At 69.6% G+C, this 230686-nt stretch carries 197 protein-coding genes, 3 tRNA genes and 7 pseudogenes (2 of these 207 cut by a window edge); 113 read left to right on the top strand and 94 right to left on the bottom strand.

From position 1 onward, the window contains the following. Positions 1-732: the 3' portion of an ESX secretion-associated protein EspG gene (locus NRB56_RS12535; RefSeq protein WP_319942902.1), read on the top strand. Its footprint begins 147 nt before the window's first position; only the last 732 of its 879 coding nucleotides appear in the window; the start codon falls outside the window, past its left edge; its stop codon occupies positions 730-732. On the opposite strand, the gene NRB56_RS12540 is transcribed toward NRB56_RS12535, so the two are convergent. From NRB56_RS12540 to NRB56_RS12550, 3 genes are all read right to left on the bottom strand, one after another. Then, a complete protein-coding gene (locus NRB56_RS12540) occupies positions 675-1379 on the bottom strand; it encodes a histidine phosphatase family protein (protein WP_319942903.1) in 705 nt (234 codons plus the stop codon). The genes NRB56_RS12535 and NRB56_RS12540 overlap by 58 nt on opposite strands. After that, complete coding sequence (gene pheA, locus NRB56_RS12545) at positions 1376-2296, bottom strand: prephenate dehydratase (protein WP_319942904.1); 921 nt, start codon at positions 2294-2296, stop codon at positions 1376-1378. Before pheA ends, NRB56_RS12540 begins: the two co-directional genes overlap by 4 nt. 247 nt (positions 2297-2543) lie before the next feature. Next, the gene (locus NRB56_RS12550) at positions 2544-3269 is read right to left on the bottom strand and encodes a hypothetical protein (RefSeq protein WP_227837610.1); all 726 of its coding nucleotides are present in this window, start codon (positions 3267-3269) and stop codon (positions 2544-2546) included. Between the two features lie 94 nt (positions 3270-3363). On the opposite strand from NRB56_RS12550, the gene NRB56_RS12555 reads away from it, so the two are divergent. The 3 genes from NRB56_RS12555 (at position 3364) to NRB56_RS12565 (ending at position 6463) form a co-directional block, all read left to right on the top strand. Next, positions 3364-4116 carry a DUF2470 domain-containing protein gene (locus NRB56_RS12555; protein ID WP_153341626.1) on the top strand — a complete coding sequence of 251 codons (753 nt, stop codon included), beginning with the start codon at positions 3364-3366 and terminating at the stop codon, positions 4114-4116. 25 nt (positions 4117-4141) lie between these two features. Further along, positions 4142-4930, top strand: coding sequence for a CPBP family intramembrane glutamic endopeptidase (locus NRB56_RS12560; RefSeq protein ID WP_153341628.1), 789 nt, complete (start codon positions 4142-4144; stop codon positions 4928-4930). 90 nt (positions 4931-5020) lie between these two features. After that, positions 5021-6463, top strand: a complete 1443-nt coding sequence (locus NRB56_RS12565; RefSeq protein ID WP_153341630.1) for an LCP family protein — start codon at positions 5021-5023, stop codon at positions 6461-6463. A gap of 171 nt (positions 6464-6634) precedes the next feature. On the opposite strand, the gene NRB56_RS12570 is transcribed toward NRB56_RS12565, so the two are convergent. The 4 genes from NRB56_RS12570 to NRB56_RS12585 form a co-directional block, all read right to left on the bottom strand. Continuing rightward, entirely contained in the window at positions 6635-7558 is a 924-nt protein-coding gene (locus NRB56_RS12570) for a DUF5926 family protein (RefSeq protein ID WP_319942905.1), read from the bottom strand. 174 nt (positions 7559-7732) lie between these two features. After that, positions 7733-8500, bottom strand: coding sequence for a glycerophosphodiester phosphodiesterase (locus NRB56_RS12575; protein ID WP_319942906.1), 768 nt, complete (start codon positions 8498-8500; stop codon positions 7733-7735). Then, positions 8497-9567 (bottom strand): DUF4328 domain-containing protein, encoded by a 1071-nt coding sequence (locus NRB56_RS12580; RefSeq protein WP_153341632.1) that lies wholly within the window; start codon positions 9565-9567, stop codon positions 8497-8499. Before NRB56_RS12580 ends, NRB56_RS12575 begins: the two co-directional genes overlap by 4 nt. After that, positions 9567-9950, bottom strand: coding sequence for a rhodanese-like domain-containing protein (locus NRB56_RS12585; protein ID WP_319942907.1), 384 nt, complete (start codon positions 9948-9950; stop codon positions 9567-9569). Before NRB56_RS12585 ends, NRB56_RS12580 begins: the two co-directional genes overlap by 1 nt. A 313-nt stretch (positions 9951-10263) precedes the next feature. Here NRB56_RS12585 and NRB56_RS12590 point away from each other — a divergent pair, with 313 nt between their 5' ends. The 4 genes from NRB56_RS12590 (at position 10264) to NRB56_RS12605 (ending at position 13562) form a co-directional block, all read left to right on the top strand. Continuing rightward, the gene (locus NRB56_RS12590) at positions 10264-10875 is read left to right on the top strand and encodes a hypothetical protein (protein WP_153341634.1); all 612 of its coding nucleotides are present in this window, start codon (positions 10264-10266) and stop codon (positions 10873-10875) included. Between the two features lie 174 nt (positions 10876-11049). Continuing rightward, positions 11050-11673: a superoxide dismutase gene (locus NRB56_RS12595; protein WP_319942908.1), complete on the top strand. Its 624-nt coding sequence runs from the start codon at positions 11050-11052 to the stop codon at positions 11671-11673. Between the two features lie 212 nt (positions 11674-11885). Further along, positions 11886-12416 (top strand): peptidase, encoded by a 531-nt coding sequence (locus tag NRB56_RS12600; protein WP_153341636.1) that lies wholly within the window; start codon positions 11886-11888, stop codon positions 12414-12416. A gap of 321 nt (positions 12417-12737) precedes the next feature. Beyond that, positions 12738-13562 (top strand): TMEM165/GDT1 family protein, encoded by an 825-nt coding sequence (locus tag NRB56_RS12605; protein WP_153341638.1) that lies wholly within the window; start codon positions 12738-12740, stop codon positions 13560-13562. A gap of 264 nt (positions 13563-13826) precedes the next feature. On the opposite strand, the pseudogene NRB56_RS40105 reads toward NRB56_RS12605, so the two are convergent. Both NRB56_RS40105 and NRB56_RS12615 read right to left on the bottom strand, forming a co-directional pair. After that, a pseudogene (locus NRB56_RS40105) lies at positions 13827-14057 on the bottom strand (TetR/AcrR family transcriptional regulator); the annotation flags it as partial. Between the two features lie 60 nt (positions 14058-14117). After that, positions 14118-15029: an SDR family NAD(P)-dependent oxidoreductase gene (locus tag NRB56_RS12615; protein WP_153341642.1), complete on the bottom strand. Its 912-nt coding sequence runs from the start codon at positions 15027-15029 to the stop codon at positions 14118-14120. A 147-nt stretch (positions 15030-15176) separates the two neighbouring features. Between NRB56_RS12615 and NRB56_RS12620 the strand changes: the two genes are divergently transcribed. The 9 genes from NRB56_RS12620 to rraA all read left to right on the top strand — a co-directional run bounded on the left by NRB56_RS12620 (position 15177) and on the right by rraA (position 24455). Further along, entirely contained in the window at positions 15177-15944 is a 768-nt protein-coding gene (locus tag NRB56_RS12620) for an SDR family NAD(P)-dependent oxidoreductase (protein ID WP_153341643.1), read from the top strand. 199 nt (positions 15945-16143) lie between these two features. Next, the gene (locus NRB56_RS12625; RefSeq protein ID WP_319942909.1) at positions 16144-17943 is read left to right on the top strand and encodes a TM0106 family RecB-like putative nuclease; all 1800 of its coding nucleotides are present in this window, start codon (positions 16144-16146) and stop codon (positions 17941-17943) included. A gap of 50 nt (positions 17944-17993) precedes the next feature. Then, a complete protein-coding gene (gene htpG, locus NRB56_RS12630) occupies positions 17994-19967 on the top strand; it encodes a molecular chaperone HtpG (RefSeq protein WP_319942910.1) in 1974 nt (657 codons plus the stop codon). 160 nt (positions 19968-20127) lie between these two features. Beyond that, positions 20128-20817 carry a DUF6474 family protein gene (locus NRB56_RS12635; RefSeq protein ID WP_153341645.1) on the top strand — a complete coding sequence of 230 codons (690 nt, stop codon included), beginning with the start codon at positions 20128-20130 and terminating at the stop codon, positions 20815-20817. Between the two features lie 192 nt (positions 20818-21009). Next, positions 21010-21609: a hypothetical protein gene (locus NRB56_RS12640; protein ID WP_153341647.1), complete on the top strand. Its 600-nt coding sequence runs from the start codon at positions 21010-21012 to the stop codon at positions 21607-21609. 62 nt (positions 21610-21671) lie between these two features. Beyond that, entirely contained in the window at positions 21672-22328 is a 657-nt protein-coding gene (locus NRB56_RS12645; RefSeq protein ID WP_153341649.1) for a YcnI family copper-binding membrane protein, read from the top strand. Continuing rightward, positions 22325-22879, top strand: coding sequence for a copper resistance CopC family protein (locus NRB56_RS12650; protein WP_319942911.1), 555 nt, complete (start codon positions 22325-22327; stop codon positions 22877-22879). The genes NRB56_RS12645 and NRB56_RS12650 overlap by 4 nt, the downstream gene beginning before the upstream one ends. Further along, a complete protein-coding gene (locus NRB56_RS12655) occupies positions 22879-23823 on the top strand; it encodes a CopD family protein (protein ID WP_319942912.1) in 945 nt (314 codons plus the stop codon). The genes NRB56_RS12650 and NRB56_RS12655 overlap by 1 nt, the downstream gene beginning before the upstream one ends. Positions 23824-23969: 146 nt before the next feature. Continuing rightward, positions 23970-24455, top strand: a complete 486-nt coding sequence (gene rraA / locus NRB56_RS12660) for a ribonuclease E activity regulator RraA (RefSeq protein ID WP_319942913.1) — start codon at positions 23970-23972, stop codon at positions 24453-24455. Between the two features lie 11 nt (positions 24456-24466). Here rraA and NRB56_RS12665 read toward each other — a convergent pair whose 3' ends face one another. Beyond that, the gene (locus NRB56_RS12665; RefSeq protein ID WP_153341651.1) at positions 24467-24691 is read right to left on the bottom strand and encodes an RNA-binding S4 domain-containing protein; all 225 of its coding nucleotides are present in this window, start codon (positions 24689-24691) and stop codon (positions 24467-24469) included. 136 nt (positions 24692-24827) lie between these two features. Here NRB56_RS12665 and lysX point away from each other — a divergent pair, with 136 nt between their 5' ends. From lysX to NRB56_RS12685, 4 genes are all read left to right on the top strand, one after another. Next, entirely contained in the window at positions 24828-28217 is a 3390-nt protein-coding gene (gene lysX, locus NRB56_RS12670; protein ID WP_406603471.1) for a bifunctional lysylphosphatidylglycerol synthetase/lysine--tRNA ligase LysX, read from the top strand. A gap of 48 nt (positions 28218-28265) precedes the next feature. Further along, on the top strand, positions 28266-28889 hold the full coding sequence (locus tag NRB56_RS12675; protein ID WP_153341653.1) for a histidine phosphatase family protein: 624 nt from the start codon (positions 28266-28268) through the stop codon (positions 28887-28889). A gap of 112 nt (positions 28890-29001) precedes the next feature. Continuing rightward, entirely contained in the window at positions 29002-29292 is a 291-nt protein-coding gene (locus tag NRB56_RS12680; protein ID WP_227837612.1) for a hypothetical protein, read from the top strand. A gap of 252 nt (positions 29293-29544) precedes the next feature. Next, on the top strand, positions 29545-29904 hold the full coding sequence (locus NRB56_RS12685; RefSeq protein WP_319942914.1) for a hypothetical protein: 360 nt from the start codon (positions 29545-29547) through the stop codon (positions 29902-29904). A 93-nt stretch (positions 29905-29997) separates the two neighbouring features. Here the strand turns inward: NRB56_RS12685 and NRB56_RS12690 are convergent, their stop codons facing one another. The 3 genes from NRB56_RS12690 to gltB form a co-directional block, all read right to left on the bottom strand. Next, positions 29998-30918, bottom strand: coding sequence for a cutinase family protein (locus NRB56_RS12690; RefSeq protein ID WP_153341655.1), 921 nt, complete (start codon positions 30916-30918; stop codon positions 29998-30000). Positions 30919-31434: 516 nt separating this feature from the next. Then, complete coding sequence (locus NRB56_RS12695; RefSeq protein ID WP_319942915.1) at positions 31435-32904, bottom strand: glutamate synthase subunit beta; 1470 nt, start codon at positions 32902-32904, stop codon at positions 31435-31437. Continuing rightward, a complete protein-coding gene (gene gltB, locus NRB56_RS12700) occupies positions 32897-37555 on the bottom strand; it encodes a glutamate synthase large subunit (RefSeq protein ID WP_153341659.1) in 4659 nt (1552 codons plus the stop codon). Before gltB ends, NRB56_RS12695 begins: the two co-directional genes overlap by 8 nt. Positions 37556-38473: 918 nt before the next feature. On the opposite strand from gltB, the gene NRB56_RS12705 reads away from it, so the two are divergent. From NRB56_RS12705 to NRB56_RS12725, 5 genes are all read left to right on the top strand, one after another. Further along, the gene (locus NRB56_RS12705; protein ID WP_153341661.1) at positions 38474-40150 is read left to right on the top strand and encodes a DUF4407 domain-containing protein; all 1677 of its coding nucleotides are present in this window, start codon (positions 38474-38476) and stop codon (positions 40148-40150) included. Between the two features lie 159 nt (positions 40151-40309). Next, entirely contained in the window at positions 40310-41212 is a 903-nt protein-coding gene (locus NRB56_RS12710; RefSeq protein WP_153341664.1) for a hypothetical protein, read from the top strand. Next, complete coding sequence (locus tag NRB56_RS12715) at positions 41209-42288, top strand: DUF4129 domain-containing protein (protein ID WP_319942916.1); 1080 nt, start codon at positions 41209-41211, stop codon at positions 42286-42288. Before NRB56_RS12710 ends, NRB56_RS12715 begins: the two co-directional genes overlap by 4 nt. A gap of 182 nt (positions 42289-42470) precedes the next feature. Beyond that, positions 42471-43523: an AAA family ATPase gene (locus NRB56_RS12720; RefSeq protein WP_153342143.1), complete on the top strand. Its 1053-nt coding sequence runs from the start codon at positions 42471-42473 to the stop codon at positions 43521-43523. Positions 43524-43525: 2 nt separating this feature from the next. Beyond that, positions 43526-45133 carry a DUF58 domain-containing protein gene (locus NRB56_RS12725; protein WP_153341666.1) on the top strand — a complete coding sequence of 536 codons (1608 nt, stop codon included), beginning with the start codon at positions 43526-43528 and terminating at the stop codon, positions 45131-45133. A gap of 3 nt (positions 45134-45136) precedes the next feature. Here NRB56_RS12725 and NRB56_RS12730 read toward each other — a convergent pair whose 3' ends face one another. Continuing rightward, on the bottom strand, positions 45137-45928 hold the full coding sequence (locus NRB56_RS12730) for an RDD family protein (RefSeq protein ID WP_153341668.1): 792 nt from the start codon (positions 45926-45928) through the stop codon (positions 45137-45139). 80 nt (positions 45929-46008) lie between these two features. On the opposite strand from NRB56_RS12730, the gene NRB56_RS12735 reads away from it, so the two are divergent. Then, the gene (locus tag NRB56_RS12735) at positions 46009-47034 is read left to right on the top strand and encodes a stage II sporulation protein M (protein WP_227837613.1); all 1026 of its coding nucleotides are present in this window, start codon (positions 46009-46011) and stop codon (positions 47032-47034) included. Between the two features lie 757 nt (positions 47035-47791). Next, complete coding sequence (locus NRB56_RS12740) at positions 47792-48454, top strand: phosphate signaling complex PhoU family protein (protein ID WP_319942917.1); 663 nt, start codon at positions 47792-47794, stop codon at positions 48452-48454. Between the two features lie 153 nt (positions 48455-48607). Here the strand turns inward: NRB56_RS12740 and NRB56_RS12745 are convergent. Continuing rightward, a tRNA-Leu gene (locus NRB56_RS12745) sits at positions 48608-48690 on the bottom strand. Between the two features lie 271 nt (positions 48691-48961). Here NRB56_RS12745 and NRB56_RS12750 point away from each other — a divergent pair. From NRB56_RS12750 to pknB, 7 genes are all read left to right on the top strand, one after another. Next, positions 48962-50365, top strand: coding sequence for a DUF3662 and FHA domain-containing protein (locus tag NRB56_RS12750; protein WP_153341670.1), 1404 nt, complete (start codon positions 48962-48964; stop codon positions 50363-50365). A gap of 194 nt (positions 50366-50559) precedes the next feature. Continuing rightward, positions 50560-51027 carry an FHA domain-containing protein FhaB/FipA gene (locus tag NRB56_RS12755; RefSeq protein WP_319942918.1) on the top strand — a complete coding sequence of 156 codons (468 nt, stop codon included), beginning with the start codon at positions 50560-50562 and terminating at the stop codon, positions 51025-51027. Continuing rightward, positions 51024-52481: a PP2C family protein-serine/threonine phosphatase gene (locus NRB56_RS12760; protein ID WP_319942919.1), complete on the top strand. Its 1458-nt coding sequence runs from the start codon at positions 51024-51026 to the stop codon at positions 52479-52481. The genes NRB56_RS12755 and NRB56_RS12760 overlap by 4 nt, the downstream gene beginning before the upstream one ends. After that, entirely contained in the window at positions 52481-53953 is a 1473-nt protein-coding gene (locus NRB56_RS12765) for an FtsW/RodA/SpoVE family cell cycle protein (RefSeq protein ID WP_153341674.1), read from the top strand. Before NRB56_RS12760 ends, NRB56_RS12765 begins: the two co-directional genes overlap by 1 nt. Continuing rightward, on the top strand, positions 53950-55416 hold the full coding sequence (locus NRB56_RS12770) for a peptidoglycan D,D-transpeptidase FtsI family protein (RefSeq protein WP_319942920.1): 1467 nt from the start codon (positions 53950-53952) through the stop codon (positions 55414-55416). Before NRB56_RS12765 ends, NRB56_RS12770 begins: the two co-directional genes overlap by 4 nt. 34 nt (positions 55417-55450) lie before the next feature. After that, the gene (locus tag NRB56_RS12775; protein WP_153341676.1) at positions 55451-56968 is read left to right on the top strand and encodes a protein kinase domain-containing protein; all 1518 of its coding nucleotides are present in this window, start codon (positions 55451-55453) and stop codon (positions 56966-56968) included. Continuing rightward, a complete protein-coding gene (gene pknB / locus NRB56_RS12780) occupies positions 56965-58857 on the top strand; it encodes a Stk1 family PASTA domain-containing Ser/Thr kinase (protein WP_153341678.1) in 1893 nt (630 codons plus the stop codon). Before NRB56_RS12775 ends, pknB begins: the two co-directional genes overlap by 4 nt. A 7-nt stretch (positions 58858-58864) precedes the next feature. Here the strand turns inward: pknB and NRB56_RS12785 are convergent, their stop codons facing one another. From NRB56_RS12785 to NRB56_RS12795, 3 genes are all read right to left on the bottom strand, one after another. Further along, positions 58865-59350, bottom strand: a complete 486-nt coding sequence (locus NRB56_RS12785; RefSeq protein ID WP_319942921.1) for a dCMP deaminase — start codon at positions 59348-59350, stop codon at positions 58865-58867. Between the two features lie 297 nt (positions 59351-59647). Next, entirely contained in the window at positions 59648-60397 is a 750-nt protein-coding gene (locus NRB56_RS12790; protein ID WP_153341680.1) for a RibD family protein, read from the bottom strand. 772 nt (positions 60398-61169) lie between these two features. Then, positions 61170-61811 (bottom strand): aminodeoxychorismate/anthranilate synthase component II, encoded by a 642-nt coding sequence (locus tag NRB56_RS12795; RefSeq protein WP_153341682.1) that lies wholly within the window; start codon positions 61809-61811, stop codon positions 61170-61172. 182 nt (positions 61812-61993) lie between these two features. Between NRB56_RS12795 and crgA the strand changes: the two genes are divergently transcribed. After that, the gene (crgA, locus tag NRB56_RS12800; protein ID WP_153341684.1) at positions 61994-62260 is read left to right on the top strand and encodes a cell division protein CrgA; all 267 of its coding nucleotides are present in this window, start codon (positions 61994-61996) and stop codon (positions 62258-62260) included. Between the two features lie 64 nt (positions 62261-62324). Beyond that, on the top strand, positions 62325-62855 hold the full coding sequence (locus NRB56_RS12805; RefSeq protein ID WP_319942922.1) for a PH domain-containing protein: 531 nt from the start codon (positions 62325-62327) through the stop codon (positions 62853-62855). A 144-nt stretch (positions 62856-62999) separates the two neighbouring features. Here the strand turns inward: NRB56_RS12805 and NRB56_RS12810 are convergent, their stop codons facing one another. Continuing rightward, positions 63000-63866 (bottom strand): rhomboid family intramembrane serine protease, encoded by an 867-nt coding sequence (locus NRB56_RS12810; RefSeq protein ID WP_319942923.1) that lies wholly within the window; start codon positions 63864-63866, stop codon positions 63000-63002. A gap of 27 nt (positions 63867-63893) precedes the next feature. Further along, positions 63894-64427, bottom strand: a complete 534-nt coding sequence (locus NRB56_RS12815) for a peptidylprolyl isomerase (RefSeq protein WP_319942924.1) — start codon at positions 64425-64427, stop codon at positions 63894-63896. A gap of 132 nt (positions 64428-64559) precedes the next feature. On the opposite strand from NRB56_RS12815, the gene NRB56_RS12820 reads away from it, so the two are divergent. After that, positions 64560-64757, top strand: a complete 198-nt coding sequence (locus NRB56_RS12820; protein WP_153341690.1) for a hypothetical protein — start codon at positions 64560-64562, stop codon at positions 64755-64757. Positions 64758-64769: 12 nt separating this feature from the next. On the opposite strand, the gene NRB56_RS12825 is transcribed toward NRB56_RS12820, so the two are convergent. The 13 genes from NRB56_RS12825 to dnaA all read right to left on the bottom strand — a co-directional run bounded on the left by NRB56_RS12825 (position 64770) and on the right by dnaA (position 81107). Then, positions 64770-65615, bottom strand: coding sequence for an ABC transporter permease (locus NRB56_RS12825; protein WP_227837615.1), 846 nt, complete (start codon positions 65613-65615; stop codon positions 64770-64772). Further along, positions 65612-66601, bottom strand: a complete 990-nt coding sequence (locus NRB56_RS12830; RefSeq protein WP_153341692.1) for an ATP-binding cassette domain-containing protein — start codon at positions 66599-66601, stop codon at positions 65612-65614. The genes NRB56_RS12825 and NRB56_RS12830 overlap by 4 nt, the downstream gene beginning before the upstream one ends. An 830-nt stretch (positions 66602-67431) precedes the next feature. Beyond that, positions 67432-68448 (bottom strand): adenylate/guanylate cyclase domain-containing protein, encoded by a 1017-nt coding sequence (locus NRB56_RS12835; protein WP_319942985.1) that lies wholly within the window; start codon positions 68446-68448, stop codon positions 67432-67434. 133 nt (positions 68449-68581) lie between these two features. Continuing rightward, positions 68582-68657 (bottom strand) — tRNA-Ala (locus NRB56_RS12840). A gap of 13 nt (positions 68658-68670) precedes the next feature. Further along, entirely contained in the window at positions 68671-68778 is a 108-nt protein-coding gene (locus NRB56_RS38890) for a DLW-39 family protein (RefSeq protein WP_227837617.1), read from the bottom strand. A gap of 29 nt (positions 68779-68807) precedes the next feature. Continuing rightward, a tRNA-Ile gene (locus tag NRB56_RS12845) sits at positions 68808-68881 on the bottom strand. A 126-nt stretch (positions 68882-69007) separates the two neighbouring features. After that, positions 69008-70030 carry a DUF3566 domain-containing protein gene (locus NRB56_RS12850; protein WP_153341696.1) on the bottom strand — a complete coding sequence of 341 codons (1023 nt, stop codon included), beginning with the start codon at positions 70028-70030 and terminating at the stop codon, positions 69008-69010. Positions 70031-70086: 56 nt separating this feature from the next. Continuing rightward, the gene (gene gyrA / locus NRB56_RS12855; RefSeq protein ID WP_153341698.1) at positions 70087-72588 is read right to left on the bottom strand and encodes a DNA gyrase subunit A; all 2502 of its coding nucleotides are present in this window, start codon (positions 72586-72588) and stop codon (positions 70087-70089) included. 80 nt (positions 72589-72668) lie between these two features. Then, positions 72669-74711 carry a DNA topoisomerase (ATP-hydrolyzing) subunit B gene (gene gyrB, locus NRB56_RS12860; protein ID WP_319942925.1) on the bottom strand — a complete coding sequence of 681 codons (2043 nt, stop codon included), beginning with the start codon at positions 74709-74711 and terminating at the stop codon, positions 72669-72671. Positions 74712-75041: 330 nt separating this feature from the next. Further along, complete coding sequence (locus tag NRB56_RS12865) at positions 75042-75671, bottom strand: DUF721 family protein (RefSeq protein ID WP_153341700.1); 630 nt, start codon at positions 75669-75671, stop codon at positions 75042-75044. 166 nt (positions 75672-75837) lie between these two features. Further along, positions 75838-77070 (bottom strand): DNA replication/repair protein RecF, encoded by a 1233-nt coding sequence (gene recF, locus NRB56_RS12870; RefSeq protein WP_319942926.1) that lies wholly within the window; start codon positions 77068-77070, stop codon positions 75838-75840. Positions 77071-77203: 133 nt separating this feature from the next. Next, positions 77204-78373, bottom strand: coding sequence for a DNA polymerase III subunit beta (dnaN, locus tag NRB56_RS12875; protein ID WP_153341702.1), 1170 nt, complete (start codon positions 78371-78373; stop codon positions 77204-77206). A gap of 928 nt (positions 78374-79301) precedes the next feature. Then, positions 79302-81107 carry a chromosomal replication initiator protein DnaA gene (dnaA, locus tag NRB56_RS12880; protein WP_319942927.1) on the bottom strand — a complete coding sequence of 602 codons (1806 nt, stop codon included), beginning with the start codon at positions 81105-81107 and terminating at the stop codon, positions 79302-79304. Between the two features lie 585 nt (positions 81108-81692). Here dnaA and rpmH point away from each other — a divergent pair. The 9 genes and pseudogenes from rpmH to NRB56_RS12925 all read left to right on the top strand — a co-directional run bounded on the left by rpmH (position 81693) and on the right by NRB56_RS12925 (position 88792). Further along, positions 81693-81836 (top strand): 50S ribosomal protein L34, encoded by a 144-nt coding sequence (gene rpmH / locus NRB56_RS12885; protein ID WP_033085250.1) that lies wholly within the window; start codon positions 81693-81695, stop codon positions 81834-81836. 79 nt (positions 81837-81915) lie between these two features. Further along, a pseudogene (gene rnpA / locus NRB56_RS12890) lies at positions 81916-82281 on the top strand (ribonuclease P protein component); the annotation flags it as partial. A gap of 134 nt (positions 82282-82415) precedes the next feature. Next, positions 82416-82793, top strand: a complete 378-nt coding sequence (gene yidD / locus NRB56_RS12895; protein WP_153341708.1) for a membrane protein insertion efficiency factor YidD — start codon at positions 82416-82418, stop codon at positions 82791-82793. Positions 82794-82797: 4 nt separating this feature from the next. Beyond that, positions 82798-83949 carry a membrane protein insertase YidC gene (yidC, locus tag NRB56_RS12900; protein ID WP_319942928.1) on the top strand — a complete coding sequence of 384 codons (1152 nt, stop codon included), beginning with the start codon at positions 82798-82800 and terminating at the stop codon, positions 83947-83949. Between the two features lie 82 nt (positions 83950-84031). Next, positions 84032-84601: a Jag family protein gene (locus NRB56_RS12905; RefSeq protein ID WP_227837619.1), complete on the top strand. Its 570-nt coding sequence runs from the start codon at positions 84032-84034 to the stop codon at positions 84599-84601. Between the two features lie 85 nt (positions 84602-84686). After that, entirely contained in the window at positions 84687-85442 is a 756-nt protein-coding gene (rsmG, locus tag NRB56_RS12910; RefSeq protein ID WP_153341710.1) for a 16S rRNA (guanine(527)-N(7))-methyltransferase RsmG, read from the top strand. 380 nt (positions 85443-85822) lie between these two features. After that, positions 85823-86752 carry a ParA family protein gene (locus tag NRB56_RS12915; RefSeq protein WP_227837620.1) on the top strand — a complete coding sequence of 310 codons (930 nt, stop codon included), beginning with the start codon at positions 85823-85825 and terminating at the stop codon, positions 86750-86752. A gap of 46 nt (positions 86753-86798) precedes the next feature. Next, complete coding sequence (locus NRB56_RS12920; RefSeq protein ID WP_153341714.1) at positions 86799-87800, top strand: ParB/RepB/Spo0J family partition protein; 1002 nt, start codon at positions 86799-86801, stop codon at positions 87798-87800. Between the two features lie 230 nt (positions 87801-88030). Then, the gene (locus NRB56_RS12925) at positions 88031-88792 is read left to right on the top strand and encodes a GNAT family N-acetyltransferase (protein ID WP_319942929.1); all 762 of its coding nucleotides are present in this window, start codon (positions 88031-88033) and stop codon (positions 88790-88792) included. A 99-nt stretch (positions 88793-88891) separates the two neighbouring features. Here NRB56_RS12925 and NRB56_RS12930 read toward each other — a convergent pair whose 3' ends face one another. The 8 genes and pseudogenes from NRB56_RS12930 to NRB56_RS40470 form a co-directional block, all read right to left on the bottom strand. Then, entirely contained in the window at positions 88892-90082 is a 1191-nt protein-coding gene (locus NRB56_RS12930; protein WP_153341716.1) for an N-acetylmuramoyl-L-alanine amidase, read from the bottom strand. A gap of 105 nt (positions 90083-90187) precedes the next feature. Next, the gene (trxA, locus tag NRB56_RS12935) at positions 90188-90517 is read right to left on the bottom strand and encodes a thioredoxin (protein ID WP_153341718.1); all 330 of its coding nucleotides are present in this window, start codon (positions 90515-90517) and stop codon (positions 90188-90190) included. A gap of 56 nt (positions 90518-90573) precedes the next feature. Further along, positions 90574-91524, bottom strand: coding sequence for a thioredoxin-disulfide reductase (trxB, locus tag NRB56_RS12940; RefSeq protein ID WP_153341720.1), 951 nt, complete (start codon positions 91522-91524; stop codon positions 90574-90576). 115 nt (positions 91525-91639) lie between these two features. After that, positions 91640-92419, bottom strand: a complete 780-nt coding sequence (locus NRB56_RS12945; protein WP_153341722.1) for a hypothetical protein — start codon at positions 92417-92419, stop codon at positions 91640-91642. 67 nt (positions 92420-92486) lie between these two features. Next, a complete protein-coding gene (gene sigM, locus NRB56_RS12950) occupies positions 92487-93020 on the bottom strand; it encodes an RNA polymerase sigma factor SigM (RefSeq protein ID WP_406603472.1) in 534 nt (177 codons plus the stop codon). A gap of 311 nt (positions 93021-93331) precedes the next feature. Next, on the bottom strand, positions 93332-97216 hold the full coding sequence (murJ, locus tag NRB56_RS12955) for a murein biosynthesis integral membrane protein MurJ (RefSeq protein ID WP_153342167.1): 3885 nt from the start codon (positions 97214-97216) through the stop codon (positions 93332-93334). Positions 97217-98084: 868 nt separating this feature from the next. Then, positions 98085-100748 (bottom strand): DUF6049 family protein, encoded by a 2664-nt coding sequence (locus tag NRB56_RS12960; RefSeq protein WP_227837622.1) that lies wholly within the window; start codon positions 100746-100748, stop codon positions 98085-98087. After that, positions 100745-101209: pseudogene (locus tag NRB56_RS40470) on the bottom strand (NUDIX hydrolase); the annotation flags it as partial. The gene NRB56_RS12960 and the pseudogene NRB56_RS40470, both read right to left, overlap by 4 nt. A gap of 500 nt (positions 101210-101709) precedes the next feature. Here NRB56_RS40470 and NRB56_RS12975 point away from each other — a divergent pair. Then, positions 101710-103170 (top strand): CCA tRNA nucleotidyltransferase, encoded by a 1461-nt coding sequence (locus tag NRB56_RS12975; RefSeq protein ID WP_319942931.1) that lies wholly within the window; start codon positions 101710-101712, stop codon positions 103168-103170. Positions 103171-103182: 12 nt separating this feature from the next. On the opposite strand, the gene NRB56_RS12980 is transcribed toward NRB56_RS12975, so the two are convergent. Next, complete coding sequence (locus NRB56_RS12980; protein WP_153341726.1) at positions 103183-103998, bottom strand: hypothetical protein; 816 nt, start codon at positions 103996-103998, stop codon at positions 103183-103185. Between the two features lie 123 nt (positions 103999-104121). On the opposite strand from NRB56_RS12980, the gene NRB56_RS12985 reads away from it, so the two are divergent. The 5 genes and pseudogenes from NRB56_RS12985 (at position 104122) to NRB56_RS40480 (ending at position 107809) form a co-directional block, all read left to right on the top strand. Continuing rightward, the gene (locus NRB56_RS12985; protein WP_319942932.1) at positions 104122-104520 is read left to right on the top strand and encodes a TOBE domain-containing protein; all 399 of its coding nucleotides are present in this window, start codon (positions 104122-104124) and stop codon (positions 104518-104520) included. After that, a complete protein-coding gene (gene modA, locus NRB56_RS12990; protein ID WP_319942933.1) occupies positions 104517-105311 on the top strand; it encodes a molybdate ABC transporter substrate-binding protein in 795 nt (264 codons plus the stop codon). The genes NRB56_RS12985 and modA overlap by 4 nt, the downstream gene beginning before the upstream one ends. Before the next feature lie 324 nt (positions 105312-105635). Further along, positions 105636-106451 (top strand): ABC transporter permease, encoded by an 816-nt coding sequence (locus NRB56_RS12995; protein ID WP_153342177.1) that lies wholly within the window; start codon positions 105636-105638, stop codon positions 106449-106451. 38 nt (positions 106452-106489) lie between these two features. Further along, a pseudogene (locus NRB56_RS40475) lies at positions 106490-106942 on the top strand (ATP-binding cassette domain-containing protein); the annotation flags it as partial. A gap of 672 nt (positions 106943-107614) precedes the next feature. Next, on the top strand, positions 107615-107809 hold the full coding sequence (locus NRB56_RS40480) for a TOBE domain-containing protein (protein ID WP_406603476.1): 195 nt from the start codon (positions 107615-107617) through the stop codon (positions 107807-107809). Here NRB56_RS40480 and NRB56_RS13010 read toward each other — a convergent pair. Then, entirely contained in the window at positions 107797-109314 is a 1518-nt protein-coding gene (locus NRB56_RS13010; RefSeq protein ID WP_153341729.1) for a DUF4185 domain-containing protein, read from the bottom strand. The genes NRB56_RS40480 and NRB56_RS13010 overlap by 13 nt on opposite strands. A 152-nt stretch (positions 109315-109466) precedes the next feature. After that, positions 109467-110834 (bottom strand): MFS transporter, encoded by a 1368-nt coding sequence (locus tag NRB56_RS13015; protein WP_153341731.1) that lies wholly within the window; start codon positions 110832-110834, stop codon positions 109467-109469. 448 nt (positions 110835-111282) lie between these two features. Here NRB56_RS13015 and NRB56_RS13020 point away from each other — a divergent pair, with 448 nt between their 5' ends. Further along, positions 111283-112065 (top strand): pirin family protein, encoded by a 783-nt coding sequence (locus tag NRB56_RS13020; RefSeq protein WP_319942934.1) that lies wholly within the window; start codon positions 111283-111285, stop codon positions 112063-112065. Positions 112066-112136: 71 nt separating this feature from the next. After that, on the top strand, positions 112137-112649 hold the full coding sequence (locus NRB56_RS13025) for a DUF4190 domain-containing protein (RefSeq protein WP_319942935.1): 513 nt from the start codon (positions 112137-112139) through the stop codon (positions 112647-112649). 3 nt (positions 112650-112652) lie between these two features. Here NRB56_RS13025 and NRB56_RS13030 read toward each other — a convergent pair whose 3' ends face one another. Next, positions 112653-113195: a hypothetical protein gene (locus tag NRB56_RS13030; protein WP_319942936.1), complete on the bottom strand. Its 543-nt coding sequence runs from the start codon at positions 113193-113195 to the stop codon at positions 112653-112655. 80 nt (positions 113196-113275) lie between these two features. Here NRB56_RS13030 and NRB56_RS13035 point away from each other — a divergent pair, with 80 nt between their 5' ends. After that, on the top strand, positions 113276-114127 hold the full coding sequence (locus NRB56_RS13035) for a helix-turn-helix domain-containing protein (protein ID WP_153341732.1): 852 nt from the start codon (positions 113276-113278) through the stop codon (positions 114125-114127). 11 nt (positions 114128-114138) lie between these two features. Further along, a complete protein-coding gene (locus NRB56_RS13040; RefSeq protein ID WP_153341734.1) occupies positions 114139-114519 on the top strand; it encodes a DUF397 domain-containing protein in 381 nt (126 codons plus the stop codon). A 39-nt stretch (positions 114520-114558) separates the two neighbouring features. Here the strand turns inward: NRB56_RS13040 and NRB56_RS13045 are convergent, their stop codons facing one another. The 8 genes from NRB56_RS13045 to NRB56_RS13080 form a co-directional block, all read right to left on the bottom strand. Next, positions 114559-116541, bottom strand: coding sequence for a M13 family metallopeptidase (locus NRB56_RS13045; protein ID WP_319942937.1), 1983 nt, complete (start codon positions 116539-116541; stop codon positions 114559-114561). A gap of 125 nt (positions 116542-116666) precedes the next feature. Further along, on the bottom strand, positions 116667-117749 hold the full coding sequence (locus NRB56_RS13050; RefSeq protein WP_153341739.1) for an ABC transporter ATP-binding protein: 1083 nt from the start codon (positions 117747-117749) through the stop codon (positions 116667-116669). 48 nt (positions 117750-117797) lie between these two features. After that, positions 117798-119150 carry an ABC transporter substrate-binding protein gene (locus NRB56_RS13055; RefSeq protein WP_319942938.1) on the bottom strand — a complete coding sequence of 451 codons (1353 nt, stop codon included), beginning with the start codon at positions 119148-119150 and terminating at the stop codon, positions 117798-117800. A 19-nt stretch (positions 119151-119169) separates the two neighbouring features. Beyond that, a complete protein-coding gene (locus tag NRB56_RS13060; protein ID WP_227837686.1) occupies positions 119170-119961 on the bottom strand; it encodes a carbohydrate ABC transporter permease in 792 nt (263 codons plus the stop codon). Between the two features lie 62 nt (positions 119962-120023). After that, positions 120024-120953 carry a carbohydrate ABC transporter permease gene (locus NRB56_RS13065; RefSeq protein WP_319942939.1) on the bottom strand — a complete coding sequence of 310 codons (930 nt, stop codon included), beginning with the start codon at positions 120951-120953 and terminating at the stop codon, positions 120024-120026. A gap of 159 nt (positions 120954-121112) precedes the next feature. Then, positions 121113-122000: a L,D-transpeptidase gene (locus NRB56_RS13070; protein ID WP_153341741.1), complete on the bottom strand. Its 888-nt coding sequence runs from the start codon at positions 121998-122000 to the stop codon at positions 121113-121115. Positions 122001-122363: 363 nt separating this feature from the next. Further along, the gene (locus NRB56_RS13075; RefSeq protein ID WP_153341743.1) at positions 122364-123707 is read right to left on the bottom strand and encodes a cytochrome P450; all 1344 of its coding nucleotides are present in this window, start codon (positions 123705-123707) and stop codon (positions 122364-122366) included. Between the two features lie 283 nt (positions 123708-123990). Continuing rightward, positions 123991-124662: a chymotrypsin family serine protease gene (locus tag NRB56_RS13080; protein ID WP_153341745.1), complete on the bottom strand. Its 672-nt coding sequence runs from the start codon at positions 124660-124662 to the stop codon at positions 123991-123993. 664 nt (positions 124663-125326) lie between these two features. On the opposite strand from NRB56_RS13080, the gene NRB56_RS13085 reads away from it, so the two are divergent. The 10 genes from NRB56_RS13085 to NRB56_RS13130 all read left to right on the top strand — a co-directional run bounded on the left by NRB56_RS13085 (position 125327) and on the right by NRB56_RS13130 (position 135772). Beyond that, a complete protein-coding gene (locus NRB56_RS13085) occupies positions 125327-126145 on the top strand; it encodes an MlaE family ABC transporter permease (RefSeq protein WP_153342189.1) in 819 nt (272 codons plus the stop codon). A 4-nt stretch (positions 126146-126149) separates the two neighbouring features. After that, a complete protein-coding gene (locus tag NRB56_RS13090) occupies positions 126150-127013 on the top strand; it encodes an MlaE family ABC transporter permease (protein ID WP_319942940.1) in 864 nt (287 codons plus the stop codon). A 9-nt stretch (positions 127014-127022) separates the two neighbouring features. Further along, positions 127023-128570 (top strand): MlaD family protein, encoded by a 1548-nt coding sequence (locus tag NRB56_RS13095; RefSeq protein ID WP_153341747.1) that lies wholly within the window; start codon positions 127023-127025, stop codon positions 128568-128570. After that, entirely contained in the window at positions 128567-129610 is a 1044-nt protein-coding gene (locus tag NRB56_RS13100; RefSeq protein WP_153341749.1) for an MCE family protein, read from the top strand. The genes NRB56_RS13095 and NRB56_RS13100 overlap by 4 nt, the downstream gene beginning before the upstream one ends. Further along, positions 129607-130617 (top strand): MCE family protein, encoded by a 1011-nt coding sequence (locus tag NRB56_RS13105; protein ID WP_153341751.1) that lies wholly within the window; start codon positions 129607-129609, stop codon positions 130615-130617. The genes NRB56_RS13100 and NRB56_RS13105 overlap by 4 nt, the downstream gene beginning before the upstream one ends. Further along, entirely contained in the window at positions 130614-131729 is a 1116-nt protein-coding gene (locus NRB56_RS13110) for an MCE family protein (RefSeq protein WP_153341753.1), read from the top strand. Before NRB56_RS13105 ends, NRB56_RS13110 begins: the two co-directional genes overlap by 4 nt. Beyond that, positions 131726-132859 (top strand): MCE family protein, encoded by a 1134-nt coding sequence (locus NRB56_RS13115; protein WP_153341755.1) that lies wholly within the window; start codon positions 131726-131728, stop codon positions 132857-132859. The genes NRB56_RS13110 and NRB56_RS13115 overlap by 4 nt, the downstream gene beginning before the upstream one ends. Further along, positions 132856-134025, top strand: a complete 1170-nt coding sequence (locus tag NRB56_RS13120) for an MlaD family protein (RefSeq protein WP_153341757.1) — start codon at positions 132856-132858, stop codon at positions 134023-134025. The genes NRB56_RS13115 and NRB56_RS13120 overlap by 4 nt, the downstream gene beginning before the upstream one ends. Positions 134026-134088: 63 nt before the next feature. Beyond that, the gene (locus NRB56_RS13125; RefSeq protein ID WP_153341758.1) at positions 134089-135102 is read left to right on the top strand and encodes a hypothetical protein; all 1014 of its coding nucleotides are present in this window, start codon (positions 134089-134091) and stop codon (positions 135100-135102) included. Between the two features lie 37 nt (positions 135103-135139). Next, a complete protein-coding gene (locus NRB56_RS13130) occupies positions 135140-135772 on the top strand; it encodes a hypothetical protein (RefSeq protein ID WP_153341760.1) in 633 nt (210 codons plus the stop codon). Between the two features lie 81 nt (positions 135773-135853). On the opposite strand, the gene NRB56_RS13135 is transcribed toward NRB56_RS13130, so the two are convergent. The 6 genes from NRB56_RS13135 to NRB56_RS13160 all read right to left on the bottom strand — a co-directional run bounded on the left by NRB56_RS13135 (position 135854) and on the right by NRB56_RS13160 (position 140714). After that, positions 135854-136414 carry a ribonuclease H family protein gene (locus tag NRB56_RS13135; protein WP_153341762.1) on the bottom strand — a complete coding sequence of 187 codons (561 nt, stop codon included), beginning with the start codon at positions 136412-136414 and terminating at the stop codon, positions 135854-135856. Positions 136415-136424: 10 nt separating this feature from the next. Beyond that, positions 136425-136952, bottom strand: a complete 528-nt coding sequence (locus NRB56_RS13140) for an SRPBCC family protein (RefSeq protein ID WP_153341764.1) — start codon at positions 136950-136952, stop codon at positions 136425-136427. 311 nt (positions 136953-137263) lie between these two features. Further along, entirely contained in the window at positions 137264-138055 is a 792-nt protein-coding gene (locus NRB56_RS13145) for a TIGR03084 family metal-binding protein (protein WP_153341766.1), read from the bottom strand. Positions 138056-138236: 181 nt separating this feature from the next. Beyond that, positions 138237-139241, bottom strand: a complete 1005-nt coding sequence (locus NRB56_RS13150; protein WP_153341768.1) for a zinc-binding dehydrogenase — start codon at positions 139239-139241, stop codon at positions 138237-138239. A gap of 56 nt (positions 139242-139297) precedes the next feature. After that, positions 139298-139870, bottom strand: a complete 573-nt coding sequence (locus NRB56_RS40115; RefSeq protein WP_319942941.1) for a TetR/AcrR family transcriptional regulator — start codon at positions 139868-139870, stop codon at positions 139298-139300. Continuing rightward, positions 139863-140714: an alpha/beta fold hydrolase gene (locus NRB56_RS13160; protein ID WP_153341770.1), complete on the bottom strand. Its 852-nt coding sequence runs from the start codon at positions 140712-140714 to the stop codon at positions 139863-139865. The genes NRB56_RS40115 and NRB56_RS13160 overlap by 8 nt, the downstream gene beginning before the upstream one ends. A gap of 193 nt (positions 140715-140907) precedes the next feature. Here NRB56_RS13160 and NRB56_RS13165 point away from each other — a divergent pair, with 193 nt between their 5' ends. Further along, positions 140908-141246, top strand: coding sequence for a hypothetical protein (locus NRB56_RS13165; RefSeq protein WP_153341772.1), 339 nt, complete (start codon positions 140908-140910; stop codon positions 141244-141246). Positions 141247-141252: 6 nt separating this feature from the next. Here NRB56_RS13165 and NRB56_RS13170 read toward each other — a convergent pair whose 3' ends face one another. Then, the gene (locus tag NRB56_RS13170; protein WP_227837624.1) at positions 141253-142755 is read right to left on the bottom strand and encodes a threonine/serine exporter family protein; all 1503 of its coding nucleotides are present in this window, start codon (positions 142753-142755) and stop codon (positions 141253-141255) included. Between the two features lie 129 nt (positions 142756-142884). Further along, positions 142885-144093 (bottom strand): FAD-dependent monooxygenase, encoded by a 1209-nt coding sequence (locus tag NRB56_RS13175; protein WP_153341774.1) that lies wholly within the window; start codon positions 144091-144093, stop codon positions 142885-142887. A 76-nt stretch (positions 144094-144169) separates the two neighbouring features. On the opposite strand from NRB56_RS13175, the gene NRB56_RS13180 reads away from it, so the two are divergent. The 3 genes from NRB56_RS13180 to NRB56_RS13190 all read left to right on the top strand — a co-directional run bounded on the left by NRB56_RS13180 (position 144170) and on the right by NRB56_RS13190 (position 146543). After that, positions 144170-144703, top strand: a complete 534-nt coding sequence (locus NRB56_RS13180; RefSeq protein ID WP_153341776.1) for a TetR/AcrR family transcriptional regulator — start codon at positions 144170-144172, stop codon at positions 144701-144703. A 137-nt stretch (positions 144704-144840) separates the two neighbouring features. Beyond that, positions 144841-145806, top strand: coding sequence for an ATP-binding cassette domain-containing protein (locus NRB56_RS13185; RefSeq protein ID WP_153341778.1), 966 nt, complete (start codon positions 144841-144843; stop codon positions 145804-145806). Beyond that, complete coding sequence (locus NRB56_RS13190; RefSeq protein ID WP_153341780.1) at positions 145803-146543, top strand: ABC transporter permease; 741 nt, start codon at positions 145803-145805, stop codon at positions 146541-146543. Before NRB56_RS13185 ends, NRB56_RS13190 begins: the two co-directional genes overlap by 4 nt. Here NRB56_RS13190 and NRB56_RS39695 read toward each other — a convergent pair. Together NRB56_RS39695 and NRB56_RS13200 are read right to left on the bottom strand one after the other, a co-directional pair. After that, on the bottom strand, positions 146527-149691 hold the full coding sequence (locus NRB56_RS39695) for a BTAD domain-containing putative transcriptional regulator (RefSeq protein WP_153341782.1): 3165 nt from the start codon (positions 149689-149691) through the stop codon (positions 146527-146529). The two genes, NRB56_RS13190 and NRB56_RS39695, sit on opposite strands and share 17 nt — an antisense overlap. A 380-nt stretch (positions 149692-150071) precedes the next feature. Continuing rightward, positions 150072-151067 carry an NAD-dependent epimerase/dehydratase family protein gene (locus NRB56_RS13200; protein WP_319942942.1) on the bottom strand — a complete coding sequence of 332 codons (996 nt, stop codon included), beginning with the start codon at positions 151065-151067 and terminating at the stop codon, positions 150072-150074. Between the two features lie 241 nt (positions 151068-151308). On the opposite strand from NRB56_RS13200, the gene lon reads away from it, so the two are divergent. From lon to NRB56_RS13215, 3 genes are all read left to right on the top strand, one after another. Next, positions 151309-153714: an endopeptidase La gene (gene lon, locus NRB56_RS13205; protein ID WP_153341786.1), complete on the top strand. Its 2406-nt coding sequence runs from the start codon at positions 151309-151311 to the stop codon at positions 153712-153714. A gap of 363 nt (positions 153715-154077) precedes the next feature. Then, on the top strand, positions 154078-154569 hold the full coding sequence (locus NRB56_RS13210; protein WP_153341788.1) for a hypothetical protein: 492 nt from the start codon (positions 154078-154080) through the stop codon (positions 154567-154569). Between the two features lie 105 nt (positions 154570-154674). Then, entirely contained in the window at positions 154675-156255 is a 1581-nt protein-coding gene (locus NRB56_RS13215; RefSeq protein ID WP_153341790.1) for an FAD-dependent monooxygenase, read from the top strand. On the opposite strand, the gene NRB56_RS13220 is transcribed toward NRB56_RS13215, so the two are convergent. Beyond that, positions 156256-156690, bottom strand: coding sequence for a PaaI family thioesterase (locus NRB56_RS13220; protein ID WP_319942943.1), 435 nt, complete (start codon positions 156688-156690; stop codon positions 156256-156258). It lies immediately after the preceding gene. 131 nt (positions 156691-156821) lie between these two features. On the opposite strand from NRB56_RS13220, the gene NRB56_RS13225 reads away from it, so the two are divergent. Together NRB56_RS13225 and NRB56_RS13230 are read left to right on the top strand one after the other, a co-directional pair. Continuing rightward, positions 156822-158201 (top strand): serine hydrolase domain-containing protein, encoded by a 1380-nt coding sequence (locus NRB56_RS13225; RefSeq protein ID WP_153341794.1) that lies wholly within the window; start codon positions 156822-156824, stop codon positions 158199-158201. A 35-nt stretch (positions 158202-158236) separates the two neighbouring features. After that, on the top strand, positions 158237-158950 hold the full coding sequence (locus NRB56_RS13230; RefSeq protein ID WP_153341796.1) for a MerR family transcriptional regulator: 714 nt from the start codon (positions 158237-158239) through the stop codon (positions 158948-158950). Positions 158951-159421: 471 nt separating this feature from the next. On the opposite strand, the gene NRB56_RS13235 is transcribed toward NRB56_RS13230, so the two are convergent. Then, complete coding sequence (locus NRB56_RS13235) at positions 159422-159808, bottom strand: hypothetical protein (protein ID WP_153341798.1); 387 nt, start codon at positions 159806-159808, stop codon at positions 159422-159424. A 246-nt stretch (positions 159809-160054) separates the two neighbouring features. Between NRB56_RS13235 and NRB56_RS13240 the strand changes: the two genes are divergently transcribed. After that, positions 160055-160336: a hypothetical protein gene (locus NRB56_RS13240; RefSeq protein WP_153341800.1), complete on the top strand. Its 282-nt coding sequence runs from the start codon at positions 160055-160057 to the stop codon at positions 160334-160336. Between the two features lie 9 nt (positions 160337-160345). On the opposite strand, the gene NRB56_RS40120 is transcribed toward NRB56_RS13240, so the two are convergent. From NRB56_RS40120 to NRB56_RS13255, 3 genes are all read right to left on the bottom strand, one after another. Next, the gene (locus NRB56_RS40120; RefSeq protein ID WP_194290833.1) at positions 160346-161764 is read right to left on the bottom strand and encodes an ROK family protein; all 1419 of its coding nucleotides are present in this window, start codon (positions 161762-161764) and stop codon (positions 160346-160348) included. Next, the gene (locus tag NRB56_RS13250) at positions 161731-162270 is read right to left on the bottom strand and encodes a hypothetical protein (RefSeq protein WP_153341803.1); all 540 of its coding nucleotides are present in this window, start codon (positions 162268-162270) and stop codon (positions 161731-161733) included. Before NRB56_RS13250 ends, NRB56_RS40120 begins: the two co-directional genes overlap by 34 nt. A gap of 210 nt (positions 162271-162480) precedes the next feature. Then, the gene (locus NRB56_RS13255; protein ID WP_153341805.1) at positions 162481-163263 is read right to left on the bottom strand and encodes a hypothetical protein; all 783 of its coding nucleotides are present in this window, start codon (positions 163261-163263) and stop codon (positions 162481-162483) included. Positions 163264-163776: 513 nt separating this feature from the next. On the opposite strand from NRB56_RS13255, the gene NRB56_RS13260 reads away from it, so the two are divergent. The 4 genes from NRB56_RS13260 to NRB56_RS13275 all read left to right on the top strand — a co-directional run bounded on the left by NRB56_RS13260 (position 163777) and on the right by NRB56_RS13275 (position 168786). Then, positions 163777-164922 carry a DNA polymerase IV gene (locus NRB56_RS13260; protein WP_319942944.1) on the top strand — a complete coding sequence of 382 codons (1146 nt, stop codon included), beginning with the start codon at positions 163777-163779 and terminating at the stop codon, positions 164920-164922. 128 nt (positions 164923-165050) lie between these two features. Next, positions 165051-165836, top strand: a complete 786-nt coding sequence (locus tag NRB56_RS13265; protein WP_153341807.1) for an enoyl-CoA hydratase/isomerase family protein — start codon at positions 165051-165053, stop codon at positions 165834-165836. Positions 165837-165943: 107 nt separating this feature from the next. Beyond that, positions 165944-166372 (top strand): nitroreductase/quinone reductase family protein, encoded by a 429-nt coding sequence (locus NRB56_RS13270; protein WP_153341816.1) that lies wholly within the window; start codon positions 165944-165946, stop codon positions 166370-166372. A 1154-nt stretch (positions 166373-167526) separates the two neighbouring features. Next, complete coding sequence (locus tag NRB56_RS13275; protein ID WP_227837626.1) at positions 167527-168786, top strand: ATP-binding protein; 1260 nt, start codon at positions 167527-167529, stop codon at positions 168784-168786. 7 nt (positions 168787-168793) lie between these two features. On the opposite strand, the gene NRB56_RS13280 is transcribed toward NRB56_RS13275, so the two are convergent. Continuing rightward, on the bottom strand, positions 168794-169225 hold the full coding sequence (locus tag NRB56_RS13280; RefSeq protein ID WP_153341818.1) for a hypothetical protein: 432 nt from the start codon (positions 169223-169225) through the stop codon (positions 168794-168796). Further along, complete coding sequence (locus tag NRB56_RS13285) at positions 169222-169407, bottom strand: hypothetical protein (protein ID WP_153341820.1); 186 nt, start codon at positions 169405-169407, stop codon at positions 169222-169224. Before NRB56_RS13285 ends, NRB56_RS13280 begins: the two co-directional genes overlap by 4 nt. A gap of 268 nt (positions 169408-169675) precedes the next feature. Here NRB56_RS13285 and NRB56_RS13290 point away from each other — a divergent pair, with 268 nt between their 5' ends. Then, positions 169676-170671 (top strand): oxidoreductase, encoded by a 996-nt coding sequence (locus NRB56_RS13290; protein WP_153341822.1) that lies wholly within the window; start codon positions 169676-169678, stop codon positions 170669-170671. Between the two features lie 139 nt (positions 170672-170810). On the opposite strand, the gene NRB56_RS40610 is transcribed toward NRB56_RS13290, so the two are convergent. The 3 genes and pseudogenes from NRB56_RS40610 to NRB56_RS13300 form a co-directional block, all read right to left on the bottom strand. After that, on the bottom strand, positions 170811-172310 hold the full coding sequence (locus NRB56_RS40610) for a dioxygenase family protein (protein WP_456320178.1): 1500 nt from the start codon (positions 172308-172310) through the stop codon (positions 170811-170813). Between the two features lie 6 nt (positions 172311-172316). Next, positions 172317-172826, bottom strand: a pseudogene (locus NRB56_RS40615) (iron-containing alcohol dehydrogenase); the annotation flags it as partial. A 318-nt stretch (positions 172827-173144) separates the two neighbouring features. Next, complete coding sequence (locus NRB56_RS13300) at positions 173145-174341, bottom strand: FAD-dependent monooxygenase (RefSeq protein WP_319942945.1); 1197 nt, start codon at positions 174339-174341, stop codon at positions 173145-173147. Between the two features lie 49 nt (positions 174342-174390). Here NRB56_RS13300 and NRB56_RS13305 point away from each other — a divergent pair, with 49 nt between their 5' ends. From NRB56_RS13305 to NRB56_RS38915, 6 genes are all read left to right on the top strand, one after another. After that, complete coding sequence (locus NRB56_RS13305) at positions 174391-175188, top strand: IclR family transcriptional regulator (protein WP_319942946.1); 798 nt, start codon at positions 174391-174393, stop codon at positions 175186-175188. 129 nt (positions 175189-175317) lie between these two features. Further along, on the top strand, positions 175318-176385 hold the full coding sequence (locus NRB56_RS13310; RefSeq protein WP_153341825.1) for a cupin domain-containing protein: 1068 nt from the start codon (positions 175318-175320) through the stop codon (positions 176383-176385). A 5-nt stretch (positions 176386-176390) separates the two neighbouring features. Further along, complete coding sequence (locus tag NRB56_RS13315; protein ID WP_153341827.1) at positions 176391-177215, top strand: fumarylacetoacetate hydrolase family protein; 825 nt, start codon at positions 176391-176393, stop codon at positions 177213-177215. 2 nt (positions 177216-177217) lie between these two features. Further along, a complete protein-coding gene (locus NRB56_RS13320; RefSeq protein WP_319942947.1) occupies positions 177218-177937 on the top strand; it encodes a maleylpyruvate isomerase family mycothiol-dependent enzyme in 720 nt (239 codons plus the stop codon). Positions 177938-178002: 65 nt separating this feature from the next. Beyond that, on the top strand, positions 178003-178575 hold the full coding sequence (locus NRB56_RS13325; RefSeq protein WP_153341829.1) for a TetR/AcrR family transcriptional regulator: 573 nt from the start codon (positions 178003-178005) through the stop codon (positions 178573-178575). An 86-nt stretch (positions 178576-178661) separates the two neighbouring features. Next, positions 178662-180821: a Cmx/CmrA family chloramphenicol efflux MFS transporter gene (locus NRB56_RS38915; RefSeq protein ID WP_227837628.1), complete on the top strand. Its 2160-nt coding sequence runs from the start codon at positions 178662-178664 to the stop codon at positions 180819-180821. A 60-nt stretch (positions 180822-180881) separates the two neighbouring features. Here NRB56_RS38915 and NRB56_RS13340 read toward each other — a convergent pair whose 3' ends face one another. Then, positions 180882-181349, bottom strand: coding sequence for a nuclear transport factor 2 family protein (locus tag NRB56_RS13340; RefSeq protein WP_153341833.1), 468 nt, complete (start codon positions 181347-181349; stop codon positions 180882-180884). Between the two features lie 168 nt (positions 181350-181517). Here NRB56_RS13340 and NRB56_RS38920 point away from each other — a divergent pair. Both NRB56_RS38920 and NRB56_RS38925 read left to right on the top strand, forming a co-directional pair. Beyond that, a pseudogene (locus NRB56_RS38920) lies at positions 181518-181682 on the top strand (MerR family DNA-binding transcriptional regulator); the annotation flags it as partial. A 203-nt stretch (positions 181683-181885) separates the two neighbouring features. Further along, complete coding sequence (locus NRB56_RS38925) at positions 181886-182371, top strand: hypothetical protein (protein ID WP_227837717.1); 486 nt, start codon at positions 181886-181888, stop codon at positions 182369-182371. Between the two features lie 36 nt (positions 182372-182407). On the opposite strand, the gene NRB56_RS13350 is transcribed toward NRB56_RS38925, so the two are convergent. Next, on the bottom strand, positions 182408-184288 hold the full coding sequence (locus tag NRB56_RS13350) for an ABC transporter ATP-binding protein (protein WP_153341834.1): 1881 nt from the start codon (positions 184286-184288) through the stop codon (positions 182408-182410). Positions 184289-184544: 256 nt separating this feature from the next. Next, positions 184545-184934, bottom strand: a complete 390-nt coding sequence (locus NRB56_RS13355) for an ATP-binding protein (RefSeq protein ID WP_227837629.1) — start codon at positions 184932-184934, stop codon at positions 184545-184547. A gap of 397 nt (positions 184935-185331) precedes the next feature. On the opposite strand from NRB56_RS13355, the gene NRB56_RS13360 reads away from it, so the two are divergent. Beyond that, a complete protein-coding gene (locus NRB56_RS13360) occupies positions 185332-186264 on the top strand; it encodes a DNA-3-methyladenine glycosylase family protein (protein WP_319942948.1) in 933 nt (310 codons plus the stop codon). 126 nt (positions 186265-186390) lie between these two features. Here NRB56_RS13360 and NRB56_RS13365 read toward each other — a convergent pair whose 3' ends face one another. From NRB56_RS13365 to NRB56_RS13385, 5 genes are all read right to left on the bottom strand, one after another. Next, a complete protein-coding gene (locus NRB56_RS13365) occupies positions 186391-187656 on the bottom strand; it encodes an extracellular solute-binding protein (RefSeq protein WP_153342209.1) in 1266 nt (421 codons plus the stop codon). Further along, positions 187653-188486: a carbohydrate ABC transporter permease gene (locus tag NRB56_RS13370; protein WP_153341836.1), complete on the bottom strand. Its 834-nt coding sequence runs from the start codon at positions 188484-188486 to the stop codon at positions 187653-187655. Before NRB56_RS13370 ends, NRB56_RS13365 begins: the two co-directional genes overlap by 4 nt. Beyond that, entirely contained in the window at positions 188476-189342 is an 867-nt protein-coding gene (locus NRB56_RS13375) for a carbohydrate ABC transporter permease (RefSeq protein WP_153341837.1), read from the bottom strand. Before NRB56_RS13375 ends, NRB56_RS13370 begins: the two co-directional genes overlap by 11 nt. A 116-nt stretch (positions 189343-189458) precedes the next feature. Further along, positions 189459-191399 (bottom strand): acyl-CoA dehydrogenase family protein, encoded by a 1941-nt coding sequence (locus NRB56_RS13380; protein WP_153342211.1) that lies wholly within the window; start codon positions 191397-191399, stop codon positions 189459-189461. Positions 191400-191537: 138 nt separating this feature from the next. Then, a complete protein-coding gene (locus NRB56_RS13385) occupies positions 191538-192722 on the bottom strand; it encodes an AAA family ATPase (protein WP_153341839.1) in 1185 nt (394 codons plus the stop codon). A gap of 132 nt (positions 192723-192854) precedes the next feature. Between NRB56_RS13385 and NRB56_RS13390 the strand changes: the two genes are divergently transcribed. From NRB56_RS13390 to NRB56_RS13400, 3 genes are all read left to right on the top strand, one after another. Then, a complete protein-coding gene (locus NRB56_RS13390; RefSeq protein WP_153341841.1) occupies positions 192855-193127 on the top strand; it encodes a hypothetical protein in 273 nt (90 codons plus the stop codon). Positions 193128-193461: 334 nt separating this feature from the next. After that, the gene (locus NRB56_RS40125) at positions 193462-194067 is read left to right on the top strand and encodes a C40 family peptidase (RefSeq protein ID WP_153341843.1); all 606 of its coding nucleotides are present in this window, start codon (positions 193462-193464) and stop codon (positions 194065-194067) included. 67 nt (positions 194068-194134) lie between these two features. After that, positions 194135-194518: an RNA-binding S4 domain-containing protein gene (locus NRB56_RS13400; protein ID WP_153341845.1), complete on the top strand. Its 384-nt coding sequence runs from the start codon at positions 194135-194137 to the stop codon at positions 194516-194518. A gap of 112 nt (positions 194519-194630) precedes the next feature. Here NRB56_RS13400 and NRB56_RS13405 read toward each other — a convergent pair whose 3' ends face one another. Both NRB56_RS13405 and NRB56_RS13410 read right to left on the bottom strand, forming a co-directional pair. Next, positions 194631-194831, bottom strand: a complete 201-nt coding sequence (locus tag NRB56_RS13405; protein ID WP_153341847.1) for a DUF397 domain-containing protein — start codon at positions 194829-194831, stop codon at positions 194631-194633. Positions 194832-194913: 82 nt separating this feature from the next. Then, positions 194914-195807, bottom strand: coding sequence for a helix-turn-helix domain-containing protein (locus NRB56_RS13410; protein WP_319942949.1), 894 nt, complete (start codon positions 195805-195807; stop codon positions 194914-194916). 309 nt (positions 195808-196116) lie between these two features. On the opposite strand from NRB56_RS13410, the gene NRB56_RS38305 reads away from it, so the two are divergent. The 7 genes from NRB56_RS38305 to NRB56_RS13440 all read left to right on the top strand — a co-directional run bounded on the left by NRB56_RS38305 (position 196117) and on the right by NRB56_RS13440 (position 202456). Continuing rightward, positions 196117-196320 (top strand): hypothetical protein, encoded by a 204-nt coding sequence (locus tag NRB56_RS38305; protein ID WP_227837719.1) that lies wholly within the window; start codon positions 196117-196119, stop codon positions 196318-196320. Beyond that, positions 196317-196592, top strand: a complete 276-nt coding sequence (locus NRB56_RS13415; RefSeq protein ID WP_153341848.1) for a hypothetical protein — start codon at positions 196317-196319, stop codon at positions 196590-196592. The genes NRB56_RS38305 and NRB56_RS13415 overlap by 4 nt, the downstream gene beginning before the upstream one ends. A 171-nt stretch (positions 196593-196763) precedes the next feature. After that, complete coding sequence (locus NRB56_RS13420) at positions 196764-197612, top strand: preprotein translocase subunit SecD family protein (protein WP_153341850.1); 849 nt, start codon at positions 196764-196766, stop codon at positions 197610-197612. 501 nt (positions 197613-198113) lie between these two features. Continuing rightward, positions 198114-198404, top strand: coding sequence for a hypothetical protein (locus NRB56_RS13425; protein WP_153341852.1), 291 nt, complete (start codon positions 198114-198116; stop codon positions 198402-198404). Positions 198405-198950: 546 nt separating this feature from the next. Beyond that, a complete protein-coding gene (locus tag NRB56_RS13430) occupies positions 198951-199715 on the top strand; it encodes a hypothetical protein (protein ID WP_153342215.1) in 765 nt (254 codons plus the stop codon). Between the two features lie 51 nt (positions 199716-199766). Next, positions 199767-201707, top strand: coding sequence for a fumarate reductase/succinate dehydrogenase flavoprotein subunit (locus tag NRB56_RS13435; protein WP_153341854.1), 1941 nt, complete (start codon positions 199767-199769; stop codon positions 201705-201707). A gap of 2 nt (positions 201708-201709) precedes the next feature. Further along, entirely contained in the window at positions 201710-202456 is a 747-nt protein-coding gene (locus NRB56_RS13440) for a succinate dehydrogenase/fumarate reductase iron-sulfur subunit (protein WP_153341856.1), read from the top strand. Positions 202457-202767: 311 nt separating this feature from the next. On the opposite strand, the gene NRB56_RS13445 is transcribed toward NRB56_RS13440, so the two are convergent. From NRB56_RS13445 to NRB56_RS13465, 5 genes and pseudogenes are all read right to left on the bottom strand, one after another. Beyond that, positions 202768-203922 (bottom strand): cation:proton antiporter, encoded by a 1155-nt coding sequence (locus NRB56_RS13445; RefSeq protein WP_319942950.1) that lies wholly within the window; start codon positions 203920-203922, stop codon positions 202768-202770. Between the two features lie 141 nt (positions 203923-204063). Further along, positions 204064-204441, bottom strand: a pseudogene (locus NRB56_RS13450) (hypothetical protein); the annotation flags it as partial. A 54-nt stretch (positions 204442-204495) separates the two neighbouring features. After that, a complete protein-coding gene (locus tag NRB56_RS13455) occupies positions 204496-206205 on the bottom strand; it encodes a fatty acyl-AMP ligase (protein WP_319942951.1) in 1710 nt (569 codons plus the stop codon). A gap of 8 nt (positions 206206-206213) precedes the next feature. Next, the gene (locus tag NRB56_RS13460) at positions 206214-212597 is read right to left on the bottom strand and encodes a type I polyketide synthase (RefSeq protein WP_153341858.1); all 6384 of its coding nucleotides are present in this window, start codon (positions 212595-212597) and stop codon (positions 206214-206216) included. Continuing rightward, complete coding sequence (locus NRB56_RS13465) at positions 212594-212887, bottom strand: acyl carrier protein (RefSeq protein WP_319942952.1); 294 nt, start codon at positions 212885-212887, stop codon at positions 212594-212596. The genes NRB56_RS13460 and NRB56_RS13465 overlap by 4 nt, the downstream gene beginning before the upstream one ends. A 179-nt stretch (positions 212888-213066) precedes the next feature. Between NRB56_RS13465 and NRB56_RS13470 the strand changes: the two genes are divergently transcribed. Beyond that, positions 213067-214047, top strand: coding sequence for an MBL fold metallo-hydrolase (locus tag NRB56_RS13470; RefSeq protein ID WP_319942953.1), 981 nt, complete (start codon positions 213067-213069; stop codon positions 214045-214047). 25 nt (positions 214048-214072) lie between these two features. Here the strand turns inward: NRB56_RS13470 and NRB56_RS13475 are convergent, their stop codons facing one another. Beyond that, a complete protein-coding gene (locus tag NRB56_RS13475) occupies positions 214073-215044 on the bottom strand; it encodes an NAD(P)H-dependent flavin oxidoreductase (protein WP_153341862.1) in 972 nt (323 codons plus the stop codon). 324 nt (positions 215045-215368) lie between these two features. Here NRB56_RS13475 and fadD5 point away from each other — a divergent pair, with 324 nt between their 5' ends. Both fadD5 and NRB56_RS13485 read left to right on the top strand, forming a co-directional pair. After that, a complete protein-coding gene (fadD5, locus tag NRB56_RS13480; RefSeq protein WP_153341864.1) occupies positions 215369-216940 on the top strand; it encodes a fatty-acid--CoA ligase FadD5 in 1572 nt (523 codons plus the stop codon). Between the two features lie 104 nt (positions 216941-217044). Then, a complete protein-coding gene (locus NRB56_RS13485; protein ID WP_153341866.1) occupies positions 217045-217656 on the top strand; it encodes a cysteine hydrolase in 612 nt (203 codons plus the stop codon). Between the two features lie 6 nt (positions 217657-217662). Here NRB56_RS13485 and NRB56_RS13490 read toward each other — a convergent pair whose 3' ends face one another. After that, positions 217663-220056 (bottom strand): lysylphosphatidylglycerol synthase transmembrane domain-containing protein, encoded by a 2394-nt coding sequence (locus NRB56_RS13490; RefSeq protein WP_153341868.1) that lies wholly within the window; start codon positions 220054-220056, stop codon positions 217663-217665. A 231-nt stretch (positions 220057-220287) separates the two neighbouring features. Between NRB56_RS13490 and NRB56_RS13495 the strand changes: the two genes are divergently transcribed. The 3 genes from NRB56_RS13495 to NRB56_RS13505 all read left to right on the top strand — a co-directional run bounded on the left by NRB56_RS13495 (position 220288) and on the right by NRB56_RS13505 (position 222456). Beyond that, on the top strand, positions 220288-220914 hold the full coding sequence (locus NRB56_RS13495; RefSeq protein WP_319942954.1) for a DUF459 domain-containing protein: 627 nt from the start codon (positions 220288-220290) through the stop codon (positions 220912-220914). Between the two features lie 71 nt (positions 220915-220985). After that, positions 220986-221543, top strand: coding sequence for a hypothetical protein (locus NRB56_RS13500; protein WP_153341870.1), 558 nt, complete (start codon positions 220986-220988; stop codon positions 221541-221543). A 94-nt stretch (positions 221544-221637) separates the two neighbouring features. Then, positions 221638-222456 carry a class I SAM-dependent methyltransferase gene (locus NRB56_RS13505; protein WP_319942955.1) on the top strand — a complete coding sequence of 273 codons (819 nt, stop codon included), beginning with the start codon at positions 221638-221640 and terminating at the stop codon, positions 222454-222456. A gap of 76 nt (positions 222457-222532) precedes the next feature. Here NRB56_RS13505 and NRB56_RS13510 read toward each other — a convergent pair whose 3' ends face one another. Both NRB56_RS13510 and NRB56_RS13515 read right to left on the bottom strand, forming a co-directional pair. Beyond that, entirely contained in the window at positions 222533-224068 is a 1536-nt protein-coding gene (locus NRB56_RS13510; protein WP_153341872.1) for a phytoene desaturase family protein, read from the bottom strand. 94 nt (positions 224069-224162) lie between these two features. Continuing rightward, positions 224163-224792: a class I SAM-dependent methyltransferase gene (locus tag NRB56_RS13515; protein ID WP_153341874.1), complete on the bottom strand. Its 630-nt coding sequence runs from the start codon at positions 224790-224792 to the stop codon at positions 224163-224165. 96 nt (positions 224793-224888) lie between these two features. Between NRB56_RS13515 and NRB56_RS13520 the strand changes: the two genes are divergently transcribed. Together NRB56_RS13520 and NRB56_RS13525 are read left to right on the top strand one after the other, a co-directional pair. After that, entirely contained in the window at positions 224889-225419 is a 531-nt protein-coding gene (locus tag NRB56_RS13520; protein ID WP_319942956.1) for an NUDIX hydrolase, read from the top strand. A 63-nt stretch (positions 225420-225482) separates the two neighbouring features. Then, positions 225483-225749 carry an ANTAR domain-containing protein gene (locus NRB56_RS13525; protein WP_153341876.1) on the top strand — a complete coding sequence of 89 codons (267 nt, stop codon included), beginning with the start codon at positions 225483-225485 and terminating at the stop codon, positions 225747-225749. A 140-nt stretch (positions 225750-225889) separates the two neighbouring features. Here the strand turns inward: NRB56_RS13525 and NRB56_RS13530 are convergent, their stop codons facing one another. Continuing rightward, complete coding sequence (locus NRB56_RS13530) at positions 225890-226984, bottom strand: DUF2332 domain-containing protein (protein ID WP_153341878.1); 1095 nt, start codon at positions 226982-226984, stop codon at positions 225890-225892. A 56-nt stretch (positions 226985-227040) separates the two neighbouring features. Here NRB56_RS13530 and NRB56_RS13535 point away from each other — a divergent pair, with 56 nt between their 5' ends. The 4 genes from NRB56_RS13535 to NRB56_RS38315 all read left to right on the top strand — a co-directional run bounded on the left by NRB56_RS13535 (position 227041) and on the right by NRB56_RS38315 (position 229721). Further along, positions 227041-228231 carry a citrate/2-methylcitrate synthase gene (locus NRB56_RS13535; protein ID WP_153341880.1) on the top strand — a complete coding sequence of 397 codons (1191 nt, stop codon included), beginning with the start codon at positions 227041-227043 and terminating at the stop codon, positions 228229-228231. A 120-nt stretch (positions 228232-228351) separates the two neighbouring features. Beyond that, positions 228352-228705, top strand: coding sequence for an ArsR/SmtB family transcription factor (locus tag NRB56_RS13540; protein ID WP_319942957.1), 354 nt, complete (start codon positions 228352-228354; stop codon positions 228703-228705). Next, positions 228683-229153: an SRPBCC domain-containing protein gene (locus NRB56_RS38310; protein ID WP_194290835.1), complete on the top strand. Its 471-nt coding sequence runs from the start codon at positions 228683-228685 to the stop codon at positions 229151-229153. Before NRB56_RS13540 ends, NRB56_RS38310 begins: the two co-directional genes overlap by 23 nt. Then, on the top strand, positions 229140-229721 hold the full coding sequence (locus NRB56_RS38315; protein ID WP_194290836.1) for a TIGR03086 family metal-binding protein: 582 nt from the start codon (positions 229140-229142) through the stop codon (positions 229719-229721). The genes NRB56_RS38310 and NRB56_RS38315 overlap by 14 nt, the downstream gene beginning before the upstream one ends. 44 nt (positions 229722-229765) lie before the next feature. On the opposite strand, the gene helR is transcribed toward NRB56_RS38315, so the two are convergent. Beyond that, positions 229766-230686, bottom strand: partial view of an RNA polymerase recycling motor ATPase HelR gene (gene helR, locus NRB56_RS13550; protein WP_194290837.1) — the 3' portion only. The gene runs 1269 nt beyond the window's last position; only the last 921 of its 2190 coding nucleotides appear in the window; its start codon lies off the right edge, out of view — the gene reads right to left on this strand; the stop codon is at positions 229766-229768.

Below are 230686 nucleotides of genomic sequence, written 5' to 3' on the forward strand. Positions count from 1 at the left end.
GCGCACGACGCGGCGATGGCCGCGGCCGCCGCCACGCTCACCGAGCGTGGTCTGCTGATCGACGAGGTGGTGCACCGGGATCTGGCCGATCGGCTCCGCGCGCTGTACCTCCCGCACTGGGTACTGGCCGTCCGCTGGTACGTCGGTGACCGGGTGAACCGCTGCTGCGTGGCACACGGCGACGAGCTCGAGGTGGTGGTGCTGCGCGGCCCGGACTCGTATGTGGTCGACGAGGCGAGCCGGGATCTGCCCGGGATCGTGCTCGCCGTGCTGGGCCCGGCCGAGCCGCTGGAACTGTCCGGCATGAACGCGCTCACCGAGGACCTGAAGATCATCCTGCGCGACACCGCGGACGTCGACGCCACCACCGAGCGGCTCACCCGCGCCGGCAAACCCGATCGCGACGCCCGCGTCCTCGCGTCCGCGCTGGTCGAGATCCATTCGCACGCCTCGGTGGTGGGCGTGGTGTACGGCGACGGCACCCGCGAGATCAGCGACGGCACGGTCGCCGTCTACAACACCCGCAACGGCCGCTTCCTCGGCACCACCACCCGCGCCGACGACGGCGTGCTGTGGACCTCGCTGGCCACCGGCACCCCGGCGCGGCTGCGCACCGCGATCAAGGACCTGCTCGACCGGCTGCCGCTGCGCACCGACTTCGGCCCCCGCGCCGGTCAGCCCATCGGATCGTCAACCGCGGGCTCCACATCGCCGCCGAACGGCGGGGTGTAGCGGCCCCACCGGACACACTCCCAGCCGTCGAACCGCGGCTCCCCGTCCCGCTCGACGTACCGGGGCAGCAGTTCGACCGTCTCGGTGTTGTCCAGGTGATTGTGGGTGGTGAACGGCGGCGCCACGCCGCCGATCGCCCGGGCCACCAGCCGGATCGCGGCGCCGTGGCTCACCAGCAGGACATCGCCGGGCGCCGGTTCCGCCGCGAGCGCCGCCGGAGTCAGCAGGTCGGCCCGCAGCCGGTCCACCACCGGCAGATACCGATCGAGCACCGCCTGCCCGGACTCCCCACCGGGCACCCGGACGTCCAGATCACCGAGGTGCCAGGCGTGGTAGATCTCCTGGAAGGTGTCGTGCGCCGACTCGGAGCTCTCCCCCTCCAGCTCACCGACCTGCGCCTCGTACACCCCGTCGAGCACCTCGGCCGGCACGCCGGTGACCGCCTCGATGCAGCTCGCCGTCTGCCGGGCGCGCAGCGCTTCCGAGCAGAACAACCGCCGCGGCGGCGCCGCCAGGCTCGCCCCGAAGGATTTGGCCTGTGCCACACCACGTTCGGTGAGCGGCAGGCCCGGCAACCGGGTGTCGAGGATCTTGGCGACGTTGCCCTCGGTCTCGCCGTGCCGAACCAGGATCAGCTTTCCCGTCACAGGTCCGCCACCCCCTTCTTCAGATCCGCCAACCAGACGGCCGACGGCTCGTCCGGCGGCGGCGGAGTACCGCTGGGTGAGCCGGCCGGCCACGATCCCAGGAAGCGGATCTGGCCGGCGGTTCGGTGCAACGCCTTGAGCGCCTCGGCGACCGCGGTGTCCTCGATATGTCCCACACAGTCGAGGTGGAAACGGTAGGTACCCATGCCGGTGCGGGTCGGACGCGATTCGATGAAGGTGAGATCGACGCCGCGGGTGGCGAATTCGTCCAGCGCGCGCATCAGCGCGCCGGGCTGCTTGGGCAGGTCGAGCACCACCAGCGAGGTCCGGTCCGCGCCGGTGGGCGGCGGCGCGGGGCACGGCCGGGTGACCAGGACGAAGCGGGTCACCGCGTGGTCGTAGTCGGCGACCCCGGTGGCCAGCGTCTCGAGCCCGAGCCGCGCACCGGCCAGGGTGGTCGAGACCGCCGCGTCGGCATGGCCGCGCACGACGTCCTCGGCCGCGGCCGCGTTGGAGGCGGAGGTGTACGACTGCGCCTGCGGCATCCGATCCGCCAGCCACAGCCGGACCTGGGCCAGCGCCACCGGATAGGCCGCGATCGTCCGCACGTCGGCGATCGTCACACCCGGCCGGGCCAGGATCGTGAAGGCCACGTCCAACTCGGTCTCGGCGACGATCTGCAACCGGGTCCCGGTCGCGAGCGCGTCGAGGGTGGGGGCGATCGAACCGTCCACCGAACTCTCGACCGGCACCACCGCACCCTCGACCTCGCCCGACCGGATCAGCTCGAGCGCGGCCCCCTGACTGGGCGCGGCGATCCGTTCGACGGGGCCGTCGAAGGCTCCCGCCGCCTCCAACTCGGCGAGGGCCATCTCGGTGAAGGTTCCCGAGGGCCCGAAGTAGGCGATACGAGGCACGGATACGACATTACTGGCCGATCACCGGATCCGACCGCGGTGCCGCTTCCGCGGGTGGGACGCCCCCGACGGCACGCCGCAGGCCGCCGCCTCGGACGCGTCGGACGACCATCCCGGCCCGGGTGGCGACCCCACGGTCGCCACCCGAAGTTCGTCGGGACGGTGACCGCAGTTCGCCGTGGCTGAAACCTCCGGCATCTCCTCGCACACCGGCGACCGGTGCGCGCCGGTGTTTCTTGCCGGGACGTCAGTGCGGTGGGGTTTCCGCAGACCGGACGTCCGCCAAGGGAGCCAATCCACGGGTCACCGGGCCGGGGTCCGCGCACTCGACAGCCAGCAACACCTCGCGCACCGCTTGAACCGCCGCCGGGCGCAGGCCACGCAGGAACTCGAGATCGGGTGCGGCCAGGGCGGCCCGGATATCCATGCCGCACAACGCGGCCGCGGTACCGGCCACCACGGCCAGCGCGCGATCACCGGATTCGGTGCGGGCGACGAATCCGGTGTCGGCATGCGCGATTTCGGCCAGGAAATCGGCCACCCGCTCGTCGGGAAGAGCCAGATCCAGTACCGGAACCGCGGATGGGTCCGATTCCGTGCCGGAATCGGCCGGCGCGACCTCCGGCCCCACGGTATCCGTATCGAACTGTGCTGTGCGGTCCTCCGGAACCGTCGTCCCGGCGGGGCTCGCCGCCGATGTCGCCAGGGCGGCAGGCGCCGTCGCCGAAATTCCTCTGGGCCGGGGCGAAATGGTCTCCGGCGTTGCCGAGCTCGCCCGTGCCGTAGCGGTCGCCGTTGTGGCCGGCGGGTGCGCGGCGTCCGGATTCGCTGACCGGCCGGCCATCGCCGCGGATGCCGATGTGCCGCGTTCGCGGAGCAGTCCGTCGGTCAGGCCGCGCGGGCGGGCCGGGGCCGCGGGCATGCCGAGGGTCAGCGGAACCGGGTCCGGAGCGGGGGCGGAGTCGTGCGACACGTTTCGACCTTAATGACCGGAATGCTTGCGCGACCGGCCGGTATCACTTAGCTTAGGTTTACCTAACTACCGGTTCGGATCCCTGGAGGTTCGCATGGGCCACACGACCGCCGCCACACCCACCGCCGCCGAGCGGGTGCGCAGCGCCTGCGCGCGCGCCGGGGCGGCAACCCTGGCCCTGCCCGGAGCCGAACCCGTTCCCACCGTGCTGCACCACGTCCGGGCCTGCGGTGACGCGGTGCTCGCGGTGCCCGCCGAGTCGGGTGCGGCCGCGGCCGCCGCGGCCTGGACCCCGGCGATGCTGGAGCTCACCGACCGGGCGCCGCTGCGGCTGCGGGAGCCGGTGCGGGCGTTGATCTGGTTGCGCGGCCGGCTGCGCGCGGTACCCGACTTCGCGCAGCGCGCGCTGGCCGCCGAGGTGGCCGCCGAGTATCCGCATCCGGCGCTGCTCGACGTCGGCCACACCACCGTCCTGCTGCGGCTGGTCCTCGATTCCGCGGTGATGGCCGACGCGGCGGGCGCGGTGTCGGTGCCGCAGGCCGAATTGCGTACCGCCGCACCGGATCCGTTCTGGGAGCTGGAATCGGCCTGGTTACAGCACATCGACAGCGATCACGCCGAGATGGTCACCGCGCTGGCCCGGCATCTGCCGGTTCGCCTGCGCGGCGGCCGGATCCGGCCGCTGGCCGTCGACCGCTACGGCATTACGCTGCGCGTCGAGGGGCCCGAGTCGGATCACGACGTGCGGCTGCCGTTCGCCACTCCGGTCGAGGATGTGCAGTCGCTGTCGCGCGCCGTGCGCATCCTCGCGGGCTGCCCCTTTCTGAACCGCATGCGCCGGCCCTGATCCCGGGCCCCCTACATTGGCGGGCATGGTGTCTGATTCCGCGCCCGCGTGGCCCGCGCCGACCCCCGATCGGGAGCGGTCGGCGATCCGGCTGGAGATCGTGATCGTCCTGGTCGTCACGTTCGGCCTCAGCGGTGCGAGCGCGGCGCTGTCGCTGGTGGAGAGCGCGCTGTCCCCCGGTGGCGTCGGCGGCCGGAAGGTGGCGCTGAATCCCTCCCGCGCCGAACAATCCACCATCGACCTGCTGTTCCAGTTGCTGAGCGCGCTGCGCCTGGTCGGCTGGGCCGCCCTCGGGCTGTATCTGTTGTGGCGCAGCGGAATCGGTCCGAAGCTGATCGGGCTGGCCCGGCCGCGATGGGGCGGCGACGCGCTGCCGGGGGCCGCACTGGCCGCGCTGATCGGCCTGCCCGGGCTGGCACTGTACCTGATCGCGCACGCGCTGGGCCTCAGCGTCACCATCGTGCCGAGTTCGCTGGGCGACCACTGGTGGCGGCTGCCGGCGCTGGTGGTGTCCGCGATCGCCAACGCGGTCGCCGAGGAGGTGCTGGTGGTCGGCTATCTGATCAGCCGGCTCCGGGCACTGGACTGGTCACCGCGGCGATCACTGCTGGCCTCGGCGGTGTTGCGCGGCAGTTATCACCTCTACCAGGGGCTCGGCGGCGGGCTCGGCAATCTCGTGATGGGTGTGATCTTCGGCGGCTACTGGCAGCGGACCACGCGGTTGTGGCCGCTGGTCCTGGCCCACGCGACCATCGATACCGTCGCCTACATCGGCTACACGGTGCTGCACGGGCACGTGTCCTGGCTACCCTGAACCGGCGTTCCCGCTGGTCGCCACCGGCCCCTCGAGGCCGTCGCATCGACTTCGACCGCACCGGCGGCGGCATCAGTAGCATCGGTGAGGATGAACGGCGAAGACCCCAGGCGCAATGCACGGACACGCCGGGTGCCGCCGTCCGGCCAGCCCGGGTCGGATCGGCCTGCCCCCGATCGGTGGCCGCCCGACGAGGTGCCGGCCCGGCCCGCCCCCGAGCCGACGCAGGTCATGCGTCGCCGGCAATCGGATTCCCCGCTGGCCTATTCCGCGGTCCCGCAGCCGCCCCGATCAGATCGGCAGCCGCCGCGCACCCCGAATCGCGGTGGGCCGCCGCCGAATCGCCGGCCTGCTCCGCCGGCGGGCGGCCCGGGGCAGGATCCGCGGCACGGATCCGGGTACGCCGGGCAGGGCGAACCGCGGCGGTCGGAATACGACCGGTCGGAGCAGGCGGCATACGACCGATCGGGGCGAGCCGCGCAGCATCCGCCGGGCCGCGGCACGCCGGGTGAAGCGCGGCGCGGGTGGCGCAATCCGCCGCCGGGCTCGCCGCAGGCCGCGGTCGCGCCACGGCGGCGCCGGCGACCGCGCTGGGGCCGGCGACTGCTCATCCTGCTGCTGATCCTGATCGTGACGCCGATCGCCGCGCTGATCTATCTGGACGGCACGCTCACCCGTATCGACGCCCTGGGCGGCTACTCGAAGCGAGTCGGTGACACACCGGGCACGAACTGGCTGCTCGCCGGATCGGACAGCCGCGCCGGCCTCACCTCCGCGCAGGAGGCGCAGCTGACGACCGGCAGCGCCGCCGATGCCGGCGGCGAGCGCAGCGACACCATGATGCTGGTCCACATCCCGAAGTCGGGACAGACGACGATCGTCAGCCTGCCGCGCGATTCGTACGTGAGCATTCCGGGCCACGGCAGGGACAAACTCAACGCCGCCTTCTCCCTCGGCGGCCCGAAGTTGTTGTCGCAGACGGTCGAAATCGCCACGGGGCTGCACATCGACCATTTCGCGAAGATCGGCTTCGGCGGCTTCGCGGGGCTGGTCGACGCGGTCGGCGGTATCGACATGTGCCTGCCGCGGCCGATGAACGATCCGCTGGCCGGTATCGATCTGCCCGCGGGCTGTCAGCGCCTGGACGGGACGAAGGCACTCGGCTTCGTGCGCAGCCGCGCCACCGCCCTCGCCGACCTGGACCGGATGAACGATCAGCGGTTGTTCCTGGCCGCGCTGCTGAAGAAGTCGACCAGCGCGTCCACGCTGGCCAATCCGTTCCGGCTGTGGTCGCTGGCGCACGGAGCCGCCGGCGCGGTCCAGGTGGACCACGGCGATCATCTGTGGGACCTGGCCCGGCTCGGCTGGGCGCTGCGCGGCGGCGCGATCGCGACGACCGTGCCGATCGGCGGTTTCGAAGACGTGTCCGGCAGCGGCAACGTGCTGCTGTGGGACCACGACCGGGCCACCACGTTCTTCGGCGACCTGGCCGCCGACCGCCCGCTCCCGCCCGAGCTGATCACGGCCGGCTGACGCGGCCGCCGAGCCGTCCGACACGGGGTGACCCCGACTCGAGCCGGGTGCGGCGGCCGGCGCACCGGTTCGACAAGGGATGACCCCGACGCGAGCCGGCTGAGGTGGCAGGCGCACCGGTTCGACGCGGGGTCACCCCGTGTCGGACGGCTCGGCGGCCGGCGAACCGGCTCAGCGCAGGGTGATCTGACGCGACCGCAGGCCGTCGCGCGAACGGCGCTCGTCGGCGGTCAGCGGCGTGTCGGTGGCCAGGGCCTCGACCAGCCTGGTCCCGAATTCGGCTGCCGCCGTGACCCATTCGGTGGGGTGCCGTTCCTGGTCCAGATCGAACACCGGGACCAGCAGCCCGTGCGTGCGGAAGGAACCGGCGAACCGGGAGCCCTCACCGAGGTGCAGGCCGCCCGCGGCGTGCACCCGGGCCAGCGCCAGCATGACGTCGTCCTCGGCCTCCGGCCGGATCCAGCGCAGGTGCGCCCGCTCCCCGGCATCCACCCACCAGGCCGCGCCGACCGCGTCGGCGCCGAGTTCGAGCCGCGCCGACGGCATGATCGCGCGGTTGGCCTGCTCGATGGTGGCGGCCACCTGTGCGTCGGGCTGCACGCCGGCCGGCACCCACCAGTTGAAGTCGGGGTGCACGGTGAGGTCGAGGCTCGCGCCCGGATCGATCACCTCGGTCAGGGCCGGTGCGGTGATCTCGGCCTCGGCCACGGAGTTCAGCGAGCCGCCCGGCTCGGCGGACTGGGTCCAGAGGATGGCCGCGGCCAGATCCGCGGCCGGGTCGGCGGACTGGTGCTGGACCTGGGCGCCGACGAATCCGATCGGCTCCGCGCCGGCCCGCACCAGCGCGGCCACCGCACCGGGCAGCACGGTGGCGAGGGTGACCGGCCGATCGCCCTGGGCGCCCGGGGCCAGCTTCAGCGTTGCCGTCGCCGAGGGCACGAACTCGCGGAGCGCGACCAGATCGCACTCGGCGGCCAGCCCGGCGAACGGGCGGGTCACGGTCTGCGCCGCCTGTTCCTGCGCCGCCCGGCGCTCGGCGAGCCGCTGTGCCCGGTTGCTGTCGGGCTTGGGACTGTTGCGCTTGCTTTTACCCACGAACGCAGAAAATACAGTGTCGGCGCCGCGACCGTGCGCAACCCCTCGTCAAGGCCGGCCGACTCGCCGACGGTGGCGCCGGTCCGCCGGGTGCCGCAAGGCGCCGCGCCCGGCGATCGAACACGAGTGGAGACCTGGCTGCCGTATCCACCGGCGCGTCGGATTCGGCTCGGCTCAGACCGCGTCGAGTACGGCCTTGGTCCGGCCCGGGTGATTGGTCGCGATCCAGCTGACGCCCAGGTCGGCGCACAGCTTGACATCGGCCGCATCGTCGACGGTCCAGCAGTAGGTGGCGCGCCCGGCGGCGGCCGCCTTGTCGACCAGGTCCGGATGTTCGCGCAGCGTCTTGACCGAGGGGCCGACGGCGGTGGCGCCCACGGTGGTCGCCGCGCTGCCACCGAGATAACGGGACGACTCGCCCAGCAGCACGGTCGGCAACAGCGGCGCGGCGCGGCGGATGCGCCAGACCGCGGTGGCGGCGAAGGACATCACCACCGCCCGGGAGTGGTCGGCCGAGGCGGGGGTGGCGATGCCGAACCGCTGCAACTCGGCGAGCAGCTTGTTCTCCACCAGCGCGCCATAGCGCACCGGATGTTTGGTCTCGATGAAGAGTTTGCTCGGCTGACTGCGCCAATCCAGCACCAGCGTGATCAACTCGCTCAGGGTCAGTACCGGTGAGGGCTCCGCGGCGGTGCCGAAGTTCAGCTCCTTCAACTCGTCCAGGCTCATCTCGCTGACCAGGCCGGTGCCGTCGGAGGTGCGGTCGACCGTGCGGTCGTGCACGCACACCAGATGACCGTCACGGGTCAGCCGGATGTCGCATTCCAATCCGGCGGCGCCCTCCTGCAGGGCCAGCTCGTACGCGGCCAGGGTGTGCTCCGGGCGTACTCCGGACGCGCCACGATGCGCGACCACGAACGGCGCGCGATTGCCCCCGCTCACTTCGCCATGACCTCCTCCTGCTCCGCGGTGCCGGGCGCGGCACCCGTCGCGGCACGATCATCCCCGACCTCGGCCTCCGGCGCGCGACCGGCGGCTTCCCCGGTCCGGTGGACCGGTTCGATCAGGACCGCGGCGGGACCGGTGGCGGGCACCCAGCGCTGCGGCTGCCGCTTGCGACCGCGCAGGTCACGGCCCTCGCAGCGCCGTACCACCCACAGCGAGAGCAGCGCGACCGCCGCGGCCGCCAGATCCGTCCAGGCGCTGAGCATCACACCGTCGGCGCGCGCCTGCAGCGAATCGGCGGCATGCCAGCACAGCGCGGCGACCACGAGGACGCCGTCGAGAATCCAGGCGCACCACCAGATCCGCACCGCCCGCAACGCGCGGGGGTCGGTGCGCCGGGCCAGTTCGGTGAGGAAGACCCCCGGCCACAGCAGGTTGACCACGGGAATCAGACAGCCGCACAGCAACATCGGCACCGGCCACGGATCTCGTTCGCCCGCCGCGGCGTAGGCCGCGCGCCGTACCCGGATCAGCCAGCCGACCAGGGCGACCGCGGTGACCAGCGCGGTGAGCAGCGCGAATCCGGCCAGCAGGTACAGCGATACGTCCGACACCACCAGCAGCGCCTGCGGAATCAACCGGGTGCGATTGCGCAACAGGATAAGGTAGCGGCCGATCTCGGCCACGGCGGCCAGGGCGAACAACACGGCGGTGAGGACCAGCAGTCCGGCGACCCGATCGGCGAGCCGCGCGAGCCGGCCGCGCTCCTGCCGCGCCGGCTCCGGCGAAGCGTCCCGCAGCCCCCAGCGCGGCATGTCGGGATAGCCGGGGGTACCGCCCGGAGCCGGAACCGGCGGCCGGGCGCCGCCGGGACGCGGCCGCCGACCGGGCGGGCGGGCCACCCAGCGGTAGTTGCGCCGCTCGGGCGGCGCGTCGACCGGGCCCGGGGACAACAGCACGCCGCGGCAGCGCGGGCACCAGTGCATCGGGGCGCCCTGGACGGCCCAGCGCGACCCGCATCGCGCACAGGGCTGTACCACGGCGCCGCTGCCCGGGGCGCCCATCAGTAGACCTTCGCCGCGTGGTCGCCGGCGCCGGTCAGCGGCCGGCCCGCGCCCTGCCAGGCGACCATGCCGCCGAGCACGTCGACCGCGTCGAAGCCGAAGTGCGTCAGATATCGCACGATCTGCAGGGAGCGACCGCCCTGGCGGCAGACCACGTAGATCTCGGTGCCCGCGTCGAGTTCTCCGAGCCGGGCCGGGACGTCGTTCATGGGAATGTGCACGGCGCCGGGCGCGTGACCGAGCTGCCATTCGTCGTCCTCCCGGACGTCGAGCAGCAGGCGGGCCGGCGGGGTGGCCGCGGTGCCGGATCCGGCGGGCGCCGCGGTGTCGAATTCGGCCGGCACGGCCTCGATCGGCACGGACGGAATCTCGGAGCTCGTCACGGCTTCGATCCTGCCACGCCCGACCACCGAAGCCGAGGGTTCGGGGCCCCTCGAAAACCGGTTATGCACAGTGTCCACAACCTTATCCACAGGTTGAGGGTGAGCATTCGGCCCGTCGGCGGGCCATCGGCCCGGGATGAAGAGCGGGCGATCGATCCGGGACTCCCCTCCTCCTATCCCGGAGCAATCGCCCGCCGAATACTTGGACGGGGTGCGGGACCGTTCGGTTCCCGTGACTTCCGAAAATCCGACAACACTTCCGAAGCCGCGGAAATGCGGGATCCGGCCCGGTGACGTCGGTAGCCTTGCCCCCATGGAAGCGACCAGGGGGCTACTCGACGACCTCGATACCGCCGGGCTGAACATGGCACTTTCCGAGGCGACCTGCCGCGCGGTCGCCGTAGATGTCGCAAACGCCCGGTTACATCTGGAGCTGGAGGTGCTCAGTCTCCCCCTGGACGGTCCGCCGCCGGAGGATCCCGTCATCCAGCTGGCCCTCACCGGTGTCAGCCGGGTCGCCGCGTCGCTGCGTGTCCAGTACTGGGACGAGATCGATCCCCAGGTGCTGCCGCTGACCCTGGACGGCCTCGGCGAGGCCACCGCCGGTTTCGGCGGCGCCACCCTGCACGGCTGGGAGTTCATCGACACCGACGACAGCGGCTGGTCGCTGTGGCGGGAGTTGCTCAGTTTCGACACCACCGTGAGCGACGCCCCCGTACGCCACGTCCTGGAGTTCAGTCAGCAGGAGGGCGCCGATCCGCGCGAGCTGGACGTACGGGTGTGGTTCGAGGGCGTCGAGGTCGCCACCCGCGAGGGCCTGCCGGTGTCGCTACCGGAATTCATCGCCGGCAGCCGGCGCTGGTGGAAGGCGCACGACGCCTGCGATCCACGCACCATGCTCCCGGATGTGGCCCCGCCCATGTGATTTCGGGCACTCGGGCCGATACCGCCGCCCGAGCGCGGAAGATCGCGACCGCCACCGGCCGGAATGGAGGGGCGCGGCCCCGAGTTGCACGGGAGCGGGTGTACGAATGATGGTTGGGTGCGCTCGAACCCATACGACCGAGCGCACACGGCCCGACATCAAGGAAGGGACATCGTGGCTGAGTACACGCTGCCAGATCTGGATTACGACTACGGCGCCCTGGAGCCGCACATCTCCGGGCAGATCAACGAGATCCACCATTCCAAGCATCACGCCGCCTACGTGGCCGGGGTCAACACGGCGGTCGAGAAGCTGGAGGCGGCCCGGGAGGCCGGCGATCACGGCGCCATCTTCCTGAACGAGAAGAACCTCGCCTTCCATCTGGGTGGCCACGTCAACCACTCGATCTGGTGGAAGAACCTGTCCCCCAACGGCGGTGACAAGCCGGTCGGCGACCTGGCCGCCGCGATCGACGACCAGTTCGGTTCGTTCGACAAGTTCCGCGCGCAGTTCTCCGCGGCCGCCAACGGCCTGCAGGGTTCCGGCTGGGCCGTGCTGGGGTACGACACCCTGGGCCAGAAGCTGCTGACCTTCCAGCTGTACGACCAGCAGGCCAACGTGCCGCTGGGCATCATCCCGCTGCTGCAGGTCGACATGTGGGAGCACGCCTTCTACCTGCAGTACAAGAACGTCAAGGCCGACTATGTGACCGCCTTCTGGAACGTGGTCAACTGGGCCGACGTCCAGGAGCGCTTCGCCCGGGCCGTCTCGCAGGGCAAGGGCCTCGTCTTCGGCTGATCCGCCGACGAGTACACACCGGCGAGCCCGGATCCTCTCCGTGAGGGTCCGGGCTCGTTCGTGTTTCGGCGGGGTTACCAGCGAAATTGGCACTCTCCGGGACTTGTGTGCCAGGCATTGTCCGAGGCATTCTCGGGTACCCAGTGATCATCGGCGACGCGTTCGCCACATGCGGACCGCCGCCGGGTCGACTCGGCTTCGGGAGGTCCACGATGCGCGCACACGACGACCAGGTGCGGGTCACCCCGTTCGGACTACACGGCTCGCTGCGAGGCTTCGTCATCGCCGGCCGCTGGCCCGACACCACCAAGGAATGGGCCCAGTTGCTCGTGCTCGCGGTGCGGGTGGCGAGCATGCCCGGCCTGCTGACCACCTCCACGGTGTTCGGCGCCCGCGAGGAACTCCCCGACGACCCCGAGCCCGGCACGGTCGGGCTGGTCCTCGCCGAGGGTCCGGTGCTCGGCGAGGAGGCACTCGAACCCGGCAGATTTGCCGACCATGTGCCGCCGGCGCTGATGATGCTGCATCCCCCGTCCGAGACCCGGCCGACGCTGCCGGAATGCGCGGGCGCGGCGTCCGGGTGCGTGCTGCTGCCCGGGGTGCCGCACCTGGGCCTGTCGCATCGCGCGGCCTGGGTGGAGGCCGAGCTCGACGGCACGGTCACTTCCATGATCAGCCGGGTCGGCGTGGACCCGATCAGCGATCCCGACACTGCGGTTCTGGCTATGCTGCTCGCCGCGTGAGGTGACCGGAAACCGCGATGGAGGGCACCCGAACTTCTTCGACCGGATCCCCAAACTTATTGTGCCGATTGCGATCTCGCGAACCGAAGGTTGGCGGATCCGCCCGGTTAGGGTAGGCTTGGTGACAGCGAAGGGGAGTAGCCCGCAATCGCACGGTCGACATACTGGTCCCATCCGGGATCCGGCCCTGCGAACCGGATCGACATTCCGGTGGGCGAGACCTTCGGCCGACGACCGACACCGAATTCCGTTCGGACGCGTCGCCGGCCGAGGGCATCCGCCTGTCGGCCGGTGAGGCGGACGGGCGGTGGGGAGCCCCACATGATCGCCACCATTTTGCTGAGTTTCGGCATGCTGTTCCTTGCCGAACTCGGCGACAAATCCCAGCTGATGGCGCTGACGTTCACGTTGCGCTATCGGTGGTGGGTGGTGCTGACCGGGATCAGCGTCGCGAGCGTCGTGGTGAATCTGCTCGGCGCCGGCGTCGGGCACATCCTCGGCAGCGCGCTGCCGACCGAGGTCATCGCCCTGTGCACCGGTCTGGTACTACTGGCCGTCGCCCTGTGGACCCTCTACGACAACCGTCCGGGCCACGAATCCGGCGAGGAGGAGGTCCCCGCGGTCCGGCCGGGACGCGGCCTCGTGGTGGTGTTCACCGCGTTCCTCGTCGCCGAGCTCGGCGACCGGACCATGTTCGCCACCCTCGCCCTCGCCTCCGGCCACAACTGGGTGGCGGTGTGGCTCGGCGCCTCGCTGGGCATGGTCGCGGCGGGCGGACTGGCGATCGTGATCGGCGCGACCGTCGGACGGCATCTGCCCGAGCGGCTGATCGGCGCCGGATCCGGGCTGCTGTTCCTCTACCTCGGCGTGGCCACCCTGCTGTCCGCGCTGGTCACGGACCTGAGCCGGCCCGTGGAACTGGGCCTGGCCGCGATCGCCCCGGTCGTCGCGGGGGTGGCGCTGTGGCTGGCGAACCGCCGGCTTTCAGGGCGTATCGATGCCGAAGAGCTCACCGCCGCGATGGACGAGTTCGAGGATGGGTTCGCGGAGTCCGCGCAGGCCGTCCAGGTCGCCGGCGGCAACCCGCGCCGTGACCATAGCGCTGATCGCGGCCACCAGGGTGGTGCAGGCGAACCGCTGCGCTGAGGTGTTCGCGCCGAGCAGATCCACGATCACCTCGACGAAGCTCTCCTGCAGTTCGACCCGGCGGGCGATCGCCTTCGAGCCGACCGCGTACACCTCGACCAGATACAGCCGGGCGTAGGTGGGTTCGTCGGCCAGCGCGTCGAGATACGCCCGCAGCAGCCGGTCCAGGCGCTGCTGCGGATCGGCGGCGCCGGTGCGGGAGCGGGCCGCGCCGGTGCGCGCCAGCATCATCTCCACCGCGCGCTGATAGCCCGCCTCGAAACAGTCCTCCCGGGACCGGAACTGCTCGTAGAAGGTCTCCCGGGACACCCCGGCCCGTTTGATGATGGTCGCGACGGAGGTGCCGACATAACCGTTCTCGGCCATGGCGGCGGCCATCGCGCCGAGTATCCGCTCGCGTTGGGACGCGACCACCGTCTCCCGGGACAGACCATGGCGACCACGAGGTAGTTGACGGGTGATACCGGCCGAGGGGGGCATGACGGGCGACTCCATTTCGATTCACGACGGGCCGTGGGTCCCGGCACAGCCCGTCGGGCGGGAACGTTGGGACAGCTAGGCGGGCCGCTCCGTGCGGTGGGAGCGGGCCGGCTGGTCGGTGGTGAAGACGGCCGGTTCGGTGCGCGCGATCGCGACCGCCTCGCCGACACCACGACGCAGCGCCAGGTCTATTACCCATTGACCGAGCGGTCGAAACGGCAGGATCACGCCGACCCACCACGGTGATACCACCCGCCGGGAGCGGCGGGCCAGCGCACGCTCCAATGAGTCGATGGCGGGTCCCAAAGGCGCCACTCCGGAGACCGTGGTCCGGCCCAGGATCGCGTGCGCCGCCTCGGTTCCGAATCCGCGTTCGGTCATGTCGGTGTCGAGTTCGGCGAAGTACGCCGTGCCGACCCGCGCGCCGGTGTGCCGGATCTCGTTGCGCAGGGTGTTGGCCAGGGCCTCCGCGGCCGCCTTGGACGCGCTGTAGGCGCCGGCCAGGGGCAGGTGGACGGCCGCGGCCAGCGACGACATGACCAGCAGATAGCCGCCGGCGTGAGCGAGGTGCGGGCCGGCCGCGCGCATCGTGTAGTAGACGCCGAGCACGTTGACCGCGAACGTCTCCTCCAGCACCCGCGGATCGCCGCCGATGAGCGCGAGCTGCCGGGCCACCCCCGCGTTGGCGACCACGGCGTCGAGCCCGCCCAGCTCGCCCACGAGCGAATTCACCACGCGCTCCACCTGGGTCGGATCGCCGACGTCGCAGTAACGCCACGGCGCCTCGCCACAGTCGTGCGCCACCTCGGCCAGCAGTTCGGCCTCGATGCCCAGGACCGCGACCCGGGCGCCGTGCGCGTGCAACTGCCTGGCCAGGGCCGCGCCGATGCCACGGGCCGCGCCGGTGATCAGAATCCGTTGCCCGGCAACGGTTTTTCTACGCAGTGGCGCGCGCCGCCGAGCCACGCGATCCACACGGGGGTGCATACCGCAGACCGTACCACCGATGAACAGACCTGTTCGCCGATGCGGATCGGCACCGCGCCGCCCACCCATCGCGACCGCGTCCGGAATGCCGGTTAATGTGCGTCAACGGAGGGCCAGCGAGCCATCGTCAACGAGAGGACCTTTGCCATGGAGATTTCGGGCTCCGCCGCAATCATCACGGGAGCCGCGTCCGGGCTGGGCGCCGCGACCGCCAAGCGCTTCGCCGACCTCGGGGCCACCGTCTTCGGGCTGGATCTGCCGCAGTCGATCGAGCGGGCCGGGGACAGCGTCCCCGCCGGCGTGACCCTGCTCCCCACGGATGTGACCAGTGGCGACGACGTCGCGGCGGCGATCGGGACGGTCGTCGAGTCCGGCGTCCCGCCGCGCATCGTGGTGAACTGCGCCGGTGTCGGCTGGGCCGGGCGCATCCTGTCCAAGAACGGCCCGCACGATCTGGAGCTGTTCCGCACGGTCATCACCGTGAACCTGCTGGGCAGCTTCAACGTGATGCGGCTGGCCGCGGACGCCATCGCCAAGACCGACACGGTCGACGAGTACGGTCAGCGCGGCGTCGTGATCAACACGGCCTCGGTCGCGGCGTTCGAGGGCCAGATCGGCCAGATCGCCTACTCCGCCTCCAAGGGCGGGGTCGCGGGCATGACGATTCCGGCGGCGCGGGACCTGGCGCAGTTCGGCATCCGGGTGAACACCATCGCCCCCGGCATCATCGATACCCCGATGCTGGCCGGTGTCACCGAGGAGTACCGCAAGGGCCTGGAGGCGGGCGTGCCGTTCCCGTCCCGGCTGGGCCGGCCGGACGAGTACGCGCAGCTGGCGCAGTACATCGTGGAGCACGACTACCTCAACGGCGAGACCGTCCGGATGGACGGCGCGCTGCGGATGGCGCCGCGGTAGCCGCGCGGTCGCGAGTCACGGGCCCGTCGTGCGCTGTCACGGCGGGCCCGCCGCGAATCGGGGAACTCGTCGTCCGCTCGGCGCGAAACGCTTGTGCGACGTCACATTCGGGCCGCGCGGCGCTTACCATATCGGTTCGCAACCGCTGCGTGCAGTGCGGTTCACGGACTTGTCGGGGGCAGGGCCCATACTGCTACACGTGTATTCGGGCAGTGGTGACCGCGACGGTCACGAAGACGAGGGCAGGCATACCGGGCCGCGAGCGGCCCTACCTGCCGAGCCGCACACCGCCCAGCCCACCGAGCCACGGGCAGCCATGTCTGCCGAGCCGCACGCGGCTGTGCCTGCCGAGGTGTGCGAGTCCGCCGGATACACCGCCGCCCCGTCCGCCTTCGTCGACGCCCGCTCCTTGATCGGCTGCCGCCATCGGCTGCATCTCAACTCCGCGCACCCCGAGGTCCTCACCGGCGTCACGGAGGATGTGGGGGTCACACAGCGGCGGGAGGCCGCCACCGCGCATCGCGAACGGGTGCGCGATCAGCTGATCGCGGCCGAGCCCGAGCGCTGGACCGTCATCGCCCCGGGCCGCCCGGCCGGCGCCCGCGCGGCGGACACCATGCGCGCGTGCGCCGAAGGGGCCGAACGCATCTGGGGCGCGCTGCTGCCGCAGGAGCCCGACACCGGCCGACGCGGCGGCTCCGAGATCCTGCTGCGCGACCAGGACCGCGGTGGCTACATCCCGATCATCGTGGTCAACCACAAGGTCACCGATCCGCGTCAGCCCGATCCGGCCGAGCACCATCCGCTCACCACCGGCCTGCCGGACTGGAAACCGCAGCCGGACCGCACCGTTCGCGTGCGCAACCAGCCGCGCGATCAGCAGCGGCTGGTTCACCTGTACCGGATGCTGCAACGGCACGGGCTGGCGAGCCCCGCGCTGGTTGGCGGTGTCATCGGCTTCCACACCGACCGCGTGCTGGTGCACGAGCTGGGCCCGCTGCTCGACGACTACGACCGCCGCTACGCCGATCGCATCGCGGTCGTGCGCGGCGAGCTCCCGACCGTGCCCTCCAAGGTGCCGGAATGCCGGCAGTGCCCGTGGTGGACCCGCAGCGAGACCCCCGGCGCCCCCAGCTGTGAGCGCTGGCTCGTCGACCATCACGACGTGAGCCTGGTCGCCGCCGGGTCGCGCGCCGAGGTGCTGCGCCGCCACGACGTCGACACCATCGAGGATCTGGCGAACTGGACGGGCGAGGCCCCGGACGACTGGCAGTACGAGCCGTTCGAGGAGGCGGTCGTCACCGCGCGGGCCTGGATGTCGGGCGCGCCGCTGGTCCGCCGGGTCGAGCGACTATGGGTGCGGCGGGCCGACGTCGAGGTCGATGTCGACCTGGAGAGCTATCAGGAGTACGGCGCCTATCTGTGGGGCACGCTGCTCGACGGCGTCTACCGGCCCTTCGTCAGCTGGGACCCGCTGCCCACCACCGACGAGGCCCGATCCTTCGCCGAGTTCTGGACCTGGCTGATGGACATCCGCGCCGAGGCCGTCGCGGCCGGTAAGACCTTCGCGGCCTACTGCTATTCCCGTACCGCCGAGGACAAGTGGCTGTACGAGTCGGCCCGCCGGTTCGCGGGCCTGCCCGGCATCCCCACCGAGGCCCAGGTGCGCGAGTTCGTCGACGGCCCGCAGTGGGTGGACATGTTCGAGGCCGTCTCCACCCAGTTCATCTGCCCGAACGGCAAGGGGCTCAAGAAGATCGCGCCGGTGGCCGGCTTCGGCTGGCGGGATCCGGAGGCCGGTGGCGAGGCATCGATGAGCTGGTACCGGCAGGCCGTCGGCTACGACGGGCCGCCGGATCTGTCGCAACGCACCCGGCTGTTCGAATACAACGAGGACGACGTGCGCGCCACCAAGGCGCTGCGCGACTGGATGTACCCCACCGAGCCCGGCGGCCGCAGCGCCGAGGCCGAGGTCCCGGCGATGGCGGACTTCCGATAGCGACCGGGTGACCCGCCGGAGCGGTCACCGGCTCGTCGTATTATGTCGGCGTGACCGATCACGTCGAACAATTGGAATTTCAGGCCGAAACCCATCAGCTTTTGGAACTGATGATCCACTCGGTCTATTCGAACAAGGACACATTCCTGCGAGAGCTGATCTCGAATGCGTCCGACGCACTGGACAAACTGCGGCTGGAGTCGTTCCGGGACAAGGACCTCGAGGTCGACACCAGCGATCTGCACATCGAACTGGCGGTCGACACCGAGAACCGGATCCTGACCGTCCGCGACAACGGCATCGGCATGTCGCGCGACGAGGTGATCGATCTCATCGGCACGCTGGCCAAGTCCGGGACCGCCGAACTGCGGAAGCAGCTGCTGGACGGTAAGTCCGACGCCGCCGCCGAGGAGCTGATCGGCCAGTTCGGTATCGGCTTCTACTCCACCTTCATGGTGGCCGACCAGGTCACCCTGACCACCCGCCGGGCGGGCGAGGCCACCGCCACCCGCTGGGAGTCGAGCGCGGGCAGCTCCGGCTACACCATCGAGACCCTCCAGGACGCGCCGCAGGGCACCTCGGTGTCGTTGCGGCTCAAGCCCGCCGACCCCGAGGACCACCTCTTCGATTACACGCAGGAGTGGAAACTCCGCGAAATCGTCAAGAAATACTCGGATTTCATCGCCTGGCCGGTCCGGATGCAGGTCGAGCGGACCGTCACCGAGGGCACCGGCGAGGACGCCGAAGAGAAGACGATCATCGAGGATCAAACCCTCAACTCGCAGAAGGCGCTGTGGACCCGGCCGCGCAGCGAGGTGTCCGAGGACGAATACAAGGAGTTCTACAAGCACGTCTCGCACGCCTGGGACGATCCGCTGGAGATCATCCCGATGAAGGCGGAGGGCACCTTCGAATATCAGGCACTGCTGTTCCTCCCGTCGAGCGCGCCGTTCGACCTGTTCACCCGGGAACACAAGCGTGGTGTGCAGCTGTATGTGCGCCGGGTGTTCATCATGGACAACTGCGAAGAACTCATGCCGGAGTACCTGCGCTTCGTCAAGGGCGTGGTGGACGCGCAGGACCTGTCGCTCAACGTGTCCCGCGAGATCCTGCAGCAGGACCGGCAGATCCAGATGATCCGCAAGCGGCTGGTCCGCAAGGTGCTGTCGACGATCAAGGATCTGCAGAACGCCGGCCGCGCGGAGGACGGCGACAAGACCAAGTATCAGACCTTCTGGGCGGAATTCGGCCGGGTCCTCAAGGAGGGCCTGCTCTCCGACTTCGACAATCGCGAAACCATCCTGCAGGTCTCGTCGTTCGCGTCGACGCATTCGACCGAGGAGCTCACCACCCTCGCCGAATATCTCGAGCGGCTGCCCGAGGGCCACGACAAGATCTACTACATGACCGGTGAATCCCGGCAGCAGATCGAGAATTCGCCGCATCTCGAGGCGTTCCGGGCGAAGGGCCTGGAGGTGCTGGTGCTCACCGATCCGGTCGACGAGATGTGGGTCGGCTCTGTGACCGAATTCGAGGGCAAGCAGTTCCAGTCCATCGCCAAGGGCGAGGTCGACCTGGAGACCGAGGAGGAGAAGAAGTCCTCCGAGCAGCTGCGCGAACAGCAGGAGAAGGACTTCGGCGATGTGCTGAAGTGGCTGCAGCAGGCCCTCGACGAGAGCGTCAAGGAGGTCCGGCTGTCGTCGCGGCTGACCACCTCGCCCGCGTGCGTGGTCGGTGACGTCTTCGACTTCACCCCGCAGCTGGAACGCATGTACCGGGCCTCGGGCCAGGAGCTGCCGCAAAGCAAGCGGATCCTGGAGCTGAACCCGGCGCATCCGCTGGTCACCGGCCTGCGCGACGCCTATGGCCGCAACCGGGCCGAGGCCGACGCCGGTACCGACGCGGACCTCACCGCGACCGCCGAATTGCTGTACGGCACCGCGATTCTCGCCGAGGGCGGCGAGCTGAAGGATCCGGCGGGATTCGCGAAGATCCTGACCGAGCGGTTGACCAAGTCGCTGTGAGCGAATCGGTCCGCGTCACCGGCGGCGGTGGCGCGGACCGGTCCCTCGTGGGCCGTCACCGCGACCGGTTAGGGTAATCCCAAACCGTGTGGCTCGTGGGCAGGCGCATCGGCTGACGACCACCTGCCCACGGCGAACCAGCATGACGGAGGGCCTACCCATGGGGTTGTTCACCAAGCGCTCGCGGCGCGCGAACCGCAAAGCCGAGGCGAAAGCCCTCAAGCACAAGGCCGGCTTGGAGGCCAGGCTCGGCGCCCGCAACTCGCGCCGGCGCGATCGCGCCGAACTGCGCACCCAGCGCGAAGTGGCCAAGCAGCAGGTGGCGACGCTGAAGGCGCAGGAGAAGGCGGCGTTGAAGGCCGCCGACAAGGCCGAGCGGGATCTGTTCAGCGTCGGCCAGGTCCGCAAATACCTCGGGGTGGCCCGGATCCTGGTGCCGGTGCTGGCCCCGCTGGCCTACCGCGCGGCGACCTTCGTGCGCGGGCAACTCGACACCCGCCGCGCCCGGGAGCTGGGCATCGGCGTCGATCAGCTCGCCGACTACTCCGGTCCCGGCGCGAAACTGCAGGTACGCATCGCCAATGCCGAACGGACCCTGGCCGAGCTGGAGCGGAAATCCGAGCCGAAGCGGGCCGAGGCCGGCCGCTCCCGGGGCAACAAGAACGGCGCCCGCGACGACGAGGCGGCGAAGTTCGCCGCCGCCACCCGCGACCGCCTCGACAGCCTGACCGCGGCCGTCCGCACCGCCGACCGCATGCCGGCGACCCGCCGCACCGCCGTCCACGAGTCGATCTCGAACGAACTGGCCGAGGTCGAGGCCGACCTGCTGACCCGCCTCGGCGTGCACTGATCCCACCTAGCATCCACATCCCGGCCGAGAAGTAATCCGATGACCTCCGGTGACCACCACCGATCGACGACCCCGGGCTCCGCGCCCGCCGGGTCCAGATCGGCGCGACGTCATCGGATCCCGACCACCGGCTCCCGCCGCACCGGTGACCCGGATCGGCCGGAAGTGCGCGGCCGGACCGGTCGAAAGCGAATGCCGTGGGGACGGCCCAGCTCCGAGCGCGCCCGCAACCCGCGCGCGGACGCCGGGCTCGCGGAGTCACGCGGCGCGGCGGCCGGGGCAATCTCCGCTGGGCTCGCGGTGGCCGCGCACGGTCTCGCCGGCGGCGGCTTTCCGAATTCGACCGCCCTGATGCTGGTGTGCTCGGTGGCCGCGGTGGTGGGCGCGATCGCGATGACCTTGCCGTCGCTCGCGCTGGCGACCGGGCGGGCCGGATTGCTCGCCGCTCTCGTGGCCGGCCAATGGGCCGGGCACGAAGCGTTGTCGGGCCTGATCGGGCACGAACACGCCGCAGGTGGCCGGCTCTCGTCTCCCGCCGCGGCGATGTTCGCATCGTCCGGGCATGCCATGCTGTTCGCCCACGCCCTGGCGATCCTGCTGTGCGCGCTGCTCCTGGTGGTGGCCGAGCGGCTGTACTCCGTTGTCTCCCGGGCGATCCGGGCCGTCACCGATCGGCCCCGGCCGCTGTCTCCGCCGCTGGCTCCGGCGCGTTGGCCGGGCAGCCCGGTGCATGTCCCCCGCTTTCTCCGTCTCGGCGCGATCGCTGCTCGCGCGCCGCCGGTGCCGGCCTGATCCGCCGACACCTCGAGGGATTCCGTCCGGAATCCCGCACTCACAGAGAAAGCAGCATCCTCATGTCTGTTGCGCTGTCGCGCGCCCTGCTCGCCTCCGGCGCCGTCGCCGGGCTGACCCTGCTGGCCGGTGGGACCGCCGCCGCCCATGTCACCGCCGATGCCCCAGGCGCGACCCAGGGCGGCTACGGAGTCGTCACCTTCCGGGTGCCGACCGAATCGGAGACCGCGTCCACCACCAAGTTGTCGGTGCAACTGCCGGGAGTGTCCTCGGCGCTCACCGAACCGCTGGCCGGGTGGACCGCCAAGGTCGACAAGAACGACAAGAATCAGGTCGTCGCGGTCACCTGGACCGCCGACCCGGGCAATCCGGGGATCGGTCCGGGGCACTTCCAGCGCTTCGTGCTCTCGGTCGGCCCGCTGCCGAAACAGGATTCGGTCAGCCTGCCGGCCTCCCAGACCTACAGCGACGGCAAGGTCGTCGACTGGAATCAGCCGATGGGCGCGGACGGTCAGGAACCGGAACATCCCGCACCCGCGCTGACCCTGGCGGCGGGCGGCGATCACCACGGCCATATGAGCGCCACCCCGGCCGGCGCGCACGACGACGAGCACGGTTCCGACGACACCGCGCGCTGGCTGGGCGGGATCGGCCTGGCGCTCGGTGCGCTGGGCGCCGCGCTCGGGCTCGGCAGCGTGCTGCGAGGACGTCGGTCGTGATCCGGAGAGTGTTCACCGGCCTGGTGGCCGGGCTGTTGTTCGGCGGGCTCGCGGTGTCGGCCGCGGGCCCGGCGGCCGCGCATTCGATCGTGGTGTCGACCGATCCGGCCGACGGCGCGCAGTTGGACACCGGACCGGCTCAGGTCAGTCTGACGTTCAACGAGAACCTGCAGACCGGCTTTCCGGCGCTCACCGTGGTGGGCCCGGACGGCAATCTGTGGTCGAAGGGGCAACCGGCGATCTCCGGACCGGTGATCAGCGTGCCGGTCGGCGAACTGGGCCCGCCCGGCAAGTACACGGTCGCCTACCGGGTGACCTCCGCCGACGGTCATCCGGTCAGCGGCACCCGCAGTTTCACGCTGACCCGCGCGGGCACCGGCACGCCGGGGCCGAAGGCGGCGGACGCCGACGGTAATCCGGTCGCCGGCCACGATTCCGGCGGCGTCCCGCTGTGGGTGTTCATCGTGGCCGCGGTCGTACTGTTCGGCGGCGGCCTGCTGTTCGCGTTGTTCGGCGGACCCCGCGGCCGTGGGAAGGGTACGGCGGCGTAGTGACCGGACAGACGACCCGCGGTGGCTCCGGCGCCCGGCGTTCGGCGTTGCTGCTGGTCGTCCCGGCCGCGCTGGTGGGGGCGGGCTGGGCCTGGATGCTGGCCGCCCCCGCTCCGGTGCAGTTCGAGGCGCCCGTCCGGGGGCTGGCCGACTGCGCCGGGGCCGCCGTGCTGGGTCTGGCCCTGCTGCCCCGGCTGCAGGGACCGGGCACCCCGCCGGCCTGGCGGCCGCTGGCCGCGCTCGCCGGCCTGTGGGCGATGCTGGAACTGGTTCTGCTCGGCTGTCAGGCGGCCGAGGTCGCGGGGGTGCCGGTGATCCGGTTGGCCGCCGCACAGTTCGGCACCTATCTGACGAAGGTCAGCACCGGGCAGGTCGGGATCGCGGTCCTGATCGGGACCGGGTCGATCGCCGCCTACAGCGCGGCGGCCTTCCGCCGGCCCGCCCGCGCGGTCGCCGACCCGGTGCTGGTGTTCGCCGCGGTGACGCTGACGCTGCGGCCGATCACCGGGCACATGTCCCAGCAGCCGTTCGGTTCGCTGCTGGCGGCCGTGCACGCTGTGGCCGCCGCGGCCTGGTTCGGGCTGCTCGTGGCGCTGGCCGTGGTGATCCGCAGCCGTGGCGACTGGGCCGCGCTGCTGCCGCGGTATTCGCGCTGGGCGATGCCGGCCGCGCTCACGGTGACCGCGACCGGCGTCTGCAACGCGCTGGTCCGGCTCGACGGCCTGAGCCCGTTGCTCACCACCGGATACGGCCACATCCTGCTGGCGAAGACCGCGCTGCTGGTGGAGTTGCTGGTCCTCGGCTGGTGGTGGCGGCGGACCTGGGTGCCGCGCGCCGCCGCGCACCGGATCGGCGCCGAGGGTTCGCTGCGACGCGCCGTGACCGAGGTGCTCGCGATGGCGATCGTGTACGGTCTCGCCGCGGCGCTGGCGGTCACCGCCTGACCGCGATCCGCCGCTCGGCAACACCGTTCGCCCCGCTCGGCAATACCACCTCCGGATCCGGAACAACCCGCGTCTCGAGGCATCTCGAGAATTCCGGCAGAAAGGTCTCAGGGAGCCGGAGACCCAGTCGTGGCAAGCTTGCTCCCGTGACCGAAACAGCAAAGACAGTCGCCACCGCCGATCTCGCGGACGAGATCGGTCCCGACATCCGGAGTTGCGACACCCAGTTCACGCAGTTCGGTGGTCGCGAGGCGTTCGCGGGCCGCATCGTCACGATCCGCTGTTTTCAGGACAATTTGCTGGTCAAGCAGACGCTCAGCGAACCGGGCGAGGGCCGGGTACTGGTCGTCGACGGCGGCGCGAGCGTGCACACCGCGCTGGTCGGCGACATCATCGCCGGGCGCGGGGTCGCCAACGGCTGGTCGGGGGTGATCGTCAACGGCGCGGTCCGCGATTCGGCCGTGCTGCGGACCCTCGACATCGGGGTGAAGGCGCTGGGGACCAACCCGCGCAAGAGCACGCAGACCGGATCGGGCGAACGCGATGTGCCGGTCGAATTCGGCGGCATCACCTTCACGCCGGGCGATGTGCTCTACAGCGATCACGACGGGATCGTCGTCCGCGCCGAATGAGCGAGCGCCGGTCAGCCGACGGTGACGACCCGGACCTGGTGCCCGGCCAGCGCGACCACGTCACCGGAATGCAGCTGCCGGCCGCGCCGCAACTCGACCTCGTCGTTGACCCGGACCAGCCCCGAGGCGATCACCGTCTTGGCCTCCGCGCCCGACTCGATGAGGTTGGCCAGCTTCAAGAATTGCCCGAGGCGAATGACGTCGTCATCGATCGGCACATCGACTGGATCCGACATGGGTACATCTTTACCTTCCCGCACGGGAGGAACCGAATCCGACCCCCGCGACCGGGAAGTCGCCGAGCCGGGCGGCGGCGCGGACATACCCGACGACCTTCTGCGATCGAGTGAGGACAACATTCACACTGGTTCGGTGACGTCGACGCAGGACCGGCAGTACGGCACTGCCACCCCACCGCCCGCCGAGCCGGGCGACCGGGGAGGCCCGGATTCGCCGGAGGTGCCGCATCGCGGCCACGGCCGGTTCGGCGAGGTGCCACACCTAGCGGGACTGGTGCTGGGAATCTTCGCGGTCCTGTGCGCGCTGTGGAGCATCTCCCCCGGGCTGCGATACATCATCGCGGTGCCGCGGCGGTACATCGACGCCTACTACTTCGACGCCCCGGAGACCAGCCTGGTCTGGGCCCTGGTGATCGGGCTGCTGGCCGGCGCGACCGCGGGCCGCAAACGCATCGCCTGGTGGCTGGTCGTGGGCTATATGGCCCTGTTCGCGGTCGCCAACACCCTCGACTTCACCGACGAGCGGGACTGGAACGCGCTGGCCGCGTTCGTCGTCCACGCGGTGGTGGTGGTCCTGCTGGTCGCCGCGTGGCCCGAGTTCTACACCCAGGTGCGGCGCGGCGCGGTGTGGAAGGCGCTCGGCGTGCTGGCCGGCGGGCTGGCGATCGGCTGGCTGCTGGGCTGGGGGCTGGTGGAGCTGTTCCCCGGCAGCCTGCCGCGCGGCGTGGAACGCCCGCTGTGGGCGCTCGCGAAGGTCACCGCGACGATCCTGGTGGACACCGACAACTTCGACGGCAGCCCCCGGCACTGGGTGAATCTGCTGCTCGGCCTGTTCGGCGCGATGGCGCTGCTGACGGCCGCGACCGTCCTGTTCCGATCGCAGCGGTCCTCGAACGCGATGACCGGAGTCGACGAGTCGGCGCTGCGCGGCCTGCTGGAACGCTCCGATGTCGAGGATTCGCTGGGCTACTTCGCGACCCGCCGCGACAAGGCGGTGGCGTTCGCGCCGAGCGGCAAGGCGGCGGTCACCTACCGGGTGGAACTCGGGGTATGTCTGGCCTCCGGCGATCCGATCGGGTTGCGCGAGGCGTGGCCGCAGGCGGTCGACGCCTGGCTGCGGGTCGCCGATCAGTACGGCTGGGCGCCGGCCGTGATGGGCGCGAGCGAACTCGGCGCCAACGCCTATCGCCGCGCCGGGCTGTCGGCGCTGCGGCTCGGCGACGAGGCGATCCTGGACACCCGCGCGTTCTCGCTGGCGGGCCCGGACATGAAACAGGTCCGGCAGGCCGCCAATCGGTTGCGCAAGCACGGCATCACGGTCCGGATCCGGCGGCACAGCGAACTGTCCGGCGCGGAACTGCGGCGAGTCATCGCCCGCGCCGACACCTGGCGCGACACCGAGACCGAGCGCGGTTTCTCGATGGCCCTGGGCCGCCTCGGCGATCCGCTCGACGGCAACTGCCTGCTGGTCGAGGCGGTCGGTCCCGCGACCCCCGACGCCGGGGTGGGCGACGACGGCGACGGCCGGGTGTGGGGCATGCTGTCGCTGGTGCCGTGGGGCCGCACCGGCGTCTCGCTGGACCTGATGCGCCGGGATCCCCAGGGGCCCAACGGAATCATGGAACTGATGATCTCCCAGCTGGCGCTCACCTCGGAGCAGTACGGGATCACCCGGGTCTCGCTGAACTTCGCGGTGTTCCGCTCGGTGTTCGAGGAGGGCGGCCGGATCGGCGCCGGCCCGGTGCTGCGGCTGTGGCGCGGAGTGCTGATGTTCTTCTCCCGCTGGTGGCAGCTGGAGGCGCTGTACCGCTCCAACGTGAAGTACCAGCCGCTGTGGGTGCCGCGCTTCCTGTTGTTCGAGGAGCGCCGCCAACTGCTGCGGGTCGGCGTCGCGAGCGCGCTGGCCGAAGGTTTCCTGCCGCGCTTCGGTAAACAGCCCGACGCCATGGAGCACACCGGCCTGCATCCGTCGGTGCCCGCGGCGCTGTGCGGACTGCACGCCGACGGCAGTCCGCCGGAGTTGCCGCCCGCGGAACGGCGGCAGGCCGTCGCCCGCCGGCCCGAACAGGTCCGGGTCCGGATGGACAAGGTGCGGCGGCTCGCGGAGACCGGGATGGACGCCTATCCGGTGGCCTATCCCCCGACCCACACCATCGCCTCGGCCCGGCGCTCACCGAAGGGCACCACGGTGCGGGTCTGCGGGCGGCTGCTGCGCATCCGGGACTACGGCGGCGTCATGTTCGCCCTGTTGCGGGACTGGTCCGGGGAGATCCAGCTCGTCATCGACCGTGGCCGGGTCGGCCCGGCGCGACTACACGAATTCGACGAATTCTTCGACCTGGGCGATCTGATCGAGGTCAGCGGCCAGATCGGCGAGAGCCACAGTCGCGAACTCTCGCTGCTGGCCGTCGACTGGCGGATGATCGGCAAATGCCTGCACCCGCTGCCCGACAAGTGGCGCGGTCTGGCCGATCCGGAGGCCCGGGTCCGGCAGCGCTACGTCGACATGGCGATCAGCACCGACACCCGCGAGGTGCTCGCCAAGCGCAGCGCGGTGATGAAATCGCTGCGGGACACCCTCACCCTCTGGGGCTTCCTGGAGGTGGAGACACCGGTGCTGCAGCAGGTGCACGGCGGCGCCAACGCCACGCCGTTCGCCACCCACATCAACGCCTACGACCTGGATCTCTACCTGCGCATCGCGCCGGAGCTGTACCTGAAGCGGCTGTGCGTCGGCGGCGTGGAGAAGGTGTTCGAACTGGGCCGGGTGTTCCGCAACGAGGGCGTGGACTTCAGCCACAACCCGGAGTTCACGATCCTGGAGGCGTACGAGGCGCACAGCGACTACGAGCGCATGATGCACGCCTGCCGGCAGCTGATCCAGAACGCCGCGACCGCCGCCAACGGCCATTGCGTGGCAATGCGGCCGCAACCGGACGGCACCCTCGCCGAGGTGGACATCTCCGGCGACTGGGCGGTGCGCACGGTGCACGGCGCCATCTCGGACGCGCTGGCCGAAACCGTCACCCCCGACACCGATCTGGAACGACTACGGGTGCTCTGCGACAAGGCGGGCGTGCCGTACCAGTACGGCTGGGACGCGGGTCAGGTGGTGCTGGAGATGTACGAGCATCTGGTGGAGTCCCGGACCGAACTGCCGACCTTCTACATCGACTTCCCCACCTCGGTGTCGCCGCTGACCCGCGCCCATCGGCGCATCCCGGGCGTGGCCGAACGCTGGGATCTGGTCGCCTGGGGGGTGGAACTCGGCACCGCGTACAGCGAGCTGACCAACCCCCTGGAGCAGCGCGATCGGCTCACCGAGCAGTCGATGCTCGCCGCCGGCGGCGATCCGGAGGCGATGGAACTCGACGAGGACTTCCTGCAGGCCCTGGAATTCGCGATGCCGCCGACCGGCGGGCTGGGTGTCGGCGTGGACCGCGTGGTCATGCTGATCACCGGTCGCAGCATCCGTGAGACGCTGCCGTTCCCGCTGGTCAAACCCCGGACCTCGCAGGGCTGAGCCGGGTCCGTGGCGACCGGGCGAATCGGGTACGGCACAGTGAATGACATGCAACTCGTCTTCGTTCGCCACGCCCAGCCGCAACGGGTGGTCACGTCCACCGGGATCGCCGACCCGGAACTGACCGACATCGGCTGGGCCCAGGCCGCGCGGGTGCCCGCGGCGCTGGCCCACCATCGGATCGCCCGGGTGGTGAGCAGCCCGCAGCGCCGGGCCCGCGAGACCGCGGCGCCGCTGGCGGAGAAGCTCGGCCTGGAGGTCGAGATCGTCGACGGGCTCGCGGAATACGATCTCGGCTTGCCGCTGTATCTGCCGATCGAACAGGCCCGCGACAGCGACCTGAACACCCAGGCGGCCTACGAGCGGATCAAGGCGGGCTACCTGCCGGAGTCGATCGACGGTCCCGCATTCGTCGCCCGGGTGCGGGCGGCCGTCGACGAGGTGATCGCGGCGGCGGATCCGGCGGATACCGTGGTGGCCTTCGCGCACGGCGGCGTGGTCAACACCACGCTGGCACATCTGCTGAAACTGGAACTGCCGTTGACCTTTCCGATCGACTACTGCTCGATCACCCGGATCCTGCAGTCGCGCACCGGCCGTCGCACGGTGGCCACGGTCAACGAGAACGGTCACGTCTGGGACCTGCTGCCGCGCAACCTGTCCCAGTCCTGATCCGGAGCACGGTTCCCAGCGATCTACCAGCGCACTGCTAATTCGATCAAAGCATGGCCCGGTTACATGGTTCGTGTGGCCGCCGGATCGGCGGCCGACCGACAGAGAGGCCATGACGTTGCTTTCCACCCTGAAGTCCCGCCGGATGGCGGCCCGTATCGCCGTCGCCGGCATCGTGCTCGCCGCCCCGCTGACCGCGCTCGCCGTGTCCGCGTCCGCCGCCACCCCGGATTCGCCGCAGACCGCGATCGCCATCGACTGGGATCATGATCACGACGGCGGCCCCGGCGATCACCACGACGGCGGCCCGGGCGATCACCGCGACGGCCCGCGCGACGACCACGGCCGCCCCGGCCCGGATCAGCCGCTGCCGCCGCTGCCGCCCACCGGTTCGTTCGGCTGATATCCGCCGATCGGCCGCCGTCGAATCCGAACGGTGACAACGAGAGCCACATCCACGCGGATGTGGCTCTCGGCATTTCAGAGGCCTGCACGCGAAATTCGTTGGCGCATTTAGGACATCACGTCAAGTCGTCGGCTCCGATTCCCAGCGGACTTTAAGGTTGATCGCACGTGTCGTTCAGAAATCCACCCTTGCATGGAGAACCATGAGCCGCCGCACAGGCGTGACTCATGTTCTCGACAGAAAGGCATTGTGTTGCGCTCCACCAAGACAACCGGCCGCCGGATGACGGCCCGCATCGCGGTCGCCGGCGCCCTGCTGGCCGCACCGCTGGCCGCGGTCGCCGCGCCGGCACTGGCCGCCACCGACGACGCCACCCCGAATGCCGTCGCGATCGACTGGGACCACGACCACGATCACGGTCCGTGGGACCGCGACCACGACCACGGTCCCTGGGATCACGACCGCGACCACGGTCCCTGGGACCGCGACCACGACCGCGACCACGGTCCCTGGGATCACGATCACGACGGCCCGTGGGACCACGACCGTGGCCCCGGCCCGTGGCCGGGCGGCCCCGGCTTCCCGCCGCCCACCGGCTCGTTCGGCTGACGAATACCGCAGGCGCCCGGTAGTTTCCGGTCGCCGAGAACAGCGAAGGCCACTCCCGCAACGGGAGTGGCCTTCGGTGTATATCGCGGCGGATCAGACCATGCCGGCGATCCAGTTGTGCATCCAGCCGATCGCGGACTGCCCGCCGTCGACCCGGTAGAAGCCGTAGGAGGTGTGCGCGCCGGAACCGTAGAAGTCGGTGAGCTGCTGCATCCGTTCCTTGTTGGCGTCCTCGGTGAGCTGCGAGCCCAGGGTGGCCACGCCGCCGTGCGCCATCAGGTCGCCGATGATCGAACCGGCCTCCATCTGGTAGCGCCACAGGTTGAGCGGGCTCGGGTCCGACGCCTGGGCCAGGAAGCCCGCCATCCGGAACAGGTAGTCCGTGTCGTCGGTGGCGCAGTACAGATCGCCTTCGGCGCAGATGGTCCGTACCCGGTCGCTGAGGAAGCCGAAGCCACCCACCCGCGGCCCACCGGCGCCGGCCCCGCCGACCAACGGGCCGACCTGGACATCGGTCGGCGACCGCCGCGGATCGGAGATCAGGCCCACGCCGGCCACCCGGGCGGGCGGCACCACGCCGATTCCGGTACCGATCTCGGCCGCGAGGTCACCCGCGGCATCGGCGCCCTGGCTGTACCCGACGATGGCGAAACGCGTTGCTCCGCAACGGGCTGCCATGCTGCCGATCAGACCGCGCGCGTTGTCGACGGCCTGCTTCTTGGACGCACCGTAGATATCGCCCTCCCACGGGAAGGCGGTGGCGGCGTAATCGACGTAGTCGACGTCCACCGACCCCGGCAGCCCGCGAGTCACACCGGCGAGCATGCCCGGACCGGACATGTCCTCCGGGCGATCCTTACCGGTCTCCCAGGTACCGGGGATCGCAACAACATACAGATCGGGGCAACCCGGATCGGCTGCCGCGGCACCACTTCCGAACGCGACACCGGTCATCGAGCCCAGCGCTGTAGCCGCGGCCACTGCGGTGGCGGCAGCAATCCTCTTCAACCGCATACTGCTCCAGTTCAGCCAGCCCCGACCCTGGGGCTTCCGACCATGTTTGGGTGATCATCGTGTCGGCGCGGAATGGCAGTGTGGTTAACGTTCGTGAAACTGGTTACCCGCTACCTGTACCCCGTCGGCGATCTCCGCGAACAGCATAAACGGTCGGCGGCATCCCCGCTCGTCACCACGGCGCGTTTCGGCGATACACACAGCGGCCGTGGCGAATCGCTGTCGATCCGCCGAGGCCGAAAGGCGACATCCCCGCGGATCGAAAGCCGCGGGGATGTCGTGTTCCCGCTGTGATCGGCAACCGCGAGCGCCGAGTCGTCGCGGTGCGACGGTATTCGGTTATCGCCGGGCAACATTGCCCGGCCCAGCTCGGCGGCGGTTGCCGGATAGTCGCTGCGCGACGGTACCGGACTATCGCGCCGCGACGGTGCCGATTACCGCTGCGACGGTGCCCGACTATCGCTTTACCGCTGCGACGGTGCCCGACTATCGCTTTACCGCGGCGACGGTGCCCGACTATCGCTGCGCGACGGCGGTGGGCGTGATCGGCGCGGGCAGCGCGCTCTCGCCCTCCAGGTACCGATCCGTCGCGGCGGCGGCGGAACGGCCCTCGGCGATGGCCCACACGATCAGCGACTGGCCGCGACCCATGTCACCGGCCACGAACACGCCGGGAACCGTTGTCTGCCAGTTGCTGTCGCGCATGACGTTGCCGCGCTGGTCGTAGCCGATGCCCAGATCCTGGAGCAGGCCCGGCTTCTGCGGGCCGACGAAGCCCATCGCCAGCAGCACCAGATCGGCCTCGAGGGTGAAGTCGGTACCCTCGACCTTCTCGAAGCGGCCGTTGACCATGGTCACTTCGTGCGCCTGCAGCCCGGTGACCTTGCCGTCCGCGCCGACGAACCGCTCGGTGTTGACCGAGTAGACGCGCTCACCGCCCTCTTCGTGTGCCGAGGACACCCGGTACATCAGCGGGTAGGTCGGCCACGGGGTGGAATCGGCCCGCGCGGCCGGCGGCCGCGGCATGATCTCGAACTGGTGCACGCTCTCGGCGCCCTGCCGGTGCGAGGTGCCCAGGCAGTCCGCGCCGGTGTCGCCACCGCCGATGATCACGACCTTCTTGCCCTTGGCGTGAATGGGCGGCAGCCCGTCCGCGTCGGCGATGTCGTCGCCGAGTTGAACCCGGTTGGCCTGCGGCAGGAATTCCATCGCCTGGTGCACGCCGTCGAGATCCCGGCCCGGCACCGGCAGATCGCGAGCGATCGTCGAGCCACCGGCCAGCACCACCGCGTCGTACCGCTCCCGCAGCTGGGCCGCGGTGATGTCGACGCCCACGTTCACCCCGGTCTTGAAGATGGTGCCCTCGGCCTCCATCTGCGCGATCCGGCGGTCGATGAACCGCTTCTCCATCTTGAATTCCGGGATGCCGTACCGCATCAGGCCGCCGATGCGGTCGTCGCGCTCGAACACCGTGACCGTGTGGCCGGCCCGGGTCAGCTGCTGCGCGGCGGCCAGGCCGGCGGGGCCGGAACCCACGACCGCGACCCGCTTACCGGTCAGTCGCGTCGGGTAGACCGGCTGCACCCAGCCCTCGTCGAAGGCGTTCTCGATGAGCTCGACCTCGACCTGCTTGATGGTCACCGGATCCTGGTTGATGCCGAGCACGCACGACGCCTCGCACGGCGCCGGGCACAACCGCCCGGTGAACTCCGGGAAGTTGTTGGTGGCGTGCAGGCGATCGATACCGTCGCGCCACCGGCCCTTGTACACCAGGTCGTTCCACTCGGGAATCAGGTTGCCCAGCGGGCAACCGTTGTGGCAGAACGGGATACCGCAATCCATGCAGCGGCTGGCCTGGGTCGACAGCGTGTCGTGCGAGAACTTGTCCTCGTAGACCTCTTTCCAGTCCAGCAGGCGAAGCGGCACCGGACGGCGCTTCGGCAGTTCCCGGCTCGTGTGCTTCAGGAATCCCTGTGCGTCAGCCACGTGCAGCCTCCATGATCGCTTCCTCCACGTCCCGACCGTTCTTCTCAGCCTCGGAGATAGCGAGCAGAACCTTCTTGTAATCGCGCGGCATGACCTTGACGAAGTGGTTCACCTGTTGCGACCAGTCGCCGAGAATGCCCTCGGCCACCGCCGAGCCCGTTTCGTCACGGTGACGGGTGACGATGTCGTGCAGCCAGGTGAAGTCGTCACCGGACAGCGGCTCGATCGCATCCGTCTGCTCCGCCGAGATGTTCGTGGCGAAGGTGCCCTCGGGGTTGTAGACGTAGGCCACGCCGCCGGACATACCGGCACCGAAGTTGCGCCCGGTCGCACCGAGCACCACCACCCGGCCACCGGTCATGTACTCGCAGGCGTGGTCGCCCACACCCTCGACCACCGCGGTGGCGCCCGAGTTGCGTACGGCGAACCGCTCGCCGACCACGCCGCGGATGAACGCCGCACCGCTGGTCGCGCCGAACAGGATCACGTTGCCCGCGATGATGTTGTCCTCGGCGACGAAATCCGCCGGGGCGTTCAGCGACGGCCGCACTACCAGGTGGCCACCCGAAAGTCCCTTGCCGACATAGTCGTTGGCGTCACCGAGCACCCGCAGGGTGATACCCGCCGGGACGAACGCGCCGAAGCTGTTGCCCGCGGATCCGGTGAAGGTGATGTCGATGGTGTTGTCGGGCAGGCCCGCGCCACCGTAGAGCTTGGTCACCTCGTGGCCGAGCATGGTGCCGACGGTCCGGTTCACGTTCGTGATCTTGGTATCGAACTTCACCGGCTTGCCGCGCTCCAGGGCATCGGCGGCCTGGGCGATGAGCTGGTTGTCCAGCGCCTTGTCCAGACCGTGGTCCTGGGCCTTGGTGTTGCGGCGGTCCTGGTACATGAACGCCGTCTCGGTCTCGTGCAGGATCGGCGAGAGGTCGAGCTTGCTCGCCTTCCAGTGCTCCTTGGCCCGGGAGGTGTCGAGCAGTTCGACCCGGCCGATCGCCTCGTCCAGCGTGCGCAGGCCCAGCGCGGCCAGGTGCTCGCGCACCTCTTCCGCGATGAACAGCATGAAGTTCTCGACGAACTCCGGCTTGCCCGTGAACCGCTGCCGTAGCACCGGATTCTGCGTGGCCACACCCACCGGGCAGGTGTCCAGGTGGCAGACCCGCATCATGATGCAGCCGGAGACCACCAGCGGCGCGGTCGCGAAGCCGTACTCCTCGGCGCCGAGCAGCGCGGCGATGACCACGTCGCGGCCGGTCTTCATCTGACCGTCGACCTGCACCACGATGCGATCGCGCAACCCGTTGAGCAGCAGCGTCTGCTGGGTCTCGGCGAGGCCGAGCTCCCAGGGACCGCCCGCGTGCTTCAGCGAGGTCAGCGGTGAGGCGCCGGTGCCGCCGTCGTGACCGGAGATCAGCACGACGTCGGCGTGCGCCTTGGAGACGCCCGCGGCGACGGTGCCGACGCCCGGCTCCGCGACAAGTTTCACGTGAATCCGCGCCTGCGGGTTCGCGTTCTTCAGGTCGTGGATCAGCTGTGCGAGATCCTCGATCGAGTAGATGTCGTGATGCGGCGGCGGCGAGATCAGGCCGACGCCCGGCGTCGAGTGCCGCACCTCGGCCACCCACGGGTAGACCTTGTGGGCCGGCAACTGACCGCCCTCACCGGGCTTGGCGCCCTGGGCCATCTTGATCTGGATATCGGTGCAGTTGGTCAGGTAGTGCGCGGTCACGCCGAAGCGGCCGGAGGCCACCTGCTTGACCGCGCTGCGCCGCCAGTCGCCGTTCTCCTCGACCTCGAAGCGGGCCGGATGTTCGCCGCCCTCACCGGAGTTGGAGCGGCCGCCGAGCCGGTTCATCGCGATGGCGAGGGTCTCGTGCGCCTCCGAGGAGATCGAGCCGTAGCTCATCGCGCCGGTGGAGAACCGCTTCACGATCTCGGTGGCGGGCTCGACCTCGTCGATCGGGATCGGCCGGCGGTCACCGGTCCGGAAGGCGAACAGACCGCGCAGCGAGGCCAGCCGCTCGGACTGGTCGTCGACGAGCTTGGTGTACTCCTTGAAGATCCGGTACTGACCGCTGCGGGTGGCATGCTGCAGCTTGAACACCGTGTCCGGGTTGAACAGGTGGTACTCGCCCTCGCGCCGCCACTGGTACTCGCCGCCGACCTCGAGCTCGCGGTGCGCGCGCTCGTTGTGGTTCTCCAGGTAGGCGAGGTTGTGCCGGGCGGCCACGTCGGTGGCGATGTCGTCCAGCCCGATGCCGTCCAGCGGCGAGAGCAGACCGGTGAAGTACCGGTCGACCAGCTCCTGGGACAGGCCCACGACCTGGAACAGCTGCGCGCCGCGATAGGAGGCGATGGTGGAGATGCCCATCTTGGACATCACCTTCAGCACGCCCTTGCTCGCGGCCTTGGTGTAGTTGGCGACCGCCTTGTGGTAATCGGCCGACAGGCTGCCCTGGCCCAGCGACAGCGCGCCACGCTCGAGCATGTCCTCGATCGACTCGAAGACCATGTACGGATTCACCGCGGCCGCGCCGAAACCGTTCAGCAGGGCCATGTGGTGCACCTCGCGGGCGTCACCGGCCTCGACCACCAGGCCGACCTGGGTCCGGGTGCGGTCCCGCACGAGATGATGGTGCACCGACGCGGTGAGCAGCAGCGACGGGATCGGCGCCAGCTTCTCGTTGGACTCCCGGTCGGACAGGATGATGATCCGCGCGCCGCCCTCGATGGCCGCCGACACCTGGGTGTTGACCGCCTCCAGCGCCTTGCGCAGACCCTTGCCGCCCTTGCGGACCGGGTACAGGCCGTGCACGACCACCGAACGCAGGTTCGGCCGGCTGCCGTCGTCGTTGATGTGGATCAGCTTCGACAACTCGTCGTTGTCGAGGATCGGCTGGGTGGTGGTGATCTGCCGACAGGACTCCGGGCCGGGATGCAGCAGGTCGGCCTCGGGACCGATGGTGCCGCGCAGGCTGGTCACCACCTCCTCCCGGATCGCGTCCAGCGGCGGGTTGGTGACCTGGGCGAACAGCTGCGAGAAGTAGTCGAACAGCAGCCGCGGCCGGGCCGACAGCACCGCGATCGGGGTGTCGGTGCCCATCGAGCCGAGCGCCTCGGCGCCGGTCGTGGCCATCGGCGAAACCAGGATGTTCAGATCCTCGGTGGTGTAGCCGAAGATCTGCTGCCGAATCCGCACCCGGTCGTGCGGCATGTGCACGTGCGGACGATCGGGCAGGTCGGCGAGCTTGACGACGCCCTCGTCCAGCCACTGCTGGTACGGCTCGGCCGCGGCCAGCTCCGACTTGATCTCGTCGTCGCCGATGATGCGGCCCTGCGAGGTGTCGACCAGGAACATCCGGCCCGGCTGCAGGCGGGCCTTGCGGACCACCCGGGCCGGATCGATGTCCAGCACGCCGACCTCGGAGGCCATCACGACCAGGCCGTCGTCGGTGACCCAGATGCGGGACGGGCGCAGGCCGTTGCGGTCGAGCACCGCGCCGACGACCGTGCCGTCGGTGAACACCACCGAGGCCGGGCCGTCCCACGGCTCCATCAGCATCGAGTGGTAGCGGTAGAAGGCGCGGCGGGCCGGGTCCATCGACTCGTGCCGTTCCCACGCCTCGGGGATCATCATCAGCACCGCGTGCGGCAGGCTGCGGCCGCCGAGATGCAGCAGTTCCAGCACCTCGTCGAAGCGAGCGGTGTCGCTGGCGCCCTTGGTGCAGACCGGGAAGATCTTCTCCAGCCGGTTGCGGCCCGACTGATCGGCGCCGAACACGTCGGAGTTCAGCAGCGCCTCGCGGGCGCGCATCCAATTCTCGTTGCCGGTGACGGTGTTGATCTCACCGTTGTGCGCGACCCGGCGGTACGGGTGCGCGAGCGGCCAGGACGGGAAGGTGTTGGTGGAGAAACGGGAGTGCACCACGCCCAGCGCCGACTCGACGCGGTCGTCCTGCAGGTCCAGATAGAACGCCCGCAGCTGCGGGGTGGTGAACATGCCCTTGTAGACGAAGGTCTCGCCGGACAGGCTCGGGAAGTACACCGTCTCCTTGCCGACGCCCTCACCGGCGCCGGAACGGCCCAGTTCATGCTCGATCCGCTTCCGGACGACGTAGGCGCGGCGCTCCAGATCGAGGCCGGACAACTGCTCGGCGCCGTCGGCCGGGGAGGCGATGAACAACTGACGGAAGGACGGCATGGCGTCGCGCGCCAGCGCACCCAGCGACGATTCGTCGATGGGCACCTCGCGCCAGCCCAGCACGGCCAGGCCCTCTTCCTTGACGATCTTCTCCACGCCGTAGCAGGCACGGGCGGCCTCGCGACGGGCCTGCGGAAGGAAGGCGATACCGGTGGCATAGGAACCGGCCGGCGGCAGCTCGAAGCCGGCTCCTTCCTCGGCCAGGACGGCCCGGAAGAACTTGTCCGGGAGCTGGATGAGAATGCCGGCACCGTCGCCGGAGTTGGGCTCGGCGCCGGCGGCGCCGCGGTGCTCCAGGTTCAGCAGCGCCGTGATCGCCTTGTCGACGATGTCGCGACTGCGACGGCCGTGCATGTCGACGACGAACGCGACACCACAGGCGTCGTGTTCGTACGCCGGGTCATAGAGACCGACGGGGCCAGGTGACCTATGGCCAGGAAGTTGCGTCATGCCCTCTGCCTTCAAAAAAATCAGGCCTTCGATGAATGCGGCCTTCGCCGAACGCCTCCGTCTAGACTGCATCCGGACGGACATTTCTCCAGACCAGCGGCGCTGATGGTCTTCCCTGCAGTCAACTTTCCAGTTGTCCACCCGCTCCGGATGTCGTCGTCGGGTGCTCGGTGGTAGCGGGACACTGCGTCTCCGCCACAACCGCGCCGTTCCCTCCCGGTAGGGATAGCGTGTATCCGCCGACCGCGAGGGGCCGGCACGATCCGGGTGATGCAGTCGGACATTCAGTACCGACGTCAGAGCAAACGATAAGTCAGGACCGGGGCGCAACCAACTAAGGTTGCGCTAATTACCTCGTCTACCTGGGCTTCTTCATCGGTCCTCCACTGCCTGCGCGTTCTCCAGTGTAAAGCAGGCAACGCGGATCGCCTCAGTCGGCTTCGCCACTGCGAGCGACGCCGGGCCGCCTCGGTCGCCGCAGCTCCCGCATGCTCGCGACATGCCTTCCACCTGCACCGAAGCAGAATTCCCCCGGGCCGGGCCCGACAAACCACCGACCGGTACGGCTAACTTTCCGGACACCTGATGGTGACATTGCCGATACGCGGACGACATGCCCAGCATATGTTCCGACCGTACGGAATGGTTCTATATGGCCCTCATATGGCTAACTCATGGCAACCGATAGCAGGGGTTGCCGGGTGTTACTGTGCAATGCGTCACACCCCGTCACGTAAGCGGCTCGGCTTGTGACGATAACCACATCCTGGCCGCGACGCGCGGTACGGTCGCCCTCGGCCTGCCACGCTGAAGCCGAACCGTCGCCTGCCCGTGCCCAGTCCGGCCCCGGTGGTCCGCCGACCGGCCGGTGCGGTGCCTGTGCGATGAGCCCATCGGGACCGGAGAGGCTGTGAATCCATGACCGCCGCACTCACCTGGCTCGGTGGCGCCGGCTCCGACCTCGACGACCGGTACGAACGGTCCGGTTACACGGTGTCGGGCGCGATCGTGATCGTGGTCGCCGCCGCGGCGGGGACGGTCACCGGTCTGGCCGGCGCCGCCGCCGACTGGTCGCCGCTCGCGGTCACCGCCGGCGCCGCCGGGACGGCGCTGCTGTTCGGCGGGCTGGCCCGCACGCTGGTCACGGCCTCGCAGTCGGCGCGGGCCGACGGCGCCCGGGGCGAGCGGATCACCCGGGTCGTGGCGGCCGTGCTCGCCGGGCTGGTCGTCGCCGAACTGGCGAGCACGGTCCTGCTCGGCGCCGCGATCGGCCGACGGCTCGACGACCAGGCCCGGCAGTCCGCCGAGTCCGCCCCCGCGGTGGTCACCGCCCGCGCCGCCGCCGAGGCCGCCCACGCCGACCGGACCGCGCTCGACCGCACCCTGGTCCAGGCCCGCGCCGATATCGATCAGGCGTTGATCGTCGCGCGTTGCGAATATCACCCGACGCCGGAATGCCCGCAGACGATGATCACCGGCGTGCCCGGCTACGGCCCGGAGGAACGCACCGCCGACGCCATGCTCGACGACGCCCGCGGCCGGTTGGCCGCCGCGCAGGCCCGGATTCCCGCGCTGGACCAGCGAGTGACCGATGCGGACAAGGCCGTGGCCCGGGCCCGCGCCGATGCCACGGCCGGATCCGGGCACGGACTGGGCGCCCGCTGGGTGGCGATGAACGCCGAGACCGCCGCACATCCCGGCGCCCTGCTGCTGCGGCTGGTCGCCGCCGCCGTCGCGGTGCTCGTGGCCCTGCTGCCGCTGTCGCTGCGCTGGTGGCGCGGCGAGACCTCGCTCGATCGGCGGATCGCCGCCCGGACCGTGGTCGCCCGAGCCGAGCAGGAGGCGGCCACGACCCTTGCCATCGCCCGATCCGAGGCCCTCGCCGCCGCCGAACGACTGCGCGTCGAACAGGAATCGGACGCGGCACGGGCCGCCGCGGAGGCCGATATGGCGATCGACCGCGAGCGGCAACGCCGCCGGGTGGTCGCGGCGCTCGGCGGCCTCGAGATCGGTATCGAACAGCCGCGGCGCGGCGGTATCACCCAGCCGCGGCGCGGCGGTATCACCCAGCCGCGGCGCGGCGGTATCGAACAGCCGCGCGGTGGAGTCGCCGCGCTCGACGCCCCCGCACCGCATCCGGACGCCCGCACCGACGAGGAGCACAGCGTGACCCCACCGCAGCGACCGATCCCCGCGACCACCACCGGCGGCGACCTGGAACTCCCCCTGCTCGGCGCCATCCCGTTCACCGGCGCGGCCGCGCGCCTGATCCGGCCGCTGGTACCCGGCTTCGTCGCCCAGGCCGTCGACACCGCGGTCGGCACCGCCACCGCCCCGCTGCGCACCGTGCGCCAGGTCTTCGTGGAGGCCGAGGAGATCACCTTCACCCTCCGCCGCACCCGCCGGGTCACCGTGGAGACGCAGGAGTTCGGCGGCTCGGCCGCCGCGGCCGCGCCGGCCACCGAGCATCCGATCATCGATCTCGACGATCCCGCGTACCTGGATCCGGCCGGGACCGCGAAGGCCGATCACCGGCTCCCCCGGGCGGGCGGGCGATCGGAATCCGATGGTCCGCAGGAACTCCCCGGCCGGTGACCCGGATCACTTCCGGAAGTGGTTCGTACGGGCGATGTTTCACGTAGAACACGAAAATTCCCCGATGGCGGCCGAATTCGGTCGCTCCTGACCGGTTCCGGCGCCGATCACCGCGCCGGATCGAGCCGGATGTCGCCCGATCCGGATAGACTCGGGCGCGTGTTTCCAGGCGAGGCCGCGGGGGCCGGTCTGTCGCCCGATCCGGTGAGTGGTGCCGCACGGCTCGATCCGGCGGATGCGGGGCTCGACGCGCCCGAAGCGATTCCACTGCGTCCCTTGGGCTTCCGAGAACTGCTCGATCTACCCTTCGCACTGATCCAGCCGCAGATCGCGACGCTGGGCGCGGTGTGCGGTATCGGCTTCGCCGTCGCCGAGGGCGTCGTGCTGGCGATCACCGCGGCGATATCGGCCGCCACCGGAGGCTCCGACGCCGGCATCGCCTGGACGGCGATCATCGCCACCGTATTGTGCGGCGGCGCACTGCGATTCGTGGTGCGCGGGGTCACCGTGCCGATCGGGCTGGCGCGGGTCCGGCGGCGGCCGATCGGCGCCCGGACCGCGCTGGCCGAGTTCGGCCGAAATCTCGGTGGGCTGCTGATCCTGCAGATCCGGTACACCCTGGTGGGTCTCGGCGTACTCGCGCTGGGGATCCCACTGCTGATCACCCTGCCGCCGGCGCTGTTGCTGCTGGGCTGGTTGCGCGGCCGCCAATTCGCCTCGGTACCGGTGCTGTTCGAGGAGCGGGTCCCGGCCGGGGTCGCGGCCCGGCGGGCCCGGACGCTGGCGATCGGGTCGGAGTGGCGGCTGGCCAGGCTGTCCTGGACGCTGCGCCTGGTGTCGCTGCTGCTGGTGCCGCCGCTGCTCGGGCTGATGTTGTTCGTCTCGCAGATATCCGGCACCCACCTCTGGCCGATGATCGGGCTGGGGGTCGCCACGGCCCTGGTGGCGTTCACCTTCACCGAACTGGTGGAATCCGCCGCCCGGGTCACGGCCTACATCGATCGGCGCTGCCGCCGCGAGGCCTGGGACGTCCGGCTGCCCGTCCCCGAGGAGGCCCGGTGACCGATCCGGATCGGGTACCACCACCGGCCGGTCTGGGACCGGCGGGCGCCCATCGCGCCGCCGCCGACACCGCGGCCGCGCGGCAGGATTTCGATGTCGCACTGCGCGAACGGTTCCGGGCGGTGCTGCGCGGGCTGGAACAGGGTGGCGCCCTGCCGGTGCGGCGCTCCCGGACCGCCCGCGAGACCGCCGCGGACGCCGCACGCCTGGTCGAATTGTCCGATGCCGCCGCCAGTTTCGACGAGGTCGTCTACGGCGGCCGCACCGCGACGCCCGACGAGTACCGGCGCCTGGCCGAATCGGACCGCTTCTCCCAGGCCCCACCGCCACCACCGGAACCCGCGGAACTCGCCGCTCCCGGCGACCGCCCGCGCCGCGCCCGGCGCACCCTGCCCGCTCTCCCCGGGAGCCGCCGGTTCTGGCTGACCCTGCTGGCGGTCGTGCTGGCCGCCCTCGTGGTGCTGTTGCTGATCCGGCTGGCCGGCGCGCCACACGCCCCACCGGTACCCGACCCGGCGCCGCACCCCCCGCCGACCTCACCGACCCCGAAACCGACACCGCCGCCCCGGGACCACGACTGGGGCGCGGGCGACGACTCGATCTTCGGCCGCTGGCCGCCCTGGATCGCCTTCGGTGGACTGCAATGGCTGCTCTGCGCCGCCGTCGTGGTCTGGTGGCGGGCCCGGCGCCGCGGCGCGCTGGTCGGCGAGCCACTCCCGGTGGAGGCGCCGGCCCATGAACTGCTGGCCGGACATGCCGCGCTCTACCGCCGCGCGAACGATCCCGATCATGTGGCGGCGATCCTGCGGGCCGCCACCCTCCGTCGCATCCGGCCCACCCTCGACCTCCCCGCCGGTGCCCCGCCCCCGCGGGTGATCGACGCGATCGCCCGCCGCACCGGCCTTTCGCCGACCCATCTCGGCGCGACCCTGTTCGGTCCGGTCCCCGATACCGCAACGCTCACCGCGGTGGCCGGCCACCTGCTCGTCATCGAGACGGAACTGGACCGGAACCGGGACCACCGCGCGAATCCTGTGCGGCGCGACCCGGCCCGCCCGGCGACGGAGGCGATATGACGGATCCGGCGCCGCCCGATCATCCGGCCGCACCACGACCGCTCGCCACACCCGGCGGCCACGGCGCTGCCCCCGGTAACACCGCAGCCCCGGAACACGAACCCACGCCCGACCACACCGCCGTACCCGACACCACCGGAACCGCCGGAGACGCGGCGGCCGCCGAAGCCGAAAAGGCCGAGATGACTGATCTGACGCATACCCCGCCGACCGACCATGGAGGGCGCGCCGACGACGCCACGACGCGGCTGGACGCCCCGGCCACGGCAACCGCCGCGCCGACCGCCGACGAGGCCCGCCACGCGCTCGGCGCGCTGCGCGGGGAGATCGGGAAGGCCGTGGTCGGCAACGATCCGGCCGTGCTGTACCTGGTGCTCGCCCTGCTGTGCCGCGGCCACGTCCTGCTCGAGGGTGTGCCCGGCGTGGCCAAGACGCTGCTGGTCCGCGCGCTCGCGGCGGCCCTGGATCTCGACCATGCCCGGGTGCAGTTCACGCCCGATCTGATGCCTGGTGACGTGACCGGATCGCAGATCTACGATCCGCGGTCGGCCGAGTTCACCTTCCGGCACGGCCCGGTGTTCACGAATCTGCTGCTCGCCGACGAGATCAACCGCACCCCGCCGAAGACCCAGTCGGCCCTGCTGGAGTCGATGGAGGAGCGTCAGGTGTCGGTCGACGGGCAGCCGCGGCCGCTGCCCGATCCGTTCGTGGTCGTCGCCACCCAGAATCCGATCGAGCAGGAGGGCACCTATCCGCTGCCCGAGGCGCAGTTGGACCGGTTCCTGTTCAAGGTCGACGTCACCCTGCCCGACCGGGACGCGGAGTTCCACGTGTTGCGCCGGCACGCGGCCGGATTCGACCCGCGCGACCTGACCGCGGCGGGTCTGCGCCCGGTGGCCGGCGCCGCCCATCTCGCGGCGGCCCGCGCGGCGATCGGCGCGGTGACGATCGGCCCGGAGGTGCTCGCGTACATCGTCGACCTGTGCCGCGCCACCCGCACCTCCCCGGCGGTGCAGCACGGCGCCTCCACCCGCGGCGCCACCGCGCTGCTGGCGGCCGCCCGGTCCTACGCCTGGCTCACCGGCCGCGGCTTCGTCACGCCCGACGACGTGAAGGCCGTCGCGATGACGGTGCTGCGGCACCGGCTGCAACTGCGGCCGGAGGCGCAGCTCGACGGGGTGACCGCCGAGAGCGTGCTGTCCGGGCTGCTGCTGTCGGTTCCGGTTCCGGTGTAGCGATGGTGGTGACGGGCCGGACGGCCGCGCTGGCGGCCGCGGCCGCGCTGATCGTCATGCTCGCCGCGCCGTCCCCGGCCGGGGTGCTGGTGGCGACCGCCCTCCTGCTCGCCCTGATCGCCGCCGACGCGCTGACCGCGGGCCGGGCGGCGCAATTGGAGCTGTCCCGGCCGGCGCTGACGGTGGTCCGGGCCGGTCGGGAGACCGAGGTGACCGTGACGGTCGTCAACACCGGCGCTCGCACGATCCGCGGCCGACTGTGGGACGACTGGCCGGCCGGCGCGCACGCGCGTCCCGTGGCGGCGCACCGGCTGCGACTACCTCCGAACACGAAGGTCCGGATCACCACCCGGCTGACCCCCGCCCAGCGTGGCGACCGGGTGGCCGGCCCGATCACACTGCGGCTGATCGGCCCGCTGGGCCTGGCCGGTCGGCAGGTGCGCCGCACGGTCCCGGCCCGGGTGCGGGCCCTGCCCCCGTTCCGCAGCGAGCGGATCCTGGTCTCGAAGGTGAAGCAGGTGCAGCACCTGGAGGGCCGCAACGTGGTCAACATGCGCGGCCAGGGTTCCGAATTCGATTCGTTCCGGGAATATGTCGCGGGCGACGACGTCCGGGCCATCGACTGGCGGGCCACCGCCCGCGCGGCCGACGTGCTGGTCCGCACCTGGCGCCCGGAACGCAACCGGCACGTGCTGATGGTGCTGGACACCGGCCGGGCGTCCGCGGGCCGGGTGAACGGCACTCCGACGGTCCGCACGGGCAGCCACCCGGCGGGCCGGGTCGGCGGCACCGGATCAGGTCACTCTCCTGGCACGGCGGAGGGGTTCGCCGGGAACACCACGCGGAACGGGACCGCGGCGGGCCGCGCGGAAAACACCGCGGCGGGCCGCGCAGACGACACCGCGGCGAGCCGCACAGGCAACACCGCGTCAGGCCATGCGGAGACCACCGCGCAGGGCCGCACAGGAGATTCCGCCGGCGGTACCGGCGACCCGGCGGCGGGCCGTGCCGACGGGTACGGCTATCGGCTCGAGCCGACCGGCACGGACGGCACCCGGCTGGACGCGAACATCGAGGCGGCGTTGCTGCTCGGCGGACTGGCCGCCGCGGCCGGCGACACCGTCGACCTGATCGCCTACGACCGCTCGGTGCGCGCCGAGGTCCGCAACGCCGCCGGGCGCGGTGTGCAACCGAAGCTGATGCACGCGCTGTCCGGCGTCGTGCCCGCGCTGGTGGACACCGACACCGGCGGCCTGGTCCGCACCGCGATCCGATACGCCCGCCGCCGCAGCCTGGTGGTGTGGTTCACCAGTCTCGACGGCGCACTGGTCGAGGAGAACCTGCTGCCCGTCCTGCCGGTGCTCACCGCGCGGCACCGGGTGCTGCTGGTCTCGGTGACCGATGCCGAACTGGCCGCCGCGGCCGGAGCCAGGTCCACCGCCGCGGAGGTGTTCACCGCCGCGGCGGCGGAGAGCGTCCTCGCCGAGCGGGCCCTCGTCCGGGAAACGTTGCGCCGCCGTGGAGTCGGCGTGATCGCGGCCACCGCCGACCGGCTGCCCGGCCTGCTCGGCGACGAATACCTGGAACTCAAACAGTCCGGCGCGGTCTGACCACTACCACGAGACATGTTCCAGCGGCATGAGATTCGGCTGCGCGGGCACACCCAGGGTACGACGCTGCCGCTCCGAGACGATCGCGCCGAGGATGTGCAGCGGCGGGGTTCCCGGCGGCGGGACCGCCCGGATCCGCCGGCACACCGCCGTCACCAGCGCGCGTCCCAGCTGCTGCTGGGTCTCCGGGGTGAGTTCGAAGTAGCGGGTGAGATAGTGCCGGGCGGGCAGCGCCAGATCCTCGGTGAGCCCGGACAGATCCAACTGCTGCGCCCAGCCCTGCAGCCAGGGCGGCATGATGGCGAGCTTGGGCCACGGAATCGGATTGCGGTCGTAGACCACCACGGTGCCGGCCAGGACGTCGCCGACCCGCCGGGCCCGGGCCGAGCACAGCGAGGTGAGCACGCCGATCGCGCCGAAGACGCCGAATCCCCAGAAGTCGATGATCACCGCCGCCAGGCCGCGGGTGAGCGCGTGCCGGAAATCTATCGGCCCGCCGTCGCCGCGCACCACCCGCAGGCCGAGCGCGGCCTTGCCGGGAGTGCGGCCGCGCAGCAGCGTTTCCCAGACGATCGGATAACCGGCCAGCACGGCCACGAACATCACCGTGAACGCCGTATCCCACCACGCCCCATCGGTATCGACGCCGGCGAGCACCGCCAGCGCGACCATGACGAGCAGCCAGCCGAACAACAGTTGCAACAGCACGTCGATCACGAAAGCCACGGCCCGGGTGGGGATGCGGGCGATGGGCAGGTCGAGGGCGACGGCCTCGCCGGTGGTGAATACAGCCATGGCCTCCACAGATTAACCTTTCGGGAGGCCCCCTTCGAGAGATGCGGTGGCCGACCGGTATTCGGCACGGGAGGCCATCGATGGATGTGGACGCGTACGCCTACGCGCATCGACGGGCCTGGGAGCGGCTCGATCAGCTGGCCCGCCGCCGGCGGCTGACCGGCGCGGAATCCGACGAGCTGGTGGCGCTGTACCGGCGTACCTCCCAGCAGGTGGCCCGGCTGCAGGTGCAGTCGCCGGAGGCGGGCCTGCTGGCAGGGCTGAGTACCGTGCTGGCGCGCTCCCGGGCCCAGATCCTCGGCAGCCGGACGGACGCCTGGGCGGAGATCGCCCGCTTCGTCACGCACCGCTTCCCGGCGGCGGTGTATCGCGCTCGCCGGTGGTGGCTGGGGGTGGCCGCGGTCTTTCTCGGGGTGACCGCCGGCCTCGCGATCTGGGTGCCCGGCTCCGGGACGGCCCGCCGGGCGTTCGGGATCCCTTCCGACACCGGCGACATGACCGATCCCGGCGGCCGGTTCGAGACCTATTACTCCGAGCATCCGCACGACGCGTTCGCCGCGCAGGTGTGGACGAACAACGCCTGGGTGGCCGCGGGGGCGCTGTTCACCGGGGCGCTGATCCTCCCGGCGGTCTACATGCTGTTCATGAACGCGCTGAATCTGGGCGTATCGGCCGGCCTGATGGCCGAGGCGGGGCGGCTGGACGCGTTCTTCGGCTTCATCCTGCCGCACGGGATGCTGGAACTGACCGCGATCTTCGTCGCGGGCGGCGCCGGCCTGCAACTGGGCTGGACCCTGATCGATCCGGGGCGGGACAGCCGCGCCCGGGCGCTCGCCCGGCGTGGCCGGGCCGCCGCCACGATCGCGCTGGGGCTGTCGGGCGTGCTCCTGGTATCGGGATTGATCGAGGGATTCGTGACCCCCAGCGGCTGGCCCGCCCCGATCCGGATCGGGATCGGCGTCCTGGCCGAGGTCGGATTCCTGGTCTATGTGTTCGGTCCGGGCCGGTGGGCGGCGCAGGCGGAAGCGATGCGGCGCACGGCGGCGGCATCGGAGACATCGAGGGCGACCGGTACGTCAGCTACCGAATGGCGCATACCCGCCTGAACAAATCGAACGACCCGGATCGAGGGCCTCGAAGAGAAGATTCGGACCACCTCGACAGATTCGGCCGGGTCCGGATTTGAGAGCCACTGGCCGCAGCGAGTCCAGCTCAGCTGCGGCCAGCGTTACCGTCAACTCTACACAATCGTTATCGCGATGCAACCACCGTCGCGCCGGTCGAGACCCGGGGCGGACCTTCCGGACACGGGGTACGAGACAGGTCGGTCGGGATTACAGCAAACTTTCAGTAACCGATTTTCGGCCCCGGACAGGCTCGAAAGCCTCTATCACACGCCCCTCACCGGCGCACCGGATCCGATCACCGGGGAGCTTTCCGCGCATCGACCGACCGAGTTTGCCGAGCGGATTCGATACCGCGCACGATGCGCGAAAACATGGCCATACGCTGGCTGTTAACCCGAGGTACATCTGTTGGCGGGCGGATTGCGAGGAAAGAAACAGACTCGAAGTTTGTTTACAGCCAATGATTCAAGATGCAAGTTAGGTGATTATCACGGTTCGAAGTATCACCGGTTTATTCCGACCCGCCGGGGGGCCGCACCATGTTCGCTCGACCGCCCCGGCAACTGGCCGAGGCGGTTACCCCGGCACCCGTCCGACGCGGATGAATGCGGCGAAGATCACACCGGCGGAACCAACCTGGTAGTTCCCCCCGCGGAGACCCACCTCGGCCACGGAACCCCCTGGTCGGTTTCTCATTAATTGTGCGGTTGACGCGGCAACCAGTGAAGATAGCCGTGTGCGGACGAAATTCTCCTCCGAGCTCGCGGCACTCACCGAGGAGCTCGCCGGGCTGGCGAGCCTGGCGCAGGAGTCCACCGAACGAGTCGCGGTGGCGGTGACCGAGGCGAACCTCACCGCCGCGTACGAAGTCTTCGCCATCGATGAACAACTCCGACAACGACACGGGGCCTGCGAGAACCGGGCCGTGATCCTGCTCGCGCTGGAAGCCCCCGTCGCCCGCGATCTCCGGCAGGTCGTGAGCGCGATGCAGATCGGCGACGATCTCGCCCAGATGAGCTGGCTCACCAGCCGGATCGCGGACCGCGTGGTGCACCACTATCCTGCGCCGGTCGCGCCGGCGGACATCATCAGCGTGCTCGGCGAGATCGGGCACGCCACCGCCGAACTCGCCGCGGTCGCGCAGCGGGCCATCGCCGCGCACAATCCGGCGGCGGACGATCCACCCGTGCTGCCCGATCGCACGCTGGCCGATGCCCGGCAGCGCCTGCTGCAATCGGTCTCGGATCCGGACTGGCCGCACGGCCACGTCATGGCGGTGGATCTCGCGCTCCTGGTCCACCACTACGAGCGTTGTGCGGAACACTGCGTCCGGATCGGCCGGCTCATCCGGTTCTTCCACACCGGGCTGCCGTTGTCGGCCCAGACCCCGGAGGACTGACCGGATTCGGCCGGGCCGGCGCCGCGGATCCCGACCCGCGGCGTCGTCTCCGGGCCGGCGCGCCGCGATCCGGGTCGCCGCGCGCAATCCGGAAACGCGTCGGGCCGGTCATCGACATGTCGATGACCGGCCCGATACCGTACTGCATTACAGTGGGCGAAGGGGGACTTGAACCCCCACGTCCCGAAGGACACTGGCACCTGAAGCCAGCGCGTCTGCCATTCCGCCACTCGCCCGAGCGACTGGAGAACACTAACACGGGCTTTTGCCGGATCAGAAATCGCCTGGTCAGATGGTTAACCGTCGTTATCCAGGCCGGTTTGCAGCACTATGCTGGGGCGGGGAACTCTCACACCCTACCGAGAGTTACAGGTGTGGAGGATCGTGGATATCATGCAGGGACTGTGTCCGACCGGCGACACGCCCTATTGGCATGTCACGGAATGACGGCGAGTACCGCGAACGACACCCGCGCACCGAGCGGAGCGCACGGAGAGGAGGCAGGCGATGGGCATCGTGTCCCGTTTCGAACGCCGTCTCCAGGGCGCCGTGGGCGATGCGTTCGCCCGGGTCTTCGGTGGCAGCGTCGTCCCCCAGGAAGTGGAAGCGGCACTGCAGCGCGAGGCGACCGACCGGGTCACCGAGCTCGAGGGCGGCCACCTGCTCGCCCCGAACCGCTATGTGATCACCGTCAACTCATCCGACCTGCAGCAACTGGATGCGGACGAGGATCTGACGGTACGTGCGTTCGCCAGACACCTGCAGGACTACATTCACGATCAGGGCTGGCAGACGTACGGCGAAGTGCACGTCGAATTCGAGGCATCCCCTACGCTGCACACCGGACAGTTCAGGACGCGCGGCCGGGTCGACCCGGACGTGGGTCGCCGGGAATCGTCGGCACACCGGCCTCCCGACCGACCTGGACGACCCCCACAACGAACCGCAAACCCGCAACCAGGAGCTGGCCCCATGACGCAGAACTCTGGCTACGACCCCAGCCGTGAGCCCGCGGAGTCCGATCCACGCAATCGCGGGTTCGCTCCGCCGCCCGGCCAGGGCGGCTATCGCGACGAGTACGGGCGTGGCCAGTACAGCGGCGGTGAGTACGGCGCTCAGGAGTCGCAGCAGGGCTACGGCGAGTACCAGAACGGCTACGACTACAACGCCGGCGGCAACGCGGGCAACGCCGGGTACAGCCAGCAGCCGGGCGCCGGGTACGGCCAGCAGCCGGGCTACGGCCAGCAGGGCGGCGGCTACGACCAGCAGGGGTACGCCGAGCAGGGGTACGGGCAGCAGCAGCCGGGCTACGGCCAGCAGGGCGGCGGCTACGACCAGGGCTACGGTGACGCCGCGTACGGCCAGCAGGGTTACGCGGACCAGGGTTACGGCCAGCAGGCGGGCTACGCCCAGCAGGGCTATGCCGATCAGGGCTACGCCCAGCAGCCGGGCGCCGCCGGCTACGGCCAGCAGGCCTACGGCGGCCAGCAGGCCCCCGCCGGCTACGGCCAGGGCGGCTACGGCGCCGAGGACCAGGCCTACGGCCAGCAGGCGGGCTACGCGCCGCAGGGAGCGGGTTACGCCCCCGCCGCCCCGCCGCAGCAGCCGGCCCGCGGCGCTTCCGGTTATTCGGCCACCCTGCAGCTCGACGACGGCAGCGGCCGGACTTACCAGCTGCGGGAAGGCAGCAACATCATCGGCCGCGGCCAGGATGCCCACTTCCGGCTGCCCGACACCGGGGTGTCCCGCCGCCATATCGAGGTGCGCTGGGACGGCCAGACCGCGATGTTGTCCGATCTCGGATCGACCAACGGAACGCTGGTCAACGGCTCTCCCGTGCAGGATTGGCAGCTCGCCGACGGGGATGTGATCCGCGCCGGGCATTCCGAGATCCTGATCCGAATCGTCTGATCCCGTAAGCTCGCCGGTGCAGTCACGGAATGAGCCGAGATTTCCCCTCGGCCGTATCGTGATCGCAACCGGTCGTCGGCCCTATGATGCTGCCAGCACTCGGTCGGCTGCAGCACCAGGTCCGCAGTCGGCCGACGAGCCGGTTGGGGGTCGAACCGTACCTACGACACCGGTCGAACAGGAGGTGGAGCGCCGTGCAGGGACTGATCCTGCAATTGACCCGTGCGGGGTTCCTGCTGCTGTTGTGGCTTTTCGTATGGGCGGTGCTCCGCACCCTGCGCAGCGACATCTACGCGGCATCCGGCATTCGGATCCAGTCCCGGGCCGCGCGCGGTTCCGCGGTGCTGCCGTCCTTCAGCCGGGGCCAGAAGGGCGCCAAATTTCTAGTGGTGACTCAGGGTTCACTCGCCGGTACGCGCATCACGCTGGGCACCCAACCGGTGCTCATCGGGCGTGCCGACGACTCCACACTCGTTTTGACCGACGACTACGCCTCGACCCGGCACGCCCGGCTGTCGCCACGCGGCGAGGACTGGTACGTCGAAGATCTAGGCTCCACCAACGGGACCTACCTCGATCGAGCGAAGGTCACCACTCCCGTCCGAGTTCCGCTCGGCACTCCTGTCCGTGTCGGTAAGACAGTGATCGAGCTGCGATCGTGACACTTGTTCTCCGCTACGCAGCGCGCAGCGACCGTGGTCTCGTCCGTTCCAACAACGAAGACTCCGTCTACGCCGGCGCCCGCCTGCTCGCACTCGCCGACGGCATGGGTGGTCACGCCGCCGGCGAGGTGGCCTCCCAGCTGATGATCGCCGCCCTCGCCCACCTCGACGACGACGAACCGGGCGACGACCTGCTCGGCAAGCTCGACCGCGCGGTCCGGGAGGGCAATGCGGCGATCGCCGACCAGGTCGAGGAGGAACCGGAACTCGACGGCATGGGCACCACGCTCACCGCCATCCTGTTCGCCGGTCGCAAACTCGGCCTCGCGCACATCGGCGACTCGCGCGCCTACATGCTCCGCGGCGGCGAGCTGACCCAGATCACCCGCGACGACACCTTCGTGCAGTCGCTGGTCGACGAGGGCCGGATCACCCCCGAGCAGGCGCACACCCATCCGCAACGCTCGCTGATCATGCGCGCGCTGACCGGCAACGAGATCGAGCCCACGCTCATCGTCCGGGAAGCCCGGTCCGGCGATCGCTACCTGCTCTGTTCGGACGGCCTGTCCGACGTGGTCAGCGACGAGACGATCACGAACACGATGCGGGAGGGCAATACCGACGAGGCGGCCGACCGGCTCATCGAGCTGGCGCTGCGCAGCGGCGGCCCGGACAACGTGACCGTGGTCGTCGCCGATGTCATCGACCTGGACTACGGCCAGAGTCACCCGATCGTCGCCGGGGCGGCCTCCGGCGAGGACGAGGACACCCCACCGCCGAACACTGCCGCCGGACGGGCCGCCGCGATGCGCCCCCCTCGGGCAACGCCGCGACGGAATCCCGTCGCGGCGGAAGCCCCGGCCCCGCGCAAGAGCCATAAACTGCGCTGGATCGTGCTGTCGCTGGCGTTGCTGATCGCCGTGGTGGCCGGACTCGCGGTGGGCTACAAGATGATTCGCGGTAATTACTACGTCGGCGCCGAGAACGGCAACGTGGTGATCCTGCGCGGTCTCCCGGGCGCGGTGCTGGGCTACTCGATCCACGACATCGATCAGGTCTCCTGCGTCGATCGCACCGGAAAGCTCACCCTGATGAGCCCTGGCGCCGGCTTCCCCAGCGGCTGCCGGCAGCTCCAGGTCACCGATCTCAAGCAGACCGGCCGCGACAAGGTGAACAACGGCCTTCCGCCGGGCTCGTTCGACAGTGCCCACCGGCAGCTGGAGACCCTGGCCCACCAGGATCTGCTGCCCGCCTGCCTGACCGTGCCCGCGCAGCAGCCGGTCACCACCCCCACGCCCACGCCGGCGCCCGTCCCGGTCGACACCAACGCGCCGGTGCCTCCGACCGGCGACACCCCGCCTCCGCCCGCCGAGACCAAGCCGCCGGCGCCGGCGCCGACCACCATCGCGCAGCCGCCGCAGACCCCGGGGGAGAACTGCAGGAAGGCGGACTGATGTCCGCACCGGCATCGCCGTCGACCGCAGCGTTCCCGATACCCCCCGGCGGGTTCGCTCCCGCACCGTCCCCCGCGACCCGCCGCAACGTCGAACTCCTGTTGCTGGCGTTCGCGGTCGTGATCACCGTGATCGCGGCGGTGCTCGTGGAGGCGGGACAGAACCAGCGGGTCACCCGGGAGCTCGCCCCGATCGCGCTGGCCGATCTGGCGCTGTTCGGGGTCGCGCATCTGGCGGTGCGCCGGTACGCGCTGTTCGCCGACCCGCTGCTGCTGCCGATCGTGGCCCTGCTCAACGGAATCGGCCTGGTGCTGGTGCATCGCCTCGACCTCGGCAGCGAGCAGACCGCGGCCTCCAACTTCGCACCGGTGCCACCGCCGGACGCGAATCACCAACTGCTGTGGACCGCACTGGGTATCGGGCTGTTCGTGGCGGTGCTGGCCGGGCTGCGGGACTACCGCACGCTGGCCCGGCACGGCTACCTGTGCGGCGGCCTGGGCCTGATCGCGCTGATCCTGCCGGCGGTGCTGCCGACGCGCTACGCCGAGACCAACGGCGTGCGAATCTGGTTGCGGCTGAACGGGTTCACGATGCAGCCGGTGGAGCTGGCCAAGGTCGCGATGATCGTCTGCTTCGCGGCGGTGCTGGTGTCCAAGCGGGAGCTGTTCACCGCGGCCGGCCGGCATCTGCTCGGGGTCGAGCTGCCGCGACTGCGCAATCTCGGCCCGCTGCTGCTGGTCTGGCTGGCCTGTACCGCGGCGCTGCTGTTCGAACAGGATCTCGGGGTCGCGGTGCTGATCTTCGTGTCGGCGCTGGCACTGCTGTACATCGCGACCGAGCGGCTGGGCTGGCTGTTCGCCGGCGCGGTCCTGGGCGTGATCGGCTTCGTCGTCGCTTACGACCGCTGCGACGCGGTGCGGACCCGGATCGCCGACTGGGTCGATCCGTTCGCGGACTACCACAACACCGGCTACCAGATCGCGCAGTCGCTGTTCGGCCTGGCCACCGGCGGGCTGGCCGGTACCGGCCTGGGCAGCGGGCGGCCGAATCAGGTGCCGTTCGCCAAGACCGATTTCATCGTCGCCACGGTCGGCGAGGAGCTCGGCCTGATCGGCCTCACCGCGGTGCTGGTGCTGTTCACCGTGCTGGTGCTGCGCGGCCTGCGGACCGCGCTGGCGGTACGGGACAGTTTCGGCAAGCTGCTCGCCGCCGGGCTGGCCTTCGCCCTCGGGCTGCAGGTCTTCCTGGTCTTCGGCGGGGTCACCAAACTGCTGCCGCTGACCGGCCTGGCCACCCCGTTCCTCTCCTACGGCGCCTCGTCACTGCTGACCAACTACGTACTGCTGGCGCTGCTCGTCAAGATCTCCGACGCCGCGCGCGCCCCCGCCCCGGCCCGTAGGAAGGAAGCGGTGCCCACGGTCGTGGTGGAGCGCCCGACGGAACTGATCCGCACGGGAGGGGAGCTCGCGTGAACACGCCTCTGCGCCGCGTCGCGATGGCCGTGCTGCTGATGATCGTGGCGCTGCTGCTCAACGCGACCTACGTCCAGGTGATCAAGGCCGACAGCCTGCGCAGCGATCCGCGCAACTCGCGCGTGCTGCTCGACGAGTACTCCCGGCAGCGCGGGCAGATCTCGGCCGGCGGCGCCGTGCTGGCCAGTTCGGTCGCCACCGACGACCGGTACAAGTACCTGCGCACCTATCCGACCGATCCGATGGCGTACGCGCCGGTCACCGGCTTCTACTCGATGCAGTACGGCAGCACCGGCCTGGAGCACGCCGAGGATTCGATGCTCAACGGTTCGGACAGCCAGTTGTTCGGGCGGCGGCTGATCGACCTGGTGTCCGGCCGTGACCCGCGCGGCGGCAACGTGTCCACCACGATCAACCCGGCCATGCAGAAGGTCGCCTACGATCAGCTGACGAGCAAGGGGTACACCGGTTCCGTGGTGGCCATCGAACCGAGTACCGGCCGGATCCTGACCATGGTGTCCACGCCCAGCTACGACCCCAATCAGCTCTCCGGTCACGACGGCGCCCGCGACACCAGGTCGTGGGAGGCGCTGTCGTCCGACCCGCACCAGCCGATGCTGAATCGGGCGGTCTCGCAGACCTATCCGCCGGGCTCCACCTTCAAGGTCGTGGTGGCCGCCGCCGCGCTGTCGGCAGGCGTCAAACCCGAGGATCAGTTCACCGCGGCGCCCACCATCACGTTGCCGGACACGACCACCACGCTGGAGAACTACAACGGCTCGACCTGTGGCAACGGCCCGAGCGCGTCGATGACCGACGCGTTCGCGCGGTCCTGCAACACCGCCTTCGCGGAGATCGGCATGAAGGTCGGCGCCGCGAAGCTCAAGGACGAGGCCGCGGCCTTCGGGATCGGGCAGCACGGCAACATCCCGATCCCGGTCGCCGACAGCACGGTCGGCACCATCTCCAGCACCGCGGCCCTGGCCCAGAGCAGCATCGGGCAGCGCGACGTCGCGCTCACCCCGCTGGACAACGCGGTCATCGCCGCCACCATCGCCAACGGCGGCGTGCGGATGGAACCGCACCTGATCGAGCAGCTGCAGAATCCGGACCTCACCGAACTCTCCCGGACCAAGCCGGTCTCGGTGGGCCAGGCGGTCAGCGCTCAGGTCGCGTCCACCGTGACCTCGATGATGATCGCCTCGGAGAACTACTCCACCGGCGGTACGAACCAACGCCCATATCAGATCGCGTCCAAGACCGGAACGGCCGAGCACGGCACCGATCCCCGCAACACGCCGCCGCACGCCTGGTACATCGCGTTCGCGCCGGCGGCGAACCCGAAGATCGCGATCGCGGTCATCGTGGAGAACGGCGGGGATCGCGCTCTGGCGGCCACCGGCGCCTCGGTGGCGGCTCCCGTCGCCCGGGCGGTGCTCGACGCCGGCATGCCGACGGGCTGAACGACATGAACAGACTTAGCCTACGGGGGCTGGAATGCTGACCAACGGTGCGATGATCGCGGACCGGTACCGACTGCATCGACTCATCGCCACCGGCGGCATGGGCCAGGTGTGGGAGGCGCTGGACACCCGCCTGGACCGCCGGGTCGCGGTGAAGGTGCTCAAGGCGGAGTTCTCCGCGGATCCCACCTTCCGGCACCGGTTCCGTACCGAGGCGAAGACCACGGCCCAGCTCAACCACCCGGGCATCGCGGGCATCTACGACTACGGCGAGACCTTCGACCCCTCCGGCGGCGAGACCGCGTACCTGGTCATGGAACTGGTCCAGGGCGAACCGCTGAACGCCGTGCTGAGCCGGCTCGGCCGGCTGTCGGTGGCGCAGGGCCTGGACATGCTGGAGCAGACCGGTCGTGCACTCGAGGTCGCCCACGCGGCGGGCGTCGTGCACCGGGACGTGAAGCCCGGCAACATCCTCGTGACGCCGACCGGCCAGGTGAAGATCACCGACTTCGGCATCGCCAAGGCCGTCGACGCGTCCCCCGTCACCAAGACCGGCATGGTGATGGGCACCGCGCAGTACATCGCCCCCGAACAGGCCACCGGCGAGGACGCCACCTCGGCCAGTGACGTGTACTCCCTCGGCGTCGTCGGTTACGAGGCGCTTGCCGGGCAGCGGCCGTTCACCGGCGACGGCGCGCTGACCGTCGCGATGAAGCACGTCCGCGACACCCCGCCGCCGATGCCCGCCGATCTGCCCGCCAACGTGCGCGAGCTGATCGAGATCACCATGACCAAGGATCCGTCGCGGCGCTATCGCAGCGGCGGGGAGTTCGCCGACGCCGTGGCCGCGGTCCGGTCCGGCCGGCGGCCACCGGTGCCGGGCGGCATGGGCAACACCCCGACCGGAGCGGCGCGCGTGCTGCCGCCGACCGGTGCGACCACGGTGATACCGCGCAACGACTACGACCGGTATCAGCCGCCGGGGCGCAATCAGCCGCCGATGGGCGCCACCTCCGTCATGCCGAACCGGTCGGCCACCCCGCCGGGCGGCGGCGGCTACGATCCGGGGCCGCGCTTCACCAACGGTCAGAAGGCCCTGGCCGGCGTCGCGGTGGGTGCGATTCTGATCGGCATCGTGCTGTGGCTGCTGTTACAGGGCTCGTCGAAGCCGGCGCCGCAGACTCCGTTCCGGCCGAGCACCTCGCTGTCGGTGCCGCCGACCACGACCGCCGCGCCGACCACGACGCTCACGACCACCACCGAGGACGACACTCCCACCAGACAGGCGCCGCCTCCGCCGGTCACCACGACCCAGGACACGCCCACGACCACACCGGCACCCACCACGACGACAACCACGGCACCGACCACCACGACCCGGGGACGCCCGACCTCGCCGACCACCAGTGGTCGCGCAGGTATCCCGGGAATCGACATACCATCAGTGCCGAGCATTCCCGGCGCCCACGGCACCTCGGGCAACGGCAACTCGAGCGGTAACCAGAACGACCACACCAGCGTCCCAGCCACCGCCTCGCAAGGACTACCATGACGACCCCGAAGAATCTGTCCTCTCGGTACGAGCTGGGCGAGATCATCGGATTCGGTGGCATGTCCGAGGTCCACAAGGCCCGGGACCTGCGGCTGGGGCGGGACGTCGCGATCAAGGTGCTGCGCGCGGATCTGGCCCGCGACCCCACGTTCTACCTCCGCTTCAAGCGCGAGGCGCAGAACGCGGCCGCGCTGAACCATCCGGCGATCGTGGCCGTCTACGACACCGGCGAGGCCCAGATCGACGGCGGCCCGCTGCCGTACATCGTGATGGAGTACGTCGACGGCGACACCCTGCGCGACATGGTGCGCGGCCAGGGTCCGCTGCCGCCGCGGCGCGCGATGGAGATCATCGCCGACGTCTGCGCGGCGCTGGACTTCAGCCACAAGAACGGCATCGTGCACCGGGACATGAAGCCGGCCAACATCATGATCAACCGCCAGGGCGCGGTGAAGGTGATGGATTTCGGCATCGCCCGGGCCATTGCCGACAGCGCGAATCCGATGACGCAGACCGCCGCGGTGATCGGCACCGCGCAGTACCTGTCGCCGGAGCAGGCCCGCGGCGAACAGGTCGACGCGCGTTCCGACGTCTACTCGGTCGGCTGCGTGCTGTTCGAGATCCTCACCGCCGAGCCGCCGTTCACCGGTGACTCCCCGATCGCGGTCGCCTATCAGCATGTCCGGGAGGATCCCCGGCTGCCCTCGCACGTCCATCCCGGGGTGCCGCGCGAACTCGACTCGGTCATCCTCAAGGCGATGGCGAAGAATCCGGCCAACCGGTATCAGACCGCCGCCGAGATGCGCGGCGATCTGATCCGGGTGCTCGGTGGTCAGCGACCGAACGCGCCCATGGTGATGACCGACGAGGATCGCACCACCTTCCTCGGCAGCATGGATTCGGCGCCGGGCGACTACGGCGACGACACCGGTGAACACGACCTGCGCGGCTCCGACGGAAGCGGTCGCCGCTCCCTGCTGATCTGGCTCGGCGCCGCGGCGGCGGTCATCGTGGCGTTCGCCCTGTACTGGGTGCTGCTCGGCCCCGGCAGCCGGCCGGACCAGATCGCGATCCCGGACCTGGCGAACAAACCGGCCGCCGCCGCGCAGTCCGACCTGCAGAAGGCCGGTTTCACCGTGGCCGTCCAGGAGAAGCCGGACGGCAAGATCGCCGCGGGCAACGTCATCGCGACCCAGCCGCTGGGCGGTTCCCGGGTCGACAAGGGCAGCACCGTCACCGTGCAGGTGTCGACCGGTCCGCAGCAGGTGGCCGTCCCGCGGCTGGCGAAACTGACCCAGCAGCAGGCCGAGCAGCAACTGAACTCGGTGGGCCTGAAGATGGACCCCCAGGTCCAGCAGAGCGCCTCCAGCATGGACGACAAGGACAAGGTGGTGAACCAGACGCCGCCGGAGGGCACCAAGGTGGACGCCGGCAGTCCGATCACCCTCTTCATCGGCCACGGCCCGGACCAGGTGCGGGTGCCGCAGGTGGTCGGCCAGTCGATCGACGTGGCGGAGCCGAATCTGGTGGAGAGCGCGGGATTCAAGATCTCGGTCCAGCAGGTGCAGTCCTCCCGGCCCAAGGGCGAGGTGATCGCGACCACCCCGTCCGGCGGTTCGATGGCCGACAAGGGCTCGACGGTCACCGTGCAGGTGTCCTCCGGCGACATCACCATGCCGAGCCTCGTCGGGCTGACCCCGTCCCAGGCGGTGGACCGGCTGCGCTCGGCGGGCTGGACCGGCGGCGCCGGCCAGATCGCGCAAACCACCCAGGGCACCTTCGACGCCGGCAACGTGGGCCGGATCATTGATCAGCAGCCCAAGGCCGGATCGTCGGTCGCCAAGGACGGCATCGTCACCATCGTCACCGGGGTACTCGGCCCGCCGTGACGGCCGGTCAGGACAGGTCGAGGTGCCGGTTCATCGACATGGCCTCCGCGGCCAGATCCGGCAACTCGATCACCTCGATGCCGTGCTCGCGCAGTTTCTCCACGCCGACGCAGTCGGCCACGAAGGTGGCCGGTTCACGCCACGCGATGACGACGCGGGCGACCCCGGCGGCCAGGATCCGGTCGGTGCACGGCGCCCGATCCACCGAGGCGCGCCGCGAACACGGCTCCAGGGTGCTGTAGACGGTCGCCTGCGCCAGCCGCGGGTCGTCGCCGAGTTTGTTCAACGCCGATTCCTCGGCGTGCACCTTGGCATCGGTCTCCCGCGAATAGCCGTGTGCGAGTTCGGTTCCGTCGGCGCCGACGATCACCGCCCCCACCGAGAACGCGTTCTCGCTGACCGGGCAGAGCCGGGCCAGCCCGATGGCGTGATGCATCCAGAACCGATGCGCCGCAGCAGGGCTCGCGTGCCGGTTCTCGAAATCGATTGTCACTGTGACACTTCCAATCTGTGCTGGTACCTGGCTGGTCCCTGACACCGGTCCCGCACGACCGGCCCGTGCTACGCCGATCCCCGATCGCCGTGCAGGCCGACCCGGATGGCGTCCACGACCCGCGGATCACCGCCCGCCATCGCCGGACATCGCCGGCCGTTCGACGCTCGCCGACCGGCAAGCAATGGATGCGTCGTCACAACCCGCCGGTGAAGCGAAACCGCCTCGCGTTCGTTCCTCGTCCGCACACAGCGGACGACCGTGCCGCCACGGAGGTCCGCGCGATCCGGGCCACCGTCACGGCCGATGACCGGCCGAACGATCCGGCGACCGATCGGCCGTGGCCGCCGGGCTGTCGCCGACCGGCGGATCGCCCGTGCCGTGCGGTAGATACCGCAGGACCGCGATATCGCCGAGACGGGTGACGTCCGCCAATATCATTCTGCGCTCGGAACCGCCGGGATAGTCGGCCGGATGCAGAAAGCGCGGAGCGTCCGGATCGCCGACCAGGATCGGAGCGACCGCCAGCAGCAATTCGTCGGCCAGGCCGGCGGCGAGGAAACGGGTGTGGATGTGGCCGCCACCCTCCACCATCAACCGCTCGATGCCGCGGGCGCCGAGGTCGTCGAGCAACGCGCCGAAGTCGAGATTCACACCCAGCGTGACGACCTCCGCCAGTCCATCCAGATCACCACCGAGTCGCGCGGCCCCGAATGTCGTGGTGTACACCAGCTTCCGGCCACCGGTGTGCAGAAAGCGCAGGTCCGGGTCGAGGTCCCCGCTCGCGGTCACGGTGATCTTCGCCGGGTGTTCCGGTTTCCCGTCCGCCACCCGCCGAGCACGCCGCGACTCGCTGCGGACCAGCAGCCGCGGATCGTCGCTCCGCAGGGTCCGCGCCCCGACCAGGATCGCATCGGACTCCGCGCGGACGGCATCCACCCGATCGAAGTCGTCCGCGTTCGACAGCAGCAACCGTTGTGCCGACGAATCGTCCAGATAGCCGTCGATACTCACCGCGGCCGACAGCAGCACATACGGACGAGTCATCCACCGATCACACCACACTGTGCACAACAGCGATTCGCCTGTGCATGCTTCGCAAACCGTCGTGTGGAGCCGAACTGCCGAGATTGGCCGCACGCCTCGGCACCGGTTTGTGCACAGGCCGATCCCCCGGTCGGCGGTCGCGCTTCGGCCGACGCCCGGCGAACAGCGCCGCACCGTCCGCCTCGGATACCTCTTACTCAGATACCTCTTACATCGAATCGCTTCGGGGCAACAACGATGCCCGACCCCACGACACACGGCCACACCGTGCCGGGCCGATTTCCGACAGCCACCTGCACCATCACTGTGTGGACATGTCCGGCACAGCGATGTCGACCCGGCCTGTGGCTGGGGAATACCGGCGGCTGGTATCGCGGCGAGGCCGCGCAAGTGATGCGAGCGGCAAGACCGGGCCGGTGGTGCGAGGCAGCGCGGCCGGGACAGTGGCGGGAGGCAGCGCGGCCGGGACAGGGGCGGGAGGCTGCGAGGCCGGGACAGTGGCGACGGGCGCGAGGCGGCGAGGTACGGGCCGCGAACTGGGCTGGAGCGGCGCCTACTACTCCGGTGCGCACCGCAGCGTCGATCCCCGGCGGAGCCGAGCAGCCGGTGCGGCGCTGTTCGCCGGGCGTCGGCCGAAGCGCGACCGCTGACGGCCCGGTGACCAGTGCACATACCCGTCCCGAGTTGTCCACAGGCTGGTCGGCAGCTGTGCACAACTTGACGGCCGCACGGTGGAACCGACCGGGGTCCACGCACCGGCCGCGTCGGCGGCTCACAGCGCGAGTGCGGCGACCTCCGCCTCGAGGGTGGAGATAAGTCCCTCGGTGGGCCGCTCGCCACAGACCTCCAGCCAGTTGGCCAGCATCCGGTGCCCACCCTGGGTGAGCACCGATTCGGGATGGAACTGCACGCCGTGGATGGGCAGGGTGCGATGCCGCAACGCCATCACGATGCCGCTCTCGGTGCGGCCGGTGACCTCGATCTCGTCGGGCAGGGTGTCCTCGAGCACGGTCAGCGAGTGGTAGCGGGTGGCGGTGAACGGGTCGGGCAGGCCGGCCAGAACCCCCGCGCCCTTGTGGAAAACCGAGCTGGTCTTGCCGTGCAGTAGTTCGGGAGCGCGGGTGACGGTCGCGCCGAAGGCCTCGCCGATCGCCTGATGCCCCAGGCACACCCCGAGCAACGGGGTCAGATTTCGAGCGGCCGCGCGGACCAGTTCGATGCTCGCGCCGGCCCGGGCCGGGGTGCCTGGCCCGGGGCTGATCAACACCCCGTCGTACTCCGTCACCACGTCGTCCACCACCGCCAGCTGCGGATCGTCGTTGCGCCACACCGTGGCCTCGACGCCAAGCTGGCCGAGGTACTGCACCAGGTTGAACACGAAGCTGTCGTAGTTGTCGACCACCAGTACGCGCATGGTCCGAGCCTACGTCCCGCCCGATCGGCGGTCGCGGGAATATCCGGCACACGACCCGACAACAGTCCGGACCCCGGACGTATACCCAGCTGGGATAGCCTTTAGGCAGACCGGTAGATGGCCGGCGCGGCCGCAGGGCCACGCCCCGCCGGTACGACCTGTACGCCGAATACGAGGACGTCATGCCCAAGTCGAAGGTCCGGAAGAAGACCGATTACCCGCTCACCCCGACCAGCCGCACCCCGGTGCGCGTGAAGGCGGCGGGGCCGTCACCCGCCTGGTACATCACCGTCATGCTCGGCTTCATGCTGGCCGGGCTGGTCTGGCTGCTGGTGTACTACCTGGGAGCCGATCACATCTCCTGGATGAGTGATCTGGGCGCCTGGAACTTCCTGATCGGTTTCGGCCTGATGGTGATCGGCCTGATCATGACCATGCGCTGGCGCTGATCCACAGCTGTGGATATCCACACCTGTGGATAGCAGTGTGGACAACTCGAGGAGCAATGGGGACGTGACCGAACAATCGTCCGCGCAGCCCGTCGGTGATCCGTCGGCGGAACCGCGCCTCGCTTGGTCCACACCGCTGCCCGCGTTGATCGCCGCGGCGCTCGGCGGCGTCGCGCTGGCGGTCGCCGCGGGTTTGTCCACAGATCCCCCCGGCCGCCTGCTGGTCGGCCTGGGAGCGGCATTGCTGCTGGTCCTGGTGCTGATCGGCGTCCGGCAGCGGCCGCGGTTGCAGGTCCGGACCGGGCCCGAGCCACGCCTGATCGTCCGCGGTGTGCTGGGGCCTGTGGAGTATTCGCCGGAGCAGATCCGGCGTGCCCGGGTGGTGACCACCCCCAGGCTCGGCCGGCGCGTCCCCAACCTGGAGATGGACGTCGATCACCGGGGGGACGAGCGGTTGTTGATATTCGGCCGCTGGGATCTGGGCACTCATCCACAGGATGTGCTCGACGCGCTCGTCGTGCACCGCCTGGCCAAGCCCGGCGATGCCTATCCGGGCGAGGCCGGGCCCGAGGCCGACCGGCCGGGCGCCTGGTGACCGCGCGACGCTGCCGACAACCGGCAGTCGCCGTCGAGCCGACGCTTGTGGCGGCCGCCGGTGGGCGCGAATTCAGCCATCCGGCGGACCAGCCAGCCGTACCACCGGTCGCCGGACGGGACGTACACCCGCATCGGGCGATGATCAGCCCGAAATGCTCGCCGCCGCACCCACGATGGCGATGATCGCGATCGCAGCCACCCCGCCCACCGCCGCCCAGCCGATCGTCCGCACCGATTCCCGGGTCTTCGCGCCCAGCCACTGGGGCAGGAACAGAATGCCCACCGCGGCCAGCGTGCCGGCGGCCAGACCGCCGAGATGCCCCCACAGCGAGATGCCCGGCAGTGAGACGCTGATGATCAGGTTGATCGCGATCAGCACCAGCATCTGCACCGGACTCTGCCGCAGCCGCAGCAGGATGACCGTCATCGCGCCGAACAGGCCGTAGATCGCGCCGGACGCCCCCGCAGTGGCCGCGTTCTGCGCCAGCCACATCACCGCTGCCGACCCGCCCAGCAGCGCGGTGAGATAGACCGCGAGATAGCGCGCCCGGCCCAGCACGAGTTCGGTGTCCCGGCCCAGGATGTACAGCGCGAACATGTTCACCAGCAGGTGTATCGGCCCGTAGTGCAGGAATCCCGCGCCGAGCACGCGCACCCACTGACCCTGGTCCGCCACCATCCGCGGGGCGAGCACCCAGTCGTAGAACAGCCGCGACATCTGGTTGTCGCCGACGCTGTGCGCCTGCACCGCCGTCGCGGCGAACACCGCCACATTGAGGGCGATCAACCCGTAGGTGACGTAGGGGGTCGGCCGCGCGGCACCACCGGGCGCGGGCCGGATCTGCCGGGTCTGCGCGCCCTCCTGCCGCAGGCAGTCGACGCAGTGCTGGCCGACCGCGGCCGGCCGCAGGCATTCGGGGCAGGCCGGACGCCCGCACCGCGTGCATGCCAGGCCGGTGGGCCGGTCGGGATGGCGGACGCAGGTCGATGCGGGCGGGTTCGGGTTCACGTCACAACACAACCAGAAAATGCGGTGTCAGGAGAGCGTGATGCCGGAGACGGTGATCGCATCCTTCGGCCGGTCGTTGCGGTCGGTGGGGGTGGCGGCGATCGCGTCGACCACTTTGCGGGAGTCCGGATCCACCACCTCGCCGAAGATCGTGTGCCGCCGGTTCAGGTGCGGCTGTGGGCTGACGGTGATGAAGAACTGTGAGCCGTTGGTCTTGGTCCCCGGGCCCGCGTTCGCCATACCCACCAGATACGCCCGGTCGAACCGCAGTTCCGGATGGAATTCGTCGCCGAATTCGTACCCCGGACCGCCGCGACCGCTGCCGGTCGGATCGCCGGTCTGGATCATGAAGCCGTCCATCACACGATGGAACTGGACGCCGTCATAGAACGGGCCGGACGTGGTGCCACCGCCGTTGGGTGTGGTGTACGGCGCGGAGCCGTCGGCCAGGCCGACGAAGTTCCGTACCGTCCGCGGGGCGTGGTTACCGAAGAGCGCGATCGCGATATCGCCGAGGTTGGTGTGCAGCGTGGCCACGGCGGTCTGATTCGGTGAGGTCACGCGGACCATGGTGCCACGCGGGGACCGGTCCACTCGGAATCACCACCCGGCACGGTCGCTCGTGGTCGGCGACACGCTGAGTACGTGACCTGCCGCGCTGCGCGAAGGACGCCGCTGTGTCACAGTGGTCGCATGGCTCTGGGGAGTATTCGGGAATCCGGAAAGTTGCGTAACCGCCTCGTCGTCGCGGTTCTCATCGCGCTGGTCACCGCCGTCGCCGGCGTGCTGCGCGCGCGTCGTCCGCAACTGCCTCCCCCCGCGCCGGAACCGCCGCGCATCGGCTACTCCAGCAACGGCGCCACCCCGCAGGGCAGCACCGTCCGCGTCTGAGGCGCGTCACCGTCAGCGGCTGACCGCGCGGCGGAACTGACGCAGCGCCAGCGGTACGAAGATCACCAGGATCACCACCACCCAGATCAAGGTCGTGGCGGTCGGATGCCGGATCGACCACACCGCCTCGGACGGCACCGCCGCCGAACTGTTGCCGAACAGCACCCGGGTGGCCTGGGTGACCGCGGACACCGGATTCCACTCCGCGAAAACCCTCAGCGGCGTGGGCAATTCGCTACTCGGCACGAAGGTGTTCGCGATGAATGTCAGCGGGAAGATCACCATGAAACTCGCGTTGTTGAAGACCTCCGGAGTGCGCACCAGCAGCCCCACCACGGCCATGATCCAGGACACCGCGTACGCGAACACCAGTAACAGCACGTAGGCCAGCACTGCGTCCAGCAGCGACCCGCGGATGCGCCAGCCGACGGCGAAGCCGGTCACAGACATGACCACCAGGCTCACCACGTTGATGACGACATCCGCGACCGTACGCCCGATGAGCACCGCGGCCGGGGTCATGGGCAGTGAACGGAACCGGTCGATGATGCCCTTCTGCATGTCCTCGGCCAGGCTCGAGCCCGTGAAGGTGGCGCCGAAAACCGCTGTCTGCGCGAAGATTCCGGCGATCAGGAACTCGCGGTAGGAGGTGCCCTCCAGCTTGATCGCCGAGCCGAACACGTAGGCGAACAGGAGCACGAACATGATCGGCGACAGGGTCGAGAAGATCAGTACGTCGGGCACCCGGCGGATCTTGATGACATTGCGCTTGGTGATGGTCAGGCTGTCGCCGACGAGGTCGGCCAGCCGCTGGGCCGGCGAGGTGCGGTCGAGCGCGCGATCGTCGAGCGTGGTCATCGGGAGGATCCTTCCGACGGCGCCGCCGCGGCGCCGTTGACGAGTTCGTCGGCCTCGTGGCCGGTGAGCATGAGGAAGACGTCGTCGAGCGAGGGCCGGCGCAGCGCCACGTCGTGGATGGCCACTCCGTGCGCCGCCAGCTTGCCGACCGCGTCCACCAGGGCCTGGGAGCCGTCGCTGACCGGCGCGGTGAGCCGCCGCAGCGCCGGCTCCACATGGACCTCGCCGATCGCCAGCCCCGCCAGCGCCTCGCGCGCGGGCCCGATGTCGTCGGCCTGCCCGACCGTGAGCTCGATGCGATCGCCGCCGACCAGGGTCTTCAGCTCGTCGGCGGTGCCGCGGGCGATGACCCGGCCGTGATCGATGACCGCGATCGAATCGGCCAGCCGGTCGGCCTCCTCCATGTACTGCGTGGTGAGCAGCAGGGTGGTGCCGCCGGCGACCAGTTCCTCGATGACGTCCCACAGGTCGAGCCGCGCCCGCGGATCCAGCCCTGTGGTCGGCTCGTCGAGGAACAGCACCGGCGGGTTGGCCACCAGCGCACCGGCGAGATCGAGACGGCGGCGCATGCCGCCGGAGTAGCCCTTCACCGGCCGATCGGCGGCCTCGGTGAGCCGGAACCTGGCCAGCAGCTCGCGGGCCCGCTCCTTGCTGCGCTGCACGCCCAGGTGGTACAGCCGCCCGACCATCTCCAGATTCTCGAAGCCGGTCAGGTATTCGTCGACGGCGGCATACTGCCCGGACGCGCCGATGTGGGCCCGTAACCGCTGCGGATCGCGCAGCACGTCGATCCCGGCGACGGTGGCGCTGCCCGCGTCCGGGGTGAGCAGCGTCGTCAGCACCCGGACCGTGGTGGTCTTCCCGGCGCCGTTGGGTCCCAGCAGCGCGGTGACCGTGCCCTCGGGGACCGTGAGGTCGAGCCCGTCCAGGGCCACGAGCCGGCCGTACCGTTTGACCAGTCCCTCGGCGATGATGGCGTCGGGCATGACTCTCCTGACTGGGCGACGACTGTGGATGCCGGCCCGGGGGCCGACGGTGCAGCCAGTATCGCGGAGCCCACCGACAAGTTTCACCCGATTTATCCCCAGCCGGGCCGGATGCGACCCTCCCCAGCTCCGGCGCAGGTGGGCGAGATTTTCTGCACATGTTGTGCACAGTTGTGCGGTGCCGGTGCACATCTCGGCGGCTGCCCTGCACAGCTGATCCACGAGTTACACCCATGCCGCGCACAGCTCGGACCCGGGGAAACGGCGAGGCCGCATCCCGGGATCCGGCGGTGCTCGGGGGGTGCCGGGTCGGGATGCGGCCTCGCGATCAATGGTCGTCCGCACGCGCCGCGAATTCCCGAGTAGTGCGGTACGCGTCTTTCATTTCGCCCGTACTCGATCGGCCGTTGCCGACACGCCGGATGATCGGGACGACGCGGACGCGGGCCCGGAAATTCGCGTGCGCTACCCGCTCGGCGCCACCGCGGACCGCTCGGGACCGCCACCGCGGCGCAATCGCGCGGACCACGAAAAGTACTGCGGTACAACCACTTCGGCCACCCCGAAGCCCCCAACGGAATGGCGCCGCCGCGTACCTTCGCACAGCTGCGAACCGCCGCGGCGAAAAACTTTGGGAAAGTGGCCGCGCTCATACGCCCGCGAGCGGCGATCGTCGCGTAGGATCAATCACGTCGGCCCCTCCCCCCCGGGCCGACCTTACGCGGGCCTCGGCTAACTCCCCCCCTTCGCCGAGGCCCGCTCCTATTTCCGGGTTGTCCACCCAGCACTTTCCAATTCACCGGCGGCGGTCCGGCTGCCGCGCACCCGACTCAGCGATTGTTGCGGCGCAGCACGTGCGAGCGCAGCCGGCTGAATCCGCGCACCCGCACACTCCGCAGATGCCGCAGCGTGAACGCCGGCTCGCCGGCCAGCCGCGCGGCCGCGCCGTCGTCGATCAGGACCGTGCCCGGCCGCGCCACACCCGTCAACCGGGCGGCGATGTTCACCGTCGAACCGTACAGATCGCCGAAGCGCTGCAACACATCTCCGTACGCCAGGCCCACCCGCAGTTCCGGCGTGGTGCCGTCCTTGCGGGTCGCCTCCTGGATCGCCAGCGCGATATCGGCGCCGGCGGCGGCGGTCTCCGCGGCGAACATGACCTCGTCGCCGACATTCTTGATCACCCAGCCGCCGTGCGCGGTGACCGCCTCGGTGCCGAGGGTCTCGAACGTCTCCAGCAACTGCGACAGCTCCTCCGGATCCAGATGCCGGGTCAGCCGGGTGTAGCCGACCATATCGGCGAATCCCACCGCCAGATCCCGCACGGTACCGCCGGAGTGGTCCCCCTCGCCGTCCATCGACCGCGACAACGCGGCCGCCAGGTGCCGCCGCCAGGCGTACGTCTGCAACGCCTGCAGCCGCGCGAGCACCTCGTCCGTGGCCGCCTGCGCCGCGGCCGCGGGATCGGCGGCCGGATCGTCCGCGAGATGCCGCTCCAGCCGATCGGTGATCTCCGTGACGACCAGATCGACCTGCCATTCGGCCAGCCGCGCCATCGACTGCCCCAGGCTGCGGGCGACCGATTGCTGCCGCCGGGGATCGGCCGTGGACAAGGTGTCCAGACTCCGGAAATCGCGGACGGCCGCGATATCGGCCTCCGTGTACTCGAGCGCGGAATCGTCCGGATCGGCCGCGAAACCGAGTGCCACCCACAACCGGCGCGACACCTCCGACGGCACCCCGGACCGCTGCGCGACATCCGCCCGGCTGTAGCGCCGCGGCCCGCTCAGCAGCGCCGGTTCCACCACCGACTGCACCAGTTTCGACAATTCCGCGGACGACATGATCTCGACATTACGGGCCGTGCCGGTACACCACGGAAGACCTGGTGATTTGTCACAGGCGTAAAGAACATCGGCACCGCCGAGCCGGCACAGCGATCGGCACCGCCGGACGGCGGTGCCGAATCCATTTTTTCGATGGTGGAGCCTAGGGGAATCGAACCCCTAACCCCTGCCTTGCAAAGGCAGTGCTCTGCCAATTGAGCTAAGGCCCCTGAACGGGAAAAATCAGCGAGTGGTGACCTCGTGCCACAAGGCGGCATCGTCGCGCTGGCGGAACCTGCTGATAGCGAAGGCGACCGCGGCGACAACACCGATCGTGAGCAGATATTTCATGAATCCCACCCTACTGTGCTGTTCTCCAGTGGGCCTAGGAGGACTTGAACCTCCGACCTCTTCGTTATCAGCGAAGCGCTCTAACCGCCTGAGCTATAGGCCCGGATTCGTTCGAAAAAGTGTGTCACTCGAACGAGAGGGAAGATTACCGTACCTCGCCCCCGAAGACCAAAACGGCCGGTACCGGGCCCGGAGGGGCGGTACCGGCCGCAGGCAGCGGCAGCGCGGACTAATCCGGATCGGCCAGGGTGACCTGGATACCCCCGACCAGATCGGTGCACTGGTTGTAGATGAACACCCCGATCGTGGAAAGGGCCGTGAGCAGGACCACGTTGATGAGGCCGATCACCGCCGCGTACCCGAACACCGAGCCGGCGCCGATCAGGGAGGAGGAACCGCTGTCGGACACCATGTCCGTGGTGAACGTGTTGATCCGGTCCCAGACGCCCATGCCGGACAGCACGATGAAGAGGAAACCCACCGCCAGCATCCACACGAAGAACATCGCCACGCTGATCACCAGCGACACCTTCAGCGTCGACCAGGGATCGATGTGCCGCACCTGCACGGTCGCCCGCAGCGGTTCACCGCTCACCGCGGCCTGCGCGACGGCCGCCGGCGCGGCGGGCGAGACGCGCTGCTGCGGACCGGTGGACTCCACCATCGGTGGCGGCGGCGCCATCGGCATCGGCGCCATCGGCACCCCCGGCTGCGGGGCGGCGGGAGCGGCGGTCGGCAGCGGATGCCGCAGCTCGGACAGGTCGGGCATGTCCTTGATGAGTTCCGGCCGGGCGATGCTGCGGGTCGGCCCGTCGATGCCGACCGACTTGACCATCGCCGCCTCCTTGCGGGCGGCCTTGGCGGCCAGGTCGGCGGTGGTGCGGGCGTTGCTGACCCCGGCGTTGAGTCCCACCGAACGCCCGGCCACCGGCACGTGGCCCGGGCGGTTCAGATTGGACTGGGGCTCGCGCTGCGGCAGCTGTGACGACCAGCTCTCCTCCGCGCGCGCGCCCTTGCCGCCGTTGTCGCCGGGCCTGGGCCCGGAGCCGCCGGGCCCTTCCGCCTCGCCGTTGTCGAGTGTCTTCTTGTCCAGCTTTTCCGTCGCCGAATTCTCCGCGGCACTACCCGGCACACCCTCGCCCGAGGCCGCCGGCCGCGGAATGGGGCGCGGCGGGATCGGAGACGGTGCAACCCGCTCGGTCACGCCGTTGGCGTGATGCCGCTCGTCATTCGGCTGGTTCGGAGTGGTCAATGTGGGAAGTCCTTCGATCGGTCGTGCCGCCGCTGCTGGTGGAGAACTTACTGGTTCTACGAACCATCGGTGTCGTCAACGCCGGAAACCTGATCGGGCTCGTCGGCATTGCGAGCGATTGCAAGCAACGTATCGCCCTCGCCGAGGTTCATCAATCGCACACCCTTGGTCTGTCGGCCCGCTTTCCGTACCTGATTCGCAGCCGTCCGGATGACACCGCCCCCGGAGGTGATCGCGTAAAGCTCGTCCTCGTCGTCGACGATCAGAGCGCCCACCAGATTGCCACGCTTGGGGTCGTACTGGATCGTCAGCACCCCTTTACCCCCGCGGCCCTGGGCGGTGTACTCATCGATCGCGGTGCGCTTGGCGTACCCGCCCGCGGTCGCGACCAGCAGATATGTCTCCTCCCGCACGACATTCAGCGACAGCAGCTCGTCGTCGGTGTTGAAGCGCATGCCCTGCACGCCCGAGGTGGCACGGCCCATCGGCCGCAACACCTCGTCGTTCGCGGAGAACCGAATGGACTGACCGTGCGCCGAAACCAGCAGCAGATCGTCCTCGGAGGAGCACAGCGCGGCGCCGACCAATTCGTCGCCGTCGCGCAAATTGACCGCCACGATGCCGCCGGAACGGTTGGAATCGAAATCGGTCAGTTTCGATTTCTTGACCAAACCGTTGCGTGTGGCGAGCACCAGATAGGACTCGTCCTCGTACGACGCGATCTGGATGACCTGAGCGATCTTCTCGTCCGGCTGGAACGCCAGCAGATTGGCCACGTGCTGGCCGCGCGCGGTACGGGCCGCCTCCGGCAGTTCGTAGGCCTTCGCCCGGTACACCCGGCCGAGGTTGGTGAAGAACAGCAGCCAGTCGTGCGTGGACGTGATGAAGAAGTGCTGGACCAGGTCGTCCTGCTTGAGGCCGGCGCCCTGCACGCCCTTACCGCCGCGCTTCTGGCTGCGGTACAGATCGGTCTTGGTGCGCTTGGCGTAGCCGGTCGCGGTGATGGTGACCACCACATCCTCGCGGGCGATCAGATCCTCGTCGGCCACATCGCCGTCGGCCGCGATGATCCGGGTGCGGCGGTCGTCGCCGTACTTGTCGACGATCTCCTGCAGTTCGTCGCGGACGATCGCGCGCTGCCGCTCCGGCTTCGCCAGGATGTCCTCGAGGTCCGCGATCTCGGCCTCGATCTTGGTCAACTCGTCGACGATCTTCTGCCGTTCGAGGGCGGACAGCCGACGCAGCTGCATGTCGAGGATCGCGGTGGCCTGGATCTCGTCGATCTCGAGCAGCGTCATCAGGCCGGTGCGCGCGGTCTCGGTATCGGCCGAGCGCCGGATCAGCGCGATCACCTCGTCGAGCGCGTCGAGCGCCTTCACCAGGCCACGCAGGATATGGGCCCGTTCCTGGGCCTTGCGCAACAGGTATCGGGTGCGCCGGACGATGACGTCCAACTGGTGATTGACGTAGAACCGGATCATCTGGTCCAGGCGCAGGGTGCGCGGCACGCCCTCGACGATGGAGAGCATGTTGGCGCCGAAGCTGGTCTGCAGCTGGGTGTGCTTGTACAGGTTGTTCAGCACGACCTTGGCGATCGCGTCCCGCTTGATGGTGACGACGATGCGCATGCCGACCCGGTCCGAGGACTCGTCGTGGATGTCGGCGACGCCGGCGATCTTGCCGTCCTTCACCTGCTCCGCGATCGCGTTGATGAAGTTGTCCGTGTTGACCTGGTACGGCAGCTCGGTGATGACGATCGTGGTGCGGCCGCGATTGTCCTCCTCGATCTCGACCACGCCGCGCATCCGGATCGAACCGCGCCCCGTCGTGTAGGCGTCGTGGATGCCCTGGGTGCCGACGATCAGGCCCGAGGTCGGGAAGTCCGGCCCCTTCACCCGCTCCATGCAGGCCGCGAGCATGGACTCCTCGTCGGCCTCGTGGTTGTCCAGCGTCCAGTAGATCGCGTCGGCGAGTTCCCGCAGATTGTGCGGCGGGATGTTGGTGGCCATGCCGACCGCGATCCCGTTGCTGCCGTTCATCAACAGGTTGGGGACACGGGCCGGCAGCACGACCGGCTCTTGGGTCTTGCCGTCGTAGTTGGGGATGAAATCGACCGTCTCGTGGTCGATCTCGCGCAGCAGCTCCATCGCCAGCGGGGTGAGCCGGCATTCTGTGTAGCGCATGGCGGCGGCGCCGTCGTTGCCGCGGCTGCCGAAGTTGCCCTGGCCGTCGACCAGCGGGTAGCGCATCGCCCACGGCTGAGCCATCCGGACGAGGGTGTCGTAGATGGCCGAGTCGCCGTGCGGGTGGTAGTTACCCATGGTCTCGGAGACCGGGCGGGCCGACTTTACATAACTGCGGTCGGGCCGATAACCGTTGTCGTACATCGCGTAGAGGATGCGGCGGTGCACCGGCTTCAGGCCGTCGCGCACCTCCGGCAGCGCGCGGCCGACGATCACGCTCATCGCGTAATCGATGTAGGAGTTCTGCATCTCCTGCTGGATGTCGACCGGTTCGATACGGTCGCCACCGCTGGGGGGCAGAGAGGTCTCGGTCATGAATCAGTCTCCAGGGGAAGGCTTTTCGGATGGTCCTCGGGGGCGTGACCGCGGCGGCGCACCGGCCGCCGCGGGGTGCGCTACACGTCGAGGAACCGGACGTCCTTGGCATTGCGGGTGATGAAGCTGCGACGCGCCTCGACGTCCTCACCCATCAGGATGCTGAACAGCTCGTCGGCCGCGGCCGCGTCGTCCAGCGTCACTTGACGAAGCACCCGCACGCTCGGATCCATGGTGGTCTCCCACAGTTCCTTCGGGTTCATCTCGCCGAGGCCCTTGTAGCGCTGGATGCCGTCGTCCTTGTTGATCTTCTTGCCGGCCGCCTGGCCACGTTCCAGCAGGCCGTCGCGCTCACGGTCGGAATAGGCGAACTCCGGCTCACTGCGCTGCCACTTCAGCTTGTACAACGGCGGCTGCGCGAGATAGACGTGCCCGTGCTCGACCAGCGGCCGCATGAACCGGAACAGCAGCGTCAGCAGCAGCGTCGAGATGTGCTGGCCGTCGACGTCGGCGTCGGCCATCAGCACGATCTTGTGATAGCGCAGCTTGGTGAGGTCGAACTCGTCGTGGATGCCGGTGCCGAACGCCGTGATGATCGACTGCACCTCGGTGTTCTTGAGCACCCGGTCGATGCGCGCCTTCTCGACGTTGATGATCTTGCCGCGGATCGGCAGGATCGCCTGGTACATCGAGTCGCGGCCGGATTTGGCCGAGCCGCCGGCGGAATCGCCCTCCACGATGTAGATCTCGGAGCGCGCCGGATCCTTGGAGCGGCAGTCGGCCAGCTTGCCGGGCAGGCCGCCGAGATCGGTGGCGCTCTTGCGGCGCACCAGCTCCCGGGCCTTGCGCGCGGCGGCGCGGGCCTGCGCCGAGGACACCGCCTTCTGCACGATGGTCTTCGCGTCGGCCGGATTCGCCTCGAACCAGTGCGCGAGGTGCTCGTTGCAGGTGCGCTGCACGAACGACTTCACCTCGGTGTTGCCGAGTTTGGTCTTGGTCTGGCCCTCGAACTGGGGATTGCTGACCTTCACGCTGACGATGGCGGCCAGGCCCTCGCGGATGTCCTCGCCGGACAGCGCCGGTTCCTTCTCCTTCACCAGCTTCTTGTCCTTGGCGTACTTGTTCACCACCGTGGTGAGCGCCGCGCGGAAGCCCTCCTCGTGGGTGCCGCCCTCATGGGTGTTGATGGTGTTGGCGAAGGTGTGGACGGATTCGGAATAGCCCGAGTTCCACTGCATCGCGATCTCGAGTTCGTGGCCGGTGCCCTTGCCCTGGAACGACACGATCGAGTTGTGGATCGGCTGCTTGGTCCGGTTGATGTGCTTGACGAAATCCTCGAGCCCGCCGGGGTAGTAGTAGGTGCGCGTCTTCACCTTCTGCTCGACCGGGGCGCTCTCCTCGTGCTTGGGCGCCTCGGCGACCTCGCTGACCACCTCGTCGGTCACGTCGTTCGCGGTGACCCGTTGATCGGTCAGCGTGATGGTGAGGCCCTTGTTGAGGAAGGCCATCTCCTGCAAACGGCGCGCGACCGTCTCGAAGTTGTACGTCGTGGTCTCGAAGACGGCGGGATCCGCCCAGAACCGCTGGGTGGTGCCGGTCCGCTTGGTGGGCTCGCCCTGGATCAGCTTGCTCGGCTTCGCGTCCTTGTACTCCTGGCTCCAGTGGTAGCCGGCGGTGTCGATCTCCACCTCCATCCGGGTGGACAGCGCATTCACCACGGAGATGCCGACGCCGTGCAGACCACCGGAGACGGCGTACGCGTCGGAGTCGAATTTGCCGCCCGCGTGCAGCTGGGTCATGACGACCTCGACAGTGGGCACGCCTTGTTCGTGCATTTCCACCGGGATGCCGCGGCCGTCGTCGATGACCTCCACCCCGCCGTCGGCGAGCAGGGTGACGTCGACCCGGGTGGCGTAACCGGCCATGGCCTCGTCGACGGAGTTGTCCACAACCTCCCAGATGAGGTGATGCAGACCGCGCTCACCGGTGGAGCCGATGTACATACCCGGCCGGAGGCGAACCGCCTCGAGGCCCTCGAGGACCTTGATGTTGGAGGCACCGTATTCCTGGTTGCCCGCTTTCGCCCTGGTCGTACCACTTGCGTTGGAGTCGTTGGCAGCCACTGCTCGGTAGCTCTCCTTACTTGCTGATCCCTCGGGCGCGAAGTTCCCCGGCGTCGTGCTGCTCGAGAATTACGGGTCCTCGCGCGGGCTGTGCGGAACGCGCCGACGGTATCGCCGCTAGTTACTCCACCATCCTACTGGTACACCCGGCCCAGGATGCACCTATGACACCCCTGACAGCGTCGTAGGTGCGTTAACTCGGATGTCGGCGAGTCGGGTTGTAGGTGTCAGCGATCCCGGGAGCCTCAGCGCCAGCCGGGCGAGATTTGCGGAGCGGTTGGCCGGTTCCCGCCGGAACAAGTTCCACGTGAAACGACGACGAGGACCGACTCAGCCGTAGGTATCGCGCGGGCCGCGGCCCTTCACGTGCCGCTCGCCCTTGCGCCAGCTCGGCGCGGCCGGTCCGCTGATCTTCAGACTGGTCACCACGCCCTGTCCGACGGCCGCGTTGATCTTCGCCAGCAGCTGCGATTGCAGCATCCGCAGCTGAGTGGCCCAGGCGGTGGATTCGGCCTGCACGCTCAGCACCCCGTCGGTCAGCGAGATCGGCGTCGCGTGCGAGGCGATGTCCTCGCCGACGACGCTCGCCCAGCGGCCGAAAACCATGCCCTCGGCCACCCGAGTGGACCACCCCCGGTTCTTGGCCAGGGCACCCGTCAGACTGGACAGCAGTTGTGGATCGCGCTCGTCCGGCCGGGAACCCGACCAGCCGCCGCCGCGCCTGCGCAGCGCGCGGACGCCGCCGCGACGTGGCGAGGCCCGGCCCTGGCCGACCGCCTTACCGCTGGCCCGCGCCGCCGCCCGGGCCTCCTCCAACGCCCGGCGGGCCAGATCGACGCCGCGCAGCGCGCCGTCCGGGGAACCTGGGGATGAATCCGCCGATGTACTCGCGCCCGGCTCGGCCGCGGATCCGGACGTCCGGTACGACGGGTCGGCGTCGTGTTCGTAGTCGTCGGTCATCGCGCGCTTCCTTCCCCGATACCGGCCCCGACGTGCGGTTCCTCGGTGAATCCGGGTCCGGTGTGCAGGACAGGGTAGCCGGTCTCGGCGGCCGGATCGATCTCCCGGCGGGGGTGTCGCGAGGTGCGTCGCGGTACGCCGGTGCGGCAGCGCCGATCGGAGTTGTTCACAGCCGACCGGCGTTGCTGTGGACAACTTCGGCGGCCGCGGCGGACAGCTCCGGCGGTTCGGCACCCACCCGGGAGGTGCGCCGGTCGGCCTCGCCGGCGGTCTCCACCCGGATGGGATCCGCCTCGAGTTCGGGCGGGACGTCCTCGGGAACGGCGGCGGTGATGAGGACCTGTTCGGCGCCGGCCGCCACGGCGGCCAGCGCGGACCGGCGGCGGCGATCCAGTTCGGCGAACACGTCGTCGAGCAGCAGTACCGGATCGCTGCCGGTACTGCGCAGCAGTTCGAAGGCCGCCAGCCGCAGCGCCAGCGCGAAGGACCAGGATTCGCCGTGGCTGGCGAACCCCTTGGCCGGCGCGGAACCCAGCATCAGGTCCAGATCGTCACGATGCGGGCCGACCAGGCAGACGCCGCGCTCGAGTTCCTTCGGGCGCGCGGCCGTGAGTTCGCGCAGCAGCACCGCCTGCAGCTGTTCGGCGTCGCCCGGGCCGGGGGTGCGTCCGGGATCCGGATACTCCGGGGGCAGGTATCCGCTGCGATAACCGATGGCCGCCGGCCGCGATTCGGGGGCGATCGACCGGTACGCCGCGACCAGGTACGGGGACAGCTCGTGCACCAGCGACAACCGCTGGGCGAGCAGTTCCGCGCCGTGGACGGCCAGATGCCCGTCCCACACGTCCAGCGTGCTCAATTCGGTACCGGCGGACCGTGATCGGGCCTGCTTACCGGCCGTCTTCAACAGCGCCGACCGCTGTCGCAGCACCCGGTCGTAGTCGGCGCGCACCCCGGCCAGGCGGGGCAACCGGGCTGTGCACAACTCGTCGAGAAAGCGGCGGCGCTCGGACGGATCGCCACGCACCAGGGCGAGATCCTCCGGAGCGAACAACACCGTCGGCAGGATGCCGAGGATCTCCCGGGTGCGGCGGACCGGCGACCGGTTGATCTGCGCCCGGTTCGCCGAACCCTGATTGAGTTCCACGTCGATGCGTAGTTCGCGGCCGGAGTTGACCACCGTCGCGCCGACCCGGGCCTTGGGCGCGCCGATGCGGAGCAGCGGGGCCTCGGAAGCCACCCGGTGTGAACCGAGTGTGGACAGGTAGCCGATCGCCTCGATCAGATTGGTCTTGCCGTTGCCGTTGGCGCCCAGGAAAACCGTGCGGCCCGCGGGCAATTCGAGCTCCGCCTGCTCCCAGGAGCGGAAGTCGCGCAGCGTCAATGACCGGATGTACACGCTACGCACCCCCTGCCGAAACTTCCGCCGGAGCTCGCCGACCGGCGGGTGATCCCCGAAGATCGAGAGTTATCCACAGATTTATCAACACTGTCCACAACTGAGGAGCAACTGTGGACACAGACCACGGGCATCAGCCCGGCAGCCGCACCGGCATCAGCAGGTAGATGTACTTGCTCTCCAGCGCGGCGAAGGCCCCCGAATCGAGAACCGCCGGATCTTCCTCGGCCGTCGGGCACATTACCGCAGGCCTGCTGGGAGTGGTGAATCCGAAGGTCACCCGGTCCGAATGCAGGGCCGCCAGGCCGTCATTGAGGTAGCCGGGGTTGAACGCGATGGTCAGCGCTTCACCCTGGAACTCGGCCTCGAGCCATTCCTCGGCGCGACCCGCGTCGTCGCCGCCGGCGGTGAGTCGCAGGCCCTGCTCGGAGAACTCCAGCCGGACCTGAGCGCCGCGCTCGGCGACCAGGGCCACACGTTTGATCGCCTCGATCAGCGCGCTCACCTGGAGCGTCGCGATCGAGGTGTGCTCTTTGGGGAGCAATTGGCGGAACTTGGGGAATTCCGCGTCGAGCAGGCGGGTGGTGGTGCGGCGGCCACCGTTGACGATGCCGAGCAGGCCGTCGGTTCCGGTGCCGAACGCCAGCTGCACCGGGACGTCGGAGGCGCCGAGCGTCTTGGCGGACTCGGACAGGGTGCGTGCGGGGACCAGCACCGCGGTCTCCACATCGGGACGGCCGGGCTGCCACTCCAGATGCCGCACCGCGAGCCGGAATCGGTCGGTGGCCGCGAGCACGATCTGCGAGCCGGAGATCTCGACCCGGATGCCGGTGAGCATGGGGAGCGTGTCGTCGCGGCCGGCGGCGACGGCGACCTGGCCGACCGCCTGGGAGAACACATCCACACCGAGCTCACCGGTCTGCGGCGGCAGCTCCGGCAGCTGGGGATAATCCTCGACCGGCATGGTCGGCAGCGAGAACTTCGCACTGCCGCAGGCGATCAGCACGCGGGTGCCGTCCACGGAGACGTCGACGGGTTTGTTCGGCAGCGCCTTGGTGATGTCGGCCAGCAGACGGCCGGAGACCAGCACCTGCCCGGGCCCGGCGACCTCGGCGGCGACTCGCATCTGCGCGGAGACCTCGTAATCGAATCCGGAGACCGTCAGGCCCCCCTCGTCGGCCACCAGCAGGACGCCACCGAGTACGGGCACCGGCGGGCGCGACGGCAGGCTACGGGCCACCCAGGCGACGGATTCCGCGAAATCCTCGCGAGCGACCCGAAACTTCATGCTTGCAAGCTCCATCGCCCGGTCTGTCCTCTCCAGTCTCGATAAAGGTCGTGATCAGTTCGGCTCGTCGAAAACGGCTGCCGGCTCGAGCATCGGTGCTGAATCGGCCGCCGACGACGTCCCCCACGGAGTGTGGCACAGGCGACCGACACCAAACCGTACTCGGGACCGACCGCCATGGCTACGGCACCCCTCCGTCCGGCGCGGCGCATTCGGGCACCGGACGAGAGCGACTCGTATATCGGACGTCCGCCTTGCAGTCGGCCCGTTCGCCGTCGCGCGGCCCCTGCTGTGCGCATCGCGGCGTGGGTCCGCTCGCCGCCGCGCTGGGGGTTCGCTGTCCTCCTTGCCGATCGTTCGCCGACTCGTCTCGGCTGGGTCCGGCCGCTCACTCCCCGACCCGAGTTTCCACACACCCTGTTTTAGAAGAAGTTATTCAAGGAAGAGAACTGAAGTAGTAGTAGGCACTGTGGATTCTGTGGACTTCGGCCATATCCGCAGGTGGGAACGTGTGGCGGCATGGGGATGTCCGGCGGATGTCTCGAGGATGAACGGGGAGCCGCTGTGGACGCCGCGAAACTGTCCCACGCTCATCCTCGAGCCATCCTCGAGTTCTCCAGGGAAAACGGGCCTGTTGTACACACTGTGCGTAATCAGGTGCACAACCAGGGGATTCCTCGAGGACTCCACGGGGACTCCTCGAGGAATCCACAGGCCGAATCGGCCGTCGTCGCAGCTCAGCCCCCGTGGATGAAATCGCCTGTGGGAACTGTGGATCACCACCTGTGAGCAAAGCCGCGCGCGCCCTGTGCGCAGACCTGTGGGAAACCGGTGCACAACAACGGTTCTCCTCGAGGACTCCACAAGAATTCCTCGAGGAGTCCACACCACGAAAAAGCCGATCCCCCCAGGTCAACCGGGGGGATCGGCTTGTGGACAGCGATCAGCGGGAGCGCTGTTTGATTCGGGCTGTGAGTTCCTGAACCTGGTCGTACACCCGGCGCCGTTCGGTCATCTCCTTGCGCACCTTCTTCTCCGCGTACATCACCGTGGTGTGGTCGCGGCCGAACGCCTGGCCGATCTTCGGGAGCGACAGATCGGTGAGCTCCCGGCACAGGTACATCGCGATCTGGCGCGCCTGGGCCAGCGGCCGCGCCTTGCCCGGCCCGGTCAGCTCCTCGAGCGTGGTGTTGAAGTACTCGGCGGTGACGGCCATGATCGTCGACGCGGTGATCTCCAGCGTGGCGGTGTCCGGCATCAGATCCCGCAGCACCACCTCCGCCAGGGACAGGTCCAGCGGCTGGCCGTTCAGTGAGGCGAAGGCGGTGACGCGGATGAGCGCGCCCTCCAGCTCCCGGATATTGCGCTCGACCCGGCTGGCGATGAGTTCGAGCACGTCGTGCGGTACGTCCAGCCGGTCCATCCGGGCCTTCTTGCGCAGGATGGCGATCCGGGTCTCGAGCTCCGGCGGCTGCACATCGGTGATCAGCCCCCATTCGAAGCGGGTGCGTAACCGCTCCTCCAGCGTCGCGAGCTGTTTGGGCGGCCGATCCGAGGAGACCACGATCTGCTTGTTCGCGTTGTGCAGGGTGTTGAAGGTGTGGAAGAACTCCTCCTGGATGCCTTCCTTGCCCTCGATGAACTGGATGTCGTCGACCAGCAGGATGTCGGTCTCGCGGTAGCGGCGCTTGAACGCGACCTTGCGGTCGTCGCGGAGGCTGTTGATGAAGTCGTTGGTGAACTCCTCGGTGGACACGTACTTGACCCGCATCCCCGGGAACAGTCGCTGGGCGTAGTGACCGGCCGCGTGTAACAAGTGGGTTTTCCCCAAACCCGAAGCGCCCCAGACGAACAGCGGGTTGTACGCGCGCGCCGGCGCCTCCGCGATGGCAACCGCGGCCGCGTGCGCGAAGCGGTTGGAGGCCCCGATGACGAAGGTCTCGAAGGTGTACTTGGCGTTCAAACTCGCCGCCGACGGCGCGGCCGCCTGCTGCGGCGGCTCCGGCGGCTTGTTGAAGTAGGTCGGCCACGAGTTGCGGACATTCACGACCGGCTCGTCGTCCTCGGCGTGGTCCTCGACCGGGCGCCGGGTGGGCGGTACCGCCTGGGCCGGCGGCGCCGGTTCCGGCGCGAACAACGACTCCTGCCGGGCGGCCTCCGTGGCGGCGCGCATCGGGGGTAGGTCCAGGTCACGACGGGCGGGCCGCATGGACCCGCCCTCGTCATCGTCCGGCAATTCTCCGGCCATCGGTTGCGGCGGGAACGCGGGCTGGGGATAGTCGGGCCGCGCGGGGTAGTCACCGGGGGTGAGATAGCGCGGCGGTGGATAGTCCGCCGGTGCGGAGTAGTCGGGGGCGACCGGGTAACCCACCGGTTCGCGCGGGGCCTCGCGGGGGCGTTCCGGCCGGGAGGTGAGCCGGGCGTGGCGCGGCGAGGCGGCCGGCCGGTCGACCGGCGGGTTGGCCGGAGCGGCGATCCGGACCCCCAGTCCCTCCACCTGGGGGCCGAGCCGGCGGGCCAGCGAGCGCAGGATCGGTTCGCGCAGATCGCGTTCGATGGCCTCCTGGGCCAGGGACGACGGCACCGACAGCAGCGCGAAGCCCTGGGCCACGGTCAGCGGCCTGACCAGGCCCAACCACGCCTTCTGGGCGTTGCTCACCGCCGGGATGGCCCCGTCGGCGGAGCCGGTGGTGAGTTCGGCCACCACCTCGGGCCAGACGGCGGTCAACACGTTCTGCTCGTCGTCCACGTATGTTTCCTCCCCGCAAGGTAGATCGATAGGAGCAGACGGTGCCACGCCTGTGTCCGAAGCAGCACGGGCGTCGGCGCTGATCGGCGACGAGCCGTCCGGTGGGCTGGTGGCTGGTACGAATATGCCACTCCGGGGGTATTTCCACACAATTATCCACAGATGTGGAGAACCACAGTGGTGTGAGTTGCGCGGCTGGAGATCGTCACTCCGCAGCCCGTCCGGCGATCATTCAGCTAACTACTGGCTACGCACAGTAACCGGGGTCGGAACCGGTGGCAAGGGACCGGTATCGGCGCCGTGTCGCGGCACGTAGGGGCCGGTTTCGGCGGTGACGGCAACCATTCCCGGCGATGCCGGGGCGGCGTGTCGGAGGACCCCGGGTTTGACCCTGCCGCAGCCGATCAGTACTCTCGTACAGTCACCCATTGACGAGGTGGCGGCTGCTTGCTGCCCGGGTCGCGATGGGCGTTGCGCTGAAGGCGTGCCGACGAGTCGGCGTCGCTCTCCGTCGCGAATACCTAGTTTCACCGAACAGCTACGGGTGCCTCGAAACGGCATCCACCGACTCGAGGAGTGTTGACCGTGGCCAAGGGCAAGCGGACGTTCCAGCCGAACAACCGTCGTCGTGCGCGGGTTCACGGATTCCGTCTCCGGATGCGCACCCGTGCGGGCCGCGCCATCGTCTCGGCGCGCCGCGGCAAGGGCCGCGCCAAGCTCACGGCCTGATCCGTCGGCACCGGCGTCATGCCCCGTCCGCCGTACGGTCCACTGCCTCCCTCCGCCCGTTACGCGCTCGGACACTCGGGTGTTGCCTGAGCCGTATCGGCTGCATCATCGTGCTGATTTCTCCCGGACGGTGCGCAGTGGCCGACGAGTCGGGAGGCGTGATGTCGTCGTGCATCTACTGCAGCCGTCCCCGGCCGTGTCCGGGGACGAGCGGCATCCGGCTATCCGGGTCGGGGGGCCGCGTTTCGGATTGATCGTCAGCAAGGCGGTGGGCACCGCGGTGATACGACACCGTGTGGCCCGCCGCCTGCGTCATATGTGCGCCGGTTTGATAGCTGAGCTGCCCGATGAGGCGGACGTCGTCATCCGTGCGCTACCCGGCGCCGCCGGCGCCTCGTCCGCCGAACTCGAACGGCAGGTGCGAGGTGCGCTGCGACGGCTGTCGCCCGGGATGGCCGAGGGCCGGCCGCGGGAAAACCATGATTCACGTGAAACATCGATGTCGGGTGACGGATCCCGGATGTCACGTGACACTCGAAGTATGACCGTCAGAGACACGGCTGCCGAAGACAAGCCGTCATGATCGGATTCCGTACGGTGGCCCGGCTGCCCGTGAATCTGCTGATCTTTCTCATCGAGCTGTACCGGACCTACGTCTCCCCCACTCGCATGCCGGTGTGCCGGTTCACCCCCACCTGTAGCGAGTACGCGGTGACCGCGCTGCGCACCCGAGGGCTGTTCGTCGGCCTCGGATTGACGGCCGTCCGATTGGCCAAATGCGCACCCTGGCACCCTGGTGGGTGGGACCCCGTTCCGGAGTCGAAGCGGCACCACGCGGCCGCCCCGGTTGCGGATGCGGCCGTCAGTATTCCGGCCGAGGACCAGTCGGCCGATGACAAGCCTTGGAATAGGTCGCCGCACGCGGTGACCGGCGATACGACCGACGGGAGTACATAGAGCCGTGCTCGACTTCATCTACTATCCGGTGTCCTGGATCTTGTGGTTCTGGCACCGAGTCTTCGGGTTTGCTTTCGGCAAGGACAGCGGGCTCGCCTGGGCCCTTGCCGTGGTATTCCTGGTCTTCACGCTGCGGCTGGTTCTCTACAAGCCGTTCGTGAAGCAGGTCCGGACCACCCGGCAGATGCAGGAGCTACAGCCGCAGATCAAGGCGCTGCAGGCGAAGTACAAGAACGACCGCCAGAAGATGGCGGTCGAGATGCAGAAGCTGCAGAAGGACCACGGCTTCAATCCGCTGATGGGCTGTCTGCCGGTGCTGGCCCAGGTGCCGGTCTTCATCGGTCTGTATCACGTCCTGCGATCGTTCAACCGAGTCGGCGGCAGCTCCGGCTTCGCCGGCTTCGGCAAGACTCCTGCTATGAGCGCATACCAGAACGCGCACACCGCCAACTACGTCTTCAACGCCGACGACGTGCAGTCGTTCCTGCGGGCCCGCATCTTCGGGGCGCCCATCTCGGCCGCGATCACGACCCCGAAGTCTCAGCTGGAGGCGTTTGCCGATTACGGCGGCATCCCGCACATCGTGAACATGGCCGCGGTGGCGATCCCGCTGATGATCATCGCCGGCCTCGCCACCCACTTCAATGCTCGCGCCTCCGTGGCCCGGCAGACCGAAGCGGCGGCGGCCAACCCGCAGGCCGCGATGATGAACAAGCTCGCGCTCTACGTGTTCCCGCTCGGCGTCATGGTCGGTGGCCCGTTCCTGCCGATCGCGATCCTGCTCTACTGGGTCTCCAACAACATCTGGACCTACGGGCAGCAGCACCTGGTCTTCGGCCGGATCGATAAGGAAGAACAGGCGAAGAAGCAGGAGGCCCTGGATCGCCGCGCACAGAACGCGCCGAAGCCCGGCGCCAAGCCGGTCGATCCGAAGAAGAAGGCCACCGCCGTGGATGCCCCCGTCGTCGATGCTCCGGTAGAGAGTGACACCGCCACCCGCAACGGTCGGCCGAAGGACACCACGCCGACCGCCTCGCAGAACGGTTCCGCCGCAAAGTCGTCGGGGAAGGCGGGCGCGTCGTCCGGCCGGCCGGGCCAGGGCAACCGGAAGCGGTCCGGGAATCGTGGTCGGCCGAATCAAAAGAAGCGCCGCTGAGACCCCATTTGATACGGGCATCCCGGTACCGGCGGGGTCCGGCACCGGATTCGACGAATGATGCAGATGAAGGAAACGACACATGACTGTTGAGACCGACGGAGGGGACGCGACGGTGGCTCTGGACACCTCGACGGCGGACCCGGCGCAGACCGAACTGGATGCGGTCGGCGACGATGTGAACGACAGCGAGGAGGCGCTGATCGAGGAGGGCGAGATCGCCGGCGACTATCTCGAGCAACTGCTGGATGTGCTCGACTTCGACGGTGACATCGACCTGGACGTGGAGGGCGATCGGGCCGTCGTAAGCATCGACGGTGGCCGCGATCTGTCGAAGCTGGTCGGTCGGCGCGGTGAGGTGCTCGACGCGCTCCAGGAGCTGACCCGGTTGGCGGTGCAGCAGGCGACGGGCGTGCGCAGCCGCCTGATGCTCGACGTGGCGGGCTGGCGGGCCAAGCGACGCACGGACTTGAGCACGCTCGGCTCCGAGGCGGCGCAGCGGGTGCTCTCCTCCGGTGAGCCGGAATCGCTGCCGCCCATGACTCCCTTCGAGCGCAAGATCGTGCACGATGCGGTGTCGTCGGTGGACGGGGTCACCAGCGAGAGCGAGGGCGCCGAGCCCAATCGCTATGTGGTGGTTCTGCCGAGCTGATCGACGTGTCGCTCATCGGGCCCCCGGTTCATCGAACCGGGGGCCCTACTCTTGTCCGAGATACCTGCGGGATCCAGAGGGAAGGATGTTTCACGTGGAACGAGGCCGGGACCAATCCCCCGCCGCGGCCGGGGATACCGATCGTCCGGAGCCGAACGTCACTGTGACATCGGAACCGCCGGCGGTCGCCGCCCGGGTGTTCGGCGATCGACTGCCGTTGGCGCGCCGGTATTGGGAGTTGCTGTCGACGGCCGGTGTCGAGCGCGGACTGATCGGCCCCCGGGAGGTACCGCGACTGTGGGATCGGCACATCCTCAACTGCGCGGTACTCGGCGAGCTGATCCCCGATGCGGCGACCGTCGTGGACATCGGTAGCGGCGCCGGCCTGCCCGGCATTCCGCTCGCCCTCGCGCGACCGGATCTTCGGATCACCTTGGTGGAACCGCTGTTGCGCCGGACGGTCTTCCTGACGGAGTTCATCGAATCGGCCGGCATTCCGGTCGCGGTGCTGCGCGGCCGAGCGGAGGAGGCTGCCGTACTGGCGGCCGCCGGCGGGGCGGATGTGGTGACCTCCCGCGCGGTCGCACCGCTGGGAAAGCTGGCGCGTTGGTCGCTTCCTCTCGTGCGCGACCACGGCCGGATGCTCGCGTTGAAGGGGTCGAGCGCCGCGGAGGAGATCGAGCGCGATCGGGCGGAACTGACTCGACTGGGCGGCGGCGCGACCGAGGTGCTGGAGTGTGGCGCCGGAATCGTCGATCCGCCAACGGTTGTCGTGAGCGTCGAACGACTCCCCCGGCCCGTGCGGTCGGCGGGTGGAAAGCGCGGGCGGAACCGGCGCTGAACCGCGCTCGGCGGGGCGATGTTTCATGTGAAACATCGCCGCGCTCGGCGAGTCGCGCGATTCTGTGCGTGTCGCAACGGGATTGCTGCGGTTCAACTTCCGTATTGTGTCCGGTACTGGCAAGCTAAGTATCGTCGAGCGTGAGCGCATCCTCGCAGTGTCCGAAACCGCTCGCCGGACTGGTTCAGACAGGCTCCGACGAGATTCGGGCAGAGCGGATTACGTCCGCGCCTTGCTCAGCAGAGTCCCTCACGGCTCCTGGAGCGATGTGGCACTGGCGCTGCGGCCGACACGCGTCTTGAAGTTCTTCGGTTAGGAGCCTGGGTATGTCGAACGGTCCAGCGAATGTTTCACGGGAAACAACATCGCGGGTGCCTGGAATGCTGGAAGGGAGCACCTACGAGTTGGACGAGCTCAATCGAACCTCCTTCGGGAACATTTCCGCCGCTGATACCCCCATCGCCGTCGAGGCGGAACGTGCCAGCCAGGTGCTGCATCCTGGTTCCATGACGATCCCCAAGCCTCGCGAACAACGCATCATCACCATCGCCAATCAAAAGGGGGGCGTCGGAAAGACCACCACGACCGTCAATCTCGCGGCGGCACTCGCCCTGCAGGGAATGACCGTCCTCGTCATCGACCTCGATCCGCAGGGCAACGCCAGCACCGCGCTGGGTGTCGAGCATCATTCCGGCGTGCCCTCCAGCTACGAACTCCTCATCGGGGAGATCCCGGTGCAGGACGCGATCCAGCAGAGTCCGCACAACGAACGGCTGCTGTGCATTCCGGCGACCATCGACCTGGCGGGTGCGGAGATCGAACTCGTCTCGATGGTGGCGCGCGAGGGACGTCTCAAGTCCGCCATCCAGGAAGCCAATCTGGCCGGCTACGACATCGACTACGTCATGATCGATTGCCCGCCCTCGCTCGGCCTGCTGACGGTCAACGCGATGGTGGCCGCGAAGGAGGTGCTGATCCCGATCCAGTGCGAGTACTACGCGCTGGAGGGTGTGGGACAGCTGCTCCGCAACATCGGTCTGGTGCAGGCGCATCTGAATCCCGAATTGCACGTCTCCACCGTGATTCTCACGATGTACGACGGCCGCACGAAGCTTGCCGACCAGGTTGCCGACGAAGTGCGCGGGCATTTCGGCGACGTGGTGCTCCGCTCGGTGATTCCGCGCAGCGTGAAGGTTTCGGAGGCACCGGGATTCGGCATGACCGTCCTGGATTACGATCCGGGTTCCCGCGGTGCGATGAGCTATCTGGACGCCGGTCGCGAAATCGCGTCGCGGGCAGTCGTGCGTTGATAGTGCGTGGCGTGGTGGTATTTCTGGGAAAGGGGTCGGTAGGCCGATGAGTGGGGCGAAAAAGGGTGGTCTGGGACGAGGATTGGCCTCGCTGATCCCGACGGGTCCCGCCGAGGTACAGGGCCTCGGAAATGCGGCGGCGAATACCGTGATCGGACTCGATCCGATAGGTCCGCATCCCGCGTCGGCTTATCTGCACCGGGTGCCCGATCCGGTGGAATCGGAGGCCGGGGCGGTCTATCGGGAGATCTCGCCGGACGATATCGAGCCGAACCCCCGCCAGCCCCGCCAGGTCTTCGAACAGGAAGCCCTGGACGAGCTGATCCACTCCATCCGTGAATTCGGTCTGATGCAGCCGATCGTGGTGCGCCGGGTCGAAGGATCGGCGCCGCCGCGCTATCAGATCGTCATGGGTGAGCGGCGCTGGCGCGCTTGCCAATCCGCCGGCCTGAGCACGATTCCGGCGATCGTCCGGGAGACCGCGGACGAGTCGATGCTCCGCGATGCCCTGCTGGAGAACATCCATCGGGTGCAACTCAATCCGCTCGAAGAGGCGGCCGCGTACTCGCAGTTGCTCGAGGAGTTCGGAGTCACACACGAGGAGCTGGCCAATCGGATCGGCCGGTCCCGGCCCGTCGTGACCAATATGATCCGCCTGCTGAAGCTGCCCATTCCGGTGCAGCGGCGGGTCGCCGCCGGCGTGCTGTCCGCCGGTCATGCCCGAGCACTGCTCGGACTGGAGGCGGGCGCCGGGGCGCAGGAGAAGCTGGCCGAGCGGATCGTGGCCGAGGGCCTGTCGGTCCGAGCCACCGAGGAGGCGGTGACCCTCGCCAACCGCTACCCCGAACCGGATGCCGGCCCCGCACCCAAGCGGAAGCCGATCCATGCACCCGGGCTCGACAAGGTTGCGGAGCGACTGGCGAATTCCTTCGACACCCGCGTGACGGTGACGATGGGAAAGAAGAAGGGACGCATCGTCGTCGAATTCGGCGACGTCTCGGATCTGGAACGCATCGTCGGCCTGATGGAACAGGCCGAGCTTCAGTAACCGATCGATAGACCCGAAAAAGGCGCGTGCACGCGAGATACTCGGCCCTGGCATTGAAACGTCACTGTGACGATTCCGTTCGGGTATCACTCCGACGCGGGGTGGGGTGTCTCGGGTTGCCGTCGTCACAGACAGCGATGGAAATGAGGCGTCTTGGGTTTGATCGCATATTCTTGCTGGCGGGAAGCGTGAGTGTGGATGAATCGGACAGCTGGAGGCTGAGCAGAGCGGTGTCGACCAGCGTGACCGCACTAACCCTCGGCGGACTCGACAAACTTCCGACACATGCCCGGCGGTGTGTGTTCTGGGAGATCGACCCCGCCGTAGCGGAGGACTCTCGCGGATTCAGCGATCCGGTCTTCGAGAAGGAAGCATGGCTGTCGACGGTCATGCTGGAATGGGGTTCCTGCGGACAGGTGGCCCTCGTCGACGGACAGCCCGCCGGCTGCGCGCTCTACTCGCCGCCGAGCGTGGTGCCGCGCGCTGCCCTGTTCCCCACCTCACCGGTGAGCCCGGATGCGGTCCTGCTGACCACGCTGCGGGCCGAACTCCCCCACCAGGCGGACGAGATAGCCGAGCGCCTCATCAAGGCCGTGGTGGCCGATCTGATGCGGCGTGGCGTGCGAGCCATCGAGGCATTCGGCATCCGCCAGGATCCGACCGCGGTGACCCTGTCGGCGCGGGCCGACAGGTCGATGCTGCTGATGGAACGGATCGACACCCCGCCGACCGGATTCGCGCCACCGGCGTCCAAGCATCGGTCGGCCAACGGCGGGTGCGCCCCCGAGAGTTGCATGATCGCCGCCGACTTCCTGGAGGATGTCGGTTTCGAGGTCGTGGCGCCGCACCACCGGTTCCCCCGGCTGCGGATGGAGCTCGACAGCGACCATCTGTGGAAGGAGGACGTCGAGCGGGCGCTGGACCAACTGCTGGCCGCCGCCTCGATGACCGCGCCGACCCGGATCGGCGCGGGCCCCCCGCTGCGCGTCTAGCACTCCGGACGAGAAACGCCCCCAACCGATACGGATGGGGGCGTTTTCGTTCCGGCGGAGATCGGCGGGCCCGGGCGGAAGGCCGCCGCCCGGCCGTCGTCAGATTCGTTCGGCGGCGGCCAGTTCCTCGGCCAGCAGTTCGGCGAAGGTGTATGTGCCGGTGGGCTGGTCGTCCTGGCCGAGCAGGTACAGCCGCTTCACCGAGACGAGGATCGCCTCCGCGATGACGTCGCGCATCCGCGGGTTGGTCAGCACCGCGGCGTCGTATTCGTTGGTGAGATAACCGATGTCGACCTGCACGGTCGGCATCTTGGTGAGCCGCAGCAGATCCCAGGTGCGTGCGTGGGTCCGGCAGTCCTGCAACGAGGTTCGGGCCACGATCTCACGCTGGATGAAACCGGCGAGCACCTGTCCGATCATCGAGACCGAACCGTGCGAGTTGCCGAAGTGGAAGCTCGCGATGCCGTTGGCGAGCGGACTGGGATTGGTCGCGCAGCGCAGCGAGATCATCAGATCGGCGTCGAACGTGTTGGAGGTGTCGGCGCGCTCGGCATCGCTGGGACCGCTGCCCCACGACCGGGACAGGAACGTCTCCATCCCGGTGGCGGCCATCCGGCCCTCCAGCCGGCTGGCCAGATCCCACAGGATCTCCGATTCGTAGACGTCACCGAATTCGGTCGGCACCGCGTAGCCGTGATCCCGGCCACCGAGGCCCGGGTCGATCACGATCCGCTTGCCGCTGAGCTGCGGCCCGGCCCGGTGCACCACTTCCTCCTCGGCGATCCGATGCGGATTGCCGCCGGTGACGCGGGCGCCGAGCAGTTCCAGCGCGCGCAGCGTGTCCGGACCGCAGATGCCGTCGGCGGACAGCCCGATCTCGCGCTGGAACGCCGTCAGCCCGTCGTGCGTGTGCGGGCCGAAGTAACCGTCGACCCGGTGGACGTAGAAGCCCAGATCCTGCAGGCGACGCTGCAGCGTGGCTACATCGTCCCCGTACAACGGCGCGGACAACTGATAGATGAGAGTGCGCGCGCCCAGCCGGTACGAGGCCTCCTTGAGCGCCCGATAGGTCGCCGGGCCGACGACACCATCGACGAGTAGACCGCGGTGCTGCTGGAAGGCCCGCACCGCCGAGTCGAGATTCTCGTCGAAGCCGGCGTCGGCGTCCTTCCAGTACTCACCGTGGCCATCGGCGCCGGCGGCATGGGAGTGCAGGAAGCCTAGGCTTGCCAGAGTGCCCCGAACCTCGGCGACGGCAGGACCGGTGTCGCCGTGACGGAGTCGGTGCATGCGTCAGAGCCCTTTCCTTCTGCCAACCCAGGTACCCACTCGTGCGACGGCTCACACCCGCCCGTCCGTCGCACGACCGGTGCCCGGGATCCTACCTGCCCGGAGTCAGATCACGTCGCCGAGTTCGCGCAGGAGGGCGGCCTTGCCCTTGGCGCCGACGATCCGCTTCGCCTCCTTGCCCTCCGCGAAGAGCACCAGGGTGGGCAGCGACAGGATGCCGTAGTCCCGGGCCGTCAACGGGTTCGCGTCGGCGTCGACCTTGGCGATGGTCAGCTTGTCGGCGTGCTCGGCGGCGATCTCCTCCAGCACCGGGGCGACCATCTTGCACGGGCCGCACCAGGTCGCCCAGAAGTCGACCAGCACCGGCTTCGCGCTGCTCAGCACCTCCTGCTGGAAGGTGGCGTCGGTGACGGTCTTGGTGACGGAATCGGACATGGTTGTCTCCTCGAACTTGCTGGACCGGTCCCGGCCGGCGAGCCGCCGGACCGGATTCAGAGCGTGTTGGCGGCGATGTCGCCCTTCTCGGCGAGCCAGTGCTCGGCGTCGATGGCCGCGCGGCAGCCGGTGCCGGCCGCGGTGATCGCCTGCCGGTAGGTGTGATCGACCAGGTCGCCGGCCGCGAAGACGCCGGGCAGCGAGGTGGCGGTGCTCGGCTGCTCGACCAGCACGTAACCCTCGTCGTCCACGTCGATCTGATCGCGGACCAGATGGCTGCGCGGATCGTGGCCGATGGCGACGAACAGGCCGGTGGCGGCCAGCTCCGAGGTCTCCCCGGTGCGGGTGTCGCGCAGGGTCAGGCTCGTGACGGCGGTGTCGCCGTGCACCTCGGTGACCTCGGCGTTGGTGACGAAGCGGATCTTGTCGTTGGCGCGGGCGCGGTCCAGCATGATCCGGGAGGCCCGGAACTCCTCGCGACGGTGCACGATGGTGACGCTGGTGGCGAACTTGGTGAGGAAGGTGGCCTCCTCCATCGCGGAGTCGCCGCCGCCGATCACCACGATGTCCTGGCCCTTGAAGAAGAACCCGTCGCAGGTGGCGCAGGCGCTCACGCCGCGGCCGAGCAGTTTCTGCTCACCGGGCACGTTCAGATAGCGCGCGGCCGAACCCATCGCCAGGATCACCGCGTAGGCCTGATACGTCTCGCCGCCCACGGTGACCGTCTTGATCGGGCCGGTGAGATCCATCTCGTCGACGTCCTCGGTGCGGATGTCGGCGCCGAACCGCTTGGCCTGCTCGCGCATCTGCTCCATCAGGTCCGGGCCCATGATGCCGTCGCGGAAGCCGGGGAAGTTCTCCACCTCGGTGGTGGTCATCAGAGCGCCGCCGAATTGGGTGCCCTCGAACAACAGTGGCTCGAGATCGGCCCGCGCCGCGTAGACGGCGGCGGTGTAGCCGGCCGGGCCGGAGCCGACGATGATCAGGTCGCGAACTGGCGTACTCATGGAGCCCTTCCGAGGGTGATGGTCGTGTATCGAAATACTGTGGCGGGGCGTGTCGGACAACAACAGGGTAAACGTCGTTGTTCCCGAGCCCGTCCGGCAGCGCGTCTCCCGCCGGTCAGCCGATGTCGCGGGTCTCCAGCAGTTGCGGGTCGCCGGGGCCGCAGCCTGGGCCGACGACCAGGGCGGTGACGGTGGGTGGCTGCGGACCGGACAGCAGGATCAGGACGGCGGGATCGCTGCCGTAACGGGTGTTCACGGCACCGAGGACGGTCCGGTCGAGACCGGTGGCGGCGACGCAGGCGGTGAGCGCGCCGGGCCGGGACAACGGCCCGGAGACGTCGTCGCGGCCGAGCGCGTCGAGCAGGGCGGCGGCGGACAGGCCGCCGCTGGGCACCGCGCTGCCGGGGTGGGATGCGGTGCTGGTGGCGGGCGACGCGTTCGAGGCCACCGGGCGGTTGTGCGTGGCCATCCCCACACCCACTCCACCCGCGGCGACGGCGGCGGCCGCCGCGACCGCCACACCCCAGCGCGGCCGGGAGAAGCTCCGGTCGGGGACGTGAGGCCGCCGGGGCAGCGGCAGGATCGCCGCATCGGCGGCCGGCGGCCGGCCGGAGGCCAGCGCCGCGGGATCGGCGCCGGCGGCGAGTGCGTCCAGCATCCGGTCCAGCGTGGCGCTCACGCGCGGCGGGATGGGGTGCAGGATCAGCGGATCGGTACCGAGGCGGTGCAATTCGGTGCTGACATCGTCGAGGGAGCGCAGGAAACCCGCGGCCTCCGGATCCTCGCGCACCAGGGGCTGCAACCGGTCGGACAGCTCGGGTGCGAGATTGTCGGCGTGCAGATCGGCCAGCAGAGCCGGCGAGAACGGTGGCTGTGGCAACGGTCGAGCCGTCATTCCGCACACCTCCTCGGTCGGCGCTGCCACCTCGAAATATCTCGTCGCAAATTAAGACGTTGCGACGCTACGTCCGGTTCCCCGGTTCTCTCAAGAATTCCAAGTGCTGTTTGAGACGTTCCCGGCCGCGGGCGCATCGGCTCTTGATCGTGCCCTCGGCCACACCGAGCATCGCGGCCGCCTCGGCTACCGTATACCGCTCCAGGTCGACGGCCACCAACGCGGTGCGCTGCTCCGGCGGCAGCGTGAACAGCGCCGCGTCGACGACCATCGACATCTCCAGATCGGCGAAGTCGTCCCGCTCGGCGGCCGGTTCCCCCACCGCCTCGTCGGACAGTGAGAGGCTGTATCTGGACTTGTTGCGCCGGATCCGATCCAGGCACGCGTTGACCACGATGCGGTGCAACCAGCTGCTCACCTCGGCGTCGCCGCGGAAGGTGCCGGCCTTGCGATGCGCCGACAACAGCGCGTCCTGCAACGAGTCGGCGGCGTCCTCCGGCGTGTACGAGGTGCGCAACGCCAGCTGCCAGAGCCGGTCGTAGTGCCGGCGGAACAGCACGCCGAAGGCGTGCCGGTCCCCCGCCACGTGTGCGGCGAGCAACTCCTGATCGGTGGCCGCCTCGCGATCGAACGAACGACGACGGACTACTGTGGATGACTCGGACGTCCCCCCGGCGTACCCATCGACATCGAACGGCAATACAAACCCCTAGGATCGGCGCTGACGACGGCGTCGTGTGCCCAGGGTCGAGACGGGCCACACCGTCGCATCCTTCGCGTCATCCAGGACCGAAACGCCAGATCCCAGGAAACTCCCTGCTGAGAGTGCGCTGCGAATCATATCGGCTGTGACGAACGGGCAGCAACCAGACCAACGAGGCGAGTACGGGTTCGCACCCGTTCCGCGAGCCGCTAGGGAGCGGCCTCGAAACGGATGTCGGAGATCGAGGTCCGGTACTGGCCACCGGAGTTGGCCAGCGCCGTGATCCAGACCAGCACATACCGGCCCGGCTGATCGGCGCGCACCGCGATGGAGGTGGCGCCGTCGGCCAGGGTCGCCTGGCCGATCAGCTGGGTCTGATCGAGCGTGGTCGCCGCGGTGGGCGAGGTGCGGATCTCGACCACCGTGCCCGCGCTCGGTGAATCGATGATCACTTTGGTGAGTTTGCTCGGGCTGCCGAGGGTGGTCAGGATCCCGACGCCCTTCTTCAGCGCCGGGAACTGCTGGAAGTACTGATCCGTCCGCCACATGGTGGCCGGATTGCCGTCCAGCACCGCCGTGACGTTGCCGGTGCCGTCCGGCGTGCCCTCCGGCGAGAACACCGATGCGCCCGTGACCGGCACCGGAACGCCGCCGGTGGCCGACTGCGGGCCGCCCGGCGCGGCCGGGGCGGCGCCCGTGGCCGGATCCGCCGGCGCGGTGTTGGCGGTGGTCAGGCCGAGCTGGCGCTGCTCATTGAGCGGGGCGTTGGAGGAACTGGGCGCGAACACGCTCAGCAGCCACCAGATGATCACGCCGACCGCGAGCGCCGCCAAAATGCCGAGACCGACCAGCACCCACACCATGCGCTGGGAGCGCTCCTTCTCGGCGGCCAGCAACTCCGGATCGGCCAGCGAATCGCTCGGCGCGGTCGCCCGCTGCCCGAGCCGCAGCACCGGGATGAAGTCGGTCTTCTGGTCGACGACCGACGCCTGCTCCAGCACGTGCTGCACGGTCGCCGCGGTCCGCACACCCTTGTTGGACTCCAGCGAGCGCACCGCCACGGCGGAGATCTCGAAGGGCACCTCGGGCCGGATCTGCCGCGGTTCCACGGGCGTGCCGTCCGGGCCGAAATCGGCCAGCGGCAGCCCGCCCACGTTCGCCGCGGCGCCGGAGACGCCACCGACCCGGATCGGCCAGCGGGCGGTCATCAGCGCGTAGAGCATGGCGCCGAGGCCACGGACGTCCGCCTGCGGCTCCGAATCCGACAGCGTGCCGGGGAAGGCCAGCACCGCGTCGCCGGTGGCGCTGATGCGCACCCGGTCCGGGTGATCGATCGACAGCGAACCACCGCCGCGGTGCGCCAGCTCGGCGGCGGCCGCCAGGGCGCGGATGGCCCGGGCCGCGCCGATCGGCGACGGCCGGGTCTCGGCCATCTCCCGCAGCGATCGGCCGGGGGTCCACTCGGCCACCACGATGCCACCGGAACTGCCGCGCACCACGTCCAGCACCCGGGCCAGGCCCGGCGAGTTGATCCGGCCCAGCCGCAGCGTGCGCGACAGGATGCCCTGCGGACCGTCCTGGCCGGAGTTGTCGGTCGCCTTCTGATCGGCGTCGACGAAGGTCAGCGCGACCTCACGGTCCAGCTTCACGTCCAGCGCCTGCCAGAAGCGCAGGCCGCGGGCGCCGCCGTGATCGGCCAGCAGCCGGTATCGGCCGCCGGCCACCGAGGCGCCCGGGATCAATTTCGGCCCACGCTGTAGTCGCCGCATCGGCGGTTCCGTCCGCATCGGCGGCATCTCCGGCGAGACCGGCGACATCATGCCGGTGTCGTAGACCGGATCGCGGGACGGCACCAGGCCGGGAACCCCGGCATGGTGTTCGGCCGGCGGTTCGCTGTGGTCGCCACCGTGCCGCTCGTCCGACGGCACGCCGGCGGGCTGGACGTCGTCGGTGCGTACAGCGCCCGCCGCGGCAGCAGCATCGGCGGCCGGTACGGCACCCGCCGCGTCGTCGCTCACGCTGGTTCCTCCTTCGCCCTGGTGTGTCGTGGTCCGATATGCCGGCGTCGCACCAAGCCCGTCGCCGGTTTGTCCCTGATCCGCGTCCGCGCGGGTACCCGTCTCGTCGTGCTGGGATTCCGGATCCTGCCGGTGAGTGCCGGGTTCGGCATTTGCGTTTCTCTGCCGAACAGGGTACGGGAACTCACCCTCTCCGGTGCGGTCAACCGCACCGGGTCGAATGACCGGCAAGACCATGGTCTGGGTGTCCATGTACGGCTCGTACCGGTAGTAGTACGGAGCGGCGTCGAACCGCGGAAGCACCATGGTGTCCTGCATGTCGGCGTCCGGCTGGCCGAGGTCCAGATCGGGGGCGGGCGGGGTGATGCCCAGCCGCCGCGAGATCGACACCGTGATCGACACGATCTCCGGGATGCCGATCAGGCGCATCAGCCCGAAGGCGACGCCGAACATGACCACCGCGTCGACGACCACCCGGAACATGGAACCGCTGACACTGTGCAGCCGGGGCAACCCCAGCAACTGATCGACGATCACCGTGACCGCCGCGCCGGCCACCGAGGACAGCATCACCCGCGTCACCGTCCGGCCGACGTTGGTCATTCGGAGGTCGCCCAGGCTGCGGTGCAACAGCCAGCCGCCGATGATCGCGCCGGCGATGTAGCCGATGCCGTTGGCGACGCTCAGCGCGATCACCACGTGGTCCTCGGCCACCACCATCGGCGCCAGCGCCGACAGCACCATCCGGACCGTGGTGATGCCCAGGATGATCCAGGTCGGCGTCCAGGCCTGCTCCCGGGCGTAGAAGACCCGCAGGTGGATCAGCACGAGCGCGTACGGAATCAGGGTGAAGGCGGACCAGCTGACCGTCTCGCCCAGCCGGGTGGCCTCGGCATGGCCGAAGTGCCCGTAGCCGTACAGCGCCTTGCCGACCTGGGGGCCCGCGACGGTCAGGAACAGCACGACCGGCAGCATGGCGATCATGGTCAGCCGGGTCGCGGTCGACAGGTCGTCGACGACGGCCGGGTTGTCGTCGGCCGCGGCGTCGCGGCTCAGCCGCGGCATGATCGCGGTCAGCACGGTGACGCCCAGCACGCCGTATGGCAACTGCAACAGCAGCCAGGCGTTGTTGTAGATGGCCGGCCCGGCGACGTCGGCGTGTGAGGAGATCCGGGTGCCGAAGACGAAACCGGCCTGGCTGATGAAGACGTAGAGGATGACCGCCGTGGCCATCCCGCCGAACTGCTTCAACCGGGCGTCCACACCCCACAACGGGCGCAGATCTATCCCGGCGCGCCGGATCGGCGGCAGCAGGCTGACGGCCTGGACCAGGACGCCGAGCGTCACGCCGATCCCGAGGATCAGCAGTTTCGGCTGGCCCATCCGCGCCGGGTTCAGCGAGATCTCGCCCGGCGTGAGCGCGTACAGGCCGAGGACGACCAGCACCACCACGTTGTTCAGCACCGGCGCCCACGCGCCCGGTTTGAAGATCTCGTGGGTGTTCAGGATCGCCATCAGCAGCGACGACATGCCGTAGCAGAGGATGGCGGGCAGCAGCAGGAAGGCCAACGACGTGGTCAGTCCGGTGCTGACCTTGCCGTCGTCGGACAGGAAGACGTACTTGATCAGCAGCGGCGCGGCCGCCGTGCAGAACAGCGCGGCCGTGGCCAGCACGAGGAACGCCGTCGTCACCAGGCGCCGGACGAAGGCGGCGCCGCCGTCGGCGTCCTCCTTCTCGGCCCGGACCAGCGTCGGCACCACGAACGCGGTCAGCACCGCGCCCAGCACCAGCTGTTCGACCATGGTCGGGATCTGGCTGGCGACGGTGAACGCGCTGGCGATGGCCGGGCCGAGCACGGTCAGCAGTAGCAACTGCTTGCCGAAACCGGTGATCCGGCTGATCAGCGTCGCGATCGCGATGGAACCGGAGGCGCTGAGCAACCGCGAGTTCGCATTGCCCGCCGGGCGGCCCGGAGCCACCGCCACCTGAGTCGCGGTCCGCGGATGTCCGCCGGCCCGGTCCGGGCGCGGCGCGGCCGGCCGTGGCCGGGCGATCCGTTCGGTCGGCCCGGTCATCGACGGACCGGCCGGGTGATAGCGGTAGCCGGCGTCGACAGACCGGGGCGGCACCCCCGCTGTGCGACCGGGCGGCACCGCCACACTGCGATCGGGCGGCACCGCCGCCGCGGGATCGGCCGGTGGCCGTGGCGGGCGGCCGCTCGGCGGCATCGGGCGGCCGCGGGCGGGATCGGCCGGCGGTACCCGATGCATCGGACGGCTCGGCGGTCCGGGCTCGAACGCCTCACCGGGCGCGGGCCGGTGCGGATTGCCGTTGTACGGGGGGCTGTTCGGCGGGACCTGCCGCATCGAGCCGCTCGCCGGCCCCTGCCGCGGCGGTTCACCCGGGGGCACCCGCCGCATCGAGCCGGCGGCCGGGCCCTGCCGCGGCGGCTCGCCGGGTGGTACCTGCCGCAGCGGGGCGCTGGGGGGCATCTCGCGCCGCGGCGGGTTCGGTGGCACCGGACGCGGGGAACCGCCGGGCGGGCCCTGCCGGGGTGGTACACCCGACGGGACCGGCCGGACCGGCGGCCGATGGTCCGGATCGGCGGGGGGCGGCGGGCGTTGTCCGGGCGGGACCTGTGGCATCGGACCGGTCAGCGGGACCTGGCGCCGGGACGACCCGGGCGGTACCTGCGGTAGCGGCCGGCTCGGCGGAGGACCGTCGGGGCCGTCGACATTGGGGCCGCGCTCCCACGGCGCCGCGGGCGTGCGCCGCGGCGACGGGCCGTCGCCATCGCGACGGGGACCGTCGTAGTCGTTCACGACACCTCCCGCACGGATCCGGCGGTATCACGCGGTGCGCAGACGAGAACCGGTCGTCCGGTCAGCGGAGACAGCCCCGGCACGGCGATCGAGGCGACCGATCTCGAAACATCGCCGTCGCTCATCGCGCCTCCTGTCGCTGCGTCGCCCGCGTCCGCGCGCGCCCGTACCGGTTGACCCGGCGACGCTTGCCCGGGTCCAGCCCTTTGTCGGCCGGATCGGGTTGCCCCCGGAACCGGCGCCACAGACGGCGACCGGCCAGTAACAAGAGTAGTGCTCCGGCGCACGAGGTGATTATCGCCAATGCCTGGCCGTACGCGTTGGAGCGAACCGAGACCGATGTGGCATTTCCGAGCGGAATCGACTCGGGCGTGGTCAGCGAGATCGGAATCACCAGGTTTCGCTTGTCGCTGACCTGGGTCGGGATCTGGAAGGATCGGGTGCCCTCGGCCGGCAACTGCTGTTCGCCGATGTCGGTGATGGTCGCCTCGGCCGGTGCGTCGATCTTGAACCGGATCCGCACCGCCACCGGCAGATCGTTGCGGGCGACCAGCACCAGCGGGCTCTGTTCGGAGGCGAGCGTGTAGACCCCGCCGGGCGGCAGCACGGTCACCGATCGGTACAGGCCGTCCATGGTGTGGGTGGTCTGGTCCAGTCGCCGGCGTGCCGCGGTCTCGCCCTGTTCGCCGGTCGCGCCGCGGTCGGACAGGCTCAGCGTCCGAATCAGGTCGTCGCGTAGCGGGTTGAGGAAGGTGCGCGGGGTGGGCTCCTGCTGCGGCACCTCGACCAGCGCGCCCATCAGCTCGGTGATCCGCCGGCCCTGTTCCCGGACCGGGTCGTCGTAGGAGGCCGGCACCGCCTCCTCGGCGGACTCCGCGAGGTAGTTCACGTCGAAGGGCCGCGGATCCGGCGGCTGGGCGAGCAGATCCTGGAACGAGCGCGGGGTCGCCAGTCCGTTGCGGAACAGCAGATCCACCTGGTTCAGCAGGGCCGCCGCCTCGTCCCGGTTGGCGCCCCACTGCTGCGGTGGCGCCAGCAGGGCCGAGCGGCGCGGCGACTGCGGATTCAGGGCCGACCACGACACCGCGCCGAGCGCGTCCTGCAACCGGGCCGCGCGCGAGTCGTTGTTGACGTCGTAGCGCACCCGCTCCGGAGTGAACGACGGCGTCGGCGGGTTCGAGCCGACGGCCGCGAGCGCCGTGGCCGACCAGATGTCGAAGGTGGCGACCTTCAGGCCCGCCGGGTTCGCCGCCGGCGTACCGGCCACCGGAGCCGAGCTCACCGCCGGACCGGCGGACGCCGCCGGGGCCGGGCTCGGCGGGACGGGGGTGGCGGATGCGCCCCCGCCGGGGGGCGTCGTGCCGGACCCCGGTACCGGCGGCGGGGCGGGCAGCTGCACCAGTTCGGGTGTGTCGGATTCGGGACCGGTCAGCGCGGCAGTGCTGTGGGCGGTACTTTCACCGGTCGCGGAGTTCGCCGCGGCGCCGTGGGCGTCCGGGGTGGCGACCGCGTTGTCGGCCAGGATCGCGCTGGTGTAGCCGTGCCGGGACAGCAGCGTCGCGGCATCGCCGTCGATACTGCCCGCGGTGGGCAGCGCGACCCCGCGCACGGACCGGATCGACAGGATCGAGTCGACGATGTCGGCCGGGGCGTCGATGGCCCGCGCGGTGAGGCCCGGATCGTGGACCGCGGCCACCGCGGTCGGATCGGCCTGCGCGAACGGCAACGCCACCGTGCACATCGAGCCGGCCAGCGAGTGCAGCCGGTCCAGCCAGGTCTTGGCGGCGTGCGCACCGGAACCGTCGCGGGTCGAGCCGTCCGGATCCGAGGGGCTCGCCAGCACCCGGTAGCCGTCGGTCATCGCCGACACCGTGATCAGCAGGTCCGGGTCGATCGCCAGGCACAGCGCGGAGGCCAGGCCGGGACCGGTGCGGGACGGATCCGGGCCGGTGTCGGGGTGCAGCACCGATTCCGGTGCGGCCAGCAGCTGATCCAACCGGCCGCCGCCGGCCAGTTCCCCGGCCAGCTCGTCGTCGGTCAGCAGCGCCCGGCCGTCCACCGAACCGGGGATGCCGGCGACCAGGCGGGGCCGGTCGGCCAGCGGCCACAGCAGGGTGGTCGCCACCGGGGCGTCGGGCGGGGCGGGCACCGGCGGCTGCCCGGAACCTTTCGCGTCGCCGTCCGGGATGGACGGCAGGCCCAGGATGGGCACGAGGAAGCGGGCGTCGTCCAGGCGGGCCTGGCCGCCGTAGGCGGGCTGGCCGTTGACGTTCAGCAACAGCGGATAGACACCCGGATCGCTGATGTCCAGCGCGGCCGAGACCGGGTTGGCGCCCCCGGCACCGGCCATACCGGGCCGCACGCCGATCCGCAGGGTGAACTGTTTGCGCTGACCGGGGGTCAGTTCGTCGGAGATGTCCTGGAACGGCGTGGTCACGACGTCGTAGTCGCTCTGATCCAGCCGCAGCGCCGAGCGCAGGCCGCCGGGATGGCCGATCGCCGCGCCGCGCTGCACCCGCACGCTGATGTCGTCGACGTTGCGATCCCCGATATTGGTGACGGTGCCGACGATCACCAGCACCGCCGAGGTCGACGTGGTGACCGTGCTCGGTGACACGGAATCGATGGTGAGCTTCAGGAATTTCGGCGCCGAGGAGTCGCTGCCCGAACCCGGCTGCGCGCCGGTCGGACCGGCGCCCGGTATGCCCAGCACCCCCAGGACGACCAGCACAATGCCGAGAAACATCGGCGCCCGGCGACGCCGATGGTGACCCGCGCGCGTCATCGTCTGCCGTTCTCCATCCGATCCATCAAGCGGTTCGCGACCTCCGCGAGGCGGCGTTCGTCGGCGTAGGCGAGCCGGGAATCGAGTTCGCTCAGCGGCACCCATGCCACCTTGGTGACCTCGACGTCGGCATCCGACAACTCACCGCCGATCGACCGCATCAGATAATGGTGCACCGTCTTGTGCACCCGGCGGCCCTCGGTGACGAACCAGTAGTCGATACTGCCGAGTTCGGCAACGACCATACCGTTGATACCGGTCTCCTCGGCCACCTCGCGAACCGCCGTCTGCTCGGCGGTCTCACCGTCCTCGATATGTCCCTTGGGCAGCGACCACAGTAACCGCCCGCGGCGGTCGGTGCGCCCGATGAGGGCGGCACAGCGCTGTTCCCGGGGCCCGTCCAGGCCGTCGACCACCAGACCGCCCGCCGAGGTCTCCCGGACGGTGCGCATGCGCGGCTTCGCACCCTTGGCGGCGGTGCCGCCCTTGGCCGTGGCGGCGGTGCCGCCCTTGGCCGTGGCGGCGGTGCCGCCCTTGGCCGTGGCGGCGGTGCCGCCCTTCGCCGTGGCCGCGGCGGTGCCGCCTTTGGCTGCGGCAGTGCCGCCCTTGCCGGCCGCGGCGCCGGATTTCGCCGTACCGGATTTGGGGGTGCCGTTCTTGGTTCCGCCGGACTTCGCACTGCCGGTCTTGTCGGCGGTCCTGGCCGCGGCGCCGGAGCCGGAATTCGCGGGTTTGGCGGCACCACCGCCCGAACCGCGACGCCGCGGCCGGCGGCGTCGGCTGTTCGCGCGATCGGCCGTAGACACTGCGTCAGTCTAGCGGTGTTCGATTTGCCGCTTCGCCGTCCTCGCGCCGGTGCGGCGGGGGGTAATCGGCCGCGGCGGGCTCGGGTTTCGGAGGTCGGGGGCATCGCGGACTAAGCTGCCGTTCCGTGGTTTCGCCGAAGTCCGAGGAGGCAGTCGTGCCCGCCCCCGACCCTGTTGTCCCCGAGGAGCGCCGGACCCGGCTGCTCGCGGCGGCGGCGGTGACGCTCGGCAGGCTGTCGGATGTGCTCACGCCGCTCGGTGAGCTGTTCGCCGCGCGCGGGCATCACCTCTACCTGGTCGGCGGCAGCGTCCGGGACGCGGTGCTCGGCCGGTTGGGCAGCGATCTGGATTTCACCACCGACGCCCGGCCCGAACAGGTGCTGCAGATCGTGCGCGGCTGGGCCGATCATCTGTGGGACACCGGCGGTCTGGCCTTCGGCACGGTGAGCGCCTCGAAATCGGGGTGGCAACTGGAGATCACCACCTTCCGCAGCGACAGTTACGACCGGGTGTCCCGCAATCCCGAGGTCACCTTCGGCGACACCCTCGAGGGCGATCTCGTCCGGCGCGATTTCACGGTCAACGCCATGGCGGTGAAGGTGGGCGCCGACGGTTCGCTGGAATTCGTGGATCCGCTCGGCGGCCTGGACGCGCTGCTGGCCGGGGTGCTGGACACGCCGGCCGCGCCGGAGGACTCCTTCAACGACGATCCGCTGCGGATGCTGCGCGGCGCCCGCTTCGTCGCCCAACTCGGCTTCGTGCTCGCACCCCGAGTCCGGGCGGCGATCACGGCGATGGCCGGGGAGATCGAACGGATCACCGCGGAACGGGTGCGCGCCGAACTGGACAAGCTGATCGGCGGCGCCCATCCGACCGATGGCATCGACATCATGTGCGAGACCGGACTGGCGGCCCGGGTGCTGCCCGAGGTGCCCGCCATGACCCTGGAGATCGATGAACACCACCAGCACAAGGACGTGTATCAGCACTCGCTGACCGTGCTGCGGCAGGCCATCGACCAGGAGGACGGCGATCCGGATCTGGTACTGCGCTGGGCCGCGCTGCTGCACGACATCGGCAAGCCGCCGACCAAGCGCAACGAACCCGGCGGCGGGGTGAGCTTCCACCATCACGAGGTGGTCGGGGCCAAGATGGTCCGCAAGCGGATGCGGGCGCTGAAGTATCCGAAGCAGTTCACCGAGGATGTCGCCCGGCTGGTCTATCTGCACCTGCGGTTCCACGGTTACGGCACCGGTCAGTGGACCGATTCGGCGGTCCGCCGTTATGTCACCGACAGTGGTGAGCTGCTGTCGCGGCTGCACAAACTGGTGCGCGCCGACTGCACTACCCGCAACAAGCGCCGGGCCGCGGCACTGCAGGCCACCTACGACAACCTCGAGGAGCGGATCGCCCGGTTGCAGGAGGCCGAGGATCTCGCGCGGGTACGCCCCGACCTGGACGGCAACGACATCATGGAGTTGCTCGGCCTGGAGCCCGGCCCGCAGGTCGGCCGCGCCTGGCGCTTTCTGAAGGAACTGCGGCTGGATCGGGGACCGCTGTCGCGCGACGAGGCCGAGGAAGCCCTGCGCGAATGGTGGAACGCGGGCGCGCCCTAGGCTGTACGCCGCTCAGAAGATGATCATCGTGGTGCCCGCGACGATCGCGGACCGCATCGCGGCCAGATCGAACGATCCACTCACCGCGGGCGCGGTGACCCGGAATCGCACCACATCGCCGTCTCGGTCCGCGCGCTCGACGCGGACGTCGTGCGGGAGTCCGGGCAGGGGCCGCGACGGGATCCGCAGGTAGCGGCGCGGTACCCGGATTCCCCACCAGGTGGCGCGATGCACCGCGACGCTGAGCAGATTGTCGCCGACCACGGCGTCGAGCACCGCCCGGATCCGGCGGCGGCGGTGCCGGGCGCGGATCGGGCCGACCGGCCCGGGCGTCAGCTCCCAGTCCGGGTCGCGCCGGTTCACCCGGTCCAGCAGGACATCCAGCGCGATCGTGCCGGTGATCTCCAGTCCGGCGGCGCGCACCCTGGTCGGTACACCCGGCACCAGCCGGACGCCGTGGGCGACGACGGTCGCCTCCCGGATCGGGTGACCGCTCCACCGCACCCCGGTCAGCGTCGCCTCGACGTGGAAGTGTGCGCCGCGGCGGCTCGCGCGCAGGGCGTACAGCGTGGCGGTCAGCTCGCGGCCGAGCAGTGTGGCGCTGAACTCGGCGCCGCCGAACCGCCGGACTATGCCGTGACTGAGCGCGCTCATCAGGGCATCCGGCAGCAACGCGGTGACGGTGCCGGAGACCGGGTCGGCCACTGGATCCAGCCACGCGGTGGTGGCCGCGGCCCAGTGTTCGAGCCATTCCGGATCCAGTAGTCGCCGCCCGAGACCCAGCGCTCGGGACGGTGACCAGGCGGCGGGATCGAATGAGGTGGCCATGACCGCCCCGAGCGTACCGGCCGGTCCCGACACGGCTGACGGACGGCACAGTCTGCCGTTGTTCTCCGAAGATACGGCCGGAACATCTTGTCCGATCCGATAATGCGGACATATGCTCCGGCGGTGCCCAGTCTACGAATCCGTGACGCCGCCGAACTGCTCGGCGTCAGCGACGACACCGTGCGGCGCTGGATCGACACCGGTGCGCTCACCGCGCAGAAGGACGACGCGGGCCGCCTGGTGATCGAGGGCCGCGATCTGGCCGAACTGGCCAGTGCCAACGCGCGGCCGCCACAGACCAGGCTGGGTAGTGCCAGTTCGGCACGCAATCGGTTTCCCGGATTGGTCACCCGCGTGGTGATCGACGGGGTGATGGCACAGGTGGAGATGCAATGCGGACCGTTCACAGTGGTGTCGCTCATGAGCAGCGAGTCGGTGCGGGCGCTCGGTTTGGAACCGGGCAGCGTCGCGGTGGCGAGCGTGAAGGCGACCACGGTCGTCGTCGAGACGCCGGGCCGGTGAGCGGCCGCGCCGCGCGCCGCCGCGCGCTCGCCGGCGTGACCGCGGCAGTGGCCGCAGTGGGCCTGCTGGCCGGCTGCGGGTCCGGCGACTCGAAGGACTCGGGCGGCCCGACCGGCACCACCACGCTGACCGTATTCGCCGCGGCGTCGCTGAACCACGTGTTCACCGATCTGGGCGCCACGTTCGAGAAGGCGCATCCGGGAACGAAGGTGGCATTCTCCTTCGCCGGATCCTCCGATCTGGCCGCGCAATTGAATCAGGGCGCGCCGGCCGACGTGTTCGCGTCCGCCGATCAGGCCAACATGGACAAGGTGGTGAAGACGAACCGGATCACCGCCGCGCCGCAGACCTTCGCGACCAACACACTCACCATCGTCACGCCGCCGGGCAATCCGAAGCACATCGCCGCCCTGGCGGATCTGGCCCAGCCCGGACTGCGTCTCGTCGTCTGCGCCGCGCAGGTGCCGTGCGGCTCCGCCACCAAGAAGGTGACCACCAGCGCACACGTGGCGATCAGCCCGGTCAGCGAGGAGTCCGCGGTCACCGACGTGCTGGCCAAGGTCACCTCCGGGGAGGCCGACGCGGGCCTGGTGTACGTCACCGACGCCGCCGGAGCCGGCGGCAAGGTCACCACCGTCGCCTTCCCGGAGTCCGCCGGCGCGGTGAACGTCTATCCGATCGCCCCCGTCGCCGATTCGAAGCACGCCGACCTGGCGCAGCAGTTCGACGCGCTGATCACCGGCCCCGAGGGCCGCGCCGCGCTGGCGAAGGCCGGGTTCGTCACACCGTGAGGACATCGGAACGGGTCACGCCGTGACCGCACGGGATCGGTCACCTCGTGACCGCGCCGGTTCGGGCTGCGTTGTGGCCGTACAAGTCCGGTCATGCCGTGACGACGGCGGCCGTGCGGGATCGGGTCGTGTTGTGAACACGCTGGTTCGAGGTCGGGTGGCGACAGTGGTGACTGCGTCGGATCCGGCTGCGTTGTGGTCCTGCCGGATGGTGGCTCGGTGCTGTGTGTCGGCGCGGGACCGTCGGACCGGACCGGATCGGGTCCGGCTGTGACCGTGAACCGGACGCGACATCCGCGGGGGCCGGGCCGGATTCGGGTGGCGCTGCGCTCCCCGGGGCCGTCCGTCCCGCGCTGGCTGTTGGTGCCGGCGCTGCTGGGTTTCGCCTTCGTGGTCGGGCCGCTGGTGGCGTTGGCGAAAGCCGTGCGCTGGCCGAGCTTCTGGGCGCTCGTCACCACGCCCGCCTCGCATGCGGCGCTGGAGCTCAGTCTGCGCACAGCGCTCGCCAGCACGGTGTTGTGCGTGCTGCTCGGCGTGCCGATGGCGATGGTGCTGGCCCGGGTGCGCTGGCGGGTACTGCCGGTGTTGCGCGCGATGGTTTTGCTGCCCTTGGTGTTACCGCCGGTGGTCGGCGGTATGGCGTTGCTGTACATGTTCGGCCGGTACGGTCTGCTGGGCCGGCACCTGGAGGCCCTCGGAATCCGAATCGCGTTCAGTACCACCGCTGTCGTGCTGGCCGAGGCGTTCGTGGCGTTGCCGTTCCTGGTGATCACGCTCGAGGGGGCGATGCGCACCACCGGTGAACGGTACGAGCGGGTCGCCGCCACGCTCGGCGCGTCGCCCACCGTCGTGTGGTGGCGAATCACGTTGCCGCTGTTGCGGCCCGCGCTCATCTCGGGGACCGTGCTGTCGTTCGCGCGGTCGCTCGGGGAGTTCGGTGCGACCCTCACCTTCGCCGGGAGTCTGCAGGGGCGGACCCGCACGCTGCCATTGGAGATCTACCTGCAACGAGAGGCCGATCCCGATGCCGCCGTGGCCCTTTCGCTGCTCTTGGTGGTGGTCGCGGTGGTGATCGTGCTGGTCGCCTATCGCGGGGCGGGCTCGAACGCGGCGCGGCGCCGGGAGTGGGTCGGGCTGTGATGGGCACGGAAATGTCCGCCGGACTGGAGGTTTCGGCCCGCGTGGCCGCACGTGGGCTATCGGTCAACCTGACCGTGCGGCCCGGTGAGGTGCTGGCGGTGCTGGGCCCCAACGGCGCCGGCAAGTCGACGCTGCTCGACGTGATCGCCGGGCTGTTGGTTCCGGACAGTGGCCGGGTGCGGCTGCACGGCCGCGACCTCACCGATGTCACGAGAGGTCTTGCGGTACCGCCGCATCGGCGCCGGATCTCGCTGCTGGCCCAGGACCCCCTGCTCTTCCCGCATCTTTCGGCCGCGGCGAACGTGGCCTTCGGACCGCGCAGTCGTGGAGCCTCGCGCCGCGCCGCCGCTGCGGCCGCCCGCGAGTGGCTGGCCGCCGTGGACGCGAGCGAATTCGCCGGTCGCCGTCCGGCCCGGCTCTCCGGTGGCCAAGCGCAACGCATCGCCCTGGCCCGCGCGCTCGCGGTCACCCCCGACCTGATCCTGCTGGACGAACCGATGGCCGCCCTGGACGTGACCGTCGCGGTCGCAATGCGCGCCCTGCTCCGCCGGGTGCTGCGGCCCACTGCCGACGCCGCGAATCCCGCTGCCGGACAGTTCGATCGGCCGCGACCCACCGCGATCCTGGTCACCCACGACATCGTCGACGCGTTGACGCTGGCCGACCGGGTCATCGTGCTGGATTCCGGCCGGATCGTCGAACACGGTCCCGTCGGCGACGTACTCACCAGGCCGCGAAGCGAATTCGCGGCCCGCATCGCCGGGGTCGACCTCCTGATCGGCACCGCCGTCCCGGTCACCCGCGACCGCGCACAGAACACCGTCGCGACCGGGGACATGCCGGAGTCCGGCGGTGCGCCGAACGAGTCACGGCCGGTCACAGACGATGCCCAACCTGCCGTACTGTCCGAAAGCGATACGGATGTCGCCGTTTTCGCGATCGGTCCGGATGCCACGGCAATGCCCGGGGACACGGTCGCCGGCGAGGTCGCGAACGGGCCGATGATCACCGGTGATACGGGCATCGGTGCGGTCCTGTGCGGCGACGACATCGTGTCGGGCCGATGCGAGGGTGACTGGGTGGTGGGCGGCCGGGCCGCGGCGGTCTTCTCCCCCGCCGCGGTCGCAGTCTACCGGGAGCCGCCGATCGGCAGTCCGCGCAACATGTTCCGGGTGCGGATCGCGGAGTTGAGCGATCGGGGCGGGACTGTGCGGGTGCACGCCACCGACCGGCCCGACGGGAGTGCCGGGCTGGTCGCCGATCTCACTCCGGGGGCGGTGGCCGAACTGGGGCTCGCTCCCGGGACGGCGGTGTACTTCGTGGTGAAGGCCACCGAGGTGCACGTCTATCCGTGCTGATCGTCCAGCGTGGCGTGCATCAGATAGACGTTGTAGGTGTTCCAGGCCGACACGGTGAAGTACAGGTCCCGGCCGTTCGACCAGGGGTGGATGAAGCCGCCGTACGCGGTCGGGTAGTCGTCGGTGTCGACCAGCGCGGCGCCGTCGGTCCAGGCGCCCTGCGGCTGCGCCGCGGTGCGCAGCACGATGGCGTGCCGCATCGGGTCCAGATAGGTCAGCTGCCACTGCCGGGTGGAATCGTCGAAGCGGGCGGACAGCTCACCGGCGAGCCCGGGGAACAGCGGGGTCGCCGAATTCTCCGCGGCGGGAGCCCAATTGCCGTCGACCCAGTACTGGTAGGCGGACTTGTTCAGGATCTCCGACTTGGCGACGCGGGCCAGGCCGACCACGCCGATGCGCCCGTTCGGGGTGCCGAACAGGTAGACGTAATCACCGTGCGGCACCATCGCGCCGACCTGGAACCGGTCGGTGCCGAACACGTTGTCCCATTCGGCGTGCTGATCCTTGACCCAGGTGCGGCCGTCGTCGTCGGAGTAGGCCAGGCCACCGCGGTTGGTGATCCACATGCCCGGGATCCTGCTCCAGTGGTTGATCGACATGTAGGTCAGGAACTGCCGTGACCCGAGGGCGAAACCGGAGGTCGGGATGGTGGTGGTCTCGAAGTTCTTGATCTTGCGGCTGTCCAGCAGTTCGGCCGCGTGGCAGCGCCGGTCCTGCACCATCGAGTCGATGACCAGCCCCTTGGACAGGTCGCGGCTCGTGCTGTAGCCGAGCACGTTGCTGCGCCAGTCCTGATCCTCGGCGCCGGCGCCGCCGGGCTGCCAGCCCTTGCCGAAGGTGTCGCCGAACACGACGGCCACCTCGCCGGGCTTGGTCTCCCACATGAGCCCGAGGTCGGTGCCGTCCACCTGATAGCGCACATCGGTGCGGTTGACCGAGCCGTGGCCGGTCACCTGGTTGACCAGTTCGACGGATCGCACCTGCCGGGACGCGACGGCCGGCGCCACCGGGCCCGGTTCGGTGGGGTGCACCACCGGCGGCGGGGGCGGTTCGGGCGGCGGTGGGTCGCCGCCGGGCACGGGGATCGGAATCGGTTCGATCTCCGGTTTGATCTGCACTCGCGGCAGTGCGAACGGTGTGGGGGCCGCGGCGCCGGCCGGATCGGGCCCGAGGCTGTCGCGAACGTCGGGACAGGGCGCGCCGCACGGGTCCGCGGGCGGCGCCGGCGCGTCGATGCGGGTGTTGTCGGGCTTCGGTCCCGGCACCGGCACCATCGTCACCTTCGGCACCGGGATCGGGATGTCGATGCTCGGCGGCAGCAGGGGCGCGGGCGGCGCCAGCGGATCGGGCTTGCGGGACAGCGGATCGAAACCGATTTCGCCACAGGCGTTCACGGGTCGCGGGGCCCACGCGGCCGGTTCCGCGAAGGCCGGCAGGGTCAGGACACCCGACGCCAGCACGCCGAACAGGGCGGGCACGGCCGTTCGGCGCGGGAACAGCCCCATGATGTCTCGGTCCTCCTCGGATGGCTGCCGACGGCACGGCGGTGAGCACGCGCTGCGACCCGGAAATCCGGGTGGGACCGGGCACAGCGCCCATCAATGTAATCGACGGTCGGCCCGAATACCGTGCGACGCGAAGGGAATTCCGCGTCGGTCTACGTGGGCAGCGGCCGCGCGGCGCCCGGACCGTCCGATTCCGCCCGGGGCGCCGGGCGGCGGCCGTTCAGGAGCACCGCGACCACGCCCAGCGCGTAGACCCCGGCGCCGGCCAGGGCGACCGGCACCGACCGCCCGTCCGGCGGGATGATCAGCGCCACCACTCCGACGGCCAGTACGAAGGCGATGTTGAAGATCGTGTCCTGCAGCGCGAACACCTGACCGCGCCGGGCGTCGTCGACGTCGAGTTGCAGCGTGGCGTCGCCGGTCAGTTTGATCGTCTGACCGGCCAGCCCGAGCAGGAAGGCGCCGGCCAGCAGCAGTTGATAGGCGTGCCGGTCCCCCGGCCCGCCGGCCAGCGTGACGGGCGTGACCAGCAGCGCCTGCACCACCACGGCGACCGCGAGCCCGGCGGTGACGGTCCGCGGGCGGCCCAGCCGCGGGATCAGCACCGGCGCCAGCACGGCCGCGACCAGCATTCCGGAGGCGGCGGCCGCGATCGCGACCCCGAATCCGCCGAGTCCGCTGTGCAGGGTCAGACCGGCGGTGCGATCGCGCCGCAGCACCAGCACCATGATCAGGGTGTCGGCGCCGAAGACGATCCGGTGCGCGGCGACGCCGATCATCGCCGTGGTGCACTCCGCCGACTCCCACACCGCGCGGGCGCCGGTGCGCAGGCCGGTGCGGATCGCCCGCACCGAACCGGTGTCGTCGGGATGGTGGCCGCGGGTGTCGGGTCCGAGCACCCGTGCCCCGAAACTCGCCGCGGCCAGCGCGCCGAGCACCGATCCGACGGCGCTGCCGCCCGTCGCCACCGCGGAGGCGAGATTGCCGCTGCCGAGGGCGCCGATCAGGGCGACCGCCAGCGCCGCACCGGCCGCGGCGCAGCCGGAGGCGACGGTCGCCAGCACCGAGTTCATCGGAACCAGCAACTGCGGAGCCAGCACCCGTGGCAGCGCGGCGGACACCCCGGCCAGCACGAATCGGCTGATACCGACCACGGCCAGCGCCAGCAGTTCCAGCGGCAGGTTGTGGATGCCGCCGAGCAGACCCACCGCCGTCACGCCGATGAGCAGCGCGCGCAGCAGGTTCGCGACCAGCAGGACCGTCCGCCGATCCCAGCGGTCGAGCAGCGCGCCCGCGTACGGGCCGATGATCGAATAGGGCAGCAACAGCACCGTGAAACCGCCCGCGATGGCCAGCGGATCGGTCTCCCGCTCCGGATTGAACAGGATCGCCCCGCCCAGGGCGGCCTGGAACATGCCGTCGCCGAACTGCCCGGCGAAACGGACCAGCGCCAGCCGCAGCACTCCGGGCCGGCGCACCCCCGCGAGCCAGGCCGCGCGACGCCCTCTGGATTCGGTCATGGAACTCAGCGCCGGATCGCCGCCGCGCGCAGCCCTGCGACACGCCGCCCGACCGGCGGTTTCCTCATGCGGCACCGAGGCGCGCCGCTCGCCGGGGCGGCGCCGCGGGGAGGCGGGGCCGACCGCGACCGGCCGCACTCGGCCCACCCGGGCAGCTCGGGTCGCATCAGCGGTTCTCCTCCGGTTTACGTTGCGCCACTTCGTGATACGGTTTCGAGCGTCCGTACGGCCCGCCGGGACGGACGAACGGAACCAACCCTAGCGGGCGCCGATCACATGCCGACGGATACGTGGCGGGTCCGGATCCGGTCGCGACCGCGGCGGCGGTCACGGCGTCCGGGCCGGGTGTGACGCCAGGCTAGAATTTACTGGTAATCGCTCGGTGGGGTGCGGAACGCACGCCCGCTCCGCGGGGTGATCGGTGCTCGGCTCCGAGAGGAGGACCACGGTGTCCACACTCACGACACCACACATCGACGTGCATCGCGGCGGCGACCGCATGAAAACCCGTGTGGCGTGGCTGGATTCGAAGCATTCGTTCTCCTTCGGCGAGCACTACGACCCGGAGAACACCCATCACGGGCTGCTGCTGGTGAACAACGAGGACATCGTGACGCCGGGCCAGGGCTTCGACACCCACCCGCACCGCGATATGGAGATCGTCACCTGGGTGCTCGACGGGTCACTGGTACATCAGGACTCGCTCGGTCACGCCGGTGTCATCTATCCCGGCCTCGCGCAGCGGATGAGCGCGGGCACCGGCATTTTGCACTCCGAGAAGAACGACTCCTGGCGGCTGCCGCCGGCTCAGGGTGGCACGGCCGAGCACGCCGAGCCCGTGCATTTCGTGCAGATGTGGGTGGTGCCGGACGAGCCCGGTCTCGGTCCCGGCTACCAGCAGTTGGAGATCGACGACGAGTTGTCCGGCGGCGGCCTGGTGACGGTCGCGTCCGGGCTGCCGCGCTACCGCGAGCGCACCGCCATCGCGATCAACTCGAGCCATTCGGCGCTGCACGTGGCCCGGATGCCGGCCGCGGGCACGGTCACCCTGCCCGAGGCGCTGTTCCTGCATCTGTTCGTCGCGCGCGGGCAGGTGCGGATGGAAGGGGTCGGCACCCTGTACGCCGGCGACGCGGTGCGACTGACCCGCACCGGCGGTCAGCGGATCGTCGCCGAACTGCCGTCGGAAATTTTGGTGTGGGAGATGCACGCGCGGCTGGGCGGCCGATAACCTCTGTAGTCGACTACCAGTCGACGTCGTCGGGCGTATCCGACGACCGACCGTAGAACGAGAGGACAGCGGTGACCGAGTACCCGCCCCCCGGAAATTACCCCCCACCCGGTCAATATCCGCCTCCCGGCCAGTACCAGGGCCAGTATCCGCAGCCGGGCCAGTATCCCCCACCGGGACAACAGTATTGGCAGGAGTCACGCAGCCGGGGTCTCGCGATCACGGCGCTGGTGCTGGGCATCCTCGCGCTGCTGAGCTTCCTCACCGTCATCGGCGGCGTCCTGTTCGGATTGCTGGCCGTGATCTTCGGCATCATCGCGACGATGAAGGCGCGCAAGGGCACCGGCGCCGGTGGCGGCATGGCGATCACCGGGCTCATCCTCGGTCTGCTGGGCCTCGTCGGCGGCATCGTGATCGGCGTGATCTACGGCAACATCTTCGTGCAGAGCGGTGGTAAGGACTACTACGACTGCGTGCAGAACGCCAAGGGCGATCAGGCCAAGATCGACAAATGCTCCCAGGACTTCCAGGACACCCTGGAGAACCGGTACAGCATCACGCTGACCCCCGCGCCCCCGCGCTGACGTTCAGCGGGCCGCCCGCCGGCGCCGGATGGCGTCGAGCACGGCGGCCACCTCCGGCCGGAACGCCCCCACCGGCGGATCGATCCAGACCCGATAACCCGTCCGCTCGTCGGCGGGTGAGGGCAGCACGACCCCGGCGCCGGGCACGGCGAGATTCGCGCCGAGATGGAACAACTCGGCGAGCAACGCCGTGTCCTGCGCCGCATCGCCGGCCGGCCCGGTCAGAAAGGTCCAGCGCGCCGAGCGCGGATGCCCGATGACCGGCCCGCCCCGGCCGTCCGCCGCGAGCAATCCCCGCACCCCCGCGCCCAGCCCCGCCGGCATGCTCACGGCCCCGACCACCCCGACATCCAACATGATTCGCCCCAGCGCCGGCTCGACCACCCCATACAACCCGTTCTCCCGGCGATAACCACGACAGCGGGCGAACGCCTCCTGCGCGGCGGTATCGGCGGCCGGCGGGTCCAGCGTGCTCATGAGGAAACCCCATCTCTGCATCGACGCGACATCGAGAGCAAGCCGGGCGCCACCGACCGACGTGGTCACCGACGCACAGACCGTATAGCCGCCCCGGAGAAATGACAATAGTCACACGCCGAGGGCCCCCGGGCGTACGATCGAGCCCCATGGCTCCGCTGTCCCCCACGGTTGCCAGGTGGGAATTGGTTCTGCGCCTGCGTGAACTCCGAGAACACCGCGGCTACGACTCCGCGACCTTCGCCAGACGCGTCGGCTTCACCCCGGCCAACTGGTCCCACGTCGAAAAGGGCCGCCGCGTCCTGACCGCGAACTCGATCGCCCCGGTCCTGGACCTGCTCGAGGTCACCGCCGAGGAACGCGCCGAACTGCTCACCCTCCTGGCCGCCGGCCGGGAACGCGGCTGGTGGACCGGCTCCACCACCCTGCTGGGCCCCGAACTACAGCGCTACTACGGCATGGAACACGGCGCCGAAACCATCCGCAGCTACGACAGCCTGGTCATCCCCGGCCTCCTCCAAACGGAGGACTACGCCCGAGCCCTGATCCGCGCCGACGTCATGATCCGCCCGGTCCAGGTCGAACAACTCGTCGAGGTCCGCATGCGAAGACAGCGCCGGCTGCGCGGGACGGACCGGGCGGAGCTGATCGCCGTGGTCGGCGAGGCGACGCTGCGGCAACAGATCGGCGGGCCGAAAGTGCTTCGCGGACAACTGGAATACCTGGAACGCCTGGCCGGTGAGCTCGACACCGTCGAGCTCCGGGTGATTCCCTTCCGTGCCACGACGGGCGCGATCCTCGGCGGCTCCAGTTTCCATCTGCTCGACTTCACCGCCCCGGCCCTGCCCACCTTCGGCTGGGCGGAGAGCGCGGTTTTCGGTGGGGCGGTAGAGAACTCGGATCAGGTGCGTGATCTGAGCTTCGCATACGTGCGGGCTCTGGAACGATCCCTCAGTCGAGCGGATTCGCTGGCCCTGATTCGCGAGTATGCCCGCGGGTAGAATTCTGCGCCATGCTCACTCCCGTCAGGTACCGGCCGGAGGTCACCGGCTGGTTCACGTCGACCCGTACCAACAACGGAAACCAGTGTGTGGAAGTCAGATTCGACGCCGGTGCGGTTCTGGTCCGGGACAGCAAATTCCGGCGTGATCCGGCGAACCGGGATGCGACCGAACCCGTGATCACCGTGTCCGCGGTGGAGTGGACGGCGTTTCTCGACGCCGTGGTCGGCCGGGCCGCAACCCGTTCCGCGATCGAGGTGGAATCCGCGGCGGACGGCGGCGCCACCCTGGTCCACGCCGGGATGCGATTGACCTATACGCCGGGCGAATGGGCCGCCTTCGTGGCCGGTGCCCGCGACGGCGAATTCGATCGGATTCCGCTGCCCGCCTGATGATCCGGGCCGACCGGCAGCCGGTCGGCCCGGATCGCCTCACCAGATCCGTACGCGCTCATCGGGTTCCAGGTAGAGGGCGTCGCCGGGGCGGACGGCGAAGGCTTCGTGGAAGCCGTCGAGGTTGCGGACGACGCCGTTGCAGCGGAATTCCGGTGGGGAGTGGGGGTCCACGGCGAGGCGGCGGATGGCTTCCTCGGTGCGGGATTTGGTGCGCCACACCTGGGCCCAGCCGAAGAAGACGCGTTGCAGGCCGGTGAGGCCGTCGAGGACCGGGGGGTGGGTGTCGCCGAGGGCGATGCGGTAGGCCGCCAGGGCGATCGAGAGGCCGCCGAGGTCGCCGATGTTCTCGCCGATGGTGAATTCGCCGTTGACCGTGTGGTTGTCGGGCAGTTCCTTCGGGGAGAACTGGCTGTACTGGTTGATCAATGCCTTGGTGCGGAGGGCGAATTCGGCGCGGTCGGCGTCGGTCCACCAGTCGATCATGTTGCCGTCGCCGTCGTATTTGCTGCCCTGGTCGTCGAAGCCGTGGCCGATCTCGTGGCCGATCACGGCGCCGATGCCGCCATAGTTGGCGGCGTCGTCGGCGTGCAGGTCGAAGAAGGGGGGCCGCAGGATCGCGGCGGGGAAGACGATCTCGTTCATGCCGGGGTTGTAGTAGGCGTTGACCGTCTGGGGGGTCATGAACCACTCGGCGCGGTCGACCGGGCCGCCGAGTTTGTTCAGGTCGCGAATGTGTTCGGCCGCATAGCCGTTGCGGTAGTTGCCGATCAGGTCGGACGGGTCGATGTGGATCGCGTCGTAGTCGCGCCAGCGGTCGGGGTAGCCGATCTTGGGGGTGAACTTCTCCAGCTTGGCCAGCGCGGCCTGCCGGGTGTCGGGGCCCATCCAGTCGAGGTCGGTGATGTTGCGGCGGTAGGCCTCGATCAGATTGGCGACCAGGTCCTGCATCCGGGCCTTGGCCTCCGGCGGGAAATGCCGTGCCACGTACAGCTTTCCGACCGCTTCGCCGAGCAGGTCCTGGACCAGGGAGACGCCGCGCTTCCAGCGCTCGCGGTTCTCCTGGGCGCCGGTGAGGGTGCGGCCGTAGAAGTCGAAGTTCTCCGCGACCACGGCGGCCGTCAGATACGGTGCGCGGGCGCGCAGTACCCGCCACAGGGCCCAGGCCTGCCAGTCCTCGAGCGGTTCGGAGGCCCAGAGGGCGGCGAAGGTGCGCAGGTAATCCGGTTGGCGCACGACGAGTTCCGCGAACAGTTCGGGGCCGGGCCGGTCGGCGCCCGCGGCCAGTTCGGAAGTCCAGGCGTTCCAGTCGAATTCCGGATTCTCGGCGGCCAGGTCGCCGAAAGTGGTGAGGTTGTAGCTCAATTCGGCGTCGCGGCGGCGGACCACGTCCCAGTGGCCGGCGGCGAGCTTGGTCTCCAGGTCGAAGACCCGCCGCGGGTCGGCGTCGATGCCGGCCAGGGCGAACATGCGGCCGATGTGGGCGAGGTATTCGGTGCGGATCGCCGCGAAATCCTCGCCGCGGTAGTACGACTCGTCGGGCAGGCCGAGGCCGGACTGGGTGGTGTGCACGAGGTAGCGCTGCGAGTTCTTGTCGTCGGTGTCGACGTAGACGGCCACCGCGCCGCCGACGCCGGTGCGCTGCAACCGGCCCAGCAGCGCCGCGAACGTGCCGCGATCGGTGACCGCGCGGACGGCGGCCAGCTCGTCGGCGATCGGGGTGAGCGCGGCCGCCTCCACGGCCTCCTCGGCCATGAAGCTGGAGTACAGGTCGCCGATCTTGCGTTCCTCGCTGCCGGCGGGCGCGTCGGCGGCCGCGGCTTCCTGGATGATCGCCTGCACGTCGGCTTCGGCCTGGTCGTGCAGGGTCCGGAAGGCGCCGTCGATCGCGCGGTCCGCCGGGATCTCGTACGTCTCCAGCCACCGGCCGTTGACGTGCGCGAACAGGTCGTCCTGTACCCGCACGGCGTTGTCGCGGTAGTCCAGATCGATACCGGAGGGAATGCTCGCGTCTGAAGTCACGCCGTCCAGTATGCCGATCTCGGCCCTGTCGTGCCCGGACGGCGGCGCCGTCTGGTGTGCGGAGCGGCGGCGCCGTCGATCGTGCGGAGCGGCGGCGCCGTCGATCGTGCGGAGCGGCGGCGCCCTCAGCGCAGGCGTTCCTCGGTGTCGGCGTCGAAGAAGTAGATCTCGTCGGCCTTCGGGGTCAGCAGCAGCTTCTCGCCGAGCGCGATGCGGAACCGGCGGTCGACGCGGGCGACCACCCGGCCCGACCGGCTCGACCAGTGCTCGTGGATGCCGTGCCCGTATACGAAGGATTCGGCGCCGAGCTCCTCCAGCAATTCGGCCTCCAGCGCCAGCGCGTGGGTGGGGTCACCGGCGACGTCCCACGCCTCGGGCCGGATGCCGACCAGCACCCGAGCCCGGTCGCCGACGCTGCGCGGTATGGGAATGCGCAGGTCGTCGATCACCGCGGCGCCCTCGGTGACGGCCGCCTCCAGCAGATTCATCGCCGGCGAGCCGATGAAGCCGGCGACGAAGGCGTTCACCGGATCGTCGTACAGCTCGCGCGGCGAGGCGACCTGCTGGAGCCTGCCGTCGCGCAGCACCGCGACCCGGTGGCCCATCGTCATCGCCTCGACCTGGTCGTGGGTGACGTACACGGTGGTGATGCCGAGCTGCTGTTGCAGCGCGGCGATCTGGGCGCGGGTGCTCACACGCAGTTTGGCGTCCAGGTTGGACAGCGGTTCGTCCATGCAGAACACCTGCGGGCGGCGCACGATCGCGCGGCCCATCGCGACCCGTTGCCGTTGTCCGCCGGACAGTTTCGCGGGTTTGCGGTCCAGCAGGTCCTCGAGCTCCAGCATCCGGGCGGCCTCGAGCACCCGGGCGCGGGTATCGGCGCGGTTCATCCCGGCGTTGCGCAGCGCGAAGCCCATATTCTCGGCGACGCTCATGTTGGGGTACAGCGCGTAACTCTGGAAGACCATCGCCACGTCACGGGCCCGCGGGGGCAGGCCCGTGACGTCGCGGCCACCGATCAGGATCCGGCCTCGTTCGACGGATTCCAGCCCGGCGAGCATCCGCAGGCTGGTCGACTTCCCACAGCCGGACGGGCCGACGAGGACCAGGAACTCCCCGTCGGCGATCTCGATGTCCAGGCCGTCGACCGCAGGGGCGTCCGCGCCGGGGTACAGGTGCGTGGCGTTGTCGAATTGCACCGTGGCCATGCGGATTCGGTCTCCTCGAGATCGGTCGGAACGAGATGGATGCGCGGACTACTTGGGCAGCTTCGGGCCGATCTGGCGGTCGTAGATCGCCTGCAGCTGGTTCGTGACGTCGGCGAACACCGAGGTCACGTCCTTGTTCTGCAGGCCGATCTGCTCCAGTCCGGTGCCGATGATCTGGTCGCCGCCGGGCAGGAACACCCGGGCGTAGTCCTGCGACTTGGTGGTCGCCAGCTGATCGAAGGCGGTCTTGGAGTTCGGGTTCTTCGCCAGGAAGTCCTGCTCGCTGGCATCCTGCATGGCCGACTTGCGGACCGGGATGTAGCCGGTGCCCTGGGTGAAGTAGGCGGTGTTGGCCGCGTTGGTGGCGAACTCGATGAACTTCAGCGCGTTGGCCTTGCGCTGGTCGGAGATCCGGGACGGAATCGCCAGGCCCGCACCGCCGGTGGTGACGCCGGGGCCCGCCGGATGCGGCAGGAACGCGGTGCCGAACTCGGTCTTGCCGGCGGCGTTCTTGGTGATGCCGCGCAGGTCACCGGTGGAGGCGATGGTGGAGGCGATCACGCCGGTGGCGAAGTCGACCGCGATCTGCGGCCGGATGCTGGCGTACTTCTTGCCGTTGATCGAGTCGCGCAGATAGTTGCCGGCCGCGATGGTGTGCGGATCGTTGAACTTCAGCGTCCACTGGTCGGAGTAGGCGCCGCCGAAGGTCCAGTTCGGGCCCTGGAAGGTCCAGGCCAGGTAGTTCTTCGCGTCGCCCCAGCCGTGCGCCCACTTGCCGTCGCCGACCAGGCTCTGCAGCTTCGGGCCCCACTCGTCGAACTCCTGCCAGCTCTGCGGGCCGCGGTCCGGCAGACCGGCCTTCGCCCACAGGTCCTTGTTGTAGTAGAACAGCGGGGTCGACCGCGCGAACGGCAACGCCCAGGTCTTGCCGTCGAACTTGTAGTCGTTGACGAAGGTGTCCACGTAGTCGGCGACGTTCACGCCGGCCGAGGAGAAGTGCGAGTCCAGCGGCTCGATCGCCTTGGTCAGCGCGTAGTTGAACCACCAGACGTCGGACAGCACGACCACGTCGGGCAGTTCACCACCGGAGAGGGCCGCGTTGAACTTCTGCGCCACCTCCTCGTAGTTCTTGCCGGCATCGATCAGGTTGACCTTCAGGTCCGGGTACTTGGCCTGGAAGCGGTTGATGATCTCGGTCTCCAGCTCCTTGGAGGTGCCGGGGTGATTCGACCAGAAGGTGATGGTGTTCGAGCTGCCGGACTGCTGGGAGCCGCCGCCGCTGCCCGCGCACGCGGTCAGCGCCAGTCCGGCCGCGGCCGCACCGGCCACCCCGGCCGCGCCGAGGAAGCCGCGCCGGGAGAAGTTCGAAAACCGGGCTGGGTCGAATGACGAGGGGGACACGTGAATCTCCTTGTGGAAACTAACCTTTGACCGCACCGGAAGTGAGGCCCTTGATCATCTGACGTTGCAGGATCAGGAACACGACGAGGATCGGCGCCATGGTGAGCAGGGTGCCCGCCATCACCGGCCCCCAGTTGGTGACGCTCGGATTCTCGGTGTTCTGCAGCAGGGTGAGCCCGACCGGCAGCGGGGCGACCCGCGCGTCGTCGGACATCAGGAACGGCCACAGATATTCGTTCCACTCGTTCACCAGGGTGACCACCGCGAACGCCACCATGGTGGGTCCCGACATGGGCAGCACCACCCGGGTCAGCAGCCGCCACCAGTTGGCGTTGTCCATCCGCGCCGCCTCGATCACCTCGGTGGGCAGCGACAGGAAGTGGTTGCGCATCAGGAAGGTGCCGAACGCCACCCCGCACAGCGGCAGGATGATGCCCTGATAGCTGTTGCGCCAACCCCATTGGGCGACCAGCGCGTAGTTGGAGATCACGGTGATCTGGTTGGGCACCATCAGCGCCGCGATGATCACCAGGAACACGATGTTCTTGCCCGGGAAGCGCAGGAACACCAGCCCGTAGGCGCTGAGGATGCCGAGCACGAACTTCACCGTCGCGATGATCGCGGTGATGATCAGCGAGTTGCGCAGGAACTGCCAGAACGGCAGCGTCGTGGTCGCCTCGTGGTAGTTCCCGGGATGCCAGACGTGCGGCCACCAGACCGCCGGCTGGGTGTAGATGTCCGGCCGTCCCTTGAACGAGGTGATCAGCACCCAGAACAGCGGCACCCCGATGATGATCAGCACGCAGACCATCGCGGCGTAGCCGAACAGCGTGGCGGCGCCCTTCCGCCGGCGATACGCGGTCCCCGCCTCGCTCACTGCTCACCCCGATCCATGACCCGGACCTGCAGCAGCGTGACGATCAGCAGCACCACGAACATGATGGTGGCCACCGTCGCGCCGTACCCGGCCCGGAAGTTGACGAAGGATTCCCGATACACCTGGTAGATCATCGTGGTGGTGCCGGTGCCGAGCGGCCCGCCGCGGGTCATCACGTTGATGATGTCGAAGACCTGTAACGAGTTGAGCAGCACCGTGATCGACAGGAAGAACGTGGTCGGCCGCAACTGCGGCAGCAACACTCGGGTGAAGGTGGTCCAGCGACTCGCGCCGTCGATCTCGGCGGCCTCGGTCAGATCGCGCCGGACCCCTTGCAGCGCGGCCAGATAGATCACGAAGCTGTAGCCCAGGTTCTTCCAGATATAGGTGACGGTGATCATCACCATCGCCCAGTGCGGATCCTGGTAGAAGTCCGGCACGTGCCGAATCCCGATGCGGTGCAGCACATCCTGCACCAGGCCGAAGCTGGGATCGAAGATGAACTGGAAGATGATGCCGATCGCCGCGCCGGAGATCACGTACGGCGCGAAGACGACCGAGCGGACCACGTTGCGGCCGAACAGCTTCCGGTCGAGCAGCATCGCGAGCGCGAGACCCAGCACCATACTGCCGACGACGGCGGCGACGGTGAACACGACGGTGTTGCCGACGATCTGCCAGCTGTCGTCGCGCCCCCACCATTCCCGGTAGTTCGAGACGCCGATGTAGTGCGCGAGCGGATCGGAGATGTTCCAGTCGGTGAACGACAGCCGGATGTTGTCGGTCAGCGGCCGATAGACGAAGACCGCCAGCAGTGCGAGATTCGGTACCACGAGCACCAGGAACAGCCCGTAGTCGGTCCACGGACGGCCCTTCCATCCCCGGACACGATGCTGGGGCAGAACTCGTTCCGGTCCGGTGCGCACTGCGGCAGCCTGCCGCCTTCCGGCAAATGCCCGGAAAATCCGAGATGCCGGTCCTGTGAACGATTCGTGTGCACCAGAAGCGCTGGCATCGGGCGAGCCGGACATGGGCGAATCCTAGGGTCCGCCCGTGCGTCCGGCTCGCCTTTCAGCGGTCTCCGGTCAGTTCCAGTCGCTCATTCCGTCGCCGGTGAAGGTGCCGGTGGAGTTCTGCACGACGACCGGATCGCCCTTCTGCGAGTTCTCGAAGAACCACTGGCCGTCGGCGGTGCTCACGTTCAGGCAGCCGTGGCTGGCGTCGGATACGCCCTGCTGCGCGACCGACCACGGGGCGGCGTGCACGAAGATGCCGTTGCTGGACAACCGGGTCGCCCATTCGACGTCGACCTTGTAACCCTCCGGCGAATCGACCGGGACCCCGTAGGTGGAGGAGTCCATGACCATCTTCCGGTTCTTCTCGCCGACGTAGTAGATGCCGTTCGGCGTCTCGTGCTTGGCCTTGCCCATCGAGGTGGGCATCGTCTTCACCACCTCACCGTTGCGGGTGATCGTGATGGTGTGGGTCGCGTCGTCGGCGGTGGTGATCACCTCGTCGCCGATCTTGTAGGCGACCTTGGTGCCCGCGGCCTCGATGGTGATGTCGGAGTTGGCGGGCCAGAACTCCTCCGGCCGCCAGCGCACCTGCTTGTCGCCGTGCCAGTAGAAGTGGCCGTGGGTGGCGTTGCTGGAGGTGATCCGGATGGCCTTCTCGGCGGCGTCGTGATCGCCGACCGGATCCTTGAAGTTGATGATGATCGGCTGCGCCACACCGACGACGTCACCGTCGCCGGGGCTGATGCCGGGGGCCGCGAAGTTGGCCTGCGGCAACGCCGGCGGATTCTTCACCGGCGCGGCGCCGTTCTCCGGCGGCGGGGTCTGCACGGCGGCGGGGGCGCCCGGGATGTCCGGGCCGCCGGGCCACAGCGGGGCGGCGACACCCGGTCCGGCGAACACGGCGCCCGCGGCCGTCACGGTCAGCGCCAGCACCCCGATCCTGGTGGTCCGGTTCATCGCGGACCCGCGGGCCGACCCGAAAGTCCGATTCTGCGCCGATTGCCGACCGGTGTTGATGCGCACAGCCCTACAAGTCCTCTCGTACCTCCGCCCCGTTCGAGATCGATGCTCCGAACGCGACGTATCAGTTTCCGGCGAGTCCCCGACGCCGAGTCCATTAGTACATCGCCGGTCGGCGCGCGCCAATCATGTTCTCGCGGTGATGAAAACCTGCTTCGTGGTATGTGTGGAGTCACATGCACGCCACCCGGTCGCCGGTGAACGGTGTATGCGGTGTTCGCATCGGCGAGTCGGCGCGGGCCGCGACATGGCCGTTTGCCGCGAAGCCGGAGATGTCCGGCCCGGCAAACGTGACGCAAATCACTTGTTTTGCATGTTTGCTATGACGTCGAAGGTCATTCCGCGCTGCGGGCCGGTGGCGATGTTGTGCGGCACCGCGCGCGGGATCCGGTTGCGCCGGTAGCGCGCGGTCGGCGCCAGTTCCACCCGGCCGAGCAGGGTCGCCAGCACGATCCGCAGCTCGTACTCGGCCAGCGAGGCGCCGAGGCAGCGCCGGTGCCCGCCCCCGTACGGGGCGAATTCGAACGGTGTGTAGCGGCGCTCCAGGAAGCGTTCCGGCCGGAACGCCGCGGCGTCCGGGAAGACGCCGGGATCCGAGTGCAGCAGCGACACCACGATACCCATGTTGTCCCCGGGGCCGAGGTCGACGCCGCGCAGCGTGAACGGACCGATCAAGCGCCGCAACACGATCGGGACCGGCGGATGCATCCGCAGCGTCTCGCTGCACACCGCGTTCAGATACGGCAACCGGGACAGGTCGTCGGGTTCGGCGCCGGCGGCCGCGGCCAGTTCGGTGCGCAGCCGGCGCAGCGTCTCCGGTTGCCGGTACAACCAGTAGAGCGCCCACACCAGGCTGGTGGCGGTGGTCTCGTGCCCGGCGACCAGGAAGGTGCGCAACTGCTCGCACAGCTCGTCGGCGGGCATCGCGCTGCCGTCGGCGTACCGGGCCCGCAGCAGTGTGCCCAGGATGTCGGTGGTGTCGGCGGTCTCGCCGCGCCGGCGTTCGATATCCGCGGTGATGAGGGCGTCCAGCCGGTCCCGGGACGCGACGAACCGATCCCAGGGCGTCCGCCCGAACGCGCCGTGCCGCAGGGCCGGTATCAGCAGCAGCGGTCCGCTGAAGGCGGTCAGATAGGCGACGACCTCCTTGGTGTACTGGGCGCGCCGCCGGGCATCGGACAGTCCGAACACCGCCTGCAGGATCACCCGCAGCGTGATGGCGCGGGCGGCGGACCGCAGGTCGAGCCGGACTCCGGGCCGCCACGGTACGCCGGTGCGCGCGCCGTCCATCTCGGCGTCGGCGGCGTCGCGGATCGCCTCGGCGAAGGCCGCGATCGCGCTGCCGTGGAAGGCCGGTGCGAGGAGTTCCCGGGTGCGCCGGTGCCGTTCGTCCTTGGCCAGGATCACCGAGGCGGAGCCGACCAGCGGTTCGATCGGATTGGGCCGCGGCGGGACCAGCAGCGACACCGGCGCGCGCAGCAGTTCCTTTGCGCCGTCGGGGGTTCCGGTGAACAGCACGCGCCCGAAACCGGGGAATCGGACGGCGAACGGATCACCGTCGTGGGTGCGCCGCCAGCGGAAGTACCGATCGAAATCGGCCCCGGCCACCACCGAGTGCAACAGCATGGCGCGGGGCACGCGCATCCGGGTGCCGGTCCGTTCCGGAACCGAGTCGGCCGGAGGTGCGGGCGCGGGCGGGTCCGATTCACGATGCTCAGGGGGTATCGGGGGCGCAGCCCCCTGCCGACGCCCCGCTACCCCTTCCGGTCCTTGACCGCCCATAGTGAAGGACACGAACAGGTCGGGTGTCCGGTTCGATCTGGATCGGAAAACATACTGCTTGACGCAGAAACGAGATCTCCCCGTCGCGACGGGCGACGGGGAGATCTCGTGTGGTTCGGTGCGGGCCGCCGAACGGCCGGTCTGATCAGATCGGGTAGAACCCGGAACCGATGCCGCCGCGCGCGTTGAGGTCGTTGAAGATCGCGCTGGTGTTGGTCCCGACCTCGGGACCGAAGCAGGCCATCGCGAGGTAGGCGTTCACCATGCCGACCAGGGTGGTGCCCACCACCACGGGCGCGCCGGAATCTCCTTCGACGACACACATCTGGGTCCAGGTCTCGTCGGTCTGGAAGATGTCGCCCCAGGCGATACCGCAGGTGTTGCCCGTGGTGCGGCCCTCCTTGCAGACCACCGCCGGGAACTGCGCCGGCGCACCGAGATTGGTGATGGTCAGGTTGCCGACCCGGTTGACCGGCGTGATGCGGTCCGGATCGAACTGGATGACCGCGTAGTCGAGATCGTGGTTGGAGTAGACGAACTTGCCGATCACCCCCGCGCCCCTGGCCTGTTCGGCCCAGACCTGCGCGCCGGCGTCGCCGCAGTGCCCGGCGGTCAGACCGACCAGCCGTCCGGTGTGATCGTGACCGACGGTGGTCACCGTGCACTCGAACTGGTTGTCGATGATGATCCCGGAGCCGCCGCCGATCACCGGTCCATCCGGATCTGCCTGCGCCACACCGGGTCCCGTCCCGAGCAGCGCCGCGCCCAGGGCGACGACGAAGGCGGTTCGCACCGCCCTGGCGAGTTTTGTCAACATGTCCCTCCAGCTGTCGGAAGCCGCACGATACCAACCATGTACTACTACATCCTGTCAGTATTCGCGCCCGGACACGGCGCGCCCGGCCGTACGCTTCGCCGGATCGATGCGGACAATCGGGATGTCGCGCGGGTCCGGAAAGCTGTCCGGTTCCTCCGGTTACCACGGCGCGTCGCGCTGTCGGCCCGAGCGGCACCGCCGCTGTACGTCCGAGCGGCACCGCCGCTGTCGGCCCGAGCGGCACCGCCGCTGTCGGCCCGAGCGGCACCGTCGTTGTAGGTCACCGTGACGCCGTAAAGCGGCAGACGAGATGTCACCCGGATAGTCTCGTCCACACCTCGGCGGGGCCGAAGGTTTTTCGATGAATTCTTTCCTTGAAATTGGATGCCTGGTCCGGATAATTTCGCCGCGATCGTTCCGAAATATCCCGATCGCCATGCTGTTCCATTGTGAACACAGACAGTCCGATGTCACACCTCACAGCGGGTCGGACCTGGGGATTCAGATCTGTGGCGGGTGGCACACTTTCCGGTGTGCTTTTCCTAACTCCGTAGTAAGGTGCCGTGAGCAACAAGTCGTCGGGGCAGGCAACCGACGTCGAGAGGGGTAGCCGGTGGAGTTCGCCAACAGTCCGGATGGGACGACGAGTCCCGTGACGACCAGAATGAGTGGGGCCGTCGACTGGACGCGGGCCTACTGGCAGGACCACCCGAAGCGTTCGTTCGAAACCTTCGGCCGCCAGATCGTGATGGGCATACAGGCCGTCGCCGAGTTGTTCGTCTCGATCGTCCGGGGCCGCTTCCCCTTCGCCGAGTTCGTCCGGCAGTGCGCGTTCATGACCAGTGTCGCCGCGGCGCCGACGCTGCTGGTGGCCATCCCGATCGGTGTCATCGTGTCGATCCAGGTCGGGTCGGTGGCCGGGCAGGTGGGCGCCACGTCGTTCATCGGCGCGGCCAACGGACTCGGCATCATCCAGCAGGGCGCGCCGCTGGTCACCTCGCTGATGATCGCGGGTGCGGTCGGGTCGGCCATCTGCGCCGATCTCGGCAGCCGCACCATCCGTGAGGAGATCGACGCCATGAAGGTGATGGGCGTCGATCCGCTGCGGCGGCTGGTCGCCCCGCGGCTCGGCGCGGCCATGCTGGTATCCGTATTACTCTGCGGCTTCGTGGTTTTCGTCGGATTCGTCACCGGTTATGTGTTCAATATCTTCGCGCAGAACGGCACGCCCGGTTCCTATGTCGGCACCTTCTCGTCGTTCGCGGTCACCGCGGATCTGCTTGTCGCGCTGGTCAAATCGCTGATCTTCGGATTGCTCGCCGCGATCATCGCCTGCGATTCCGGATTGAACGCCCGTGGCGGTCCCGGCGGCGTGGCGAATTCGGTCAACACGGCGGTTGTGCTCTCGGCGGTGATGTTGTTCGGCGTGAACCTCATCGCCACCCAGATCTACAACAGCTTGTTCCCCCCACAGATGGTGTGATCCGGTGTCCTCGACCTATGTGCCGCCGCTGCTGCGGCCCCTCGGGCGGTTCCGGACGGCCGCCACGGCCCCCCGGGACTGGCTCGCCCGCATCGGGCATCAGGTGTTCTTCTTCCTCCGGTCGATCGGCTCGATGCCGATGGCGCTCCGGCACTATCCGAAGGAAGTCTGGCGCCTGCTCTCCGATGTCACCTGGGGCAACGGCAATCTCATCGTCGGCGGCGGCACCATCGGCATCGTGCTGATCCTGTCCGCGTTCGGCGGTATGACGGTCGGCATCCAGGGCTACAACTCGCTGAACCTGTTGGGGCTCAGCCCGATCACCGGCGCCATCTCCGCCTTCGCCACCACCCGCGAGCTGGGCCCGATGCTGGCCACGCTGGCGTTCGCGGCGCAGGCGGGCTGCCGGTTCACCGCGCAACTCGGGGCGATGCGGATCTCCGAGGAGATCGACGCGCTGGAGTCGGTGGCCATCCGGCCGCTGCCGTACCTGGTGAGCACCCGGATGATCGCCGCGATGATCGCGATCATCCCGCTGTACTGCCTGGCGCTGCCGATCGCCTACCTGTCCTGCGCGCTCACCGTCTCGGCGATCGGCGGCACGGCCACCGGCACCTTCCAGCACTACTTCTACCAATTCCTGGTACCGCAGGACGTGCTCTGGTCGCTGCTGAAAGCCCTGGTGTTCGTGGCGATCACGACGTTCATCCAGTGCTACTACGGCTTCTTCGCCTCCGGCGGCCCCGAGGGCGTCGGCGTCGCGGCCGGCCGCGCGATCAAGTTCTGCATCATCGCGGTGGTCTTCGCGGACCTGTTCATCACGTTGGCGGTCTGGGGCGTCAACCCCGGCATCCGGATCTCGGGATAGGAGGACGGCATGATCATCGACCCGAGCGGCCGCGGCCCCTCCGTACGACAGTTGCTGATCGCCGGCGTGGCGGGCCTCGCGGTGTTCGCGATGATCCTGACTTTCCTGCTGGCCCGGTACAAGGGCTGGGTGATGCATTCGGCGGTGCCGGTCACCGCCAACCTGACCACCACCGGTGACGGCCTGCCCGAGAACGCCGACGTGAAATTCCGCGGCGTGCTGGTCGGCGCGGTGAAGGACGTATCGGTCGCCGCGAAGGGCGAACTGCAGCAGGTGCACATCGAGATGCGGCCGGAGTACGCCGACGGCGTGCCGGCCAACGTCACCGCGCGGGTGGTGCCGAGCAACCTGTTCGCCGTCACCTCGGTCGAACTGGTCTACAACGGTCCCGACGCGCAGCACCTGCGCTCCGGCTCGACCATCGACGAGGACCACAGCGAGGGCACGATCGCGCTGCAGGACACCCTGACCACCGTCCGCAACATCCTCGACAAGATCGACCCGGTGAAGTTCGGCCGCTCGCTGACCACCCTGACCTACGCGCTCGACGGCAACGGCCGCCCGCCCGGATCCACTGTGGAGCGGCTGGACCACTGGCTGGTGCAGGTCCGCGCCGCGGTGCCCGACGAGGCCGGGCTGTTCGACGACCTGTCCGGCTCGCTGCGCGCCCTGAACACCTCGGCCCCGGATCTGATGGACGTGCTCGCCGAGTCGGTGCAGACCGCGCAGACCATCGCCGACAAGCGCGGGCAGCTGGTCGCGCTGATCACCGGCGCGGGTTCCACCGTCGACCGGGTGAACACGCTGTTCGCCGCGAATCCCGATGTGGGCAAGGACCTCACGGCCGGCCTGAACGACATGTTCGGCTCGCTGGCGGCGGATCCGAACGCGATCACCGGCACCATCGTCAACCTGAACCGGTCCACCCGGGCGTTGCAGACGGTGTTCAACTGGGGACCGCAGCACCAGATGGTGTGGAACGCCGGGCTGACCTTCACGCCGTGGCAGCCGTACACGGTGGCCGACTGCCCGCACTACGGTGATCTCGCCGGGCCGAGTTGCGCCACCGCGCCGGCGGTCGCCGATCCCGGTTATCTGCCCGACTCCCTGAAGCCGCGCGCGCTGGACGCCGCCAAGGGCCTGCCGCCGGTGGTGCCGATGCCGGGTCTGCCCGACTTCCTGACCGCCGCGCCGCAGCAACCCACCCCGGCTCCCGGTGCGGCGCTGCCGAATCCGCTCGCGGGCACCCCGCTGGCCGGACTGCTCGCCGGACTGCCGGGCATGGCGCCCACCCCGGCCCCGGCGCCGCAGCAGCCGGCGGGCGCCGCCGCTGTAGGTCCGAGCGGCGCCGCCGCTGTAAATCCGAGCGGCACCGCCGCTGTGGACCCCGCCACGCCGGACCAACCGGCGGCCCACGCCGGGCAGATCTCCTACACCGGCGACGCGGCGCTGGAGAAACTGCTCGGCCGCCGGCCGACCGCGGTGGAGTACCTGCTGCTGCGTTCCAGCCTGGAGGGCGGACAGCTGCGAGTCACCGAGGGTGGTACCGGCCGATGAGCATCCGCAAGCCGCTGATCGGGTTCGGCCTGTTCGGCATCGTCTCCGTACTGGTGATCCTGCTGGTGTGGAATACCTTGGCGCGCAGTGTCTCCGGATCGACGAACACCTACACCGCGACCTTCTCCGACGTGCTCGGCCTGCGGGTCAACGACGATGTGCGGATGGCCGGCGTGCGGGTCGGCAAGGTCGAGAAGATCGAACTCGGCCACGACGCGCAGGCCGGGAAGACCGTCGCCAAGGTCACTTTCGTGGTGCAGCACGACCAGACCCTCTACGGCACCACGAAAGCCCTGGTGCGGTACCAGAATCTGATCGGCCAGCGGTATCTGGCGCTGGCTCCGGGCGACAAGGGCCAGGCCACGCCGCTGCGCGACAAGGGTGGCATTCCGATCGATCACACCGAGCCGTCGTTCGACATCTCGGGTCTGCTCAACGGATTCCAGCCGCTGTTCCAGGTGCTGTCCCCGCAGCAGGTGAACGATCTGTCCAACACCCTGATCCAGGCGTTGCAGGGTGACGGGGTCTCGTTGAGCGCCTTCATCACTCAGGCGGCGGCGCTGGCGACCGACTTCCAGCGGCGCGACGTCATCCTGACCGATGTGATCACCAATTTGTCCGGCGTGATGCAGGGCCTGGCGAAGCGAGGTGACGAACTGGAGACCCTGGTGACCCAGACCCGCGCCCTGATCGGCGGTCTCTACGAACAGGGACAGTCGTTGCAGCAGTCCACCCAGCAGATCGCCGACGCCACCAGCGCGCTGGTGAACATGGTCGGCGGCATCCAGTCCAAGCTGTCGGCCACCCAGAACGCCACCACCGACGCGCTCACCCTGCTGCTGGCCAACGGCGCCAAGCTGGACCAGGCGGCGATCGACCTGCCGTCGGTCCTCTCCGACGCCGGGCGATTCGTCGACGAGGGCGCCTACGCCAACGCGTACATCTGCCGCCTCGACGTCTCGCTCTACGGCGTGCTGTTCCCGCGCGGGCTGTTCTCCCAGGTGGGCGGCACTTCCCAGTCGGCGGTGTGCCGGCCATGACGACGAGTTTCGGGACACGGATGCGCGAGCGGTTCGACCACAACCGATTCTTCTGGCTCGGCATCGGCGGGGCGCTGCTGATCGTGGTGCTGCTGGTGGCCTCCACCAGCTGGGGCCGGCTCGGCGTCGGAAAACAGAACGTGTACGCCGAATTCGCGCAGACCGCGGGCGTGCGCACCGGCGACAAGGTCAACGTGGCGGGTGTGCCGGTGGGCAGTGTGACCGGCGCGAAGCTGGAGGGCGACCACGTGCTGCTCACCCTCCAGGTCGGCGACGATGTCAAGCTCGGCGACGACGCGCACGCCACCATCAAACTGGCGACGCTGCTCGGCGCGCACTACATCGACCTCGATCCCGGCGACGGCAAGGGCCTGAAGGGCCACCGGATCCCGAAGAACAACACCTCGGTGCCCTACAACCTCGCCGACGTGATCCAGGAGGGCACCCCGCGCTTCGAGGGGCTCGACACCGCCAAACTGGCCGAATCGCTGAACGTGATCAATCAGCAGCTGGGCGGCAACGCGCAGTTGACCGCCCAGTCGCTGGACAGCATCGGCGCCCTGTCCAAGGTGATCAACGATCGGAAGCAGCAGGTCGACGGCCTGCTGAAGGATCTGGACACGGTGACGAAGATCCTCGGCGACAACCGCAACAGTGTGCTGCTGGTGATCACCCAGGGCGAGGCGATCGCCAACCGGGTGATGCAGCGCCAGGCGTTGCTGCGCCAGCTGCTGGACAACATCGCGTCGCTCACCAAGCAGTTGCAGCAGATCGGCGCCGACAACGACGACCAGTTCGGCAACACGCTGGACCAGCTGAACACGATGGCCTCGGGTCTGCAGAAGAACAAGGACAACCTGGACCGCCTGCTGTCGACGATGCCGCCGACGGTCCGGTACCTGAGCAACGCGTTCGGCAACGGCAACTACGGCGAGGTCGGCATCCCGTGGTTGTTCCCCGACAACTGGTTGTGTTTCGCGCGGGTGGCCGAGGGGTGCCAGGGATGACGGATCGGAAACTGACGACGACGCGCGCTGTTCGGGCCGCGCTGATCGGCCTGTCGGCGGTGTTGCTCATGGCGCTCGGAAGTTGTTCGCTGGTACCGGGTTCGGTGCGCGACGCGGCCGGCGGGACCACCCACATCACCGCCGACTTCCGCAATATCGCCGGCATGTTCGAGGGCAACCCGGTGACGGTGCTGGGCCTCGAGGTCGGCAAGGTCGACAAGATCATCCCGCAGGGCGAGTTCGTCGAGGTCCACATCAGTCTCGACTCGGATGTGAAACTGCCGAAAAACGTGACGGCGGCGCTGATCTCGCCCTCGATCGTGACCGACCGGCACATCGAGCTGAGCCCGCGGTACACCGGCGGCCCTGCGCTGCCGGACAATTCGCATCTGACCGTCCAGCAGACCCGCACCCCGGTCGAACTCGACACCCTGTTGCAGACCATCGACCAGTTCGCGGCCGCGCTGAAACCCCAACCGGGACAAGAGGGTATCGGCCCGCTGTCCGGCCGCGTGCTGTACCCGATGTTCAACGGCAACGGCGAGAAGATGCGCGACACCCTGAACGCGCTGTCCGGTGCGCTCAAGGTCGGCGTGGACAACAAGGACGCGGTCTCGACCATCATCGTCAAGCTCAACGACCTGACCACGATGCTGGCCGAGAACGACCAGTCCGTCCGGGATTTCAGCAATCGCACCACGCAGCTGACCCGGCTGCTGGCCGATCAGGCGCCGGGTCTGCAGGCGACCCTGCAGCAGCTCAGCGACTTCCTGTCCAACACCAGCGGCACGCTGTCGGCGCATCAGGCGCAGCTGGCCGACACCCTGACCAGGCTCACCGCGGTGACCCAGCAGCTGCGCGACAACGCCGCCGGTATCACCGAGGTCGTGGACGTGACACCGATGCTGTTCCAGAACATGGACCGTGCGATGAACCGGGAACAGGGTTACGTCCGCCTGCACGCCCTGCTCGGCACCGCGTTGTCCGGCGAGCTGGTGAGCCTGTTCTGTGAACGCATCCAGATGCGGGCCGACGGCTGCCGCACCGGCAAGATCGAGGACTTCGGACCGGACTTCGGAATTTCCGCCGCGCTGTTGGAGATGACCAAATGACTCAGCGAAACGACCGGCGGCAGTGGGACATCCGGATGCGGTCCGGCTGGGCCGCCCGCTCGGTGGTCGCACTGGTGGTCACCGCCGCGCTCGGCGCTGCCGCGGGCTGCGGCCTGACCGTCGAGAAGGTGCCGTTGCCCAAACCCGGGCAATCCGGCGAGACCTACAAGATCCGGGCGTATTTCAGCAACGCGCTGAATCTGCCGGATCAGGCGAAGGTGAAGATCGGCGGTTCCGATGTCGGTGTGGTGACGCACATCGAGACGAAGAACTTCCAGGCCATCGTCGACATGAGCATCCGCAAGGACATCGAACTGCCCAAGGGCAGTACGGCGGAACTGCGGCAGGCCACTCCGCTGGGCGATGTGTTCGTCGCGGTGTCCAAGCCGCGGTCCGAGCCCGGCGCGGCGATGCTGCGCAACGGCGACACCCTCCCGATCGAGCAGACCGGGGCCGGCGCGACCGTCGAGGAACTGCTGATGTCGGTCTCGATGCTGTTCAACGGCGGTGGCATCGCGGCCATCGGAAAGCTCACCTCGGAACTGGATTCCGCGGTCGGCGGCCGGGCCGATCAGGTCGGCGATCTGGTGAAGCAGCTGACCGCGGTCACCACCAACCTGAACAGCAATTCGAAGCGGGTCGACGACGTGCTCGCCGGTTTCCACGATCTGGCCGGCACCATCCAGGAACATCACGACGAGCTCGGTAAGGTCGCCGATTCGCTCCCGCAGATGATCGGCGCGATCGCGGAGAACGACCAGAACATCGGCCAACTCCTCACCAAGCTGTCGACCACCAGCGCGGCGCTCGGCGACTACGCGAACAATTCCGATGCCCAGCTGGCCGGGCTGCTCGACAGCACCACCAGGCTGATGGGCGCGCTGGCCGCGACCGGCGACAACTTCGGCGCCCTGATGGATTCGCTGCACCAGCTGCGACCGGGAGTGGACGCCACCTTCAAGGGCACCAGCCTCGCCGCCCAGGTCAACGTCACGAGCCTGGACATCGCGTTGCTCACCGCGCCCGGCACCAGCAAGCTCTGGGACCAGCGCGACCTGCAGGAATTCGCGGGCAGTCTGATCCAGGTGCTGCAGATCGTGCAGGGCCGACTGAACGGGGGGCACCGATGAGCTGGTTCGGCCGGCACAAGATCCTGGTGTCCAACCTCGGCCTGGCCGTGGCGCTGCTGATCGGCGGGACGTACCTGCTGATCAGCGTGGTGCGCCTGAATCCGTTGCAGTCCAACTACACGGTGACCGTGCAGCTGGACCGTTCCGGCGGCCTGCAACCCGGCAACGACGTCACGCTGCGCGGCTACCGGGTCGGCAAGGTGACATCGGTCCGGCTGACCGGAAACGGCGCCGGGGTCGCGGCGCAGGCGCGGATCGACAGCCGGTACAAGATCCCGCTGGACACCAAGGTGTCGGTGCAGGCGCTGTCCGGAGCGGGCGAGCAGTACATCGACTTCCGGCCCGACCACGGCACCGGCCCGTTCCTGACCGACGGCGCGCAGGTGCGCTTCGATCCGGAGAAGGTCACCACGCCGACGCCGGTGTGGTCGGTGCTGGACAACTCCAGCGCACTCATCGCCCAGATCGACCCGGACAAGTTCGGCACGATCCTGAACGAACTCGACATCGCGCTCAGCGGCGGCCCGAATCAGTTGCGCAACCTGATCGACGGCATCGCCATCGCCAGCGCCGGACTGGACAACCTGCTGCCGCAGACCACCAACCTGCTGGCGAATCTGCGCACGATCTCCGCGACCACCTCTCAGGCGCAACCGGATCTGCAGACCCTGACCCGCAATTCGGGCACCCTGTTCGAGCAGTTCAACAACGCCAATGCCGAACTCCAGCAGGTGCTGGACCGGTCGCCGAAGGAACTGCAGGCCCTGGGCGCGGTGCTGGACAGCAATACGGATCCGATCACCAAGCTGGCCGCGAATTTCGCGGCCATGACGCGGGCCGCGCAACTGCGCACCCCGGCGCTGCGGGCGCTGTTCCCCGCGCTGGAACTCGGCGGTGACGCGCTGGGGGTCCCGGCCCACGACAACCAGTTCAACACGGTTCTCGACATCTGGGTCCGGCCGTTCTGCCAGTATCGGACCGCCCCGGTGTCACCGCAGGTGGTGAGCGACGGCACGATGCCGAAGTGGAACTACTGCGACGATCCGGCGCCGGGTCAGCAGATCCGCGGCGCGGTCAACGCCCCGCGCCCGAACGTGCCGAACAACGGCGCGCACATGCCCCCCGGGGTGGACCCGAACGAGCGAACCCTCCCCCCGGTACGGTGAAGGATCCGCGCGGCCGACGAAAGCGGTGCATCGCTGTGCATCGGGAAGGTGTGAACGGTACTGATGTCCACGGATGACGCCTCGTTCGAGAAGGACGCCCCCGGGGGAACCCCCGAACCGGCGGACCAGACAGCCGAATCCGTGGCACCGGAGGCGGGATCCGCGGGCAAGGACACCGACGCCGCCGCGAGTGCGACGTCCGGCGCCGCGTCCCCGGCCCGGTCGAGCGCCGCAGCGGCCGACGAGAAGTCGAGCGCCGATTCGGCGTCCGGCGCGGCGGCATCGAAGGCCGAGCAAGGCGACGAGGCGACGACCGATTCCGCCACTACGGTTGCGACCGACGCCGACGCCGAGTCCACTGCCGCCGAAACGCGATCCGCTGGGGACGCGGGCGGCGAGCCTGCTGCCGCCGAAGCCCGATCCGCGAAGGACGTGGGCGGCGAGTCCGCCCCCGCCGATTCCGGTACCGCGGCGGACACCGTCACGGCGGACGCCGACGCGAGGAGCAACGCCGGGGAAGGCGCCGACGCAGCAGACACGGATGCGACCGGCGATCCGGCGCGCGGTGGTTCGCGGCGCCGGGTACTCGTCGTGGCTGCGGCGGGTGTGGTGCTGGTGGCGGCCGTGGCCGCCGTCGTTCTGCTCGCCGCTCAGGCGCACCACCGGCAGCAGCAGCTGGATCAGCGCGCCGACGCGACGCACGCGGCCTGCGACTTCGGCCATGCCTTCGCCACCTACAGCGCCGATCACATCGACGACTACCTGAAGCAGATCTCCGAGGCGTCGACCGGCGACTGGAAGAAGCAGATCGACGAGACCGGCCCGCAGGTGAAGAAGGCGGTCGTCGACAAGAAGGTCAGCTCGAGCGCGAACGATGTCCAGTGCGGCCTGAAATCCGGTTCGGAGCACGACGCGCAGGTGCTGCTGCTGATCAGCCAGACCTTCTCCAGCGCCGCCGCGCCCGACGCTCCCCCGAACACGCTCACCGCGGCGGCCACCGTCGAGATGCGGCAGGTGGGCGGGAAGTGGCTGGTGGCGAAGTTCGAGACGCCGGCCCTCGCCCCGCAGGGCAAGTGACCCGGTGCGCACCGCAGACGAGAGGGACAGGACCGACATGTCGAACGACCGGAACCGCGGGCGCGGCTCGCTGCCGCTGATCGCCGCCTTCCTGGCCGGGGTGGTCCTGGTGGCGCTGGTGGCCGCGGGCGTGGCGTTCTACCAGCAGTCCCGGCACCGCGGCGATCAGCTCACCGCCCAGGAGCAGGCCTCGGCGGCCGCCTGCCGGTTCGCCCACGACACCAACACCTACGACTACACCGGCAATCTCGACGACTTCCTCGACCGCATGAAGCGCGAGGCCACGGACACCGTGACCAAACCGCTCGCCGACACCTGGCAGCCGATGCGGCAGCTGCTCACCCAGGCGCAGGTGAAGGCGTCGGTGCAGGACGTGTCCTGCGGTTTCCAGTCCGGTGATGCCGGCAACGCGAAGATCCTGGTCACGCTCAGCCTGCTGAAGACCAATTCGGTGACGCCGACCCCGAAGCGGCAGGACATCGCCGTCGTCGCGGGCATGATCAAACAGGGTGACACCTGGCTGGTGGACAAGTGGGATCTGGCGATGCTGGCGCCCGGCCCGGACCAGTCCGGCGGCGGTCAGCCGGCGCCGGGTGGCGCACCGCAGCAGCCGGGTGATCAGCAACCGCCGGGCACCCCGCCCGCGCCGGGCGCCACACCCGGTCGCTGATCAATTGCCGGAATATCCGGTGGATATCCGATCGGACTCCGTTGAAGATCGAATTCGGGGTCCGGAGAATTTACCGGATGTTCAGAAGAGTGTCAGCGTGTCGGGCGTTTCCGCGCGGTGCCGGCCGGTTTTCGGGACGACGGCCTGCTCCACCGGTGGTTCGTCGGTGACGGCGGGGATCTCCGCGGTGTGCGCCTCGGCGACCGCGGTGCTGGCGGCGATCTGCCGGGCGGCGGCGCCGGCCAGCACGTCGGCCTGCTCGTTGAAGTAGTTGCCGACGTGGCCGCGTACCCAGCGGAAGCGCACCGGGCCGGGCCGGGTGGAGATGGCCTGATCGATGTGCCGGACCAGTTCGCCGTTCTTGACCGGCGCTCCGGTCGAGGTCCGCCAGCCGTTGACCCGCCAGGCGGTGATCCACTCGGACGCGCATTTGATCGCGTACAGCGAATCGCTCTCGATGAGCAGTGGCTCCGATCCCGGATGCGCCAGGATCGCCTCCAACACCGCTTGTAGTTCGGCGATCTGATTGGTGCCGGCCGGTGCGCCCCCGCTGGCCGACGTCCCCTGATGATTGACCCACGCCCAGCCGATGGCGCCTCCGGGATTACGGAGGCACGAACCGTCGGTGCTCACGATGATCATGACCGGTACCCTACGCAATCCTGCCGACGAGATCGGTCCCGTGGAAACCTTCTATCTCCCTGCGTAATTGAGATTTGCTGCGCCGTACCGCCGAATCCACGGCAGCGGCAACCATTCCGGCGCCGAGGCGGCCTGGCAAACTTCTGGCCTCGTCGTACTCGACCTCGGTGGTGAGGACCGAGCGGCCGTACCCGAGTGGATCGAAACGCACCGTGACAGTGCCCAATACGGGCCGTTGGGCGGTGTCGCCCGGCTCGGGGTGCGCAGGCGCCGTCTTCCTCTGCCGGCGCCTGCGCACCGTGTATCCGATCACCGCGTTGCGGCGGTACTCCGTGATCTCCCACTCGATCGTGGGATGCCACAGGCCGAGCTGGAGTGCGGCGGCGTAGCGCGCCCCGGGGCCGTTCTCGAGTTCACCCACGGGTTCGAAGGCGCCGATGCCGAACAGCCAATCCGGGACGAACAGGTGATTGTCCGTGTAGGCGAATGCGACTTCGACCGGCGCACCGACATCGCCGGCGTACTTGATGTGGCCCATAGGCATGCTCCCCTGCTCCACCGCTGCGCATAAAAGTACTACATATGTCCTATTTATTTAACCGTATCGGTGGATCGGCCGAATCTTTCATCGCGGGGCATCGAAAGGTTCCGAACAGCCGGAATGCGGCGGAATGGTCGGTTTGTGCGCGGGAAACTCCCGCCTCGTGTTTCCGGCAGCGTACGGGCGGGTAAACCACAAGGGCTGGCGAGCGCTCACCAGGACTGCCATCCGAGACCTCCGGCCAAAGTCGTCCGGTTCGGCGCTGGGCGCGGCGAGCTAGATGGTGAGCGCTCGCCCGCACCCTGAATTCAGGCGGATCGGTCCGCCGGTCGCCCGGTTCCGGGCGGGCCCGCGAACGCCTGAGCGATGGTCAGCCACTCGGCCGCGTCCGCGCCCACCGTCCGCAACGCCAGATCGTCGCGATGCCGGCGCTGGGTGACCAGCAGGCAGAAGTCCGGCGCCGGCCCCGTGACCCGCTGCGCGGCGGCTTCCGGTCCCCAGGTCCACAGATCGCCGGCGGGACCGGTTAACTCGATGCGGAAATCCTCGGCGGGAGCCGGGCGGCCGTGCACGGCATAGGCGAAATTCCGGGTCCGCACCCCGATGTGGGCGATGTGCCGCAGTCGCGTCGTCGGCGCACGGGTGACGCCCAGGGCATCGGCGACGTCCTGGCCGTGTGCCCAGGTCTCCATGAGCCGGGCGGTGGCCATCGACGTCGCGCTCATCGGCGGTCCGAGCCACGGCAGCTTGGTCCCGGCCGGTACCGCGCGCAGGGCGTCGTTCAGCGTGTCCCGGCCGCGCCGCCAGCGATCCAGCAGTTCCGGCGCGGGGGCCGCGGCGAATTCGGCGGCGGCCTCGTCGACGAAGGTGAGCGCGCGCGGTTCGGCGGCGCGGACCAGCTCGGCGAAGCGCTCGGCGTCCGTGGCGGCCAGGATCGCGGTCTCGTCGGTCCAGGTGAGATGGCCGATCTGGTGGGCGATGGTCCAGCCCGCGGCCGGCGTGGGCCGGGCCCAGTCCGCGACCGGCAGGTCTCCCACCAGCCGGTCCAGATCGGCGCTCTCGGCGGTCAGATCGCCGAGCAGGGTCTCGAGGTCGGCCATGGATTCCCCTCCGGCGTGCGGAAACCGGCGCGCGCGACACTGCGGGCGCCGGCGGGAGCGGAGACTCCCGCGATCAGCATTCCAGAACCGGCCAGAAAAATGCAAGCACGCCTGCTTGTATTCCGGGGGACCGGTTCTCATCAGGTCGACCATCATTGCGAGCGGCCTCGCGGCGACGCCGTCACGGTGTCAGGACGAGCCGAATCGGGTTGCCCTGCTTGGTTTCCAGCGCGCGCACGGCCTGCTCCACCGCCGCCAGCGGCAGGATCCCGCTGACCGAGCGGGAGAACTCGATCCGGTGCAACCGTTGCAGCCCAACCAGTTCCGTGACGTGTTCCGGGCTCGACCCGTAGTGCCCGCGCAGTTGCTGCTGGAAGAAGCTGAAGGCGGTGCCGCCGGTGATCGTGATGGGTTTGTCGGTGAGCCCCACCAGCGTCAGCCGGCCGCCGGGCGCGAGGCAGACGATCGCCTGCTCCCGCACCGCCGCCACCCCGGCGAAATCGAACGCGGCGGCCAGCCCGGCACCGCCGGTGGCGCCGAAGACCTTGTCGCGCACCGCCGAATCGGCCGAGTCCAGGGCCAGATCGGCGCCGAAATCCAGGGCCCGTTCCCGGGCCGCCGGTAGCGGATCGACCGCGACGATCGGCGCCGCACCGGCGAGCCGGAGCAGTTGGATCGCGTGCGCCCCCAGCCCGCCGACGCCCCACACGCCGACCGGTTCCGCGGGCCGCACGGCGGCCGTGGTGGTGATCGCCGCCCACGGCGTGGACACCGCGTCCGGGATGAAACAGGCCTGCTCGAAGGGCAGATCGTCCGGAATGGGCACCACGGTGTCGACCCGGGCGAGCGCGTATTCGGCCCAGCCCCCGTCGTAGTCGACGCCGCGGGTGTAGGTCTGTTCGCCGCGCAGCTCACCGGCCTGCAACAGCACCCGATCCCCTTCCCGGACCCCGCTCACCCCCGGGCCCAGTGCGTGGACCGTGCCGGCCACCTCGTGCCCGAGGGTGACGACGTCGCCTTCGAGGAACAGCGGATTCAGCGTCCCGTCGATGAGATGGACGTCCGACAGGCAGACGCCCGCCGCCGCGACCCGGATCAGGACCTGATCGGGGCCCGGTTCCGGGACCGGGACGTCGTCCAGCGCGAGGTGGCGGTTCGAACCGAGATGTAGCCGGGCAGCCAGCATGGGCGCAGCTCCTTCGTGGTCCGGGTGGAACGTGTCCGATCGGAGTCTTTCAGAGATCAGTGGCGCCCGATCTCACCGAAACCACGATCCAGGAACCGGATCATCCAGGCGAAGCTGTCGTCGATATCGCCGCTCCATTGGAATCCGTCGGCGAGCCGGAGGGTGGCGAAGCCGTGGAACGTACAGCGCAGCGTGCGCAGCGCGTGCACCATCTCGCCGTCGCGAACGCCGTAGCCGCGCAGTATCACCTCCAGGGATTCCAGTACCCGCCCGCCCGCCAGCCGCAGCGGATCGTCGGGTCCGCCGAGCGCCGCCCCGACGGTGGCCGTGTAGCGGCCGGGATGGGCCATGACGTAGTCGCGGAACGCCGTGGCGAAGGCGGCCAGCGCCGCGCTGCCCGAGGTGCCGTGCATGGCGTCGCGCACCCGCTGGTCCAATTCGGTCATGGCGAGGATGGCAATGCCGCGCTGCAGATCCGCCAGCCCGTCGATGTGCTTGTACAGCGACGGGGGACGCACACCCAGCCGTTCGGCCAGCGCGCCCAGCGCCAGATTCCCGTAGCCGCGTTCGTCGGCGAGCGTCGCGCCGGCCGCGACGACCTCGGTCCGGCTGAGCCCCGCTCTAGGCACCCGCGTGCTCCTTCAGGAAGGGCAGGACGAGGGCGGCCGTCCGTTCGGCGGCCTCGGCGTGCGGATAGTGTCCCGCGCCCTCGACCAGCACCGAGTGGCCCAGCCCGGCAGGCAGCGCCGCCACGACGGCCCGGCCCTCGGCCGCCGGATCCGGAAAGTCCGGATCGGCGCCACCCATCACGATCAGGGCCGGCCGGGTGACGTGGGGCAGTAGCGCCTCGGCATCCGCCGGTGTGGTGCGGCCGGTCTTCATGAATTCGGCCATCCGGCCCGGTTCGCGCAGTGTCGCGGCGAGCGCGGCCATCTCCTGCTCGTGGTCGGCGGGCTTCGTCGGATATGCCACCGCGAGGTAGCTCAGCCAGGCACGCAGGCTCTTGGTCAGCATGGTCGTCATCAGCCGGGTCATGCCCCGGCGGTACCGCGGCACGGTGAACAGCGCGCCCAGGTCGAACTTCTGCACCCGGGTGAACGGGTTGATCTCGACGATCGCCCGCACCGCCGCCGGATCGGTGGCCGCCGCGATGGTCGCGGCCCCGCCGGACAGCGAATGCCCCACGATCACCGCCGGTCCGCCCAGCGCGTGGATCACCGCGAGCAGGTCGCCCGCCACGTCGGTGCGGCTGATGGCCTCCTTGCCGGTCACCGACGGCACGCCCGTGCTCGACTCGCCGTGCCCGCGCATGTCGACGCTGACCACCCGGTATCCGGCCGCGGCCAGCAGCGGCGCCAGATGCCGGAACGCCTGCCGCCGGTCGCCCATCCCGTGCGAGAGCACGACCAGCGGTCCCGCGCCGATCGCTTCGTAGGCGATCCGGCCACCCTCGATGTCCACGTACTCGGTCATTGCCACTCCTCAAAGCTAATTCGGATAGCCATAAAGCTAATCTAATTAGCCCAAGCCGTCAAGCGACGCCGATCCGGGCCGCGGCGTCCAAGTTGATCCGTTCGAAGCGCGCATCCGCCGGGCCCCGGCCGGGACGGTGCGGAATAATGAACGTGGTTGCCGCACAACAGATGTGCTTCGCAAGGGGGAATCAATGGCCGAATATCAGTATCGATGTGACCTGTGTGGACAACGAACCGGTTGGTACTCCAGTGACGACGCCGCCGACGCCGAATACATCGGCCACATGGAGGTCCACCTCGATCCGCCGCCGGATTTCGGCCCGCCCCGCAAGGCGTCCCGGCGGTCCCGCACCCTTTTCGGCGGCGCCACCGACTGGCAGCCCGAACCGCACCCCCATATCCCGCTCGCCGAGAAATGCGCGATCTGCGGGACGAGCTGGATTCCGGGCGTGGACCGGGCCCGCAGCGCCGACCGGATCACCTGCGGCAAGCCGGAATGCGTGACGATCCACCGGAGCTGGAGCCGCTGACCGCCCTCAGCCCGCAGCGCCGCGCCGGCGCCGGATCTGCGGCCGCCGGATGCCGCGGAACCGCTGCACGATGTGCGGCCGGCGCAGCTCGCGAGCGAACCATTCACCGAGGGTGACGCCCGCGGCCAGCGCGCAGCCGACGGAGAAGGCGCCGAACAACTGGCTGAATCCGTTGAGCAGATCACTGTTGAGCAGAGCCGCCAGGCCGCGGTACACCCGCAGTCCCGGCAGCAGCGGCACGATGCCCGCCATCGCCACCACCAGCGGCGGCGTCAGCGCACGGCGGGCCATCAGACCACCGGCCAGGCCGACCACCGTGGCGGCGAAGCCGGTGCTCACCACCGGCCCGAAACCGATCTGCAACGGCAGCAGGTAACACACCGTCGCGGCGGCCCCGCTGAGCCCGGCCACCAGCAGCGCCTGCCGTTCCGCGTAACAGGCCAGCGCGAAGGCCGCGGCGGCGACCGCGCCGGCGGCGATCTTCAGCGGCAGATTGGTGACATCCCCGGCCGGGGTCATGATGATCGGCGGCGCCACGGCGTGCAGCAGATCGGCCACCCGCAGCGTCAGCGCGATACCGGCGATGATGCCGCCGGTCAGCATCATGACCTCCAGCATCCGCGCCGCCGCGGTGATCGGCGCCCCGGTGATGGCGTCCTCGACCGAACCGACCAGCTGCGCACCACTGAGCAGTGCCGTGATGCCGGCGGCGATGATCAGCGACGGATTGACGTCCAGCCGCCCGGCGAAGGTCGCGAGCAGGACCGCCGGCGTCGCCGCGATCACCCCGCCGATCACGTTCTGGAAGAAGAACGGCATCCGCCGCTGGTTCAGGAGGCGGTTCGCCCGGTAGATCGCCATCGTGGTGACGAAGCTGACCGCCGCGACCAGGAGATCGCCGCCGAGCAGCAGCGCGATCGAGGCCGCCAGCAGCGCCCACCCGCTCGCCGCCACCCAGCGGCTGTAGGGGTGCGGGGCGGTGACGATCGCGTCCAGGGTGGCGCGCGCGTCCTCCACCGGGACCAGTTCGCGCCGCACCCGCCGGGTGAACCGGTCCACCGCGGCGAGCCGGGTGAAGTCCAGCGACCGGTAGTGCACCACCCGCATCGTGCTGGCGGGCGGCATGGTGGGCCCGCGGTCCGCCGAGATGCGGATGGAGTTGTAGGTGACATCGATATCGCACTGCGCCAGCCCGTAGGTGGCGGCCATGAATTCGATCCGGGTGCTGGTATCCATCACGGCCGTCCCGGCCGCCAGCGCGACCTCCCCGACCTGTTCGGCCAGTTCCAGCACCTCGGTGACGCGCGCGTCGTCACCGAGATCGATGGGCTGGACCGGCGCGGGTGCCTCGACGACCGCGTCCACGGTCGCCTTGCGGTCGGCGACCAGCCGCGCGGCCAGCCCGGTGGCCGCGCGCCGCAGCGGTCCCCGCGGCCGGGCCGGTACGGGAACGCCGGCCTCCCATCCGGATTCGAGGCCGACCGAGTCGTTCATCGGGAATTCGCTCATCCACACACCTCCTGTCCGCACCGTAACGCCGCGAGCCGTTCGGGACGACCCGTGGCCCGGCCGGTGCGGTGGACCGTCGCCACCGAAGATCGAGTGCCCGGCGGGGCCGGGCCGACACCCGTTCGGATTTCACCGGCCGGCGCGCGAATAATCGTCGACGGTCATCGAGTTGTAGAGCCGCCCGCTCCCGGTCGTGAGCCGCAGCAGTGTCCGCCCGGCCCACGCGGGCAACGCGGAGACCAGCCGCGCGCCCTGGGCCAGCCCGGTCACGCCGAGCCGGGACGTGGGGATCAGGGTCTTCGCCGCACTGAGCGCCGCCGCGCGGCTGCCGCGCACATGCTCCGCCATCGCCCGCTCGTAGGCGGGGAAGGCGCGCTCGTGATCGCCGCCCGCCCGCGCCAGCTCCCCGGCCAGCACATACGCGCCGACCACGGCCAGCGTGGTGCTGCCGCCGACCGCCGGGCCCGGGCAGTACCCGGCATCGCCGACGAGCGTCACCCGTCCCCGCGACCAGCTGTCCATCCGGAGCTGGGTGATCGAGTCGAAGTAGAACGCCGGGGTCCGATCGAGTTCGGCCACCCACCCCGTGACCTCGGCGTCGAACCCCCGGAACGCGCTGCGCAGCAACTCCTTCTGCCGATCCACGTCGCGGTGGTCGTAGTCGAGCGGTTCCGCGCCGCGGAACAGGAACAGCACCCGCGCGTCGTCGAGGTGCCGCGCGCCGTACATGCCGGCGGTCCGGCCGACCCCGGTGTGGATGACCAGTTCGCCGTCGAGCCCGGCGGTGTTCGGCAGCGACAGCACCCCCAGATAGGCCCCCGTGAAGGCGGCGAACCGGGACTCGTCCCCGAACACCAGGCGCCGCACGTTCGAATGCAGCCCGTCCGCGCCGACGACGAGGTCGAACCGCCGCGGCTCGGCCCGTTCGAACGACACCTGCCCGTCCGGTCCGATCGCGGTGATCGAATCGCCGAACACGTACTCGACGTCGTCGCGGGTGGCGTCGTGGTAGATCTCGCCGAGATCGTCCCGCATGACCTCGGCGTGCCGGGCGGACGCGGCGCCGAACACCTTGGTGAGGTCGACCCGGACCGGCCGCGGCACCCCCTCCCGGTACAGGGACATCCGGCTGGTGCCGGTGGCCCGTTCCTCGATCCGCGGCAGCACACCCATCTGCTCCGAGATGTCCATCGCGGGCCGGAACAGGTCGACCGCGTGCCCGCCGGTCTTGCGCGGGGCCGGCGCGCGCTCGACGACGGTGACCGAGAAGCCGTGCCGCGTCAGCCAGTACGCCAGCACCGGGCCGGCGACGCTGGCGCCGGAGATGAGAATTCGCATCGAACGTCTCCTTACTTAACGATAAGTAAGGCTAACACAGTCACTTACCGATCGTTAAGTAAGATAGGGTGACGCCATGCCCCGCCCCTCCGACACCAAGCAGCGGATCCAGGACGTCGCCCGCGAGCTGTTCGCGCGGCAGGGTGTGCAGCGGACCAGCCTCCAGGAGATCGCCGACCGGCTGGGCATCACCAAACCGGCGCTCTACTACCACTTCACGTCCCGCGAGGAACTGGTCCGCAGCATCGTGCAGCCGATGATCGACGAGGAGGAGGCCTTCCTCCTCGAGCAGGAGGCCCTGCCCGAGGTGGACCCGCACACCCTGCTGGCGGGCTACTTCGACTTCCTCTACCGCAACCGCGCCGAGGTCATGCTCATGCTGAGCGAGCTCACCACCCTCGCCGACCTGGGCCTGATCCCGTTGGTGATGACGTGGCGCCGACGGCTCGCGGCCCTGCTGTACGGCCCCGAGCCCACCCTGGAACAGGCCACCCGCGCCGCGTTCGCCTTCGGCGGCATCCAGGACTGCACGATCCAGTTCCCGGACACCCCGCCGGCGGACCTCCGCCGGGCCACCCTGGCCGGCGCCCACGCCGCCCTGGGCCTCTGAACAGCGCAGACCCGAACAACAGCGGGCCACGGACCCCGTGGCACGGGTGGATGCCGTCACGCCGTTGACACCGGGTCCGCCCGCGCTGTCCGCGCCGTGACAGGGGCGTGACAGGCCGGCCGCCGACAGTTCTCGGCATGAGCAATTCGGCGATCGCGGTCTCGGGACTGCGGAAGAAGTACGGGGACAAGGTCGTACTCGACGGCATCGACCTCGAGGTCGGCGCGGGGACGGTCTTCTCCCTGCTCGGGCCCAACGGCGCGGGCAAGACGACGACGGTGAACGTGCTGAGCACGTTGACGAGGGCGGACGGCGGATCGGTGCGGGTCGCCGGCCACGACGTCGCGACGGAGGCGAAGGCGGTGCGCGCCGCGATCGGCGTCACCGGCCAGTTCGCGGCGGTCGACGAGCTGCTGACCGGGCAGGAGAACCTGCGGTTGATGGTCGACCTGCACGGCCTGTCCGGCAGGGACGGCAAGCGGGTCGTCGCGGAGTTGCTGGACCGCTTCGATCTCACGGCGGCGGCGAAGAAGCCGGCGGCGACCTACTCCGGCGGCATGCGCCGCAAGCTCGATCTGGCGATGACACTGGTCGGCGACCCGCGGATCATCTTCCTGGACGAGCCGACCACCGGCCTGGACCCGCGCAGCCGGCGCACGATGTGGTCGATCGTCCGCGATCTGGTGGCCGACGGCGTGACCATCTTCCTCACCACGCAATATCTCGAGGAGGCCGACCAGCTCGCCGATCACATCGCGGTGCTGGATCAGGGCCACGTGGTCGCCGAGGGCACCCCCGACGAACTCAAGCGCCGGATCCCGGGCACCCATGTCCGGCTGCGGTTCGCCGAGCTCGCCGAACTCGACGCGGCCGCCCGGATCCTCCCCGACGCCACCCGCGACGACGAGACGCTGACGTTGCGGGTGCCGGGCGACGGCGGCACGAAATCGCTGCGCGCCCTGCTGGATCGGCTCGCCGAGTACTCGCTCGACGCCGCCGAATTCTCCGTTCACACCCCCGATCTCGACGACGTCTTCCTCGCCCTCACCGGCCACGCCACCACCGCCACGCCGGACCACACCCCGGAGGTATCCGCGAAATGAAATCCCATTCGGTCATGCTGCGCCGCAACTTCCGGCACATCGCCCGCAATCCCACGTCCGTCTTCAACGCGGTCCTGATGCCGATCATCATCATGCTGATGTTCGTCTACATGTTCGGCGACGCCTTCGACGTCGGCGAGCACTACATCGACTACGCGACACCGGGTCTCATGCTGCTCGCGGTCTGCTACGGGCTCGGCGCCACCGCCACCGCGGTGAACTCCGACATGACCAAGGGCATCATCAACCGGTTCAAGGTCATGGACGTCTCCCGCGGCGCGGTGCTCTCCGGGCATGTGATCGCCACCGTGGTGACCAATCTGCTCGCCATCGCGGCGCTGACCGGAGTGGCGTTCGCCCTGGGTTTCCGGCCGTCGGCCGGGGTCGCCGACTGGTTCGGCGTGCTCGGCATCGTGGTGCTGCTCGGTTTCGCGGCAGGCTGGCTCACCGTCGCCCTGGGCCTGGCGGCGAAATCCCCGGAGACCGCGGGCCTGGCCTCGGTGCCGCTGGTCATGCTGCCCTTCTTCAGCAGCGCGATCGTGCCCGCCGAGAAGATGGGCCCCGGGCTGCGGCAGTTCGCGCAGTACCAGCCCTTCACCCCGATCATCGAAACCCTGCGCGGGCTGCTCGCCGGCCACCCGAGCACCGGCACCGCGCTGGCCGCGGTGGCGTGGTGCGCCGGGATCGCGGTGGTCGGATACGCCTGGGCCCGTTCGACATTCAGCAAGCGAGCGTGATCGCGGCCAGCTCCGGTCCGCTCGCCTCCGCACCCTCCCGCATCGCCTCGGTGAACCTCAGGTCACCGAGGCGATGTCGTGCCGTCCGCTCGATCCGGGCGATGTCCGGCAGGGAGCGGTCCGGCAGGCCGAGCACGGCCGCGCTCGCCGCGAGCAGCCGGACGGCCTGCTCGTCCTGTTCCGCCCGCAGCGCCAGATCCGCGATCCCGGCCAGCGCCCGCGCGATCAGCGGCGCGTGGCCCGCCTCGGTCGCCGCCGCGAACGCCGCGGCGCGGTGCGCGCGGGCCGCGCCGAGCTCCCCGGCCAGATAACCCAGCAGATCGTTCCTGGTGGCGCGCCAGATCGGCGCGTCGGCCTCGTCCTTCAGCAGCGTCGTGGCGACGTCGAGGTGCCGGCGCACCTCGTCGGCGTCGCCCCGCCAGCGCGCGAGTTCGGCCTCCGCCAGCGCCAGTTCGGCGAGCACATTCGGCCACGAGACATCCACGGCCGCGCGCCGCGCGTCGGCCATCGCCGCCGCACTCGCCCCGGGATCGCCCGCCAGCCAGTACAACTGGGCCTGTCGCGACCGCATCGGCACCACGTCCTCGACCGCGCCGATCTCCCGGACCACCGCGATCGCCTGTTCGTAGTGCTCACCCGCGCCGGTGAAATCGCCGCGCATGGCGATCCGATTCGCGATTTCGGTCCGCGCGAACGAGATTCCCCAGCGCTCGCCGACCGCGCGGAACTCCGCGAGGGCGGCCTCCAGCGCGAGGTCCGCTTCCCGGTCGCCGCGCCCGAGCTGGATCTGCAGCTTGCCCAGTTGCAGCCGGGCCAGCGCGCGCACCCAGGGATCCGGCTCGGCCAGCAGCGCCTCCCAGGCGGGCAGGATGTCGTCCGGCCCGTGCAGCATCCGTTCCAGCGGCGCGGCGAAACTGGACAGCGGGTGCCGGGTCCGGGCCCGCAGGCTCGCGTCGTATCCCCGCCGGATCCACTCCGCCGCTTGGAACTGGTCGCTCTGCGGCCCGGAGGTCACGAACTGCACGGCGTGCGCGTACACCACGGCCCGGATCTCGTCGGCCACCTCGCCGGGCAGCGCCGCGGCCGCGAGGACCGACTCGTTGCCCTCGGCCTTGTGCCCGCCGAGCCACCAGTACCAACCGGCGGCCGCGGCCAGCCGCATCGCCTCGCCGGCCGCGCCGGCGGCGAGCGCGCCGCGCATCGCGGCGGCGATGTTGTCGTGCTCGGTCCCGAGGACGGCGAGCCACTCGAGCTGTTCGGCGCGGCGCAGATGCGGATCCGCGGTCTCGGCGAGTTCGGTGAAGTACCCGAGATGCGCGCGCCGCGCCCGATCCGCCTCCCCCGCCTCCGAAAGCCGTTGCGCGGCATATTCTCTGATCGTGCCCAGCATCCGGTAACGCGGCGCCCGGTCGCCCTCGGCGAGTACCAGCGATTTCTCGGTCAGCGCGGTCAGCAGTTCGAGCACCTCCCCCGACTCGACCGGCGCGTCCGCGCAGACCCGTTCGGCCGCTTCGAGACTCGCGCCGCCGGTGAACACCGCGAGCCGGCGCAGCACCGCCCGCTCGGTCTCGCCGAGCAGCTCCCAGCTCCAGTCGATCACCGCGCGCAGCGTGCGATGCCGGGGCAGGGCGGTCCGGCTGCCGCCGGTCAGCAGCCGGAACCGGTCGTCGAGCCGATCGGCGAGCTGGTCGAGCGACATACTGCGCAACCGGGCCGCCGCCAGCTCGATGGCCAGCGGCATCCCGTCCAGTGCCCGGCAGACCCGGGCCAGGGTCGCGAGGGACGTGGCGTCGGTGCCGAGATCGGAGCGCACCGCGGCGGCGCGATCCCGCAGCAGCCGCACCGCCGCCGCGGCCTCGATCTCTTCGGGCCCGGCGCCGGCGGCCGGCAGGGCCAGCGGCACCACCGGCCACAGCGCCTCACCGGTGATACCGAGCGGCTCCCGGCTGGTGGCGAGGATCCGCAACCGCCGGCATTCGCCGAGCACCCGATGCGCGAAGGCCGCCGCCGACTCGATGACGTGCTCGCAGTTGTCCAGGACCAGCACCATCGCGCGATCCCGGATCGCGGCGACCACTCGATCCACCGGCCCCGCGTCCGACGCCGTGCCGAGCAGCGCGTCCCGCAGGCCGAGCGCGGCCAGCGTCGCCTGCGCGACCGAATTCCCACTGCCCGATTCGCCCGCGCCGTCCGCGCCGAGCGCCGCGAGTTCGACCATCCAGGCGCCGTCGGGCAGATCGTCGAGCAGGGTGCGCGCGGTCTCGGTGGCCAGCCGGGTCTTCCCCGTCCCGCCCGGCCCGATCAGCGTGGTCAGCCGATGCTCGGCGTTGAGTTCGCGCACCGCGGCGATATCGGATTCCCTGCCGACGTAACTGGTCAGCTCGGCCCGCAGATTGCTCCGCCGGCCCTCCTCCCGGCGTCCCAGCTCCCCGCGCAGCAACGCGATGTGCAGTTCCGCCAGCTCCGCGGAGGGATCGACGCCCAGCTCGTCGGCCAGGATCTCCCGGGTGCGTTCGTACACCCGCAACGCCTCGGTGTCCCGGCCCGACGCGACCAGCGCCCGCATCAATGCGCCGACCAGCCGCTCCCGCACCGGATGCGCCGCCACCAGATCGGTCAGTTCGGTGACCACCGCCGCGCCGTGACCGAGCGTGATCTCCGCGTCGAACCGATCCTCGGTGGCGGCCAGCCGCAACCCCTCGAGCCGGGTGACCGCCGCGTCGAACGCCGCACTCTCCTGCAACCCGACATCCTGCAGCGCCGCACCCCGCCACAGTCCGAGCGCCTCCCGCAACCGCGGCAGCCGCCGCGAATCCTCGTCCTCCCCGGCGCCCGCCACGAGCCGCTCGAACCGCGTCGCGTCGACGTCCTCGGGCTCCACCCGCAGCCGATACCCGTCCGCCTGCCCCTCGACCGCCCCTGCCGGCAACACCTTCCGCAACCGGGAAACCAAGCGCTGCAAGGCATTCGCCGCATCGGCGGGCGGATTGTCCCCCCAGATCCAGTCCACGAGCGTCGCCCGCGGTACCGCCCGGCCGGGTTCGAGTGCGAGGGCGATCAGCAATCCCCGCAGCCGCGCCCCCGGTACCTCGGCGAGAACCCCGTCGTCCCCGCGTAGCTCGAATGGTCCGAGAAGCCCGATCTGCATTCGGCCGATCATGCCACGCGCGCCGGGCGGCCGGGATGCCGCGAATTCCCAGCGACGCCCGTACCCGCTCCCGTCCCGACATCGCGGACCGGCTCGGCGTCGTCGCGGAATCCGCTTCCGGTGTGCGGCGGTCGCCGTACCGTGCGGCCCTTTCGCCGGTCGACGGCGGTGCGAGCCGGGGTGGGGTCCGGGAGCCTTGTCGGTGACGAGACCGGACCCGGTCGCGTACGGCCGACCCGTCGGCAGTATTCGGGCGCCCGCCAACACAGCCGCGTTCGCTTGGCGACCGAGCACATCGACCCCGCCGCGGGGCGTGGCAGCCGCGTTCGCCGGGCGATCATCAGGTCAACCACCGCCGCCGTGGGTTCGCGGGCGATCGATCAGGCCGCACGCCGATGTCGGGTGAAGAACCGGACGGCATCGGCGACGGTGTCCTCGACCGGCCGCGACGTCCAGCCCAGCTCGCGCTCGGCTTTGCCGTGATCGAGCGGGGTCATGGTGTGCATGAGCCGCATCGTGGTCCGGGTGATACGCACATCCTTGCCGGTGACGCGCCCCACGACCTCTCCCACCAGTCCCGCCCCCCACAACACCGTCGGCGGCACACCGTAACGCGCGGGCTCGGCCCCCGTCACCGCCGCGGCGAGCGCGTGCAGCGCCCGGGTCTCCCACCACCCGGCCGAGACGATGTACCGCTCCCCCACTCGGCCGCGTTCCCCCGCCAGCACCAGCGACTCCGCCGCATCCCGGACATCCACCACCTCGGCCCCCGCACCCCGCACAGAGAACGGCAACTTCCCCAGCGCCGCCGCCGCGACCATGCCCCCGTGCGGCGTGGGCAGGAAATCGCCGGGCCCGTAGGTATTGGCCACGCACATCGCGACGGCAGGCAACCCGTCCTCCCGTGCGGCCCGCAACACCAGATCCTCCGCCCGCACGCGGGACCGCACATAATCCCCGCCCAGCCGCTCCCAATTGTGCGGCCCCGCAGTCTCATCGATCACCCCCGCGCCGATGGGCAGCGTGGCCACCGAACTGGTGAACACGAACCGCCGCAGCCCGGCGCCTTTCGCCACCTCGAGCACGGTCCGCAGCCCGTCCACATTGGTCCGGTACAGCGGCGCCGGATCCCGCAACCACGGCCGCGCGTCGACCACGCAGTAGTACACGACGTCGCACCCGGCCATCGCCGCCCGCAGCGCCTCCACATCCGCGATATCCCCGAACACGTACTCGACATCCAGATCCGCGAGCGCCCGCAGCGAACTCGTCGGCCGGACCATGGCCCGCACGGGCTCCCCCCGCTCGACCAGCCGCCGGACCACGTGTGAGCCGAGAAACCCACTCGCCCCGATCACCAATCCCGAGCCGCTCACCACTGCCCTCCGACTTCCGGTTACCGGACACAGCGAAGGTAGACAGATGTCCAGAATGATGTCAATGCAATCGGTTCGCTGGGGGCACCCGCGGGTGACGACGGGCTGAACCCGGTGGATCCTATGTTCGCGGTGGGCGAACATGTGGCCGGAACATCCAGGACATGGGCGGGGTTGAGTAGGTATCGCTCAACCCTGGACGACAAGCGGCCCGGGGATGCTCTGGAAGGGGCCTCAGAATATGACTACCCCACGGAATCTGCCGGTGTTGTTCCTCAGTGACACGGTCGTGCTGCCCGGCATGGTGGTGTCGATCGCGCTCGACGAGGCGGCACAGGCTGCCATCGACGCGGCCCGGGCCGCGAAGCTGGACTCGGTGCTGATCGCGCCGCGGCTCGACGAGGGTTACGCCTCGTACGGTGTGGTCGCGGCCATCGAACAGGTGGGACGGATGCGCGGCGGTGCGCCGGCCGCGGTGTTGAAGGCCGAGCAGCGCGCGCGGATCGGGCACGGTGTGACCGGACCCGGTGCCGCGCTGTGGGTCGAGGCGGAGCCGGTGGATCCGGCGCCGGCCGACGGTCGCGCGAAAGAGCTTGCGGCCGAATACAAGAAGCTGGTCGTGTCGGTGCTGCAACGGCGGGAAGCCTGGCAGGTCATCGATGTGGTGAACCAGTTGACCGATCCGTCCGCGCTGGCCGACACCGCCGGCTACGCGCCCTACCTGAACGACGAACAGAAGCGGCAGTTGCTCGACACCCCCGATGTCGCAACGCGTTTGACCACGCTGATCGGCTGGACCAAGGACCACATCGCGGAGATGGAGGTCACCGAGAAGATCAGCGAGGACGTCCGCGAGGGCATGGAGAAGTCGCAGCGGGAATTCCTGTTGCGTCAGCAGCTCAACGCGATTCGCAAGGAACTCGGCGAGGGCGAACCGGACGGGGCCGACGACTACCGGGCCCGGGTGGAGAACGCCGATCTGCCCGAGACGGTCCGCACGGCCGCGCTGCGCGAGGTCGATCGGCTCGAGCGCGGCAGCGAACAGAGCCCCGAGGCGGGCTGGATCCGCACCTGGCTGGACACCGTCCTGGACCTGCCGTGGACCGTGAAAACCACGGACTCCGAGGATGTTCCGGCCGCCCGCGCGGTACTGGACGCCGATCACCACGGCCTGGACGAGGTGAAGGACCGCATGGTCGAGTACCTGGCGGTGCGGGCCCGGCGGGCCGCGCGCGGCCTGGAGGTGGTCGGCGGTCGGGGCTCCGGCGCGGTGCTGGTGCTGGTCGGTCCGCCCGGTGTCGGCAAGACCTCGCTCGGTGAGAGCGTGGCTCGGGCGTTGGGGCGCAAGTTCGTTCGCGTCGCGCTCGGCGGCGTGCGGGACGAGGCGGAGATCCGCGGGCATCGGCGCACCTACGTCGGCGCACTGCCCGGCCGCATCGTGCGCGCCGTCAAGGAGGCGGGTTCGATGAATCCCGTTGTGCTGCTGGACGAGATCGACAAGGTGGGCTCGGACTACCGCGGCGATCCGGCGGCGGCGCTGCTGGAGGTGCTGGACCCGGCGCAGAACCACACCTTCCGGGACCACTACCTGGATCTGGATCTGGACCTGTCCGACGTGCTGTTCATCGCGACCGCGAACGTCATGGAGACGATCCCCGGCCCGCTGCTGGACCGCATGGAGCTGATCACCGTCGACGGCTACACCGAGGACGACAAGGTGGCCATCGCCCGCGACTTCCTGGTGCCCCGGCAGCTGGAACGCAACGCGCTGACCACCGACGAGGTGCGCATCACCGATGCGGCGCTGCGCGAGATCGCGGCGAACTACACCCGGGAGGCCGGCGTGCGGCAGCTGGAGCGCCTGATCGCGAAGGCGTTGCGCAAGGCGGCGACTCGGCTGTCGGAACGTGAGATCCCGGCGACCGCACTGGGTTACGACGCCGCACTGGGCTACGACCGGCCGGTGTCGTCCGAATCCGGCCCGCTGACCATCGATCTCGGTGAGCTGCGGGACTACCTCGGCCGCCCCCGGTTCACCCCGGATTCGGTGGAGCGCACCGCCGTTCCGGGTGTGGCGACCGGCCTGGCCGTCACCGGCGCCGGCGGCGACGTGCTCTACATCGAGGCCAACGCGGCCGAGGGCGAGCGCTCGCTGACCCTGACCGGGCAGCTCGGCGACGTCATGAAGGAGTCCGCGCAGATCGCATTGACCTATGTGCGTTCGCATCTGGAGGAGATCGGGATCGAGCCGTCGGTGCTGGATCGCAACATCCACATCCACTTCCCGGCGGGGGCGGTGCCCAAGGACGGGCCGTCGGCGGGTGTCACCATGGTGACCGCGCTGGTGTCGCTGGCCCTGGGCCGTCAGGTGCGCGCGGACGTCGGGATGACCGGCGAGGTCACCCTCAACGGCCGGGTGCTGCCGATCGGCGGCGTCAAGCAGAAACTGCTTGCCGCACAACGATCCGGCCTGCGGACGGTGTTCATCCCGGCCCGCAACGAACCGGATCTGGACGAGGTCCCGGCCGACGTGCTGGCCGCGCTGGATGTTCGCCCGGTGGGCGATGTGGCCGAGATCCTGGCGTACGCCATCGAGCCGGTCGCCGAACCGGCATACGACGCAACGGCATTCGCCGCGTCCGCCTGATCCGAAGATCGAACGGGCCGTGTGGATTCTCCGGAATCCACACGGCCCGTTTTGTTCTCGGCGGCACAAACCCACAGCGAATAGTCGTCGCTGACAAATTGCCGTACAGGGTTGATCGGCTCCAGGAGCGGGCATATTGCAGCGATGTAGTTCTCCGGACGGCCGGTGACATCGATCACCAACGCCGGCCACCGGCAATATTCAGCCAGCTCAAAGCCTGTTTTAAGGTCCACGAAAGGCTGCCCATACGGAATCATGACGCCGACGTTTCGTGCTGTTAACAAATCCTTAATCACGTTTGCGTTACGTTCACCAGGCCGGAAAGTTTCCGGACCAGAGAACTCCTGAAATTCGGTGATCGAGATGAAGAAGACGATGATGGGTGCGGTGTCGATCGGGGCGCTCGCGATTGCGTCGACCCTGGCCCTTTCGGCCGGTACCGCCAATGCCGATACGCCGGATGTCGCCGCCCCCATCGCGGCGGCGCAGCAGATTCCGGCGACCGCCGACGCCATCGACGATGCCGCCCCGCACGATCCGCAGGCCGACTTCAACGCGGCCCTCGGCCAGGGCGCCACCCAGTTCGGCCTGGCCACCGGCGTCGGCGGCCTGGTCGGCGGCCTCACGGGCGCGGCGGCCGGCTGCGCCCTCGGCATCGCCACCGGCGGCACCCTGTCGGCCCTGGTCTCGGTCGGCACCCTCACGCCACTGGGCGCGCTCGGCGGCTGCCTCCTCGGCGGCTCCACCGTCGGCGGCGTGGGCACCATCCTCGGCGGCGCCGCGGGCGGCATCCCGGTCGGCATCCTCAGCATCATCCAGGGCGCCAACAACCTGCACGCCCAGGGCGACCTGTAATCCGCCCGGCGGGCCCGTGCGCGCCTCCCCTCGCGCGCGGGCCCGCATGCGGCGCGTGACCGCGGCGCAAGTCCGCCGCAAGCGGCCGAATCCACCATCGGGAGCATGACTTCCGCACCTCATACCCCGGTCCTCGTCGTCGGCGGTGGGCTGGTCGGCCTGTCCACGGCACTGCTGCTCGAGTACCACGGCGTGCCCTACGTGCTCGTCGAACGCCGCGCCACCGCGTCCCCGCTGCCGCGCTCGCGCGGCCTGCACGCCCACACCGGCGAGATCTACCGGCAGATCGCGGTGACCGAACGGGTCGACGCCGCGGCCGCCTCGGCCCTGCGCGCCGGCCGCTTCGGCGGCGCGTGGACCGGCGAAACCCTTACCGCCGCACAGCCACTCGACATCCAGATGCACGGCCTGGGCGCGGGCGCGCCCAGCCCGGCACGCTTCGTGTTCCTGCCACAGGTGCTGCTCGAACCGGTACTCGCCGAGACCGCGCGGGAACGCGGCGGCGACATCCGCTTCGGAGTCGAACTGACCGATGTCGACAACGGCCCGGACGGCGTCCTCGCCACCCTGCGCGACCCCGCCGGCGTCGAAACCCGGTTGCGCGCCGACTATCTGATCGCCGCCGACGGCGCGAACAGCCCGATCCGCCGCGCACTCGGCGTCGGCGGCTGGGAGCTGCCGCCGACCCACCACTACCTGAACGTCTTCGCCCACGTCGACCTGACCGGCGTCCTGGACAACCGCAGCTTCAGCCAGTGCGAGATCGACGGCCCGGTCCGCGGCCTGGTGTTGGCCGAGAACAACACCGACGAATGGTCGTTCCACCTCGAATACGATCCGGCCGTCTCGACCCCGGCCGACTACCCGGACGATCGGTGCGTCGACCTGATCCACACCATGATCGGCCGATCCGATCTCGACGTGCGCATCCTCGCCCGAACTGCCTGGGACACCGGCACTTTCGTCGCCGACGACTACCGCTGCGGCCGGATCTTCCTGACCGGTGACGCCGCCCACCGGCACGCTCCCTGGGGCGGTTACGGCGGCAACACCGGCGTGGCCGACGCGCACAACCTGGCCTGGAAACTCGCGGCGGTCCTGTCCGGAACAGCGGGCCCGGAACTGCTGGACACCTACGCGCCGGAGCGCCGCCCCCGCGCTCTGGTCGCGATCGAACAGTCCCGGCTCGGCACCGATTTCCGGACCCGCTACGGCCTCCCGGCCCCGGACAACGCCGCCGACCTGGCTCGTCGACTGGACGGCGACACCGTCATGAGCCGATACCGCTACGCCGCGGCCACCGCGGAACCGACGGCGCTGCACGTCGACACGCTGTCTGGCCAGACCGGAACGCGGGTGCCGCACCTGTGGCTGGACCCCGACGAGACCCTGTCCACCCTCGACCTCGTCGGTCCCGACTTCGCGGTGCTGGTCGCGGGCACCGGCACCCCGTGGCGCGACACCGTCGGCCGCGCCGCCCGCGCGACCGGCGCCGACGTCGAGGTGCACTACCTGCCGGAGGAACAGTGGCGGGAAACCACCGGCCTTCCCGCCGGGGGCGCACTGCTGGTCCGCCCCGACCTGCACGTCGCGAGCCGGCTCGACACCGGTGATCCCGACGAACTCATCTCGGCACTGCGGTCCGCTCTGGGTGCCGGGCTCCCGGCCGGCGCCACGCTCGGCTGATCAGGCGCCGGTGCGATCCGCATCCACGGCGCGCGTCGTGCCCTGTGCGACCGCGCACAGGGTGACCTCTCCCGCCGCGTCCTCGGTCCACAGCTCGCAACTACATGCCGCCTGCCGCCGCGTGGACCCGACGACCCGTGCCTGCGCTCGCAGCCGGACCCCACCGGCAGGCCGCAGATAGGTGATGCTGAACCCGCCGGTCAGCACGTTCGGCCCGAGGACCGTGCCCGCCGCGAAGGTCAGCGAGTTGTCGGCGGCATAGGCCAGCACCCCGCCGTGCAGGAACCCGAACTGCTGCCCGAGTTCGGGCCGGATCGCAATCTCCAAGGTGGCGGCCCCCTCACCGAAGGAGGTGATCTCCGCACCGAGCAGAACACTGAACGGCTGGGCGGCCAGCACAGCCCGCGCGAGCTCCAGATCGAATGGCGAGGTCACGAACAAGCCTCCGAACGGTCGGGGGCGAGCCGCTGCACGGGCTCGATACCGAGATCGAAGTCTAGTGGCGGACGGCGAGTTTCGAGCGATGGCTTGACCTTGCCCCAGGGTCAAGGTTCGACCATGGTGACATGAACGAGACAACAACGCGGCAACTGCCGGATTTCGTAGCCGCCCACGCCGAGAAGCTCGGCCTACCGGGTGTCGCCGTCGGCGTGTTCGCCGACGGTCGCGAGCATTTCGCGTGCCACGGGGTGACGAGCGTGGCCAATCCGCTTCCGGTAGACCAGGACACGATGTTCGTGGTCGGATCCGTCAGCAAGACGTTCACCGCCACCGCCTTGATGCGGCTGGTAGCCGAGGGCTCGGTGGACCTGGAGGCGCCGGTCCGCCGATACGTCCCCGAATTCGCCCGCACCGATGCCAACGGCGACAAGATCACCGTGATGCGGCTGCTCAACCACACGTCCGGCCTGGAATGGCGACTGGCCGCCGACACCGGCGAAGGAGACGACGCGTCGGCCCGCCACGCGGCGAAACTGGCCGACCTGCCCCTGATCTCGGAACCGGGAGCCCGAGCGTCCTACAGCCAGGCGGGGTTCAACCTGGCCGGCCGGATCGTGGAGACCGTCACCGGAACGACCTTCGAGCGGGCCGTCGCCGCACTGCTGTTCGAACCGCTCGGACTCACCCACAGCCGCTACGCGATCAACGACATCATGACCGGCCGATTCGCGGTGGGCCACAACGCCGATGCGGACGGTGTTCTCACGGTGGCCCGGCAGTGGAAGGACCAGCGCGCCGACAACCCCGGCGCCGGTGTGGCGACATCGGTGCGTGATCTGTTGCGCTGGGCGCGATTCCACCTCGGCGACGGCCGCACCGAGGCCGGCGAGCGGATCCTGCCCACCGACCTGCTGCACCGGATGCGGGAACAGACCGTGGAACTGCGCGGCAGCACCCTGGGCGACGCATTCGGCATCTGCTGGTTCCTGCGTGAGGTGGACGGTGTCGCGACCATCGGACACGGCGGATCGGCCAACGGCCAGTTCGCCGACCTGCTCATCGTGCCGGACCGGAACTTCGCCGTAGCCGTGACGTCGAACGCGGGTCCCGACGCCGGCCTCGCATTCAACCGAACCCTGGTGAACTGGGTACTCGAACACCACCTCGGCCTGCGGGAGCCCGACCCGGAACCACTCCCCCACAACCCGGCCCGCGCAGCGGAGATCGCCGGCGACTACGAGAACGAGATGATGCGACTCACCCTCGCCACCGACGGGACCGAGACGACGATCGAATGCGCCATCAAACCGCAGATCCGATCCGCCGCGGACACCGAGATGCCGCCTGACCTGCCACCGGCCGCCCTCGGCCTGCTGCCCGGCGACGCGGACGAGTACATCGTCACCGAGGGTGGCCTGCAAGGACAACGCGGATTCTTCACCCGTGACGAATCCGGCGCGGTGACCGGAATCGATCTGGCCGGCCGCTTGTTCACCCGCGTGTGATGATGTGCGACGCGCATCGGTGAAGGGAGCCACCATTGATCACGATCGGCCGGCTCGCACGGTATGCGGGCGTGACGATCAAGGCCGTGCGCGTCTACCACCAGCGCGGCCTGCTCCCCGAACCGCCACGCGACCCCTCCGGCTACCGCCGCTACACCGCCGAAGACGCCGTAACCCTGATCAAGATCAAGACCTTGGCGCGCGCCGGCGTCCCCCTGGCACGCATCAAGGAATTGCTGGCCGCCGACCCCGGCAAGTTCACCGCGGCGATCGCCGACATCGACCACGCACTCGCCGAACGCGCCGAGGAAATCCACCGAACCCGCGAACAGATCGCCGAATTGTCGTCCGGCGACCGACTGTTCGTCTCCGCCGACGTCGCCGACTACCTCGACCGCCTGCAACGCCTCGGGATCAGCGAGCGAAGCATCCGAATGGAACGCGACATCTGGATCCTGCTCCAATCGGTAGCCCCGAACCAGGCCTCCGACTGGATCGCCGACAAACTCGACGCCATCGAAGACCCGCAGTTCCAAGCCATCTACCTCGACTACGACACAGCCTTCGACTGGTCCCCGGACGACCCCCGCCTGCCCGACCTGGCCACCCGCACCCGCCACTGGCTCACCACCAGATCCACCGGAGCAGGCCGGACAACCCCGGCACTGGACCCGAAACTGGTCCACCTGGTGAACGAATCGATCGGAATCACCTCCCCGGCCTGGGAACAACTCGCCCGGCTCACATAACCCCGACCGACAGGATTCCCTCAATCTCGTTGCCGTACAACTCAGTTCCGGAACGGATCGAGGTACCAGGTAGCCGGACTGTCCACGGCCGATAGGCGATGTCATCACCGGCATACAGCGCAACGCCGCCAGCGCCGTGACGGTGTGCTTCGTCGACGTCGCCACCAATATGGGCAGGATCTGGACCACCACGGTCCGGCCTGAACTCGGCCGTCGCACCGAGCCGGGCCGGCCGCAGGTACGGCGGGGAGGAGTCCTGCGTCCGAGCCTATTCAGCACGGCGGCGATCGGTACAAGGTCAGGACCACGGCGGCCGACACATCCAAGTGGTTCGAGGGTGGCGCTCGTCTGCACGATCCCGACGCCGGTGGGGGACAGTGCGATGAGCACGCCTGCATCGAGGTGAGAGGTGCGAGGAGGACGAAAACGGACCCGGGCACCTGCCCGGGACCATTTTTCTAGATCGCTGGTCTAGTGCAAGTCTTCCGGTTCATGGCAGCCCGGATCGGGGGTGTCTAGGTCATCTTGGTCGTCCCACTGTGGCACGACGCTCGGCTGGTTTACGACCGTCGGTGCCGGGTCGTGGTGCTCCAGGTCATCGATCATCGGCTGGACGATGTCGACGGCGATCAGTTCGCCGGCAACGCCGATCACGAGCACACCGGCTGCGTGCGCCAGGTATGTCAGCGACTTCCGCAGCCAAAGCGGCAGCCCGGTGCTGGTGTGCCCGTGTTCTTCGTGGTCCTGGTCGCCGACGGGTTCGGCGAGCTGGTCGAGTCGGGCATCCACTTCGTTGCTCATCGTGCGTCCCTTCTGCACGACGAGAAAAGCGCTTTCAGCGCCATGCTGGCCGCTCATCGGCTGCAACCTCCGTCTGTGCGTATCCCGATACACGAGCGATCCTAACTCCTAACTACTAAGTCATGCATCAGGGGTGGCGCGGGAGGCGATGTTTGCGGATACTTCCTGTGGGGTTCGGCCAAGGTTGAGGTTCTTGAGACTCTCCGTCTCAAATGAGTGCTAACCTGGCGGAGCAAAGGCAAGCGGTCCCTAATGGTTAGCAGCTACTCTGTGGTGGACCTGCGAGGGCAGGATGGTGGGGCGATGAAGAAGAACGACGTGGCGGCCATGGAATGGCTGCAGATCAACGTCAAGGTTCCGTGGGTGGTCGCGGTGGGCGCGAAGCGTCTCGCGCGTCAGCGTGGTGTACCGCTGAATACGCTCGTCACCGACATTCTTTCTCGCGAACTGCAGGCCGAGGCCGCAGCACTGCGGCAGCAGATCCTCGAAGAGGAGCGCGAGGCCGCCACCGAGCACGCGGCCCTGCGGGAGTTCTTCGAGCAGGGCAGTCCAGCCGATGAGAAGACCTCGGACCGTGGTGCGTGATTTCGCAGGTCACGACGCCAGTTGATCGAGATCGTCGTCGAGTTGCAGTGCCTGCTCGATGATCGTGTCCAGGACGCGTACCGCTGCGGCCCGGCCGAACAGCCGCGCCAGGGCGTCGCGAGTGGGGGGCAACGGGCGCCACTGGTATGTGGTGCTGGGCCGGCCGCGAACGGCGAAGGACTCCTCGAGTTCGTGCTCGGCACAGGTGATGAACTCGGCGAAGGGTTCCGGAACTGGCGGCACCAGTCCTTCAGGGACGAACAGGACCAGCTCTCCGGGGTCGGCCACATTGCACACGTGCGCCAGCCCGCGGCCGAACGCCGCACCAGCACAGGCGAACACCGACGAGGAGTGCGGGGCGTCGGTGGCCGCGACCGCGGCCGCCAGGCTGGTCCACGGGAGTTCGTCGTCCTCGTGGTGGCGGCCGAGGTCCCGGCGGATGCTGCTTGGGGTGGAGAAGGCGTCGACATGCCCCAGCAGCCCGCATCGGCACTTCACCGGTTCGGCCAGCCGCGCCCATCGGGTGCGCACCAGCCGCTGGTGCGCGGTGTCCGGCTCGTCGTCGCGCCAGCCCGGTGGCAGATCGACGATGAGGTGACCGACCTCCATCGCGCGCCCGGACCGTCCCCGGCGCAGCAGGCCGTCCATGATCAGCCCGCCACCGACTCCCTCGTCGAGGATCGCCACCACCGCCAGATCGGTGCTGCGATAGCCGAGGTCTCGGTAGACCAGAGAGGTCAGGCACGAGACGTCGTTCTCGACGACGATCGCCAGGGACGGCGTGCCCGGGATCGGGTCGTGGTCGAACAACCGCCGCAGCATTCCGCCGAGATCGGCGGAAAACCCGGTGGTGCCGGTGGCCTCGGTAATGGGTGTGACAACTCCGCCGATCGTCGGTGCGCCGACTTCCACGCCCACACCGAACAGCGACTTGGTGCTGTCGGATTCCGTGAGTAGGTGAACGTGCTGGTGGATCGTGCGGGCCAGCAGTTCCCAGGAGGCTTCGGAATCGGTGAACATCCTGGTGCGCTCGGCGAGGATCCGGGTGCCGCCGATGTCGCAAAGCAGTGTGGTCACCCCGGTCGGCTGGCTGCGTTTCTGCATCACATGCGCGGTGGCCGTGACGAAACCGCCGCCCAGCCGCAGGTGCCGCACCCAGTTGCGCCCCTGCTTTTGCCGCGTCCCCTCTGCCAGCAATCCGTACTTGGCGAGCTGCCGGACCGCCTTGCTCACCGTCGGCTGCAGGATGGGGCGGCGATCGACCGGCCGCGCGGTACCAGGCCAGCCGGCAGCGATTTCGCGACGGGAGATCTCCTTCGGTGCCGAGCGGGCCACCCGGGCGAGGACGGTCCCCAACAGGCCCGGCGTGAAACCACCGGCCTCGGCCACTGTGATCAGTGGATTGGGTTCTCTGCCTGACTTGTCCACCGGTCGTGGCCTCCTCGGTGGGCCGAACCCCCCACAGTGTCGTCGGCCGGATGAACGCGGGACGGATCAGGATGCAGGATCAAGACCTTCTTGTCGTTGTCCAAACCGCCGAAACGATACCCGCAATCGAACACCAACACCCGGAACACCCCGAAGGCGACAGCCCAGCGCACGTCCGCGTCCCACTCCGGATACGGCAGCTGAAACAGGGCCGCGGTCAGGCGGCGCAGTCCCGCCTCCGTCGAGCATTCCGGCTCCGGCCGCTCGCTCATCTCGCTCAGCTCGGCCCAGATCGGCTCGAACAGCTCCAGCGGCACCGGCTGCACGTACGCGTGCCCGAGCGGCATCGACCACTCCGGGAATGCCAGCCGGGCCCGCCAGATGGCTTCGTGGATGGTACGCCGGGCATGTTCAGGGTCCGGTTCGAGCCAATCGCCGATGGCAGGCAGGATCCGCCCGGCGGGTCGGCCACCGGAGGCGGACTCCCAGTCGAAGACGGTTGTCACGCCCTTCACCTCCTCCATCAGGGCCGGAGGCAATGGCAACCCGGCCGGACCGGGATCGCCGAGGAGGCCTACGAGAAGACCCCCGCGACGGTATGCCTCAGGCATGTCGTCACGCTTTTGCCAGCAAGGCTACGCCGTTTCCGGACATCGATACCACCACACACCCCGTGGTCCGGTAGAGTCGCCGAATCCTGTTGCGGCAGGCGGTATTCAGCCAGCGGCAGCCGGACTGGCCTGGTTTGACGCCTCCGGAAGGGCCTCGGTCATGCCGTCGACGACGGCCAGGAAGCCCAGCGCCACCGGATGCCAGTCCACCGGCACGCCGTCGATCCCGGGCAGCGAAACCAGCTCAGAATCCGACTGGCCCATCGCGTAGTTGGTGGCCGCGCCGCCGATCAACGCGGTCACGGTCTTGGCGAAGATCTCGATGGGAACACCATCCTTCAACTGCACCCCGTACTGTGGCAGCAACTTGCTGTAGAAGTCGGCCATGACCCGGATCGCCTGATCGTCAGCGGTGGACAAAATCTTTCGCGCCTCGCCCTGCGCCGGCAGGCTGGCGGCCAGCGCCGCATACGTACGCCACGCCGCCGACTGGTGGGTTGCCTCGAAATTGTGCCCCACAGCCTGCCGGATCGTCTCCCGCAGTACTTTACGGCGTCCCTCAGGCTCCTCCATCAAATGGTCGTACTTGTTCCGGATGGCCTCGACCTTCTCGAGGGTCGCCGGGGTGAGGATTGCCTGCCCGATCCGCTGCGGATCGACGATGGCCCGAATCAGGTCGAGGTGGAAATGCTCGTTCGTCGGCCAGATCCGTTTGGCAGATATACGAGGGACGTCCGCGCGGCGGATCACCTTGTTCATGTTCACCTGCATGGTCATCGGCAACCCGCCGATCTCCAGCAACTCCAGGGCAGCGGCCAGCACTTTCGCCCGGACGACCTCACGTGGACTGCGGTCACGCCGGGAACTCGAGCTGCCGTCGTGAGACATCAGCGGTCTCCCCCTCACAAGGTCATCGAAATGCGATTCTCGTGTGTGCTGCCCAGCTATCGAACCGACACCTTCTCGGTGCGCTCCTCCGTCGCGAGCGGGCTGGCGATACCGTATCCGAGTATCCGGTACCGCGTGCAGGAGTACGCGATCAGCGCAGGCAAAAACCATAGCCAGAAGTACGATCGTCAGAGACGGAACTCTCCCTGCGGCAGCCGATCCACCGCCCGACTACAGAGCCGAAGTCGGAATCGACCGGTTCCCGCTGAGTGGGATCAGCCGGAATCAGGATGCTGCGGGCCCGGGTGCGACTACAGGATATGACCGGGTTGTTGCACATCGTCGCCGGTACCGCGCTGTGGCCGGTGCTGGCGCACGCATTCACCGTAACGCGCGGATGTTCGCCGGGTCGGAAGTGGCAGCGACGTGCAACTTGGTGACCGATCGGCACGATTCATCCCGTCTTGGTGTAGACCGACCGGATTCGTCGTACCCGTGGGGTAAGACGTACTCGTGGCCAGGTGGCTGTTGCATGTCGATCTCGACCAGTTCCAGGCGGCGGTGGAGTTCCGCCGGCACCGGGAGCTGCGCGGTTTGCCGGTCATCGTGGGTGGTAACGGTGATCCGGCCGAGCCGCGCAAGGTGGTCACCTGTGCTTCCTATCCCGCTCGGGCCTTCGGGGTGCGGGCGGGTATGCCGCTGCGGCAGGCGGCCCGGCTGTGTCCGGAGGGCGTCTTCCTGCCTCTCGACATGGCCACTTACGAGGAGGCCTCCGCCGAGGTGATGGATCTGCTGCGCACCTTCCCGGTCCGGGTCGAGGTACTCGGCTGGGACGAGGCGTTCCTTGCCGCCGATACCGACGATCCGGAGCTGCTGGCCCGCGAGATCCGTGGTGCGGTAGCGGAATTGGATCTGACCTGTTCGATCGGTATCGGCGACAACAAGTTGCGGGCCAAGCTGGCGACCGGGTTCGCGAAGGCTGTCGGCAAGGGCGAGGCCGGAAACGAATCGCCGGCGGGCGTCGAGCAGGAAAGCCGGGTCGAGGGCGACGCTTCGGTCGCCGGGAGCGATGCTTCGTTCGCGGTGGCCGGGAGTGGGATGTTCCGGCTCACCGCCGACAATTGGACCGCGCTGATGGCGGACCGTCCGACCAGCGCGCTGTGGGGTATCGGCTCTCGTATCGCGAAACGGCTGTCGGAGTTGGGGATCGATACGGTGGCCCAGTTGGCGGCGGCCGATCGCGACCGGCTGGCGGCGGCGTTCGGGCCCAATACCGGGCCCTATCTGTGGGTTCTCGGGCACGGCGCGGGTGACACAGATGTCGTCACCGCGCCGCACATCCCGGTCGGGCACAGCAAGTCCGAGACGTTTCCGCACGATCTCACCGACCGGGCCGCGATCGAGGCTCAGGTGGCCCGCCTCGCCGCCGAGGTCGCGGAGGAGGTGGCCGCCGATGGGCGGGTCACCGCGCGGGTCGGGGTCATCGTGCGTACCAATACGTTCTTCACGCGAACCAAGCAGCGCAAACTTCCCGCGCCGACGACCGATATCGCCGAGATCGTGGACACCGCCCTGGCGGTGCTGGCCCGATTCGAACTCGATCGGCCGATCCGGCTGCTCGGGGTGCGTCTGGAACTCGTCCCGCTCGACACGCCGTGAGTTCGCGCGAAGTCGTCGACACCGGGTATGCAGGGATGCGGAGCGTTGATGCGCCCGCGCGCCGAGCGCGGCGGATCGGTTTGTCATGCTGTGAGCCGAGAGCTGAGATTGATGTGGGAAGGCTGTCCATGAGCAAGTACGAGACGATCCGGTTCGAACAGTCCGGGGGCATCGCACGGATCACCCTGAACCGGCCCGAGGCCGCGAACGGCATCAACCATGTGCTGGGCCACGAACTCGCCGAGATCGCGGGCCTGATCGCCGACGATCCGGCGGTCAAGGTGGTCATCCTGACCGGTGAGGGCAAGTTCTTCTCCGCCGGCGGCGATCTGAAGGCGATGGCGGCGAACGAGTCCAAGGCCGGCGCCTACGTGAAGGGGCTGGCCGACGATCTGCACCGAGCGCTGTCCTCCTTCGCGCGGATGGACGCGCTGCTGATCATCGGGGTGAACGGGGTCGCCGCGGGCGCCGGGTTCAGCCTCGCGGTGACCGGCGATCTGGTGGTCGCCGCCGACACCGCCTCCTTCACCATGGCCTACACCCGCGCGGGCCTGAGCCCCGACGGCGGCGCCTCCTACTATCTGCCGCGCCTGATCGGCCTGCGCCGCACTCAGGAGCTCATGCTCACCAACCGTTCCCTGTCCGCGGCCGAGGCGCTGGACTGGGGCCTGTTGCACCGGGTCGTGCCCGCCGCCGAGCTCGCCACGGCTGTCGACGAACTGGCCGCGCAGTTCGCCGCGGGCCCGAAGCTGTCCAACGCGAATGTGAAGAAGCTGCTGCTGGTCAGCTCCGACCACACCCTCGAGGAGCAGTTGGCTCGCGAGGCCGCCTTCATCTCGCACTGCGCCGACTCCGCGGACGGACAGGAGGGCATCGCGGCGTTCCTCGGCAAGCGCACTCCTAAGTTCGCCTGACACCCCTGCGGCCGGTCCTGCTGCCATCCGGCAGGGCCGCCGTGTCGCCTCCGCCACGCCGTGTCGATTGCGGTGCCGGTTCCGTTCCATTCGGGAGAATTCGTTTCATGAGCACACCGGACGACTGGAATACCACAATCATCGAAGAGTTCCGGGCGAACGAGGGCCGGGTCGGCGGCCAGTTCGAGGGCGCCCCGATGATCCTGGTCCATCACCGCGGCCGCAAGAGCGGTCGCGAGGTGGTGACCCCGATGATGTACCTGGCCGACGAGCAGGCGCCCGACACCATCTACGTTTTCGCCTCCAAGGCCGGCGCACCCACCAACCCCGCCTGGTACTACAACCTGACCACCGCCGGTAGCGGCACCATCGAACGCGGCACCGGCAGCTATCCCGTCACCGTCGAGGAGGTGACCGGCGAGCGCCGCGACGCCATCTACGCCGAGCAGGCCCGCCGCTACCCGGGTTTCGCCGACTACGCCCGCAAGACCGAAGGTGTCCGGACCATCCCGGTCCTGGCGCTGCACCGCGCCTGACGGCCCCAGGTAGTCCGAAGTCGCACGGCCACAACAGGTCTGAGCGCTGCCGGTAACCGGCCCACTCCGTAACACCGTTTGAGTGGCACCGGTTACCGGCGCGAACCCGCCGAGCCCCGGATCGCGGTATCGATACAGCTCGAGAAGGGTTGCGCTGCGCCCCGATTCGAGCGGCGAACACGTGGCACGTGCATGGCCGAATCGCCGCTGCCACCGCTGCTACCGGTGTCCTGCGCCCACTTTCTCCGTGCCGCTGTCCTGACACTGAAGTCTCTGTGTCACAGTGGAATTCGGACACGGACTGCGCGGCAAACTTGTCGGGCACGCACTCGCCGGAGCACGTCGCCCGCCGGATTGATAGCCACTCCGACCCGGTGGCGACAGCTCCTGAGTGACCTGATCGGTGCCAGGAACCATTCGCCTGGTGGCGTTTTGACGCATCCGGCATCCGGGCTGTGCGCTGCGAGCCGCGATTCGGGATTGTGCGTCGCCGCGAGCGTTCGTGAGTTCACGAGCATCAGCGGCAGTACCCACCCGGCAACCCGGTGTCGGCACGACGCGCGACCGGCACTCTCTACTCCCTGGTTACTCCGGATGTATCCAGATTCTTCTTTGTACGCAAGCCGTTTCACCTGTTTGTCGTGCGACAGGACGGGAGGCGACCCGGTCGTGGACGCTGACCCGCTGGGCACGCACTGGCCGAACACGCACCGCCGTGCCCTTGTTCCCGGGGTACCGAGAAGGGTAGCCGGGCCGGGGCCCCTTTCCGAGCCGTGTGTCGTCGGCTGGACCGTCACACCGGCGACGGCTGAATCCGTGGACTGTCCCGGCAGGAGCGATGCCACCCGGGCAGCGGATCGGCAGGTATGAGCCGGCGGCGTCGCCACGTGCACAGCGGCTGACTCACGGTCGGGGTCCGGCGGTTCGAGATGGTTCCTCGCGGCAGATGTGCAATCGGCGGCCCGCTGTCGTCGTGGCTTCCGGTGGTCGTCGTCGCACCGAGACCCGGCGGCTTCGTGCTCTCGGGAACGGCTGATCGGTCACCCGGACCGGGCTGAATCGGCGCCGACACTGCGGCAGCAGGACGGCGACACGGATGCGATTGTGGCGACCGCTTGCGGCCATCGGTGATGTCGGAACCGCATAATGGCCGGATGTCAGCCACTTTCGGGTCGTCGGATGGTCGGAACATCGTGCGCCGGATGGCCGATCCGGTGCGGACAGCGCTCGCCGAGCATCGGACGGTGATACTGCTCGGGGCCAGGCGGTGTGGGAAGTCGGCGGTTGTCGCGGCGCTGGCGCGTGAGTGCGGAGTTCCGTGCCGGTCCCTGGATCAGCCCACCCTGCGGCGGGTGGCGGCGTTCGACCCGGTCGAGTTCGTGGTCGGCGAGGATCCGGTGGTGATCGACGGGGTGCCGCAGGTACCCGAATTGCTACCTGCGGTGGAGAAGGCGGCGGCCCTCGGTTCGCGACCAGGGCGGTTCCTGCTCACCGGCTCGGTCCGCGCGCCGGGGTTCGGTGATCTGCCGACGGATGAGCCCGGCCGGACCGCCGTGCTCGAACTGTGGCCGCTGTCCCAGGGCGAACTGGACGGACGGCCCGACGGGTTCGTGGACCGGGTGTTCGCGGAGGGGGCGCGACTGGACCACGACAGCGGGGAGAAGCGTGCCGGGTACGTGGAAAGGATTGTGCGAGGCGGCTTTCCCGAGGCGGTATCTCGAACGCCGTTGCGGCGCAGACGTTTCTTCGAGACGTATCTGAACGAGCTGCTGGAGCGGGAGATCGGGCAGCTCGCCGAGATCGAGCGTGTCGATGAAATGCGGTTGCTGACCAGGCTGGTGGCGTCCCGGTCCGGTCAGCTGTTGATGGCGGGTACGGTGGCCGGCGAGCTGGGGATGGCGCAGCGCACCGTGGCGCGGTATCTCACGCTGCTGGAGGATGCCTTCCTGCTCAGGCGAATTCCGGCCTGGACGCGCGATATCGGGACCCGCGCGGTGAGCGCCGCCAAGGTGGCCGTGGTGGATTCGGGTCTGGCCACGCATCTGGTGGGTGTCGGCGAGGCCGAACTGCGTTCGCTGGCGGGCCCGTTGGGGCCGTTGCTCGAGGGCTTCGTCACGATGGAGATCGCCAGGCAGCTGACCTGGTCGGCGCCGGGGATCGAGATGTTCCACTACCGCACCCGGGATCAGCTCGAGGTCGACATCGTGCTGGAGAACCGGCGGGGACAGGTGGTGGCCGTCGATGTGAAGGCGGCGTCGACCGTGCGAGACGAGGACTTCCGCGGCCTGCGGCACCTCGCCGACCGGCTCGGTGCGGATCTGGTGGCCGGGATCGTGCTGCACACCGGTCCGCAGACGCTGGCGTTCGGGCCGCGCCTGCGCGCGGTACCGATCGGCGCGCTGTGGGAATCGTGAAATCCGCTCAGGCGCCCGGCAATCGGCGCCGCCCCGCGGCGAGATCGGCGGCGAGTTCCTCGTAGTCGAGGGACAGTTCCTCCAGGTTGGTCCAGGCATCCCAGAGACTCCAATCGTCGGTGCGGGTGAGCGCGGTGAAGGCGACGGCGGTGTACTCGGCGATCCGGTCGACGACGGCGCCCATCGATCGCGCCGGACGGGCCGTGGCCGATTCCGGTGGAGGCGACAACCGGCCGCGCACCCATCGATCGATCCCGGTGACGAGTGCGGCCCGATTCTCGTCGAGCCCGGACCGCCGTAACGGTTCCAGTCTGGACAGTTGTTCGTGCAGCGCCGTCAATTCGTATGCGGCCCGCAACAATGGATGTTCGTCGTGTCCGCCGCCGCGGCAGGCGCGCATGAGTTCGTGTTTCGAGGGCAGTTCGGTCGGCTCCGTCATCCGGTCACCCGTCCGGATGATTCCCGCCATTCCCGGGCCAGCCGGCGTTCGATCTCGGCGACCGTCGGTCTGCCGTCGGGGCGGCGCCGGTGCCGCCGTTCCGGCAGGTCGATGCCGGTCAGGACCAGGAACAGGGCGATGCACGCCACCCATGCGGCCACCACCGCGAGTACGAACACCATGCTACTTCCCCCTTTATGCGACCCGAGCTCCGAAAGTGATTGCCACTCTATAGCCTTTGCCGCGCCGCGCCACAAATCGATTGCTTATGTGAACTTCCGGACGGAAATTGTTGGGGTCGCTGAATATTCGATAAGGAGTATGTCGGAGAACGGTTTTCGCACAGCTATCTGTGGATTCGAATGCGTATCGGTAAATAATTAGCGGCACGGGGTGCGGGAGTGCGAGAGGTCCTTCACCGGCCGCGGCGGCCCACCTATGCTCGGACCCATGGTGTTTCAGGCGATGGTGGCGCGCGAGACGGACAGTGGTGTGACGTTGGCCCGGGAGGAGGTCGGTGACGAGTTCCTCGGCCCGGGGAATGTCACCGTCGAGGTGCACTTCTCCAGCGCCAACTTCAAGGACGGGCTGGCCGTCACCCCCGGTGGCGGTGTGGTGCGCAACTATCCCATCATCCCCGGCATCGACCTGACCGGCACGGTGGTCGACTCGGCCGATCCGCGGTTCGCCCCCGGCGACGCCGTCGTGGCGCACGGTTACGAGATCGGCGTGAGCCACCACGGCGGATTCGCCCAATACGCCCGGGTTCCGGCCGAATGGGTGGTCGGGCTCGACGGGCTGAGCACCCGCGAGGCCGCCGCGATCGGCACCGCCGGATTCACCGCCGCGATGAGCGTCGCGGCCCTGCTCGACCGCGGCCTGTCCCCCGCCGACGGCCCGGTCCTGGTCACGGGTGCGACAGGTGGCGTCGGCACGGTGGCCGTCGACATCCTCGCCGGACTCGGCTTCGAGGTGGTGGCCTCCACCGGCAAGGCCGATGCGGGCGAACTGCTCTCGGCACTCGGCGCGAAATCCGTGATCGGCCGCCTCCCCGAGGATCCGGCCGCGAAAATCCGCCCGCTCGGCAAGGCGCAGTGGGCGGCGGCCGTCGACAGTGTCGGCGGCGCGTCCCTCGCCTACATCCTCAGCACCGTGAAATACGGTGGCGCGGTGGCGGTCAGCGGCCTCACCGGCGGCACCGCGCTCCCCACCACGGTCATGCCGTTCATCCTGCGCGGCGTCTCCCTGCTGGGCATCGACTCGGTGAACTTCCCGATCGACGCCCGCCGCGCCCTGTGGACCCGGCTCGGCGGAGACCTGAAACCACAGCATCTTTCGGCCATCGAGCACTACGCCCCGGTGACCGACGCGGAAAAGGTCCTGCGCGACATCCACGCCGGCGGCCACTCGGGCCGCACGGTCCTCGGCGTCGCGGGCGAGTTCTGAATCAGGCGCGAGTCGCGGACGGCGGCGCACGCGTCGGCCGCAGCCCGATGGTGAACTCGTCCAGCGCGTCGATCAGCGCATCGACCGACACGGCGATCGCCTCGGTGGGAGTGACCATGCCGGTGGAAAGGTCCGGCGCTCAACGATTCTCCGGCGCCAGCACGATGTCGAATCGGGTCCGGGTCCAGGTCCGAGCGCCCGGGTCCCGGCCGTCCGGGGTCGGGCTCCCGGCGGGCTGCCGGTCGAAGGGCCGGATCAGCGAATCCTTCACGCCGAAGACGCTGTCGCCGATCGCCAGTTGCGGATCGTCCGCGACGAAGATGTGCGTCACCAAGGTGCGGTAGCCGGGAGCGGTCACCATGAAGTGCAGGTGAGCGGCCCGCACCGGCGACCGCCCGGTCGCCTCGAGCAGCTCACCGACCGGCCCGTCGTGCGGAATCGGATACGGCGTCGGCGTCAGACCCCAGAATCGGTACCGGCCCCCGGCGTCGGTGTGCAGATGCCCCCGCCCGGCGAGCGCGTCGCCGGGGTACTGGACGTCGTAGCACCCAGCGGCGTCGGCCTCCCACACCTCGATCCGGGCGTCTCCGATCGGTGTCCCGTCGACGGAGCTGACGGTGCCCTCCACCCAGCACGGCTCGCCGACCGCACCCCGGGCGATATCGCCACCGGGCGCGATCTCCGGCGAATCGGCCACGAAGAACGGCCCGAACACGGTGGCCTCGGTCGCGTTCCCGTTCGCCGGATTCGACACCGTGATCGTCTGCATCGACACGCCGAGCACATCGGACAGCAGGATGAACTCCTGCCGCCGGTCGTCGGTGATGTGCCCGGCCCGGGTGAGGAACTCGATCGCCGTCTCCCACTCCCCCGCATCGAGCCGCACTTCCCGCACGAAGGCGTGCAGATGTCGCGTCAGGGCCTGCATCAGCATCCGCAGCCGCGGATCGGCGGTCCCGTCGAACGAGGCGGCCACCCGATCGGTGAGGGTCTGCTCCCGGATGGCCTGTTCCACCTCGGCCGGCACCGCCGGATTCGACCCGGTGCGGGCGGCGGTCAGCAGGGCGGTCAGGTTGGCCGCGGTCACCGGCACCGGATTCGACGGTGGCGCCACCGCCAGCATGTTCGGCACGGCCGCCGCGACATCCTCGGCGGTGAGACCGGATTCGGCGAGCGCGGTCGGCGCGTGCAATGCCCGATACAGCTCGCCGAGCGCGCCGATCGCGGCGGCCGGACCGGCCGCGGGCACGACCGGCGGATGTCCGAGGGCCGTGGCCAGTCGACCGGCCAGATCCGGGACCGCGGGCGCGTTGAACGCGAGCACATGCGGCAGCACCACGGCATGCGTCCGGGCGTGCGGCAGATCGAAGGCCCCGCCCAGCACATGACAGATCTTGTGATGCAGCCCCGAACCCGCCGACGCGAAGGCGACCGCGGCCAGATAGCAGCCGTACAGCGCCCGCTCCCGCGCCGAGCCGTCGCCCGGATCGGCCACGATGCCGCGCAGTGCGGTGGCGAGCGCCCGCGCCCCCTCCAGCGCCATGGCCCGGTTGATCGGATCGGCCCGCGGCGCCCACAGCGCATCCACGCAGTGCGCCAGCGCATTCAGCCCACTGGTCACGGCCAGTTCGACCGGCATGGACCGGGACAACTCCGCGTCGTACACCACCGCCACCGGCAGCACCGCCCGATCGGATCCGGTCCGCTTACCGTCCGAGTCGGTCAACCCCCACACATCGGTGGCCTCCGACCCGGCGTAGGTGGTCGGCACGGCGACGATCGGCAACCCGCTGGTCAGCGCGACGACTTTAGCCAGTCCGACAGCCGACCCGCCACCCACCGCCACCAGCAGGTCGACTCCCGCCGTCGACGCGGCTGCCCGCGCGCGCTCGGCGGTGTCCACCGGCACGTGCTGCCGAACCTCGGTCCAGCGCAACGCCACCGGAACCACGGCCGCCAGCCGATCGACGTTCGCGGTGTCCCGCGTCGAGGCGATCAGCATGACCCGCTCGGCCCCGAGCCGCTCCACCTCGGCCCGCAGCAACTCCGCCGCCCGCCCGTGCCCGAACCCGACCCGCTGCCCCAGCGTCTCGTGCGTGAACGAGATGCCGGAATCGGCAGCCGCGCTGTGCGGGAACATGGACGACTCGGTCATTGTCGGCGCCTCTCACGGAGCGGATCTGATCGGGCTCGGCGGCACCCGGCCGCACACCCGACGAGCATCCCACCGAACCTCTCTCGCCCACCCCCCGCACGCTCCGATCGGCGCCGAACCCGCGTCCATCCCGCACGTTCGTGTCCACGGTCGGCGCCGAACCTGCCGGGCCGAAACACGCTCGGCCGCAGGTACCCGGGTCGCCGGCCGTCGACGTCGAGCGCGCCCGTCGGAGCAGGGACCGAACAGGTTCGGTTGCTCCGAGATCCGGTCGGGGCGAACCGGTCTGCCACCGCCCGGTTTCCTGCGCCCCCGGAATCAGTTCCGATCCGACGTGTAGGCCCACAGCCAGTCGGTGTACTTCCAGCTCTCGGTGTCGCGAGTGCGGAACAGTTCGTTGCGGGCGACCCGTGCGGTGCCGTCGAGGTGCCAGAGTTCGCCCCACATGCGGCCCGTGGTCAGCACCCGGTTGCAGCGCGGGGCGCGTTCCGCGTTGACCTCCCGCAGGATGCGCGGCCAGGCGGCGTTGCCGCCGTCGGCGAAACCGGCCGCGGCGTAGTCGGCCAGGCATCGCGCGTCCTCCAGCGCCATCACCGCGCCGGAGGCCAGGTACTGCAACGGCGGGTGCGCGGCGTCGCCGAGCAGCATCATCCGGCCGTCGACCCAGTTCGCGATCGGTTCCCGGTCGGACATCGGCCACCACCGATCGCGCCACAGGTATTCGAGCCCCTTGCGGACGGTGTCGTGGCAGTGCGCGAACGCGGTGTCGAGCTCCGCCGGGCCACCCCAGTCCGGCGCGCCGGTCCCGTAGTTCGGGGATTCGAAGACGGCGACCTGGTTGAGCATGGTGCCGCCGCGCAGCGGGTACTGGATGAAATGGCAGCGCGGGCCGATGTAGCCGACCACGTCCTCGATGTCGCGGTCCAGCGGCACCTCGGCATAGGGGAAGGTGCCGCGATAGGCGACATAGCCGGAGGCGACCGGCCGGTCGCCGGAGATCTTCGCGCGCAGCCGGGACTTGAGGCCGTCCATCGCGATCGCGACGTCGGCGGTGTGTGTCGCGCCGTCGTCGGTGCGCACGATCGCGCGGTGGCCCTCGGTGACGATGTCGGTCACCGTCACCCCGGTACGCAGGTCCGCGCCGGCCGCTTGCGCGGCGCCGATCAGGGCCGCGTGCAGGTCGCTGCGATGCATGACGAAGTAGGGCCCGCCGTAGTGCGCGCGGAACCGGGCGCCGAGGTCGACCGTGGTCAGCACCTCGGTGGTGATCGCGTCACGGAAGACGATGTTCTTCGGCTGCACCCCGGCGGCCAGGGCCTGGTCCAGCAGTCCCCAGGAGTCGAGGATGCGCGCGCCGTGCGGGCCGATCTGCAGTCCGGCGCCCACTTCACCGAATTCGGCGGAACGCTCGAACAGCGTGACCCGCGCCCCGTAACGGGCCAGTGCCAGCGCGGTCGCGGCGCCGCCGATGCCGCCGCCGGCGATGATCACCTGGGTCTCGGAGAGTTGTGCCACGTCATCCACGGTCGTCCCGGCCGGGACGCGCACACAATAGACTTCTGTGGTGCAGAAAAAGCCGCAGAAGACGATCCGGCGGCCCACCTATGCCCTGGAGTCCGTGGACAACGCCCTGCGCCTGCTGCAGATGCTGCGGGACGAGGGCGAGTTGCGCCTGACCGACGCCGCCACCGCGCTGGACATCGCCCCCTCGACCGCGCACCGGCTGCTCGCGATGCTGGTCTACCGCGGTTTCGCCGTCCACGACGAGCGTCGTCGCTACCACCCGGGCCCGGCCCTGGGTGCCGGTCCCGCGCTGCGCGGCTGGACCCGTGAGCTGGGCGAACGCTGCCGTCCGCACATGGAGGCGCTGTCGGCGCTGACCGGCGAGACGGTGAACCTGGTCATCCGGGTCGGCACCCAGGCCCGTTTCCTCGCCACGGCCGAGGGCACCAACCTGTTGCGGGTCGGCGACCGGCAGGGCCAGGTGCTGCCCGCCGAACTGACCGCCGGTGGTCGCATCCTGCTGGCCGAACTGCCGCGCCCGCTGCTGGAACAGCTCTACCTGCGGCCCGAGAGCGACGACACGCCCGATCGCCGGATGGATCGAGCGGAGTTCGAGCGGTTCGCCCGGGAACTCGAAGCGGCCCGCGCCGCCGGATTCGCGGTCAATCTGGAGCAGACCGAGACCGATGTGGCGGCCTTCGGCGCGGCGATCCGCAACGGCCGAGGACAGGCGATCGCGTCGATCAGCGTCGCGGTGCCGAGCACCCGATACCGTCGGCACCTGCAAGGACCGTTGCTGGCCCGGCTGCACGAGGCCACCCGCGGCATCGGCGTGGATGTGGCCGCGATCGAGCTGTGACACATTCTTTTCCGTAGAGCAGAAAAGTATCGGCCGGGCGCGGCGGTCGCTCCTACCGTCGGTGGCAGGAGCGTCCGGGTGGTCCGTCGTGGACCGGTCCGGGCCCATCGATCGAGGAGACCGAGCACGATGACGTCCACGGACACCGATCCCGAGCTGGACCGGCTCTACCGCGATTTCGCTGCCGAACACCTGAACCCGCTGTGGACCCAGCTGGGCGACCTGATGCCGATGACGCCCGCGCCGAAGGCCGTGCCCCACGTGTGGAAGTGGTCGACGCTGTACCCGCTGGCCCAGCGGGCCGGTGACCTGGTCCCGGTCGGCCGCGGCGGCGAGCGCCGGGCCATCGCGCTGGCCAATCCCGGCCTCGGCGGCGTGCCCTACGCCTCCCCCACCCTGTGGGCGGCGATCCAATACCTGGGCCCGAAGGAGACCGCCCCCGAGCACCGGCACGCGCAGAACGCCTTCCGGTTCGTCGTCGAGGGCGAGGGCGTGTGGACGGTCGTCGACGGCGATCCGGTCGCGATGCGCCGCGGCGATTTCCTGCTGACCCCCGGCTGGCACTTCCACGGCCACCACAACGAGACCGATCGGCCGATGGCCTGGATCGACGGCCTCGACATCCCGTTCGTGCACTACACCGACACCGGATTCTTCGAATTCGGTTCCGAGGGCGTCACCGACGAGGCCACCCCGGACGTCTCGCGCTCGGAACGGCTCTGGGCGCATCCGGGGCTGCGCCCGCTGGTCGGCCTCGGCGCGCGGGTCAACTCGCCGATCGCGTGCTACCGCTGGGAACACACCGATGCCGCGCTGCGCGAGCAATTGGCCCTGGAGGACGAGGGCTACGCGGCCACCACCGAGCCCGGCCATGCCGCGATCCGCTACACGAACCCGACCACCGGCGGCGACGTGATGCCGACGATCCGGGCCGAGTTCCACCGGCTGCGCGGTGGCGCGCGCACCCGCCCCCGCCGTGACGTCGGCTCCTCGGTGTTCCAGGTGTTCGACGGCGCGGCCACCTTCCGGCTCGACGGCCGGGAGCACGCCGTCGGGGTCGGCGATCTGGTCGTCGCTCCCTCCTGGGTCGAATGGTCGATCGAAACCGATTCGGGCGCGGATCTTTTCGTCTTCTCGGATGCGCCGATCGTCGAACGCCTGCACTTCGACCGCACCCACTTCACCGAAGGAGCCTGACCGCCATGCGACTTGCCACCCTGCGACTGGACGGCGCCACGGCGGCCGTGCGCGTCGACGACGACGCGACCGCGACCGTCGTCGACGGCTACTCGGATCTGTCGGCGCTGCTGGCCGATCCGGCGTGGCGCGATATCGCGGATCGGGCCGCGGGCGCGAAGGTCGAACTCGCTCAGGCCGATTACGCACCCGTGGTCCCGCACCCCGGCAAGATCGTCTGCGTGGGCCTGAACTACGCGACCCACATCGCCGAGATGGGCCGGCAACTGCCCGAACATCCCACCCTGTTCAGCAAATTCGCGGACGCCCTCACCGGTCCCTACGACGATGTCGTCGTACCCGCCTATGCCGCAGCCGAACTCGACTGGGAGGCCGAACTCGCCGTGATCATCGGCACGGACGCCTACCGGGTGGCCGCGGCCGACGCCGATGCGTACATCGCCGGCTACTCGGTGATCAACGACTACACGATGCGCGACTACCAGTACCGCACGTTGCAGTGGGATCAGGGCAAGAACTTCGAGAAGTCCTCCGGTTTCGGCCCGTTCCTGGACACCGGGTACACGCTCGGCAGCCGGATCGAGGCTCGGCTCGACGGCGAGGTCATGCAGTCGGCGACCACCGACGACCTGGTCTTCGGCCCCGCCGCGCTGGTCGAGTACATCTCGCACATCGTGACGCTGCGGGCCGGTGACGTGATCATCACCGGCACCACCGGCGGCGTCGGCCACGCCCGCAAGCCACCGCGCTACATCGGTGACGGTCAGACCGTCGAGGTGACCATCGAGGGCCTGGGCACCGTGCGCAACAAGACGATCGTCGCCGAGTAGCCGTGGCCTTCGACGACCTGCCCCTGCCCGAGCGACTGCTGATCGCCCGGCGCGGCACCGCCTATTTCGCTCAGCGCCTGGCCCTCCTGCCGGACGACGCACTGGCACAGCCGATCTCGCTGACCGGCTGGACCCGATCGCATCTGATCGCGCACGTCGGTTACAACGCTGCCGCGCTGTGCCGGCTGCTGGAATGGGCGGCCACCGGCGTCGAGACGCCGATGTACGCCTCCCCCGGCCGGCGCGCCGAGGAGATCGCCGCCGGCGCCACCCTGAGTCCCGCCGCCCTGCGAAACCTGTTCGCGCACACCAACGCCCGCCTGGACCGGGCCTGGCGCACGCTGCCCGACCCGGCGTGGTCGGCCGAGGTCCGCACCGCGCAGGGCCGCCTGGTCCCGGCGTCGGAGACCGCGTGGATGCGCACCCGCGAGGTGTGGATCCACGCCGTCGACCTCGGCAACGGCGGCCGCTTCGGCGATTTCCCACCGGTCGTCCTGGATTCGCTGCTCACCGACATCGCCGGTGTCTGGCGGCGCAAGGATCTCGGCGCGGGCCTGGTCCTCGCCGTCGACGGCCGGGAGCCGCTGGTGGTCCGCGACGACACCTCGACGGACACCACGGTATCCGGGCCGCTCGCGGCGGTAGTGCGATGGGCGACGGGCCGCGGCGCGGTCGGCGCCCGGATCGAGGGCCCGCGGACCACCCCGCCGCCCTGGTTGTGAGCCGCCGCGTCCGAGGCGGTGACCAGTTTTGGACTGATGTATCCAAAACTTGGTAGGGTGACGATATGGCACGACCGAGGCAGTTCGACGAGGAGGGCGCCGTCGAGGCGGCGATGCGGGCGTTCTGGATCGCCGGGTACGACGGGGTATCCACGCAGGAGCTCTGCGCGGCAACGGGTTTGGGCCGCAGCAGCATCTACAACACCTTCCGGAGCAAGCGGGACCTGTTCGAGCGGGCGCTGCGCCGCTACATGGCGGACAAGAACAGTGGCACGTTCGCGCTGCTCGAGGGGCCGGGCTCCACGCGCGAGAAGATTCGGACCTTGCTGTATCTGGTGGTCGACGCATCGGACAGCGACCCGCTCGGCTGCCTGGTCGTGAACGCCACCGTCGAACTGGGGCAACGTGATCCGGAGATGGCGCGGCTACTGCACACCGATCTGCAACGCCGCCTCACCGCCGTGACCGCCGCCGTCGCCGCCGGACAACGCGCCGGCGAGATCGCGACCGGACGAGACCCGGCGGATATCGCGCAATTCGTGGTCGCCACGATCAGTGGGATGCGGGTCGCGTCCCGTGGTGGCGCTGAGCGCGCCACGCTGGCCGCGATCGCCGATGTCGCCCTGGCCGCCCTGTGAACTCCCGATAGCCGAAAGACGCCGAGCCGGGGCGGTTTTCGCATACCCCGGTTTTGAACCGATCAATACAAAACAGGAGGAACGCGATGCCGGTGGCCGTCTACGTGCTGGGTGCGGCGATATTCGCCCAGGGCACCTCGGAACTCATGCTCGCCGGACTACTCACCATGATCGCCGGCGATCTCGGCATCACCGTGCCCGAAGCGGGCCTGCTGATCTCCGCCTTCGCGATCGGAATGCTGTTCGGCGCACCGATTCTCGCGATCGCCACGGCCCGCTGGTCCCGCCGGTCCGCGCTGCTCACCTTCCTGGCGATCTTCGCGGCCGCGCATATCGTTGCGGCACTGACCGATTCGTATCCGATGCTGTTCGCCACCCGCGTGGTGGCCGCGTTCGTGTACGCCGGATTCTGGTCGGTGGCCGCCGCCACCGCGGTGCACGCCGTCCCGACGACGGCACGCGGCCGTGCGATGAGCATCGTGGCCGGCGGCCTCACCCTCGCCACCGTCGTCGGCCTGCCGCTGGGCACCTGGGCCGGTCAGCTGTGGGGCTGGCGATCGGCGTTCTGGGCGGTGACGCTGCTGTCGGCGCTCGCCGCGCTCGGCGTGCTGCTCGCGGTCCCGGAGGGCCGCCCCACCGACGCTCCACGCGTGCGCGCCGAATTGCGCTCCCTGGCAACGGGTCCGGTGCTACGGCTGTACGCCACCACCATGCTCGCCACCGGCGCCTGCCTCGCGGTCTTCGGTTATCTCGGCGCCTTCCTCACCACGACGACCGGATTACCCGAGGCCTGGGTGCCCGTCGTACTGGCCGGCTACGGCGCCGGGATGTTCACCGGTGTCGTCCTCGGCGGCCGCTTCGCCGATGCCCACCCGGTGCGCACCCTCGCCATCGGCATCACCGGACTGACCCTGACCGCCGCCCTCCTCGCGCTGACCGCCCGGCACGCGATCGCGGTGATCCCACTCGTGATCTTGCTCGGCATCGCCGGATTCGTCACCAACCCGGTCCTCAACAGCCGTGTCTTCACCCTGGCCCCCGCCGCGTCCACGCTGGGCGCCGCCGGCAACGTCGCCTCCTTCAACGTCGGCATCACCGTCGGCCCCTGGCTCGCGGCCTGGCCATCGGCGCCGGCCTCGGCTACCCCGCCACCGCCTGGATCGGCGCCGCGCTGGGTGCCGCTGCGCTCGCGATGGTCGCCTGGTCCGGCCTGCGCGACGTCTTCCCGACCTCGGCCCGCGCCACGAAACCCACTGTGGACGCACAGATCTGACCGGGCCGAGACGATGCATGCCGGACCCACATACCCACCGGCATCATGGTCACCTGCCACGCACAGATCTGACCGGGCCGCGACGATGCATGCCGGAGCGGCCCGGTATCTCGGCACGCCGAGACCTCGTCTCTCGTGCCGTAGCGGATCTCACCGGCGCGGTATCCCGGACGGACAACCCGGTGCGGCAGCCGTACGACCGATCATCGGCAACCCCGGTGCGGCGGAACCGGAAGCCGCACGGCCGAGTCGGCATTGCATCCACCCCGACCGCGCTGCCGGGGAGCGAGGACTTGAATCCGACGTAACGTCAGGTCCTAGCGTGGGCGGTGCACATCGAAGGAGGTGGTGGCAGTTGTCCGAACGCGAATGGCGGGTGGGCGAACTGGCCCGGGAATCCGGCGTGACGGTGCGGACTCTGCATCACTACGACCGGCTCGGCCTGCTGGTTCCGTCCTCACGGACCTCCGGCGGCCACCGCTGCTACACCCGGGCCGACGTCCGGCGCCTGCACCGCATCGTCGCCCTGCGCGGCTTCGGTTTCTCGCTCGACGACATCGCGGGTCTGCTGCGCGCCGAACCCGACCAGGACCCGCGGGACCTGGTCCGGCAGCAACTCGCACTGGTGGGCGAGCGCATCGCCCGAGCCACCGTGCTGCGGCAGCGCCTGCTCGATGTGCTCGACGGTCTCGACCGTGCGGTCGAGCCGTCGACATCGGAGTTCCTACGTCTGATCGAGGAGACGATCGCGGTGAACCAACCCCTGACCCACGAGGAAATCGCTCGCTTGACCGCGCGGCGGACCGAGTACCTGCGACAGTTGAGTCCGGAAGAACTGGCGGCCCTGTCGGAACGGCGAGCCGCGGCCTTCGCGGCGATGAGCCCGGCCGACCGCGAACGAATGCGCGCCGAACGCGCCCGCATGATGCCACCCGGCATCGATATCGCCCAGCCCGACACCCCCGGATCATGAGCTGAACCGAGGGCCGGCCGGGCCCCGCGGCCCGGCCGGCAATGGTCCCGCCGCGCCGAATCACCTGGTCGCGAGCATGGACCCCATGTTGCCGCTGCGCCACGTGACCCGCAGCCGCCATTCGCTCAATCGCCAACCCTCATCGGAATGCGTTGCGCGAATATCGAATACCCCGCCCGCCAGGAAATGTGTCTCCAGCGAACGCGAATCGGATTCGCCCGCCGCCCACAGATGCATGGCCGTCGAATTCGCCCGCATACTCGCGGCGCCGTCACCGATCTCGACCAGATGATCGCTGGTCACATGATGTGTCGCCCGGAAACGAGCGAAACTCGCGGTATGGCTCTCCAGAATGGCGTCGGGCCCGACGACCGCGGCGCCGTCGGGCCGGACGACCCGGCCGTCGGGCGCGAACGTCGCGGCCACGACCGCTCGGTCGAGCCGCTTGTCGTCGACCGCCGCCAGATATCCGGTCAGCAACTCGACGATCGCGGTGCGGTCGGACGATTCCCGCGTGATGATGCCCATCATTTCTCCTCTGCTCGACGAACATCACCCACGCTAAAATCTGACGTTACGTCAGTTTCAAGTAGCGATTCGATGAATTACGGTCGTCGCCCGCGAAATTCCGGGCTCGGTGCCCGGCAGTATTCGTCGGCTTGACTCTCCCGCCGGGGGAGACTCCACGCTGTGGGTATGGACGACGAGAACCTCCTCACGATCGGGGCTCTGGCCGAGCGAACCGGATTGACGGTCAAGACGATCCGGTTCTACGCCGACAAAGGGATCGTTCCGCCGACCTGTCACAGCCCGGCCGGCTACCGCCTCTACGACGCCGATGCCGCGGCCCGCCTGGAACTGGTCCGCACGTTGCGTGAGCTGGACATCGATCTCGCCACCGTCCGCCGCATCCTGGCCCGCGAGAGTTCGCTGGCCGAGGTCGCGGCGGCGCACGCGGCGGCGCTGGATGTGCAGATCCGGGTGCTGCGGTCGCGGCGTGCGGTGTTGCGAGCGGTGGCGAAGCGGGAGATGACACCTTCGGCAGTGTCGAGGCCGAACCGGCGATGCTGGAGTTGCTGCGATCGAGCATGCCCGAACTCCCCGAAGATGCCACGCCCGAGCAGGTCGGAGCGTGGGTCGAGCTCGTGGAGTTGGTGCGGGACAACGACTTCCGCGCGTCGGTGCGGCGGATGGCCGAATACCAGGCCCGGGAACGCGCCGCGGGCGACGACAGCGGCCTGCACCACGACCTCACCGAAGCCGTACGGCAGGAGGTCGACAGAGCGTTGACGGCCGGTGTCGCACCGGATTCGAAGGTCGCGGCCGGCATCGTCGACACGCTCATGACCCGGTACGCCGAAACCTTCGGCAAGGCCGACGACGCCCACTTGCGAGCGTGGGTGCTCGAGCGGCTCGAGGTCGCCGACGACCCCCGGGTGACGCGATACTGGCAGCTGGTCGCGACGATCAACGGCTGGCCCCCGGTCGCGGATCTCGGCCCGGCGTTCACCTGGTTCGGCGTGGCGTTGCGCACCCGGCTCGAGCCATAGGCCCCCGCCGCACCCCGCCCGGGGGCAGCGGGCGGCCTACGCCGCGGCCGGTTCCGGGTCGTCCGCGAATTGGGTGCGGTAGAGCTCGGCGTAGCGGCCGCCGGCGGCCAGCAGCTGGGTGTGGGTGCCGTGTTCGACGATGCGGCCGTCCTCCAGGACCAGGATCTGGTCGGCGTTGCGGATGGTGGACAGGCGGTGGGCGATGACCAGGGACGTGCGGCCCGCGAGCGCCTCGGTGAGGGCTTCCTGGACGGCCGCCTCCGAGGTGGCGTCCAGGGCCGCCGTCGCCTCGTCGAGCACCACCACGCGGGGCTGCTTCAGCAGCAGGCGGGCGATGGTCAGGCGCTGACGTTCGCCGCCGGACAGGCGGTAGCCGCGTTCGCCGACGACCGTCTCCAGACCGTCGGGCAGGCTCTCGATCAGCGGGGCGAGCCGGGCCCGGCGCAACGCGTCCCAGAGGTCGGCCTCGGTGGCGGCCGGTTGGGCGAGCAGGAGATTCGCGCGGATCGTGTCGTGGAACAGGTGGCCGTCCTGGGTGACCAGGCCGACGGTGTCCTGCAGCGAGCGGGTGGTCAGCTCGCGGATGTCGACGCCGTTCAGGCGCACCGCGCCGGAGTCGACGTCGTACAGGCGCGAAACCAGTTGCGCGATGGTCGATTTGCCCGCACCGGAGGAACCCACCAGTGCGACCATCCGGCCCGGATCCGCGCGCAGCGAGATGCCGTGCAGCACTTCCTCACCGCCGCGCGAATCGAGGGTGGCCACATCCTCGAGCGAGGCCAGCGACACCTTGTCGGCCGAGGGGTAGCCGAAGTGCACGCCGTCGAGTTCGACCGTCACCGGGCCCGCGGGAACCGGCACCGCATCCGGCGCCTGCGCGATCAGCGGCTTCAGATCGAGGATCTCGAAGACCCGCTCGAAACTCACCAGCGCCGACACGATGTCGACCCGGGCCCCGGCGAGCGCGGTCAGCGGCGCGTACAACCGGGTCAGCAGCAGCGACAACGACACCACCGCACCGGCGTCGAGCTGGCCGCGCAGCGCGTACCAGCCGCCCAGGCCGTACACCAGCGCGACCGCCAGCGCCGACACGAGCGTGAGCGCCGTCATGAACGTGGTCTGCAGCATCGCGGTGCGCACCCCGATATCGCGCACCCGTCCGGCGCGCACCGCGAACGCCTCCGACTCCTGCTCCGGTCGGCCGAACAGCTTCACCAGGGTGGCGCCGGGCGCGGAGAACCGCTCCGTCATCTGGGTGCTCATGTCGGCGTTGAGCTGATTGGCCTCCCGTTGCAGGCCCGCCGCCCGCACGCCGGTGCGCCGCGCCGGAATCATGAACAGCGGCAACAGGATCAGGGCCAGCACGGTGACCTGCCAGGACAACCGCACCATCACGGCCAGCGTGAGCAGCAGCGTGACAACGTTGGTGACCACGCCGGACAGTGTGGTGCTGAATGCCCGCTGTGCGCCGATCACATCGCTGTTGAGCCGGCTGACCAGTGCCCCGGTGCGGGTGCGGGTGAAGAACGCGACCGGCATCCGCTGCACGTGATCGAACACCGCGGTGCGCAGATCGAAGATCAGCCCCTCACCGATCCGGGACGACAACCAGCGGATCACTATGCCGAGCCCGGCATCGCCGATCGCGACCAGGCCGATCACGATCGCCAGCGACACCACCGAATGCGGGGCCGCATGATTGACGATGTCGTTGACCACATGCCCGGCCAGCACCGGATTGGCCACCGCCAGCAGTGCCGAGGCGATACTCGCCACCAGGAACCCCAGTAGCGAAACCCGGTGCGGCCGCGCGAAACCCAGCATCCGCCGCGCGGTCGCCCCGGTCAGTCCCCGGGACCGCGCGGGTGCGTGCACATTGCGGTACAGCTGGTTGCGCGCGACTGCTTCGATATCCATCCGCCTGCTCCCTCTCGTCGCGGGTCCGCCCGCAGGCCATTCAACCCGTGACCACCGACACTAAAACCTCAACAACGGTTCACGGCAAGCTGTATTTTTGGCCTCCGCTTCGCTCCGGCGGGTTTTCGGCCCTTCGGGCCTCGATTCTTCCCTCCTCCGCTCAGTCGCTGCGCTCCCTCGCTCCGTCAGTCCAGAATCGAGGCGGGCCGAAAACACCTCGGGTATACCCTTTCGCTGCACGGGGGATTCAGGGTCGTCAGGGGCTGATCCAGCGCTCGAGGGCGTTGATCGTGGTCTCGGGGGAGGTGTTGAAGCAGAACCGGATACCGGGGGCTACCTCGGTGAGGACGTTCACGATGCGCTCGAACAGCAGGGTGTAGTCGGGGATGGCGCGGATTCCGGCGCCGATCATGACCAGGTTGAATCGCTCGGTGGCTGCCTGTTTCCGCAACTGGGTTTCAGCGTCGTCGGGGGAGCCGTCGAGCAGGCACGAGACGACGTCGAATCCGGCTTTCCGCAGCGCGGCGTTGCCCGCTTCGACCCGGGCGGTCATGATGTCGGCGTCCAGACCGGGGAGTTTGCTGTAATCGATCGACTGTGGATGCAATCCGATCAGTAGGACACGTTCGTCTCGGGTGAACTGCACTCCACAGTCTGATCCCGGTTATCGCTCCTCGGCAACCGCGCTGGTGGGAACGCTGTCTATGTGCCGGGCGGTTGTCGGGACGTTGTCTACGCCGGGTGGGGGGCCCGGGGGCGGCGGCACGAGCGGGCCGGATGGTCTCCGGGCCGACGTGCCGCCGGTGGGGGTCAGCTCCCGGAAGGGAGGGTGCCGGGCGGGATCTGGTAGCCCGAGCTACCTGCGGCTACGCTGCCCCACGCGGCGAGCAGTGCGTTGAGGATGTTGGTGATCATGAGAGAACCTCCCGTCGAGTGCCGGCCCGTCCGCAGTGGGCCGATCACCTCGTTCATCGCGGCCTGTGATCTTCCTGTTATCGAATTGCGGGGGTGGTGCCGCACACACAGGATCGAGGTCGCAGAATGTGGCGGTGGATTCGAGGATCGGCGGTGCGCCGCGGACGGTGTCGGCCGACCGGCCTATCGATCTGGCGCACACGCTTGCTCCGCTGCGCCGCGGGTCCGGCGATCCGTGCCACAAGTCCACCGCGGACGGGGCGCACTGGCGGGCCTCCCGGATGGCGAGTGGCCCGGTCACCTACCGGCTCGTGCAGGAGGGTCCCCGCGCGATCGGGGCGCGGGCCTGGGGTCCCGGGGCGGCGGAATTCCTCGACGGGCTGCCCGGGTTGCTGTGTGTGGACGAGGATCTCGACGGCTTCGCGCCGGACCATCCGAAGATCGCCGAGGCGCATCGCCGACACCCCGGGTTGCGGATGCTGCGCACCGGGCTCGTCTTCGAGGCGCTGGTTCCGGCGGTGCTGGAGCAGCGGGTGCACACGATCTCCGCGCGGGCCTCGTGGCGCGGCCTGGTGTGGCGGTTCGGTGAGCCCGCGCCCGGTCCCACGCCGGTGCCGATGCGGGTGCCGCCGGATGCCGACACCTGGCGGCACATTCCGTCCTGGGTGTACCACCGGGCGAACGTGGATCCGCAGCGGTCCCGGACGATCGTGCTCGCGGCGCGGATGGCGGACAAACTCGAACAGGCCGCGACGATGACGCCCGCCGACGCGGTGCGCCGGTTGTGCGCGGTGCCGGGCATCGGGATCTGGACGGCCGCCGAGATCGCGCAGCGGGCCCTCGGCGATCCGGATGCGTTGTCGGTGGGCGACTTCCATCTCGCCGCGATCGTCGGCTGGACCCTGCTCGGCCGTCCGATCGACGACGACGAGATGGTCGAATACCTGGAACCGCTACGGCCGCACCGATATCGGGCCATCCGGCTGCTGGAGATCGCCGGATTCGCGCACAAGCCGAAGTTCGGGCCGCGCACCCCGCTGGTCGATCACAGCCGTATCTGAGTCCGGGTGTCCGGGGCGGTTCGGGACGGCGATGGCCTCCGGCATGGATCGGCCATCCAGGGCTGGCGGGCCGCGGCTCGCCGGTCCGGGTACGGGACATCGCCTTCGGCCGGGAGCCGGGGACGATCAGGAACCGGCCGCGGCGGCTCGACCGGCCGTCTGAGCGCGGGACAGGGCCTCCGGCACCGGGATTCGGCCCGCGAACATCTCGGACAGCACCGCCGTGATCGCCTGCAGTGCCGCCGGGAACCCGGGCCCGCCACCGGATCCGACGCGCGGTCCGTTCAGGACGTCGAAGAACGGCGCGACGTCGACACCCGCCTGTGCCCAGAACTCGCGATACATCGGCTGATCGGCGACGACCGCGGGAATGGTGGCGCCGTCCCGTGCCAGATAACGGTTGCCGTCGGCACTGCCCAGCCACGCGAGCACGCGGCGGGTCGCGTCCGGATGCGGTGCGGCGGCGTTGGCGGCCACTCCGATGGCGTTGTTCGTCGACACCCGCCCGGCCGGTCCCGCCGGCATGGTCGCGACGCCCCAGTGGAAGCGGGCCTGCTTCGCGATCTGCGCGAGGTCGAAGGTTCCGGACTGGAACAGCGCCAGCTTTCCTTGCAGGAAGGCGTTCTTCGCGAAATCGGAGGTGGCGGCGGTATCGGCCGCCGAGGGCGCGAGCCGATCGGTGATCAGCCCCACCAGATACCCGAACGCCGTCACGCCCGCCGGGCTGTCGAAGGCGAAATCACCGGCCTCGTCCTGGAATCGGCCGCCGGCCGAACCCAGATACGGCAGCTCCAGCGACTGGAAGTCGTTGCCCGCGTTGTACGCCCACGGCGCGACGGCCGCCAGCCGGCGCAGTACGGGGCGGAAGGTGTCCGCCGGTCCCCAGTGCAGATCGGCCAGCTCGGCAGGGGAAACCCCGGCGGCGGCCAGAAGGTCCCGATTGTAGTAGACCGCCGTTCCGCCGTCGACGAATTGCGGTGCGGCCCACAAGGTTCCGTGCCGGGTGTATTGGGCGACCGCCGACGGATCCCAGGCCCGCACGGCCTCGGGCCCGAGCGCCCGGCCGACGTCGACCAGGCGCCCGGCGTCCGCGTAGTCCTCGTAGAGGTTGGTCCAGAACAGGTCGTCGGCGGTGCCCCCGGCCACGTCCAGCCGCAGCTTCTGCTGATAGTTCGCCCACGGCACCACCGTGATCCGCACCCGCACATCGGGATTCGCCTTCTCGAAGGCGTCCAGCGCGGACCGGTAGGCGGGCACGAAACTCTGGTCCCAGATGCGCAACCGCACCACGGTCCCACCGCCGGTTGCCGTGCGCCCCAGCCACAGTGCGGCGGCCACCAGCAACACCGCGGCGAGTGCGATGCCGAGGACGGCCTTGGTGGAGGTCTTCATTTCAGCCCCGTCCACGCGATCGAGCGCAGCACCTGGCGCTGGAAGACGAGGAACAGCAGTACCAGTGGCACGATCGCCAGGGTGGTCGCGGCGGTCACCAGGGTCCACTGGGTGTTGTACTGCGTCTGCAGGTTCGCGGTCGCGACCGTCAGCACCTGCCAGGTCTCACCGCTGCTCGCGACCAGCGGCCACAGGAAGTTGTTCCACTGTGCCACGACGGTGATCAGCGTCAGGGTGGCCAGGATCGGCCGGCTCACCGGAACGATCACGTGCACGATGATGTCGAGGGTGTGCGCGCCGTCCAGCCGCGCCGCGTCCAGCAGTTCCGCCGGGATCGACCGGAAATACTGACGCAGCAGGAAGATCGCGTACGGCGAACCGAACACGAACGGAATCACCAACGCCCAGAAGGTGTTCAACCACCCCAGCTTCGCGAACATCAGATACAGCGGGATCAGGGTGACGATCGGCGGCACCATCATGGTGCCGAGATATCCCCAGAACAACACGTCGCGACCGGGAAAATCCACGCGCGCGAACGCATACGCGGCCAGCGTGGAGGTGATCAGCTGCCCGCCGGTCACGAAGACGGTCATCAGTGCCGTCACCAGCACGGCCCGGCCGAGTCCGTGCCCCAGGACGGTATGGAAATTGGCCCAGGTCACCGGATCCGGCAGCGTCAGCGGCGACTGCCCGGCGAACTGTCCCGGCGTCTTCAACGCTGTCGCCGCGCTCAGCACCAGCGGTGCCACCGTGAGCAACGCACCGGCACAGAGCAGCAGATACGCTGCCCCCGAACGCAATACGGCCCCCGAACGCTCAGTACTCATAGCTCGTCCGATCCCGGAAGTACCGGTGCTGCAACACCGTGATCAGCATCATCACCGCGCACACCACGATCGCCATCACCGCCGCCCGGCCCGGCCGCGCCGCGTCGAACGCCTCCGAGAAGATTCGCATCGCCACCACATCGGTGCGATGATCCGGCCCGCCCTTGGTCAGCGCGTACACCGTGTCGAAGGTCTGGAACGCCGCCAGCACGCCGGTGACCAGCACGAAGAACATGGTCGGCCGCAGCAGCGGCAGCACCAGGAACCGGATGCGCTGCCACCCGCCGGCTCCGTCCAGCGCACCCGCGTCCAGCAGATCCACCGGAATGGCCCGGATCCCGGCGACGAAGAACAAGGCCACGTACCCCACGTTCGACCAGACACTCACCGCCGCCACCGACGGCAGCGCCAGCGCGGGCTCGGACAGCCACTCGATCCGCCGTCCCAGCACCGCGTTCAGCGCCCCGCCGGTCGGCGCGAACACCCACTGCCACACCACCCCCACCGCCACCGGCGCGCACATCCACGGCAGCGCGTACAGCACTTGCCATGCCGTCCCACCCCGCCGCCGCGCCAGCAATGCCGCCACGGCGAACCCGAGCACGGTCTGTATCGGCACCACGAGCGCCGTCAGCGCCAGCGTCACCACCAGTGCGTGCCCGAACTGCCGGTCGCCCAGCACCGCCCGCCAGTTGTCCCACCCGGTGAACCGCACCGGCCCCAGCAGATTCCAGCTGTGCACACTCAACCAAGCCACCACCACGATCGGCAGCAGCAGGAAACACCCGACCCCGATCAGGCTCGGCAACAACAGCGCGTATCCGGTGAGCGCCCGGCGCACGACCCGTCGGCTCATGCCCCGGACGCTACCGCCTCGCTGCTACGGTTTCGTGGCCCGCTGCGCGGTAGGTGCGCGTCACCCGGCCCGCCTGCCGTCAGGTGGCCGCGGTCGCCCGAGCCGCCGAGACGGTTTCACGAATCGCCGAGATCGAACGGCGCGTGCAGGTTCGGCTCGGTGGAGGGCCCGAACTGCCATTCGGCGATCCACGGCCCCGTGCCCTCGCTGGGGTCGAGTACGCCCTCCTCCAGCCAGCGGTAGCGGCCGTCGAGCAGGTTGCGGGTGAGCGCGGTGTCGGCGTCGTCGGTGTTGTCCCAGAGCGCCGCGAACAACCGCTCCACCCGGATCCGCGACTGGCGGCAGAAGGTGTCGGCCAGTTCGGCCGCCCCGGCCGCATCGGCGTCACCGGATGCCGCCAGCGCCCGGGCCCGCACGCACGCCGCCGACATCGCGAACAGCTCCGCGCCGATGTCCACGATCCGGCCCAGGAACCCTTGCCGGTATTCGAGTTTCGCCTGCCAGCGGGCCATCGCGTACATCAGCGCCCGCGCCTGCTTCCGTGACATCCGCTCCACGAAGCGCAGATGCGGTGCCAGCGAGCCGAATTCACCGAATCCGACCGGTGCGGTGCCGGGACCGACCGTGAGTCGCGGGAACCAGCCCGCGTAGAAGCGGCCCGCCCCGACCGCCGCGCGGGCCTTCGCACCGGTGGTCGCGGTGCGGTCGACCAGCGCACCGGCCGCGGCCATGTGCGCATCGGCCATCTCACGGGCGATCAACAGTCGCATGATCTCGCTGGAGCCCTCGAAGATCCGGTTGATCCGCAGGTCGCGTACCAATTGTTCGGTGCCGACGGCACGTTCGCCGCGGGCGGCCAGCGAGGCCGCCGTCTCGTAGCCGCGCCCGCCGCGGATCTGCACCAGTTCGTCGGCGATGACACTTGCCATCTCGGAGGCCCACAACTTCGCGAGCGCCGCCTCGATACGGATGTCGTTGCGGTTCTCGTCGCACATCGCACCGGACAGATCCAGGGCTGCCTCCAGTGCGAAAGTCGTTGCGGCGATGAAGGACAGCTTGGCGCTCACCGCGCCGTGCTCGCCCACCGGCCGCCCCCACTGGACGCGGGTGGCCGACCACTCCCGGCCGATCTTCAGCGACCATTTGGCCGCGGCGGTGCACAGCGCCGGAATCGCCAGCCGTCCGGCGTTGAGCGTGGTCAGCGCGATCTTGAGGCCGTCACCCTCGCGGCCGATCAGGTTCTCCCGGGGCACCCGCACCCGGTGCATGCGCGTCACGCCGTTCTCGATGCCACGCAGGCCCATGAACGCGTTGCGCCGCTCCACCGTGATGCCCGGCGCGTCCGCCTCGACCACGAAGGCCGAGATGCCACCGCGCCGACCTTCGCCCGCGGGAACCCTGGCCATCACGACCAGCAGCTCCGCGACCACGCCGTTGGTGGTCCAGAGCTTGACCCCGTCCAGTTCGTAGGCCTCGCCGTCGGCGGTCGGGGTGGCGGTGCAGGCCATCCGGGCGGGATCGGACCCCACGTCCGGCTCGGTCAGCAGGAATGCGCTGATCGCGCCGTTCGCGCAGCGCGGCAGGAACTTTCGCCGCTGCTCCGCGGTACCGGCCAACTTCAGTGGTTCGGGCACGCCGATCGACTGGTGCGCCGACAGCAGCGCGCCCAGGCTCGGGTGCGCGGAGCCGACCAGCATCAGCGCCTTGTTGTAGCCGACCTGGGACAGGCCCTGCCCGCCGTACTCCGCCGGAATCTTCAGGCCGAAACAGCCCAGCTCGGCGAGCCCGCGCACCACCTCGTCCGGGATGCGCGCCGTGGCCTCGATGGCGGCGCCGTCGATCGTTTCGACGAAGGCCCGCAAGCGTTTCAGGTATTCGTCGGTGCGCGCCGCCTCGGCGGCCGCGGGCCGGGGCCAGGGATGGATCAGGTCCAGCCGGAACCGGCCCAGGAACAGTTCCTTGGCGAACGAGGGCTTGGCCCAGGTGGTTTCGCGGGATTCCTCGGCGAGCGCCCGGGACTGCTCCTCGGTGGCGTGCACTTGCGCGGTGGTCGCCATGATGCCCTCCTCGACGGTGATGGGGATCACATCGAGTGTAGGAGCGCCGGTTACCGGCCGGTAGGGCTTCGGCAGGGAAATCTACGGCTGTCTAATGATCGTGACAGACGGGTGAAGAAACAGCTACGCCGACGCGAATCACTGCACTCCACGCAGATACCGCCCGAAGTGCGGCACGGTGAAGCCGATGGTGCCGCGTTCGGCCGAATAGATCAGGCCCTTCTTGATCAGGCCGTCCCGCGCCGGCGATACCGATGCGGGCTTGCGCCCCAACTCGTTCGCCACCGCCGAGGTGGCCACCGGGCCGTCGTCACCGGCCAGATCGGCCATGGCGCGCATGTATTCGCGTTCGGCGGGGGTGGCCCGCTCGTAGCGCGAACCGAAGAAGCCGACCGCCAGTTCCTCCTCCGCGGCGGGCGCGCCGACCTCCACGTCCTCGGCGGTGATCGGACTGTCGGTGGCGGCATCCCAGGTCGCCTTGCCGTACGCCTGCACGAAATACGGGTAGCCGTCGGCCTTCTGGTACAGCGTGTCCAGGGCCGCGTCGGTGAACTTCACCTCTTCCCGCCCGGCGGGGGCGATCAGCGCGTGGTCGGCCGCGGACCGGTCGAGCCGGTCGATGCGGTGATATCCGAACAGCCGCTCCGAGTAGCTCTTCGAGGCCGACAGTACGGCCGGCAGATGCGGCAGCCCGGCCCCCACCACGATCAGCGGTGCGGCCTCCTGGCTCAGTTCGTGGCAGGCGGCGCAGATCGCGGAGATGTCGGCCGGGCCGAGATCCTGCATCTCGTCGATGAAGATCGCGATGCCGACCCCGACGGCCCGCGCCACCTCCGCGGCCTCCAGCAACAGTTCCACCAGGTCGATCTCGATATCGCCGGAGTCGGCGCGGCCGGTGACCGCGGGGACGTCGATACCGGGCTGCCAGCGCTCGCGCATGCCCTTGTCGGCGGTGGACCGCAACGCGAAAGCCTTGAGAATGCCCAGGAAGTCGTCGACCATCTCGGGATGGCGATGCGCCACCGCGATCGCCCGGACCGCCATGTGCAGCGCCGAGGCCAGCGGTCGGCGCAGTTCCTGATCCGGCCGGGCCTCGAGTTTGCCGGTGCCCCAACCACGTTGCCGGGCGGCGGAGCGAAGCTGGTTGAGCAGCACGGTTTTTCCGACACCGCGCAGGCCGGTGAGCATCACGCTGCGTTCCGGCCGGCCGCGGGCCACCCGCTCCAGCACGATGTCGAACGCGTCGAGTTGTTTGTCGCGCCCGGCGAGTTCGGGCGGCCGCTGACCGGCGCCCGGGGCGTACGGATTTCGCACGGGGTCCATGCCGCTACACCGTAGCGTGTCCGCAGCGAAATATCGGACCATCTAGATCTTCTCCTAGACACAGGCATCGAGCGCTGTGCGCCGGACCGGTCGGCGCCGGGCGCGAAGGGCGAAACCCTCTAGGCTGTGGGCATGTCCGAGGAGTCTGGTCCCGGGGAGTCGGTTCCCACGGTCGCGGAGGTCGTCGAATCCTGGAAGGTGCCGAGCGACGCTCCGGTCGCCCTGCAGATCCGGCACAACATCCTGGTGGCGATCGAAGGTGGCTATGACGACCCGCAACTCGTCGCCGATCTCGCCGTGGGTCCGTTGGTGGTCGCGGTGGGCCGGCTCGAGACGGACCTGGCCGACGCGCGCCGCCGCATCGCCGAACTGGAGCGGGCGCTGGCCGACGGCGAGTCGAAATGATCCGTCCGGCCCGTTACGCCGGACTTGTAACACACCCGCACGTAGGTTCGATAACGGCTGTAGCCGAGTCGAAATCGCGTCGTGATCCTGCCGCCGATGCTGTCGTTGCCCGGCGTGTCCTGGGTCTTCGTCGTGGGGCACAAGTGTGCCAGCCGTTCGAGTGGACAAGCGTCCCGGCGTAGCCGTAATCTTCTCGTGACTTAACGAAGTCAGTCGCTTCACGGCAGAGAAGTGGCTCGTTGGGTCAGCTTCACACAGGAGACTCGGTTCGGTGGGTAGACACAGCTTGCAACGGGAATCTCGGCTTCCGAGTTCCGTGAAGGGTGCGCTCGTAATGGGCGCCGTAGCCGCCTCGACCGGTGCTATACCGGCCATTTCGAGCGCTGCCACGATCAACGTTCCCGGCATCGGCAACTTCGATGTCCCGGTCGGCTCGGAGTTCGACCAGCAGGTCGCCCAGGCCAACCAGGCGCTCGCAGACCACGCCGATCAGATCAAAGCAGCCCAGCAGGTGCTCGCGCCGCAGTCGATGGCGCCGCTGCAGGGCCCCGGCGGTGCTCCGATGCTGCCGGATCTGTTCCATCAGCAGGACCACAGCGTGGGCAACCAGGCGCTGGACGTGGCTCGCTCCAAGATCGGTGCGGAGTACGTCTGGGGCGCCTCCGGTCCGTCCAACTTCGATTGCTCCGGCCTGGTGCAGTGGGCCTACAAGCAGGTCGGTATCGACCTGCCGCGCACCAGCTTCGAGCAGTCGCACGTCGGCAAGCCGATCGCCTTCGAGGAACTGCAGCCGGGCGACCTGGTCATCCAGAACGGCGGCGGCCACGTGGCCATGTACGCCGGCGACGGTAAGATCCTCCAGGCGCCGCAGTCCGGTGAGACCGTCAGCTACGCGCATCTCAACCCCGACTCCGTCGTCACCGCCCGCCGGGTGTCCTGAGCGAATTCGTACCCGCTCGGCTCGCGTCGGCCGGTGTTCCCCGCCGACGTGAGCCCGAGGAGTACTTCTGGATCAGCACTCCGGTACCGCCCGAGTCGACTCCTGGACTTGGGCTGTCCGCTTGTTCAAAACCCGTTCCGCCGCGGCCGAAGCGTGCCGCGGCGGACACGTGCGCGTGAACGGTGTCGCGGTCAAACCCGCTCACCAGGTGAAACCCGGTGACGAGGTACGGATTCGGGTGGCCGGGCACGAGCGCATCGTGATCGTGGAGCGGGTCGTGGCCAAACGGGTCGGCGCGCCGATCGCCGCACAGTGCCTGATCGACAAGACCCCCGCGCCTCCGCCCCCCGAAATCATCGCGTCGATGCCGCGCCGCGATCGGGGGGCCGGCCGTCCGACGAAACGTGAACGCCGCGAGACGGATCGGTTGCAGGGCAGAGCACCCGACTGATCCTCGCCCGCCGCCCGGCAGTGAATTCGCCACCACCGCCGCAATTTTCGCTGGAGCGCTGCGGCCCGGGCCGTCCCTCGTGCCCCTGCTGGGAACGGCCCGGACCGATCGTTCAGCCCCGGAAGATCCCGTCGCGGATACCGTCGACGAACGTCGACCACTCACCGGGCCCGAAGAGCAGGGCCGGGCCGTCCGGATTCTTGCTGTCGCGCACGCCGATTCGGCCGCTGTCGAGGAAGGCCACCTCGACGCACTCCTTGGCACCACTGCGGGTGCTCTTGAACCAGCGAGCGCCGACCAGCTCGTTCTCCATTACCTTCATGTCCTTTCCGGCGGGAGCCGACGGGCCTTGCGCCGAGGGGACTCGCTGCCGACGCGCCGCAATCCCGTGTGCTTCACACCATGAATTCCTTGGCAACCTGCCGCAACAGGTGTCTACTGGCGGAAATGTCCAATGCGCTGCGCAGCAGTTGCTCGTGCGCCTGCCGATACCGCCGCACATCGGTTTCTCTCTCGAGATAGAGATCTCCGGTGAAGCCCTCGACATAGACCACCGGTGGCTCCACCGGCTGCCCCTTCGCGTCCGCACCGAACTCGAGGAGTATGTACGGACCGGACGAAAGCCCCAGTGGGACACCGGAACTGAAGGGCAGAACGCGCAACTCGACATTGTCCAGAGTGCTGAGATCGGCCAGATGCCGTAGCTGCGCAGCCATCACCTTTGCACTTCCGACGACGCGGCGCAAGACCGATTCACACAACACCACCTCGAGGTTTGCGGGCTGATGTCTGCGGGTGATCAGCACCTGTCGCTGCAACCGCAGTTGCACCCGCCGCTCCAATTCGGCGGCCGAATTCGCCGGATACCCCAGGGTATTGAGCGCTCGTGCGTAGTCGACCGTCTGGACCAGGCCCGGCACCAGTTCGCACTGATACGCGGTGAGCCGGCGCGCGGACGCCTCCAGCCCGACGAACACGTCGAAGTCCTCCGGGATCAGATCGCCGTAGGCGTGCCACCAGCTCTTCACCGCCGTCTGCTGGGCCAGCCCCTTGAGTCCTTCGGCGATATCGTCCGGGATTCCGTAGATCCGGCACAATGCCTCGATGTCGATGGTGCGGATGCGATCGGCCTGGCCCTTCTCCAGCCGCTGCAAGGTGGTGGCGCCCCACTCCATCAATTTCGCCGCCTCGGCGATGGTCAGGCCGGCGCGGGTTCGCCAGTCTCGCAGGTACCTTCCCAGCTGTCGGCGCGGCAACGTCGACGAGGTGTGGGTGGAGGTTTCAGACACAGCACAAACTCCGTTCGGTCCGGATGCCCGGGGCGGATATGGTGGTCCGCTCCCGCCCGCCCCCGGCGCATCACATCGGCAGAGCCTTCGTCCACTATGGAGAATCTTGCGCCCCCGAGCGGATCCGGTGCTGGGAATTCGCGCGAAAAATTTAGAGGATATCCACTTCGGGGGTAGCGAACCGTCGGCTGGTGGATGCTGGATGTGTGCTCGGATCGCAACGCACGAAAATCACACGCAGGAACGAGGAGTCATGGCCGCACACGTCGTCGGGAGCGCGTTGGTCGCCGGTGTCCGGGGGGTGGGGGCGTGCAAGTGACGTGCCTGCACCTGTCCGGCGCCGGACTGCTCCGCTGCGGGGCCGATCCCGGAGTCATGAGCATCGCTCAGGCGCATGCCGCGATGCAGCTGCATCTGGACTGCACGGTCGACACGTGCCGGGTGCGGCGACGCGCCCGCGCCGTACTCGTGGAAGCCGGTCGCTGTGTGCTCGACGAACGGGCGCTACCGTGACGGCGCTGCTGCCGGCGGGCGGCCGGAAGGTGGTGCGGCCCAATCCTTCTCGGGAACGCGGCGGCCGTACCCTCGCCCGTCACGCCGCGGCTCCCGGCCGTCCGGCGGTGCCGTTGCGCACCGGCCGGCACGCGGCTCCGAGCGGTGCGCGACGGACCCGTCCGGCCCACGCGGCGCTCGACCGCTACGACCGGATGATGCTGGGGCTGGCCGGATGGTTGCTCGCGGTCCGGGTCGCTCTGGTGGGGGAGCGGCAATTCGACGAGCGATAAATCAGCCGTCTCATTTGCGACAAAATTCCGGCTACCCGATCGTGGTGCCGCACAACGTACCCGTGCCGATCAAACTACCGGTTTGCGGCGTACGCCCGGACCCTTATCCTTTGTCGGTATCGGGGCGGGTCCGTTGGTACGAGGTTCCTGCACGAAGGTGAGAGGAACCGCATGGCCAGGAATCAGCATCCGGAAGTCGAGCGCTGGCCCCAGGCCTCCGACGACGGGCGCTGGCCGGAGGCTCCACCCGAGGACGACCGGTGGGCGGCGGCGCAGAATCGCCGCCGCCCCGTGCCCCCGCCACCCGCCGACCCGGACGACGATCTCTGGGCCGCGGCCGACCGGCGGCGCGTTCCCGCCACACCACCGGCCGAACCCGACGACGAGGAGTGGGAGGCGCCGAGCCGTCGCCGGGCCGGTCGGCTGCGCGTGGAGGTGCCGCCGATCGTCAATCCCTATGCGATCGTGGCACTGGTCGCGGCGCTGATCGGCGCGTTCCCGGTGGCGATCGTGTTCGCCTTCGTCTCCTTCAGCTACCCGCGTGGCCGGTTCATGGCCGCGTGCGCCCTGCTCATCGGCATGCTGGAGGTGACGGTGCTCCTGGGGGTCGCCGCGCTGGCCGGAGTGACGGTGCCGCACTTGGACCTGCATCGGAGTTCGGATTCCTCGGCGTCGCTCGGCCAGCCGTCGGTCGCGCCGACCCAGCCCACCACGACATCGGTTCCCATCACCGTCACCGCCGCGACCCCGGTCAAACCGCCGAGCGCCGCCAAGGGGGAGGTGTGCACCGACGCCCAGGTCGCCCTGATCGGCACGGCCTCCGACGGCAGCACCCTGTTGTGCCTGCACAGCAGCAGCGGATACCGCTGGGTGGGCCCGTATTCGGTGAGCACCGCCGTCCACGAGGGTGGCGGCAAATGCCTTCCCGGCACCGACAAGTCGGCCCGCACCTCGGACGGCCACGCCCTGGTCTGCGAGGGCGCCGGCGCCACCGGCACATGGACCCTCTGGGTGGAATGACCCGCTCCACCCGGTAGCTGCGCCGGGCCCGCGACCACCGTGCCGGAACACGGCTACCCCCAGGCGATCGACTGCCCACGGTTTGCGAACCCGCTACCGCCGCCCGCGTCTCGAGCAGGCCACCGGCATTCGCTCCGAACAGCGCGGCGCCTCGTCACGAGGAGGCCGCGCCTCCGGGACCTGATGCGAATCCCCCGACATCGAGCGATATCTACAGTTATCTAGCCCTGAAACTAGATCAACTTAGATTCGTATCGAGAGGCCGGGCGGGGTGAATGTTCCCGCGGTCGCGGCTCTGGTCGACCGGGCCCTCGCAACCCTCGCGGAGCCGATATCCGACCTCGCCGAGGCGGGATGACAGGCGGCTGCGCACCAGGTCAGATGCCTTTTTCGACGCTGTACGAGCTATCCGCGAAATGATCGCGTACTGTGTTGTAGATCACGATGTGTGGTCTATCACATTGTGGCGACACGCCCGCAAACGGTCTCGAGGAGGGTTCGATGACACGCAGCGAGATAGCGGAGCTCCGCTTCGCGGTCACCCAGCTACGCCAGTGCGTCGGCGCACTGCGGTCGCATTATGGAGAGTCCAATACCGTCAAGCGGTTGGAGAACGATCTCGAGCGGCTCACCATCGACGCCGACGAATTCGAGCAGTCGCCCCCGCCCGAGATAGCGAGCCGGCGCGACCAGGAAACCATCTACGTCCCGGACAGCAAGTCCGACGAGGCCGCCTGGATGGGCGCACAGGACGAGGGTCTCGGCTTCCACTCCCGCCCCCGCACAACCTGATTCGACTCGCTCGGCGGTCCCTGGCCCAATCCGGGCCGAAATCCCGCCGCGGCGAAGCGAAGGCGAACAACACAGCACGGATCGGGAGCATCGGAACCCGGTTCGTGCTGTTGCTGTGTTCGGGAGTGCGGGGGTCGGCTGTCGGCGGGCGGCGCCGCCGGGGCACTGATTCGTAGCTGGCATCGAGAGCTGTCCGTCCCATGAAGTCGCGAAAATCCCCCGACCGCCGAATATGTCCCGAAAGTCCTTGGTGTCCTGCCGGTTTGCCTACCGTTCACTGATCTTGTAATCATGCTTCATGATCAGAAAATGTGGCGTAGATCATATGGCCCCTGGTGGGTCGATTCTCTCGGGACCCGTCACAAGTCATAGCTCCGTTGTCGTATGGTGCTCACCATCACATTCGATGCCGGAGGTAACGATGACGTTCCACGGGGTAGATCAGCGAGGCATCCTGCCGTGAGCGAGCTTACGAGCGAACCACTTACCCAGCAGACCACCGCCCCCGAGCCGGGTACCGGCGTTTTCGGCACCGGCCGCGCTGCGATGACGATGCGAACCCTCCGCACGGACCGATGGTGGCTCCCGCCGCTGATCACCGTGGTCGGCCTGGCCGCCTTCGTGATCTACGCGACCATCCGGGCGTTCGTGCGAACGGCCTACTGGGTCAACGACTATCACTACCTGACGCCGTTCTACTCGCCCTGTGTGAGTACCTCGTGCGCGGAGGGTTCCAGCCATCTCGGGCACTGGGTCGGCGCGCTGCCGGTCTGGATCCCGCTGGGCTTCATGGTGTTGCCGTTCCTGCTGCTGTTCCGGCTCACCTGCTACTACTATCGCAAGGCCTACTACCGGGCGGTGTGGTTCTCCCCGCCGGCCTGCGCGGTGGCCGAACCGCACGCGAAATACAGTGGTGAGACCAGGCTTCCGCTGATCATCCAGAACGCGCACCGCTACTTCTTCTACATCGCGGTGCTGGTGTCGGTGATCAACACCTACGACGCGATCATCGCCTTCCATGGCAAGTCCGGTGGCGTCGGCGTCGGCCTGGGCACCCTGATCATCCTGGTGAACGCCGTACTGCTGTGGACGTACACGCTGTCGTGCCATTCCTGCCGGCACATCGCGGGCGGCCGGTTGAAGCACTTCTCGGCGCATCCGGTGCGGTACTGGTTCTGGACCCAGGTGTCGAAGCTGAACACCCGGCACATGCAGCTGGCGTGGACCACGCTGGGCACCCTGGTGCTCACCGACTTCTACGTCATGTTGGTCGCCAGCAACACCATCTCGGATCTGCGCTTCGTCAACTGACGAAACGCTGGTGTCCCCACATTCCCTTGTCCTACAGGAGTATTCGGTTCCATGCCTGAAGTCGAGCGGCACAAGTACGACGTCGTCGTGATCGGCGCCGGAGGCGCCGGCCTGCGCGCTGCGATCGAGGCGCGCGAACACGGGCTCTCGGTGGCGGTGGTGTGCAAGTCGCTGTTCGGCAAGGCGCACACCGTGATGGCCGAGGGCGGATGCGCGGCGTCGATGGGTAACGCCAACGAAAAAGACAGCTGGCAAACGCATTTCCGCGACACCATGCGCGGCGGCAAATTCCTGAACAGCTGGCGGATGGCCGAACTGCACGCGCAGGAGGCCCCGGATCGGGTGTGGGAGCTGGAGAGCTGGGGCGCCCTGTTCGACCGGCTGCCCGACGGCCGGATCAGCCAGCGCAACTTCGGCGGTCACACCTATCCGCGGCTGGCGCATGTCGGCGACCGCACCGGCCTGGAGCTCATCCGCACCATGCAGCAGCGCGTGGTCGCGTTGCAGCAGGAGGATTTCGCCGAGACCGGTGACTACGAGGCACGCCTGAAGGTGTTCCAGGAGTGCACGATCACCGATCTGGTCAAGGACGGCGATGCCATATCCGGCGCCTTCGGGTACTGGCGGGAGTCGGGCCGGTTCGTGCTGTTCGAGACCCCCGCGGTGGTCCTGGCGACCGGCGGAATCGGCAAGTCCTACAAGGTGACCTCCAATTCCTGGGAGTACACCGGCGACGGCCACGCGCTGGCGCTGCGGGCCGGGGCCGCGCTGATCAACATGGAGTTCCTGCAGTTCCATCCCACGGGCATGGTCTGGCCGCCGAGCGTGAAGGGCATCCTCGTCACCGAGGGTGTCCGCGGCGACGGGGGCATCCTGAAGAACTCCGAGGGCAAGCGGTTCATGTTCGACTACATCCCGCCGGTGTTCAAGGGGCAGTACGCGGAGACCGAGGAGGAGGCCGACCAGTGGTTGCGCGACAACGACTCCGCGCGCCGCACCCCGGATCTGCTGCCCCGTGACGAGGTGGCCCGCGCGATCAACGAGGAGGTCAAGGCCGGTCGCGGTACCGTGCACGGCGGCGTCTTCCTCGACATCGCCTCCCGGTTGACCCCGGAGGAGATCGTCAAGCGGCTGCCGTCCATGCACCACCAGTTCAAAGAGCTCGCGGACGTGGACATCACGAAGGAGCCGATGGAGGTCGGTCCGACCTGTCACTACGTGATGGGCGGCATCGAGGTCGATCCGGACACCGGATCGGCGGGCGTGCCCGGATTGTTCGCCGCCGGTGAGTGTTCCGGTGGTATGCACGGGTCGAACCGGCTCGGCGGCAACTCGCTCTCGGATCTGCTGGTGTTCGGCCGGCGTGCCGGGATGGGCGCGGCCACCTACGTCGAGCAGCTCGACAAGCGACCGGAGATCGCCGAATCGGATATCGACGCGGCCGCGAAACTCGCACTGGCGCCGTTCGATCCGCCGGCCGACGGCACCGCCGAGAATCCCTACACCCTGCACACCGATCTGCAGCAGACGATGAACGACCTGGTCGGCATCATCCGCAAGGAGCACGAGCTGAAGCAGGCCATCGAGCGACTGGCCGGATTGCGCGAGCGCTTCGACACCGTGACGGTGGAGGGTCATCGGCAGTTCAACCCGGGCTGGCATCTCGCGCTGGATCTGCGGAACATGCTGGTGGTCAGCGAATGTGTGGCGCAGGCGGCACTGTTGCGCACCGAGAGTCGCGGTGGTCACACCCGCGACGACCATCCGGTGATGGACCCGACCTGGCGCAACAAACTGCTGGTCTGCAAGGTCGATCCGGACGATGTGGGCCAGACGGTGCCCGCGGTCGCGGTGACCCCGCAGGACCAGCTGCCGATGCGCAACGACCTGCTCGCCCTCTTCGAACTGACCGAGCTCGAAAAGTATTACACCGCGGCAGATCTCGTCGATCATCCCGCATCTACCGAATCCTCCGCGAAAGGGGATGCGTAGCAATGAGTTACGACGCCAAATTCAGAGTGTGGCGCGGCGACGCCGAAGGCGGCTCCCTGCAGGACTTCACCGTCGAGGTGAACGAGGGCGAGGTGGTTCTCGACATCATCCACCGCCTGCAGGCCACCCAGGCCTCGGATCTCGCCGTGCGCTGGAATTGCAAGGCGGGCAAGTGCGGATCCTGTTCGGCCGAGGTGAACGGCCGGCCGCGACTGCTGTGCATGACCCGCATGTCGACCTTCACCACCGACGAGGTGGTCACGGTCACGCCGATGCGCACCTTCCCGGTGATCCGCGACCTGGTCACCGATGTGTCGTTCAACTATGAGAAGGCCAGGCAGATACCCTCTTTCACGCCGCCGGCCGATCTGAAGCCGGGCGAGTACCGGATGCAGCAGAAGGATGTCGAGCGCTCGCAGGAGTTCCGCAAGTGCATCGAATGCTTCCTGTGCCAGGACACCTGTCACGTGGTGCGTGACCACGAGGACAACAAGAACGCCTTCGCCGGGCCCCGATTCCTCATGCGCGTGGCCGAATTGGAGATGCATCCACTGGATGTCGCCGACCGGCGCGATATGGCGCAGGAGGATTTCGGGCTCGGCTACTGCAACATCACCAAATGCTGCACCGAGGTGTGCCCGGAACATATCAAGATCACCGACAATGCGCTGATCCCGATGAAGGAACGAGTCGTCGATCGGAAGTACGATCCGATCGTCTGGTTGGGTAACAAACTTTTCCGGCGGTAGTCGGGTCCGGCCCGCACGGTCCGGCAGATCACTGCCGGGCCGGGTGGCCCGCCGAAACTACAACACCGAAACCATTCCGATCGCCACTACGGCGACCAAGAGTCCGATCAAGAGCGAGGACAACACCGTCCCCGTCAAAAGATAGATCCCCACGGCCGACACCGCGAACAACATTCCGACGATCAGGCGCTCCAGCCAATCGCCGGGGATGAGCTTCCGGTACCGGGGAGGCATATTTCTGATCCCACGGTCCATGTATCGAGGGGTACCCCGGCCGTCACCGGATCAAACACCTATTCGATATCGAACAGCTACCTTTCCGTGACCTCCGGTGTCGCCGGCGTACCGGCGGCGTGACCGGCGCGCCCGCTCGCCAGGGCCGCGGCGGCGATGGTGATGAGCACCCCGAGCATGATCGCCGCACCCTCTCCGGCAACCAAAATGTGGGACTGGGTGCCGATCGTGACGGCGGCCACCGGCACCCCGATCTGAGCGGCGGCCAGCGTCGCGAACGCGAGCGGCTGGCCGAGCAGCCGCATCGCCGCGTGCGCCAGGACCGCCGCCACGCCGAGGGCCATGCCGAGCAGGATCAGCCGCGGCTGATGCCCGAATTCCCGCAGGCTCAGCCGCGCACCCAGCCAGACGAAGAACAACGGCGCGAGGAAACCGTCGCTGATCGCGAACAGCTGCCTGGCCACCCGGCGCGGCTCGCCGACCCCGGCCACCGCGAGTCCCGTGGCGAAACCGGCGATCATCACCGACACGTGAGTGCGCGTGGCCAGTGCCACCAGGCCGAACAGCAGCGCCAGGCTGATCCGCAGCTCCAGCGCGAACTTGCGGCGCTGCGAGACCTCGTGTGCGCGCCGCCGCCACCCGGAACGCTCCAGATAGCGCAGCGCCAGATAGATCAGCACCGCACCCGCCGTGACCGCGAGCGCTCCCAGCGCGGTGCGCAGCACCGAACCGGTGTCGACCACCAGCGGTACCGCCACCGTGCACACGGTGTCGGCGACCGCGACCTGCGCGGTCAGCTCCACGACCGATTTCCCGCGCAGGCCCGCGGAATCGAGGATCGGCAGGATCAGCGCGGCCGAGGAGGAGGCGATCAGCACCGCGTACATCGCGCCGTGCCCGGTCCCGAACCAGTGCGCGATTGCGTATCCGGCCGCGGCCGCCAGGGCGCCGACCATCGCGGCGCGCAGCAGGCCCGGCGCCAGCGCCGACCGCACCGACCGATTCACCGGCACATGGGTGCCCGCCACGAACATCACCAGCGCGAAACCCATGTCGGCGAGGAACGTGAACACCGGATCGTCGGGATGCAGCACACCGAAACCGGTGGTGCCGAACAGGACTCCGGCCAGCAGTTCGCCGACGATGACCGGAACGTGCCAGTTCGCCCGCCAGGCCAGGGCCGGGCCGGCCAGGCCCAGTCCCAGCACCAGCGCGAGGGTCGAGAACGTCACCGCCGGCTACTTCTTCGACTTCGACTTCCCGCCGGACCCTTTGCCGGGATCCGGTTCCGCCGCACCGGTTGCCGGCGCGTTGGCTGCGGATGCCGACTTGGCCGCTGCCACAGCCACTTTCGCATCAGGCGTGAGCAGTGCGGCGATCTTCACCGGGATCGGCACGTTCTCGTCGGTGTGATAGCAGGCGCACACCCGGTGATAACCGTCCGCGATCTGTGCCGGTGCGCCGGCGGCGAAGTCACCGCGGACCACCAGGATCGGCGACAACGGCTTCCCGGTCAGGATCTTGGACAGATCCCGGCGCACATGCGGATTGTCCGGCGGCAGCAGGCTCAACTGCGCGGCGCGCAGGAGGTCCTTCGCCTTCTTGTGCGTCACCGGGGCCGCGCGCAGCAGCTCCACCAAGGTGTCGACGGTGTCCCGATCGGCGACGAGCTCGAGGTAGTCCGCGGCGGCCGGATAGTCGTGGTCCTCCGGTGTCTCCAGCCATCGCACCGGGAAGGGTTCGGTTGTCATCCGGATATGATCGCTCGCCGATCCGTCCCGGCGCCGCCGAGCCACGCGCGACGGTCAGAACGATCCACTGATCAGCGGTTCGGTGATCCGGGTCAGCGCCCCGGCCCGATACCGCGCCCGGCATTCCCCGCGCCGCAACTTGCCGCTGGAGGTTTTCGGGATCTGACCGCGCGGCACCAGCATCACATCGGCGGGCGCGATGTCGTGCGCCGCCGCCACCGCGGACCGGATCCGGCGCGCCACCGTCGCGGGATCGGCCAGCCGATCGTCGAGTTCGGCCACCAGCACCAGGGTCTCGTGATCACCGTGGTCGATGCCGAAGGCGGCGATGTGACCCGCCCGCACCTCCTGCGAGACACCGGCCGCCGTCGCCTCGATATCGGCGGGGTAGTGATTGCGGCCGGCGACGATGATCATGTCCTTCAACCGCCCGGCCGGGAACAGCTGCCCTTCGTGCACGAAACCCAGATCGCCGGTGCGCAACCACCGTTCGTGGTCGCCCGGCAGCCGTGCGCCGAAAACGTCGGCGGTGGCCTGCGGCCGGCGGAAATATCCGGTGCTCACATTCGGTCCCGCCACCCACACCTCGCCGACCTCGCCGTCGGCCACCACCCGGTGCCGCAGCGGATCCACGATCCGGATCCGCTGTCCCGCCGCGGTTCCGCAGCCGACCAGCGCGACACCGTGCGCCGGATCGCGCGCGAGCACCGCGCGCCCGGCGGCCAGTTCGTTGCGATCGAACTCCTCCACCAGCGGCGGATCCGCCGTCGCGGCGAACGCGACCGGCAGCGTCGCCTCCGCCAGTCCGTAGCCCGGCGTATGTGCGGTGTGCCGGAAACCATAGGGGGCGAACATCTTCGTGAAGGCCGCGAGCGATTCGGCGCGGATCGGCTCCGCCCCGTTGACCAGCAGCTCGAGGCCGGACAGGTCCAGCCCCTCGCGTTCGGCGGCGGTCGTCGCCGTGACCGCCAGAGCCAGACCGAAATTGGGCCCGGCGGTGGTCCCGGCGCGATAGTCACTGCACGCGCGCAACCAGCGGATCGGCCGCTTGGCGAACTCGGCCGGCGCCAGCGTCACCGCGAGCACCCCGGTGTACAACGGCAGCGAGAGCGCCAGGATCAGGCCCATGTCGTGGAAGAACGGCAACCAGGTGACGATCGGCCGCACCGCGACGGGCGGCATCCCGGCGCGCAACTGCTCCAGCGCGGCGGTGTGGTTGGCATGCGAGATCTCCACTCCGGAGGGCGCTTTCGTCGACCCGGAGGTGTACTGGAGATACGCGGGATGGTCGCCGACCGGGTCGAGGATCGGCGCGACGGAATCGGTCTCCGCCGTGACGACCAGAACCCGTCCCACCGCTGCCCCGCTGTCCCGCGTCCGTTGTTCCGCTCCGGCGCAGACCAGGCTGACCGCCGGATCGGCATCCGCCAGCACCGTGATCAGCCGATCCATGTTGCGGTGCGGCGACACCGGGAACAACGGCACCGCTATCCGGGCACTGTAGAGGCAGGCGAGGAAGGCGATCACATACTCCGGCCCGTGCTCGCACAGGATCGCCACCCGCGCGCCGGGTCCGGTCGCCGTCCGCAGCCGCTGCGCGAGTGCCCCTGCGGCCGTGTGTAATTCGTAACAGGTCAGCGTGTGCGGCAGGCACTCGGTACCGCGATAGGTCAAGGTGATGAGGGCCGGATCGGCGGGCCGGACCCGGGCCCGCTCGGAGACGGCCACGGCCAGCGGGGCCGCGGACTTGCCGGGGACTGTCACGGAAACTCCTAGCGGACCTGCCGGGTGGAAAGATGCGCCGCGAGCGCGGCGATGGTGGGAAACTCGAACAGTTCGGCCGTCCCGATCCGCCGACCCAGGCGGGCCTCGAGGGCTCGCCGCAACTCGATGGCCAGCAGTGAGGTCAGCCCGAGCGCGACGAAATCGGTTGCCGGATCGATACTCTCGGCTCGCCGATCCAGGGTCTCGGCAAGTGCGGCCCGGATGATCGGCACCATCGCCTCGGCCCGTGCCGCCGCCTCGGCGGGATCGGGCTCGCGCACTGTCGCCGGGTCGGCCGCACCCGGATCCTCCCGGCCCGCGGAGCTCGCGACGAGCGGCACCACATTTCCGGTGCCCCGCCGCGTCTTCCGAGCGCCGGGCGATTTCTCGCCCGCATCCGCCGCCCTGCGTACTCCCTCGGCCTCCCTCGACCGCCGCACCCCGGCCTGCGCGCTGGGTTCGGCTTTCCCGGCCATGCTCCCGGGATCGGTGCCGACCCCGGCCGCGGCCTCCGGGCCGGGATCGGCTGCTGCACTGAGACCGGCTTCGGCTGCGGCGCCCGGACGGGAATCGGCGGCTGCCCCGGGACCGTCCTCGGCGCCGAGATCAACCCCTGTCCTGGGAACGGGCTCGGCTTCGGGCCCGGGATCGGCTGCTGCGCGGAGTCCGGTTTCGGCTGCGGCGCCGGGACGGGAATCGGCACCGCCGAGTGGTTCGCCGATGGCTCCCGGCTCGCCGGGGCCGGATCGCTCGGCAGTCGGTGGGGTGCTGCCGCGCCGGGGCGGAGTCAAGGGGGCGAGGATCGATTCCATCGGGGGGAGGGCGGAACGTGCGGTGTCCGAACCGGTCTCGCGCGGGGGATAGCCGAGGGCGGTGCGGATCCGGTCGGCGAGCGGGGAACGGTCGGTGGTGGGTGAGTAGTCCAGTGCCAGCACGAACGGCTCGCCTTGGCCGAGTACCGCGGACAATACGGCCGCGCCGCGGGTCGCGTCGAACGGCACCACGCCGGCTCGGCGCAGGTGCGCGGCGCCACCGGCGGCGGCCGACAGGCCGGATTCCCAACTGCCCCAAGCGATGCTGACGACCCGGCGGCCGGCACGGGAGCGGGCGAGTGCGTCGAGGGCGGCGTTGGCGGCGGCGTAGGCGGATTGGCCGGGGGCTCCCAGCGCGCCGGTGGCCGAGGAGTACAGGAGTGCGAAGTCGATCGGGTCGGCGGCGGTCAGGTCGAGCAGGTCGGCGGCGGCGAGCAGTTTCGGCGCGAACACCGCGAGCAGCGATTCGCCGGTGACGGAACCGAATTCGGCGTCGCGGAGTATTCCGGCGGAGTGCACGACACCGTTGATGGTGGAACCGCATTCGCGAATGTCGTCCAGCGCGTTGGCCAGATCGGCGCGATCGGAGACGTCGCAGCGGACCACGACGATCCGGTCCTCCAGGCCCTCCAGCAGAGTGGGCAGCGGACGCGGGGTGCGCGTGAGGACGACGACATCGTGGGCGCCCGCCGCGAGCAACCAGCGGACGGTGACAGCGCCGAGTGCGCCCAGGCCGCCGGTCACCACGTAGGTGCCCTCGGGCCGGATCGCGGGTGCCGCGGCGGTCGGTGCGGGGACGAAGCGGCGGAGATCGATCGAGGTTCCGTCGACCCGAATCTCCTGCGGTCCGGCCGGTTCCAGGATCAGATCGGGCAGCGGGCCGGGGCGGTCGCCCGACATCCACACGAGCCGGATCGGCCGCCCGGATTCCGTCTGCAACGACCGGACCAACCCCGCGATCGCCGACTGATCGACCGCGGAACGGTCCCGCAGCACCACGGTCAGCGCGGCGGTCGCATCGCTGTCGTATACCCGTTGCAGCAGGTCCAGGGCGCGCACGACCCGGGCCGGCACCCCCTCGGCGGGCTCGGCCTCCTCGTCGGGCCACACCAGGACGACGGCGGTCCGGTCGTTGCGGGTGGCGAGGACGGAGGCCACGATCGGGGCGGCGTCGCCGGGCTCGCGTGCCACCCGCTCGGCGGCGAGCCGCCGGTGCAGGGCCCGGGTCAGGCGCACCGCCAGTGCCGATTCGCCCACGATCAGCACCCGTTCGACCAGCGAAAGCGGCTGTGCGGCAGCCCAGTCCGCGGCGCGGGTGGGCAGCCACGCCTCGTGCCGGAGTACGGCGGCCGGCGGGTCGGCCCGCACGGCGGGGGCGGTCGGCGGCGTGCGATCCGTCGGCACGGTCGGCGCGAGCAGCAGATCGAGGCCGCCGACCCGGTCACCACCGGATTCCGCCGGTCCCGGGCCGAACCGTGGTGTGTCGGCGAGCGCGGCGAAGCCGATCCGGATTCCCGACAGCGCGGCGGCCGGCGCACCGTACTGGTCGAGCGCGATGACCTCGCAGGTGAGGCCGGTGGGACCGGCCTCCCGGATGAACGCGTGGGCCTCGGTGAGCAGCAGATCGGGTGCGCCGGCCAGCCACACCGACGCGATCCCCACCGGCAGCGGCAGCACCCCGTCCGGCAGCGATTCGAGTGCGGCCGCCGCGATCACCTGCAGGCAGCCGTCGAGCACCGCGACATCGAACCGGACCTGCCCGAAAAGCCCGACGGCGCTGCGCTTTCCGGCCGCCACGCGGCGTAGCGTGCGGAATCCGGGCCCGTACTCCAGCCGCCGATCGCGCAACGCCGCGTAGAACGCTTCGATGTGCAGCGGCCGCAGGGTGTGTCCGGAAGCGCGGTGCGCGTCGACCGTTCGCATCCAACCGACGATCTCGCCCGGCGCCGGGGCCGGTGCGGACCGCCCGGACGCCAGCGGCACCGCGCCGAGCACCTCCAGCAGTCCCGCCGTCTCCCGATAGCGCACCTCGTCCAGCGCCGCGACGTCGGTGCGTTCGTGCACGGCGAAATCGACGATGCGTGAGGCGGTCTCGGGCCCGAGCCGGACCAACTGACGCAACCAGTAGGTCACCGGAACCGTTGGGACACCGTCGACGACATGATCGTGCAGCGGCACCGGTTCGTCGAGCAGCGGTACCGGTTCCGCGGCCGTGCGTACCGGGAAGCTCCGATGTCGCCAGATCCGTTGCGGCGCCGCGCCGGCGCAACCGCCGGCCGCCGACCAGTCGACCGAGCCGCCGGCCACGAACAGCCGCCCGATACCGTCCAGGAACGCGCTCGCCTCGGCGTCCCGATCGGTCACGGTGACGGTGGATCGTGCGAATTCGGGCCGGTCCCGCACGGCGGGCGCCAGCACCGGATGCGGGCCGAGCTCGATCACCGTCGAGATGTCCTCGGCCACGGCCGTTTCCAGCGCCGCGGCCAATTCGACAGTGCCGCAAGCATTCTCCACCCAATAGTTCGCACCCGGTGCCGCCGTCAGCGGTTCGCCGCGGAGAGTGGTGGAGTACAGCGGCAGGCGCGGCGCCTGCGCCCGCAGCTCCTTCAATTCGGCGGCCAGGTCCGCCGCCACCGCACGCACCTGCGGACTGTGCGCGGCGAAGTCCACGGCGATATAGCGTGCGAACATCTGCCGCCGCTGCGCCCGCCGCACCACGGTCTCCACGTATCGGGCCGACCCCGAAACGACCACCGCGCGGGGCCCGTTGACCGCCGCGACCGCGACCTCGGACCGCAGCGGCTCGACCAGCCGCGCCGCCTCGTAGGGCGTGGCCTCCAGCACCGCCATCGCCCCCTTCCCGTCCAATCGGGCCAGCAATCCGCTGCGGGCCACCACCACCCGGGCCCCGTCGTCCGGCGACAGCGCCCCGCTCACCACCGCCGCGGCGATCTCGCCAAGACTGTGGCCGGCGACCGCATCGGCGTGAATACCCCAGGCCCGCAACAATTCCGCGAGCGCGACCTGATAGACGAACAAGGCCGGTTGCACGGCCGCGGTGCCGTCCAGACTGTGCGCGAATCCGTGCCGAGGCGTCCACACCCGTGGCCCGCCGGCCCGGACCACCGCATCCGTGGCGTCCGCCACCGCCCGCGCGAACACGGGATAGCGTGCGGCGAGCGCCCGCCCCATCCGAGCGTGCTGACCACCCTGCCCCGAGAACAGGAACAAGACCCGCCCCGCCCGCCGAGCCCGCCCCGGACCGATCACCACCCCACCCGGACCGAGCAGACCTCCCGCCGGAACGGTCGCGCTGCTCAACTCGGCCGGGACAGCACGGTGCCGGGTGGTGTGGGCCGAATCGTGTTCCGCGCGCTCGGTAGTGGATGCATCGCCGCTCGAGCCGGACCCTTTCATAGTGTGGAATGGGCGGCGGACGTCCGGATCCGGGACGGGGGTATTGCTGGTCGCGACAGGCTCCGGTGTGGATGCCGGACTGTCGCTCCGATGCCGAACGGCCGTGGTGGAGTCGGTGTTCGGGGCGGAGCGTACCTTCTCAGCGGACTGCGAGGGCGCTCGACCCGCCGATGGCCCGGCATTCGCGCCACTCGATTCCGGGCCACCGGCACCGGGGTCCGCCTCTGCTCCGATGCCGCTGTCGGTCTGCGAGTCCGAATGCTGCTCGGGGACAGCGAGTACCGAACTCGGCTCCGGTGGGTCGGGCTCTGATCGGACCTCCGCATCGGTCGCCGTGTTCCCGGCATCGAGGAAGTCCGCAGGTGTCGCGGACGGACCGGCTGTCGGCCGAACGCCGGGCAGCGGGTGCCGAACCGATGCATCCCGATGTGGGTGCGCACTCGGCAACGGGATACCGCGCGGACGATCTCCGAGCCCCGCCGGTGCGGTCGCACGCTCGGGGGAATCCGGGGTGTGTCCGGGAACCGTTGCGGGAGAGTGCCGATCCGGCCGATTCCGGTCCGGGTTCGCGCCGCCCTCCGCGTCCGGCCGCCCGAATGTCCCGGCCGATCCGATACGCCGCGACGAATCGCCGACCGGAGTGGCGGGCGCGCTCGCCAGGGCGCGCAGCAGTGCGACGGCCTCGTCCCGATCGGCGGCGCGGATCGCGGCGCGCATCGCCTGCGGGATCAGCCGCGCCGCCGCGGCGGCGAATTCGCGCAGCGGCGTGCCGGTTTCGGTGAGCACCGTGGCCCAGCGGGCGGCCAGCTCGCGCAGTTCGATCTCGTCGCGGCCGGTCAACGGGATCAGCACGGGTGGGTCGGTATCGCGAATGTCTCGCTGCGCGACCCCGCGCAGGACGGCATGCGCGTTGGTGCCGCCGAAGCCGAACGAGCTGACGCCCGCGTAGCGCTCAGTGGGCGCCTCGGCCCACCCGATCGGCTCGGTGGGAACGCGCAGCCCGCGTTCCGGTAACCGCAGCAGCGGGTTGGCCTCCCGGAAATTGATGGTGGGAACGATGGTTCCGTGGTGGATCGACAACGCCGCCTTGGCGAGACCGGTGACTCCGGCGGCGGCCTCCAGATGGCCGAGATTGGATTTCACCGAGCCGATCCACGTCGGTGCCGCGGCCTCGGCGCGCGGGCCGAGAACGGTTGCCAGCGCGCCGATCTCGACAGCATCCCCGAGGGGGGTCCCGGTGCCGTGGCATTCGAAGTAGCCACTGACCGCCGGGGAAACCCCGGCCCGCTGCCAGGCGGCCCGGATCACCTGTTGCTGGGCCGTACCGTTCGGTGCGTACAGTCCGTTCGAGCGACCGTCGGATCCGACTGCGGCGCCGAGGATCTCGGCGTAGGCGCGATTGCCCTCCCGCCGGGCGTCGGCGCTGCGCTGCAACACCAGCACGGTGCAGCCCTCGGCTCGGGTGTAGCCGTCGGCGGCGGCGTCGAAGGGTTTGCAGCGGCCGTCCGGGGCCAGGAACCCGCCGGTGTCCAGGTAGTCGGTGGGATGGGGGAGCAGGGTGAGGTTCACCCCGCCGACGATCGCCAGCGAGGTGGAACCGTCGGCGAGCAGTCGCAGCGCCAGATCGACCGCCGCCAGCGAGGCGGAGCAGGCGCTGTCGAGGACCAGGCTCGGTCCATGTAAATCCAGGACGTACGACAGCCGGTTGGCGATGATGCTCAGCGCCGAACCGGTCAGCGCGTACGGCGCGTCGTGGCCGCCGCGGGCGATCACCGCGGCCCCGTGATCGAAAGTGCTCGCCCCGAACAACACGGCGGTGCCGGAACCGCGTACGCGATAACCGATTCCGGCGTCGTCGATCGCCTCGACGGCCACCTCCAGCGCCAGGCGTTGTTGCGGATCCATCGCTGCCGCTTCGCGATCGGTGATCGCGAACCATTCGCTGTCGAAGCCGTCGACCCGATCCAGGTAGCCCGCGCGCCGGACGCCGGACCGGCCGGGCGGTGGCGTCGCGGTGGCGTCGCGGCCCTCGGTCAGCATGCGCCAGAATTGTTGCGGGCCGGACGCACCCGGCACCCGGCAGCCGATGCCGATGATCGAGACCGGTGGCTGCGCGCGCACGTCCGGACGCGGCCCGTCGTGACCGGCGGGTGCTGTGGTCATGCGGACGCCAGATGTTCGACCAGCCGGTCGATGTCGGGGTGGTCGTACAGGGCGGTCAGCGAAACCCCCACGCCCAGTGCGTCTTCCAGCACGGCGGCGAGCCTGGCGAGTTGCGTGGAGGACAGGCCCAGGTCGGTGAACGGTGCGTCGGTCGCCACGGTGTCGTCGGGTACGCCGGCCAGCGCGGCGATCGCCGCCACGGCGGTGGCGGTCATCGCGGCCCGGCCGCGGGGTGGAATCCGTACTGTCGCCTGCTCATCGCCGCGAGAACTCTGCCCCACTCCGGTCACCCCTCGCATGCTCCGACACCGCCGGTCGATCCTGGCGTGGCCGTGCTCCGTTGCCGCCACCGGCCCGCGAACAGCCGGATCCGATGGCACGCGCCCCGCGTCCCTCCGCGATTATGCCGAGAACCGGGCCCGTGGAGAAGGGTTTCCCGCACAGGCGCCGATCGCATACGGTGGGCGCCGTGACCGAAGCCATCGAGGACGATGTGGCCGCCCCGGCCGATCCGACCACGGGCCGCCCCGGCGTGCTGGGCACGCTGTTCCGTTGCTGTGGCGCACTGGCCGCGACCCCCGGCCGGTTGCTGCGCCCTCGCCGCCCCGATCAGCGACTGCTGGCGAGTCTGACGCCGCTGCCGGTGCCGGCGGCCCGGGTGACGGTCGGGCTGCGCACGCTGCCGCAGAGCCGGACCAGCGCGCCGGTGACGATCGTCGCCGAGGGTGTGCGGAGCCTGCGCACGGTCTACACGGTCTACGGCGCCTTCCTGGTCGAGCATCCGAAGGCGCGGTTCCTGGTCGATCCGGGTATGTGCGCGAACGTGCACGAGCGGGTGCTGCCGGGGCAGCCGTTCCCGCTGGGGCTGCTGGTGTCGCCGGACAAGCCGGTCCTCGGGCTGGGTGACGCGCTCGCGGACGCCGAACTCGATGTCACCGACATCGATTTCACGCTGGCCACCCATCTGCACTGGGATCATGTGTCCGGCCTGCTGGAGTTGCCGGATTCGGTCGAATTGCGGGTCACCGGAACGGAATACGACTGGGCGATGGCCGGGCCGCACGCGCCCTACGGGGTGGTCCGCTCGCCGCTGCACGATCGCCGGATCGCACGGCTGACGCTGGACGGGCCGCCGGTGCTCACCTTCACCGCCAGTCACGACCTGTTCGGCGACGGCTCGGTACTGCTGGTCGACCTGGCCGGGCACACCCCGGGCAGCATCGGGGTGCTGCTCGCGGTCGACGACGGCACCCGTGTGCTGCTCGCCGGCGATGCGGTCTGGAACTCCTTGCAGATCGAGCTGATCCGGGAGAAGGCCCCCATGCCGGGGCAGCTGTTCGACGCCGACCGGGCCAAGACCTTCGAGACCATCCACCGGCTGCACGCGCTGCCGTCCGGCATCGAGGTGATCGCCGCGCACGACTACGACGCGATGTTGTCCCGCGCGTAGCCGGCCCGGCGGCGCCTGCCCGCGCTCAGGCGACGAACGAGGCGAGCCGCGAGTTGATCAACTGCTCGGCCTCGGCGACCATCCGGCTGATCAGCTCCGCGCAGGTCGGGATGTCCTCGATGAGACCCTGCGCCTGTCCGGCCGACCAGATGCCGGCGTCGAGGTCGCCCTCCTCGAACACCCGGCGGCCGCGGGCGCCCGCCACCAGTTCCCGGACGTCCTCGAACTTCCCGCCGGCCTTCTCGATCTCGACGACCTTGCGGCTGATCTCGTTGTCCGCGACGCGCGCCGAGTTGTGCATGGTGCGGAAGATCATCTGGGTGCTGCGCTCGGTGTGCGCGACGATCTGCTCCTTGACCTTCCGGTGCACCGGCGACTCCTCGGTGCACAGGAAGCGGGTGCCCATGTTGACCCCGTCGGCGCCGAGCGCGAGCGCGGCGACCAGGCCCCGGGCATCGGCGATGCCGCCGGAGGCGATGATCGGGATGGTCAGCGCCCGCGCGGCGGCGGGGATCAGCACCAGACCGGGCACATCGTCCTCGCCGGGGTGGCCGGCGCATTCGAAGCCGTCGATGGAGACACCGTCGACGCCGATGGTCTGCGCCTTGAGCGCGTGCCGGACGCTGGTGCACTTGTGCAGCACCTTGATCCCGGCCTCCCGGTAGGCGGGCAGGAACGGCTCCGGATTGCTGCCGGCCGTCTCCACGAGCTTCACGCCTGAGTCGATGATCGCCTCGGCGTATTCCTGGTACGGCGGCGGGTTGATCGACGGCAGGATCGTCAGGTTCACGCCGAACGGCTTGTCGGTGAGATCCCGGACCTTGGCGATCTCCGCGCGCAGCGCGTCGGGAGTGGGCTGGGTGAGGGCGGTGAGGAAGCCGAGCGCGCCCGCGTTCGCCACGGCGGCGACGAGTTCGGCGCGGCCGACCCACATCATGCCGCCCTGCACGATCGGGTGCTCGATACCGAACGTCTCGGTGAATCTGGTGCGCAACATCGCCTGTGTCCTCCCTGACCGCCCGGACCTGCCTCCGGATGCCCCCGATGGTGGCACGCCCGATCCGGTGGAACAACCTTCATGTGAGCCGTTGTTTGCGGCGCTCGTCCGTTCGGCCGGTACGGTCATCGCGGATCATCATTCTGAAACGTGTGCCAATATTGGATGTGATCTGGGAGTATGATCGGAGAACCGGCCGCCCGGTCGGCACCCCTGTAACTCTTGTCACATAAAAAGTTAGTTGGTATTCTCATTTTCGATTCGGCCGTCGGTGACGACTGCGCCGGATCGTCGGATGCAGTAGGAAAGCTAGGAAGGCACGGCATGACCTTCGTCCCCGGCGCGCTCGACGAGCCCGTCCGCTCCCGCCGCAATCACTGGAACAACCAGATCGCGACGCACGCGCAGATGCGCCCGGAGGCCGTCGCGATCCGCTATCGCGGCGAGGACATCACGTGGAAGCAGTTCCACGAGCGTTCGCAGCGGTTCGCCGACGCACTCGCCCGGCGCGGGGTGGGCTTCGGCGATCGGGTGCTGATCCTCGCGCTGAACCATCCGCAGTATCTCGAGGCGGTGCTCGGCATCACCGCGCTCGGCGCCATCGCGGTGCCGGTGAACTTCCGGCTCACGCCGCCGGAGGTGGCGTACCTGGTCGCCGATTCCGGCGCCACCGCGATCGTCACCGATTCCGTGCTGCAGCCGCTGGCGCTCGGGGTGCGGGCCCAGGCCCCGGCGCTGAACACCGTCTTCGTGATCGGCGGCAGCACCGGCGAGGGTGTGCTCGGCTTCGAGGACGTGCTCACCGAGGGCGGCGAATCCCATACGCCACTGGACATTCCGGAGGACACTCCGGCGCTGATCATGTACACCTCGGGCACCACCGGTAGCCCGAAGGGCGCGATCCTCACCCATTCGAATCTGAATTCGCAGGCCCTGACCTGCATCCGGGCCATGGATCTCACGCCGGACACCGTCGGCTTCTGCACCTCGCCGCTGTTCCACATCGCCGGATTGGGCAGTCTCGTCCCGTATTTCGTGCTCGGCGCCCGGTTCGTGCTGCATCCGCTGGGGGCGTTCGACGCCACCGAATTCCTGGACGCCGTCGAGGCCGAGCAGGCCACCGCCGCGTTCTGTGTGCCGGCCCAGTGGCAGCTGATCTGTGAGGAGCCGACGGTCAAGGAGCGCAATCTGGCGCTGCGGATGCTGTCCTGGGGCGCGGCCCCGGCCTCCGACAGCGTGCTGCGCGCCATGGCGGACTGCTTCCCCCAGGCACAGAACGTCGCCGTCTTCGGCCAGACCGAGATGTCGCCGATCACCTGCGTGCTGGAGGGCAAGGACGCGCTGCGCAAGCTCGGATCGGTCGGCCGGGTCATCCCGACCATCGCCGCCCGCGTCGTCGACGACGAGTGCAACGACGTCGCCCCCGGCGAGATCGGCGAGATCGTCTACCGCGGCCCGTCGCTGATGCTCGGCTACTGGAACAAGCCCGAGGCCACCGCGGAGGCGTTCTCCGGCGGCTGGTTCCACTCCGGCGACCTGGTGAAGCAGGACGAGGACGGCTTCGTCTGGGTGGTCGACCGCAAGAAGGACATGATCATCTCCGGCGGCGAGAACATCTACTGCGCCGAGGTGGAGAACGTCCTGTTCGCCCATCCGAAGATCCACGAGGCGGCCGTGATCGGCCGCGCCCACGAGAAGTGGGGCGAGGTGCCCGTCGCGGTGGTGGCGCTGGCCGATCCGGCCGACACCCTCACCCTCGAGGAACTGGAGCCGTTCCTCAACGAGAACCTGGCCCGGTACAAGCACCCCAAGCATCTGGTGGTGGTGCCGGAACTGCCGCGCAACGCCAGCGGCAAGGTCGTGAAAGTCGATCTGCGCAAGGACTATTCGTCCTGATTCGCATCGGGCGATCCGCCCGCCCCGTGCGCGACAGCGATGATTGCGCGCGGTGACGACTCGAAGCGGGCCCGGCCCGGGCCGGCGCGGAGGATGATCATCGGATGACCGATCGACTCCGCACCGCCGTGCTCGCCCTGCACTGGCAGGTGAATGTGATTCGGCCCGAAGGGTTCTTCGGGCCGATGCTCGCCGCGCCGATCGCGGCGAGCGGCGTGCTGGAACGGGCCGCCGCCTTCCACGCCGCCGCGCAGTCCGCCGGATTACCCGTCGTGTTCACGCGTTTCACCGTTCCGGTGGGTGGCGGGGGCCTGGTGCGCAACACCGGATTCATGCGCTCGGTCGCCGCCGCGCAGACCGACTTCCGGCCGAATTCGCCCGGCGCGCAGATCGTTCCGGAGATGGCAGCGCAGGCCGCGGCCGGCGCGGTGTTCGACAATCAGAAACTGTCCGGCCTGGCGGGCAACGCGCTGCCGGACTGGCTGGCCGCGCACGGCGTGGACACGTTGCTGCTCACCGGGGTGGCGACGAATCTCACCGTCGAGCAGACCGCCCGGCACGGCACCGATCTCGGTTTCACCGTGCACCCGATCGCGGACTGCGTGGCCGCCGCGGCGCCGGAGATCCACGCCGCCAGCCTGGCGAACCTCGAATTGACCACCGCCGGAAGTCTTTCCGCGGGGCAGGCGCTCGCCGAGATCGCCGCGGCCCGCTGAATCGACTCAGATCATCTTGCGATCGGTGAGCCAGCGCATGATCGGCCAGCCACAGAAGACCGGTAGCCAGCAGGTCAGCACCCGGTAGAGCAGCACCGACGGCACGCCGATCGCCGCCGGTACCCCGAAGGCGGCCAGGCCGCCGATCAGCGCCGCCTCCACCGCGCCGACGCCGCCGGGGGTGGGCGCTGCCGAGGCCAGGGTGCCGCCGATCATCGTCACCACGGTCACCGTCACGAAGGTGGCGGTGCCGCCGAACGCCTCGATCGCGGCCCACAACGCCCCCGCCGCGCCCAAAGTGGTTGCGGCGCAACCGCCTACGATCATCACCAGCCGCTTCGGCTGGGTCGCCAGCATGCGCAACTCGCTGACCACCTCCGCCAGTTGCGGCCGCACCTCGGTGCGCAGCCAGCGCCGCACCGTCGGGACCAGCGTCGCCACTCCCGCCACGCCCAGCAGCGCACCGGCCGCGAAGTACAGGACCGTCGCACTCGGCACGAAATGGGCAAGATTCGCCGACACCCCGGCCGCGATGCTGAACACGATCAGCAGCACCACGTGCGTGACCACCTGCACGCTCTGCTGCAGGGCCACCGCGGCGGTCGCCTTCACCGCCCCCAGTCCGCTGCGTTGCAGGAATCGCACGCTGAGCGCGAGCCCGCCCACTCCGGCCGGGGTGGTGGTGGCCGCGAACGTGTTGGCCACCTGCATCAGCAGCAGATTGCGGAAATTCACCGACTCCCCGGCACACCCCCACAGCGCCATCGCCGCGCCCACGTACGTGAGCGCCGAGATCGTCAGCCCGAGTAGCCCCCACCACCAGTTGGCGTTGCCCAGCTCGGTGAAGAACGTCGGCACCTGGCTGATGAACGGGTAGGCGACGTAGACCAGGGCGAACAGCAGTACCAGCTGGATGATCTGGTTGCGGGAGTAGCGGGTGATCTGCGCGGCCTCGATGCGGTCCTCGCCGGTCTGCTCCTGCACCTGCGCGCGAACCGCCTTCATCACCGCCCCGGAATCCGGGACCGAGGCGCGCACATGGCGGGGGATCGCGGATTTCGTCAGCCGCCGCGACGCGTCGAGCACCACCTCGTCGCCGAACACCCGCCGCGCGGTGCGCACGGCCGGTTCGGCGCCGAACAGCCCGGCGGTCGACAACAGCAATTGCGCCACGTCCGAACGGAACCGGACCGGATAGGCGCCGAACTCCGCGAGCATGAACCCGCCGAACAACACCCGGCCGTCGGTGACCCGGATCTCGTCGGTGCGCAGATCGCCGTGCGAGATCTGGGCCCGATGCAACTCTTGCAACGCGCGCCAGACCATCGTGAGCAGCCCCTGCTCACCGGGCACGGTCCGGTCGCTCGCGGCCGACAGGACCGGGCCCTGTGGCACGGTGTGCGCGTACAGGGTCCAGCCGCGGCCGAGCGCGGCGACCGTGAGCGGCTTGCCGGCCGCCAGTCCGAGATCGCCGATCGCGATGCCCATCAGCGCGCGATGCTCCACCGCGCGGCGCAGTGAGGCGAAGGCCGGCGTGCGCTCCCCGGCCCGGAAGGTCAGATAGCGCCGGACCTGGCGCAACATGCCGTAGCTGCGCTGGTTCTGCCCGTACATCTCGACGATCAGCCGCTGCCGGGGACCGGTCTCGGCGGCCAGTTGCAGCGGTCCGGGCCCGGCCGGCCGCAGCACCGTGAACGCCGTGACGGTGTAGCCGCGGTCGGCCAGCACCCGCACCGCGGCCTCCAACGGCACCTCCAGCGCCGGGGTGCCGACCAGCAGCACGATCACCGCACCCACGAACCAGCCGACCGCCAGCCCGAAGATCGCCCGTGACGGCACCACGAGGCTGACGAACAGATGCAGCGGCACGAACGCCAGCAGCAGCGCCCACCACCCTCGCCGCCATTTCGGCGGCAGCCACGGGCTGGCGACGGTCAGCACCGCCGCCAGCATCGCGATCCAGCGCGGATCGTCGAGGAATTGGGCCAGGAAGGTGTCCAGCTGTTTCGGGCCGATCCAGTGCCACTGCGGCCAGGACAGCCCGCCGGTGCCGGTCAGCGACAACAACACGATCGCGATCTGCCCGGCCGCGACGTAGCCGACCAGCAGTTTCCACTGCCGCCGCAACACCAGCCGCAGCAGGATCGCGAACGGCAGCGCGCAGATCGCGACGCTGTACAGCACATAGACCAGGTTCGATTTGTCCGGTGGCAGGACGCCCAGGATGTCCGACAGCGACCGTTCCAGCGCCTCCCAGCGGGACCGGGTGATCAGCGAGCCGATGACGACCAGCACCACCAGCAGCGCCGACAACACCACGCGGATGATGTCGCTGGTGCGCCGGATCCGCGGCTGCAGCAGGCTGCCGGAGACGGGTATTTCCCGCCCGTCGACTCGCATATCCAATCGGATCTTTCGGATCGAGGGAGCGGCGTCGGTCCCAGGGTCGGCTCGGTGGTGAGTATGCAGCAGGCGCCGGGGCCCGCCGACGGCAACACGCCGCTGCCGTTGCCCGGTCGCGGCGGAACCACGAACCGGTTCTTGTGATCATATTTCGCGGCTTCGAGCCCAGAACGCGGCCGGTCGGGAAAACTCGGCGCGAGAATTCGGAACCCGTGTCACGATCACAGCGTGACCCGAGATGTCCGAATCTGTTTCGTGGGGGATTCCCTGGTAGCCGGTCTGGGGGACAAGCAGTGCCTGGGCTGGGCTGGCCGGTTGGCGGTGCGGGCGATCGGGGCCGGGCAGCCCCTGAGCTACTACAACCTCGGTGTGCGCCGGCAGACCTCCGCGGATATCGCCGCACGCTGGGAAAACGAATGCGCGCAACGGTTGCCGGACGGCGTCGACGCCCGTGTGGTGTTCTGTTTCGGCGTCAACGACGCGATGGCCGAGAACGGCCGGGTACGGGTGGAACCCGAGCAGTCGGCGGAACACCTCGGCGAGATCCTGCGCCGCGCCCGGGCACGGGAGTGGCCCACGCTGGTGATCGCGCCTCCGCCGAACGCCGATGCCGAGCACACCGACCGGGTCGAGAAGCTGGGCGAGATCCTCGGCGAGGTGTGCGACCGCGCCGACGTGCCCTACATCCGGGTCTTCGAGCCGTTGCGGCACAGCACCACCTGGATGCGGGAGGTCACCGCGGGCGACGGATACCATCCCAGCGCCACCGGTTACGAGGACTTCGCCGCGCTGATCGTGCCGCACTGGTTGCTGTGGCTGGCCGAACCCGGACCGCGGTTGCCGATCGTTCGCTGAATCTCCTCGATACTTCGCTGAATCTCCTCGATAGGCTGAGCACGCGCCGCGGTGGCCGACCGGGAGGTGTCATGACGTTCAAGCTCACCTCGCAGCATCCACACGCGATTCTGTCGCGCCGGCTGTTCCTGGCCGTGGTGACCGGCAGTTTCGTCTTCCTGGTGCCGTGGGTCGGCTACCTGTCCTTCAGCCTCCCCGCCCATCACGAGGTGCGGCAGTGGGATATCGCCTGGGTCGGCTTCGACTGCATCCTGGTCGCGGCGGTCGGGGTGACCGCGCTGTTCGCCTGGCTGCGCCGGCAGATCTTCATCCCGTGGGCGATCATCACCGCGACACTGCTGGTCTGCGACGCTTGGTTCGACGTCGTGCTCGACTGGAACAGCTCCGACCTGTTGCTGTCGGTCCTGACCGCGGTCTTCGGCGAGCTGCCGCTGGCCGCGCTGCTGTACTACACCGCGCGGCGGCTGGTGCGGCTGTCGATGCAGATGGCGTGGGTGCTGACCGGGCACACCGAACCCCCGCCGCCGGTCACGCAATTCCGCATGATCGACGACGACAGCTGGTCGGCGCCGCCGGGGACCGGTTCGGGTGTGCCGCCGGGGTCCGGTTCGCAGCCGCCCGGTCTTTGATCCGGGGGTGGGCCTGCCGCCGGTCCGGGCGTCTGCATGTGCCCGCCGTCCGGTCCGGGGGGTTGCCCTCAGAATCCGGATCTAGCATGTCCGGGTGCGGGATTCCGAGCGTTCCACCGAGAGCACGTCCGATGAGCAGGCGGAATTGCTGGCCCGGCGGGCCGGTTCGTTCGGCGCCGCGGCGGCCGCCTACGCCGAACACCGGCCCGACTATCCCGCCGACGCGATCCGCTGGGCGCTGCGGCCGCTGGGTGGGATCGGTCATCCGGAGGTGCTCGACCTGGGTGCGGGGACGGGCAAACTGACCGAGGGTCTGCTCGCGCTGGAAGCTCGGGTGGTCGCGGTGGAACCCGACGAGGGGATGCGCGCCGAATTCGCCCGCCGCTTCCGTGAGACCCCGATCTTCCCCGGCACAGCGGAATCTGTTCCGCTGCCGGACAATTCGGTGCACGCGGTGGTGGCCGGGCAGGCCTTTCACTGGTTCGATCCAGTCCGGGCCTTTCCCGAGATCGCCCGGGTGCTGCGGCCCGGCGGAGTCTTCGCCGCCTTCTGGAACACCCCCGACGACAGTGTCACCTGGGTGCGCGAACTCGGCCGGATCTCCCGGTCGAACGTGTCGCTGCCCGCGATGACCCCCGACACGCTGCCCGCGCACCCGCTGTTCGAGCGCTTCGAGCGCACCGAATTCCCCCACGTCCAGCGCCGCACCGTGGAATCCCTGGTGGCCACCATCGGCACCCACTCCCACACGCTGGTGATCGACGCCGGCGAGCGCACCGAGCTGCTCGCCCGGATCACCGAGTTCCTGCGGCTCCGTCCCGAAACCGCGGCCGGCGACTTCGATGTCCCGCTGCGCACCCGGGTGATCCGCGCCGTCGGCGCTCGACCTCGATCCTCCGCGTCACAGAGCTGACCCGCACCGCGCATGCGGTTCCGTTCGTCGCCTGCCCCCGACTGGGGCGGCGTTCCGCGGCCGACCGGTGGCCGCGTCAACGCGATTCCAGCACCGCCATGGCCGCGTTGTGGCCGCCCACGCCGCTGACCCCGCCGCCGCGGACGGTGCCCGCGCCGCACAGGAATACGGTCGGGTGGCCGGTGCTCACGCCCCAGCGCGCGGCCGGTTCCGGATCGTCGTCGAGGCGGTAGGGGAAGGACAGGTCCCCGTGGAAGATGTGACCACCGGGGAGGCCGATCTCCTGTTCCAGCTCCGGTGGGGTCACCGCCTCGAGGCAGGGGCGGCCGTCGGCGTCGGTGGCGAGGCAGTCGCGGATCGGCTCGGCCAGCACGGAATCCAGGGCGGCCAGGGTCGAATCCAGCAGGGCGGCTTTGGTTCCCGCCGGATCGCCCTCGAACAGGCTTGCCGGCGTGTGCAATCCGAACAGGGTCAGGGTGTGCAGCCCTGCCGCTGCCGGTTCCGGGCCGAGGATCGACGGGTCGGTGAGGGTGTGGCAGTAGATCTCGGACGGCGGCGTGGTCGGCAGCCGACCGGCCGCGGCCTCCCGATAGGCCCGCTCCAATTCGCCGTAGCCCTCGGCGATGTGGAAGGTGCCGGCGAAGGCGTCACGGGGATCGACGCTGTCCCGCAGACGCGGTAGCCGGCGCAGCAGCATGTTCACCTTCAGTTGCGCGCCTTCGGGTTTCGGCGGTGCCGGGTTGCCGAGCAGCTGGGCCAGCCGGTACGGCGCCGCGTTCACCAGGACGTGCCGGGCGGCGACCGTACCGCCGGTGAACCCGACCTCGGCGGTGCGCGCGCCGGCGTGGACGGCCTCGACGGTCCGGCCGGTGATCAGTTCGGCGCCGGCGGCGCGGGCCGCGTCGGCCAAGGCGTCGGTGAGCGCGCCCATGCCACCGATCGGCACGTCCCAGTCGCCGGTGCCGCCGCCGATGACGTGGTAGAGGAAGCAGCGGTTCTGCCGGAGCGCGGGATCGTGGGCGTGGGTGAAGGTGCCGATCAGCGCGTCGGTGAGCACCACCCCGCGCACGGTGTCGTCCGCGAACTCGGCCTCCACGGCCGCCCCCAGCGGCTGTTCGAACACCGCCGCCCAGACGGCCGGATCGTCCACCAGTCGCTCGAGTTCCGCCCGGGACGGCAACGGCCGCAACAAAGTTGGGAACACCCGCTGCGCCAGTCGGCCGGTACGGCGGTAGAACCGTTGCCAGGCTTCGTATTCCGCGTCCGAACCGGTGAGGGTCCGGAAGCTGTCGCGGGTACGGCCCGCGTCGCCGGTGTCCACCAGCAGACCGCCCGCGCCGACCGGGGTGTACGACGAGATCCGCCGCCGCCGGGTGGCGAATCGCAGGCCCAGATCCCGCACGATCTGCTGCGGCAGCAGGCTGACCAGGTACGAGTAGCGCGACAGCCGGGCGTCCACGCCGTGGAAGATCCGTTCGGACACGGCCGCGCCCCCGAGCCGCGGGTTCTGCTCGACGACCAGCACCGACAGACCGGCCCGGCCGAGATAGGCCGCCGCGACCAGGCCGTTGTGGCCGCCGCCGACGATCACCACGTCGTAGGAGGTACGCATCTGCCCTGGATATCACGGCGTCCGGAGGCGCCTGCGCTCATCGCCGGGAGTGTCGGCGCGAACCGGGAGCGGGAGTGCACCCGCCTGTTCTCGATCAGTTCTTCCGGACCTGCAGGTAGGCCTGCGGACACCTTTCCGGCTCCACCGGTTCCCGGCTCAGCCGGGCCTCGACGTCGAATCCGTACGGCCGCAGCATCTCCTCGATCCGGCTCGTCGCCCAGCGGAACGCGGGCGCCACCCGATGGTCGTAGGGCTGGACGTCGTGCGGTGCGTCGGCGGCGAGGAAGCCCAGCAGCAGTGGGCCGCCCGGTCGCAGCACCCGGCCGAATTCGGCGAACACCTCCGGCAACAACTGCGGCGGAGTGTGAATGATGCTGTACCAGGCCACGATTCCGCCGATCGAGGAGTCCGCCGCGTCGAGCTGCTGCATCGGGCCCAGCTCGAACCGCAACTGTGGATGTGCGGCGCGGGCCAGCCGGATCATCTCCGGGGAGATGTCGACACCGAAGGCGTCCAGGCCCAGCGCGCGCAGATGCCCCGTGATCCGGCCGGGCCCGCACCCGAGATCGGCCACCGGCCCGTCGCCTGCCGATTCCGCGAACGCGGCGAACATCGCCCGGTCGAACGGTTTGGTGTCCAGCTCCGTCGCGAACAGGCCGGCGTAGAGTTCGGCGACCTCGTCGTATGCCTGCTGGGTGGGCAGCAGTGCGCTCGAATCCATCATCGTCGAGCAGTGTATGCACGCACCCCGACACCGATGAGCCGGATCGCGCCCGGCCTATGCTGGGACGGGCAACTCGACGATCACTGAGGAGGCGCGGTGGAGCAACTGGATTCCCGGCACATCTATCGCAATCCCTGGATCGAGGTCCGCGAGGACAGCATCCGCCGATCCGACGGCAGCACCGGCATCTACGGGGTGGTCCGGCGCGCCGACTTCGCCCTGGTGGTGCCGCTGGAGGGCGGGCGGCTGCATCTGGTCGAGCAGTACCGCTATCCGGTCCGGCAGCGCTGCTGGGAATTTCCGGCCGGTACCCTGCCCGGCCACGAGAACGGCGATCCGATCGAACTGGCCCGCCGCGAACTGCGCGAGGAGACCGGTCTGCGCGCCGGCACACTCACCTACCTGGGCCGCCTCGATGCCGCACCGGCCACGCTGGATCAGCGCGGCAGCGTCTATCTGGCCACCGATCTGACCGCCGGTGAACCCGAACGGGAGCCGGAGGAACAGGACATGCGGGCCGCCTGGTTCGAGCGGTCCGAGGTCGAGACGATGATCCGCGACGGGGTGATCACCGACGCGCACACGGTGGCCGCCTACACGCTGCTGTTGCTGTCGGAACGTAACTAGTTGACTTCCGGACCGGCTGGCACGCAATATGTTTCGGGCCAGCCCCGTCCAGGAGAAAATTCGATGAGCACCCTGTCCTCCAACGCTCGCATGCTCGACACCGCCAAAGGCGTTCTGGTGGCCCTGCACCGGTGCAGCGTCTCCGCCGCCTTCGACGAGATTCTGCGCGTCGCCAACCGGCATTCCGTTCCCGCGCTCGCGCTGGCCGGGGCACTGGTCGCACTCGCCGACGGAACATCCACCACCACAACCGATCCCGCGGCGCTGGCCGCGCACCTGGAATGGGGACATCTCTTGGCCCCCGTACCCACCCTCACCAGCGCCGTCTGATCCGGCTCGCACCGAGCCACCGGCCCGGGTGATACGGGCCGGGCGGCCGAGTGCGCTCCGCGGCCGGTAACTCGCGCCGCACGGTTCCGTCGGCGTGGTCCTGGGCTCCGCCGACTCGGTCGGCACGAACTCCGGCGAACTCAGCTCGCACCGGGCTCCGGCTCATCGCCGGGATACCGGAACGTCGGTACCCCATGGGGTTTCGCGCGCGCGAGTACCACCGGTGGCCGCTGTCCGATGCGGGCGATCAGGCGGAACCCGTGCCGGTCGTCGCTGCTGTCCTGGGGTTCGAACGCGATGTGCGCGAAGCCCGATCCGGGTCCGGTCGTGTCCGCCAGCCGAGCCAGTTCGGCGCTCACGGCCGCCCATTCCGGCTTCGGCACGTACTGCCACATCACCGAATGCCACACCACCGTCAGCACTCCGGGAATCGGTTCGATGTCCGCCAGGAACGCCGCGGCGCCGATCCGGGTGACCTCGGCGGGAACCTGCGCGGCGACCTGCAATGCGCCGTCCAGCCGGGCGAACCGCTCGACCTGATCCGGCCACACATACGCGCGCAGCGCGAGCGCATCACGCGGCGACGAGGGATCCAGCGGCGTGGGATCGCAGCCGCGCCGCTCCACCACGGTGACGCTCGGATGGCGGCGCACCGCCCCGGCCAGCCACTCCGGCACCGGTCCCTGCCATGCGTCCGGCACGGTGACCGGCGACCCCTCCGGGCCCCACGCGATATCGCCTGCGCGCCAACGGAAATGGTCGGCTCGCAGGTTGAGCCCGGCGCTGCTGCCCAACTCCAGCAGGCGAATCGGCAGCGGCGTCGCGTCCACCGCCGCGAGCAGCCCGGCCAGCAACGGGACCGATCTGCCCACCTCGTTGGTCTGCGGCGGCCTGGTCAGCCAGTCCCGGATCCACTCCACCCGGGTGTCTACGAGCTCACGGAAAGCCTTCCACGCCAACGGTTCCGAGCCGGGTTCGACATGGCCGCCGGCGCTCGGGTAATGGGCCGCGAGTTCCGGTGCCACGCCGGACAGCGCCGACGCGTGCACGGCGGCCAGCAGCCGCAACGGCACCGCCGCGGCCGGCTCCGACTGCTCGTATCCCGTGAGCACGCGGGCGCAGGGGCCGCCGTCGCGGATATCGTCGATGATCGATCGGCACAGGGCGGCGTACAGCGGTGATCCGAGTCGTTCGCAGGCACGGGCCTGCAGGTCGAACTGCCTGTCGAGATCCATGCGAGTACTCTCCCGCGTCGGCGTCAGCGTAATCAACGTTGATTATCATCAACCTCATGGCTGAGCAGTGGCTGGATACCGCGGCCGCGGCGCATCGGCTCGGGGTGCGGCCGGCGACGCTGTACGCCTACGTCAGCCGTGGTGTGCTGCGCCGGCACTACGATCCGCAGCTGCGCCGCAGCCTCTTCGATCCCGCCGACATCGAGCGACTGGCCCGCCGTGGCCGGCCCCGGCGACGTCCCGCGCCGACCGAGATCGCCATCGAGTCGGCGATCACCGAACTCGGCGATGACCGCCCGTACTACCGTGGACTGGACGCCCTCGAACTGGCCGGCACCGACCGGTTCGAGGGGGTCGCCGAATGGCTGTGGACCGGTGATCGCCGCGACACCGGACCGTGGACCCCGCGGCCGGAGGGGCTCGCGGCCGCCCGGCTCGCCCAGCTCCACCTGCCCGATGCCACACCGATATTCGATCGACTGCCGATCATCGTGTCCACCCTCGCGATCGGCGATCCGCTGCGGACGCGGCGTGATCCCGAATCCGTCGGCACGCTCGCGCGCAGCCTGATCGCGGGGATGGTCCGGGCACTGCCGCCGCGCTCGGAACCGGCCGGCGATTCGATCGCCGAGCTGTTGCGGTCGCGGCTCACCTCCCGTGCGGCCGATCGCGGACCGGATCCGGCGTTGCTGGACACCGCGCTGGTCCTGCTCGCCGACCACGAACTGGCCGCGTCCACCTTCGCCGCCCGGGTCGCCGCCTCGGTGTCGGCCGATCCGTTCGCCGTGGTCGGCGCCGGGCTCGGCGCGATGGGTGGCGTGATGCACGGCGGCGCGTCGCTGGCCGTCGAACGGCTACTGGCCGAGGCGGATACCCCCGCCGAGGCGGTGCGGCTCGTCGCTGACCGGCTGCGGCGCCGCGAACGCGTCCCCGGCTTCGGACATGCGGTCTACACCGTCGACGGTCGCGGCACGCACCTGTTGGACCGAATCCGCGCACAGCATCCGGGTCACCCGAAAGTCGCGGTGGCCGAGGCGATCCGATCCGAGATGCGAATCCGCCGGCGGCCCGCCGCCAACATCGACTTCGGGCTGGCCCTGCTCGGCGCCGTCCACCACCTGCCCGCCGGTTCCGGCGAAACCCTCTTCGCCGTCGCCCGTACCGCCGGCTGGCTGGCGCATGCCCTGGAGGAGTACACGACCCGCACCCGCATCCGCCCGCGCGCGATCGTCACTGCGAAACGGTGAGCGGAAGTCGGTTCGATGTGTGCGCGTTGACCTCTGCGGCATGGTCTTTCAACCGATCGGTTGAAGATCGGCTGCCGGCCCGGTACGCTCCTTTCAACCGATCGGTTGAAGGAGGCGGATGTGACGACCGACGCGCTGGACCGGGTCTTCGCCGCCCTGGCCGACCCCACCCGCCGCGGCATCGTGTCCCGGCTCGCCGAGGGCGACGCCACGGTGAGCGAGCTGGCGCAGCCGTACCGGATGTCCGTCCAGGCCGTGTACAAGCACCTGCGGATCTTGGAGCAGGCCGGGGTGGTCAGCCGGCCGCCCGGGCCGCAGCCGCGCTCGGTCCGGCTGGAGGCCGGGGGCTTCGACCGGATGCAGGAGTGGATCGAGCGGTACCGGGTGCGGGCCGAGCAGCGATATCGGCGGCTGGACGCGGTTCTCGCGGAAATGGACGAGGAGGATGCGAATGACCACGACCGTCGAGGCTGATCCGGTGCTGCCGATCATCCGGATCAGCCGGGCGTTCACGGCGTCCGCGGCGCAGCTGTTCCGCGCGCACACCGACCCGGCGCTGTACGCCCGCTGGGTCGGACCGGCCGGCACTCGGACCCGGATCGAGCACTGGGACGCCCGGACCGGCGGCAGCTGGCGGTACGTCTCCCTCGTCGGCGGCGTCGAATACGGATTCCACGGATGCTTCCACGAGGTGCGGCCGGACCGCATCGTGCAGACCTTCACCTATGAGGGTGAGCCGGACAACGTTGCGCTGCAGACCCTTCGGTTCGAAGACTGTGGTGCCGGGCGATCGCGGCTGCGGGTGCAGTCGCTGGTCGACAGCATCGAAAGCCGGAACGCTCAGTTGTCCGGCGATATGGAAACCGGCATCACCCAGGGGTATGCCGAGCTCGAAGGGATGATCATCGATGGCGATATCTGACCGGCCCGCCGAGCGGCACCGCCGCGTCGCGGGGCAATTCACCGAACGGGTGGAAGGTGTCACGGATTGGGCGGCGCCGTCACCGGTCGACGACTGGATCGCGCGAGATGTGGTGCGGCACTTGATCGAATGGCTGCCCAGCCTGCTGTCCGCGGGCGCGGGCGTCACACTGCCGGACGGTCCCCCGGTCGACAGCGATCCGGTGGGCGCCTGGAAGATTCACACCGAAGCGGTGCAGGCCCTGCTGGACGACCCGGCCACCGCCGACCGGGTACTGGTCAACCCGCATATCGGCGAACTGCCGCTGGATCGCGCGATCGACCAGTTCTACACCACGGACGTGTTCCTGCACACCTGGGATCTCGCCCGCGCCACCGGTCAGGACGACCGGCTCGATCCGGAGCACTGCGCGGATCTGCTGGCGGGCATGGAACCGCTCGACGAGATCCTGCGCAGTTCAGGCCAATACGGTCCCCGGGTCGAGGTGCCGGACACGGCCGACGCCCAGGACAGACTGCTGGGGTTCATCGGCCGTGATCCGAACTGGGCCGCAGGGGCCAGAACTTGATCCCCGCACCCCGAGAACGGTTGCGGCGCAGGGCGAGACCGATATCAGGCGGACCGCCGAGACCGGGACTCGGTCTCGATCAGACCCGACAGGGTCGCCGGTAACGGACCCCGATGCAGGACGCCGAGGCGCTGGGTGGCGCGGGTGAGGGCGACGTAGAGTTCGGCCGCGCCGCGCGGGCCGTCGGCGAGGATCCGATCCGGGTCCACCACCAGGACCGCGTCGAATTCCAGGCCCTTCGTCTGCGCCGCGGGGACCGTGCCCGGCACCCCCGGCGGACCGATCACCAGGCAGGTGCCCTCGCGGCCGGCCTCGTCACGCACGAACTCCTCGATGGCCGAGGGTAATTCGTCGTCGGTGACCCGCCGGGCCCAGGGCCGGACCCCGCAGGCGCGCACCGAATCCGGCGGCCGGATCGCAGGCGCGAACTCCGCCAGCACCGAGGCGGCCACGGCCATGATCTCCGCCGGGGTGCGGTAGTTCACCGTCAGCGATCGGTACACCCAGCGGCCGGGAACGTACCGGGCCAGCATCGAATCCCAGGACATCGCACCGGCAGACGACCGGCGTTGCGCGAGATCGCCCACCACCGTGAAGGAATGGTTCGGGCAGCGCCGCATCAGCACCCGCCAGTCCATCTCGGAGAGTTCCTGCGCCTCGTCGACCACCACGTGCCGGTAGGTCCAATCCCGTTCCGCCGCAGCACGTTCGGCCAATTCCCGGGTGTCCCGCTCCAGGAAGCGATCGGCCAGATCCTCGGCGTAGAGCAGATCGGTGGCGAACAGGTGGTCCTCGTCGTCCATCGAATCCTCGCGCGTGACCATCAGATCCAGCACGCCCGCGGCGTACGCGGCCTCCGCCCGCTGTTGCCGCTCGGCCGACCGATCCGCGGGCTTGTCCGGGCCGAGCAGATCCACCAGTTCGTCGAGCAGTGGCACATCCGACACCGTCCAGGCCTCGCCCTC

This window comes from Nocardia aurantia, assembly GCF_009604425.1.
Taxonomy (GTDB): Bacteria; Actinomycetota; Actinomycetes; order Mycobacteriales; family Mycobacteriaceae; genus Nocardia; species Nocardia aurantia.

Coding starts and splice junctions, on each gene's coding strand:
- NRB56_RS12765 (WP_153341674.1), top strand. CDS start 52,481: ATGTCCGCACCGGCATCGCCGTCGACCGCAGCGTTCCCGATACCCCCC.
- NRB56_RS38925 (WP_227837717.1), top strand. CDS start 181,886: ATGCTGGAGTTGCTGCGATCGAGCATGCCCGAACTCCCCGAAGATGCC.
- NRB56_RS12665 (WP_153341651.1), bottom strand. CDS start 24,691: ATGTCGGATCCAGTCGATGTGCCGATCGATGACGACGTCATTCGCCTC.
- NRB56_RS12750 (WP_153341670.1), top strand. CDS start 48,962: ATGGGCATCGTGTCCCGTTTCGAACGCCGTCTCCAGGGCGCCGTGGGC.
- NRB56_RS13340 (WP_153341833.1), bottom strand. CDS start 181,349: ATGGGCATCATCACGCGGGAATCGTCCGACCGCACCGCGATCGTCGAG.
- NRB56_RS12920 (WP_153341714.1), top strand. CDS start 86,799: ATGAGTGGGGCGAAAAAGGGTGGTCTGGGACGAGGATTGGCCTCGCTG.
- NRB56_RS12795 (WP_153341682.1), bottom strand. CDS start 61,811: ATGCGCGTACTGGTGGTCGACAACTACGACAGCTTCGTGTTCAACCTG.
- NRB56_RS12825 (WP_227837615.1), bottom strand. CDS start 65,615: ATGACCACGCTCGACGATCGCGCGCTCGACCGCACCTCGCCGGCCCAG.
- NRB56_RS12960 (WP_227837622.1), bottom strand. CDS start 100,748: ATGACGCGCGCGGGTCACCATCGGCGTCGCCGGGCGCCGATGTTTCTC.
- NRB56_RS12635 (WP_153341645.1), top strand. CDS start 20,128: ATGGGGTTGTTCACCAAGCGCTCGCGGCGCGCGAACCGCAAAGCCGAG.
- NRB56_RS13235 (WP_153341798.1), bottom strand. CDS start 159,808: ATGAGCGGCCAGCATGGCGCTGAAAGCGCTTTTCTCGTCGTGCAGAAG.
- NRB56_RS13140 (WP_153341764.1), bottom strand. CDS start 136,952: ATGGGCCACATCAAGTACGCCGGCGATGTCGGTGCGCCGGTCGAAGTC.
- NRB56_RS12590 (WP_153341634.1), top strand. CDS start 10,264: ATGGAAGCGACCAGGGGGCTACTCGACGACCTCGATACCGCCGGGCTG.
- NRB56_RS13515 (WP_153341874.1), bottom strand. CDS start 224,792: ATGATGGATTCGAGCGCACTGCTGCCCACCCAGCAGGCATACGACGAG.
- NRB56_RS13405 (WP_153341847.1), bottom strand. CDS start 194,831: ATGGAGAACGAGCTGGTCGGCGCTCGCTGGTTCAAGAGCACCCGCAGT.
- gyrA (WP_153341698.1), bottom strand. CDS start 72,588: ATGACCGAGACCTCTCTGCCCCCCAGCGGTGGCGACCGTATCGAACCG.
- NRB56_RS12830 (WP_153341692.1), bottom strand. CDS start 66,601: ATGCCCGACGCCATCATCGCCGAGGGACTGGTCAAACGGTACGGCCGG.
- NRB56_RS13390 (WP_153341841.1), top strand. CDS start 192,855: ATGTCCGAGGAGTCTGGTCCCGGGGAGTCGGTTCCCACGGTCGCGGAG.
- NRB56_RS13075 (WP_153341743.1), bottom strand. CDS start 123,707: ATGCGCGTGCCCCGCGCCATGCTGTTGCACTCGGTGGTGGCCGGGGCC.
- NRB56_RS13060 (WP_227837686.1), bottom strand. CDS start 119,961: ATGGTCTGCGTGCTGATCATCATCGGGGTGCCGCTGTTCTGGGTGCTG.
- rsmG (WP_153341710.1), top strand. CDS start 84,687: ATGTTTCACGTGGAACGAGGCCGGGACCAATCCCCCGCCGCGGCCGGG.
- NRB56_RS13315 (WP_153341827.1), top strand. CDS start 176,391: ATGCGACTTGCCACCCTGCGACTGGACGGCGCCACGGCGGCCGTGCGC.
- NRB56_RS13035 (WP_153341732.1), top strand. CDS start 113,276: ATGGCTCCGCTGTCCCCCACGGTTGCCAGGTGGGAATTGGTTCTGCGC.
- NRB56_RS13085 (WP_153342189.1), top strand. CDS start 125,327: ATGAGTGGGGCCGTCGACTGGACGCGGGCCTACTGGCAGGACCACCCG.
- NRB56_RS12600 (WP_153341636.1), top strand. CDS start 11,886: ATGCGCGCACACGACGACCAGGTGCGGGTCACCCCGTTCGGACTACAC.
- lon (WP_153341786.1), top strand. CDS start 151,309: ATGACTACCCCACGGAATCTGCCGGTGTTGTTCCTCAGTGACACGGTC.
- NRB56_RS13420 (WP_153341850.1), top strand. CDS start 196,764: ATGGCCAGGAATCAGCATCCGGAAGTCGAGCGCTGGCCCCAGGCCTCC.
- NRB56_RS12620 (WP_153341643.1), top strand. CDS start 15,177: ATGGAGATTTCGGGCTCCGCCGCAATCATCACGGGAGCCGCGTCCGGG.
- NRB56_RS40610 (WP_456320178.1), bottom strand. CDS start 172,310: ATGCCGGTCGAACTGGCCGTGACCAGTGGGCTGAATGCGCTGGCGCAC.
- trxA (WP_153341718.1), bottom strand. CDS start 90,517: ATGTCCGATTCCGTCACCAAGACCGTCACCGACGCCACCTTCCAGCAG.
- NRB56_RS13365 (WP_153342209.1), bottom strand. CDS start 187,656: ATGAAGACCTCCACCAAGGCCGTCCTCGGCATCGCACTCGCCGCGGTG.
- NRB56_RS13435 (WP_153341854.1), top strand. CDS start 199,767: ATGCCTGAAGTCGAGCGGCACAAGTACGACGTCGTCGTGATCGGCGCC.
- NRB56_RS13280 (WP_153341818.1), bottom strand. CDS start 169,225: ATGACGGAGCCGACCGAACTGCCCTCGAAACACGAACTCATGCGCGCC.
- NRB56_RS38315 (WP_194290836.1), top strand. CDS start 229,140: ATGGCGATATCTGACCGGCCCGCCGAGCGGCACCGCCGCGTCGCGGGG.
- NRB56_RS13460 (WP_153341858.1), bottom strand. CDS start 212,597: ATGACCACAGCACCCGCCGGTCACGACGGGCCGCGTCCGGACGTGCGC.
- NRB56_RS12615 (WP_153341642.1), bottom strand. CDS start 15,029: ATGCACCCCCGTGTGGATCGCGTGGCTCGGCGGCGCGCGCCACTGCGT.
- NRB56_RS13080 (WP_153341745.1), bottom strand. CDS start 124,662: ATGTTGACAAAACTCGCCAGGGCGGTGCGAACCGCCTTCGTCGTCGCC.
- NRB56_RS13380 (WP_153342211.1), bottom strand. CDS start 191,399: ATGGCGACCACCGCGCAAGTGCACGCCACCGAGGAGCAGTCCCGGGCG.
- NRB56_RS12905 (WP_227837619.1), top strand. CDS start 84,032: ATGACTGTTGAGACCGACGGAGGGGACGCGACGGTGGCTCTGGACACC.
- yidD (WP_153341708.1), top strand. CDS start 82,416: ATGATCGGATTCCGTACGGTGGCCCGGCTGCCCGTGAATCTGCTGATC.
- NRB56_RS13160 (WP_153341770.1), bottom strand. CDS start 140,714: ATGACCGAGTACGTGGACATCGAGGGTGGCCGGATCGCCTACGAAGCG.
- NRB56_RS13190 (WP_153341780.1), top strand. CDS start 145,803: ATGAAATCCCATTCGGTCATGCTGCGCCGCAACTTCCGGCACATCGCC.
- NRB56_RS13130 (WP_153341760.1), top strand. CDS start 135,140: ATGTCGAACGACCGGAACCGCGGGCGCGGCTCGCTGCCGCTGATCGCC.
- NRB56_RS12640 (WP_153341647.1), top strand. CDS start 21,010: ATGCCGTGGGGACGGCCCAGCTCCGAGCGCGCCCGCAACCCGCGCGCG.
- NRB56_RS12930 (WP_153341716.1), bottom strand. CDS start 90,082: ATGCACCGACTCCGTCACGGCGACACCGGTCCTGCCGTCGCCGAGGTT.
- NRB56_RS13105 (WP_153341751.1), top strand. CDS start 129,607: ATGACGACGAGTTTCGGGACACGGATGCGCGAGCGGTTCGACCACAAC.
- NRB56_RS13255 (WP_153341805.1), bottom strand. CDS start 163,263: ATGTCTCACGACGGCAGCTCGAGTTCCCGGCGTGACCGCAGTCCACGT.
- NRB56_RS12560 (WP_153341628.1), top strand. CDS start 4,142: ATGGTGTCTGATTCCGCGCCCGCGTGGCCCGCGCCGACCCCCGATCGG.
- NRB56_RS12915 (WP_227837620.1), top strand. CDS start 85,823: ATGCTGGAAGGGAGCACCTACGAGTTGGACGAGCTCAATCGAACCTCC.
- NRB56_RS13510 (WP_153341872.1), bottom strand. CDS start 224,068: ATGCGTACCTCCTACGACGTGGTGATCGTCGGCGGCGGCCACAACGGC.
- NRB56_RS39695 (WP_153341782.1), bottom strand. CDS start 149,691: ATGCAGATCGGGCTTCTCGGACCATTCGAGCTACGCGGGGACGACGGG.
- murJ (WP_153342167.1), bottom strand. CDS start 97,216: ATGACCGGGCCGACCGAACGGATCGCCCGGCCACGGCCGGCCGCGCCG.
- NRB56_RS13270 (WP_153341816.1), top strand. CDS start 165,944: ATGAGCACACCGGACGACTGGAATACCACAATCATCGAAGAGTTCCGG.
- NRB56_RS13165 (WP_153341772.1), top strand. CDS start 140,908: ATGGCCGAATATCAGTATCGATGTGACCTGTGTGGACAACGAACCGGT.
- NRB56_RS38890 (WP_227837617.1), bottom strand. CDS start 68,778: ATGAAATATCTGCTCACGATCGGTGTTGTCGCCGCGGTCGCCTTCGCT.
- NRB56_RS13240 (WP_153341800.1), top strand. CDS start 160,055: ATGAAGAAGAACGACGTGGCGGCCATGGAATGGCTGCAGATCAACGTC.
- NRB56_RS13310 (WP_153341825.1), top strand. CDS start 175,318: ATGACGTCCACGGACACCGATCCCGAGCTGGACCGGCTCTACCGCGAT.
- NRB56_RS13290 (WP_153341822.1), top strand. CDS start 169,676: ATGGTGTTTCAGGCGATGGTGGCGCGCGAGACGGACAGTGGTGTGACG.
- NRB56_RS13430 (WP_153342215.1), top strand. CDS start 198,951: ATGACGATGCGAACCCTCCGCACGGACCGATGGTGGCTCCCGCCGCTG.
- NRB56_RS12945 (WP_153341722.1), bottom strand. CDS start 92,419: ATGACGGCTCGACCGTTGCCACAGCCACCGTTCTCGCCGGCTCTGCTG.
- NRB56_RS12705 (WP_153341661.1), top strand. CDS start 38,474: ATGACCGCCGCACTCACCTGGCTCGGTGGCGCCGGCTCCGACCTCGAC.
- NRB56_RS13475 (WP_153341862.1), bottom strand. CDS start 215,044: ATGTTGCGCACCAGATTCACCGAGACGTTCGGTATCGAGCACCCGATC.
- NRB56_RS12980 (WP_153341726.1), bottom strand. CDS start 103,998: ATGGCCACCTCATTCGATCCCGCCGCCTGGTCACCGTCCCGAGCGCTG.
- NRB56_RS13350 (WP_153341834.1), bottom strand. CDS start 184,288: ATGGATATCGAAGCAGTCGCGCGCAACCAGCTGTACCGCAATGTGCAC.
- NRB56_RS13125 (WP_153341758.1), top strand. CDS start 134,089: ATGTCCACGGATGACGCCTCGTTCGAGAAGGACGCCCCCGGGGGAACC.
- NRB56_RS12680 (WP_227837612.1), top strand. CDS start 29,002: ATGACGTTGCTTTCCACCCTGAAGTCCCGCCGGATGGCGGCCCGTATC.
- NRB56_RS12675 (WP_153341653.1), top strand. CDS start 28,266: ATGCAACTCGTCTTCGTTCGCCACGCCCAGCCGCAACGGGTGGTCACG.
- NRB56_RS38915 (WP_227837628.1), top strand. CDS start 178,662: ATGCCGGTGGCCGTCTACGTGCTGGGTGCGGCGATATTCGCCCAGGGC.
- NRB56_RS12735 (WP_227837613.1), top strand. CDS start 46,009: ATGGATGTGGACGCGTACGCCTACGCGCATCGACGGGCCTGGGAGCGG.
- NRB56_RS13375 (WP_153341837.1), bottom strand. CDS start 189,342: ATGAGCCGACGGGTCGTGCGCCGGGCGCTCACCGGATACGCGCTGTTG.
- NRB56_RS13170 (WP_227837624.1), bottom strand. CDS start 142,755: ATGAGCGAATTCCCGATGAACGACTCGGTCGGCCTCGAATCCGGATGG.
- NRB56_RS12720 (WP_153342143.1), top strand. CDS start 42,471: ATGACTGATCTGACGCATACCCCGCCGACCGACCATGGAGGGCGCGCC.
- NRB56_RS13115 (WP_153341755.1), top strand. CDS start 131,726: ATGACTCAGCGAAACGACCGGCGGCAGTGGGACATCCGGATGCGGTCC.
- trxB (WP_153341720.1), bottom strand. CDS start 91,524: ATGAGTACGCCAGTTCGCGACCTGATCATCGTCGGCTCCGGCCCGGCC.
- NRB56_RS13135 (WP_153341762.1), bottom strand. CDS start 136,414: ATGATCATCGTGAGCACCGACGGTTCGTGCCTCCGTAATCCCGGAGGC.
- NRB56_RS40125 (WP_153341843.1), top strand. CDS start 193,462: ATGGGCGCCGTAGCCGCCTCGACCGGTGCTATACCGGCCATTTCGAGC.
- NRB56_RS40480 (WP_406603476.1), top strand. CDS start 107,615: ATGTTCCGGGTGCGGATCGCGGAGTTGAGCGATCGGGGCGGGACTGTG.
- NRB56_RS13120 (WP_153341757.1), top strand. CDS start 132,856: ATGAGCTGGTTCGGCCGGCACAAGATCCTGGTGTCCAACCTCGGCCTG.
- NRB56_RS12820 (WP_153341690.1), top strand. CDS start 64,560: ATGGCTCTGGGGAGTATTCGGGAATCCGGAAAGTTGCGTAACCGCCTC.
- NRB56_RS13010 (WP_153341729.1), bottom strand. CDS start 109,314: ATGGGGCTGTTCCCGCGCCGAACGGCCGTGCCCGCCCTGTTCGGCGTG.
- NRB56_RS13500 (WP_153341870.1), top strand. CDS start 220,986: ATGACGTTCAAGCTCACCTCGCAGCATCCACACGCGATTCTGTCGCGC.
- NRB56_RS13370 (WP_153341836.1), bottom strand. CDS start 188,486: ATGAGTACTGAGCGTTCGGGGGCCGTATTGCGTTCGGGGGCAGCGTAT.
- NRB56_RS13275 (WP_227837626.1), top strand. CDS start 167,527: ATGTCAGCCACTTTCGGGTCGTCGGATGGTCGGAACATCGTGCGCCGG.
- pknB (WP_153341678.1), top strand. CDS start 56,965: ATGACGACCCCGAAGAATCTGTCCTCTCGGTACGAGCTGGGCGAGATC.
- NRB56_RS38310 (WP_194290835.1), top strand. CDS start 228,683: ATGACCACGACCGTCGAGGCTGATCCGGTGCTGCCGATCATCCGGATC.
- NRB56_RS12580 (WP_153341632.1), bottom strand. CDS start 9,567: ATGGGCGCCCCGGGCAGCGGCGCCGTGGTACAGCCCTGTGCGCGATGC.
- NRB56_RS13265 (WP_153341807.1), top strand. CDS start 165,051: ATGAGCAAGTACGAGACGATCCGGTTCGAACAGTCCGGGGGCATCGCA.
- NRB56_RS12645 (WP_153341649.1), top strand. CDS start 21,672: ATGTCTGTTGCGCTGTCGCGCGCCCTGCTCGCCTCCGGCGCCGTCGCC.
- NRB56_RS12730 (WP_153341668.1), bottom strand. CDS start 45,928: ATGGCTGTATTCACCACCGGCGAGGCCGTCGCCCTCGACCTGCCCATC.
- NRB56_RS13485 (WP_153341866.1), top strand. CDS start 217,045: ATGACCGATCGACTCCGCACCGCCGTGCTCGCCCTGCACTGGCAGGTG.
- NRB56_RS13225 (WP_153341794.1), top strand. CDS start 156,822: ATGAACGAGACAACAACGCGGCAACTGCCGGATTTCGTAGCCGCCCAC.
- NRB56_RS13530 (WP_153341878.1), bottom strand. CDS start 226,984: ATGGATCTCGACAGGCAGTTCGACCTGCAGGCCCGTGCCTGCGAACGA.
- NRB56_RS13150 (WP_153341768.1), bottom strand. CDS start 139,241: ATGCTGGCTGCCCGGCTACATCTCGGTTCGAACCGCCACCTCGCGCTG.
- NRB56_RS13525 (WP_153341876.1), top strand. CDS start 225,483: ATGAGCACCCTGTCCTCCAACGCTCGCATGCTCGACACCGCCAAAGGC.
- NRB56_RS13180 (WP_153341776.1), top strand. CDS start 144,170: ATGCCCCGCCCCTCCGACACCAAGCAGCGGATCCAGGACGTCGCCCGC.
- NRB56_RS13425 (WP_153341852.1), top strand. CDS start 198,114: ATGACACGCAGCGAGATAGCGGAGCTCCGCTTCGCGGTCACCCAGCTA.
- NRB56_RS12775 (WP_153341676.1), top strand. CDS start 55,451: ATGCTGACCAACGGTGCGATGATCGCGGACCGGTACCGACTGCATCGA.
- NRB56_RS13100 (WP_153341749.1), top strand. CDS start 128,567: ATGAGCATCCGCAAGCCGCTGATCGGGTTCGGCCTGTTCGGCATCGTC.
- NRB56_RS13145 (WP_153341766.1), bottom strand. CDS start 138,055: ATGGCCGACCTCGAGACCCTGCTCGGCGATCTGACCGCCGAGAGCGCC.
- NRB56_RS13175 (WP_153341774.1), bottom strand. CDS start 144,093: ATGCGAATTCTCATCTCCGGCGCCAGCGTCGCCGGCCCGGTGCTGGCG.
- NRB56_RS13015 (WP_153341731.1), bottom strand. CDS start 110,834: ATGACCGAATCCAGAGGGCGTCGCGCGGCCTGGCTCGCGGGGGTGCGC.
- NRB56_RS12690 (WP_153341655.1), bottom strand. CDS start 30,918: ATGCGGTTGAAGAGGATTGCTGCCGCCACCGCAGTGGCCGCGGCTACA.
- NRB56_RS13040 (WP_153341734.1), top strand. CDS start 114,139: ATGCTCACTCCCGTCAGGTACCGGCCGGAGGTCACCGGCTGGTTCACG.
- NRB56_RS13385 (WP_153341839.1), bottom strand. CDS start 192,722: ATGGACCCCGTGCGAAATCCGTACGCCCCGGGCGCCGGTCAGCGGCCG.
- NRB56_RS13210 (WP_153341788.1), top strand. CDS start 154,078: ATGAAGAAGACGATGATGGGTGCGGTGTCGATCGGGGCGCTCGCGATT.
- gltB (WP_153341659.1), bottom strand. CDS start 37,555: ATGACGCAACTTCCTGGCCATAGGTCACCTGGCCCCGTCGGTCTCTAT.
- NRB56_RS12725 (WP_153341666.1), top strand. CDS start 43,526: ATGGTGGTGACGGGCCGGACGGCCGCGCTGGCGGCCGCGGCCGCGCTG.
- fadD5 (WP_153341864.1), top strand. CDS start 215,369: ATGACCTTCGTCCCCGGCGCGCTCGACGAGCCCGTCCGCTCCCGCCGC.
- NRB56_RS13325 (WP_153341829.1), top strand. CDS start 178,003: ATGGCACGACCGAGGCAGTTCGACGAGGAGGGCGCCGTCGAGGCGGCG.
- NRB56_RS12565 (WP_153341630.1), top strand. CDS start 5,021: ATGAACGGCGAAGACCCCAGGCGCAATGCACGGACACGCCGGGTGCCG.
- NRB56_RS13095 (WP_153341747.1), top strand. CDS start 127,023: ATGATCATCGACCCGAGCGGCCGCGGCCCCTCCGTACGACAGTTGCTG.
- NRB56_RS13215 (WP_153341790.1), top strand. CDS start 154,675: ATGACTTCCGCACCTCATACCCCGGTCCTCGTCGTCGGCGGTGGGCTG.
- NRB56_RS13070 (WP_153341741.1), bottom strand. CDS start 122,000: ATGAACCGGACCACCAGGATCGGGGTGCTGGCGCTGACCGTGACGGCC.
- NRB56_RS13490 (WP_153341868.1), bottom strand. CDS start 220,056: ATGCGAGTCGACGGGCGGGAAATACCCGTCTCCGGCAGCCTGCTGCAG.
- NRB56_RS13050 (WP_153341739.1), bottom strand. CDS start 117,749: ATGGCCACGGTGCAATTCGACAACGCCACGCACCTGTACCCCGGCGCG.
- NRB56_RS12865 (WP_153341700.1), bottom strand. CDS start 75,671: ATGACCGACGACTACGAACACGACGCCGACCCGTCGTACCGGACGTCC.
- NRB56_RS13185 (WP_153341778.1), top strand. CDS start 144,841: ATGAGCAATTCGGCGATCGCGGTCTCGGGACTGCGGAAGAAGTACGGG.
- NRB56_RS13440 (WP_153341856.1), top strand. CDS start 201,710: ATGAGTTACGACGCCAAATTCAGAGTGTGGCGCGGCGACGCCGAAGGC.
- NRB56_RS13285 (WP_153341820.1), bottom strand. CDS start 169,407: ATGGTGTTCGTACTCGCGGTGGTGGCCGCATGGGTGGCGTGCATCGCC.
- dnaN (WP_153341702.1), bottom strand. CDS start 78,373: ATGGAGCTTGCAAGCATGAAGTTTCGGGTCGCTCGCGAGGATTTCGCG.
- NRB56_RS12555 (WP_153341626.1), top strand. CDS start 3,364: ATGGGCCACACGACCGCCGCCACACCCACCGCCGCCGAGCGGGTGCGC.
- NRB56_RS12790 (WP_153341680.1), bottom strand. CDS start 60,397: ATGACTCGTCCGTATGTGCTGCTGTCGGCCGCGGTGAGTATCGACGGC.
- NRB56_RS13110 (WP_153341753.1), top strand. CDS start 130,614: ATGACGGATCGGAAACTGACGACGACGCGCGCTGTTCGGGCCGCGCTG.
- NRB56_RS12605 (WP_153341638.1), top strand. CDS start 12,738: ATGATCGCCACCATTTTGCTGAGTTTCGGCATGCTGTTCCTTGCCGAA.
- crgA (WP_153341684.1), top strand. CDS start 61,994: ATGCCCAAGTCGAAGGTCCGGAAGAAGACCGATTACCCGCTCACCCCG.
- NRB56_RS13535 (WP_153341880.1), top strand. CDS start 227,041: ATGGCTGAGCAGTGGCTGGATACCGCGGCCGCGGCGCATCGGCTCGGG.